This window comes from Streptomyces sp. Je 1-369, assembly GCF_026810505.1.
GTDB lineage: Bacteria > Actinomycetota > Actinomycetes > Streptomycetales > Streptomycetaceae > Streptomyces.
This window is the reverse complement of the sequence record NZ_CP101750.1, coordinates 7147060-7376921: the sequence shown is the minus strand read 5'-3', so window position 1 is coordinate 7376921 and position 229862 is coordinate 7147060. Positions and strand designations below refer to the sequence as shown.

Below are 229862 nucleotides of genomic sequence, written 5' to 3'. Positions count from 1 at the left end.
GCGCTCCCGCTCGGCGGCCAGAGCAGGCTGAGGGAGCCGACGACGGCGCCGCCCTCCCGCTCGACGATCAGCCGGTGGCCGTGCGCTCCGGGGTCCCGCGGCCCGTCGGCGATCTGCTCGGCGATGACGCTCGCGATGACGCGGTCCCCGTCGGCGGGGAAGTCCTCGGCCCAGTGGGCCGGACGCCGGCCCGCGAGGACGTCGGTGACCTCGTCGGCCGTCCAGGCCCGCAGGGTGAGGCGCTCGGTCGACAGGACGGCGGCGGTGGTGAGGGAAAGGGAAGAAGAAGACACGCGACTCTCCAGGTCGTTCTCGACGACCGGGTCGCTCAGGACGGCCTGTTCGTTCAGGCTCCCGCGACCCGGACAAGGGCATGCGGATGACGCGTACGGCGGGCCATATTCATCAACCTCCCTGGTCGCAGCGGCGTCGCGCGGGTCGCGCTTGACGGAACGCTATCAAACACGGGGTGCGGAGACGGGGGACACGGGACAGGGGTCGCACGATCAAGGGAACGTATGTTCTATTCTGTGGTCAGTGCTACCGAGGAGGCGTCATGCGCTGGGAGAACCTTTCCGACGGGCCGCGCCGTGGCACCGCGGATGCCGCGCTGTTCGGCGCGGACGCGGTGACGACGAGGGTGTTCGACACTCCAGAATTCAGGGGGATCACCTTCCACGAGATACGGGCGAGGTCGATCGTGAACCGCGTGCCGGGAGCGTCCCGCATGCCGTTCGAATGGACGGTCAACCCCTATCGGGGGTGCACGCACGCGTGCGTCTACTGTTTCGCGCGCAAGACGCACAGCTATCTGGACCTGGACACCGGCCTCGGCTTCGACAGCCAGATCGTCGTCAAGGTCAACGCCGCCGAACTGCTGCGGCGCCAGCTCGCCTCGCCGCGCTGGCACGGCGACCACATCGCCATGGGCACCAACGTGGACTGCTACCAGCGCGCGGAGGGCCGCTACCGGCTGATGCCGGGGATCATCGCGGCCCTGCGCGACCGCGGGAACCCGTTCTCCATCCTGACCAAGGGCACGCTGATCCTGCGCGACCTGGATCTGCTGCGGCAGGCCGCCGCGGTGACGGACGTCGGGATCTCCGTGTCCGTGGGCTTCACCGACGAGGAGCTGTGGCGCACGGTCGAGCCGGGCACCCCGGCGCCCGAGCGCCGCCTCGACGCCGTGCGCACCCTCACCGAACACGGCATCGGCTGCGGCGTCCTGATGGCGCCGGTCATCCCCTTCCTGGGCGACCATCCGGACCAGTTGCGCGCCACCGTGCGGGCCGTCGCCGCGTCGGGGGCGACGTCGGTGACGCCGCTGGTGCTGCATCTGCGGCCCGGGGCACGAGAGTGGTTCATGGAGTGGCTCGGCCGCCACCATCCGCACCTGGTGCGGCGGTACGAGCGGCTGTACGCGGAGGGTGCCTACGCCCCTAAGTGGTACCAGCGCCGCATCACCCGCCAAGTGCACGAACTGGCCGAGGAGTTCGGCATCGGTCCCACGCGCGCGGGCGCCGCCCGACGGATCCGGGTGCCCGAGGAGCCCGAGCCCGCCGCGGGACCCACTCAGCTCACCCTGCTCTGACCCGGCTTGCCCCGTTCGGGTTGTTCCCGGCCGGGACGGGCGCTGTTCAGGAGGGCGGTCCGGCAAGATGCGCCGGAGATCGCGGCCCCCGGGGCCCGAACCCGCCACTCTGGGAGGCCGGATGAAGAAGCGTGCCGTCGTACTCTGCTCGGTCGTCGCCGTCACGGCGACGCTGGCCACGGCGGTGCCGCCCGCCTCGGGAACCCCGGCGGAGCGCGGCCCGCTCGCCTGGAAGAAGTGCGCCACCAAGGCGTATCCGACGCTCCAGTGCGCGTCCCTGAAGGTGCCCCTCGACCACCAGGAGCCGCACGGACGGCAGATCACCCTCGCCCTGACCCGCGTCCCGCACACCGCCAGGACCTCCCAAGGACCGCTTCTGGTGAACCCCGGCGGCCCCGGCGGCAGCGGCCTTTCGATGGCGGGGTTCGTCGCGAAGTCGCTGCCCGAGAAGGCGGCCGCGCAGTACGACATCGTCGGCTTCGACCCGCGCGGAGTCGGCAGGAGCAGGCCCGCGCTCAACTGCAGGCCGGGCCACTTCGACCCCGTGCGCCCCGCCGCCGTCCCGGCCACGGCCGCCCTGGAGCGCGAGAATCTCGACAGGGCGCGGGCGTTCGCGAAGGCGTGCGGCAAGAAGTACGGCGACGTCCTGCCCTTCATCGACTCGGTGAGCGTGGTCCAGGACATGGACGCCATCCGCGCGGCACTCGGCGCGGGGCGCGTCAACTTCTTCGGCTACTCCTACGGCACGTACCTGGGCGCCCTCTACGGAAAGCTCTATCCGCACCGGGTGCGGCGCATGGCGCTCGACTCCCTCGTCGACCCGACGGGCATCTGGTACGACGCCAATCTCCGTCAGGACCGGGCCTTCGACGAACGCCACAAGGCGTTCATGGCCTGGATCGCCCGCCACGACGCGAACTACGGGCTCGGCAGGAACGCCCGGGGCGTCGAGGCCAAGTGGTACGCGATGCACGAGGCGCTCGCCGAGAAGCCCGCGGGCAAGAAGGTGGGCGCCGCCGAACTGGAGGACACCTTCCTGCCCGGCGCCTACTACAACGGCTACTGGCCCCGACTGGCCGAGGCGTTCGCCGCGTACGTGAACGACGGGAACGGCGAACCGCTCGTCGCGGCGTACGACAGGTTCGGGGCGCTCGACGCCGCGGGCGAGAACGGCTACAGCGTCTACAGCGCCGTGCAGTGCAGGGACGTGCAGTGGCCGCGCGACTGGCGGACGTGGCGCGAGGACAACGACCGGATGCACGCGCGGGCCCCGTTCTCGACCTGGAACAACGCCTGGTACAACGCGCCGTGCGCGTTCTGGCCGACGCACCACCTGAGCCAGCCAGACGTCGCCAACTCCGAGCTGCCGCCCGTCCTGCTCTTCCAGGGCACGGACGACCCGGCCACCCCGTACGCCGGAGCCGTCAACCTCCACCGCAAGCTGCGGGGCTCCCGCCTGGTGATCGAACAGGGCGGCGGCAACCACGGCGTCACCCTGAGCGGCAACAAGTGTCTCGACCGGCACCTGGCGGTGTACCTGACGACCGGCAAGGTGCCGACCGGCGACGGCGAGACCGACGCGGTGTGCGAGGCCCTGCCGGACCCGGAGCCGCAGACCCCGCGGAAGGCCGAGCCGAGGGCACTGTCACACCCGTGGTCCACGATGGGTGCATGAGCCGACGGCGCAGGCCCGGCAGGTCTTCGGCCGTGCGGTCCGCCCGGGACGCCTTCCTCGATCCCGGGCGGCTCCCCGCGGCCTCGGCGGTGCAGGTGGTGTCGCTGGTCCGGCCCGAGTTCCTGATGGAGGTAGAGGCGTTCGCGGTCGTGCCCGCGCAACCGGTGCCCCGGAGCCGCCCTCAGCCGACCCGGCCGTCGTCCTGCGGAAGCCGGGCCAGTGCCGCCGATGCCGCCGCCGCGAGGCGGGGGTGGCCGCGGGCGGCCGTCAGGACCGGCCTCGCGCGGGCGTCGCCCAGCGCTCCGAGACCCTCCACGCAGGCCAGCGCGATCTTGCCGAAGGGGTCGTGGGGCGCCAGTCTGCGCTGGAGCGTGGTGATCAGCGCGGGCGCCGACTCGGGGGCGCGCAGCTCGGTGAGCAGGCGCACGGGGTACAGGGCGTAGGCGACGCGGAGCTCGTTCGTCGCCAGGGCGGCCGCCGCGCGTGCCGTGCGCGGGTCGCCGAGGCGGGCGAGCGCGTGGGCCGCGGCGGCGCAGCGTGGTGGGTCCCGGTGGTTCAGGAGGAGGACGAGAGACTCGAAGGCCCTGCGGTCCCCTGCGACGCCGAGTCTGACCGCGGCCAACTCCCGGGCCCACAGGGGCTGCCCGGGCGAGACGAGCACCTCGGCGAGCTCGTCGGGTTCCTCGGCGGCGATCAGCCTCTCGTACTCCTTCGATCCGCCCGCCTCCGCCCGTAAGCGTTCCGTCACCGTCCGCAACTCCTCATCCATGGTCGCGAGCCTAAGCCTTACCGGTGGTCGCGATGTAGATCACAGACACGGGAAACCTCGCGGGCTGGCGCGCTCGTTACTCGCCGGTTAGTCTCACGTGAGCGGGGCACACTCCCCGTAGCAGTTCTTTTCTCGCGGTGGCCTGGTGACGCAGCCGCCGTGAGTGTCTGGTCGGTTCGGTACTTCAGGTACCTCAGTACGACGTGGCTCCGGGACAGAGCCGGTCGACTCCCCCTCACCGGGCGTGCCCTGCGCGCCGCCCGGACACGACACGCACCTTTTCCCGCTCGCCGTGCGGCCGTTGCCGTACCCGTGCGCGCCCCTCAGTCGTCACTCTCTTCCTGGAGTCCACGCATGGACGCTCCCTTGAACACCGTCGCCGTCATCGGTCTGGGCACGATGGGCACCGGCATCACCGAGGTCCTGGCCCGGGCGGGCCGCGAGGTCATCGGCATCGACATCTGCCAGGCCGCGGCCACCCGCGCCGTCGAGTCCCTGGAGGCCTCGACCGCCCGCGCCGTGCGCCGAGAGCGCCTCACCGAGGAGGAGCGCCGCGGCGTCCTGACCCGCTTCCGCGCCTTCACCGACCTGCGTGCCGCGGCCGACGCCGACCTGGTCATCGAGGTCGTGCCGGAGTCGTACGAGATCAAGCAGCAGGTCATCCGCGAGCTCGACGCCGTCGTGCGCCCCGGGACGATCATCGCGACCGGCACCAACGCGCTGTCCGTGACGCGTCTCGCCGCCGAATCGGCGCGCCCGGAGCGGGTGTTGGGCCTGCACTTCTTCAACCCGGCGCCCGCGATGAAGCTGGTCGAGGTGGTCTCGTCCGTGCTGACCGCGCCCGCCGCCGTCGCCGCGATCACCGACCTGGCGTACGCGCTCGGCAAGGAGCCCGTCGCGGTCGGCGACCGGCCGGGCTTCGTCGCCGACGGGCTGCTCTTCGGCTACCTGAACCAGGCCGCCGCGATGTACGAGGCGAAGTACGCGTCGCGCGAGGACATCGACGCGGCGATGCGGCTCGGCTGCGGTCTGCCGATGGGGCCGCTCGCGCTGCTCGACATGATCGGCGTGGACACCGCCCGCACGGTCCTTGACGCCATGTACGCCGAGTCGCAGGACCGTCTGCACGCGCCCGCGCCGATCCTCAAGCAGCTCAGCGAGGCGGGCCTCACCGGGCGCAAGGCGGGCCGCGGTTTCTACACGTACGCGGAAGCGGGCAGCGCGGAGGTGGTGCGCGACGCGCTGACCCCCGTGGAGGACGAGGAGCGGGCGCCGGGGCGCACGGTCCGCTCGGTCGGTGTCGCGGGCTCCGGGACGATGGCGTCGGGCATCGCGGAGGTCTTCGCCAAGGCGGGCTTCCCCGTGGTGCTCGCCGCGCGGACCGAGGAGAAGGCGGAGACCGCCAAGTCCCGCATCGGCAAGTCCCTCTCGCGCTCGGTGGACAAGGGAAGGATGACGGCGGAGGCGGCGGCGCGGACGCTGGAGCGGATCACGCCCGCGGGGTCGTACGAGGCCTTCGCGGACGTCGATCTGGCCCTGGAGGCCGTCGCGGAGGACCTGGAGATCAAGCGGCAGCTCTTCGCGACGCTCGACAAGGTCTGCAAGCCGGGCGCGATCCTGGCGACCACGACGTCCTCGCTGCCGGTCGTCGCCTGCGCCCGCGCCACCTCGCGGCCGCGTGACGTGATCGGCATGCACTTCTTCAACCCGGCCCCGGCCATGAAGCTGGTCGAGGTGGTCCGCACGGTGGTGACCGCGGACGACGTGCGGGCCACGGTCCGCGAGATCTGCACGAAGATCCGCAAGCACCCGGTGGACTGCGGCGACCGCGCCGGCTTCATCGTGAACGCGCTGCTGTTCCCGTACCTCAACAACGCGATCAAGATGGTCGAGGAGCACTACGCGTCGCTGGACGACATCGACGCCGCGATGAAGCTCGGCGGCGGCTACCCGATGGGCCCCTTCGAGCTCCTGGACGTCGTCGGCCTGGACGTGTCGCTGGCCATCGAGAAGGTCCTGCACCGCGAGTTCCGCGACCCGGGCCTGGCCCCGGCGCCGCTGCTCGAACACCTGGTGGCCGCGGGCTGCCTCGGCCGCAAGACGGGCCGTGGCTTCCGCGAATATGCGCGGCGCTGAGCAGGCCGAGGAGCGACCGGGGGAACGGACGGACTGGGGCGGGCTGCTCGAACCCTCGGGCAGCCCCGTCCCTCAGGAGCACCGTGGCGCGCATATGCAGTACGTTCATGGCATGTCCAAGGCCGCCAAGTCCTCACGCAACGCAACCCCCGACGCTCCGGAGAGTGCCGCGGGCAGCCGCGCCGCCGCCCAACGGCTCAAGATGCGCAGGGAGCTGGCGGCCGCTGCCATGGAGCTCTTCGCGTCCAAGGGGTACGAGGCGACGACGGTCGACGAGATCGCCGCCGCCGCGGGTGTCGCCCGCCGGACCTTCTTCCGGCACTTCCGCTCCAAGGAAGAGGCGATCTTCCCCGACCACGACGACACCCTGATCCGCGCGGAGGCCGTCCTCAACGCGGCCCCGCCGCACGAGCACCCGCTGGACACGGTGTGCCGGGGCATCAAGGAAGTCATGAAGATGTACGCGGCGTCGCCCGCGGTCTCCGTGGAGCGCTACCGCCTCACCCGTGAGGTGCCCACGCTCCGTGAGCGCGAGATCGCCTCGGTGGCCCGCTACGAGCGGCTGTTCACGCGCTATCTGCTGGGCCACTTCGACGAGCAGGCGCACCACGACGGCAACGACGATCCGCTGCTCGCCGAGGTCGCCGCGTCCGCTGTCGTGACCGCCCACAACCACGTCCTGCGGCGGTGGCTGCGGGCGGGCGGCCAGGGCGACGTGGAGACCCAGCTGGACCACGCGTTCGCGATCGTGCGGCGCACCTTCGGCACGGGGATCGGCGCGGGCCGCGACACGCTGCCGGCCACCGCGCCCGCGACGGTGTCCGACCAGGGCGAGGTGCTGGTCGCCGTGGCGCGTACTGACGCTCCGCTGGACGAGGTCATGCGGACCATCGAGAAGGCGCTCAGGGAGCGTTCCTAGGAGACTCCAAGGGGGTCCCCGACGGGTTCGTTCGGGTGTTCCTAGGCAGGATTTGATCCGCCTTCATGCTTGGCTTAGAAGGGGGCGCTACCGTTCGGTAGCGCCCCCTTCGTCATGTCCGGCACCCCCTCTGACCTGCGGTGATCGATCATCGGTCAAAAATTAATGGCACCCAGTGTCTTGTCCGTTGGCACGCGGTGCCATACGTTGATGTTGTCCGGGCGGCCGGCGTGCAGAGATCTCGCGCACGTCGGCTGTCCCCTCAGGCCACGGCTTGCGCGCCCGGACGCCTGCGTCACAGGCACCTCCCGCGCCACACCAAGGCGCTGCCGAGCACCACCCTTCGCCGAACCGACGGCACACCCCTCCAGAGCATCGCAACAAACCCCGACGTATCCCCCTCGAAGAGCGCCCCCTCAGCGCTACCGCCGGAGGTAAACCGTGAAGGAAATCCTGGACGCGATTCAGGCACAGACCGCGACCGCGAGTGGCTCGGCCACGGTCACATCCGCAGATTTCGCCGCTCTCCCGCTGCCCGACTCGTACCGCGCGATCACCGTGCACAAGGACGACGCGGAGATGTTCGCGGGCCTCGAGACCCGCGACAAGGACCCCCGCAAGTCGCTCCACCTGGACGACGTGCCGATCCCCGAACTCGGCCCCGGAGAGGCCCTGGTGGCCGTCATGGCCTCCTCGGTCAACTACAACTCGGTGTGGACCTCGATCTTCGAGCCGCTGTCGACCTTCAGCTTCCTGGAGCGCTACGGCAGGCTCAGCGAGCTCACCAAGCGCCACGACCTGCCCTACCACGTCATCGGATCCGACCTCGCGGGCGTCGTCCTGCGCACCGGTCCCGGCGTGAACGCGTGGAACCCGGGCGACGAGGTCGTCGCGCACTGTCTGAGCGTCGAGCTGGAGTCGTCCGACGGCCACAACGACACGATGCTCGACCCCGAGCAGCGCATCTGGGGCTTCGAGACCAACTTCGGCGGCCTCGCCGAGATCGCGCTGGTCAAGTCCAACCAGCTGATGCCCAAGCCGGGCCACCTCAGCTGGGAGGAGGCCGCTTCCCCCGGCCTGGTGAACTCCACCGCGTACCGCCAGCTGGTCTCCGGCAACGGCGCGGGCATGAAGCAGGGCGACAACGTCCTGATCTGGGGCGCGAGCGGCGGACTCGGCAGCTACGCCACGCAGTTCGCGCTCGCCGGCGGCGCCAACCCCATCTGCGTGGTGAGCAGCCCGCAGAAGGCGGAGATCTGCCGCGCCATGGGCGCCGACGCGATCATCGACCGCAACGCCGAGGGCTACAAGTTCTGGAAGGACGAGCACACCCAGGACCCCAAGGAGTGGAAGCGCTTCGGCAAGCGCATCCGCGAGCTCACCGGCGGCGAGGACATCGACATCGTCTTCGAGCACCCCGGCCGCGAGACCTTCGGTGCGAGTGTCTACGTCACCCGCAAGGGCGGCACCATCACCACCTGCGCGTCGACCTCGGGCTACATGCACGAGTACGACAACCGCTACCTGTGGATGTCCCTCAAGCGCATCATCGGCTCGCACTTCGCGAACTACCGCGAGGCCTGGGAGGCCAACCGCCTGATCGCCAAGGGCAAGATCCACCCGACCCTCTCGAAGGTCTACTCCCTGGAGGAGACCGGCCAGGCCGCCTACGACGTCCACCGCAACCTCCACCAGGGCAAGGTCGGCGTCCTCGCCCTCGCGCCCGAGGAGGGCCTGGGAGTGCGTGACCCGGAGATGCGCGCCGAGCACATCGACGCGATCAACCGTTTCCGCAACGTCTGAACGCACTGAGGAGCAGCGCAAGATGACAGAGCGTCAGAAGGACCGGCCGTGGCTCATGCGGACGTACGCCGGTCACTCCACGGCGGAGGCGTCCAACGAGTTGTACCGGCGCAACCTCACCAAGGGGCAGACGGGCCTCTCGGTCGCGTTCGACCTGCCCACGCAGACCGGCTACGACCCCGACCACATCCTCGCCCGCGGCGAGGTCGGCCGGGTCGGTGTGCCCGTCTCGCACCTCGGCGACATGCGACGGCTGTTCCAGGACATCCCCCTGGAGCAGATGAACACCTCGATGACGATCAACGCCACCGCCATGTGGCTCCTGGCGCTCTACCAGGTGGTCGCGGAGGAGCAGGGTGCGGACATCACCAAGCTCCAGGGGACGACACAGAACGACATCGTCAAGGAGTACCTCTCGCGCGGGACACACGTCTTCCCGCCGGGTCCCTCCCTGCGCCTCACCACCGACATGATCACGTACACGGTGGCGCGGATCCCCAAGTGGAATCCGATCAACATCTGCAGCTACCACCTCCAGGAGGCGGGGGCCACACCGGTCCAGGAGATCGCGTACGCGATGTCCACCGCCATCGCGGTTCTCGATGCCGTACGCGACTCCGGGCAGGTCCCCGAGGAGAAGTTCGGGGACGTCGTGGCCCGCATCTCCTTCTTTGTGAACGCCGGAGTCCGGTTCATCGAGGAGATGTGCAAGATGCGGGCGTTCGGGCGGATCTGGGAACAGGTCACGCGCGAGCGATACGGCATCGAGAACCCGAAACAGCGCCGGTTCCGCTACGGCGTGCAGGTCAACTCCCTCGGTCTGACCGAGGCCCAGCCGGAGAACAACGTCCAGCGCATCGTCCTGGAGATGCTGGCCGTCACGCTCTCCAAGGACGCACGCGCGCGTGCCGTGCAGCTGCCCGCCTGGAACGAGGCGCTGGGGCTCCCCCGGCCCTGGGACCAGCAGTGGTCGCTGCGCATCCAGCAGGTCCTCGCGCACGAGAGCGACCTGCTCGAGTACGAGGACATCTTCGCGGGCTCGCACGTCGTCGAGGCCAAGGTGGCCTCGCTCGTCGAGGACTCCCTCGCCGAGATGGACCGCATCGAGAAGATGGGCGGCGCGATGGCCGCCGTCGAGTCCGGCTACCTCAAGTCGCAGCTCGTCTCCTCGCACGCGGAGCGCCGCGCCCGCATCGAGTCCGGCCAGGAGAAGATCGTCGGCGTGAACTCCTACGAGTCCACGGAGCCGAGCCCGCTCACCTCGGACCTGGACGCGGCGATCATGACGGTCGACCCGGCGGTCGAGTCCCGCGTGGTGGGCGCCCTCAAGCAGTGGCGCGACACCCGCTACCAGCCGCCGTTCAACCACCCCCGCCCCTGCAAGGCCCTGGAGCGGCTCAAGGAGGTGGCGGCCGGCACGGGCAACCTCATGGAGGCCACCCTGGAGTGCGCACGCGCCGGTGTGACGACCGGGGAGTGGGCCGGGGCCCTCCGGGAGGTCTTCGGGGAGTTCCGGGCTCCTACGGGCGTCTCCAGCGCCCCTGTGGCCGTCACGGCCGAAGAGGGCACGCCGCTCGCCCTCGTCCGCGAGAAGGTCGCGCGGACCGCCGAGGACCTCGGCGGCGGCCGCCTCCGCTTCCTGGTCGGCAAGCCGGGTCTCGACGGGCACTCCAACGGCGCCGAGCAGATCGCGGTGCGCGCGCGGGACGCCGGCTTCGAAGTGGTCTACCAGGGCATCCGCCTCACGCCCGAGCAGATCGTCGACGCGGCGCTCGCCGAGGACGTGCACGCGGTCGGCCTCTCGATCCTCTCCGGCTCGCACGCGGAGCTCGTCCCCGACGTGCTCGAGCGGCTCCGCAAGGCCGGCGCCAACGACATCCCCGTCATCGCCGGGGGCATCATCCCCAACAGCGACGCCGAGGACCTGAAGGCGGCGGGTGTGGCCGCCGTCTTCACCCCCAAGGACTTCGGCATCACCGAGATCATCGGCCGTATCGTCGACGAGATCCGGAAAGCGAACAACCTCGACCCCCTGGAGGTCCCCGCATGACTGCGCCCACCGCGCCCATCAACCGCCTGCGTCCGCGCCGCTCCTGTCTGGCGGTCCCGGGGTCGAACCCCCGCTTCCTGGAGAAGGCCCAGGGCCTCCCCGCCGACCAGGTCTTCCTCGACCTGGAGGACGCCTGCGCGCCGCTCGCCAAGCCCGAGGCGCGGCACACCATCGTCAAGTTCCTCAACGAGGGCGACTGGACGGGCAAGACGCGGGTGGTGCGCGTCAACGACTGGACGACCGAGTGGACGTACCGCGACGTCGTGACCGTCGTCGAGGGCGCGGGCCAGAACCTCGACTGCATCATGCTGCCGAAGGTGCAGACGGCCGAGCAGGTCGTCGCGCTCGACCTGCTCCTCACCCAGATCGAGAAGACGATGGGCTTCGAGGTCGGCAAGATCGGCATCGAGGCGCAGATCGAGAACGCGCAGGGCCTCAACAACGTCAACGCGATCGCCGAGGCCTCCCAGCGCGTCGAGACCATCATCTTCGGCCCGGCCGACTTCATGGCGTCCATCAACATGAAGTCCCTGGTCGTCGGCGAGCAGCCGCCCGGCTACCCGGCGGACGCCTACCACTTCATCCTGATGAAGATCCTGATGGCCGCCCGCGCCAACAACCTCCAGGCGATCGACGGCCCCTACCTGCAGATCAAGAACGTCGACGGCTACCGCGAGGTCGCGAACCGCGCCGCGGCGCTCGGCTTCGACGGCAAGTGGGTCCTGCACCCCGGCCAGGTGGACGCCGCCAACGAGGTCTTCTCGCCCTCGCAGGACGACTTCGACCACGCCGAGCTGATCCTGGACGCGTACGAGTACTACACGTCCGAGGCGGGCGGCAAGAAGGGCTCGGCGATGCTCGGCGACGAGATGATCGACGAGGCCAGCCGGAAGATGGCCCTTGTCATCTCCGGGAAGGGCCGTGCGGCCGGAATGACCCGCACGTCCAAGTTCGAGGCCCCGGAGGCGTAAGACACATGCAGTTCGGCCGCACCTACGAAGAGTTCGAAGTCGGCGCCGTGTACAAGCACTGGCCCGGGAAGACGGTCACCGAGTACGACGACCACCTCTTCTGCCTGCTCACCATGAACCACCACCCCCTCCACATGGACACGAACTATGCGGAGCGGACGACGGACTTCGGGAAGAACGTCGTCGTGGGCAACTACATCTACTCGCTGCTCCTCGGCATGTCCGTGCCCGACGTCTCCGGCAAGGCCATCGCCAACCTGGAGGTCGAGTCGCTCAAGCACGTGGCGCCGACCTTCCACGGCGACACGGTCTACGGCGAGACGACGGTCCTCGACAAGACGCCGTCGAGGTCCAAGAGCGACCGCGGGATCGTCTACGTGGAGACCAGGGGCTACAAGCAGGACGGCACGCTGGTCTGCGTGTTCCGCCGCAAGGTGATGGTGCCCACCGAGACGTACATCAAGGAGCGCGGCGGCGAGCAGCCCGGCCGCCCGGAGCTCAACGCCCCGTCGAAGAACGCGGAGAAGTGAACCCATGAGCCGACTCGCGCAGACCGCCGGTCTCACCGACATCCAGCAGGAGATCCTGGCCACCGTCAGGGACTTCGTCGACAAGGAGATCATCCCTGTCGCGACCGAACTCGAGCACCGTGACGAGTACCCGCAGCAGATCGTCGACGGCCTCAAGGAGTTGGGGCTCTTCGGGCTCATGATCCCGGAGGAGTACGGCGGTCTGGGCGAGTCGCTGCTCACGTACGCGCTGTGCGTCGAGGAGATCGCGCGTGGCTGGATGTCGGTCTCCGGCATCATCAACACCCACTTCATCGTTGCTTACATGCTCAAGCAGCACGGCACGCAGGAGCAGAAGGAGACCTTCCTGCCGCGCATGGCGGCCGGCGAGGTGCGGGGCGCGTTCTCGATGTCGGAGCCGGGGCTCGGCTCCGATGTGTCGGCGATCACGTCCAAGGGCGTGAAGGACGGCGACGAGTACGTTCTGAACGGCCAGAAGATGTGGCTCACGAACGGCGGAACGTCGACTCTGGTGGCCGTCCTGTGCCGGAGTGATGAAGGACACCCGGAGGGCACGGCGCCCCACAAGTCGATGACGACCTTCCTCGTGGAGAAGGAGCCCGGCTTCGGAGAGGTCCGGCCCGGCCTCACCATCCCCGGGAAGATCGACAAGATGGGCTACAAGGGCGTCGACACGACCGAACTCATCATGGACGGACTGCGAATTCCGGCCAATCGTGTGCTCGGCGGGGTCACCGGCCGAGGGTTTTACCAAATGATGGACGGCGTCGAGGTCGGACGCGTCAATGTCGCAGCTCGTGGCTGTGGAGTCGCTCAGCGTGCCTTCGAACTGGGTGTCTCTTATGCCCAGCAACGTCACACTTTCGGCAAGGCGATCGCCCAGCACCAGGCCATTCAGTTCAAGCTGGCCGAGATGGCTACCAAGGTCGAGGCCGCCCATGCGATGATGGTGAACGCAGCGCGCAAAAAGGACTCCGGGGAGCGAAACGACCTCGAAGCAGGGATGGCGAAGTACCTCGCCTCCGAGTACTGCAAGGAAGTCGTGGAGGACGCGTTCCGGATCCATGGTGGATACGGCTTCTCGAAGGAGTACGAGATCGAGCGCCTCTACAGGGAGGCACCCATGCTGCTGATCGGTGAAGGTACCGCCGAGATCCAGAAAATGATCATTGGCCGACGGCTACTCGAAGAGTATCGATTCCAGGGCTAGATGCCCGGTTTGGGCCATTTTCGCCGAGAAAAAGATCACACCCTGTCAACACTCTTCAGCCGCGGACTCGGCTTCCTGGCTTGCCCAGTTGTGGCTCGCAACCGATAACATCCGGAAAAGCCGCCGTCCCCCATTCCCTGCGCGGCCTCATCCGCTACGAAGGTCATCCATGCCCCACAGCCAAACCTCTGCACCACGCGACGGCATTCTCCAGGGACGCCTTGCCCGCGGAGCATCGCCGTGGCTTCTGCCCACCGTCGCCACTGCGGCACTCAGCCTCGCCCGCGCGCGCCGCTCCAAGAGCGCCGCGGCCGTAGCCGTCCCTGCCACCGCCCTCGCGGCCGGCATGCTGTGGTTCTTCCGCGACCCCGAGCGGGAGATCGCTCAGGGCCGCGTCATCTCTCCGGCCGACGGTGTGGTGCAGAGCATCATGCCGTGGAAGGACGGGCGCACCCGCGTCGCGATCTTCATGAGCCCGCTGAACGTCCACGTCAACCGCGCGCCCCTCGCGGGCACCGTGACGTCCGTGGAGCACATCCCCGGCGGGTTCGTCCCGGCGTTCAACAAGGAGAGCGAGAACAACGAGCGCGTTGTCTGGCACTTCGACACCGAGCTCGGTGACATCGAGATGATCCAGATCGCGGGCGCGGTCGCGCGGCGCATCGTGCCGTACGTGCCGCAGGGCACGAAGGTGGAGCAGGGCGAGCGGATCGGCCTGATCCGTTTCGGCTCGCGTGTCGACATCTACCTCCCCGAGGGTGTCGAGGTGGACGTCGAGGTCGGTCAGAAGACCGTGGCTGGGGTGACTCGCATTGACCGTGGTTGATCCGGAGACACAGGCGGGCTGGGTGCCCGAGGCGGTGGAGGACGAGGCCGATGAGGAGATGCCTCTCTCACTGCGCCTCTCGATAGCGGACACCCTCACGCTCGGCAACGCCACGTGCGGGTTCATGGCGGTGTACTTCACCACCACGGGCATCCTCATCCCGCACCTCCAGGGCAGCAACGAGAGCGGCATGGCGCGGCACTCAGCCGCGACCGCCGTGATTTTGATGCTCTGCGCGGCCGTCTTCGACCTCTTCGACGGTCTCGTGGCCCGCAAGCTGCGGTCCTCGCCGATGGGCGCCGAGCTGGACAACCTGTCGGACCTGATCAGCTTCGGTCTGGCCCCGGCGTACTTCGTCCTGGTCTACGGCATGGTCGCCGACGACGCTCACCAGCGGGTGGCGGCGGTCGGCGCGATCGTCGTGCTGTTGGCGGTGGTGCTGCGGCTTGCGCGGTTCTCGTGCGTGACCGTGAAGGACGGCACCTTCCAGGGCATGCCGTCGCCCTTCGGGGCGCTGACGGTCGTCTCGATCGTGCTCCTGGAGCTGCCCTTCGTGGCGACGCTCCTCGCGATCATCGGCACGGCCTGGCTCATGGTCAGCCGCGTCGAGTACCCGAAGCCGCGCGGTCCCCTCGCGGTGGCCATGCTCTCCTGGATCGTCGCGGCGATGGGGCTGCTCGCGGCGTGGGCGTTCGAGGCTCCCGGCGGCCAGCTGCTCCTGCAGACGGGTTGCGCGCTGCAGCTCGTCCTGGGCGCGGTGATTCCGCTCTTCGCCACGGCTCGGAGGGTGAACAACTTCCGCGGCAACCGGCGTGAGGCACGGGCGGCGCAATTGCCGTAGCGGCGCTTGAGCAGTGTGAAGGGGGGCCTGAACCGGAATGGTTCAGGCCCCCCTTCGCGTGCCGTATATCGCCCTTCGGGCTCGTCCTCAATCGCCGGACAGGCCGAGAATCAGCCCCCGGCTGTGTAGCCCGTTGCCGCCTCCGCCGCGCTCGGCTGTCTGACCACCTTCATGCCGCCCGTGGCCTTCTTGTCCGGCTGGAGGATGACGCTCTCCTTCGAAGAGGGTGCCTTCGGGTCGCTGAAGTTCTGGGTGACGCCGAAGCCCGCGTCGAAGTCGTCGAGGGTCAGGAGCGCCTTGCCGACGCCCTCGCGCGTGAGGTCCTTCTTGTCGCACGCCTCCTTCAGGGCCGCACCGAAGACGGACGCCGCCGTCCAGCCCGCCACGACGCCGTTGTCGAGGGAGTCCTTGGGGTGGGCCTTCCGGTAGTCGGCGACGAGCTTCTTCGCCTCTGCCGTGTCCGCACCGATGGGCAGCGTGGGCGAGGCCACGTAGTAGTTCTTCATCAGGGCCGGGCCCGACTGGGTGGCGAGGAGCTGCGGGGCGAACGCCGAGTTGTTGCCGATGACCGGGACGTCGAAGCGTCCCGCCGCCGCGACGCCGACGAGGGAGGCGGCCTGGCGGGGGCCCGCGCTGATGACGACGGCCTTGACGCCCGCTTTCTTCAGGGCGGAGACCTGCGCGGTCATGTCGTTGTCCGTCGGCTTGATCTTCTGCTCGACGACCGTGAGGCCCGCGTCGTCGGCCATGTGCTTCGAGCCCTTGAGGGCGTTCTCTCCGTAGTCGCCCTCGAAGTAGACGTGGCCCAGCTTGTCGCCCTTCTTGAGGCCCTTCTCCTTCATCAGGAAGTCGATCGCGTTGATCGTCTCCAGGTCGTACGTGGAACCGACCACGCGCACGTACGGGCTGCCCAGCAGGTTCGCCGACCAGGCCTGCGGCAGGACGAGGCCCTTGTTGGCGTCGACGCGCTGCTCGACGGCGGCGACGAACGGGGAGCCGATGAACTGGGCGAAGCCGAGGACCTTCGGCTCCAGCTCGGTGTAGGCGGCGACGGCCTTCTGCGGGTCGTAGCCGTGGTCCCGGACCGTGAGTTTCAGCTTGCGGCCGCAGATGCCGCCGTCCGCGTTGGTCTGGTCGACGTAGAGCTGCTGGGCCTGGGTGACGCTCTTGCCGAGGGTGGCGTAGACGCCGGTCATGTCGGTGAGGACGCCGAGGTCGATCGTCTGGCTCGTCACGCCGTCGCCGGTCTTCACCCCGCCCGCGCCCTTGTCGCCGTCGGCCCCGTCGTCCTTCGCCTTCGAGCTGCACGCCGTCAGCGCCAGCAGCGCGGCGAGCGCCGTCGTGGCCGCGGTGGCCCTGGTCAGTGCTTTCATGCTTCCTCCCCTGGAGTGCCTGGTCTTGTCCTGCCGCGCCGGGCGGCGATGCTCACGAGGCCGCCGGGCAGGAAGAGCACCACCGCCACGACGGCGGCGCCGTACAGATACCGGGACGCCTCGCCCGGTGAGATCCCGCCGGTGCCGGGCGCCGAGACCAGGGGCAGCGCGTCGCTGTACCGGGTGAGGAGCTGGGGCAGCAGGGAGACGAGGGCGGCGCCCGCGACGGCGCCCGCGACCGAGCCGAGGCCGCCGATCACGATCATGGCGAGGTATTCCAGGGAGAGCGTCATGCCGAAGTAGTCGGGGACGGTGCGCTGGAAGACCAGGGCGAGCAGCACCCCGGCGAGGCCCGCGTACATGGACGACAGGACGAAGACCCCGGCGCGGTAGCGGGCCACCGGGACGCCCATCACGCCCGCGGCGACGCGGTGGTCGCGGATCGCGTTCATGGCGCGCCCCGGGCGGCCGCGCAGCACGCCGCGGGCGAAGAGTCCACAGCCCACGAGCAGCACGAGTCCCGCGTACCAGAGCTTCTCGACGGAGCCGAACGGGACGGCCGCGACCACCACCTCGCTCTCGTCGAAGGCGATGCCGAAGACGTTCAGGGGCGGCACGTCGCGTCCGTTGGAGCCGCCGGTGAGGTCGTGGGCGTTGAAGAGCACGTGCTGCCCGATGAAGATCAGCGCGAGGGTCGCGATGCCGAGGTAGGCGCCGCTGAGGCGGCCCGCGATGGGGCTGAAGAGGCCGCCCGCGATCCCGGCGATCACCACGGCGAGCGTCGCGGCGATCCAGGTCGGCAGGCCGAGCCCGGTCAGGCCGTCTCCCCCGTCGCCCGCGAGGACGCAGTAGCCGTACGCCCCGATGGCGAGGAAGAACGCGTGCCCCATGGAGAGCTGGCCGGTGGCGCCGGTGAGGAGGTTGATGCCGATCGCGCCGATGGCGGCGGCCATCGCGAAGAGGCCCGCCTGGAGCCAGAAGCGGTCCAGGTAGAACGGCAGGGCGAGCAGGAGTGCCGCGCCGGCGGCCCACAGGTAGGTGCGGGGGCGTTTGAGCGGCGTACGACGGACGGGGCGGGCAGCGGGCGTGGCGACCGCCTCGACGGGATCGGAGACGGGGGCCTTGGAGACGGGGGCCTCAGACACGGGCGAGCTCCTTCGTGCCGAACAGCCCTGCGGGTCGGATCAGCAGGATGGCGGTCATGACGAGGTAGGGCGCGAGGTCGCCGAGCCCGCGGCCGAGGAAGCTGAGCTCGCTCTGGTAGCCGGTGGCGAGGGACTCCGTGACGCCCACCACGAGGCCGCCGACCAGCGCGCCCGTGGTGGAGTCGAGGCCGCCGAGGATCGCGGCGGGGAACGCCTTCAGAGCGGCGAGCGAGGTGGCGCGCTCCAGTCCTGGCGTCGGGAAGACGGTGAGGAACAGCGCGGCCACGGCCGCGAGCGCCCCCGCGACCGCCCATGCGCCGAGCGACACTCTTCCCAGCCGTACGCCCATCAGCGCTGCGGTCTGCGGGCTCTCCGCGGCGGCCCGCATCGCCACGCCCCACGAGGTGTAGCGGAAGGCGAGGAGGAAGACGGTGATGAGCAGGGCCGCGGCGACGAACGCGGCGATGCGGGTGTGCGCGAGAGAGATCGGCCCGATGGTCAGCACGTCGTCGCCCCACGGGTCGCCGAGCGGCAGGACGTCGGTGCCGAGGCGGCGGGTGAGCTCGGTGGTGAGCAGGATGTCGACGCCGATGGTGACGATGGCGAGCACGCTGTGGTCGGAGCCGCGGTAGCGGCGCATGACGAGGAACTCGACGGCCGCGCCGACCACCGCGGCGCCCGCGATGCCGACGAGCAGCGCGGGCCAGAAGCCGAGGTCGTCGTGGAGGGACGCGGTGATGTAGCCGCCCGCGAGGAGCAGTGAGGCGTGGGCGAAGTTGACCACCTCGGTGGCGCGGAAGATGACGACGAAGCCGAGGGCGATGAGGGCGTAGACCGACCCCATCGAGATGCCGTTGAGGAGAAGCTCGGTGAAGGTGGTCACGGTCGTCGTCCCTCTCCGTTCCCGGTCCGGTCGCCCTCGCCCAGGTAGGCGCGTACGACCGCCGGATCGTTCTGTACGTCGCCGGGGGCGCCGTCGGCGATCCGGCGCCCGAAGTCGAGTACGGTCACCGCGTCCGCGAGCCGCATCACCACCCCCATGTCGTGTTCCACCAGGACGATCGAGATGCCGAGGCTGTCGCGGACACCCGCGATGACGGCCGCGGTGCGGCGCCGTTCGTCGGCGGTCATGCCGGCGACGGGCTCGTCGAGGAGCAGCAGGCGCGGCTCCATGCAGAGGGCGCGGGCGAGCTCGGCGAGTTTCTGCTGGCCGTAGGGCAGGGCGCCCGCGGGCTGGTCGAGCTGGCGTTCCAGCCCGACGAAGGCGGCTATCTCGCGGACGCGTTCGCGGTGGCGGTGCTCCTCGCGGGCGGCCGAGGGGAGCCGGAGTCCCGCGGCCACGAAACCGGCGCGGGTCAGCCGGTGGCGGCCGAGGAGCAGGCTGTCGGCGACGGTGGCGCGGGGCGGCAGGGCGAGGTTCTGGAAGATCCGGGCGACGCCGAGCTCCGCGATGCGGTGCGGGCGCAGGCCGGTGAGTTCGTGTTCCCCGAAGCGGACGCTGCCGGAGGTGGCGCGGTAGACGCCGGACAGGACATTGAAGCAGGTGGACTTGCCCGCGCCGTTCGGTCCGATGACGGCGTGCACGGTGCCGGGGCGGACGGTGAAGCTGACGGCGTCGAGGGCGGTGAGCCCGGCGAAGCGGACGGTGAGGTCGCGGACGTCGAGGGGCGGTACGGATGTGTCGGTCACCGGTCGGCCTCCCAGCGTCGCAGCGTCGGCAGTGCGCCGATCCCCCGGGTCGCGTCGGCCGCCGCGTCCTCGTCGACCACGCCCAGGTAGCGGCGGCGCACCTCGTCGGAGGCGGCGAGCTCGTCGGCGGGCCCGGACAGGGCGACCTCGCCGACGTCGAGGACGTACGCGGTGGTGGCGAGCCGCAGCGCGAGGGCGGCGTTCTGCTCGACGAGGAGCACGGAGGTGCCCTGCGCGTTGATCTCCCGGATGGTGTCGGCGATGCGTGCGGCCATCAGCGGCGCGAGCCCCAGGGAGGGCTCGTCGAGGAGGAGCAGGCGCGGGGAGGCCATGAGCGCCCTGCCGACCGCGAGCATCTGCTGCTCGCCGCCGGAGAGCAGTCCGGCGCGCTGGGCGCCGCGTTCGGCGAGTACGGGGAAGAGGTCGTGGACGCGCCGCAGGGCGTCCGCCTTGGCGGCGCGCGACCCGGTGGCGCCGAGGGCGCCCGCCCGCAGGTTGTCGGTGACGGTCATCCGGGCGAACACCTGCCGCCCTTCGGGCACTTGGGAGATCCCGGCGGCGACGACCCGGTCCGCCGAGAGGCCGTCGATGCGACGCCCGCCGAAATGAACGGACCCCGAGGTGAGCGCGCCGCCCTGGAACGAGAGCGTGCGCGAGACGGCCCGCAGCAGCGTCGACTTGCCCGCGCCGTTGCCGCCGAGCACGGCGACGACGGTGCCGTCCGGCAGATCGAGCGAGACCCGCCGCAGGGCCCGCACGGGCCCGTACCCGACGGATACGTCCCGCACGACGAGCCCCGCGCCGCGTCCTGGGTGCCCCCCACCTCTGTCCTCCGCGTCCGAGCCGCCCACGTACCGTCCCCCCTCGTCCCGTACGGCACGTCCGCCGTCGTGTGGCGCTCACCCCAGCACCGCGGGGGCCGCCCGTCCACGGACTGCGGGGGAAACGCTGCGGGAGACCACCGGGGGTGCCCCGCCGTTGTGCATGGGCACAACACCGCGTGTCAGGGGCCTGCCGGAGGGGGCGGAGGAATGGCATCCTCCCCAGCAGCGCCGTGCCGACGGCGCCCTGGCGCGCGGCGACGGGGGGAACGATGAGCGGGCTCGCGAACGGACGCAGGCCTCGGACCGGACACGACTGGAGGCTCCTCAAGGAGGCGTGCACCGCACTCCTGCCGCGGCTGCCGGAGCTGGTCGACCAGCATCTGCGGCAGCTCGGCGAGCATTCGTCGGTGTACGGGAGCGTCCTGCCGTACGACGTGCAGTGGCGGGAGGCCGAGGAGGCCATGCGGATCGGCATCGAGGCGATCTCGGCGCCGCGGGCCTCGCCGCGCCGCGACCTGGAGTACGCGGAGGAGGCGGGCCGACGCCGTGCCCAACAGGGGCTGCCGCTCGACCTGTTGGTGCACTCGTACCGCAACGCGGGCTACCTCGTGTGGGACTCGCTCCTGGAGGGGACGGCCGGCAAGGACCCGGAGAAGCTCGCGGTCCTGATGCGCTCGGCGACGATGGTGTGGTCGGCGGTGGACGCGCAGGCGGCCGTGGCGTCGGACGCGTACCGTGCGACGGAGCTGGAGTTGCGGCGGCGCACGGACGAACAGCTGCAGGCGCTGCTCGACGCTCTCCTCGAAGGCCGGTCGGCGCCGGGCCTCGCCGCGCGGGCCGCCGCGGGGCTCGATCTGCCCGAGCACGGCCCGTACGCGGTGATCGTGCTCCGCGCGGAGCGGCGCGACGGGCGGGAGGCGTTCCACCGGCAGATCCAGCGGACGGGGTTCCGCTTCATCTGGCGGATGCGGACGGACTGCGAGGTCGGCGTGGTCGCGCTCGGCGCCGACGAAGGCCTCGACGGCCTGGCCCGGCTGCTCGACGGGCGGTGCCCGGGACCGGGCGGCATCAGCCCCGTCGTGGCCGGGCTCGCGGAGCTCGGCCACGCGCGACGGCTCGCGGAGCTCGCGCTGCGCACGTGTCCGCCGGACGCGACGGGCATCGTCCGCCTGGACCAGCGGATGCCGACGGCTCTGGTGGTGAGCCAGCCGGAGCTGGCGGGGCGGCTGGTGACGGAGGTGCTCGGCGAGGTCCTCGCGCTCGAACCGGCCGACCGGGCCGTGCTGTTGGAGACGCTGGACGCCTGGCTGGCCTGCGAGGGTTCGGCGGGGCGGGCGGCCGGGCGCCTCTACTGCCACCGCAACACCGTCTTCAACCGCCTGCGCCGCCTGGAGCAGCTGACCTCGCGCTCGCTGGCCCGCCCGCGGGACCTGGTGGAGGTGTCACTCGCGGTGGAGGCGCACCGGCTCGCGCAGCGGCAGGTCACGCACTGATCAGGTCACGCACTGATCAGGTCCTGGAACGCCGTCGTCGTCTCCGTCGCCGTCCTGCCGTACGGCGCGTCGAAGTTCCAGACCAGGAAGAGGAGGAAGGCGATCAGGGCGCTGAAGGTCCCGGCGAGCAGCAGTTCCCTCGATGAGCGTCTGATCTGCAGCGTGAAGATCAGTCCGACCGTGACGAACGCCCCGGCGACGAGGCCGAACCAGACCACGCCGGGCAGTGTCTCCTCCGCGTTGTCGGCGCGTGCCCTGCGCGCCTCGTCCGCGGCGGCCACCTGGTCGAGCAGCGGCTGGTAGGTCTGCGCCTCCAGCTCGCTGGCGGGCGGGCGCCGCGCGATGTCCCGGCGCAGGGTGTCGAGGAGTTCACCACCCTCGTCCGTGAGCTGGTGCTCCTCGATCATGCGCGGCCACTCGACGGTGGTGACGTGCTCGCTGTAGCGCCGTACGTCCTGCTCGATGCGTTCCCGCGCGTCCGCCGGATAGACCTGCACGCGCCTGCTGATCTCGTGCAGGGCCTGCGCCTCGTCGCGGGTGCCGTCCTGGGCGGCTCCGCGGGCCTCCCAGACACCGGCGATGGCGAGGCCGAGGACGATCGCGTACACGACGCCGACCATCATCACCATGTACTCCAGGACGTCCGGCGTCTCGCTGGTGTCGTCGTCCTCGGGGACGCGGCGGTGTCTGATCACGGTCACGGTCAGCACGATCGCGCAGGCGAGCACCATGGCCAGACCGAGTACGAACCATTCCGTCACGAGGGGCCTCCGGAGGGCGGGGTGGGGCGGGAGCGGGCGCCGGACGAGCCGGACGCGGCGGAGCGGGAGCGCGGACGCAGCAGTGCGGCGGCGAGGACAGCGGGGGTGGTGACGACCATCGTGGTGGTGACCATGGACCGCCCGCCCTCGCGCTCCGCCTCTTCGGCGGGGCGGTAGCCGGGCGCCGAGAGGGAGGGGCGGGGTGGTGGGGCGGGTGCGGGGCGCGCGGGGCGGGGGCGGGACTCCAGGCGTACGGGGACGTGGAGTTCCCGTACGCGGGGCGGGGCGGGGGGCGCGGCCGGGCGGGGGTCCGTTTTCGCGGCACGGGGCGCCGGGGCCGCCGGGCCGGGCTCGGCACGCCGCTCGGGCTCGACGTCGGTTGCGGCGTCGGTTGCGGCGTGACCGGAGCCGGTACCGGCGTCGGTTCCGGCGTCGGTTCCGGCGTCGTCGGGGGCACCCGGGCGGTCCTCGCGGCAGATGTCCAGCTGCTCGGAGAGGACCACGCCGAGCGCCCCCGCGTATGTGTCCACATACGCGCCGACCTGCGCGTCAACGGTCAGCCCCGGCACCGGGCACAGGCTCACGACGATGCCGAGGCCGCCGCCGAGCTGTGCCCACCCGGTCAAGATCGACTCCTTCTCACGTAGAGAAGAAACGATCACGTTCCCGGTACGACACGGGTGGGGCTTTCAGGGCCCGGGGGCCTCGGGAGCCTCAGGAGCCCTCAGGTGCCTCAGGCGAGGAAGTCGCGGGCGATGCCCTCCGCCACCGTCTCCAGGATCGGGCCCGCCTCGGCGATGCACCGCGCCACGTCCGGCTCGACGTCGGTCAGGGCGTACGCGCGGCGGATGCCCGCCTTGCCGAGCACCTCGGGGGCGAGGGCGAGCCGGCCGCAGACCGCGACGACCTCGACGCCCGCGGCGCGTGCGGCGGCGGCGACGCCCGCGGGCGCCTTGCCGTGCAGGGTCTGCTCGTCGAGCGAGCCCTCACCGGTGATGACGAGCGTCGCGCGCTCCAGGGCGGGCGCGAAGCCGAGCACGTCGAGCATGACCTCGATGCCGGGCCGGAAGCCCGCGCCGAGACCGACCAGCGCGCCGTACCCGATGCCGCCCGCGGCGCCCGCGCCCGGCGACTGCGCGTACTCCGCGGCCTTGGGGCCGATCGCCTGCTCCAGGACCGTGGCGTAGTGGGCGAGCGCGGCGTCCAGCGCGGCGACGTCCGCCGGGTCGGCGCCCTTCTGCGGCCCGTAGACCGCGGGGGCGCCCTTCGGGCCGGTCAGCGGGTTGTCGACATCGCTGGCGAGCACGGTCTCGACGTCCTTGAGACGCGGGTCGAGGCCCGAAAGGTCGGCCGTGGCCAGGTCCTTCAGCGGGCCGCCGCCGGGCGCGACGGGCTCGCCGTCCGCGTCCAGGAAGCGCGCGCCGAGCGCGGCCAGCATGCCGGCGCCGCCGTCGGTCGTGGCGCTGCCGCCGACGCCGAAGACGATGGTGCGGGCGCCCGCGTCGAGCGCCGCGCGGATCAGCTCTCCCGAGCCGTACGTCGTGGACGTGAGCGGCGCGAAGACGCCCTCGGGGAGCAGCTGGAGGCCCGAGGCCTCGGCCATCTCCACGACGGCGGTGCCGTCCTTCAGCGCGTACGCCGCCGTCACCTCGTTGCCGAGCGGTCCCGTGACGCGGACCTCGCGGCGCTCGAAGCCGCCCGCGACGGCCGCGGCGACCGTGCCGTCACCGCCGTCGGCGACCGGCAGCGCCTCGACCGTGACGCCGGGGGCGACGCGGTGGAGCCCGGCCGTCACCCGCTCCGCGACCTGCACGGCCGTGAGCGACCCCTTGAACTTGTCCGCGGCGATGAGCACGCGCTGCGCCTGCTGCTCGTGTCCCGCCGTGGTTGCAGCGTCCGCCACCTTGCATTCCCCTTGCTTTCCGGGCCTTGCTCGCGTCAAGGCAGTCGCGCCGCTGCGACCATAACCGCAGATGGGGGCCGCTGCCCATGGTCGCCGGGACGTGAGACGGCGTGGCCCGCCGGAAAATACCCCGATATCGCCCCATAGTGGTGCGCCATGAGTACGGAAATGATCGATCAGCCCCGTCCCGGTGACGGTCCGGCGGGCCCTCCCCCGGGCGGAGGGGGCTCCGCGGACGGATCACCCCCGGACGGCACCCCCGACTACCTGGTCGTCGGCGTAGGTGTCGCCGCGGTGCTGGGGGTGGTCGCCTGGGCCGCGTTCGGCAAACGGTCCTTCGACCGCGCTTCCGACAGCGCGCTCGGCTGGGTCCTAGACAACTTCGCCTGGCTCTTCGTCATCGCCGCGGACGTCTTCCTCGTCCTGTGCGTGGTCCTCGCGCTGAGCCGCTTCGGCAGGATCCGTCTGGGCACGGACGACGCGCGGCCCGAGTTCACGAACCTCGCGTGGATCGCGATGATGTTCAGCGCGGGCATGGGCATCGGCCTGATGTTCTACGGCGTCGGTGAGCCGCTGACCCACTACCTGGACCCCCCGCCGTCCTCGGCCGCCGCACCCCGCTCCGGCGGCGCGGCCCGTACCGCCCTGGAGTACTCCTTCTTCCACTGGACACTGACGCCCTGGGCGATCTACGGCATCGTGGGCCTCGCCCTCGCCTACGCGGGCTTCCGCAAGGGCCGCGGCAACCGGCTCAGCTCCGTCTTCGTACCGCTCATCGGGGCCCGGCGCGCGGCGGGCCTGCCCGGCAGGATCATCGACCTGCTCGCGGTCTTCGCCACCGTCTTCGGCACGGCCACCAGCCTCGGCGTCGGCGCACTCCAGGTCGCGACGGGGCTCAACCTCACGACGGGCGTGGAGAGTTCGACCACCCTTCAGCTCATCATCATCGTCTCGCTCGGCGCCGCCTTCGTGCTCTCGGCCTTCTCCGGGGTGCACAAGGGCGTCAAGTGGCTCAGCACCCTCAACATCGTGCTTGCCGCCTGCCTGATGCTGTTCGTCTTCGTCCTCGGGCCGACCGTCTACATCCTGGACGCGATCCCGGCGAGCGTCGGCGGCTACCTCCACCAGCTGCTCCCGATGGCCTCACGCACCGGCGCCTTCACCGACAGCGGCTGGCTGGGCTCCTGGACGATCTTCTACTGGGCGTGGTGGCTGTCCTGGGCCCCCTTCGTCGGCACGTTCATCGCCCGCATCTCGCACGGCCGGACGATCCGTGAGTTCCTGATCGGCGTGCTCCTCGTGCCGAGCGGCGCGACCGTCGTCTGGTTCTGCGTGATGGGCGGCACCGGCATCCGGCTCGACGCGACCGGCAAGGTCGACATGGCGGGGAAGGTCGAGGAGGGGGCGGAGTCGTCGCTCTTCGCGATGCTGGACGCGCTGCCGCTCGGCACGGTCACGTCGTGGGTCGCGATGCTCCTCGTGATGACGTACTTCGTCACGAGCGCCGACTCCGCGTCGCTGGTGATGGGTTCGCTCAGCAGCCGCGGCTCCCTGCACCCGCCGACCTGGCTGGTCGTCACCTGGGGTGTCCTCATGGCGGCGGTGGCCGCGGTGCTCCTGGTCGCGGGCGGTCTGGACTCGCTGCAGAGCGCGACGATCCTGGTGGCGCTGCCGTTCGTCGTGGTGATGCTGACGCTGTGCTGGGCGCTCCTGAAGGAGTTGCGCGGGGACCCGGGCGCGGGCCCGGCGCGCGGGCATGCGCTGCACGGGCTGCGGGACGCGGTGCGCACGATGGTCGGCGAGGCGATCACCGAGCAGGCACCGGACCGGCACCACCGGCTCCGCCGGATCGTCAGGTCCCGCAGCCAGGACGGCGACTGAAAGGTCGATGAGGGTGCGGGGTGTGTGAACTGGCGTCACCGGCGGCCGCGTTGGCCGCACAATGATCCCATGCCTGAGTACCTGGAACTCGACCTGGCCGGGGCCGCGCTGCGCGTCGAGCTCGCCGACGTGGGGCAGGCCCCCGAATCCGGCGACCTGCCGCCGGAGTTCGGCGTGCCGGGCGCCGTGTCCGCCGGCGGGCGGGTCACGGCCCTCGCCGCCGACGCGCTGCGCGCCACGCTGCGGCCGCTCGGCCCGCTCCTCGACGAGGTGCACGCCTCGGTGTCCCGCGCCGAGCACCCGCCCGCGGAGTTCACGGTCGACTTCGGCATCGAGGTGGGCAAGGACCTCAAGCTCGGCATCGCGGGGGTGAAGGGGGCGGCCACCATGACGGTATCGGCGACGTGGCGGCGTACGGAAGAGCCGGGCGCGGGAGCCGACGGGACGCCCGGCGGCGCCACCGGGTCGTAGCCGTGGGGTGGTTCAGGGGCACCCGGGTCCCGCAGGTCGTCGCGGTGCTCGGGCCGCACGGCGACACGGCCGTGGGCGCGGCCGCGCTCCTCTCCCCCGGGCGGGTGCTGACCTGTGCGCATGTGGTCAACGAGGCACTGGGGCGGCCTCCGTTGAGCGGAACGAGACCCGCGCAAGAGGTGCTCCAGGTCGGGTTCGCCCGGCGTACGGTACGGGTCAAGGCGCAGATAGAGGTGTGGGTGCCGCCCCGGCACTCCTCCGCGGCCTGGCAGGGAGACCTGTGCGTGCTGCTCCTCTCCGAGCCGGCGCCCGCGAGTGCCGCCCCCGTCGTCTGGACGGAGATGGCGGAAGGCCAGTCGCTGCGGGCCTGGCACGGCTGCGGGGACCCGATCACCTTCGCGGACACGTCCCTCAAACTGCTCGACGGCCACGTCGGCTATCTCGACGGGCCGCTGTCGGGTGCCGCGATCGGCCCCGGGTTCAGCGGCGGGCCGCTGTGGACCGATACGGGGAACAGCGCGTCCGGGATCGTCGTCGGACAGCTCGGGCAGCCGACCGCCCCCGCCCACCCCGGCCAGACCCTGCGGCGCACCTGGGCCCTGTCCTGGCAGGCGGTGCGGGAACAGCTGTACGCGGCCGGGGCGGAGGAGGTCGTGGCGGAGTGCAGCACCGTGCGGCCCGCGCCGCAGGACGATCCGGTGACCGCCGAACTGAGGGACCTGCTGCGGTCGTTGCTGCCCGAACCGACGGCGCGCGCCGAGCACGCACGGCGGCTCGCCGACGAGCTGGGCCTCGCCGCGCCGGGGGACGGCTCGGCGCCCACCGTCGAGGAGCTGACCGACGTCCTGCTGACCCGGCGCCGCGCCCTGCCCACGCTCAGTGAGTCCCTGCTGACCGCCGGGCCCTACGGCGCACGCCCCGAACGGCTCACCGCGCTCCTCGGCACCGGCCGGGCCGTCGACGCGGCGGGCCTGCTCTCCCGTGGCGAACACGCCTCGCTGGTACGCCAGCTGGAGCTCGTCGTCCTGGCCGACCCGACGCTGCCCGCCCGCGCCGCCCAGGAGGCGCTGCGCTACACCTCGCTCCCCGCGGCCCTGTGCACCGCACGGCTGCCGCCCGGGGCACTGGAGCAGGTCGTCGCGGACCTCGAGGAGTATCAGGACGGCGGCAGCGTGCCGGCGGGGACACCCCGTGTGCCCGCGCTCGTCCACCTGGTGGAGTTCATCGCCGCGGCCGCGGACGGCCCGCTCGGCGAAGGGCTCGGCCGCTGGAGCGAGCGGGTCTGCACCCGGCTCGGCGTGCACCCCGCGGCACGCGACCAGCGCAGGACGGACGCCGCGCACTGGGCGGGCGCGCGGAAGGCACCGGTCACCCGGCTGCTCGCCCGGCTCACCAGGAGCGAGCCGGAGGGTGAGGGCGCGGAGGCCACAGCGCGGTACCGGTGCAGGCTCTGGCAGCAGCACGCGGACGGCTCGGTGCGCCGTTTGGAGACCGCCGCGGGTGACGCGCCCCTGTCACCGGAGCAGATCGGCGCGCTGATCCGTGAGGGCGCCGAGCGGTCCGGCGACGGGCGGCCCGCCGTGGAGATCGAGGTCGACCGCGAAGGGCTCCAGCTGCCCGTCGACGAATGGGACGCGGGCAGATCGATCGAGTACGTGCCGAGCATCCCTCTCGGGGCCTCCTTCCAACTCACGTTGCGCTGCCCGGAGATGAGCCGCCGCGTACCCCGCCGGGAAGTGGAGCACCGTCGGCGGTGGGGCGACGGGCACGGCAGAGTGCTGGTCATCGACCCGAGCTGCGCGGACAGCCGGCAGGTCGCCGCACTGCTCAACTCCAGCCACCGGGACGTCAACCACGTCGTCCTGCACGGGCCGCCCGCGCTCCGCGCCCAGCTGCTCGACCTCTGCCTGGCCCTCGGCGTCCCCGTGGTGCTGTGGGACCGCGAGGCGGAGGACCACGACCACGCCCACCGCCTCGACCCCCTCGCTCCCACCGGACGGTTGCAGGAACTCCCCCACAGGCTCCTCATGTTCAGGGGTGCGTCGCTGCCGGACTCAGCGGCGCGCCCCTCCCTGGTATGGGAGGACCTGGCGTGGCAGGACCGCACGGGCGGGGACCACGAGCCGAGGCTGACGGACCCCGACGCCACGCGCCCGCTTTCCGACGAAGGAGCACGCAGTTCATGACGGCATCCCAGGCATTCCCCACGTCCGGGCAGGGCGACTGGCGGCTGTTCCGCGGCGACGGCGACGCCCGGCACGTCGACTTTCCCGAGCCCCCGCCGTGGCGCCGCTTCACCCCCGCGGACGGCGCGCCGCGGCCCCGCCCGTATCTCATCGGGCCCGACGAGTCGGAGGTGGTCAACGCCGCGCTGCTGCTGCGCCGCCCGCTCCTGGTCACCGGCCACCCGGGCACCGGCAAATCCTCCCTGGCCCACGCCGTGGCGCACGAACTGACGCTGGGGCGCGTGCTGACGTGGCCGGTCAACAGCCGCTCGACGCTGCGCGACGCCCTCTACGGCTACGACGCGATCGGCCGGCTGCGCGAGTCCAACCTGCGCCGCGAGACCGCAGTTGACGACGGTGCCGGTGAGGACCCCGACATCGGTTCGTACGTCCGTCTCGGACCGCTCGGCACCGCGCTCGTCCCGACCGGGCGGCCGCGCGTCCTCCTCGTCGACGAGCTCGACAAAGGGGACGTCGACCTGCCCAACGACCTCCTGACCGTCTTCGAGGAGGGCGAGTTCGAGATCCCGGAACTGGCCAGGCTGCCCGACGACCGGGCGCGGGTCGACGTCCTGACCGCGGACCCGCAGGTGCGGGCGCCGGTGACGCGCGGCAGGGTGCGCTGTTCCGAGTTCCCTGTGGTGGTCATCACCAGCAACGGAGAGCGCGAGTTCCCGCCCGCGTTCCTGCGCCGCTGTGTCCGCCTGGACCTGGCCGAGCCCGACGAGCAACGGCTGCGCGACATCGTCGCCGCCCACCTCGGCGACGCGGCCCTCGACGGCGTCGACGACCTCCTGCACGCCTTCCTGGGCCGCCGCGCGCCCGGCGAGCTGGCCACCGACCAGCTCCTGAACGCCGTGTTCCTGCGCAAGGGCGGCCTCGACCTGCCGCCGGGCGCCCTCCTCGACGCGGTGCTCCACCGGCTGGGCGGGGTGGTGTAGGCGTGCGGGGCGAGGACTCCGCCGAGCGGCTGCGCCGGGCGCTCGCGGTGTTCGCGGAAGGCGGCGTCGGCCTCGCTCAGGAGGAACTCCTCGACGCGCTGTGGCTGGCGGCACGGCTGCCCGAGGGAGCGTCGAGCGGTCTGGCACGGGCGGTGGGGGCGGCCGCGCCCGGCCTAGGGGGCGACGACGGTGCCGGGTGGCTGCCGCCCGCCGAGGAGCGGCCCGCGGAGCGGGAGGCCGACTGGGCGGATCCGCGTCCGCGCGACCCGATGGAGGATGCCCCCGCGGCGGACCACCCCGACACCGGCACACCGCTCACGGACCAGGACGAACGGACCGCACCCGACAGACCCGCCGGTGCGGTGGCCCGCCGCTCGTCGGCCTCGACCCGCTCCCCGCTGTTCGGCGGCGCGTCCCCCCGCCCGCGGCACGGCGCCGGCGCCCTCAACGGCATGCCCGTACGCGCACCCGGCACCCGCGCCACCGGCTCCCGGCAGCTGCAACTCGCGCGGGCGCTGCGCCCGTTGAAGCAGACCGTGGCCGACCACGGGCGGTGGGAACTCGACGAGACGGCCACCGCCGAATCGACGGCCCACACCGGTCTCACCGACGCCGTGCTGCGCCCCGCCCGGGCCCGCTGGCTGAATCTGACGCTGCTCGTCGACGACGGCGCCTCCATGCTCCTGTGGCAGCAACTCGCCCTGGAGACGCGGCTGCTCCTGGAGCGCAGCGGTGCCTTCCGTGACGTACGGGTGCACGGCCTGGACACCCGCGGCCCAGGCGCCCCACTGCTCGCCCGGCGCCCCTTCACACCCGGTACCGCCGTCCTGCCGCCCGCGACCGTGACCGATCCCGGCGGCAACACGCTGATCCTCGTGCTCAGCGACGGCATCGGCGCCGCCTGGCACGACGGACGCATGCGTGCGCTCCTCGACCAGTGGGGGCGGTGCGGCCCGACTGCGGTGCTGCACGCACTGCCCCCGCACCTCTGGGACGGCTCCGGCATCCGGGCCGAGCCCTGGCGGGTCACCAGCAGACGGCGCGGCGCCCCCAACCTCGCCTGGGACGTGTCGGATCCGGTGCTGCCGCCCGGGGTCGCCGCGTTCGACGACGTGGCGGTCCCCGTGCTCACGCCGGAGCCGGGAGCGGTCGGCACCTGGGCGGACCTCCTCGCGTCCCCCGGGACGAGCGCCGTGCTGCCGCTGCTGCGCCCGCCCTTCGCCGCGGCCCCGGAGCCGCCTCCCGGACCGGCCCCGCAGGGGCTGGTCCTGCGGTTCAGGGAGACGGCGTCCCCGGAGGCGTACCGCCTCGCCGCCCACCTCGCCGCCGTCGCGCCGGTGTCCGTACCGGTGATGCGCCTGGTGCGGGACGCACTCGGCCCGGACGTGACGACCGGTCACCTGGCCGAGGTCTTCCTGAGCGGTCTGCTGCGGCGCTGCGACGACGACACCGCGCTCGCGCCGCAGCACCGGAGCTACGACGTCACGACCGGCATCCGCGACATCCTCCTGGGCACCGCCCCGGTCCGCGAACTGCTGCGCACCAGCAGGGCGGTGACGGACCGTCTTGGTGAGCTGGCCGGACGGTCCGCCGACTTCCCCGCCTGGCTCGCCCACCCGAACGGGCCGGAACGGGCCGGTCACGAGGGACGGCCGTTCGGCTGGGTCGACACACGGCTGCTGCGGAGGCTGGGGGTCGGCACGACGGGGACGGGACCCGCGCCGGACGACGATCCCCGGCTTCCCGCGTACGTCGACGCGCCGGGCTCGCCGTGGCGGTCCCTGCTGCCGCGGAACCCCCGGCAGGCGGGTCCCTGGCGGCTGTTCGCCCGGCACGTCGACGCGCGGACGACCGACGGGATGTTCCTCGGGCGGCGCGGGGAGGGAGAGGTCGCCGCGCTCAGACTCATCCGGTCCGGTTCCACGCGCCGGGCCTCCCTGCCCCGGCAGGCCGAGGCGCTGCGCATGCTGCGTGGCGTACGGGCACCCCGGCTCATCGACGTCGACACGGGCCCGGACCCGTCCTGGATGGCGTGCGAACTCCAACTGACGGACGGACTGCCCACCCCTACCCTCACGAGCACCGGCCCGGACACCCGCTGGTTCACCGACCCCTTGGAGTTCGCGCTGCTCGGCCGTGGCGTCGCGACGGCGCTCGCGGACGCCCATGTACGGGGGTTCCTGCACGGCGACCTGACTCCGAACCGAGTGCTGCTCACCGGGGACGACGTGTGCGTGACCGGCTGGTGCGTGCAGGAGCACGCCGACGGCGTGGCGCACGACATCTCCAAGCTGGGCCTCACCCTGCTGAGCGCGGCCGGCGGCGCCGTCCCCGAACCCTTCGCCCCGCTGCTGCGGCGCTACTCCTCGCCCCTGCTCGACGAGCGGCCCACCGCGGACGAGGCGGCCGCCGTCTTCGACGCGTACATCGCCGCACACGCCCCGGACCCCGCGCCGCGCGGTCCGCACGACGAGGTGCCCCTCGCCGTGCCCATCGGCCTGGATCCCCACGGCGCGGAGGTCCTCCTGGACTTCCGTGCCATGGGCCCGCACGGCGTCGTCCAGGGCACGACCGCCGACCGTTCCACGCTCCTGGAGGCGATCGTCGGCGGGCTCGCCGCGCGGCACTCGCCGGCCGCGCTCCGCTTCCATCTGCTCGACTCGACCGACCGGTTCCTCCGCTCGGCGAGTACCGGCACGCTGCCGCACATCGTGACCGGCGCCGCCCCGTCGCCGACGTCCGTCCTCGACACCGAGCGCGCCCGTCGCCGCGAACTCATCGCCGCCGCGCGGCGGTCGGGAGCCCCGCGCCCGGTCCTGACCAGCCTGATCGTGGTCCTCGAAGCATCGAGCCTCGGCGGGGACATGGGCTGGCTCGAGGACCTGGACATCCACCTCCTGCTCGTCGAGGGGCCCGGGCGCGGGCCGGTCGAACTCGACTTCCGCGTCGACCTCGCCGCGGCCGACGGTCCGGCCCTCTTCCACTCGCGTGCGCCCCGGCACGGCGTCCCCTTCCGCCTGCCGCTCCCGCGCCGACTTCCCCACGAGGCCGGGTGCGCGGAGGAGTTCCGCCGGGTCATGGCCCTCGCGGGACCGGGGAACAAGAACAACACCCTCGACAACCTGAAACGGATCAGGGTCCGCGAGCTGGACCACCTCGGCCGGGAGCATCCGCAGGCGCTGGCGACCCGCTGCGAGATCGGCCGCGTCGAACTCGCCCTCGACCGTCTCGACGAGGCCCTTGAATCCTTCTCGGACTGCGCGACGGGCCGCGACACGGTACTCGGCAGGGGACACGCCGACACCCTGACCGCGCACCAGCTCCGTGCCTACGTGCTCCATCAACTGGGGCGCTACGAGGAGGCGTACACGATCTGCCGCACCGTGCTGCGCCTGTGGGTGAACCTACGGAACGAGCAGCACCCCGATGTCCTGCTGTGCCGGCACAACCTGGTCGTCGCGCTGGGCGCGCTGGGCCGGCACGAGGAAGCCGTGCCCGAGGCACGCGCCACGTACGAAGGGCGTCGGTCCGCTCTCGGCGACGACCACCCGGATACCCTCGCCAGCGGTCACGAGCTGGCGGTCGCGCTCGACGGCGCCCGGCGCCGGGACGAGGCTCACGAGGTCGCGTCGGCCGTTCACGAGGCGCGCGCACGGGTCCTGGGCCCCGAGGACCTCGCCACTCTCACCACGCTGCGCGTCGTGAGGGACTCCCGGCCCCCAGGGACCTGACCGCCGCCCCCGGCTACCCTTCCCCCGTGACCATCCAGGACTACACCACGTACATCGCGGGACTCCCCCGCGTCCTCGTCGGGGCCGCAGCGCTCTTCCGCGACGCCGAGGGCCGGGTCCTCCTCGTCGAGCCCAACTACCGCGAGGGGTGGGCGCTGCCGGGCGGGACCGTGGAGTCGGACGCGGGCGAGACGCCGCGGCAGGGGGCGCGCAGGGAGACCGTCGAGGAGATCGGGCTCGACGTCGAGCCCGGGCCGCTGCTCGCGGTGGACTGGGTGCCGCCGGACTCCCTGCGGCCACGCCCGCCGCTGGTGGCGTACCTGTACGACGGTGGGGTCCTCGGCGCCGACCAGCTGGCGTCGATCACGCTCCAGGAGGAGGAGCTCCTGTCGTGGCGGCTGGTGGCTCCGCGGGACCTCGCGGAGTATCTGCCGGGCGAGCTGGGGCGCCGGGTGTCGGCCGCGCTCGACGTACTGGCGCACGGCAACGGTCCCGCGGAGCTGGAGGACGGGCACCGGGTCGGCTGACTCAGAACAGCGCGTCCTCGGCGGCCCGGGCCGCCCCACCCTCGAAGGCCAGGAGCCGCTGCTTGCGGTCGAGCCCGCCGCCGTACCCGGTGAGACTGCCGTTGGCGCCGATGACGCGGTGGCAGGGCACGATGACGCCGATTGGGTTTTTGCCGTTGGCGAGGCCGACGGCGCGGGAGGCGTTCGGCTTGCCGAGGGCTTCGGCGAGTTCGCCGTACGTGCGGGTCTCACCGTAGGGGATGCGCCGGAGTTCCTCCCATACCGTGCGCTGGAACGGGGTGCCGTCGAGGCGCAACGGTACGTCGAACTCCGTCAGCTCCCCGGCGAAGTAGGCCTCCAGCTGCACGATCGCCGTGCCGAACGGTGCCGGGTCGCGGTCGCCGAAGGTCTCCTCGGGCGGTCGGTGCCGCTGCTCGGTCATGTAGAGACCGCTGAGGACGCCATCGGTGGCGACAAGGGTGAGGGGCCCGTAGGGGCTGTCGATGAGGGTGTGCAGGCGTTCCATGTGTACGTCCTTGGGCGAGGCGCGGGTGGCCGTCATGCGGGGATGACGTTGATGGGGTGGTCGTCGGTGGCCCACAGGTACTGGACCGCGTACGCCCGCCAGGGCCGCCAGGCCGCGGCGCGCGCGGTGAGCGCGGCGGGGGTGTGCGGCAGTCCCAACCCCTGTGCGGCACGCCGGATGCCGAGGTCGGAGGGGAGGAACGCGTCCGGGTCGCCGAGCGCGCGCATCGCGATGACGTCGACCGTCCAGGGGCCGAACCCGGGGAGCGCGGCGAGCCGGGCACGGGCCTCGTCCCAGTCGCTCTCCGGACCGAGGCGGAGGCTGCCGTCGGCGAGGTGCCGGACCAGCGTCGTGAGGGTGGCGCGGCGGCTGCGGGGCAGGGCGAGGGTCTCGGGGTCGAGCGCGGCGAGCTCGTCCGGGGTGGGGAAGAGGTGGGTGAGCCCGCCCTCGGGGTCCTCGACGGGCCGCCCGTGCGCGGTGACGAGGCGGGCGGCGTGGGTGCGGGCGGCGGCGGTGGAGACCTGCTGGCCGAGGACGGCCCGTACGGCGAATTCGGCCTCGTCGACGGTGCGTGGCACGCGTCGGCCCGGCGCCTTGTCGACGAGCGGCGCGAGGAGCGGATCGTCCCGCAACTGACCGTCGACGGCGGCCGGGTCGGCGTCCAGGTCGAGCATGCGGCGGCACCGGCTGCTCGCGATGGTGAGATCACGCAGGTCGGTGAGGGTGAGCCGGCAGGCGATGTGGTCGGGCTGCGGGGTGAGCGCGACGATGCCGTGCCCGTAGGGAAGGTCGAGCGTCCGCCGGTACGCCCCATCACGCCACTCCTCGACGCCGGGCACGGCGGTGGCGATGAGGTGCCCGAAGAGGTTGTCGGGGTTGAGCGGCGCACGAAACGGCAGCCGCAGGGTGAGGGCGCCGCCCGCGGCGACGCCGGTGCGTTTCGGCGCGCGGGCGCGGAGTTCGCCCGGGGGCAGGGCGAAGACCTCGCGGACTGTGTCGTTGAACGTGCGGATCGAGGCGAAGCCCGCGGCGAAGGCGAGGTCCGCCATGGGCAGCGTGGTCGTCTCGATGAGGAGGCGTGCGGTCTGGGCGCGCTGGGCCCGGGCGAGGGCGAGTGGGCCCGCGCCGAGTTCGGCGCGCAGGTGTCGTTCGACCTGCCGGGTGCTGTAGCCGAGGCGGGTCGCGAGGCCGGGGACGCCGTCGCGGTCGACGACGCCGTCACCGATCAGGCGCATCGCGCGGGCGACGAGGTCGGCCCGCTGGTTCCACTCGGGAGAGCCGGGGCTGCTGTCCGGCCGGCACCGCTTGCAGGCGCGGAAGCCCGCCTGCTGGCAGGCCGCGGCGCTCGGGTAGAACGTCATGTTCTCGGGCTTGGGCGGCACGACCGGGCAGCTGGGACGGCAGTAGATCCGCGTGGTCACGACGGCCGTGAAGAACCAGCCGTCGAAGCGGGCGTCCTTCGACTGAACGGCGCGTACACAGCGCTCTGTTTCGGTGTGCATGCCCCCAGCTTCGCGGATCCCGCCCCGCCACGGCTGGCGGAAATCCGACATCGACGTCGCCCTGCCAGGCGCGCTGAAGGCTCAACGGTCCACGGCTGCCGCGAACGCGTCGTACGCCTCCTGCCCGAACAGCACGAACCGCACCTCGTCGAAGCGCTCGGGGTCCGCCGCCTCCCGTACCGTCGCGACGGCGATGCGCGCCGCGTCCTCCAGGGGCCAGCGGTAGACGCCGGTGGAGATCGCGGGGAACGCCACCGTGCGCGCGCCGAGCTCGGCGGCGACCCGCAGCGCCTCGCGGTGGCAGGAGGCGAGGAGCTCGGAGCGGTCCTCCGCGGCGGACCAGACCGGGCCGACGGTGTGGATCACATGCCGCGCGTCGAGCCACCCCGCGGTGGTCGCGACGGCACGGCCGGTGGGCAGCCCCTTGCCGTAGTGGGAGGCGCGCAGGCGGCGGCAGTCGGCGAGGATGTCGGGCCCGCCGCGCCGGTGGATCGCGCCGTCGACCCCGCCGCCGCCGAGGAGCGAGGAGTTCGCGGCGTTGACGACGGCGTCGGCGTGCTGCGCGGTGATGTCGCCCTGGACCAGGGTGATCGGCACGGGTACGGGCACGGTCATGGGGTGCTCCTGAGTCTGCGCCACACGGCCTTCGCCGCGTTGTGTCCGGACATGCCGTGCACCCCGGGCCCGGGAGGCGTCGCGGACGAGCAGATGAAGACGGCGGGGTGCGGGGTGGCGTACGGAAACAGGGAGAGTTTGGGCCGCAGCATCAGCTGCAGTCCGCTCGCGGCGCCGCAGGCGATGTCACCGCCCACGTAGTTCGCGTTGTGCGCGGCGAGCTCGGGCGGGCCCGCCGTGGCACGGGCGAGGACGCGGTCGCGGAAGCCGGGGGCGAAGCGCTCCAGCTGCCGCTCGATCGCGTCGGTGAGGTCGCCCCGCCAGCCGTTGGGCACGTGCCCGTACGCCCAGAAGACGTGTTTGCCCGCCGGGGCGCGGGAGGGGTCGACGACGCTGGGCTGCACGGTGATCAGGAACGGCACGTCCGGCGCCCGTCCCTCGCGCGACGCGGCACGCAGCGCGGCGCCGATCTCCTTGCTGCTGGAGCCGACCTGCACCGTCCCCGCGCTCCGCGGCTCCTCGGCGGTCCAGGGGACGGGTCCGTCGAGCGCGTAGTCGATCTTGAAGGCGCTGGCGCCGTACCGGTACCCCTCGTACGCGCGGCCGAGTCCCGCGATCCTGGCGAGGGCGGTCGGCGAGGTGTCGAAGACGTAGGCACGCGCGGGCGGCAGGTCGTCGAGCCGCTTCACTTCGTAGTCCGTGTGGACGGAGCCGCCGAGGTCCTTCAGGTACGCGGCGAGTGCGTCGGAGATCGACTGCGAGCCGCCCCGGGCCAGGGGCCAGCCCCTGGCGTGCGCTGCCAGCGCGAAGACCATGCCGACGCCGCCCGTGACGATGCCGTCGAGCGGGGCGATGACGTGCGCGACGAGCCCCGCGAACAACGCGCGCGCCCGGTCGTCGCGGAAGCGCCGCATCAGCCACGTCGACGGCGGCAGCCCGGCGAGTCCGAAGCGGGCGAGGGTCACGGGGTCGCGCGGCAGCGAGCTCATCGGCAGCGACATGAAGTCCTGGAGGAGCGTGTCCCAGTGGGGCAGGAAGGGTTCGATCAGCCTTCGGTACGCCCCCGCGTCGCGTGGCCCGAAGGAGGCGGCGGTCTCGGCGACGGAGCGGGACAGGACGGCGGCGGTGCCGTCCGGGAAGGGGTGGGCCATGGGCAGCGGGGGCTGGAGCCACTCCAGTCCGTACCGGTCCAGGGGCATGCCGCGGAACGCCGGGGAGTTGATGCCCAGCGGATGGGCGGCGGAGCAGGGGTCGTGCCGGAATCCGGGGAGCGTCAGCTCCTGGGTGCGCGCCCCGCCCCCGACAGTGCCCTTGGCCTCGAAGACGGCCACGGAGAAACCTCGGCGGGCCAGCTCCACGGCTGCGGTCAGCCCGTTCGGTCCCGCCCCCACGACGACGGCGTCAAGCATCGACGGCACCCGGACTCCTTTGTCAGCCGACGGCCTCTGCCGCCCAGGATAGGACGGACCACCTGCGCCCTCCCTCGAGCCCCTCTCGGGCGCGGGCGAGCCGCTCTCGGGCGCGGGCCGCGAGGAGCCCGGCGATCGGGTGGCCTCAGACGCCGGCCGCGAGGAGCCCCGCGATCCGGCGGGCCGTGGCGGCGTCGCGGGCCGCGGTGAAGGGCAGCGCGTTGCCCCCGCCTATCCGGAACGGCTCCCCCGTGAGCGTCAGGTCGGCGCCTCCGGCCTCCGCCACGAGCAGCAGCCCCGCGGCGTGGTCCCAGGCGAGCTCCCACGAGAAGGCGATGGCGTCCAGCTCGCCCCGGGCGATGGCGAGGTACTCCAGGCCCGCGGATCCGCAGGGCCGCGGCCGCACGCCGTCGGTCACGAGACCCAGCAGGGCCTGCTTCTGTTCCTCCGTGGTGAAGTCCGGGTGCGAGGTCGCCACGTCCACGTCCGCGCCGGGTTCGGGCGCACCGGCCACCAGTCGCTCCCCGTTCAGCCACGCTCCTCGGCCGCGGACCGCGACGGCCATCTCGTCCAGCATCGGCGCGTACGTCCACGAGGCCTGGACCTCGCCGCGCACCGCGAGGGCGACCAGCATGCAGAACCCGGGGTTCCCGTTCACGAACTGCCGCGTTCCGTCCACGGGGTCGACGATCCAGACGGGCGCGTCTCCGTGTATCGCCTCGTACCTCGACGGGTCGGCGTGCACCGCTTCCTCGCCGACGACGACCGAGCCGGGGAGCAGGGCGGCCAGGTCGACGGTCAGCTGCTCCTCCGCGCGGCGGTCGGCGACGGTGACCATGTCGTGCGGGCCGCTCTTCTCCACGACGTCAGCCTCGGCGAGCTGCCGGAAGCGGGGGGTGACCTCCGCCGCGGCGGCCTTCCGGAGGGCTTCCTCCACGTCGCGTACACCGTGCGTCAAAAACTCTTCGATCATGTCTCCCATGAGAGCACGCTCCACTGACATCCCGTACGCCCGAGCCAAACGTAGGGTTAACTCCCGGGAAACCCCTGGGGTGCCGCTCTCAGAGTCACCCGACGAGCCACCCGACGAGCCGCTCTACAGGTAGCCGCCTCGGTCGACCCCTCACCGCCCCACCGCATACCCCTGCATCCCCCGCGCATTGGCCCCCGCCGAAAGCACCCCGCTCCCCGGCTCGCGCGCCACCGCGCACAACCGGCCTTCCGACCACGCGCCCCCGACCGTCACCACGTGCCCCCTCCGGCGCAGCTCCTCGACCACCTCAGGGGGCGTGCGGGACTCGACCGTGAGGCTGCCCGCCCGCATTTCACGGGGGTGGAAGGAGCCGGGGAACGCCTCCGTGTGCCAGTTGGGGGCGTCGATCGCGCCCTGGAGGTCGAGTCCGCCGCGTACCGCGTCCCGCATGACCACCCCCAGGAAGAAGTGGACCTGCCACTGGTCCTGCTGGTCTCCCCCGGGGGTGCCGAAGGCCAGCACGGGCACCCCGTCCTTGAGCGCCAGTGACGGGGACAGCGTCGTGCGCGGGCGCCTGCCGGGGGTGAGGGAGTTCGGGAGGCCCTCCTCCAGCCACGTCATCTGGAGCCGCGTGCCCAGCGGGAAGCCCAGTTCGGGCACGACGGGGTTGGACTGCAGCCAGCCGCCGCTGGGCGTGGCGGACAGCATGTTCCCCCAGCGGTCGACGATGTCGATGTGACAGGTGTCGCCGCGGGTTCCTCCGTCCCCGGCCACGGTCGGCTCCCCGGCCCCCGCCATCGCCGTACCGCCCCACGTATCCGCTCCCGGCGTGTCCCCCGCCGCCACGGCGAGCGCGTGCGCGGAGAGCCGCGGCGCACGCCCGCCGGGCGCTCCGGGCCGCAGGTCGCGCGAGGCCTTCTCCCCGACGAGCCGCCGCCGGTCCGCGTTGTACGCGCCGGACAGCAACTCACGCACGGCCACGCCGTCCGCCGCCGCGTCCCCGTACCAGGCCTCCCGGTCCGCCATGGCCAGCTTGCAGCCCTCGACCAGCAGATGGACGTACTCCGCGGAGCCGTACTCCGGAAGTTCCCCAACCAGCCCCGGCAGCAGCGCGAACTGCTGCAGGAACGCGGGACCCTGGCTCCACAGGCCCGCCTTGCACAGGGTCCAACCATCCCAGTCATACGTGGCGGGAGCCTCGTACGACGCCTCCCACCCGCGCAGATCCGCCGCGGCGAGAGTGCCCACGTGCCGCTCACCGCTCGTGTCCATGGTCGGACGCCCCGCCTGCCGCACGAGGGCCTCGGCGACGAACCCCTCACGCCACACGGCACGCGCGGCCTCGATCTCCGCCACGCGCGACGCGCCCCCGCCCTCACCGCCGTCCCCACAGGCCTCCGCTATCAGCCGCCGCCACGTCGCGGCGAGCGCGGGGTTCCGGAAGAGCTCCCCGGGCCGCGGCGGCCGACCGCCGGGAAGATACACCTCGGCCGACGTGGGCCACTCCCGCTCGAAGAGTTCCCGCACCGTCTCCACGGTCTCGCAGACCCGCTCCACGGGGGCGTGCCCGTCCTCCGCGTATCCGATGGCGTACTTCAGGACGTCCGCGAGGGACTTCGTCCCGTGGTCCCGCAGGAGCAGCATCCACGCGTCGAAGGCACCAGGCACCGCCGCGGCGAGCGGCCCGGTGCCGGGTACGAGGTCGAGGCCGAGCGAGCGGTAGTGCTCCACGGTCGCACCGGCGGGCGCGACGCCCTGCCCGCAGAGGACACGCACCTCTCCCCCGGCGGGCGCGAGGATGACCGGGACCTCACCGGCGGGCCCGTTCAGATGCGGCTCGACCACGTGCAGGACGAACCCGGCGGCGACGGCGGCATCGAACGCGTTGCCACCGTCCTCCAGGACGGCCATCGCGGACTGCGAGGCGAGCCAGTGAGTGGACGACACCATGCCGAAGGTGCCCTGGAGGGTCGGTCGGGTCGTGAACAAGGGCCTATCACCTCGCTGTTTGCAGGGATTGGCCCTGACCGCTGGCCGGGCCCGGCGGAGAATCCGAGGAGTTTACGCTGCCTCCGGCCGCAACAGGCATCGCCCCGTGGCTCTTCGTGCCGTTACGCGCCCACCAGACGCTCCGCCAATGCGCTGACTGCCAAGAGAAGATCCCGCGGATCCTGACCGAGGTCGAGAGCGTGCTGGTGCAAGGCGATTCCGGAGTGACGGACCACGTGGCCGGCATGCGGCGCATAGCCTTTTGCGTACACGAGGTGCCCTTCCTTCAGCCCCAAGGCGGTGCAGTACGCCAGCATCTGATAGAGGTCGGCATCGGGATAACCCTTCGGTTTGCCCGCCTTGTATTTCGCGTCGGCCACCGCCATGGGAGCGCCGGAATCTCCGTACCAGACGAGGTCCGGTCGCATCCGGATGGCGTCGTCTTCGTCCAGGTAGATGTTGTCGGCCTGCATGCTGGTGTATCCGCCATGGGCGGTCAGGGACTCGCGGAGCGCGACGCAGACGAAGTCCTCGAAGAGCTTGTTCATGTCGAAGAGGAAGCCGTTCATTCGCAGCCCGCCGGCTTGATGCTCGGCCGAAGCCCCGTCCAACACGATGCCTGCCAACCGCAGGGCGTTGTGGTAGCGGGCGTTGAGGCGATTCGGCCGCCACCCCGGCATCGCCTGCCCCCTCACCGGCGGAGTGACGTCGGCGAGCCGTGCCCGCTGGTGCATCAGGCGCAGGCGTACGGTTCGCGGCACGCCGGGCAGGCGCAGCAGTCGTTCGACCGCGGCCCTCAGGATGCGGTTCTCGGCGATGTCCGTGGTGAACTCGTCGTACGCGATCTCCGCCGGCAGCGGGGCGCCGTATCGCCGCCGGATCTGCTCGGCCTCGCGGATCCTGCCTCGTACAACGAACGCCGTGGCCTCGGTGGAGCGGTAACCCTGCAGAAGCCCCTGCCGTAGTGCCCGGTCTGTCTGCCGCTCGACCGCGTGGGCGAATGCCGGCAGCAGTCCGTCATGACCGGCGAGGTCAACTGTTCCGTCCCGCCAGCCGCGTGGGTCGAGGCTGTAGCCGAGGAGGAAGAACAGACGCCCGACGGACACCTTCGGCGTGATCCGCAGCCGCACGGTCCCGCCTCCCGGGACGTCGAGCGCCACGGCCCCGACCTTGCTCCCCGCACGCAGCCGCCACAGGCCCGGCTCGTACGGATCGGGAACGGCGTCCACGATCCTCGACGCGGCCAGGGCCCGCCCCGCCGCTCCCGGGAGAGACACGAGCTTCGCCGGGGCGTGTTCGACGAGGTGAACTTCAGTCACAGCGCGCCAGGGCCTCCGGCCTCATCCGCCACCGAGGCGCTTCGTGCGGCCACGGAGGCTCGAAGGGCCGCCAGCCCATAACGCTTCTCGGTGTTCACTCCTTCCCCGTAGTGGTGCTCTTCCAGCAAGGGCAGGATCTTCGTCCGCCAGGTGCGTTCCAGTCCGCCCTCGCGGTAGACACCGGGTTTCATCAGATAGGACGGCCCGACCTTGAAGTCGGGATCGTCGATACGGCCGTTGAGGGCGTCGAGCAGGTCGGCCGGCTCGGTGTCCTTTCCCTCGCTCTCCAGCCAGCGGCGCAGAAGTCCTTGTGTGGGCTCGGTTCTCGGGGAGAGCTCCACGAAGGCGAAACGACATCGCATCGCTGCGTCCACCAGCGCGATGGAGCGGTCGGCGGTGTTCATGGTGCCGATGACGAACAGGTTCCGGGGCAGCGCGAAGTCTTCGCCCGAGTAGGTGAGTCGGACCGACTTGTTGCGGTATTCCAGCAGAAAATACAACTCACCGAATACCTTGGCCAGGTTGGCGCGGTTGATCTCGTCGATGATGAGGAAGTGCGGGAGGTGCCGATTGCCCTCAAGACGGGCGAGGTCGGCCAGTTCACGCAGCGGACCCGGGGTCAGCCGGAAAGCGACCTCGCGGGTGTCCGGGTCTTCACGGGGCCGGAACCCTTCGAAGAAGTCCTCATAGGCGTAACTCGGGTGGAACTGTACCAACTTGACCTGCTCCGGGCCCCCGCCGAGGAACTCGGCGAGTTCCTGCGCGAGATAGGTCTTGCCGGTTCCGGGAGGTCCATAGAAGATCAGCTGCCGTTCGTCCCACAGCAGGTCCCGTATCTCGCCCAGCCACTCGAGTCTGTCGACGTTGAGCTTCTTGCGCAGTGCCTCGTCGGGCTGAGGGAAATCCAGTTCGCGGCGGGCGGCGATGGCCTGTTTGGCGACGCCGGAGGTGTCGGCGGACTCCGCGGCCGCCTTCTCCAGTTCGTCGTCCGAGACCCACAGTCCGTCGAGGATGCCCTTGATCGCCGTCAGATCCACCAGATCGTGTCCAGCGTTCAGCTTCTGCTGGAGTTCCTCGGGGAGTTTGTCGTAGGGGTAGCCCTCGCTCCATTCCACCGGGCGCCGCAGAACACTCCGCCCGTCCTCCGAAGTGGCCTGCTCGGCGTTCCCGGTGATCTCACCCACGTGCAGCTTGCCACCGGGGAACACGCAGACGGTGTCTCCGGGCCTCATCCGCGAGAGGAACGCGTGGAACTCGTCGACGAGCCGGTCCCTCTGACTGTAGGCGACCGCCGATTCGTAGTCCTCGTCCACGATGGCGCGCAGGTTCTCCTTGCTGATGCCCGGGGTCACGCCTGGCCTCAGCCGGTCCGCGGCGAGGGTCACACGGCCCGCGGTCAGCCACTCCTCATCGACCGGAGCGAGACCGGTGGCATCGGGGTCGCGGACCAGCCAGGCGCGGCTGGGCCCGGCCGACGCCTGTTCCAGGAAGTCGGCGAGCGGCCGACCGTCGGCCGTCTTCCACGCCAGCCAGCCGTTGGCACTGCGGCCGAGGAGGATCTCCGCCGCGGCGGACGGTGAATTGCACTCGACGTCACTGACCACCTCGAGCCGACCCGGCCAGGTCGTCGTCTCCTTGATGACGCCCTCTTCCCGCAGCTGCTCCCGCAGCCGGTGGGAGGACGGCATCCGCAGCGGGAAAGAAGGGACGACCTCGGGGCGAGCCGGTGAACCGGCCAGGACCACCATCTTCTGGCTGCCGTTGGTCCCCTTCTCGGTGAGGAGCCGCCCGCGTGCCGAAGGGCCGCCGTGCGGCAGACGCAGCAGGAACTCCGGGTACTCCTCGGTCATCCGTCTCCTCAGTGTGCGCATTTGGGAATTGGGGATCTTTCCGGACGGTGCGTGCCGGGTCACGCTCGTAGGGGTGTTTCCAGCCAGCCACCAAGGTCCCGATTGCCCTGTGAAGCGTGCTCCGTCCATGATCTGTTCCGGAAGAACGGTACGAGGGGGAACAGTGAGAAGCGGTACGGCGGCGGCAACGGAGAAGCCTCAGGCCGAGGCACTGCCCGCGGCGCTCGGCATGTCTGTCTCCGAGCTCATGCATGCGGTGGGGGGCTTCGACTGCGACCCGGCCGACATGGTCCGTGCTTCGGTACGGACGGCCGAACGTGCGTTCGCCGAGCTCGACGTGTGCGACGACGTGATCGACGAGGCCTCGGAGGCCGGCGGCACCATCGTCGACCGCCTGCGTGCACATCTCTCGGCCGAGTCCGCGGCGGACATCGCCGTCGAGTTGCGCGAGCTGGACACCGTTGCTGCCCGGGTGCGGAGCACTGATGAAACCCGTCGGCTGCTGAACCGCCTCCTCGGCAGGGAAGACCGGGGCGCGTCCGCGCCGGCCACAGTGGTCCGTCTCGCCCCTGGCGACCTCCCCGCGCTCCTGTCCGTCTACGCCGAGTCCGACGACTACTCCGATCTGCTCGCTGTGGCCGGACGGGGAGAACAGCTGCGGCCCCAACTGAAACGCGTACACGCGGACCGGCTCGTGCGCGTGGCCTCCCACCTGGTGGCCGTCGTGGAACGGGTCTCCGCGGTCGGCTTCGCGGACAAGCACCTCGCCGATGAGTCTCTTCGGGAGGCACGGCGTTCCTACGAACTGTGGCAGCGGTGCCTGGAAGAGCGTCGGCGAGACCTGAGCTGACCGGCGGGCCGACTTCCGCCGCCCCACCTGTCGTCCCATCACGCCGCGAAGAGCGACTCGATCCGGTTCGCCGCCGTGCGCAGGCCCGTCAGCCGTTCCACCCCCGGGCCGTACGTCCCCGCCCCCGGCGACCATCCGGGCCCCGCGACCAGTACGGCGGGGTGTGTGCGGGCGCCCCGCATGCCCCATTCCGCCTCCGTGATGAGGCGTACCAGTGCTCGGTCCGCGGTGTTGCGGGAGTGGGCCCAGAGGACCACCGCCGCGGGGCCGATGCGGCGGACCGCCTCGTACAGCGCCTCGGCGGGCAGCGCGGCGCCGAACATCCGGGTGGAGACGCGCCGTTCGCCGAGGACGGCGACGAGTGCCTCCAGCGGGAGGGTGTGCTGCTCCCCCGGTACGCACGTGAGCAGTACCGGGCCCGTGGGTGTCGGCGCCACCGGGGTGCCCTGTGCCGCGCCGGGGGCGCAGCGCAGGGCGGAGGAGACGTGCCAGGAGAGGAGGTGCTCGACCTCCACGTACCGCTCGCCGGACGACGCCCACTTGCGTCCGATCGCGTGCAGGGCCGGTGCCATGACCTCCTCCCACCCCGTGGTGTAGCCGTACTCCCCGACAGTGGTGGCCAGTTGGGTTTCGACGGCGGGTGCGTCGAGCCGCACCGCCGCTCGGGCGAGGCCTCGGCACTCCTGGCGGACGTTGCCCAGCGAGAGGGCGCCGGAGTCGCTGCCTCGCCGTGCGCGCGGAACCGTTGCCGCCACCTCCTGGAGCGCCGAACGCGCCGCCTCGGCGGGTGGTACGCCCAGCGCGGTCAGGCGGCACATCTCCTCCACGCGCCCCACGTCGGCGGGGCTCCAGCGGCGGTGGCGGCCCTGTTGGCGGTCGGCGGGGCCGATGCCGTAGCGCCGTTCCCAGGAGCGGAGCGTCGTCGGAGCGACGCCCAGTCTCCGGGCGACGGTTCCTGTGGTCAGCGCGGTACCCGGCGTCGGTGCAGCTGTCATCCCGCGACGATACGACGCACAATCGCTGCAAGTTGTCGCCTCTCACAGACTGTCACCAATCTGGGGTCAACTCCGGTCCCTGTACGAGGAGTACGTGCCATGGTGGCGGTTGACATCCCGAACCCCGATGACTCGCCGGTTCCCGTGAATCTGCTCGGCGACGATCAGCTCGCCGCGGCCTACCGCCGCTGGGGGCGGCTCGTCCACCAGCTCGCCAGACGCGGGCTGGGTGACGGTCCGGACGCGGAGGACGTGACGCAGCAGGTGTTCCTCGCCGCCTGGCGCGGTCGGCACGGGTACCGGCCGGGCGCGGGTGGCCTGGCCGGGTGGCTGGTCGGCATCACCCGGCACAAGGTCGCCGACGCCCTTGCCGCGAGGGCGCGACGTGCCGTGCTGGTGGCCGCCGTGGGTGCCCGGCAGGAGACGCCTCCCCTCGGCGGATCCGGCCCCGAGCAGGTGCTCGACCGGGTCCTCGTCCAGCGGGAGCTGGCGCTCCTGCCCTCACCTCAGCAGTTGGTGCTGCGACTGGCGTTCTACGGAGATCTGTCGCAGTCCCAGATCTCGGAGCGGACCGGTCTGCCGCTCGGCACGGTCAAGAGCCATACGCGGCGCGGGTTGCGGGCGCTGCGGGAGGGGCTGGCGTCGGCGGATCCGCCGGGAGCCGACGTCCCGGAGCAGGTCTGCGGAGAGCGCATCCGATCCGCGCGGTCGGCGTGAAGTACCGGGCATCCCCTCAACCTCTCGCCCCTTGGAGGAAGACGAATGGAAATCTCGGGTGCCCGCGTCCTCGTGGTCGGGGCCACCGGCGTACTGGGCGGTCTCATCGCGTGCGCACTGGCGGAGCGCGGCGCGCAGCCGGCGCTGGCGGGCCGCAACCCGGTGCGGCTTGCCGCTCTCGCACGCGATCTCGGGGGTCCGCCCGCCCGGTGCTTCGAGGCGTGCGACCTGGACCAGTGCTCCGCGCTCGGGCCGTGGGCGGAGCGCGCGCTTTCGGGCCTCGACGGGGTGCTCGTGACGGTCGGGGCGGCGGCCTTCGGTGCGGTGGAGGACGTGTCGAACGCGGTGGCGGGCCATCTCCTGACGGTCAACGCGCTCTGTCCCATGGCGGTGCTGCGGGGCGCGGCACCGGTCGTGGCGGACAAGGGGTTCCTGCTGGCGATGACGGGCGGGGTGCCCGAGCGTGCCCGTACGGACGCCACCGTCGACGTACCGGTCCCCGTGGAACACCCCGGCCCCCCGTACGCGCCCGCGCAGACCGATCACATCGCGGGCACCGCCGACTACACCGCGTCCAAGGAGGCGTTGAGCGGCTGGCTCGGCGTGCTCTCCGAGGAGCTCGCGCCGCGGTCCGTCTCGGTCCTCGACATCCGCTCGCCGCATCTGGACACCGGGTTCACCGAACGGCCCCTGGCCGGGCAGGCGCCCACCCTGCCGCCGGGGGCCGACGCGCTGAAGGCGGTGCATTTCTTGATGGACAGCATCGCCTCGGCGTGAGCCTCCGCCTGGCTTCGCGCCGGTTCAAGGGTCACTCGAGGCCGCGGGCCTGCTTGAACCGGGCGAGTCCGTCGGACAGTTCGACGATCGGCTCGGGGTAGTCGTACTCCGCCCGTGTCTCCTTCGCCAGCTTCCACGGTTCGTGGACCGCCGCGCCGCGCAAGTCGGCCAGTTCGGGCACCCAGCGGCGTACGTACGTGCCGTCGGGGTCGTAACGCTTCGCCTGCAGCACGGGGTTGAGCACCCGGTTGGGGCGGCTGTCCGTGCCGGTTCCGGCCGCCCACTGCCAGTTGAGCTGGTTGTTGGCGAGGTCGCCGTCGACGAGGAGCCGCTGGAAGTGGCGGGCGCCGACGCGCCAGTCGACGTACAGGGTCTTGGTGAGGAAGCTCGCGGTGAGGAGTCTGGCGCGGTTGTGCATCCAGCCCTCGTGCCGGAGCTGGCGCATGGCGGCGTCGACGACCGGGAAGCCCGTGGCGCCGTCCTGCCAGGCGCGGACGTCGGCGTCCGCCGCCTCGCCGGTGCGCCAGCGGTCGCCGCGCGTGCGGTAGTCGGCGGCGGCCGCGTGCGGCCGGGCGGCGAGCACCTGGTGGTGGAAGTCGCGCCAGCACAGCTGCCGGACGAAATCCTCGGCGCCGCGGGACGACGACCGCTTGCGGGCGCCGTGGACGAGTTCGGCGCTGGACAGCGTGCCGAAGTGCAGGTGCGGCGACAGCTTCGACGTGGCGTCGCCCGCCAGGTCGTCGTGGTTCTCGGTGTACTGGTCGATGCCGTTGCGCAGCCACGCCTTCCACAGGGCGCGCCCGGCGCTCTCGCCGCCTTCGGCGAGCCCCGGCGAGAGGCCGTCCATGCCCTCGCGGGTGGGGTACGGGTGGGAGCGGATGTAGTCCGGGACGTGCACGGTGCGCGGAGCGGCGAGCACGGCCCGTACGCCCTGCGCGGTCCAGCGGCGGAAGTACGGGGTGAAGACGGCGAAGTGGTCGGATCCTGCGGGGGTCACGGCGCCGGGGGCGAGGGCGGTGACCACGGCGTCGTGGACGTAGAGGCGGCGGCCGTCCCGTTCCAGCGCCTCGCGCAGCCGGTGTTCGCGGGCGTGCGCGTACCGGCTCACTCCGGCCGCCATGTGGACCTCGTCGGCGTCCGCGGCCTCGACGACCTGCCGCACCTGTCCGACGAGGTCCCCGGCGCGCACCACGAGCCGCCCCCCGCGGTCCCGCAGCTGCCGGTCGAGGTCGGCCAGGCAGTCGGCGAGGAACGCCTGCCGGTTCGGGCCCGCGTCGCTCACGTCGGCGATGGCCCGGTCACGGACGAAGAGCGGCACCACGGCGTCCGCTCCGGAGACGGCGGCGCGCAGCGGCGGATGGTCGTGCACCCGTAGGTCGGAGGTGAACAGGACGACCGAGATGTGCATGGCGCGGACTCCAGGGGGCGGGGCGGTGCTTCCCCTGTTCTTCGGACGGTCGGCGGCCGACGGATGCGCCGTACGGGGCACGGTCCCCCGCACGGAGCACACAAGGGGGACATTCCCTCTCTCGGCTAGCGTTGGGGGATGATTCGCGACATGACGAATGCGGCGGACGTGGCATGGAGGCAGCACGGTGCACGGTGAGTACAAGGTCCCCGGTGGCAAGCTCGTCGTCGTGGATCTGGACGTCGAGGGCGGCGAGCTGCGGAACACCCGCGTGGCCGGTGACTTCTTCCTGGAGCCCGACGAGGCGCTCGACGCGATCAACGGCGCGCTGAACGGCGCCCCCGCCGACACGGGCGCCCCGGGCCTTGCCGCCCGCATCGAGGCCGCGCTCCCCGAAGGCACCGTCATGTACGGCCTGACGTCGGACGGCATCGGCGTCGCCGTACGCCGTGCCCTCGCCCACGCGACGGACTGGACCGACTACGACTGGCAGCTGATCCACGAGGCTCCGCAGCCGCCCGCGCTGCACATGGCCCTCGACGAGGTGCTGACCCAGGAGGTCGCGGCGGGCCGCCGTCCGCCGACGCTGCGCGTGTGGGAGTGGGCGTCGCCGTCGGTGATCATCGGCAGTTTCCAGTCGCTCGCCAACGAGGTCGACGCGGAGGGCGCGGCCCGGCACGGCATCGACGTCGTACGCCGGATCTCTGGCGGCGGCGCGATGTTCGTGGAGCCGGGCAACACCATCACGTACTCGCTCTCCGTCCCCGACGCCCTCGTGCAGGGCCTCTCGTTCCAGGACAGTTACGCGTACCTGGACGACTGGGTGCTCGGCGCCCTCGCCGACATGGGCATCAAGGCGTGGTACCAGCCGCTCAACGACATCGCGACGGACGCGGGGAAGATCGCGGGCGCCGCGCAGAAGCGGACGGTGGCGCCGGGCGGCGGGCCGGGCGCGGTGCTGCACCACGTGACGATGTCGTACGACATCGACGCGGACAAGATGCTGGAGGTGCTGCGCATCGGCAAGGAGAAGCTCTCCGACAAGGGCACGCGGAGCGCCAAGAAGCGCGTCGACCCCTTGCGCCGTCAGACCGGGCTGCCCCGTGAGGCGGTCATCGAGCGCATGGTCGACTCGTTCCGCGGCCGGTACGGCCTCGCCGAGGGGAAGGTCACCGACGAGGAGATGGCGCGCGCCCGGGAGCTCGTGCGGACCAAGTTCACGACGGCGGAGTGGACGGCCCGCGTGCCCTGATGGTTCCAGGGCCCAGGTGGCTCAGGAGAACTCCGGGATCACCGAGGAGCCGTACGCGTCGATGACCTCCTCGCGTGCGTCGTGCATCGCGTACACCGCGAACTGGTCGACGCCCAACTCCCGTAGTTCACGCAGCCGTTCGAGGTGCGACTCGACGGGTCCGAGCAGACAGAACCGGTCGACGATCTCGTCGGGCACGAAGGCGGTGTCGGGGTTCCCGGTGCGGCCGTGGTGGCTGTAGTCGTACCCCTCGCGTGCCTTGATGTACGCCGTGAGGGCCTCGGGCACCATCGACGAGCGCTCGCCGTACTTGGCGACCAGGTCGGCGACGTGGTTGCCGACCATGCCGCCGAACCAGCGGCACTGTTCGCGGGCGTGCGCGAGGTCGTCGCCGACGTAGGCGGGCGCGGCCACGCAGATCTTGACGTCCGCGGGGTCGCGTCCCGCGTCGGCGGCCGCGTCCCGCACGGCTTTGATCATCCACTGCGTCAGGTACGGGTCGGCGAGTTGGAGGATGAAGCCGTCGGCCTTCTGCCCGGCGAGCGCGAGCGCCTTCGGGCCGTACGCCGCCATCCACACCGGCAGCCTGCCGTCCGTGACCCACGGCAGCCGCAGCGTCTGCCCGCCGATGTCCGCCTCGCGCCCCTCGGCGAGGTCACGGATGACGTCGATGGCCTCGCCGAGCCGCGCCAGGGTGTTGGGCCTGCGTCCCGCGACGCGCATCGCGGAGTCGCCGCGTCCGATGCCGCAGACGGTGCGGTTGCCGTACATGTCGTTGAGTGTCGCGAAGGTCGACGCGGTGACCTCCCAGGTCCGGGTGCCCGGGTTGGTGACCATGGGGCCGATGGTCAGCCGTGTGGTGTGTTCGAGGATGCGGCTGTAGATGACGAACGGCTCCTGCCACAGCACGGACGAGTCGAAGGTCCAGCCGTAGCGGAAGCCGTTGCGCTCCGCGCGCCGCATGAGGCCGACGACCTCGGAGGCGGGCGGGTCGGTCTGCAGTACGAGTCCAAAGTCCATGGCCATCGCTCCTCACTCCGCTCACGCGCCCTCGTCCGAGGAGGGACAATCCTGGACGGGTCACCGGGGCTTGGCAAGAGGGACTCGACGGGCACCCGGCTGTGGGTCAGGACCGGTCTCAGAGCGCCAGGGCGGCCAGGCCGTCCGTCGCGGAGTCCAGGTCCTCCGCGGTGGCGGGACGGATCCGGCCCCGGTCCAGGGTCACGATCTCGTCGGCTCCGGCGAGGCCCGCGCGCTCGTGCGTGACCAGGAGCGTGGTGCGGCCGCGGGTGGCGTCGAGGATGTCGGCGAGCACCTCGGACGCGGTGTCCGGGTCCAGGCCTTCGGTGGGTTCGTCGAGGACGAGGACGGGCGGGTCGGCGAGGAGCGCGCGGGCGAGCAGCAGGCGTCGGCGCTGGCCGCCCGAGACGGTGGCGCCGTCTCCGCCGAGCACGGTCTCCCAGCCCTCCGGGAGCGATTCGATCCAGTCCAGGATCCTCGCCCTGCGGGCCGCTTCGCGCAGTTCGGCGTCGGTGGCGCCGGGGGCCGCGAGGACGAGGTTGGCGCGGATCGTGGCGTGGAAGACGTGCGCGTCCTGCGTCATGCCGGTGATGGCGCGGCGGGCGTCGGCGCCCGTGCAGCCGCTGAGCTCGCGCCCGCCGACGCGGATGCTGCCCGCTTCGTACGGCACGAATCGCATGAGCGCCGCGATCAGGGTGGATTTACCGGACCCGCTGGCCCCGATGAGCACCACTCGACGGCCGGCCGGCAGCCGCAGGCTCGCGCCGTCCAGGGCCGGGGGGCTGTCCTGGACGTGGCGGACCCGCAGGTCGGTGATGGTCACGTCGAGTGGTGTGTCGGTGGGCAGCGGGTCCGGGGTCGGTGGGTCGGCGACGGGCGCCGGGGTGTCGAAGAGGTCGGCGAGGCGCTGCGCGGAGGCCCGGACCTCGACGAAGCGGCGGGCGGCGGCGGGCAGCGGCGCGAGCGCCTCGAAGGAGACGAGCGCGAGGACGGCGAGGACGGTGAGCTGCACGGCGGGCAGGTCGCCCGCCGCGTGGGCGCGCAGCGCGAGCCAGGTGACGCCGACCGTCGCCACGCCTTGCAGCACGAGCACCATGGCCTGGGCGAGCGACGTGGTCAGCGCCTTGTGGCGCTCGAGCGTGGCGATGCGTGCGGTGACGGCGCGGGCCTTGTCGTGGGTGCGGCCGCGGGCGCCGTACGCGGCGAGGTCGGCGGCGCCCTGGGTCAGGTCGACGGTGACGGCGGCGAGTTCGGCGCGCGCCGCCTTCTCGACGCGGCCCGCGCGGCGGGAGAGGACGAGCACCGCGGCGGGCACGAGGATGCCCGCCACGGCTAGCAGCAGACCGAGCAGCAGCCCGGCTCCCGGCAGCAGGACCGCGACCGTGCCGGTGGCGGCCGCGGCGACCACGAACGCCGCGGTGGCCGGGATCATGACACGCAGCAGCAGGTCCTGCGCGGCGTCGACGTCGTCGACGAGTCGGGTCAGGAGGTCGCCGCTGCGGAAGGCGGGGGTGCCTGCGGGTGCGAGCGGCACCAGTGCCGCGAACACCCGGGCGCGGAAGCCCGCGACGGCGCGCAGCACGCCGTCGTGGCCGAGGAGCCGGTCGATGTAGCGGAGCGCGCCGCGGCCGAGGGCAAGGGCCCGTACGGCGACGATCGCGACACTGACCGCGGCGAGGGGCGGCTGTTCGGCGGCGCGGGTGATGAGCCAGGCCGCAGTGGCCATCAGTGCGGCGGCGGCGAGTTCGCTGCCGGCCGCGGCGAGAGCGGCGGGCAACAGCCTGCGCCAGTACGGCAGGAGGTGGTGGAGGAGGCGGGCGGTGGGGCGTGTTCCCCGGGCGGGTCCGGGGGCGGCGGCCTTGACGTACGAGGTCATGAGACCACCAGCCTTTCCGGGGCGACGGGTACGAGGGAGGGGGTCGCTGCGTGTGCGCGGGACGGCGGGTTCGCTGTGACCGGTTCGGGCTGGGCGATCGTGCCCGCCCGTACCGTGATGATCCGGTCCGCGTGCGGCAGCAGGCTCGTGCGGTGGGCGACCACGATCGCCGTGCGGCCGCGCATGAGGGCGACCGTGGCGCGCGTGACGGCGGCCTCGCTCTCCGGGTCGAGGTGTGCCGTCGGTTCGTCGAGCAGTAGCACCGGCGCGTCCTTGAGGAACGCGCGGGCCAGTGCGATCCGCTGGCGCTGACCTGCGGAGAGCCCGGCGCCGTGCTCGCCGAGCACGGTGTCGTACGCGTGGGGCAGCTCCTCGACGAAGAGGTCGGCACAGGCGGCGCGGGCCGCTTCGCGCATCTCGGCGTCGGTCGCGTCGGGGCGGCCGAGGCGGATGTTCTCGGCGACGGTCCCCGCGATCAGGTGCGGTCGCTGCGGCACCCAGGCCACCTGGGCGCACCAGTCGTCGGGGTCGAGGCCGGCGAGGTCGGTGCCGCCGGCCTCGACCCGGCCCGACGCGGGGGTGACGAAGCCGAGGAGCAGCGAGAGCAGCGTGGACTTGCCCGCGCCGCTCGGGCCGACCAGGGCGACGTGCTCGCCGGGGCCGATGGTCAGGGAGACGTTGCGCAGGGCGGGTTCGGTGCGGCCCGGGTAGTGGACGGTGACGTCGTCGAGGGCGAGGGCCGCCGTGCGGGCGTCGGGCGCGGGGGCGCGGTCGGCGTCGGCCCGGGCCGTGTCCTCCTCGTCGAGGGCGGCGAAGACCCGTTCGGCCACCGAGATGCCTTCGGCGCTGTCGTGGAAGGCGGCGCCCATGGCGCGCAGCGGCAGGTACGCCTCGGGGGCGAGGAAGAGGACGACGAGGGCGGTGTGCAGGCCGACGTCGCCGTGCAGCAGGCGCAGTCCGACCGGGACGGCGACGAGGGCGACGGAGAGGGTGGCGACCGTCTCCAGGACGAGGGAGGAGAGGAACGCCACGCGCAGGGTCCGCATGGTGGCGCGCCGGTGGGCGTCCGCCATGTCGTGCACGACCTTGGTCTGGTGGTGTTCGCGGCCGAAGGCGCGGAGCGTCGGCAGTCCGGCCACCACGTCGAGGAAGTGGCCGCCGAGCCGGGAGAGCAACCGCCATTGGCGGGCGGTGCGTTGGGCGGTGTGCATGCCGACCAGTGCGCCGAAGACGGGGATGAGCGGCAGGGTGATGACGATGATGAGTGCCGAGGTCCAGTCGGTGAAGCCGACCCAGGCGACCACGGTGAGGGGTACGACGGCGACGGCCGCCTGGGTGGGCAGGTAGCCGACGACGTAGGGGTCGAGGGCGTCGAGGCCGCGGGTGAGCAGGGTGGCCGTCTCGCCGTGGCGGCGGTCGGCGAGTTGCAGGGGTCCCGTCCGCTGGAGCTGTCCGGTGATCCGGTCGCGCAGGGTGGCCTTGGCGGTGGCCGCGGCGCGCTGGGCGAGCGCGCCGCGGGCCCAGGTGAGCAGGGCGCGCAGGGCCATGACGGCGCCGAGGGCGGCCAGGGTGCCGGTGCGGATGCCGTGTCCGGCGAAGCCGTCGGCGAGGGCCGTCGCGAGCAGGACGGCCTGGGTGACGATGAGCCCGGCGCCCGCCAGGGCCAGTACCGAGGAGTACGTCATGTGGCGCCGCAGCACTGGGATGTCCCGCATCAGGCGGCGTTCGACGGGCTTCATCGTGGGGTACCTCTCGTCGCTTTCCGGGGGTCAGAAGTAGCTGGGGTGACGCTGTCCCGTCCGCCCCCGGAAGGCCCACCAGCTCCAGAACTGGTAGGCGAGGATCGTCGGGATCACCAGGACCCCGAAGCCGCTGAGGATCTTCAGCGTGGCGTCGTCCGTGATGGCGTGGTCGATGTCCAGTCCCGCGCCGGCCTCGGTGATCAGGAGGTACGGGTAGTGCCCTGCCCCGAGGAGCAGCACCGGGAGCGCGGTGGCGCAGCAGGTGGCGGCGAACGCGAGGACGTTGTGGCCGCGGCCGAGGTACCACCAGGCGGCGCCGAGTGCCGCGACGATCAGTGCGGCGATGATCCATGACGTCGTGCGGTTCGTCATGGAGGCGCCCGCGCCGAAGACCGTGAGGAGCAGCGCGAGGGCTCCGACGGCGGCTACGCCGACGAGCAGGCTGGACGCCGTCTTCCGCGCCCTGTCCGCGAGTTCGGGCCCGGAGCGCAGGGCGACGAAGGTCGCGCCGTGTGCCGCGAAGAGCAGCGTGGTGGTGACGCCGCAGGCCAGGACGAACGGTGAGAACACCTCGCCGAACCCGATGTGGAAGCTGCCGTCGGCGCGGCGGGGCACCCCGTGGAGCAGCAGCCCCACGACGAGTCCCCAGCACAGGGCGGGGACGGCGCCGCCGAACACGATCAGGGCGTCCCACGTCCGGCGGCCGCGGGCGCTGTGGGAGCGGCGGCGCAGCTGGACCGCGGCGTTGCCGAGGACCAGTCCGGCGAGGATCGCGACGATCAGGGGGTACATGCCCGACAGGAGGGTGCCTTCGAGGTGCGGGAAGGCGCCGAACAGCACGCCGGCGAAGGCGACCAGCCAGACCTCGTTGCCCAGGAAGAACGGCGCGATGGCGTCGAGGGCGGCGTTTCCGCTGGTGCGTTTCTCCTCCTGACCGTCGCGGCCGAGGAAGGGGTGCAGCATCTGTGCGCCGTAGTCGTAGCCGCCGAGTACAAAGTACCCGGCGAGTAGCAGGCCGAGGAGGGCCAGCCAGACGGTCTCCAGACTCATCTCGCTCAACTTTCCGTTACAGCAGGGGAGGTCTTCTGTGGGGGTGCCGGGTCGGTCCGGCTCAGAGTGCGGGCACCGGCTGCTTCTCGTCGGCGCTGCCTCCCGGCCCTTCGGGCACGTCGTCCGGGAGCGGCTCGCTGACGCCGAGCTGGGTGGCGTCGGGGCCGCGGAGGGCGAACTTGGTGATCAGCGTCCAGTTCGTCACCGCGAGGGCGACGAAGATGGCGATGAAGAGGATGCAGGACAACAGCAGTGACGTCTTCCCGACGTGGGAGAGCGCGTCCTCTACCGTCAACTCGCCGTACACGATCCACGGTTGGCGTCCGACCTCGCGGACGATCCAGCCGCCCACGGAGGCGATGAACGGGAAGGGGATGGTCGCGACGAGGATCCAGGAGGCCCAGCGCCAGCGCATCAGCCGGTCCTTCCAGAGAAGGATGAGGGCGATGAAGGTGATGGTGGACACGGTGTTGCCGATGAGCGTCATGACGTCCATCGAGATCCGCATGGTGTCCTGCCAGGGCACGTAGTTGCCCGGCCCGTGTTCCTTGACGAGCTGCGCCTGTAGTTCGGCGACGCCGCTGTTCTCCAGGACCGCGTCCTTCATGGGCTGCGTGCGCTCGATGATGGGGCGCTGCATCTCGCCGACGATGACGACGAAGAACGAGGCGACCGTCGAGATCCAGAGTCCGAGCTTCAGGGAGGGGCGGAAGAGCTCGGTCTCCTTGGTGCCGCGCAGGAAGTGGTACGCGCTGACGCCGGCGATGAAGACGCCGCCCGTCGTCAGGGCTCCCAGCGAGAGGTGGAAGAGGGCCATGAGGGCGCTGGAGTTGGTGAGCAGCGCCCCGAAGTCGGTCAGGTAGGCGGCGCCGTCGCGCACTTCGTAGCCGACGGGGTGCTGCATGAAGCCGTTGGCGATCAGGATCCAGTACCCGGAGGCGTACGCGGTCAGGGCGACCAGCCAGATGAGCGTGACGTGCACGCCCCTGCGCAGTCGGCCCCAGCCGAAGATCCACATGCCGAGGAAGGTGGACTCGGCGAAGAAGGCGATGAGGGTTTCGAGGGCCAGCGGGGCGCCGAAGACGTTGCCCGCGAACTTGCTGAGGCCGCTCCAGCTGAGCCCGAACTGGAACTCCATGACGAGGCCGGTGACGATGCCGACCGCGTAGTTGATGACGTAGAGCTGACCCCAGAAGCGGGTCATGCGCTCCCGGACTGCTCTTCTGGCGGGATCACGGGTGAACGCGGCCCGGGTGTGCATGATCGCGACGATGGGGACGAGCCCCATGGTGAGGATCACGAACAGCCAGTGGATGCCGGTCGTGGCCGCGAACTGGAGTCGGGCCAGATCCGCAGCGCTCATGATGCGACCTTCCTGGGGGGACGGTTGCCGGGGGGACGGCTGGGGGGGTTCGGTGTGCCGGTCGTGGCGGACGGTGGACGGTGGGGCCGCCGCTTCGCGTGTGCAGGTGCCGGGCCGCGTTGCCCGCCACCTGTGCGGTGACCTCGATAAGAACCGTAGAGAGAAATCCTTATGCAATCCAAGACCGGTTTTGCCATGTGATGATGTCCCGGAAGGCATAAGGGCATGTGTGAAGGTGGATCATGGATCTTCTGCAGTTGCGCTACTTCCAGGCAGTCGCCCGTTACGAGCACATCAGCCGTGCCGCGGAGGAGCTGCACGTCGCCCAGCCCTCCCTGAGCCGCACCATCGCGCGCCTGGAGTCCGAGCTCGGCACCCCCCTCTTCGACCGGCAGGGCCGCCGCATCCGGCTGAATCAGTACGGCGTGGTGTTCCTGCACCACGTGGACCGCGCCCTGAGCGAGCTCGACGACGCCCGCCGGGTCCTGAGCGACGCCCGCGACACGGCGTTCGGCCGGGTCGGCGTCGCCTCCGAGACCCTCCTGACGATCACGCACCTCCTCGGCAGCTTCCGGGCCGCCTACCCCCGCGCCGACGTACGCCTCTTCCAGTCCAACGCGGAGGAGATGGACCGCCAGCTGCGCGCCAGGGAGGTCGACTTCTGCGTGGCCTCGCAGCCGCTGACCGGCACGAACCTGGAGATGATCGAGCTGGCCCGCGAGGAGGTGCTGCTCGCCGTCCCGCGCGGGCACTGGCTCGACGGCCAGGAGAGTGTGACGATCCGTGAGATCGCCACCGAGCCGTTCGTGACGACCCGCATCGGCCAGTGGCAACGCACGCTCCTGGACCGCCTGTTCGCGTCCGAGGGCCTGACCCCGATGATCTCCTGCGAGGGCGACGAACCGGGCGCGAGCCAGGACATGATCAGCGCCGGGCTCGGCATCGGCCTCATCCCCGCCATCTCCCGCCAGGCCGGTACGGACTCCCAAGTCCCGGTCGCCTGGGTGCACTTGAACGCACCGGACTGCCATCGGGTGCTCACGCTGGTGTGGAGCCGCGACACGTACCTCTCCGACGCCGCGGTGAAATTCCGGGAGTTCACGACCAGCAGGCCCTTCATGACGCACCGCCTGCCCGACAAGCGCCGCGGCCGCGGACGTCAGCCTTGAGTCATCCCTGAGTCAAGACTGAGTCAACCCCCGGGCCGTCGGCGGGTCCTGGCTTGGCCTGAATCGGTTTGGTACTCTCCAACCGCTGCCACAGCCCTGGCCCAGGACGTCGCGTGTCCCGACGGCCAGCGAGTGATGGCGAGCCGACAGGGGTGTCCGCGTTCCCTCTCCGGCCGTCGGCGCGCCGTCTCCACCTTCCGTTTTCCACTTGCTGTTTTCCACTTGCCGTTTTCCGGTTGCCAGGCCATCCGCACCACGGTCCGCCCTCGCGCACGTCCGGATGCCATCAAGGAGTTCCCCATGCCCAAAATCACGTACGTCGCCGTCGACGGCAACCAGACCACGATCGACGTCCCGGCGGGCACGAGCGTCATGCGCGGCGCGGTCTTCAACGACATCGACGGCATCGTCGCCCAGTGCGGCGGCAACATGCAGTGCGCCACCTGCCACGTGTACGTCGACGAGACCACGCTGGACAAGCTGGAGCCGCCGAAGGAGCGCGAGGACGAGATGCTCGACTTCACGGCGTGCCCGCGCAAGCCGAACAGCCGGCTGAGCTGCCAGCTCAAGTCGAGCGACGCCCTCGACGGCCTGATCGTCCACACCCCGGAACGGCAGAACTGATGACGGACCGCACACAGCCCGACTCGGTCGTCGTGGTGGGGGCGGGTCAGGGCGGGTACCAGACCGCGGCGTCCCTGCGGGAGCACGGCTACCAGGGGCCCATCACGCTCATCAGCGCGGAGGACGCGCTCCCCTACGAGCGTCCGCCGCTGTCCAAGGCGTACCTCAAGGGCGAGGCGGACGAGGCCATGCTGTGGCTGCGACCCGCGACGTACTACGTGCGCCAGTCGATCGACCTGGTCTCCGGCACCGTCACGGACATCGACCCGGCCGCCCGCTCGGTGCGGCTGGCCGACGGTTCCGCTTACGACTACGGGCACCTCGTTCTCGCCACCGGCGCCACGCCTCGCACGCTCGACGTGCCGGGCAAGGAGCTGCGCGGCGTGCACACCCTGCGCACCGCGCAGGACGCCGTCGCCCTGCAGGCGTCGCTGGCCGGGGCGCGGCGCGCGGTGGTGGTGGGGGCCGGCTTCATCGGGCTCGAATTCGCCGCCGTGGCGCGGGAGGCGGGCGTCGAGGTGACGGTCGTCGAGGCGCTCGACCGCCCGCTCGCCCGGGTCGTGTCGGCGCCGACCGCGGAGCACTTCACGTGGCTGCACCGGAGCAACGGCACGGAGCTGCTGTTCGGTCGGGGCGTCAAGGCCCTGCACGGCGACGGCCGTTCGAACGTGACGGCCGTGGAGCTGGCCGACGGCAGCAGGCTCCCCGCCGACCTGGTCCTGATCGGCGTCGGCGTCACCCCGCGCACGGAACTCGCCGCGGCGGCCGGCCTGCCGGTGAACGGCGGCATCACCGTCGACGCGCAGCTGCGGACCGCCGATCCGCACATCTCGGCGATCGGCGACTGCGCGGCGTTCCCGCAGGTGCGCTCCGGAAACCGGCTGCGGCTCGAATCCGTGCAGAATGCCGTCGGACACGCGCAGGCGGTCGCCCGACGGCTCGCGGGGTCACCTCGCGCGTACGACGAACTGCCCTGGTTCTGGAGTGATCAATTCTCCACGACCGTGCAGATCGCGGGATTCAACGAGGGCCACGAGACCGAGGTGGTCCTCGGCACCGACCCGGACGCCTTCTCCGTGCTCCTTTTCCGCGGAGATGATCTGCAGGCGGTCGAGTCCGTCAACCGGCCTACCGATCACCTCGCGGCACGCCGCCTCCTGACGCAGGGCACGGATCTGACGCCCCAGCAGGCCACGGCGCCGGGATTCAGCCTCAGGGAGTACCTCCGAAGCCTCGCCGGGCGCGGGACGGAGGCGCCGGTGGCTCTGTGACGGCGCCGGACGCGCGCGACCGGAATTGCAACTTCCGAATTCCCGTCGCGCGCCGCTCCGGATTGAGTTGTCAGGTAATTGTTGCTGAATTGACCTGAGTCCTGACCTCGTAATTCTTGAATGAGCACCAAAGGCCGGTTCAGGCATGCCGAAGCACGGCCGAATTACGTCTTGCGTTCGGAAGTAAAACGTACAAAAGCTATTGCTTTGATTTGTTTAATCAGGCAGGATCGCCCCCAGGCCAACGGGGGCTCTCGATACATTCCGCCTGAGCGTCACTTCATCGCTGGATCGCTGAATCGCTGAATCTGCGAGCGCACCCCGCCGGGAGACCGTCGGAGCGCTGCGCCCAGAACGCACTCCGCGTCATTCCAGCGGGATTCAGTTCCGATCAAAGATCGATCGCGCATCGTAGGCATCGTTCCGCACCACACCCCATGAACCGCCGGGCCGGCGCCCTCCCCCGAGCGCCGGCCCGGCACCTCGACAGTGGAGAGCTGATGCACAACTACGTAGTGGTCGACGCGTTCGCCCGAGAGCCTCTCACCGGCAACCCGGTCGCGGTCTTCTTCGACGCCGACGACCTGAGCGCCGAGCAGATGCAGCGCATCGCCCGGGAGATGAACCTCTCGGAGACCACGTTCGTCCTCGGGCCCAAGCAGGGCGGGGACTTCCACGTGCGGATCTTCACACCCGTCAACGAACTGCCCTTCGCCGGACACCCGTTGCTCGGCACCGCCATCGCGCTGGGGCAGCGCACCGACGCGGAACAGCTGCGGATCGAGACCGCCATGGGCGAGATCCCCTTCGAGTTGCAGCGCGTCGGCGGGAAGGTCGTCTCCACGAGCATGCGCCAGCCGGTGCCCGTGTGGGAGCCGTTCGACCGCGCCGACGAGCTCCTCGACGCCCTCGGCATCCGCGAGTCGACGCTGCCGGTGGAGATCTACCGCAACGGCCCCCGGCACGTCCTGGTCGGCTTCGAGAGCTTCGAGGCCCTCTCCAAGGTCGACCCCGACCACCGCGCGCTCGCGAGCTTCCCCGACATGGCGACGAACTGCATCGCGGGCTCCGGGACCACCTGGCGCAACCGCATGTTCTCGCCCGCCTACGGAGTCGTGGAGGACGCCGCCACCGGCTCCGTCGCAGGCCCCATCGCCATTCACGCGGCCCGGCACGGCCTCGCCTCGTACGGGCAGCGCATCGAGATCACCCAGGGCATCGAGATCGGCCGCCCCTCCCCCATGAGCGCGCTGGTCCAGGGCGAGGGCGACCGCGTCGACTCCGTCGAGGTCTCGGGCCACGGCGTCGTCACCATAGAGGGAATGATCCATGTCTGATGTACGGCGTTCCGAGACGATGACGGGCTCGGTGGAGGTGGAGTTCGCCGAGTTCCGCACCCCGCCCGCGGAGCCGCTGGGATTGTTGTCGGCCTGGCTGAAGGCGGCCACCGAGCAGGGCGTGCGCGAGCCGCGCGCGCTGGCCCTGGCCACCGCCGATGCGCAGGGGCGCACCTCCTCGCGGATCCTGGCGGTCAATCAGGTCACCGACACCGGCATCGTGTTCATCACCCACACCGGCAGCCAGAAGGGCCGCGAGCTGAGCGCCAACCCCTGGGCCTCGGGGGTGCTGTACTGGCGCGAGACCAGCCAGCAGATCACCGTGGCCGGACCGGTGCGCCGGCTGCCGCGCGCCCAGGCGGAGGAACTGTGGGCGGCGCGCGCGGTGTTCACCCACGCCATGTCCACCGTCTCGCTGCAGAGCGAGCCGCTGCGCGACCTGGACCACCTGGAGGACATCCGCGCCCGCGCCCTGGAACTGGGCCAGCCGCCCCGGCCGCTGCCCTGCCCGAAGGCGTTCGCGGCCTACGTCCTGGAGCCGGCCGCGGTGGAGTTCTGGGCCAACGGCACCGACCGGCTGCACGAGCGGCTGCGCTACGACCGCACCGACAGCGGCTGGGACACCACCCGCCTGCAGCCCTGACCCCCACCTACCCGGAGATGTGATGACTGCCCCTGCCCCGGTGTTCACCGACCACCTCGAGCTGCGCGCCCGCAACCGGCGGGCCGTGGAGCAGTACATGGAGACCGGGCCCGAGGCCCGGCTGCGCCGCTACACCCTCTACACCCAGGACGGCACCGCGGCCCTGTTCAACACCGACATCGGCCGCCCCATCGTGGTGAAGGGCCGCGCCAAGCTGCAAAAACACGGCGAACTCTCCCTGCAGGTGCTGCCCGACTGGGAGTGGTCCGACGTGCGGATCTACGAGACCCAGGACCCGGCGGTCATCTGGGTGGAGTGCGACGGCGAGGGCACCATCCGCTTCCCCGGCTACCCCGAGGGCCACTACCGCAACCACTTCATCCACGGCTTCACCCTGGACGACGGACAGATCGCCGCCAGCCGCGAATACACCAACCCCATCGAGCACATGCGCGCCCTGAGCATCGACACCCCACACATCAAGCGCGACTGGATCCCCTCCTGAACCTGGGAACCCCGAACCCCCCATACCCGTTCGAAGGAAGACAGCTCATGAGCCCGGAGAGCACCCCCCGACCGGCGGCCCGCGCCACCATCGACCTCATCACCGCGGCCTGGCACACCCAGGCGGTCTACGCGGCGGCGAAGCTGGGTCTGCCCGACCTGATCGCGGCGGGGCACACCGGCCCGGCCGAGCTCGCCAAGGCCGCGGGAGCGGACGAGGACGCCGTCCGGCGACTGCTGCGCCTGCTGCTGCGTCTCGGCGTCGTGGACGGCGACGAGAACGACGGCTACCGCACCACCGAAATAGGTGACCTGCTGCGGGACAGGCCGGGCTCGCTGCGTGACGTCTCCCTGCTCTACGGCGAGGAGTTCTACCAGGCCTGGGGGAACTCGATCGAGACGTTCCGTACCGGCAGGACCGGCTTCGAGAAGGCGTACGGGCGCTCCCTCGTCGGCTATCTGGGCGAGGACCCCGATGCCGCCGAGCGCTTCCAGCGGGCCATGAAGGCCCAGGCGAAGAACTTCTCCTTCGACGCGGTCCCCCAGCACATCGACTTCACGGCCGACCGGCACATCGTCGACATCGGCGGCGGCAGCGGCCAGCTGCTCGCCACCGCCCTCGGCGCCGCACCGGAGGCCCGCGGGACCCTGATCGACCTCGAACACACCATGCCCATCGCCCACGCGCACCTGGAACAGACCGTGGGGGCCGACCGCGCCGAGCTCGTCGCCGGGGACATGTTCACCACCCCGGTCCCGCGCGAGGCCGACACCTATCTGCTGTCCCGGGTCCTCGGCGACTGGCAGGAGGAGGACTGCGTACGTCTCCTGCGTTCCGTACGCGAGGCCATGGCCCCGCACTCCCGCCTCCTGATCATCGAGATGGTCGTCCAGGACGGCAAGTCCGGCCTGCTGGCCCCGCTGTGGGACCTCCATCTGATGGTCGTCAACGGCGGTCATCAGCGTTCCATCGGCGAGTACCGCGATCTGGCGGACCGCACCGGTCTGTCCATCGAGCAGTGTGTCCAACTGCCCATGGAAACCTCCGCCTTGGTGCTCACTCCGGCAGGCTGAAGTTTCGGCGGGCCGAGTCTCGAGCGGGCTGCGTCTCCAGCGTGCCGGAGCTCCGGCACGCCGCAGCTCCGGACGGGCTCAAGTCCGGCCGCTCCGGTCCGCGCCACCCGGTCGTGGATCTCCCTCACGTCGTGACCGAGGAGTCTGCATGCCACAACAGCAGCCGAATCAACCGCGCACAGCAACCACCGCAGGACCCCTCGGCCCGGGTGTCCGGCTCCGCGAGGCGGACGTCGCACGGGGAGTGGGCCACGGCGCGCCCTTCATCCACGGCGTGCACGCCTCGGTGGCCGCCTTCATCGGGGACGCCCCCGGCCTGCCGGGCAAGCCCGCCTTCGTACGGCACCCGCTGGAGTTCATCGAGGCGTTCTCGTCGCGCAGGAACGAGGGGGAGGCGCCGTCCCACGTCCACGACGCCGTGCTCGGCCACTTCCGCAACGGCGGTGGCGGGGCGTGGGTCCTGGGAACGGGGGACGCCGCGCCGGACGACGGCGGGGAGCGGGACCGGATCGCGGCCTACCGGTCCGCTCTGGCCAGGCTGGAGCGGCTGCCGGAGATCAGCCTCGTGGTGGCTCCGGATCTGTGGCGGGTGGCGGAGGACGCGGACCGCGTCGCGCACGAGATCGCCGGGCACTGCAGCCGCGTGGGGCACCGGGTCGCCCTGCTGCACACCCGGCAGGGCCTAGACCCCGTCGACGTGCGCTACAGGCCGTTCGGGCTCGCGGAGCCGGACGCCCAGTACGTCGCCGTGCACTATCCGTGGATCACGGTGACCGAGGTCGGCGGGCGCGAACGCCTGGTGCCGCCCTCGGGCCATGTGTCGGGGATGTGCTGCCGCGCCGACACGGAGCAGGGCGTCCATACGACGCCGGTGGGCGCACTGGTGGGCGTGATCAAGCAGGAGCGTGAACTGACCGAGGTCGAACGGGAGTCGGTCACCGGACACGGGGTGAACTGCCTGCGGTACGTCCAGGGCCAGGGCGTCCGGGTGCTGAGCGCGCGGACACTGTCCACCGACGCCGACTGGGCGGACCTCGGCGTGCGCCGCCTGGTGAACTACACCCGCGCCTCTCTCGAACAGGGCACCCGATGGGCCGCGTTCGACGCCAACACGGCGCAACTGCGGTCTCTGATACGGCAGTCCACGGCAACGTTCCTGAAGGGGCTCTGGCGTCAGGGCGCGCTGCCCGGCGCGTCCCCGGCCGAAGCCTTCGAGGTCGTCTGCGACGACACCAACAACACCCCCGAGGACGTGGCGAGCGGCCGCGTGAACCTCGACGTCGGCCTCGCCGCCCTGCGGCCCGCCGAGTTCGTCACGTTCCGCGTCCAGCACGACACAGGCAACAGAATCACTTGACCGGGACGGCCCCGCGGGACTGTCCAGCCACAACAAGGAGACAAAACCTATGGAGATTCACTCATGCTCGGGACACCACAGAGCGGAGATACGTGACGTCAACGATTCGTCGCTCTGCGACGCCTGCGTCAAAAGGCTGGAGCGCGATCTGCGCGCACTCCCCGGCCTCCACCAGGAAGGTTTGCACCACGTCATGGCGACGTCCCGGCGGCGCAACCCGACCAAGGTGTCCGGAAGCCGCAAGCGGGACCATCTGAATGTCTCCGCGCTCGACGCCCGGAGCAATATCGTCGCCATTCTGGAATCGTGGGCGAGTTACGTGGCGGATGAACTCGGAGTAACGGTCCCGAGCCGTTCCGTACCGCACCTGACGGGATTTCTTCTGCACCATCTGGAGTGGCTCACGACCCAGCCGCCGGCCGAGGACTTCGCGTCCGAGATCCAGGGACTCAAGGCCGAACTGCTCCGCCTCATCGATCCCGATCGGGGCGACCGTACTCCGCTGACCCGGCAGTGCGTGGTGGACAGATGCCCGGGCACGATCGACGCGTCACCGCACAGTTCCGGTGCCGTGGCCGGGAACAGCAGCATCAGCTGCTCTTCGGGGCATTCCTGGGATGTACGGGAATGGCTCGTCCTGCGGCACCTCATGGACCGGCAGCGCAAGGAGGCCGCGTGATCGCCGTCCGGCGCGGGTACTGACGTAGGAACGGCTTCGTGGAACGCACGGCCTGCTCAGCGGGAGAGAGCAGGGTAGAGTGCGACGGAGCCTCTGATGGAGGCGGCCTCCAGTGGGGGTCGCCTCCATCTGCGCGCTCAGGGTCCCGGCTCAACTGGTTTTATGGCTAAGCCGGTTCAGCTGAACGACAGGTTGTCGAGGTAGGACTGCACGTTGCGGCGCGTCTCGGGAACGCTGTCGCCCCCGAACTTCTCCGCGACCGCGTCCGCAAGCACCAGCGCCACCATCGCCTCCGCGACGATGCCCGCCGCCGGAACAGCACACACGTCCGAACGCTGGTGATGCGCCTTGGCCGCCTCACCCGTCACCACATCGATCGTCGCCAACGCCCGCGGCACCGTCGCGATCGGCTTCATCGCCGCCCGCACCCGCAACAGCTCACCCGTGGTCAACCCACCCTCCGTACCACCGGAGCGGCCCGAAGTGCGACGGATACCATCCTCGGTGGTGACGATCTCATCGTGCGCCTTCGAACCCGGCACCCGCGCCAGATCAAAGCCGTCACCCACCTCGACACCCTTGATCGCCTGAATGCCCATGAGCGCGGCCGCCAGACGCGCGTCCAGACGCCGGTCCCAGTGCACATGCGAACCCAGCCCCACCGGCACCCCGTACGCAAGCACCTCGACGACACCACCCAGGGTGTCACCGTCCTTATGAGCCTGGTCGATCTCCGCGACCATCGCCTTCGACGCATCCGCGTCCAGACAGCGCACCGGGTCCGCGTCCAGCCTCTCCACATCCGCCGGAGTCGGGTACACCCCGTACGGCGCCTTGGCCGCCGCCAGCTCCGTCACATGCGAGACGATCTCGATCCCGGCCGTCTCCTTCAGGAACGACCGCGCCACCGCACCCAGCGCCACCCGCGCCGCGGTCTCCCGCGCCGACGCCCGCTCCAGGACCGGACGCGCCTCCTCGAAGCCGTACTTCTGCATCCCCGCCAGATCCGCGTGCCCCGGGCGCGGCCGCGTCAGCGGAGCATTACGGGCGAGATCGGCCAGTACCTCCGGATCCACCGGATCGGCCGACATCACCTGCTCCCACTTGGGCCACTCCGTATTGCCCACCATCACCGCGATCGGCGAGCCCATGCTCAGCCCGTGCCGGACCCCGCCCAGGAACGTGACCTCATCACGCTCGAACTTCATCCGCGCACCCCGGCCATAGCCGAGCCGTCGTCGCGCCAGATGATCCGCCACCATCTCCGTCGTCACCGGAACGCCGGCGGGAAGACCCTCCAACGTCGCGACAAGCGCGGGTCCGTGCGACTCCCCCGCGGTCAGCCAACGCAACCTGCTCAACGGTGCTCCTCTGTGGTGCGGTCGGTGCGTGGGGCGCTGTCGGTACTCAGACCCCGTCTTGGAACAGGCGGCGTATCTCGTCGTGGAATTCGGGGAACGTCTTGGCCACACAGTCCGGGTCGTCCAGCGAGATCGTGTCCGGTACGGCGAGGCCGAGGACCGAGAACGACATCGCGATCCGGTGGTCGCGGTGACAGGCGATGCGGGTGGGGCGCGGCACTCCGGGGTGGATGGTGAGCCGGTCCGGTCCTTCGGCGGTTTCGATGCCGCAGGCCCGGAGGTTCTCCGCCATGGCGGCGACGCGGTCGGACTCCTTGAGCCGGGCATGGGCGACGCCGGTGATGGTGATGGGCGCGTCGGCGAGCGGTGCGATGGCCGCGAGGGTCATGAAGGTGTCGGAGATCTCGCCCATGTCGACGGTGAAGCCGCCGCGCAGCGTGCCGTCGCCGGTCACGGTGGTGGCGGTCGGGCCGATGTGGACGTCGGCGCCGGTCCGCCGCAGGACGTCGACGAAGCGCAGGTCACCCTGGAGGCTTTCGGTGCCGAGGCCGGGCACGGTGACGGTGCGTCCGGTGACGGCCGCGGCGGCGAAGACGTACGACGCGGACGACGCGTCGGGTTCGACCACGATGTCGGTGGCGTCGTAGGGCCGCGGTGCGACATCGATGGTGCCGTCCGTGCTCTCGTCGACGTGGGCTCCGAAGCGTCGCATCAGGGCGAGGGTCATGTCGATGTAGGGGCGGCTGACGAGGCTGCCGGTGCGGATCCGCAGGCCGCGGCGCATCAGGGGGGCCGCCATGAGGAGACCGCTGAGGTACTGGCTGCTCAGGGAGGAGTCCACGGAGAGGTCGCCGCCCTCGATTCCCTGGGCGCGGATCAGCAGGGGAAGCCCGTTGCCGGGGCCCGGTTCGAGGTCGGCGCCCAGGGCGCGGAGCGCTTCGATGAGGGGGCGCTGCGGACGGGCGCGCAGTTGCGACGAGCCGTCGAAGAGGAAGCTGCCGTGTCCGGTGGCGGCGAAGGGGGGCAGGAAGCGGGCCGCGGTTCCCGCGTCGGCGCACCAGGGGCGGGCGGATCCTGTGGGGCCGCGTCCGGTGCCGGTGACCTTCCAGAGGGTGTCCCCCGGGCCTGTCTGTACGGGGATGCCGCACACGCCGAGTGCCTCGCGGAAGGCGACCGTGTCCTCGCTCACGAGCGGCGCGCGGACGGTGCTCGTGCCGTCGGCCGCGGCGGCAAGGAGCAGCAGGCGGTTGGTCAGACTCTTGGATCCCGGTATGCGGGCGGCCAGGCCGGTGCCGGGCTCCTTTTCCGTGATCACGCGGGTGCCTCCTGCGGCGCGGCGACGAAAAGTGTGGGGTGAAGAGTGCGGGGTGGAGTGTGGGGTGAAGTTCGGGGTGCTGCAAGGCCGGGGAGCTCGCTTGGGGGAAGTGGAGCTCCCCGGCCCGTTCGGGGGTGACCGTCGGTGGCGGCCGTCAGGTCCGGGGACCCTTCACCATTCGAGCAGCGCGAGCCCCGCGGCCATGCCGCCGCCGAAGCCGGCCATCAGGATCAGGTCGCCGGGGGCGAAGGCGCCCTCGCGGGCGGCCTTGTCCAGCGTGATCGGGATGGAGGCCGCGCCGGTGTTGCCGTAGTGCTCCAGCGTCAGGTGCGTGGTGGCACGGGACAGGGACAGGTCCTCGATCACCGTGTCGAGCATGACGCCGTTGGCCTGGTGCGGCACGAAGTGCGCGATGTCGTCGGGCACCACCCCCGCCTCGTGCAGGAACTGCTTGGTGAGTTGCGGCAGTTGTTCCAGCACGAAGCGGCGCACCTCGCGTCCGTCCATCGCGAAGTACTGGAGTCCCGCGTCGAGGACGGCCTGGTCGGGGGGTTGCCTGCTGCCGCCTGCGGGGACGCGGATCAGGTCCGCGAGCTCGCCGAAGGTGTGCAGCGCGACGTGCCGCACCCGCGCCCCGGTGCCGCCGGTGCCCGCGCCGAGGACCATCGCCCCCGCGCCGTCGCCGAACAGCACGACCGTCTTGCGGTCGGCGGGGTTCAGGATCCGCGAGTACACGTCGGCGCCGATCACCAGGGCGTGGCCGCCCCGCCGTGCCAGCATGCCCTCGACCACGGAGAGCGCGTACATGCTGCCCGAGCAGACCGCGTTGACGTCGAAGGAGGCCGCGCCGAGCGCGCCCAGCTTCTGCTGCACGTACACCGCGGTCGGCGGCTGGGGCCGGTCCGGGGTGGACGTGGCCACCACGATCACGGACAGCTGGGCCGCGGTGATGCCCGCCGACTCCAGGGCGGCCCGTGCGGCCTTGACCGCCAGGTCCGAGGTGGCCTCGTCCGGTGCGGCCCACCGCCGTTCCCGGATCGCGGTCTTGCGTACGATCCACTCGCCCTCGACCCCGGCCGGGGCCCCGACCTCGTCGTTGGAGACGATGCGGTCCGGCACGTAGTGGCCGGTGCCGAGAACGGCGATGTCGGTCGCCATGTCCGTCATGCGCCTACCGCCGTTCGTAGATGCGCTTGTGGCCGCGCAGGGCGGCGAGACGGAACTGCCCGCCGGTCTGCACCGGTGTGGGGTAGTCCCCGCCGTCGGTCGGGAAGGACCGCTCGTGCAGTTCCTTGTAGCCCGCGTAGTCGAGCTCCGTGCGGCGCGCGATGGCCTTCTGGTGCTCGGCGGTGCGCAGCCGGTCGCGATAGCCGGGGACGACCTGGCCCGCGAAGAACTCCGCGACGCTGCCCGAGCCGTAGCTGAGGAAGCCGATGGAGCGGCCGGTCAGGTCGTCGGCCTGGTCGAGCAGCGCGGCGAGGCCCAGGTACACGGACGCCGTGTAGCTGTTGCCGATGACCCGGTTGTACGCCGTGGTCCGGCCGAGCCCCTGCTCGATGACGTCCTTGTCGGTGTCGTACCCGCAGTAGTTGAGCAGGTGGCGGTGGGCCTTGTACGCCATCTTGGTGAAGGGCTGGTGGTAGCAGAACGCGGCGAACTCGTCGAGGGAGTGCCCGCCCTGCTCCGTGTAGTCCTTCCAGCAGCCTTCGACGGCCTGGAGGTAGGCGGAGATCGACTCCTGCCCGTCGACGAGCGCGGCGTCCCGGTAGTTGGGCCGCCAGAAGTCCATGACGTCCGCGGTGAACAGCCCGGAAGGGCCGTCGAACCTGATGAGCTGCGGGTCCGCGCCGACCAGCATGGCGACGGCGGCCGCGCCCTGCGTGGCCTCGCCGGGGCTGTCCAGTTCGTACTTGGACACGTCACTGGCGATCACGAGGACCTGCTGCGAGGGGTCCCTCGCCACCAGGCCCAGCGCGAACTGGAGCCCGGCGGTCGCCCCGTAACAGGCCTGCTTCAGCTCGACCACGCGCGCCGCCGAGGGCAGCCCGAGCAGCGAATGGACGTACACACCGCCGGACTTGGCCTGGTCGATGGACGACTCCGTGGCGAAGACGACCGTGCGGATGCGCTCGCTGCCGTGCCGCTCGACGATCGGGGCGGCCGCGGCGGCGGCCAGCGTGACGATGTCCTCGTCGGCCGCCGGCACGCTCATCGACTCCTGGCCGATGCCGATGTGGTACTTGCCGATCTCCGTGCCGTTGTACTCGGCGAGCGCCGTGTGCGGCAGCACGAACTCGGTCGTCGCGAACGACAGATCGTGGATTCCTATGCCTGAGTCACTGGCCATGCCCTACACACCGACCTTTTCCTGGTTGCCGCGCTCCAACTGGACATGTGCACGCATCAGTTCGCCGGGGTTCGTCTGCGCGGCGAGGAGCGAGAGCTCTCCGCACAGCACCGTCGCCGCCCCGATCACCGCGAGGCGGCGGGCGTTCTCGCCCGGCTCGCGGTCGGCCCGGCAGCCGAGCCGGGCGAGGTTCGTCTCCACGAACTCGAGGCCCTTGCCGTTGCCGACCGTGCCGACGATCAGGTTCGGCAGGGTGCAGGCGAAGTAGAGGTCGCCGTCGCGGTCCTCGGCCATGGTGACGCCCTGCGAGCCCTCGACGATGTTGGCCGCGTCCTGGCCGGTGGCGAGGTAGAAGCCGAGGAGCATGTTGGCGTAGTGGGCGTTCGCCGAGCGGATGCCGCCGGCGAGCAGGGTGCCGAGCATGTTCTTGCGGATGTTCAGCTGGACGACCTTCGCGGCCGTCGTGTGCAGCACATCGGTGACGATGTCACGCGGGATCAGGAGCTCCGTGACCACGTTCTTGCCGCGGCCGAGGATGCCGTTGATCGCGGTGGCCTTCTTGTCCGTGCAGTAGTTGCCGGAGATCGACCCGTAGGAGATGCCGGGGATGGTCTCGAGCAGGTGCTTCAGGAGCGCGTCGGACGCGAGCGTCGCCATGTTGTGGCCGGAGGCGTCGCCGGTGGTGAACTCGAAGCGGATGAAGAGCAGGTTGGCGTTGATCTCGTGCCGGATGTTGATGAGCTGGGCGTACCTGCTGCAGCCGCGCACCACTTCTCGCAGCTCGTCGATGCGCGCGTCGATGGCCCGCGCGGCGACGTAGGCGGTCTGCGCGTCCGTCGCCTCGACGAGCACCGAGCGGGTCATCCGCTCGTCGACGAGCGTGGCGACGATGCCTTCCTTGACGAGCCTGGACACCTTGGCGCCGCGGCCCACGGAGGGCCACAGCGGCGTCTCGTAGGTGGCGAGGGGGACCTGGGTCTCGGTGGTGGCGACGTTCCCGGAGATGCGCAGGGGGCCGACCCACCGCATCGGGACGCCGGCTATCGCATGGGTCTCGGTCATCGGGTGCTCCCCGTCAGCTGGTGGGCGGCCTCGACGGAACGGGAACGCTGCGCGAACTGTCCCGTGTCGATGCCTCGGTCGGCGCAGAAGTCACGGAGTTCACCGCGGATGAGCACGTCGCAGCGCGTCAGGTCGGCGGGGGTGCGCGCGCCGAGCATGGTCTGCAGGGCGGCGAGCTGGTCGAGCCACGTCGAGATCTGCGCGATCAGCGCGGAGACGCCCTCGTCCTTCAGGGTGCGCAGGAATCCGCCGGACGCGCCGACGCCGGACGCGCCGAGCGCCAGCGCGCGGGCGACGTCGAGCGCGTTGCGCACGCCGCCGGAGGCGAGGACGGGGATGCCGACGTCCTGCGTGTCCAGGAGGCAGGCCGCGGTGGACTGTCCCCAGCCGTGCATGAACGCGTACTCGCCGAGCTCGCGCCGGCCGTTCTCGATGCGGGCGAAGTCCGTGCCGCCGCGGCCGCCGAGGTCGGCGACCTGGACGCCGAGGCTCTCGATGAGCAGGACGGTCTCACGGCTGAGGCCGTTGCCGACCTCCTTGACGATGACGGGGACCTCGACGGCCGCCGCGATCTTCTCGATCTGCGGGACCCAGGAGGAGAACGACCGGTCGCCCTCGGGCATCGGTGTTTCCTGCGCGGTGTTGATGTGGATCTGCAGGGCGTTGGCCTGTACGAGGTCGATGGCGCGCTGCACCTTGTCGACCGAGGCCGTCGCGTTGACGTTGGCGAGGACGAACCCGTCGGGGTTCTCCTTGCGCAGCACGCTGAACGTGTCGGCGCACGACGGGTCCTTGAAGTACGCGCTCATGGACCCGGAGGCGACGGCGACGCCGGTCTCGCGGGCGGCGATGGCCAGGTCGCGGTTGATGATGCCGGTGCTGACGCTGCCGCCGGTCATCGCGTTGATGTAGAGGGGCACCGGCCAGGAGATGCCGGCGAAGGTCGTGGCCAGGGACACGTCGGGCCGGTCGATGCCGGCCAGGGCGTGGTGGACGAACGACACCTCGTCGAACTGGTTGTGTCCGCTGTGCTGACGCGCGTGCTCGACAGCGAGCCGGACGTGGTCGTCCTTGCGTTGAGAGATCATTCTGTGTTCCCTTCCATGGCGGGACGGATCGGCAAGGGCCGCACGCCCGCCGTGGTCCACCGTTTCCGTACGTGAGCGATGTCCTGTGCCGCTTCGGCGTTCAGCAGCGCGATGCCGCAGTCGCCGCCGCCCGCCCCGGAGGGCTTGGCGGCGCCGCCGACGGCTTCGGCGGCCTCGCACAGTGCGGTCAGCCGTGGCGTGTAGATTCCGAGCCCGACCTCGTCGTCGAGGCGGGCCAGCTCGTTCCGGGCGCGCCGGATCTGCCGCAGCAGGCCCTCGCGGTCGCCGCCCTCCAGTGCGTCGACCGAGGCCCGCACGAAGTCGTTGCTGGTCTCCACGAACTTCTGGTGCGATGCGCTGCCCCGCCACGTCCGCCGGTCGAGGCCGGAGACGAGGGACGGGGTGGAGGCCGGTGTCCCGGTCCAGCCGACTTCCAGTGCGAGGCCCGTGGGCCGCGGCAGTGCGCGTATTTCGTGGCCGGGCCAGGGCACGCGCAGGGCCTCCTCGATGCCCGCCCTGCCGGCCAGGTCGAGGACGGCGGCCCGGTCGGGCGCCCGGTAGGTGATCCAGCCGCCCCAGGTGCCCGCGGCCAGGTCGCCGCCGGAGGCCTTGGGCTCCAAGCCCGCCGTGGCGAGCATCGCGAGGCGGTAGCGGGCGTCGCGCGTCAGGTGGAGGCCGCAGTGGGCCGCCATGGCGGCGACGGTCGCCACGACGACCGCGCCGCTCGACCCGAATCCGAACTTGGTGCCGTTGTCGTGCAGTTCGCTGCTGACCGAGACGTCGAGCGCGGGTGCGGGCAGTCCTCGTTCGGCGAGCAGCCGGCCGACGGTCTCGATCGCCGCGGCCACGTGGGCGAAGCTGTCGTGGAGCAGCTGTTCGTCCCGCGGTCGCGTCCCGCCGAGCCTGCCGTCCCGCCAGCGGCAGTGCGCCGTGTGCGGGGTGAGGTCGGAGGAGAGGACAACGACCGGGTCACCAGGGTCGGACACGGTGACGGTGACGTACCGGTCGACGGCGATCAGGATCGCCGGGTTGCCGGGATCCACCACCGCGTACTCACCGGCGACGAACAGTTTGCCCGGCGCGCGCCGGACGACCGTCGGCCGTCCGGTCACCGTCCGTCCCCGCTGAGCAGCCGGGCGCCCGGGCCGGGGCGGGCGATGTGGATGGCGCCGCCTTGCGCCGCACCGCGCACGACACCGGCCACCCGGTCGGCGTCCGCGTTGCGGCAGAGCACCTTCACGTTGGGCCCGGCGTCCATGGTGGCGTAGGCGAGGACGCCGTCCTTCCTGAGCCGCAGCACGCTGTCGAGGACGGTGAGCGAGGCGGGCGACATGTAGCGCACGGCGGGACGGGCCGCCAGCATCGTGGCGTGCATGCCCAGTGCGTTGCGCTCCGCGATCTCGCCGACCTCTTCGAGGTCGCCGCGGCCGAGTGCCTTGCGCATGTCGGTCAGGTCGTCCTTGCTGGAGACGGCCCAGGGTTCGAAGAGCGGTGAGGTGTCGACGGTCCTGCGCATGGCCGCCCTGCTGGACACGTCCTTGGGTCCGGCGTTGACGACGGCGACGACGAGGGCGGGGTCGAGCGGCCCGGTGGGGACCGGCTCGGCGTACGAGCTGAGGTCCGCCTCCTCCTCGGTGGCGTCGTGGCGTCCGGCGTGCCAGACCACGAAGTCCCCGAAGAGGGAGCGGGACGCCGACCCGGATCCGCGCCGGGCCAGGCGGGACAGGGCGGTGGCGTCGAGGTCGAGGCCGTAGGCGGCGGCCGCGGCGACGGCGAGGGCGGCGAAGCCGCTGGCGGAGGAGGCGAGGCCCGCCCCGGTGGGGACGGTGTTCTCGGTGTCCACGACGGCGCGGTCGGCGATTCCGGCCCGCTCGCGGACCAGGTCGAGGAAGGTGACAATGCGCCGCTGGGCCTCACCCTGTGCGGGGGCGCCGCCGAGCGTCACTTCGTCGTGATCCGCTCCGGGGCTCCGTCGCACGCGGGTGGTGGTCGGGAAGATGTCCAGGGTCATCGAGAGGCTGTCGGTGCGCGGCAGGATGAGCCGCTCGTCGCGCTTGCCCCAGTATTTGATCAGTGCGATGTTCGGGTGCGCGACGGCGGTCGCGCTGCCCGTCGTGCCCGTCGGTGCGGTCCGCACCGCCGTGGCCTGTCGTTCAGCGACCATGGCCGGCAAACCCCCTCAACGGTACGACCCATGTCTGTTCGGCGCCTGCTTCGTGCAGCCGCCGGGTGACCGCGCTCGCCTGCTCGGACTGGGTCAGTGCGAGCACGCAGCCGCCCATGCCGCCGCCGGTGATCTTGGCGCCGAGGCTGCCCGCGGAGAGCGCCCCTTCGACCAGGGCGTCGATGCGGTCGGTGCTCAATCCGGAGGCGCGGAGCAGTTCGTGATACTCCGACATGCGGGTGCCGAGCTCCTCGGGCTTTCCGTCGGCGAGTGCGTGCCGGCCCTCTTCGGTGAGGTCCGTGGCACGGCGTACGAAGCTCTCCTGCGCACCCGCGTGGCGCTGGAAGCCTTCGCGGAGCATGCTGACCGCGTCCTTGGTCCTGCCCACCTCGCCACTGTCGGCGATGATGAACAACTCCTCGCATCCGATGGGCAGTTCCTCGGAACGGCCCTGCTGGAACAGCAGGGGCCCCGGTGCGCCCACGGCGGTGGCGTCGACGCCGCTCGCGCGGCCGTGCGCCACGTTCTCGGCGGTCTGCACGAGGTCGAACGCCGTCTGCGGCGTGACCTCGCGGTCGAAGAGGTCGGCGAGCGCGAAGACCACGGCGCGTGCGCAGGCCGCGCTGGAGCCGAGGCCGCGGCCCGGCGGGATCGCGCAGTCCAGGATCACGTCGAGGTGCACGTCGTCGGAGACGTTCATGGTCTTCCGGAACTCGGCACTGAGTCTCCGGAGCCAGTCGGAGGCCTGGGTGGCCACCGGCCGGGAGGCAGAACCGGTCATTGTCAGCGACACGTCGCCGGCGTCACCCGGTGACTGCGCGGACCAGCCGGCGCTCGCCGTGACCGCGAGCTGGGGCACCGGGAGCGCGAGGGCGGGAGCCCCGTAAACGACCGCGTGCTCCCCCAGCAAAATGGTCTTCGCGTGGGCGCGACCGATTCCGACGGAGCGAGCGCGACGGATTTCTGACACCCCTTCCGCTGAGCTCGGTGTCGTCAACGCACTCGGCTCCCTTTGTGTTTTCCGCATGGAGATCGCATCATCCAGATTTCTAGGAATGAATGAGCCGTTCCAGAGAAAAGGGCTTGCCGGGAGGGGTGGAACGCCCTCCCGGCAAGCCCTTGAACTTCGGACCCGACAGGCAACCCGTGGTCAGGAGTCGGAACGCAGCAGCTTCTCCACGCGCTTCTGCCACTGGTAGTACGAAGCGATCTTGTGGTACTCGCCCTTGGGCGTCGCCGCGATGCCGTAGATGTAGTTGCGGCCCGTGGTGTCGTACGGGGCATCCTTGATGAGGCGCTCGAAGGTCGCGGCGAACGAGATCGGGAGGCCGAGCGGCTCCGGCGTCATGACCGAGTACGTGAACCGGTTGATGGCCGGGGAGTCCCAGCTGAGGGTCACGTAGATGACGAACGAGCGCTCGCAGAACCGCAGGAGCTCCTCGCTCGGCTCGGAGAGGCCGAGCTCGCCGAGGATCGCCCTGACACCCTTCTCCTCGAAGACCTCGGCCGGCACGCGGTCGCCGACGCCGCCGCCGAAGTACAGGTTCATCGTGCGCTTCTGGTAGTCGATGCCGACGGTACTGACCATCTCGTCGAGACCCCACTTCTTGAAGAAGTCGAGGTTGGCGGCCACACCGGCCGGGATCGACGGGAGCGCGACGAGGTCGGAAACCTTGATGAGGTTCTCCGCGCTGGGGAAGGACCAGGTCTTCGTGAAGCCCCCCGCGACTCCGAAGTCGACGCCGCAGCTGGTGATGGGGGTGTTCGCGTGGACCTCCTTCAGGAGGCTGCCGACCGCGTGGTCCGTCTCTGGGATGAGGCCGTGTTCCAGGGCGCGGGCATATGGGTCGAAGCCCTTCGGCAGCATCGTGAATCGGGCGTCGAGGTCGTCCGCGCTACTGCCGGTCGAGGCGCGGAACGAGATGACGGACTGCCCGACGACGTCCTCGTAGGCGTTGAGGATGGGCCAGACCTTGTCACGCGAGGCGGTGACGTCCACCAGCTGAGCCGTCTTGTCGATGATCGAGTACAGCTCTTCCAGATTGGCGAACTCTGACATTTTTCCTCCACTGGGACCTTGGCGTCTGTTTCGAACAAGAGCGCATCAAACAGTTCGGCTTAAGATCGTCAATCAGGGCATGCGTGATGACCCGCGACAGGGCAGGCATGCATGGAATGCGAAGGGGTATCGGTACTGAACCGAGCAGAGACTCGGTCTCGCCTGTACCAACCGGCGGCCACGGCGCTCAACCCACGGCCTCGCGGCGGTTTTTGGGCAGAGTCGGCGTGCGGAAATAGTGACACGGGCGGCGCCTTCGAGCCAAGGGAACGCCGAAGTGACCCGGGTCACATCACGTGAAGTCGCGTCGACGCACGGGAAGTTGATAAAGGCGAGGACCGGTCACCCGGCCCCCGCCCCTGTATCCGCCCGCGAGCAGCGGCACTCACACGTACTGGCAGATCCCCCGCTCCAGGAACGACCCGTGCCCGGCACGCCCGGCGTACGTGCGGTTGTCGATCACCGGAACGCCCCGGGACAGCACCGTCTCCACGCGTCCCGTCACCTGCTTGCCCTCGTAGGCCGAATAGTCCACGTTCATGTGGTGGGTCCGCGCCGACATGATCTGTGCGGCGTGCGGGTCGTAGATGACGATGTCGGCGTCGGCGCCCGGCGCGATCGTGCCCTTCTTCGGGTAGAGGCCGAACATCCTGGCCGGTGTGGCGCACGCGACCTCGATCCAGCGACGACGGCTGATGTGCCCGTCGACGACGGCCTGGTGCAGCAGGTCCATGCGGTTCTCGACGCCCGGCATGCCGTTCGGGATCTTCGAGAAGTCCTCGCGGCCCATCTCCTTCTGCCCCTTGAAGCAGAAGGGGCAGTGGTCCGTGGAGACCACCTGGAGGTCGTTCGTGCGCAGCCCGCGCCACAGGACCGCCTGGTGCTCCTTGGGGCGCAGCGGGGTCGAGCAGACGTACTTCGCGCCCTCGAAGTCCGGCTCCGCGAGGTTGTCGGTGGACAGGAAGAGGTACTGCGGGCACGTCTCGCCGAAGACCGGCAGTCCGTCGTCGCGTGCCCGGGTCAGCTCGGCGACGGCCTCCCGCGCCGACACGTGCACCACGTACAGCGGGGCGCCCGCCACCTGGCTGAGCCGGATGACCCGGTGCGTCGCCTCGGCCTCCAGGAGCGCCTTGCGGACCTCTCCGTGGTAGCGCGGATCCCGTTCACCGCGTGCGAGGGCCTGCTCCACCAGGACGTCGATGGCGAGGCCGTTCTCCGCGTGCGCCATCACGAGGCCGCCGTTCGCGCCCGCGCGCTGCATCGCCCGGAGGATCTGGCCGTCGTCTGAGAAGAAGACGCCCGGGTAGGCGGTGAACAGCTTGAACGAGGTGACCCCGGAGGAGACGAGGGTGTCCATCTCCTTGAGCGAGGACTCGTTCACGTCGGACATGATCATGTGGAAGCCGTAGTCGACCGCGCACCGCCCGGCCGCCTTCTCGTGCCACGTGTCTAGGCCCTCCGCGAGCGTGCCGCCCTTGGGCTGGATCGCGAAGTCGATGATGGTCGTCGTGCCGCCCCAGGCGGCGGCGCGGGTGCCTGTCTCGAAGGTGTCGGCGGCGAGGGTGCCGCCGAACGGCATCTCCATGTGCGTGTGGGCGTCGACGCCGCCCGGGATGACGTACTTCCCGGACGCGTCGATCACGTGGTCGGCCGTCCAGCCGTGGCTGTCGCGGGTGGCGAGCGCGGCGACGCGGCCGTCCTCCACCAGGACGTCGACGGGCAGTTCGTCGGAGGCCGTGATGACCAGGCCGCCGGTGATCAGAGTGCGGGTACTCATGTGGTGCGCTCCCTTTCCTGCGGTCCTGTACGGCGACCGGGACGGCCGCACCGTACGTGAACTAGGCGCTGCGCAGGGCCTGTTCCAGGATCGACGCGCCCTCCTCCGCCTCCGCGACGGTCAGCGAGAGCGGCGGGGCCACGCGCAACACGCTGGTGTCGTGTCCGCCGCCCTTGCCGATGAGCAGTCCGCCCTCGCGGGCCGCTTCGAGCACGGCCGCGGCAGCCTGCGGGTTGGGCCGGCCGGTGTCGGGCTCGACCAGCTCGATGCCGATCATCAGGCCGCGCCCGCGCACCTCGCGCACGACGGGCAGCTGGGCGCAGATCGCGCGCAACCGCTCGATGAGGAGCCCGCCGACGCGCCGCGCGTTGCCCTGGAGGTCGTGCTCCAGGAGGTACGCGAGGTTGGCGAGGCCGGCCGCCATGGTGACCGGTGAACCGCCGAACGTCGAGATGGAGTTGGCGTCGAGGGAGTTCATGACGTCGGCGCGGGCCACGACGCCGCCGACCGACATGCCGTTGCCGATGCCCTTGGCGAAGGTGAGGATGTCCGGCGGCCCGTTCTCGGCGTGGGCCTGCCAGCCCCAGAAGTGGTCGCCCGTGCGGCCCCAGCCCGTCTGCACCTCGTCGGCGATCCACAGGATGCCGTGCTCGTCCAGGACCTCCTTGAACGCGGCGTAAAGGCCGTCGGGCGGCGAGGTGAAGCCGCCGACGCCCTGGACCGGCTCGGCGATGAGCGCGGCCACTCCCCCGCGGCCCTGCCCGAGCATGTCCCGCAGGTCGGCGACGCAGGCCGCGGTGAACTCGGCGTCGCTCAGTGCCGCGTACGGGCCGCGGCTGCGGACGCCCCCGTGGACGTACAGCGTCTGGAGCGGCGAGAGGCTGGTCGGCGACCACGACTGGTTGCCGGTGATGCCGACAGTGGTGAAGGAACGGCCGTGGTAGCTGTTGCGCATCGCCAGGATCTGGTTGGAGCGGCGGTGCGCGGTGGCGAGGAGCAGGGCCGCGTCGTTGGCCTCGGTGCCCGAGGTGGTGAAGAAGACGCGGGCGTCGGGGATGCCGGACAACGCCGCGACCCGCTCGGCGAGTTCGACCATCGGGCGGTTGAGGTAGAGCGTCGAGGAGTGGATGATCCGTCCGGCCTGTTCGCTCACCGCCTTGGTGACCTCGGGCAGGGCGTGGGCTGTCATGGTGGTGAGGATGCCGCCGAAGAAGTCGAGGTACTTCCTGCCGTCGGCGCCCCAGACGTGGCGTCCCTCGCCGTGGGTGAGCTCCATGGGCCGCTCGTAGTAGAGCGCGAGCCAGTCGGGCAGCACGGCCCGGTGGCGGTCGTACAGATCGGTCACGGCTGCACCAGCCCTTCGTAGGCGTCGGGACGGCGGTCGCGGTAGAACGCCCACTGCTGGCGTACTTCCTCGATGAGGCCGAAGTCGAGGTCCCTGACGACGAGTTCCTCGGATTTGTCGCTCGCGGGTTCGCCGACGAACTGGCCTCGTGGGTCGACGAAGTACGAGGTTCCGTAGAAGTCGTTGTCGCCGTACTCCTCCTGGCCGACGCGGTTGATCGCGGCGATGTAGTACTCGTTGGCGACGGCGGCCGCGGGCTGTTCGAGCTGCCAGAGGTGGGCGGAGAGGCCGCGGGAGGTGGCGGAGGGGTTGTAGACGAGCTGGGCGCCGTTCAGGCCCAACTGGCGCCACCCCTCGGGGAAGTGGCGGTCGTAGCAGATGTAGACGCCGACCTTGCCGACGGCGGTGTCGAAGACGGGCCAGCCGAGGTTCCCCGGCTTGAAGTAGTACTTCTCCCAGAACCCCTTGACCTGGGGGATGTGGTGCTTGCGGTACTTGCCCAGGTAGCTGCCGTCGGCGTCGATGACGGCGGCGGTGTTGAAGTAGAAGCCGGACTGCTCGACCTCGAAGACGGGGACGACGATGACCATGCCGGTCTCGCGCGCGAGTTCCTTCATGCGGGTGACGGTGGGGCCGTCGGGTACGGGCTCGGCCCAGCGGTAGTGCTCGGCCTCCTGGACCTGGCAGAAGTAGGGGGCGTTGAAGACCTCTTGGAAGCCGATCACCTTCGCGCCCTGCCGGGCCGCCTCGCGGGCGTGTTCCTCATGCTTCGCGATCATGGATTCGGTGTCGCCTGTCCAGGTCGCCTGGACCAGTGCGGCGCGTACGACGTTGACCATGAGCTGCTCCTTCGTATGCCCTTGAGAGGACGTCAGAGAGCCTCTACGCACGTAGACCTGCTGCGTGGATCAGGAAAACGTAAGCCTCCCCCGAGGGGCTGAGCAAGACCATCGCCGTCAACCGGTGGAGACGATCATGTTTCGCACCCGTGCGGGCGACAGCCGCTCCCGGCCGGGCCACGTACCGGACCCGGTCAGGCGCTGAATCCGGCCACGCGCAGGGCGTGCACCAGATCCCAGTGGTGCTCCTCGGAGACCCCCCGCGCCGTCTCCAGGAGCAGGGGTATGAGCCGGTGCGGGTTGGTGTGCGCGCAGCGGGCCACGTCCTCGGGGGTGCGGACGCGCAGGTAGGAGTCGAGGAGGGCGCGGGCCTCGCGCTCCCGGCCCGCGTCGAGCAGCGCGACGATCGACTCGGCGATCTCCGGCGCGGGGCGCGCGACGCCCTGCCGCAGCAGCTTCCTGCAGTCGTCGGCGCGGCCGGATCCCGCAAGCGCGTCCGCCAGGGCGACGAGCCGGTCCGGCGGCAGCGACGCGGCCTCCCACAGCAGCGTCGCCCAGTCGGCGGAGAGGCCCGCGCGGTGCAGTTCGACGGCGAACTCGGGCAGCCGGTCCGCGGGCCAGCCCGCGGCCTCCACGAGCACGCCGTGCGCCTCGCCGCTGCGGCCCTCGCCGCGCAGCTTGATGAGCTCTCGCACGGCGTCGGACACGGGCTCGGGACGGGACTCGGGCTCCGCTCTGTAAAGGGCCTCCGCTCCGTAAAGGGCCGCCGCGCCGTAAAGGGCCTCCGCGGCGGGCGCGGGGTCCTGGCGGGGTACGTGCGGTCCGTCGTCCGGGAACGAGCCGGGGAACGACTCCGGGTGCGGGTCCGGGCCCTCGGAGGGTGACACGGCCGGAAACACCCCGAACCCGTCGCTCGACGGCGCCGTGCCCAGGTCGACCCACGACGGGCGCTCCGCGTCGGCGAGGCGGTCCATCCGCTCCTGGATCTCGGCGCAGCGCGCCGTCGCGCGGTCGTGGTCGTCGCGCACCCAGGCGAGGTCCAGGTTGATGCGTTCGATGTCGTCGGGGTCGGCCGCCGCGCCCAGTTGCCGCGTCAGGTCCGCCTGCCGTTCCAGGGCGATCCGCTGCTCCGTGAGCATCATGTCGAGCCGGTCGCTGAGCAGCTCGCGGCCGCCGGGCCGGGCGTCGTACGCGGCGACGGATGCCCGGTGCAGCGCGCGTGCCGTGTCGGTCTCGCGCTCGGCCTCCGGGATGCCGCGGTCGGCCGCGAGGTCGTGGAGCAGCGCCTGCACCACGTCCCAGGGCGGCACCTCCGCGCCTTCCAGACAGGCCCGCATGCCGTCCGGGTCGCGCTGCCAGAACACGCCGCACCAGCCCGCCGACTGGTCGAGCCGTCCCAACAGCTCACTCAGGTATCTCGCGAACTCCCTGACCTGAACCGGGAGTTGTCCCACTGCCATCTGACCAGCACCGTCCCGTGAAGCCTGGAGTCTTCCGCCCGGAAGATAACACCAGACGTGTTACGGGACGACTACATGCAGTTTTGCACCGGCCTCACTCAGGCCACCACCAGCTCGCACCGGCGCACCAGCTCGTCAAGCGAGAGCCCCAGCGCGGATGCCAGTGCCGCCACGGTGAACAGCGCGGGCGTCGGCGCGCGCCCCGTCTCGATCTTCCGCAGCGTCTCCGCGGAGAGACCCGCCTCCGCGGCGACCGAGACCATGCTCCGCTCCGCGCGGGCCTCACGGAGAAGCATCCCGAGACGCTCGCCGCGCTCGCGCTCTTCCGGGGTCAAAGGAGTCCGAACCATGCCCCCACCCTACCCTGAACCCCATTTGTATACCGGCATTAAAATACCGGTAAAGTAATTGGCGTAAAAGAACTCGAGCGGCGCCGTCTCACTTCTCGGGCCGCACCACCATCGCCGAGCCGCCGCCCCGGCGGACCTTCTCCGCCGCCGCGAGCCACTTGCCGTCCGGCAGCCGCTGCACGCCCGTGGCCGCGCCGATCTCCGGGTTCTGCTTGAAGGAGTGCCCGAGCGCCTCCAGCGAGCCCCTCAACGGGCTGTTCCAGAGGCCCGGTTCGAGCTCGGTCTGCGCGGCGTTGCGCTGGCTCGCGCGCGGCGCGGCGATCGCGTCGACCAGCGGGAGGCCGCGGTCGACGAAGCCCGTCAGGGTCTGCAGGACGGTCGTGACGATGGTCGCGCCGCCGGGCGAGCCGAGGGCCACCACGGGCTTGCCGTGCTTCAGCACGATCGTCGGGGCGATCGAGGAGCGCGGCCGCTTGCCGGGGCCGGGCAGGTTCGGGTCGTGCACCGCGGGGTCGGCGGGCGCGAACGAGAAGTCGGTGAGTTCGTTGTTGAGCAGGAAGCCGCGGCCCGGGACGGTGATGCCGCTGCCGCCCGTCGACTCGATGGTGAGGGTGTACGCCACGACGTTGCCCCACTTGTCGGCGGCCGTGAGATGCGTGGTGTTCTCGCCCTCGTACGTCGTCGGGGCCGCCTCGTCTCCCTTCCCGCACGCCTCCGGGTGGCGCGGGTCGCCGGGCGCGAGCGGGCTCTTGAGTACGGCGTCGTCCTTGATCAGGCACTCCCGCGAGTCGGCGAACCGCTGCGAGAGGAGTTCCTTCGTCGGTACGTCCTCGAAGGCGGGGTCGCCCACCCAGCGCCCGCGGTCGGCGAACGCGATGCGGCTGGCCTCGATGTAACGGTGCAGGTACTCGGCCTTCGAGGCCTTGGACAGGTCGGTGCGCTCCAGGATGTTGAGCGCCTCGCCGACGGTCGTGCCGCCGGAGGAGGAGGGCGCCATGGAGTACACGTCGAGCCCGCGGTACGAGGTCTTCGTGGGCGCCTGGCGCTTGACCGCGTACGCCTTCATGTCCTTGAGGGAGAGGTCGCCGGGCCGCACCTCGCGGTCCGCCGACGGGTCGACCGGCGGCTTGTTCACCGTCCGTACGAAGTCCTTGGCGAGGTCGCCCCGGTACAGCGTCCCGACGCCCTTGCGGCCGAGCTCACGGTAGGTGCGCGCCAGGTCGGAGTTCTTGAACGTCGAGCCGACCACGGGCAGCTTGCCGCCGGGCAGGAAGAGCTTCGCCGTGTCGGGGAAGTCCCTGAACCGCTTCTCATTGGACTCGGTCTGCGAGCGGAAGGTCGGATCGACGGTGAACCCGTCGCGCGCGAGCCGTTCGGCGGGCTTCAGCAGGGTGCCGAGGCTTCTGCTGCCCCAGGCGTCGAGCGCCGACTGCCAGGTGGCGGGCGTGCCGGGGGTGCCGACGCCGAGGCCGCTGGTGACGGCCTGGTCGAAGGGGATCGGCTTGCCGTTCTCCAGGAAGAGGCCGGAGTCGGCGGTGCGCGGGGCGGTCTCGCGGCCGTCGATGGTGCTGACCTTGTGGGTCTTCGCGTCGTAGTGGACGAAGTATCCGCCGCCGCCGACGCCTGCCGAGTACGGCTCGGTGACGCCGAGCGCGGCGGCGGTGGCGACGGCCGCGTCCACGGCGTTGCCGCCCTTCCTGAGGGCCTCGATACCGGCCGCCGAGGCGTCGGGGTCGACGCTGGCGACGGCACCGCCGTGGCCGACGGCGACCGGCGCCTTCTCCGGTGCGGCCGGTTCCGCCGAGCGCGTGGGCGAAGCCGGTTCCGCCGAGCGCGTAGGCGAAGCCGGTTCCGCCGAGCGCGTAGGCGAAGGGGGCGCGGCCGCACCCACCGACACCAATACCCCTCCGACCGCCAATAGCGTCAGATTCCGTACGACAGCGCGACGCATTCGTACCTCCAGTCAACAAGCGTCTGCGCAGCGTAACTTCGCGGTGCCCGTCACGTCAGGACCTCCTCGAACACGGGTCCGGCGGCCCGCTAGCATGCGCCCCCATGACTGAAGACGTGCGCAACCTCGTCCTCGGCCTGATCGCGGTCGGCATCAGTGCCGTCCTTGGCTGGCTCGCCCGCGGCTACCTGTGGAAGCGCAGGCTCCGCCGCAAGCAGGCCTTCTTCGGGCTGCCCCACAACTCCGAGTCGCTGCTCGTGGTGAACCGTGACGCGGGCGGCCCCGAGCTGACCGTGGTGCGCCAGGACGTGTTCGCGCTCATCGAGCTGTCCGCCGTGATCAAGGAGTGCGGAGGGCACGCCCAGGTCGTCGCGCACGACGCGGCCCAGCAGGGCTTCGGCGAGCGCACCGAGTTCTGCGTGGGCAACCCGGTGGCGAACCGCCGGATGGCCGCGCACATGCACTCCCTGCTGCCCGGCGTCCGCGTGAACTCGGAACCGGATCCGGTGCCCGACCGCGGGGCCTTCCAGATCGGCAGTGAGCGCTACCGCCTGGAGGCCGGTCTCACCGAGTACGTGATCCTCGCCCGCCTCACCGCCGACCAGGGCCAGGAGGCGAGACCCGTCTTCCTCTTCTGCGGCCAGCGCGCGGTCACCAGCCAGGCGGCCACCCGCTATCTGGCCCGCCACCACGAGAAGCTCGCCCGCAAGCACGGCAACAACTCCTTCGTCCTGCTCCTGAAGGTCGTCAACTCACAGGCGTACGGTCCCGACGTCGTCGAGCTCGTCGCGGACGTGACACGCGCCGCCCAGACCCCGCTCCCCACGCCGTCGGCCCGTACCTCCCATCGCGCCAAGTGACTCCGCGCTCACCCTGCGCCGACACGTTCGGGGCTCTTCTGTGACCTAGCAGGCAATTTCCGCACATCGGGCAACCTGAAGGCACCTTCAGGACTCTCTCCGTGCAGTTCCACATTCGCACGGAGGTACGTTCCTTGACCCCCCAGAGCTCCACGAGCCGCCGACGCCCGCTTCGCACCCGCCACGCGGCAGCCGCGGGCCTTGCGGTGCTCACCGCCGCCCTGACCGCCTGCTCGGGCGGCGGCGACTCGTCCTCCGCCGAGGCCGCCGAGAAGCCGCAGATCAAGGTGAACCTCTCCGGCAAGCAGGCCGAGGCGGGCAAGCCCGTCAAGGTCAGCCTCGCCGACGGCAAGCTGAAGAAGGTCACGGTCGCCGACGACAAGGGCGCCGCGCTGCCCGGCGAGGTGTCGGCGAACGGCACCACCTGGACGTCGGAGCGCAAGGCGGCGCCCGGCACCACGTACGAGGTGGAGGCGACCACCGCCGAGGGCGGCAGCGCGAAGTCGTCCTTCAGGACGGCCGCGCCCGAGAAGGTCAACAAGGTGACCCTCGCCCCGGGCAAGAGCACCACGGTCGGCATCGCCCAGCCCCTGTCGATCACCTTCGACAACCCGGTGCGCAACAAGGCCGAGGTCGAGAAGCACCTGAAGGTGACGACCTCTGACGACACCGAGGGCTCCTGGGGCTGGATCAAGAACTACGACGGCAAGGACCGCGTCGACTGGCGGCCCAAGGAGTACTGGAAGTCCGGCACGAAGGTGAAGCTCGACGCCCAGCTCAACGGCATCGACTCGGGCGGCGACGACTGGTTCGTACGTGACTACGCGACGAACTTCACCATCGGCAGGAGCCAGGTCGTCAAGGTGAACCTGGACAGCAAGACGGCGTCGCTCACGCGCGACGGCAAGACCGTGAAGACGCTGCCGATGTCGGCCGGCACGCCCGGCGGCGACAAGGCGTCCTGGGGCGGCACCTCCGTCCTGATGTCGAAGGAGGGCACGATCAACATGCGCTCCGAGACGGTCGGCCTCGGCGACTCCTACGACAAGATGGTCGACTACTCGATGCGCCTGACCTGGTCGGGCATGTACGCGCACGCGGCCCCCTGGAACGCCTCGTACTTCGGCAACACCAACCACAGCTCGGGCTGTGTCGGCATGAGCGACGGCAACGCGGGCTGGCTCTACGGCCAGGCCCAGATAGGCGACCCCTTCGAGGTCACCGGCAGCGGCTCGAAGGGCAACCCGGACCCGGGCAACGGCTACGGCGAGTGGAACATCTCCTGGTCGGACTGGCAGGCGAAGAGCGCGCTGAAGTAACCGTGCACGCTTCAACGATCGTTACCGGGGCGTAACTTACCGACGGGTTACCCCCGGTAAAGGTTCGCGGTTACCGTCGGGTCACTTTGCACTTTCAACGAGTGAGGAAGTGATCCGTGAGAGCTCCGCACCCCCACCGCGCCCTGCGCACGACCACCGTCGGCGCCGTCTCCGCGACCCTCGTCGCCGGCGCCGCCCTCGGTCTCGCCCCCGCGGCGCAGGCGGCACCGGCCGCCGCGCCGCGAGCCGCGGGTTCCGCCGCCCCGTCCGACGCCGACGTCCGCTTCGTCGACATTCCCGGCGACGGCGGCACGGTCCTCAAGGCCAACGTCTTCACCCCCGAGGGCGCGAAGGCGGGCACGAAGTATCCGTCCATCGTGCTGCCCACCAGCTGGGCCATGCCCCAGATCGAGTACGTCGCCCAGGCCCAGAAGCTCGCGAACTCCGGCTACGTCGTGGTCAGTTACAACTCGCGCGGCTTCTGGCAGTCCGGCGGCGAGATCGAGACCGCGGGCCCCAAGGACATCGCGGACGCCTCCAAGGTCATCGACTGGACCCTGGCGAACACCCCCGCCGACCCGGAGAAGGTCGGCATGGCGGGCGTCTCCTACGGCGCGGGCATCAGCCTGCTCGCCGCCGGGCACGACAAGCGGGTCAAGGCCGTCGCCGCCATGAGCGGCTGGGCCGACCTCATCGACTCGATCTACAGCGGACGCACCCAGCACGCGCAGGCCGCCGCGCTGCTCGGCGGCGCGGGCGCGCTCACGGGCCGCCCGAGCGCGGAGCTCCAGCAGACCCTCAAGGACTTCCTCGGGTCCAACCTGGACAAGGAGGACGAGATGATCGCCTGGGGCGCGAAGCGCTCCCCCGTGACGCATCTCGACCGGATCAACAAGAACGGCGCGGCCATCATGCTCGGCAACGCCTGGGGCGACACGCTCTTCCCGCCCAACCAGTACGCGAAGTTCTACGAGCGCCTGACGGGCCCCAAGCGTCTGGAGTTCCGCCCCGGCGACCACGCGACGGCGGAGGCGACCGGCCTCCTCGGCCTGCCCAACGACACCTGGACCTCCACCCAGCGGTGGTTCGACCACTACCTCAAGGGCGCGGACAACGGCATCGACAAGGAGCAGCCGGTCCAGCTCAAGTCGCGGTCGACGGGCGGCTACGAGGGCTACCCGGACTGGAAGTCGGTCGGCCCCACCCGCAAGAAGATCGACATGGCGGGCTCCACCACCATCCGTACGAACGTCGACTCGGGCGCCAACGGCGGCATCGCCATCCTGTCCAACGCCCTCGACCAGTTCCTGAAGATCCCGCCGACGGCCTCGGTGCCGCTGCTCCCGCGCCGCTACACGGGCGTCTGGCAGTCGGAGAGGTACACGTCCGCCCAGCGGGTGCGCGGGACCGCGAAGCTGCACACGACGCTCTCCAGCACCAAGGAGAGCGGCACCCTCGTCGCGTACCTCTACGACGTGGGCCCGCTCGGCCTCGGCAAGCTGGTCAGCAACGCGCCGTACACCTTCCACGGCAAGACGCCCGGCAAGCCGTTCGGCGTGGACCTGGAGCTGTTCTCCACGGCCTACGACGTTCCGGCAGGGCACAGGCTCGCCCTGGTCGTCGACACGGTCGACCCGCTCTACATCGAGCACAACCCGTCCGGCGCGCAGCTGACCTTCTCCTCACCGGCGGCGGACCCGTCGTACGTGTCCGTTCCCCTGCGCGAGCAGTGATCCCCGGCTGCTGCCGGGTTGGGCGTTGGCCCTGTTGGCTACTGCGTACCTGGCAGCAGCGTCCCTGGTTCCGCCGGGGCCACGTCCGCGGCCTCGGTCTTGGGACTGCGCCGCTGCCGCTTCGACACCCACTGGGCGAACCACGACAGCAACATGCACATCCCGATGTAGATCGGTGAGATCACCATGACAACGGGGATGAAGGGCAAATCGTAGTCGAGGTTCGACGCGATGAGCTTCCCGGCATGGAGGAACTCCTCGTAGGTGATCAGATATCCGAGCGAGGTGTCCTTCAGGGCCACCACCAACTGGCTGATGATGGCGGGCAACATGGCCCGCACGGCCTGCGGTACGAGGACGTGTCCCATGACCTGTGTCTTGCGCATTCCGAGCGCGTAGGCCGCCTCCCGCTGCCCCCTCTCGACGGAGTTGACGCCGGATCGGAAGACCTCGGCGAGTACGGAGCCGTTGTAGAGCGTGAGTCCGGCGACCAGCGCGGGCAGTGGCTGGACCTTCAGCGCCACGAAGACGAAGAAGATCATCACGAGCACCGGCATGGCGCGGAAGAACTCCACGACGAGCGTGGCGAGCCAGCGAATGGGGCGGTGGTCGGAGAGCCGCCCCATCGCGAGCAGTCCGCCGAGCACGAGCGCGAGGACCGCGGAGATGGCGAAGGCCTTGAGCGTGTTGCCGAGGCCCCGCAGAAGCAGTTCCTGGATGCCCTTGTACTCGAAGGGCGTCCACTTCGTGGCCGTGAACTGGTCGGTGTCGAACAGCAGGTACAGGATCCACCCGATGAGCGCCAGCACGATCAAGGTGGAGATGACGCCGTACAGCTTGTGCCGGCGCACGGTCTTCGGGCCCGGGATGTCGTAGAGGGCGGTCGAATCGTGGGAGAGGGCTTTCATCGGGCGACTCCCCAGCGCTTTTCGAGGACATTGAAGATCGCGCTGATGGCGAGGGTGATGATGAGGTAGCCGACGGCGATCCAGACGAAGGTCCAGATGATGTTGTAGCCCAGCTCGCTGAGCGTCTTGTACGAGCCGAGCAGTTCGGTGACGCTGAACGCGCCCGCGATCGCCGAGTTCTTGGCGAGCGCGATGAGGTTGGAGCCGACCGGCGCGATGACGGACCGGAAGGCCTGCGGCAGCACGACCATCGACAGGGTCTGGCCGAAGCTCATGCCGAGGCTCCTGGCCGCCTCGCCCTGCCCCTTGGGCACGGTGTTGATCCCCGACCTGAGCGCCTCGCAGATGAAGGCGGAGGTGTAGCAGCCGAGGGCGAGCACGGCGAACACCTTGAAGGGCAGTACGAGGCCGAAGCGCGGCAGTCCGAGCAGCACCGCGAAGAAGAGCAGCGTGAGCGGGGTGTTGCGCAGGACCGTGACCCACGCCGTGCCGAACGCCCGGAAGGACCCGACGGGCGCCACGCGGAACGACGCCATGACGAAGCCGAGGACGAGGGCCAGGAGCGAGGCGTAGACGGTGAGTTCGACGGTGCCGAGGAAACCCTTGCCGAACGTGGAGAAGTTGTCTGTCAGTACGTCCACGACGCCTCCTCAGCTCGCCGGGTAGCGGTCGATGGCGGGCGGCTTCGGCGCCGGGACCCCGGAGAGGCCGAGGGTGGCGTCGTAGGCCTTCTTCCAGTCGCCGTCCTTCTCGCGGGCGGCGAGGGCGTCGTCGACGGCGAACCGGAGGGCGTTGTCGCCGCGGGGCACCCCGATGCCGTACGGCTCCTCGGAGAACGGCTTGCCGACCACCTTGAGCTCGTCGGGCACCTTGGCCGCGTAGCCGATCAGGATCGCGTCGTCGGTGGTGACGGCGTCCACCTGATAGGTCAGCAGGTTGTCGACACAGATCGAGTACGTGTCGTAGGCGACGAGGGTGGCCTTCGGATGGTCCGCCTGGATGCGCTGGTACGGGGTGGATCCGGCGGCGGAGCAGACGCGTTTGCCCGCCAGGTCCCGCGGGCCCCTGATGTCCTCCTCGTCGCTGCGCACCAACAGGCCCTGGCCCGCCATGTAGTAGGGGCCGCCGAACCCGACGAGCTTCTTGCGGTTGTCGTTGATGGTGTAGGTGCCGACGTAGAAATCGATCTGCCCGTTCTGCAGGGCGGTCTCGCGGTTGGCCGACGCGATGGTCTTGTACTCGATCCTCTTGGGGTCGAGGCCTAGCGAGGCCGAGACCATCTTGGCGATCTCGATGTCGAAGCCCGAGTAGGCGCCGCTCGCCGGGTCCTTCTCGCCGAGGTAGGGCTGGTCCTCCTTGGCGCCGACCACGAAGCGGCCGCGGCGCTTCGCCTGCTTCCAGGTCCCCGACTCGGGCAGTTGGAAGCCGGTCGCCACCCGGTACTTCGGCAGTTCCTCGGCCGCGGGGCCCTTGGTGGGCGGGCTGCCTTCCTTGCCGCACGCGGCGGCGGCGCAGGCGGCGAGCACGAGCGCCGCGAGCAGGCGTGTCGTCCGCATGGAGTGTCTCTTCACGTCCCCTCCCCCGTCAGTGCTTGAGGATCTTGGAGAGGAAGTCCTTGGCGCGCTCGCTCTCCGGGCGGGTGAAGAAGTCCTCGGGGGTCCGGTCCTCGACGATGCGGCCGTCGGCCATGAAGACGACGCGGTTGGCCGCGGAGCGGGCGAAACCCATCTCGTGGGTGACGACGACCATGGTCATGCCCTCCCGCGCGAGCTGCTGCATGACTTCGAGGACCTCGTTGATCATCTCGGGGTCGAGGGCCGAGGTCGGCTCGTCGAAGAGGAGCGCCTTGGGGTCCATGGCGAGCGCGCGGGCGATGGCCACGCGCTGCTGCTGGCCGCCGGAGAGCTGCGCCGGGTACTTCTCGGCGTGCGCGGAGAGGCCCACGCGCTCCAGGAGTTCGCGGGAACGCTTCTCCGCCTCGTCCTTCTTGCGGCCCCGCACCTTGATCTGTGCGAGGGAGACGTTCTGGAGAACGGTCTTGTGCGCGAAGAGGTTGAAGGACTGGAAGACCATGCCGACCTCGGCACGGAGGGTCGCGAGCGCCTTCCCCTCGTCGGGCAGCGGCCGCCCGTCGAGTCTGATCTCGCCCGACTGAATGGTCTCGAGCCGGTTGATCGTCCGGCACAGCGTCGATTTGCCCGACCCCGAAGGGCCGATGACCACGACCACCTCCCCCTTGCCGACGGTGAGGTTGATGTCCTGGAGGACATGCAGCTCTCCGTAGTACTTGTTCACATCACGCAGCTCGATCAAAGGATCGACGGCCATGGCAAGACCTGCCCACTCTCAGCTGTGTTCGTCCGCGCAAACTATCCACGTGGAAACGGGACTTAATGGACGACACGCACTTATGGGCATTAACCGTATTTGAGGCAATTCGGGTTACGAGAGTTACGCCTACGGGCGCCTACGAGGGTTACGTCTCCGACGCCTCGCCGTAGACCTGCGACAGCTCGGGCGCGCCGTGCACCGCCCAGTCGAGCCCCGCCTCGACCACCTGGATGTCCCGCCCGGTCTTCAGCCGTACGACGGGACTGCCGCCGGGCCACACGTGCCAGGTCGCGCCCGGCACCGTCCGCACCACCACGGTGCCCAGATAGAGACCCGCGTCGTTGCCGAGCCACGGCAGCAGCTCGGGGTCGTCGCGCCAGCGCGGCAGGAGCTGGTCGAGAGCGGCCAACGAAGCCGGGGAGTCATCGAGTTCGAGCCCCGCCCCACTGGCCTGGGAGCGCAGCAGCTCACACTCGGACAGCAGGGCGGCCACGCCGTCCGGGTCTTCCTCGAACACGGCCGCGAGCCCCTGGGCCGGGTCCGTCGCGGAGTGCCGCCTGCGCCACTTGTCGAGGAACGGGATGTTCATGGTCGACCTCTCCGTGTCCCTTGGCCAAGAAGTTTCCTGCATCAGTTGATCACGGAATCGGGCGTATCACCCTACTCGGGAAGTGCGCCGCACGGCGATCGCCAGGGTGTCGTCCTGGTGGAGAACCCCGCTGACCAGCTCCTCGGCCACCAGACCGGGGATGCGTTCGGTCGGCTCGACGCGGTGGCGGCACAGGGCGTCCTTGAGCCGGGCCTCGCCCTCGCACGGGTCCCTGCGGCTCTCGGTGAGGCCGTCCGTGTAGAGCAGCAGCACGTCGTCGGGCCCGAGGTGCGTGGTCAGGACGCGTTCGCTGCCGGGCAGGGGGAAGCCGACGCCGCGCCCGCGCACCTCCAGATAGGTCGCGGTGCCGTCGCCGTGGCACAGGAGGGCCGGCGGGTGGCTGCCGTTGGCCAGGTCGAGGCGGCCGTCGGCCGGGTTCAGGCGGGCCAGCTGGAGGGTCGCCATGACGCTCTGGTCGAAGGGCGCCAGGATGCTGTCGGTGCGGGCCACGATGCTCTCCAGCGGGTGGCCTTCGAGGGCGAGGGTGCGCACCGCGTGGGTGACGGTCAGGGCGGTGCGCGTACTGGCGATGCCGTGCCCGAGCGCGTCGACGACGGTGATGTGGACGGTGCCGTCCGGAAGGGTGAACCAGTCGTACAGGTCGCCGCCGGTCGGGGCGTCGTCGCTGGCGGGCGCGTAGTGCACCGCGAGTTCGAGGCCGGCGACGTGCAGGGGCCTGGGGCGCAGGGCGTCCTCCAGGGCGCGCAGGGTGCGTCCGTGCGCCGTGCGCAACTGCTCGTCGCGCTCTTCGAGCTGTACGTACAGGGCCAGGACCCCGCTGTTGGTCTCGGCCAGTTCGTCCTTGAGCCTTCGGTGCTCGTCGGCGAGGGCGTCGGCGCGGGCCAGCGCCGCGCGGAGCTCCTCCTCCAGGAGCGCGACGTCGGCGTCGTCGTGCCGCATCGCCGCCGCGCGCAGGGCCGCGGGACGGCTCGTGGACTGTCCCTCGGGCAGGGGGAGGTTCCACACGACCGTCCCGTCGGGGCGGGCCTGTGCGCCGTGCGGCAGCGGGTCCGTCGCGGGTTCCGTGCCGGTGGCCTGGCGGGGCAGGCGCAGGGCGAGGGTCAGCCGGCGTTCGCCGTCCTCGTCGGTGCCGCGTCCGCTGAGCAGGGTGACGGGGCGGCCGCCGCCGAGGACGGGGGCGGCGACTTCGCTGAGGGACTGGACCAGGCGGGCGCGCTCTTCGGCGGGCAGGCGGTGCCCGAGGGCGATGCTTCGTACGGTGTGCCGCAGCGCCGCGAGCGTACGGACGGTTTCGCGGGTCATCTCATTCCCAGGTGGGGGCCAAGAGCGAGGACGGTGGCATCGTCGCGGCGACGTCGGTGCGTGTGGGCCAGCGAGGCCGCGAGGAGTGCCGGGGGCAGGGTGAGGCGCGCGGCCGTGGGGGCGTACGCCCACCGGTGGTCGATGCCGTCGGTGTGCAGAACGACGCTGGTGTGTGGGGACAGGTCCACGAACCGGCTCCTCGGCGCGGGCAGGGTGTATCCGACGATGCCCGCCTGCCCGGTGAGCTGGTGGTTGACGCCTTCCGAGGTCAGCGTCACAGCGCGGACGTTGCCCACGCCACAGAATTCGGCGCGTCCGGGGGTGACGCGGAGGGCCGCGACGGCCGCGCCGCGGGTGTGTCGCAGCGCCTTGTGCAGCGCGGTGACGATCTCGGCCAGCGGGGCGTGGGGGTGGGCGAGGAAGGTGCGCTCGGCCCGCTGGGTCGCCGCCGCCGCCTCGGGTCCGTGGCCGAGGCCGTCGATGACCAGCGCGGTGCGTATGCCGTCCTGTTCGGCGACGGCGTATCCGTCGCCGCTGGCGTCCTCCCCGTCGGCGGGCAGGCACAGGGCCCCGGTGGCGGCCGCGGACCGTGCGGCGCCGGGCGGGGCGAGGCGGGCGTGGGCGAGGGTGCCGAGTTCCGCGGTGGAGCGGATGGCGAAGTCGGTGGCGATCCGGCGTGCGGCGCCGAGACCCGCGCCCATCGTCTTGGTGGTGCTGTACCCGTCCCTGAGGCTCAGTCCGATGTCGGGCATGCCGGGCCCGCTGTCGACGGCGACGACGTCCAGGCCGCCCACGAGGGGCGAGCGCTGGACGAACAGGGAACCGTTGCGCGCGTGCTTGATGATGTTGCTGGCCAGCTCGCTCGCCAGGACCGCCGCCTGGTCGGGCAGCGCACCCGGCATCCCGCAGGCGGCAGCGAGCGAGCGGGCCTGGTCGGCGGCGCTCTGCACGGCGCTCGGATGGTCTATGGCGATGTGCAGAGTGCGTACCGTCGAGCCGGTGTTCATCGTCGTTCGTTCCAGCGCAGGGCCGTGATGGTGGTGCCGAGGCCCGGCGACGAATCCACGTGGAACTCGTGCATGAGGCGACGGGCGCCGCCCAGGCCGTGCCCCAGGCCGGCACCAGTCGTGTACCCGTCGGTGAACGCCTGGTCGAGGTCGGCGATGCCAGGACCCTGGTCGCTCACCTCCAGCCGCAGCCCGCGCCGGTCGCCCTGTCCTACGGCCTCCAGGGACAGGGTGCCACCCCCGCCGTGCACGTAGGCGTTGCGGGCCAGTTCGCTGGCGGCGGTGACGATGCGCGTCTGGTCCACGAGTCCGAAGCCGGTCCGCTGCGTCGCGTCCCGCACCGCGTGCCGCACGGTGAGGAGGTCCTCCTCCGAGCGGATGGCGTGGACGGTACGGACATCGCTCTCCGGGGTGCTCCCGGAACGCTTGGGGGCGGACAGGGCGGTCGCCTTGTCGAGATCACCGTAGAGGGACAACGGGGGCCCCCTTTGGGGGTCGAGGAGCCGGTTGCCAGCCCAACGCGATCATGCCCTGCTCCGCGTTGAGGGTCGTCTCCACACCGGACAGCTCCAGGCCGAGTTCCACCAGGGTGATGGCGACGGCCGGCCGCATGCCGGCCACGATCACCCGGGCGCCGAGCAGCCGGGCCGTGGTGGTCAGTTCCATCAGCGTACGAGCCACGAACGAGTCGATGATCTCGAGCCGCGAGATGTCGATGAGGATCGCGCGCGCACGGTCGGCGACGATGCGCTCGGTCAGCTCCTCGGTGACGGCGATGGCCGCCTTGTCGTCGAGTTCGTTGAGGAGGCCGGTGACCAGCACATCGCCGAGGCGCAGGATCGGGACGCCGCTCAAAGCGCTCACCGCGCATCCGCGAGAGAGGCACGCTGCGTCGGCTGATCCGTGAGCAGCGGGATGGCGGCGGCCAGCGCGTCCGCCAGCGTCGAGCGCGTCAGGATGGCCGACAGGTCGATGCCGAGCTGCGCGATGATCTGGGCGATCGGCGGGCGAATGCCGCTGATCACGCAGTCGGCGCCCATCAGCCGCACGGCGTTGACCGTCTGCATCAGGTGATGCGCCACGGCGGTGTCCACGGTGGGCACACCGGTGATGTCGATGATCGCGACCTGCGCCTCGTCGCGCTCGATGGCCTCGAGCAGGTTCTCCATCACGACCTGCGTGCGGGTCGTGTCGAGCGTCCCGATCAGCGGTACGGCGAGCACGTGGTCCCACAGGCGCACCACGGGGGTGGACACTTCGAGGAGCTGGCGGCTCTGCCGCCGGATGATCTCCTCGCGGCCGTCCACGTAGATGTCGAAGGACATGGCGCCGGCGGTGTCGAGCAGGCGGTTGATGAAGAGCGCGGCGTGGTAGAGCGCGCTCACGTCCCGCGTCTCCTGCTGCACCGCCTCCAACAGCGCTTCCTTGAGCGCCAGTACGGCCTGCGAGGTCGCCGTGGGGGTGGCTCCGCCTCTGGCGCGGCGCAGCGACAGGTCGGTGACGCACTGGCGCAGGCCGGGGTGGGAGGCCACCACGTCCTGCGCGGGCAGGTCGGTCTCCAGGCCGGCGAGCAGCGCTTCGACCAAGGAATCGGCTTCTTCGTTCAGCTCCGCCTCGGTGATGCCGGTCTGCAGGACCGCCTGTTCCGACTGGAGCTCGACCCAACGGTCGGCCACCTTCTCCCCCTGCTCGCGCAGGGCGGCACTGACGCGCAACCGGGCTTCGGACTCACTGGAGTTCATTCCATCCACCTTAGCAATTGTTGTCGCACGGCAAATGTTAGCCGAGGTATGCGATCTTCGAAGGCGGAAGTCGGGTTCGTCACTGCCGGACCTACGCGAGTACCGGGGTGGGCCAGGAGTAAACTCACGTGATCGGGCGAACCGTTACGGCAGAGCTCCGCGCCCCGACCGCACCTCGCGTCAAGCGGACTCGGCAGTGCCCTCACGCGCGGGGGGCCGCCCGGGGACAGTGCCGTCCACCGCCCGCTGGAAGCCGCTCAGACCCCGCACCAACGCGGAGCGCTCCGCGGGCCGCATCGCCGAAATGGCGTCAAGCAACGCACTCTCCCGGCGGGCCCGCAGTTCGTTGAGGTAATTTTCTCCCCGGCTCGACAAGCGCAGTTCGAGCTCACGGCGACTGGCTGAACTGAGGGATCGCTCAATGAAGCCCAGGGCATGAAGGCGGTCACACATACGACTCACCGAGGACGGAGCCGACCCCAGACACTCACCGAGCGTCCGCAGGTTGATGCCCTGAGCGCCGTCCAGGACGTACAGCACACGCAGCTGTGACGACGAAACGGGTGCTGTCGGGGCGATGTCCCTGCCCCTGCTCCACAGCACCTCGAGCAGTTCGATGACTTCCCGGGCAGCATGCGTGGCCGCATCCTGCCCGCCCCTTACGGAAGTTTCCGAGTCCATGCCCTCAACTGTGACACTTCGCAATGGCCCTGTCAGTCGCTGAGGCATGGCGGAGACCCGGCCCCTTCCCGCACTCCCGACCCGAACCGGAACAGGTGGTACCCAACACGTGGACAGATTCATGGCTGTGGAGCGAGCCCTGCGCACCTCAGCACCGCACGCTCTTCTCGAAACAGTGCGGAACGCGCTCATCGGTCGCTACACAGCCTGCTCGGTCGACCTGCTCATGGCCGACTACGCGATGACCATACTCCAACCGGTCGACGCGCTGCCGCATACGGCGGCCCCCGTGGCGATCAACGGCAGCCCCGCGGGACGCGCCTTCGGCGCACAGGAGCCGCACGTCGAGACCGGCGCCCACGGCGACCCCGTCACCGTGCACCTCCCGGTGAGCGTGCGCGGCGACCGCACCGGCATCCTCAGCGTCCGCCTCCCCGCGGAGAACTGCGACGCCGCGACCGTGCGCGAGCTCGGCGACATCGCCGAGGTCCTCGGGCACGAGATCGTCGTGGCCGAACGGGACACCGACCTCTACCTCCAGGCGCGGCGCGCCGACCGCCTCACCCTCGCCGCCGAGATGCAGTGGGAGCTGCTGCCGGGCCGCTCCTGCTCCCGTCCCGAGTACGACATCGGCGCCCAGCTCGAACCCGCGTACGCGATCCACGGCGACAACTTCGACTGGTCGGCCTCCGCCGACCACCTCACCCTCACCGTCACCAACGGCATGGGCGAGGGCATCGAGGCGGCGCTCCTCACCAGCCTCGCCATCAACGCGCTGCGCAACGCCCGCCGGGCCGGACTGTCGCTGACCGACCAGGCCTGCCTGGCCGACCAGGCCGTCTACGGCCACTACCAGGGCGCCGTCCACCTCTCCATGCTGCTCCTGCGCTTCGACCTCGCCACGGGCGAGACGGAGATCATCGACGCGGGCTCCCCGCGGATGTGGCGCGTACGCGGCGGCAAGGCCGAGCCCATAGAGCTGGACGCGCAGCTGCCGCTCGGCATGTCCGAGGACACGCCCTACAGCGCGGAGCACTTCCGCGCCGAGCCCGGCGACCGGCTGCTGTTCGTCAGTGACGGGGTCTACGACGTGGCGTCCCCCACGGGTGAGCGCTACAGCGAACGCGCCCTCACCCGGGCGATGACCAGCACCCGCCTCCTGCCGCCCTCCCAGGTCCCGCGCGCGGTGCTGCACGAACTCTCCGGCCATCGCGGCCCCGGCACCGCCGACGACGACGCCATGATCCTCTGCCTGGACTGGCGGGGCCGCCCCTGAGGGGGGGGCGCGCCGCGCACATCGGCCGGAACGAAGGCGTTGAACACGCTGTTCCTCGGGCAGATGTTCTTTCCGGACGGGACGGCCGTCCCACGGGAGGAGGAGTCTCATGCGGACGCAGCGCGCACCGCTCACCCGACCGCCGGCAACGGCCACCTTCGACAAGAGACCCGAAGCGGTCGCCGACGCACGGGACCTCACCCGCGCCTTCGTCGCCGGGCTCTCCCCGGCGGTGGAGGACCGAACCGCGTCGAGCATCGAACTCGTCGTCTCCGAACTCGTCACCAACGTCGTACGGCATGCCCGCGGCACCCTGTGCTGCCTGCGCCTTCAGGCCCGCAAAGACGTCGTCACGATCGCCGTGTCCGACGCGGACCCACGGCCCCCGCAGGAGCGCACGCCCGACCTCATGGGCAACACGGGCGGGTTCGGCTGGCCGATGGTCCAGCGGCTGGCCCGGGTGGTGACCGTGACCCTGGACGCGTCCAGCAAGACGATACGGGCGGAACTGGCGCGGTAGCCCGGCGGGCAGCGGGTATCCGGTCCCCGTGGGTTCGGTCCCATGGGTTCGGTCCTGGTCGCTCCGGGAGGTGGACGATGGTGTGGTGGGTGTGGTTGATCGCCGTGGTCGTCGTGGTGGGTCTGCTGGGCGCCGCGGTGCTCGGCGTGCAGGCCCGGCGGCGCAGCGGCGGCGTGATCGTGGTGCGGCGCGGCCGACGGCCCGGACGGGGGCGGGTGCGGTGAATTCGTCCGTCCCCGCGGCGCTGATGTCGGCGGGCGACCTCACCAAGCGCCCGGTGGTCACCTTGGGCGGCGAGGCGGTCGCCCAGGTCAAGGATGTCGTGCTGGACGGCGCGGGCGGCCGGATCGCCGGGTTCACGCTGGCCGGGCGGGGGCTGCTGTCCGGCCCGCTGCGCAAGAGCCTGCCATGGGCGGCGGTGCACGCGCTGGGTCTGGACGCGGTGATGATCACCTCGGCGGAGGCCCTCGAGGACAAGTCGGCCGTCGCGTCCGGGGAGGAGGCGTCGGGCGGTCTGGTCCGCGGGGCGCGCGTGCTGACGGACCGGGGGGTGGAGGTGGGCACCGTCCTGGACGTGGTGGTCGAGGCGGGCCGCGAGGGCCGGGTGGTCGGCGTGGAGATGTCGTCCACGGAGGCGCTCGGCCGGCACGAGCGCACGGTGTTCCTGCCGCTCGGCGAGTGCCCCGCCATGACCGGCGACACGTTGCTGGTACCGGCGCAGGACACCGAGCACGCCGTCGAGGAACTCGGCGAACTGGCCACGGCGTTGTGGCGCAAGCGGCTCGCCGGCCCCGGCCGACAGGGCGCGACGGGTGAGGGGCGGACCTCGTGATGCTGCTCAGCCAGGCCGTGGGCCGCCCCGTCGTGAGCTCGTCGGACGCCGCGCAGGTGGGCACGGTGGGCGGTCTCGTCCTCGCCCCGGAGGAAGCTCTGATCACCGCGGTACGGCTGGACGGGGTCAAGGACGGCGGCGACGTCGTGGCCTGGGCGGACGTGCACGCGGTGGGGCCGGACGCGGTGGTCATAGGGGCGGCGTCGGCGGCCCGGTTCGCGTCCACGGACTCGTCGGGGAGCCAGGACCTGCTCGGCAAGCGGCTGCTGACGGAGCTGGGCGATGCCGCCGGAACCCTCACCGACGTCGCCTTCGACCCGGAGTCGGGCCGCATAGACACCCTCCACACCTCACGCGGCGAGCGCATACCCGGCCATCACCTGCTCGGCGTCGGCTCGTACGCCGTGGTGGTGCGCGTCTGACGGAGGTCCCACTGAATCTGTCGGAACGTCGGCACGACACCTGCCGGGGCGGCTGTCGACCGTGGTTGTACACCCGTGGACCGATTACCTGAGCGATCCCCCCTGGCTACGATCACCGCATGCCAGCCGCCCCGTCGTTCCCCCTGCTCAAGCATGCGCCGCCCGGCCTGTGGGTGGCCGTGTGCTGGTGCTCCGGCGTGGTGTTCGCCGCGCGTGCGGACTACGGCATCTCGTGGCTGCCGACGAGGGCGGTGCCGGGGCCGGGACCGTGGGAGTGGCTGCTGGTGGCCGTTGCCACCGGGACGGCGCTGTGGGCAGGACGGCTGCTGGGCCGATGCCCCTTGGTGTCCTTGGGGCTGCTGACCATCGCCTCGTACGCCGCGACGCATGCGATCGGCGAGACGACCATCGGATTCCTGCAGTACGCGGCGGTGGACATCGCGATGGGCTCCGTCGTGGCGACCGCGGCGCGCGGCACCCGCGTCGCCGCCGTCGTCCTGGCGCTCTGCGTCCAGCCGGTCCACGCGCTCCTCAGGCAGCTGCTCGGACTCCCCCTCCGCCTCCCCCACACGGTCACCTCCAGCTGGTCCGACTGGCAGATCGCCGTCCTGATGGCCGTCGTCGCCTGGCTGGTCGGCGACTCGGTGCGCCGGACCCGCGCCTACACGGAGCGGCTCGGCGCGCAGGCCGCCGCGCAGGCCGTCACCGCCGAACGCCTGCGCATCGCCAGGGAGATGCACGACACGGTGGCCCACAGCATCGGCATCATCGCGTTGCAGGCGGGCGCGGCGGCCCGGGTCGTCGAGACCCAGCCCGCCGGGGCGCGCGAGGCGATGACCGCGGTGGAGAAGGCGGGCAGGGAGACGCTGGCCGGGCTGCGGCGGATGGTCGTCGCGCTGCGCGAGAGCGAGACGGACGAGGACCGGGAGCGGGGCCCGGATCGGGAACCCGTGCCGCGCGGGCCCGCCGCAGGTCTCGCGGACGTCGACAGGATGGCCACGTCGACGACGGCCGCCGGGGTGCGCGTCGACGTGGTGTGGCGGGGCGAACGCCGACCGCTGCCCGCGGACATCGACCTGTCGGCGTTCCGCATCATCCAGGAGTCCGTCACCAATGTGGTGCGGCACGCGGGCACGGCGTCCTGCACGGTGTCCGTGGACTTCAGCGAGGAGGAGCTGACCATCGAGATCGAGGACGCGGGACGGGGTGGCGCCGGACCGGCCCACGGGTCGGCCCACGGCACCGGATACGGCCTGGTCGGCATGCGCGAACGGGTCGCCCTGCTGCACGGCGAGTTCAGCGCGGAACCGCGCCCCGGCGGCGGCTTCCTGGTCAGCGCCAGACTGCCCGTACCGGCCGCGGCGGGTGCCCGGTGACGATCCGCGTCCTGCTGGTCGACGACCAGCCCCTCGTCCGCACCGCCCTGAGCATGGTCATCACCGAGGCCCCGGACATCGAGGTCGCCGGTGAGGCGGCCACCGGCGACGAGGCGGTCCGGCTCTGCGCCGAACTGCGCCCGGACGTCGTGGTGATGGACATCCGGATGCCCGGGATGGACGGCATCGAGGCGACCCGCCGGATCACGTCGGGCACCACGCCCGCACACGTCGTCGTCCTGACCACGTTCGACGACGACGATTACGTGTACGGGGCGCTGCGCGCGGGCGCCGCCGGATTCCTCGTCAAGGACATGGCCCTGGACGACATCCTCGCGGCGGTGCGCACCGTCGCGACCGGCGACGGGCTGATCGCGCCGAGCGTGACGCGCCGCCTGATCAGGGAGTTCGCGGGGCGCCCCGAGACGGTGCCGCCGCGCGAGGTGTCGATCTCCGGCATCACGGACCGCGAGCGCGAGGTGCTCACCCTGGTGGGCCGCGGTCTCTCGAACACCGAGATAGCCGCGGAGCTCTGTCTGAGCGTCGCCACGGCGAAGACGTATCTGACCCGGCTGCTCGCGAAGCTCGACGCCAGGGACCGGGTGCAGCTGGTGATCATCGCGTACGAGAAGGGGCTGGTGTCGGCGACGTCCTGACGGAGTGTCGCCGCGGTTCGACGAGTTCCGCGGCCCGGTCCGGTGAGTTCGCGTCGTGTTCACGCGCCCCTCATTGACTCGCCCCCCGTGTCTCCTTAGCTTCATGGCGCAGCTGCCACCGCGGGAGGGGACTGTCGTGCGCCGACGTATCTGGGGAACGGCCGCCGTGCTCGCCCTGTTCACGGGCTTCGTGCCGGTGACTTCGGCGCAGGCCGCGGCACCGCACAGACCCGGGCCGCTCCCCCTGGAGCGGCTCTTCGACAACCGCGCGGTCAGCGACGACGCCCGGCCCGCCGCCGCGGACTTCGACGGCTCGGGCGGCTCCCTGTCCGCGCGGGACCTGACAGCCGCGGGCTGGACGCCCGGACGGACCCTCGGCGTCGAAGGAGCCCGGCTCACCTGGCCGCGGGCCGCACCGGGCACGCCGGACAACGTGCGCGCCGACGGCCAGTCGGTACGGGTCCACGGCCGCGGCGACGCCCTCGCCTTCCTGGTCGCAGGGACGGGCGGCGAGGCGAGCGGCACGGGAACCGTCCGCTACCGGGACGGTTCGCGCGGCACCTACCGGCTCACCGCCCCGGACTGGCGCTCGGGCCCGCTCGCCACGAAGTCCGTCGCCCTGCCGCACATCAACACGCCCGGCGGCCAACTCGCCGAGAAGGCGCGGCTGTACGTGGTGACGGTGCCGCTCGCCCGCGGGCGCGAGGTCGCCTCGGTGCACCTGCCGCGCGACCCGGGCGTCCCGGACCTGCATGTGTTCGCCCTGTCGGTGCGGGGCGGGGCGAAGGGCTGGACAGGCACCTGGTCGGCGTCGACCGCGGGCTACACGGCGCTCGGGCCCTGGGCCGACCGGACCGTGCGGCTCGTCGTCCACACGAGTACGGGCGGGCCGCGGGTGCGCATCCGGCTCGACAACACCTTCGCGGCGGCACCGGTGCGGATCGGCGGCGCCACGGTGGCGATGCAGGAGGCCGGAGCGGGGGCGCGGGGCGCGCCGCGGCCGCTGTCCTTCCGCGGTGCCCCGGGCACGGAGCTCCCGGCCGGCGCGCAGGCGTTCAGTGACCCTCTCGACTTCGACGTGCCGGCCGACGCGAACCTCCTGGTCAGCTTCCACCTGCCGGGACCCGTAGCAGCGGCGCCCGTGCACAGCCAGGCCATACAGCGCTCGTACCTCAGCGGCCCCGGCGACCACACGGCGGACGGCTCCCCGGCGGCGTACACCTCGACGATCACGTCCTGGCCGCTGCTCACCGGCGTCGACGTCGGCGGCGGGCCCGGCTCGGTCGTGCTGCTCGGCGACTCGATCACCGACGGCGTGAAGTCGACGCAGGACGCCAACCGGCGCTGGCCCAACGTCCTGGCGACGCGGCTCCTGAACCAGTCCGACGTACCGGCCTATGGCGTCCTCAACCAGGGCATCTCCGCGAACCGCGTGGTCGCCGACCGCTACCCCGGGGACGGCGTCTCCACGGACACGGGCGGTGTGAGCGCCCTGCACCGCCTGGACCGCGACGTCCTCGCTCAGACATCGGCGCGTACCGTCGTCGTCTTCGAGGGCATCAACGACGTGCGCTGGGGCGCCTCGGCGGACCAGGTGATCGCGGGGCTCCGGGAGGTCGCGGACCGCGCGCGGGCACGCGGGCTGCGGACCGTGGCGGCGACGATCGCGCCGTGCGAGGGCGAGTCCCTGTGCACGGCGGCCGCGAACCAGCAGCGGGAGGCCGTCAACGCCTACCTGCGGGGCGGTGCCGACTTCGACGCGGTGCTCGACTTCGACGCCGTGCTGCGGGACCCCGCGCACCCGGCGCGGATCCTCCCCGCCTACGACAGCGGGGACCATCTGCACCCGGGCGACACGGGGCTCGCGGCGCTCGCGGAGTCGGTGGACCTGCGCCTGCTCGTGCCGTGACCCGTACGCGGAAAGCTCACACGTCGAGGTCGACCACGACAGGCGCGTGGTCGGACGCGCCCTTGCCCTTGCGCTCCTCCCGGTCCACGTACGAGTCGGAGACGGCCTTCGCGAACGGCTCGTTCCCGTAGACGAGGTCGATGCGCATGCCCCTGTTCTTGGGGAAGCCGAGCTGGCGGTAGTCCCAGTACGTGAACGGGTGGGCGTACTTCAAGGGGCGGGGCATGACGTCGGTGAGGCCCGTCTCGCGCAGGGCCGCCAGGGCGGCACGCTCGGGCTCGGAGACGTGCGTGGCGCCGACGAAGAGCGCCGGGTCCCAGACGTCGTCGTCGGTCGGTGCCACGTTGAAGTCGCCGAGGACCGCGAAGGGGCGGGGGCCCGCCGCGTCCTCGGCGATCGCCGCCTTCAGGGCCTCGAACCACTGGAGCTTGTACGCGTAGTGGGCGTGGTCGACCTCGCGGCCGTTCGGCACGTACACCGACCAGAGGCGGACGGGGCCACAGGTCGCTGAGACCGCGCGGGGCTCCTCCGCGCCGTCGTACCCCGGCCCGCCCGGCAGGCCCTTGACCACGTCGTCGAGGCCGACCTTGGAGACCAGCGCGACGCCGTTCCACCGCCCCGTCGCGTTCACCGCCGACTCGTACCCCAGCTCGCGGAGCGCTTCGGCGGGGAACTGCTCGGCCGTCGTCTTGGTCTCCTGGATGCACAGCACGTCCGTGCCGGTGGCCTCCAGCCATGCCAGGAGCCTCGGCAGACGAGCGGTGATCGAGTTCACGTTCCAGGTCGCAATGCGCATGCCTCACAACCTACCGGGCGGCACTGACAGTCACAGATCCGCGGACTCCCCCGGCGTCAGCCGCACGTGCTCGGCCCCGCCGAGGGAGCCGATCTGGTTGTCGTAGATCGGCCGGGCGAGGTCGGTGAGGAGCGCGTCGTGGATGTCGTAGGCGCGCTGCGGCTTGACCTCCCGGACGTAGTCGATCACTTCGGAGATCTTGTTCCAGGGGGCCATGACGGGCAGCATCAGCGTCTCGACGGGCTGGTCGGGGACGGTCAGCGCGTCGCCGGGGTGGAACACGGAGCCGTCGACGAGGTAGCCGACATTGGTGATGCGCGGGATGTCCGGGTGGATGACCGCGTGCAGTTCGCCGTGGACCTGGACGTCGAACCCGGCGGCCGTGAACGTGTCGCCGTGCCCGACGGTGTGCACGCGTCCGGGGAAGGCCGCGGAGATCTGGTCCGCGACCGACTTCAGAGTCCAGATCTCGGCTCCTGGGCGGGCCTCCATGGCGGCCCGCAGCCGGTCCTCGTTGAAGTGGTCCGGGTGCTCGTGCGTGACGAGGATGGCGTCGGCGCCGAGAGCGGCGTCCTCCTCGCTGAAGCCGCCGGGGTCGACGACGAGCGTGCGCCCGTCCTTTTCGAGCCGCACGCACGCGTGGGACTTCTTCGTGAACGTCATGCGCGGCGTGCGCCCGGCCCTGCTGTCGGGAGATTCGGGAGATGTCGTCATGCCTCCCATCCTGCTACTCCTGCGGCGTGGTTTCCTCACGGATCACGGCCTGAGCGATCTTGAAGGCGGCGTTGGCCGCGGGAACGCCGCAGTACACGGCGGCCTGGAGCAGCACCTCCTTGATCTCGGCCGGAGTGAGACCATTCCTCAGCGCCGCCCTGATGTGGAACGCCAGCTCGTCCAGGTGGCCGCCCGCGACGAGCGCGGTGAGCGTGACACAGCTGCGGGAGCGGCGGTCCAGGCCGGGCCGGTTCCAGATCTCGCCCCACGCGTAGCGGGTGACGAGTTCCTGGAAGTCCCCCGAGAAGTCGTCGGCGGCGGCGAGCACGCGGTCGACATGCGCGTCGCCGAGGACCTCGCGGCGCACCTTCATCCCCGCGTCGTACAGGTCGGGTCCCGCGTTCCCCGGCACGGCCTCGGGCTGCTCCACGGGGCCGATCTCGGCGACGGGCGAGACGGGCGCGGGCGACGGGCCGAGGACGGGCTTCGGCGGCGCGGCTGCGAGCGCGGACTGGCCGCCCATGGTGGCGTCGGGGGCGGGCTGCCAGGCGGTGGAGAAGTGCCGTACGAGGAGGTCCGTGACGGCGGCGGGCTGCTCGACGGGGGCGAGGTGCGAGGCACCGGGTACGACGGCGAGCCGCGCATCCGGAATCCCGGCGACGAGCGTACGGGCCTCCCCCTGCCCGGTGACCTGGTCCTCGGACCCGACGAGCACGAGGGTGGGCACGCCTATCCGACCGAGCTCGGCGCGCACGTCGAAGGCGGCGAGTGCCTCGCAGGCGGCGATGTAGCAGCCGGGATCGGTGGTGCGCACCATCTGCACGGCCCAGTCGGTGATCGCGGGCTGCGCGGCGGCGAAACCGGGCGTGAACCAGCGGTCGGGGGCGGAGCGTGCGATGGGGTCGAGCCCGTTGCTGCGCACGATGACACCGCGCTGCCGGAACTCGTCGGCGGTGCCGAACCGCGGCGACGCGGCGATCAGCGCGAGCGAGGCGACGCGGTGCGGGTGCCGCAGCGCGAGCTCGGCCCCTATGGCACCGCCGAAGGCGCAGCCCGCGTACCCGAAGCGGTGCACGCCGAGCTCGTCGAGCGTGGCGAGCAGCCGGTCGGCGAGCTCCCCGACGGACCCGCACGGGTGCGCGGGCGCGCCGCCGTGCCCGGGCATGTCGAAGCGGAACACCCGCCACTGCCGGATCAGGTCGGGGATCTGGCGGTCCCACATGTGCCATGTGGTACCGAGTGAGGCACCCAAGATCAGGACTGGGGCGTCCTCCGGCCCGTCGAAGCGGTACTGCAGGGTGTTCTTCGGTGTCTCGCTCACCCGCCCGACCCTCTCATCAGTCACGACAGCCCCTATAACAGGGGGTCGGTAGAGACCGACTTGACCAGGTTGAAGACCTCTCGGGCGGGGGCGGAGGCGACGGTGGCGGGAGTGGGGACGGTGGTGCACGGGGTGAAGTCCTGAGTCGAGGTGGTACTAGGGTGCGCGCGGCAAGATCCGGGATCCGAGGGCGTGGCGGCGCGCAGCTCGAGGAGGTGGGGAGGCCCATCGCGGGGCCTCCCCACTCGTCATGCGAGTTGCGCGTCGTACCGCGGACGGCAGAGGCAGACCGCAGTCCGCGGGCGTCAGCCGAGGGCGGTCATCTTGTCCCAGCCGCCCGTGCCGATCGTGGCCGGAGCACCGAGGCCACCGGCCGTCAGGCGTGGGTAGAAGTGCAGCCCCCGGCTGGTGTCGTTCGTGGTGGCCCACAGGTCAGGGACGCCGTCGTTGTCGGCGTCCGTGGCCGAGGTGAGCAGGGGGCGGGCGGCGGGGGTGAAGCCGGTGGCCGTCAGCTTGCGTGCCCCGGAGCCGAGCCCTTCGCCGTCCGGGCCGGTGCCTTCGTAGGTGAACAGTTCGCCGGTGCTGCGCTTACGTGCGAGCAGGTCGACGTGGTTGTTCTTGGTGACGTCGCCGGGGGCGGCGAGGTCATATCCGGACCAGCCGCCGTCGCCGACGAGGACGGGTTCGGCGTATTCGTCGAGGTAGCCCGTGGCATGGCCGAAGTAGAGCCACAGGTGGTTGCCTTCCTTGACCAGCAGGTCGGGGAAGGAGGGCAGGTCCCATTCGTCGATCTTGCCGTTGCCGTCCAGGTCGGTGGGGCCGTCGACGTCGCCGATGGCCAGGATCTGGTCGGCGTTCTTGATGTGGTCGTTGGCCGGGTCGTACAGGCTCAGGTCCCGGCGTCCGTCGCCGCACGCGGAGCCGTTCGCCTCCTCGCCGTAACTGGTGCAGGCGTAGCCGAAGCCGTTGTTGGGGTGAACGTGCAGTTGTCGGCTGCCCTTGGCGCCAGTGGTGGTGACGAGGTCTTCGTAGCCGTCCTCGGTCCAGTCGCCGCGTCGGGTGATCAGGGAGCCGGTGAAGTTCTGGGTGCTGGCGTCGCTGGTGGTGCCGATGTGGCCATTGCCCTGTCCCGCGTACATGCGCAGCTGTCCGGTGTCGCGCAGGGCGAGCAGGTCGGGGTTGCCGTCGCCGTTGAGGTCGCCGGGCTCATCGGTCTTGCCGGTGGGGTTGGCGTAGAAGAGGTAGGTGCGGGTGTCGGACTTGTTGTTCGCCCTGTCCAGGGAGCGGGCGAAGATGCGCTGGGGGCCGGTCGAGGGCGGGGTGAGCTTGACCTTCGTACTGCCGCCTGCGGAAGGCGTGTTAACGGAGCGGACCTTGGGATCCCAGTCGGTCCAGTACTCGTACTTGACGACGTCCTTGATGCCTGCGGAAGACAGCGTGAAGGTGCCCTCGGTGCGGGCGGGGGAGGTGTTCCCGGGCCAGCCGTCCTGTCCGTCGGGGAACTGGGTGGAGGTGATACTGGGCGGGTTGCTGGGCCGGTTCGGGTCGAAGGCGAAGCGGCAGCCGGGCGCACCCTGGGTGGGGTTCCAGGCGGAGTTGGCCTTGCCGTCACGGGCCTGCACCTTCCACGAGTAGCTGCCTTTCGCAGCGCCGAGGTGCTGGGTGAGCAGGGCTTTGGAGACGGTAGTGCGGGCGACATTGCCGGAGGTGACCTTCACGTCGCGGTTGACGACGATGCCAGGGCTGGTGTCGTGCTTGCCGGTGGGCCACAGATGGAAGCGTGCGGTCACGCTGCCGCCGTCGGGGTCGGAGACCTTCGCGGTCAGCTGTACGTCGGTGTTGCCGACGGTGACATAGGTGCCCTTGTCACCGCAGGTGTTGTTGACTCGGATGCTGGGCACCGTGTCCAGGTTCGAGGGCTTGTTCGGCACCGAGTTGTACTCGGTGGACAGCACGGCGGTGGAGGCGTCGAACTTCTTCCACGCGTGCACGTCGCTCTCGCTGGCGCGCAGCCCGAAGGAGATCTTCTTCCACTTCTTGGCCGCGGCGTCCGCGGTGGCGCCCTTGACGTTGAACTCCAGGTTCCCGGCCGGGCACGAGGACGACCAGCCCTTGGCGTCGGTGACCGTGGCGTACTTCTTCCACCAACCGGGCTGCTTGTTCCACGTCGTGGCCGAGGAGATCTCCCCGGTCAGCCATGCCTCGACGGGCTTCTTGGTGCAGGACCAGGAGTGCGTGTTCTTGATGCGCAGGGTGGACTTGGTGATCTGCTTGCCGTGCAGCTTGCGCGGGTCGAACTGGACGAAGGAGCGCCAGGTGCCGCTGGTCTCCGACTCGTGGCCGACCCGGGCGACCTTGGAGGAGTGGTTCCAGTACGAGGTGCTGGGGTGCTTCTTGCTGACCGCGGTCCAGCCCAGGCGGGGGCTGGATACGGTCGGGTCGATGTAGACGGGGAAGACGGTGTCCGGGTCGGACAGCACCTTCTGATCCGGCGTCACGACCAGTTCATCGCTGCCCGCTTTGAGGGGCATACGGGTGGTGGTGGCGCCGTAGCGGGGCTCGAAGACGTCCTCGCTGCGCGTGGCGGGCTTGTCCGCCTGCTCGTTCAGCAGGGCGGCGACGTCCTTGGTCCTGGCGGCCTTGGTCTTGGCCGTGGACAGCTGTGTGTCGGGGACACCGGCCGAGTCCCACATCTCGGGCGCCGGGGCGGTGAACACCTCCTGCCCGGCGGGGTTGACCGCGGTGAGGTTGCCGGCCTGATCGGTGCTGACGCTCACCCCGTCGGCATCGAGACCGTAGCGGACCTGCTTGAGCAGGGGGTTGTCGGCGGCCTCGCGGGTCTTGACCACGAGCAGTTGCTGATAGCCGTCCACGCCCGCCTGCATGCGCAGGTCGATGCCCGGCGCCACCTCCGGGTAGACGGCGGTGTCACCCTCCAGGCGAGGGGTGGGCAGCCGGCCCGGCCAATCGACTGTCAGGGAACGATCGTTGCGGGTGATCGTCACCAACGGCGCGTCGCCGCCGGAGGAGAACTCCAGGCCGACGTCGACTGCCTTCGGACGGACCGCGCCGTCCCGCAGACGCAGGGTGGTGTCGACGTCGACCAGAGAGTTGTCCTGCTTCACGCGGACCGGCGCCGCCGCCGTCTCCTCCGTGAAGGTGCCATCGGGGTTGGCGTAGACCGTGTCGAACTGGGTGCGGTGGGCGAGCACTTCGACCCGTTCGCCTGTCTGTGCGGCCTTGCGCGATGCGGCCGTCTCCGGTTCCGCGCCGGTTGCCTGCCTCGCCTGCTCCTGGCTGGTTGGCCCGGGCTCCGCGGAAGCTTGCGACACGGCCAGAACCGGAATGGCGAGGGCCGTGGCCAGAGCGCAGGCCAACGATATACGAGGCAACGTACGCCGGGAGTTTCGGGGTTGACGGCCTGTTCTCAACAGGGGTCCCTTCACAGAAATTCGACCAGGGCGTGACGCCTGGGATCAGCACAGCGGAACGTACCCCACACCCGTACACCCGTCACATCCCATTCCCCGCATCGTGGTTCGGATGCTCAAAGTGTCTTTGGTCCTTAACTTTCAGGACTTTGGTAACTACCTGGCAGGCGAAAGTCCTCGCAGGTAAGAACTCTCTTAGAAACAGTCAAGCACCTAGGTAAAGCCTGTGTAATGTCGGCGCGGTTCATCTGATTACGCCTTGGGGAGAGGTCTGCGCCGTGTCACGTACTGCTGTCCGCGGGGAAGTCGACGAGCCACCAGGCGCGTTCTCGACAGTCAAGCCCTCAAGACGGGCATGGTGGCGTCGGGGCGCGGTACGAACGGTCACGTCGTTCACCGCAGCAACTCTCCTGGTGGGGACGGTTTCTGCCGAAGCGCTGGCCTTCTCTCCGCTGGCGCTGCCGGAACTGCAGAAGACTCCGCCGGTGCCGGTCACAAAGGTGGGCGACACAGCGAAGGCGGCGGCGCCAGGGGTCGCCAAGGATGAGACGGCGGGCAAGGAATGGAAGTCCATCCCTGACGCAGCCTGGCCCAGGCCTGGCAATGCCAAGGCAAACATGACTGACAAGCGTGAAGTCAGCCTGAAGGCCGGTGCGCTTCCGGTCCGCGTATCGAAGACCCCCACCCCACGCAGCGCCGAGAATGCGAATCCCGTGGCAGGCGAGGTCGGCGTCGAGGTCTTGGATCGAAATGCCGCCGAACGGGCCGGAATCGACGGACTGGTTATGGCCGTCGATTCCACAGGCGGCGACGCCCAATTGTCCATCGATTACAGCGAGTTCCGCAATGCCATGGGCGGAGATTGGGCCTCCCGCCTGACGCTCGTGGAGCTGCCCGAGTGCGCCCTGTCCAAGACCAGCAAAGAAAAGGACAAGGACGGGAGCAAGGGCAAGGGCAACGGTGACTGCACACCGACCCCGCTCAAGGCAGTCGACAACGACGGCGACAAGTCCCAGCTGACGGCCCGGGTAGCCCTTGAGGGCGACTCTGCCTCGGAGATGGACAAGGAGCCGGGCGAGGCAGAGCCGCCGCAGAAGCAGTCGGCGTCCGAACCGCCGACACCCGAACAGTCGGCGTCCGAACAGTCGGCGTCCGAACAGTCGGTGTCCAAGCCCCTCAAGGTCCGGTCCCTCTTCGCCGTGACCTCGAAGCCGGCGGGCTCCAGCGGCGACTATAAAGCGACCTCGCTGTCGCCCTCAGGCAACTGGCAGGCCGGCGACTCCTCGGGCGCCTTCACCTGGTCCTACGACCTCGAAACCCCCGACGCCGCAGGCGACTTGGGTCCAGAGCTGTCACTGGCCTACAACTCGTCCGCCGTGGATGGACGCACCGCGGCCACCAACAACCAGGCCAACAACGTCGGTGACGGCTTCACCCTGGAGCCCGGCTTCATCGAGCGCCGCTACAAGGCATGCAGCGCCGACATGGCGGGCGGCACGAACAAGGCCAAGAACGGCGACCTCTGCTGGGCCGGAGACAACGCCGTTCTCTCACTGGGCGGCTCCACCAACGAACTGGTGAAGGACGACAAGACCAGCGCCTGGAAGCTCAAGCAGGACGACGGCAGCAAGGTCGAACACCTCAAGGACGCCTCCCTCGGCAACGGCGACAATGACGGCGAGTACTGGAAGGTCACCGACACCGCCGGTGTGCAGTACTTCTTCGGCCGCCACAAGCTGCCCGGCCACGCCGACGGCAAGGAGACGACCGGTTCGACCTGGACGGTGCCGGTGTTCGGCAACCACTCCGGCGAGCCCTGCCACAAGGCCGACTTCGCCTCCGCGTGGTGCCAGCAGGCGTGGCGCTGGAATCTGGACTACGTGGTGAACCCGCACGGCGACGCCATGGCCTACTACTGGTCCAAGGAACAGAACCACTACGGCCGCAACGTCCAGCTCTCCACCGGCAAGTCGACGGCGACCCCGTACACGCGCGGCGGCTACCTCAAGCGCATCGAGTACGGGCTGCGCTCCAACAACCTCTACACCGGCACTCCTGCGGCGAAGGTCACCTTCAGGGCGGCGGAGCGGTGTGTGAAGTCCGGCTCGTTCGACTGCGCGGCCGACAAGTTCACCGCCGCCAACGCCAAGCACTGGCCGGACGTGCCGTTCGACCAGTACTGCGCGCCCGGTATCGAGTGCAAGAACCGCTACAGCCCTTCGTTCTGGTCGCGTAAGCGCATCGCGTCCATCACCAGTGAGGTCCGCGTCGGGAACACGTACCAGAAGGTCGACACCTGGGCCTTCGGCCACAGCTTCCCCTCCACCGGAGATGGCTCCTCCCCCGCCCTGTGGCTGAAGTCGATCAAACGAACCGGCTACACCGGTGGCACGGCCACAGCGCTGCCGCCGATCACGTTCATCGGCAAGCAGCTCGCCAACCGGGTGGATGCGACCGGCGACGGTATCCCTCCGCTGATCCGCTACCGGGTACAGGCGATCCACAACGAGATGGGCGGCACCATCGCCGCCACCTACAGCGACCCCGAGTGCACGCGCGGCAGCCTGCCGTCCGAGCAGGGCAACACCAAGCGCTGCTACCCGGTGTACTGGTCCTCGCCGGACTCCCCCGGCGCCGACTACAAGCCGGTCAAGGACTGGTTCCACACCTACGCCGTCACCCAGGTCCGCGAGGAGGACAAGGTCGGCGGTGCCATCGCGAAGCAGACCGACTACACCTACACCGGTGGCGTGGCCTGGGCCAAGAGCGACGACGCCTTCACCGAGGCCAAGTACCGCACCCATTCCGACTTCCGCGGCTACGCCCGCGTGAAGACCTCGGTCGGCGCTGGCACGGACGGAGCCAAGCAGGTCAGTGAGGCCCGCTTCTTCCGTGGCATCCCCGGCGCGAAGGTCGCCGACAGCGAGGGTAACGAGGTCGACGATCACCCCGCCTTCGCCGGGATGACCCGGGACGAGGCCACGCTCAACGACAGCAAGATCATCGAAGCGTCCGCCTCCACCCCGTGGAAGTCGGCCGCGACGGCCACCCACAAGCGCGGCGACGGCCTGCCGGACCTTGAGGCGTTCCACGTCCAGGAGGCCCGGATCGAGGCCGGGCGCACCCAGGTCGGCACGGACTGGCAGCGCACCAAGGTCGAGCGGGCCTTCGACTCCTACGGCATGCTCTCTCGCGAGTCCGACCTGGGCGACACCGCCAAGTCCGGTGACGAGACCTGCACGTTCACCAATTACGCCCGCAACACGGCCAAGAACATGCTGGAGTTCAGCTCCGCGGTCAAGACCGTGGCCAAGGTGTGCGGCACCGACCCCAAACTCCCCGACGACCTGATCTCCGACACGCGCACCTACTTCGACGACAAGACCCTGGGGGCCGCCCCGGACAAGGGCGACGTCACCCGGGTCGACGAACAGAACGCCGCCGGAACCGGATTCGTCACGGTGGAGCGGAACAAGGTAGACCAGCACGGTCGCGTCACCGAGACCCTCGACGCCGCCGATCAGAAGACCACCACCGCGTACACCCCCTCGACCCTGTACGCGGCGGCCAAGAAGGTGACCACCAACCCGCTCGGCCACACCGAGACCGCGGAGAACGACGCGGGCCGCGGTGCGCCGGTGGCGTCGGTCGACGCGAACGGCAAGCGCACCGAGGCCGTCCTGGACGGCCTCGGCCGCACCGTGAAGGTATGGGAGCCGGGCTGGCCCAAGAAGGACCACGCCGACGCCCCGAGCCGGCAGTTCGCCTACACAGTGACCAAGACCGGCCCGAACGTAACCGAGACCAAGACGCTGCAGCGCAACGGAAGTTACCGCGCCGACTACGCCTTCGCCGACGGTCTGGGCCGCGAACGTGAGGTTCAGACACCCGCTGCGACCGGCCAGGGCCGGATCATCGCCGAGAAGCTCTACGACTCCCGCGGCCTGGAGTGGAAGTCCTACGACGGCTACTACGCCAACGGGGACCCGTCCGGCGAACTGGTGACGGGCGACGACACCAAGACCCCGAAGGCGACCCGCACTACCTACGACGGCGCGGGACGGCCCACGGCGCAGATCAAGGAGAAGTACGGGGACGAGGTCTCGCGCACGACGACCCAGTACGGCGGCGACCGGGTGACGGTGATCCCGCCCAAGGGCGACACCGCCACCACCACCGTGACCGACGTACGCGACCAGACCACAGAGCTGATCCAGTACACGAACGCGGACCGCACCAAGTCCCAGTCGACGAAGTACACCTACACGCCGTCGGGCAAGCAGAAGACGGTCACCGACCCGACCGGCGCGAAGTGGACGTATCACTACGACCACCGCGACCGCGCGGTCAAGGTCGACGACCCGGACAAGGACACCTACACCACCGCCTACGACAGCCTCGACCGCCCCACGACCGTCACCGACGCCGCCGGCAAGGCCCTGACGACGGGCTACGACGCGCTGGGCCGCAAGACGACCCTCAAGCAAGGCAATACGACCCGGGCCACCTGGACCTACGACACCCTGGCGAAGGGCCAGTTGACGAAGTCGGTCCGCCACGAGGGCGGCCAGGACTACACCAACGAGATCACCGCACTCAACGACCGCTACCAGCCGACCGGCACCAAGGTCACCGTCCCCGCCCGCGAGGGCACTCTGGCCGGCACGTACGCCTTCACCTCCGGGTACAACGCGCAGACCGGCCTGCAGGACTGGATCCGCCAACCCGCCCTGCCCGGCCAGATATTCGAGAACCTCACCTACCGCTACGGCCCCCAGGACCAACTCGTCGGCGCAGGCACCACCGCCTCAGTCCTGATCAACAACAGGACATACAACCCGTACGGCCAGGTCCTGCGCACCGAGTACGGGCGCAAGGGCCAGAAGGTGTGGCAGACGAACGAGTACGACGAGCACACGGGCAACGTGGCTCGTACCACCACCGACCGCGAGACCGGGCCGTCGCGCGTCGACGACATCCACTACACCTTCGACCTGGCGGGCAACATCACCCGCCTCGACACGGCCATCGGCCAGGACGAGGCACGCTCCAAGGACACGCAGTGCTTCACCACCGACGCGCTGCGCCGCATCACCAACGCCTGGACCGCCACCGACAGTTGCAAGGCCAAGCCCGACGCTGACGGCGGCACCGGCGGCGAGAAGCCCAAGGTCGGCGGTCCCGACGCCTACTGGCACTCCTACACCTACGACGCCATCGGCAACCGCCAGACCGAGACCCAGCACAAGGTCGAAGGCAGCGTCCTGACGGCCAACGACATCACCCGCACCTACCACTACGGCCAGAACGGCGCGACCAAGCGCCAGCTCACCGGGGTGTCGACCGAGGAGGCAGGCAAGAAGACCACCGACACCTACGCGTACGACAAGACCGGCAACACCACCAAGCGCACCCTCGCGGGCACCACCCAGGACATGACCTGGGACGAGGAAGGCCACCTGGAAACGGCGACCAAGTCGGGCCAGAAGACGGAATACGTCTACGACGCCGACGGCAATCGTCTCATCGCGAAGACACCGGCACGCAACACGCTCTACCTGCCGGGCGGCAACGAACTGACCGCCGAAGCGAACGGCACGAAATCATCGACCCGCCACTACGCGGCGGGGGGTGACACGGTCGCGGTCAAGGCGAGCAACCAGACCAGCATCCTCCTCAACGACCACACCGGCACCGCCACCGCAGCCGTCCTCCTCGCCGCAGGCCAGGCGGTCACCCGCCGCAAGATGAACATCTTCGGCACACCGCGCGGCGAACAGAACGTCAACTGGCCCGGCACCCGAGGCTTCGTCGGTGGCACGATCGACAACACCGGACTCACCCACCTCGGAGCCCGCGAATACGACCCCACACTCGGCCGGTTCATCTCGGTCGACCCCGTCATCGACGCGGCCGATCCGCAGCAGATGCACGGCTACACGTACGGCAACAACAACCCGGTCATCCACGCCGATCCTGACGGCAAGTTTTTCTTCGGCCTGATGAAGATGGTTAAAGCCGTCAAGTACGTGGTGAAGACGGTGCGCCGGTACATCGCCTGGACCCGGACCCCCTTCGGACGGGCATACAGCAAGCAGTCACGTGCGGAACGCAGCCGCTCAAGCTTCTCCTACTCCGCCTATAACAAATCCAGCAGCCGAGCCTACGAAGCCCAGAAGGCCAGGGCACGCGCCGATGCCGCCGCACGTGCCGCCCAGAAGCGCGCGGACGAACAACGGCGCAAGGCGGACCAGGTCAAGAAGGCGTCCCAGCCCTTGTACAAGAAGGTGGGCGGATGGTTCGCGGACAAGGGCAAGAAGGTGTGGGAGGCGTACATGGGAGATACCAACGGAGTATGTCTCAGTGGCTCTATCGGTGTTGGATTTGGTGGAGCAGCGACCGGATGCTTCGTCAGAACCAAGCGACCCGACGGGAAGAGTGACTACGGATTCTCCTTTTCCAGGGGATCGGAGACGCCCTCAGTTGGAGGAAGCCTGACGGTGGGAATGATGGGCAGCAATGCGACGTCACTCAAACAACTTGAAGGAGATGGGTGGGGTGGAAGCATTGGTGGCGGTTGGGGGCCCGGCGCTTACCTCGCCCACGAGCGAGGAATCGGGACGACCAATGACTACGGAAGACCTGTAGGCTCGACATCCTTGAGCGTCGGCGCAGCAGCAGGTGCGGAAGCCGGTGTCACCACGAGTAAAACCAAAGCCTGGAAGTGGTTCACCTGGTGATGGTCCGGGCATGGTTGGCGCTGCACTCGTGGCGAAGTCTTACAGGTTAGGTGTGGTTAATGTTCTTCCTTTCGATCTTCGGAGTCATCGGCTTTATTTTGGCTGCGAATGTGAAGGGTGCTGCTGAATGGTTCTCGATATTCGTGGCGCAGACTCTATTCGGTCATGCTGACGGATCGAAGGCGGGAACTCTGCGGATCATCGGTGCAGGGATCGTGATGCTGTCTGTACTGGGGATCTCGCTGGAGCTTTTCGCGAGTTGAGCTTGAAGAGCTGTCAGCCTTTTATAATTAGCACCTCGCGGTGGGCCGCGCCGTACGCCCCGGACCGGCCCGGCCCGCCGCTCGGTCGGCCCGTACGTGTTGAGCACACGTAGTTCAGGAAGGGCACAAGAAGGCGGGCGGTTGGATCACGGACAAGCGTAAGAAGCTAGCCCAGAGCTTCAGCGGGGACACGACTGACATGTGCCTCAGCGGATCGGCTGGGCCGGACGGAAAGAGCGACTTCGGAGTCAGCCTCAGCAAAGGATCAGAGACACCATCTGTCGGCTTCAACGGCGGTATCTCCATCATGAGCAGCAATGGATCTTCTATGCGGCAATGATCGCTATCGGAATCCTTATCGCGCGCAACGTCGCAGATCTCGCCGACCGATTCTTCGCGTTCCTTTTGACCTCACTCCCTGGCCCTGGGGAGAGGTCTTCGCCACGCCAACTTCGGATTTTCGGATGGGTGATGGTGGGCCGTCTCGGTGGGGCGCAAGCGAATCTACCGAGCCAGCCCACCAGCGTGACCCCGTGCACGCAGAAGCCCCCGCCGGACTCGATCCGGCGGGGGCTTCTGTGAGTCACACCAGTCACAAATAAGTCACCAACCATGTAGATGCACCCGGACCACAAGGCCCTGACCTGCACTTACGCCCCTGACCTGGACTACCTAGACACCGCGAGACGCATTCGCCCACCTGTGCCATGTTGTCCCGAGGGAGGAACCCAAATTAAGGACTGGGGCGTCTTCCGGCCCGTCAAAGCGGTACTGCGTCCTTCTTCAGGTCCGACATGCCTGCCCGCCCCCGTTGGCCGAGATGGTTCTACGCGTGATGCGCCGACGCGTGCAGACCGGACCGGCCTGCAGTCTCGGTCAGCGGTTGATGGACTGGATCTCCTGGACGTTCATATCCTGGGTGGTCTCGAAGGTGCCATCCGGCAGATCGCCCTTTGCGCCGCCCGTGCCCTCCCAGGAGATCTCCCAGGTGATCGACGCCTTCAGCTCGTACGGCTCGCCGCTCGTGGCGCCGAGGTACTGAATCCCGCACGGCGGATCCTGCCCGGCATTGCCCTTCTTGTACGGGTCACCGATGGAGCCATCCTCATTGACCGGGCAGTCGCCGGAAGCGGGGAAGGTCTTCGCATCCTCGGTGCCCGGCTCCAGATGGAGGGCAACGGGCTTGGCCGTGGTCACCGCCCACAGGCCGGTGCCGGGCAGGTCCGCGCGGACTGTGACGTCCTTGAAGGTCGCCTTGTCCAGCCACGCCCAAGTGGGCAGCTTCACCGTCGACTTGCCCTCGGGCTTCAGCTCGACCTCGGTGTCGGGGACCTTGACCTTGTCGTACGCGAACGTGGCGAGAGTCTCAGGCGTGGGGGCGTTCTTGTCCTTGGGGATGGTGCCGGCGTCCTGCCAGAACATGATCCGGCCGCAGTCCCACGCCTTGGAGTCCTGGTGCTTCGGAGAGAAGACCGGCTCGTACCAGCAGGCTGGCGGCTCCCAGGTGGGGTCCACGGACTTCAGCTCGCCCACCGACGCCTTCGCCGTCTGGCCGCCGGGGTACGTGAGCTTGATCTTCGAGTTGGACACCGATGCCATCAGATCCTTGCCGGAGGCGTCGCCCTCCACGGAGTCATGTGTCCCTCCGCCTCATGGTGACTCCTTCCCTCCGTCGCCGATGGCCAGTGCTGGTGAGGGGAACCCGATAGCTGCGGCAGCGAGTAGCACCAAGGTTCCAGGGACGGAACGCCGGAGGGATGTCACCGGTCGCAACCTCCCTCGTCGGTCTCCACGGTCGAGGTCTGCCAAACACCCTGGGCGTTCCTGTCCAGTCGTGTTCGGTATTGGATCTTGGGGTTCTCGCCTTCCGGCGTACCTGAAACCTTGCCCGTCTTGAGATTCCGGGTGTAGCCCTTGGCCTCGTCCACGCAGTAGAAGAGGACGCCGAACCCTTCATTGCTCACATGCACTTGGGGGTGGAAGACGCGGACGCTTCCCTTGAGGGTGAGATTCTTGTACGTCTTTACCCACTCGGGTCCGGACTTGAGGGCTGTGCCCGTGTTGTAGAACTTCATCGCGCTGAACTGCGGATCGCCCGCCATAATGGCGGCATATCCGGCCCGCAGGCGGCCCTTCCCATCGTCCAGGATTGCTTGCAGCTTCGGATCACTGTTCGTCCAACCTTCGAAGTTCGCCTGGAACGTCTTGGGCAGCTTGATCTCCGGCCGATCGGCCCCATCTGTCGACGCGGACGGCGACGACGAAGCCGACTTCTCGCTGCCCGCGTCAGCGCCGGCGACCTTGTCGTTGTCCTTGCTGTCGTCCGATCCGCCGCAGGCGGTCAGCAAGAGGGCCGCGGATGCGGTGAGCGCGGCCGCGACGAGCCGGGGCGAGCGAGTCACTGTTGTCTCCGGTGAGATGAGGGTTAGCCCGAGCGAAGCAACGCTATCTGTGACCACCCGGTGACGATGAGAGCGGGTCGGGCTTCGGCTGAGACGTAGCCATGCCGAACCGCCGGGTCAAGTGGGGTCCGCGGCGATTTCACTACGCCTGTCCCTCCCTCAGATTCCCAAACACCTGTTCCTCGGCGGCCCGAAAGGCGAGCGGGTTGGGCCCGGGGACGAGGACGAACGAGGGCTCGGGCCTCGCCGCGGTGAGACATCCCTCTCGGCCCAGGCGCCGCCGTCCTGCGCTGGCGCTCGGCTTACTGGTTAGGACAGCAGGGGAAGAGGTGGCCTGTTCTTCGCGCGATTAACCAGGAGTATGCCCGGCCATGAACACGGCCCCGCCCAGAGCAATTCCTCCCAAGGCCCACACGGTGCACGAGATCCGTCTGTCCCTGGCCGCAAACCCCGCCCCTGGTCGGATGACCGCTCCCCATTACGGCTGCACGGAGGCACGTATGCCTGACAACTCCCAGCAGACAATCCCAGCCCTCCCGGCGGCCAGAGACGTAGCCCCTGAGCGCCACATGCACCTGCTCGGGCGGTACTACGCCTCCTTCGACGATCTGCTCAACTCGGAGGAAACCGCGCACATCGACCCGGACAGCCCGCCCGGCGAACTGCTCGCCAACCTCCGCAGCATCTATCCGCCGGCCAAAGAAGACATCGGCGTTCTTGCCCTCGCATTCGACCCCCGCCCTGCCCGGCCCGGCCAGCTCCGCTCGGTCTACGGCTCGAGACTCTGGCAGTTCCCCGGCGGCAATCCGGACGCACCCGGCGAAGACCCCCTGCAGACATCGACCCTCATCGCGCCCTGCCGGCCCTGCGCGACGGACTGCATCCCACACACAAACATAACCGTTAGGAAAAGCTAACCGTTAGTGTTACTTTCGGTGAAGAGGATGAGCTTTGCCGCGTCCGGCAGGCGAGCGCCTGGTTGCCCGTCCTCGCAGTCGTCGGCTGATCTCGCCACGGCAGTACTGGATGGCAAGGGGAGGAACGATGCGCACTGTGATCGTGGGAGCGGGCCTGGTCGGGCTCACCACCGCGGCTTCGCTGCAGCTGATCGGGCATGAGGTCATCGTGCTGGAGCACGCGACGCGGGTGCGGGCCGCCGGGGCCGGCATTGCCCTGTGGCCCAACGCGCTGCGGGAGTTGGACACCCTGGGCGTCGGTGACGACGTCCGGCGGATGGGTGAGACCGTTGAGGCCCGTTTCCTTGACGCCGCCGGACACCCGATGCGTGCGGCCGGTTACGATCCGGCCGCCCACCGGTTTCTCATGGTGCCGAGGCCGCACCTGAACAACCTCCTCGCCGACACCGTCGGCAGGGACCGGATCCGGCTGGGAACACACGTCACCGGCTTCACCGAGCACGACACACACGTGGAAGTGCACCTCGCCGACGGTGCGCCGCTGCGGGCGGATCTGCTGATCGGTGCGGACGGTGTGCACTCCGACGTGCGCACCGCTCTCGTGCCCGGCAGTGCGGCAGTCGCGCAGACCGGCAACTTCGCCTGGCGGGCAGTGCTGCCCTCCGGGGACGAGCGGACGGAGGGCACGTTTGTCACCATCGGGCACGCGCGGACCCGAGGCGGCTACACCCGGGTGGCGCCGGGCCAAACCATGTGGTGGGTGGGCCAGTTCAACGCTGGTCAACTGGTCGGCAACAAGAGGGACCGGGCACTTCTTCGGGCCCGCAACGTGGCCGAGTCCGGCTGGCACGACGAGCTCCTGGAGATGATCGCCGCGACGCCGGAGGAATCCATCCTGGAGAACCAGATCATGCTCGTCCCCGAGCTGCGACGCTGGACCACGGACCGGGTCGCCCTGATCGGGGACGCCGCACATGGCCTGTCCCCGCACATCGCGGCGGGCGGCACCCTGGGCATGGAGGACGCCGGAGTGCTGCGCGCCGAGTTGGTGAGGGGATCCGCCACGGCTACTGCCCTCGCCCGTTACGAGAGCGTACGCCGGTCCCGGTTCGAAGAGGTGCGTCAGCACTCCGCCGCGATCGAGCACGCCGACGGAGCCGCCGAGTCCGCCGAGCGCTACGCCGCCTTCACCCACTGGATGATCACCGCCTCGCCCACCGCCTGATCCCGACTCAAGACCTGGCGTCGGCATGAGTTTTCGGCTGGATAGGCTGTTTCGGCCCTGAACAGGTGCCGGTCCACGGGACTCGGAGCCGTATGTCCGCCCCCCATCCCGCCGTCGTCGCCCGTCTCACGAGCGCGACCGGCGACGACACCATCCACGTCACCTTGTCCCTCGGCGGCGACTCCCCCACCGGGCCGACCGCACCAGTCATCCCGCACGGGCCCCTCGCCGCACTGATGCAGGCCGAACTGTTGAAGCCGGGCACCGTCCTCACCTTTCATCAGCGCCAGGCAACCGGTCTACCGCAGGCTTCTGGCGGAGGATGTGCGGACGGCCGATGTGCGGGTGCGGCCCGAGACCTACCGGTGGCAGGCCGAGATCGAGGGCCATGCCCGTGGACACCGCTACCACGTGGTGGTTGAGGAGGCGCCGGCCGACCCGGCCGCTTTCAAAGCCGCGGCCCCCGCCTACCGCGAGACCGGGTACCGGATCGAGTTCGTGGCCCTGGCCGTGCCGGAGGCGGTCAGCCGGCTCGGGGTGCTGGACCGCTAGCTGCATCTGGCCGAAGAAGGCCGGGCCCGGTACGTGACCTGGAACAACCATGACGCCTGCGCCAGTGCCCTGACCGATGTCCTGGGGGACATCGAGGCCGGGCACCTGGCCGACCGGCGCGCCCACGCCCCGCTTCTTCCCCAGGACTGGGCCCCGGCGGTGCGGCGGAACGCGGAGCGCGCCGCCGCGCCGCCGCGCCGCCGCACCGCCGCACCGCCGCACCGCCGCACCGCCGCACCGCCGCACCGCCGCACCGGCTGAGCCTGTCCGGCGGATCGCCCAGCCCAGGAGTGAGGCGCCCGGCGTCGACTACCACCGGCTGACCGGAGAGGAACACCGGTGGATCTTCGACAACCTGATCCTGCCGGACCTCGCCGCGCGCACCAGCCCGCAGGAGAAGCCCTTCGTGGTCCACCTCCTGGGTCGGCCCGGGTCCGGCAGGACGACCATGCCGCGGATGATCCTGCGCTCCCTGCGCGGTAAGCCCACCTGCAGGAGGAGCCCGCACTCGAGATCGCCCCCTTGAGCGCGGCCGCGTTCGTCAATGCCGCGATGCTGTACCGGCAGTCGGGCTATCGGGGGGGAAGTGGTGGTGCTCGCCGTGCGGGTCGCCGACTCCCGCCAGGGCACCGCCGATCGCTGCGCGCGGTTGCCGCAGCTGGTGCGGCGGGCCGGTTCACCAGGTCCCGGCACACCCCGGCAACCCACGCCCATCTGCACGTGTTGGGGCTCTTTGAATTTCCTCACCCTTGCTCAGCGCGTTTCCCAGACCTGCCCGCTTTCACTTCCCACCCGTTGCATGCTCTTAGGTCATGGGTGTGCAAAGAGGGGTCGCATGGTTTTGGGTGCTCGTGTGCGCGGTTGCGCTGGGCGTGGTAGCGGTGTGGGGCTTGCCGGCAGCGAAACGGGGCGATGTAGATCCGGTGGGGGCATGCATCGGCTTGGCGGGGCTCATCGTCGCTGGCTGGTCGGGGTGGATGTCCTGGCGGGCGCTGCGCCACCAGGAGCGTGACGCGTCGGCGATGGCGGGCCTGCTGGCCCGAGCGGTGATCCAGGCCGAGAGCCGCGCACGCGCACAGCTGCTCGGCGAGGACACGACGACGATCGATGTGCGCTTCGTCTCCCGTCCCGCCACGACACGCAACGCCACAGGCGCTGCCACCGAGGGACGGCTGAGTGAGGTGGCGAGCTATTACCAGCGGCTACGTCCGGGACGCCTGGTGATCACCGGCGCGCCGGGAGCGGGTAAGACCGTCCTCGCCGTCGAGCTCATTCTTGCCCTGCTGGAGAACCGCAAGCCCGAGGACCCCGTTCCGGTACGGCTGCCACTGACCTCCTGGTCCACGCTGCCTGCCCCACCCGTCGGCGTCGGGCGCGTAGCCGCGAGCCGTGATACGGCCGCGGGAGCCCATGCCGTACGAGCGTGGATATGCCGGCACCTGGTCGATACCTACTCAGGGATCTCCTTCACGACCGCCGCCGCGTTGATGGATGCTGGGCTCATCCTTCCGGTACTCGACGGACTGGATGAGATGGCCGCCGAGGACACTCCCGGATACGGTTCCCCGGCCCGGCAGGCGCTGTCCATGCTCAACGCCTTCCAGCAAGGCCGATCGAAGGCACATATGGTGCTGACCTGCCGCAGTGAACAGTACGAAGCGCTGGAAGCCGTCCAGGTGTGGGCTCAGGACGCCGCCCGGATTGAGATCACCCAGGTCAGCCCTGCCCAGGTCCGTCAGTTCGTTCACGGACGTGTGGCCGACATGACGCGCTGGGAGTGCCTGTTGGACGCCCTCGACCGGGCGCCGTCCTCGACGCTGGTGCGGGCACTGTGCACTCCTTGGAGGCTGACCATAGCCGTGACCACCTACGAGCAGCGTGATGCAGTCACGGGTGACTACTTGCGGGAACCTCAGGACCTGCTCAGCCCCGCCTTAAGCACTGACCAAGCGGTCCGCGATCACCTGCTCGGGCTGTTCCTTCAGGACGCCACCACTCGGCATCTCGCTCCGCGGGGCAGAACCTACGCTCCTGGGCAAGTTCGGGCCTGGCTGGGTGTTCTGGCCACTTATCTCTGCAGCAACACTGTCACCGGCCGCACGGTGGCCGGCCGACCCCTCTCCGGCACTGACCTGGTACCGCACGAACTGTGGCCCCTGATAGGCACTCGCCGCCCTCGCATTGTCGAGGCTGCCCTCGTCGCCGTAACGCTCTTGGGAGTCTGTGCCCTGGGCATGTGGGTGTCCGACTGGGGATTCGCTTCCGCGCCCGTTTTCATCGCGCTCATCCTGCCCGTATTCATTGCGTTGTTGAGGGCCAACGGCCACGATTGGCTCCGGGCGTGGCCAGATCGTCCACAGATCGGCCCGAGGCAGCTACGTACTCCGCAGACTCAGCGCAGAACAGCCGTGCTGCTCACTTTTGCGCCTTTGGTGGGACTCGGCTACCTGCTCCTGGTGAAGGTCCAACCCGCGGTGATGGGGATCTCGTTCTGTCTGCTGTTCGGGCTCTTGCTGTGGCTGGTGGTCCGGCCCGGGAACAGCGTGGATGCGCTCGACATCATGGACTCGCCGCACACCGTCGTCCGTGCCGAACTCAGCGCCGCGCTCTTGTTCGGGCTCCCGATCGGCGTGCTGTACGGGGCCATGGTGCGGCCCGCATTCGGAGTCCTGGCCGGGGTCGCGATCGGGCTGCTGTGCGGGCTCGGTGGGACGGGGACACGCTATATCGCTCTTCTGGTGTGTACCCGCCGCGGCCGTCAGGCCCTGCCTTGGCGTCTACGTCGGTTTCTGCAGTGGGCGACCGAAGCCGGCCTGCTGCGAGTTGCCGGTACCGCCTACCAGTTCCGCCACCGGGAACTGCAGGACTGGCTCGCTGCCTTGCCAACCACCCCAGACGGCAACCTCACCCCGGCTTAAGCCCTTTCGGGTGCTCCCCGCGCTGTGTCGGTGTGCCTTTGCGGGAATCGCCTTCGCGACACCGGAGACAGCTGGCTGAATCGTGGCGATCGGACCCGTATCAGGAAGGCGCGGCTTGGGATAGAAAGTCGCTAAAGATATACGTCACCTGGTCCAAGAACTTGAATCCAGTTGACGTATATGTGTCAGCGTGTTCATTGGCGCAGCTCATCGCCACCCCAGTCGAAGGATTCGGAAGGTCGGTGGTGGAAACGTTCCATGCCACAACCCCGAATACTGCGCAGATCAATCCGACTCGACCCCAACGGGGGAGCTTGGGTCGCCTGACCGGTAGAACCATGATAAACGTCGTGGCAATCAGGAGAGTTCCTGACATCACCTTGCCACCGCCGAGCAGCATCACGCCGCACAAACCGGTGAAGGCAATTCCTGTCCACATCGCTATTTTCTTGAGGTTGTCCATCAGGGGTTTCTCCTTGTTTGCAATCAGGCCGTTCGGCGGTCGGCGAGCAGGTTGAAGAACTGGAAGATCATGCCGATGTGCCGGCGGCGGAACTTGGCGAGCCCGGTCTTTGAGAGCCCGCCGAGCCGGACCCCGGCCACCGTCACATCGCCCGAGGTCGGCCGGTCCGGGCCCGCGATCAGGTCGAGCAGCGTGGACTTGCCGCTGCCGGACGGACCCCTGACGGCCACCGCCTCGCGTTCCCCGACGGTCAGGCCCACTTGGTCGAGTGCGGTGGGGCCTGGCGCGTCGTACCGCTTGGTCACGGCTTCGAGCCGGATCACGTGTGTCATGGCCCGGGACGCTAGGTGGCGGCCCGGTGCCGGGGCGTCCGCACGGCGAGCCAACCTGGCGTCCCTCGTGCGAGGTACACCGTGGCGGGTAGCGCTTGCGAGGGACACCGGACGGTTCGCACGCATGATGTACGCGGCACGCCGATCCGGCGAGAATGCCCGGGTGACCGCCCCACCGCCCCCGACGCCCGCACGGAGTCCCGGACTGACGCCCTCTCAGGTATCCGGCCGGCTCGCGGCGTTCCTGCGCCGACCGGGTCCGCGCGGCGGCGACGGGCTGCTCTCGGCGGCGATGACGGCGGTCGGTCTCTACCTGCTCGCGTACGTCATCGACCCCGAGGACGGTCCGCAGCCGCCCCAGCGATTCGACGGCGTTTCGTACCTGGAGCCGGACACCGGGACCACGCCTGAGGTCTGGGCGGTCGTATCGCTCATCCTGATCACGGCGTCACTGACGTGGCGACGCACCCGCCCCATCGCGGTGTTCACCGCACAGGTTTGCATCATGCTGATCACCGACGGGAACGACGGCAACGTCGCCGGAATCATGGCGGTGGCCATCGGCGCGTATTCGGTCGCGGCTCACGTTCGGCGACTCCCGGTCGCGGCGGGGGTGTTCGGCGTGGCGACACTCGCGCTCGCGGCGAGGTTCCCCGGGGACGAAGAGGGCCCGCCCGGCCTGGTCCCGCTCGCGGTGATGGCGACGATGTGGGTCACCGGCCGCACGATCGGCACGTGGCGCACGCGCGCGGGTGCCTTCCACGGCCGCGCCCTGCGCGCGGAACGCGAGCGCGAAGTCGCGGTCGCCCTCGAACGTGCCCGTATCGCCCGCGAATTGCACGACGTCGTCAGCCACAATGTCAGCGTGATGGTGATCCAGTCCGGGGCGGCCCGCATGGTCCTGCGCTCGGATCCCGACGGCGCGACCGAGGCGCTGCGCGCGGTCGAGACCAGTGGACGGGAGACCATGGCGGAACTCCGGCACCTGCTCGGCGTCCTCAGCGCCCAGGAGGCGCCGCCGCACCCCGGCCGGTCGGTGGCGCCGGACGGCGACGCTCTCGGGCCGCCGCTCGCGCCGCAACCCGACCTGACCCGCCTGCCGGTACTGCTTGACCGCGTGCGGACGGCGGGCCTCGACGTGCACCTGCACACCCGCGGCGACGCGCGCCCGCTGCCGCCCGGCATCGAACTGACCGCGTACCGCGTCGTCCAGGAAGCACTCACCAACGCCCTGAAGTACGCCCCGGGCGCACACACCGAAGTCACGATGACCTATGCCCCCGACACCATACGCATCGAGGTCGCCGACGACGGGCCGGTCGACGGACGGCGCCCCGAACCCCTCGGCGCCGGGCGCGGGCTGCTCGGCCTGACCGAGCGCGTCACGCTGCACGGCGGCGGCCTGCGGGCCGGGCACCGGCCGGCCGGCGGCTACCGCGTCCAGGCGTCGATCCCGGTGCCGGCGCCGTGACCGGCACCCCGCTGCGCGTCGTCGTGGCCGACGACCAGGCGCTCGTACGCTCCGGGTTCCGCATGATCCTCGCCGCCGCCGACGGCGTCGACGTCGTCGCCGAAGCCGCGGACGGCGACGACGCATGTGCCGCCGTGCGCCGGACCCGGCCCGACGTGGTCCTGATGGACATCCGCATGCCCGGTCTCGACGGCCTCGCCGCCACCCGCCGCATCATGGCCGACCCCTCACCGGCCCTCGACGGACGCCCGTGCCGCGTCATCATCCTGACCACGTTCGACCTCGACCACTACGTCTACGAGGCACTCAACGCGGGCGCGAGCGGCTTCCTCCTCAAGGACGTCACCCCCGAGCAACTCGTCGCCGCCGTGCGCCTGATCTCCGCGGGCGACGCCCTCCTCGCCCCCACCATCACCCGCCGCCTCGTCGAACGCTTCGCCCGCCCGGCCGCCGGCAAACCGCCCCCCACCGGCGACCTGACCGCCCTCACCCCCCGCGAACTCGAAGTCCTACGCCTCCTCGCCCGCGGCCTCAGCAACGCCGAACTCGCCGCCGACCTCTCCCTCAGCATCGAAACCGTCAAGACGCACGTCACCCGGATCCTCACCAAACTCCACCTCCGCGACCGCGTCCAAGCAGTAGTCCTGGCCTACGAATCCGCCCTGATAACTCCGGGCGTCCACGACAGCCCGTGACCGACTCGGCCGACAGCGGCGACTCGCGGAGATGGCCGCTCAGTCAGCCCACGAACACGTGCAAGCGGCTTCGGACATCAGCGCAGCCGACTCCGGAAGCTGACACCGGCTTCCCGTCCGGCTCCGGACATGAGGCCCTCAACTCCGGCGATGCTGCGGTTCACCGGTGACCTCACCACATAGGACAACGTCCTAATATGTGGCCTGGAGGGCGTAGAGCCCTTTGTCGTCGCTCCCCACGTACACCAGACCATGCATAACGGTGGGTGACGACCGCACAGGGCCACCCGAGGAGAACCGCCACCGCTCAAGGCCGGTGGTGACGTCCACACCGTAGACAATGCCATCGTCACTACCAAAGTAGACAGTTGCGTCATCGACGGCGGGTGAGGTGCGGACAGGAGCGCCGGTCACGAACCGCCACTTGCGCTCGTAGGAGAAGTCCTCCAGTGCATATAGGTGGCCATCGTCGTTGCCGACATAGATTGTTCCGGGGCTTTCAGTCGATCCGGAAACGTACGTGGGAGCGGAGTAAATGGCCTTGCCGGTAACACCATGCTCGCCAAGTCTTTCCCCATCGGATGTGCCAACGCAACGCAATTCGCCCCGGCTATTGCCGACGTAGAGCAAACTCATGTCATCACTGAGAGCCGACGGGCCAGAGACGGACCTATGAGGAATTCGAGTGGCCCATGTCTTGCCTGAATCAGCCTGCGGCAGCCCATACACATGGCTGCCCGTATTTCCGACGATGACCAGTCTTTCAGTCAGCACCATCCATTGATAGCTCGTCATGCCCTGCCCGACGTTCCTCCATCGCTCTTGCCCGTCCTCAGCGTTGTACGCGTACACCCCGTTACTCGCTCCGACATACACCAGGCTGCCCACGATCCCAACGGTCAAGGTCGTCTGAGAGCCCAGGAGACGTTCCCAGCGCAACGCTCCGGTGCGGGCATCCACTGCGTACAGCGACCGGTCCGCCGTGGTGAACACGACGGCACCGTTGACGATCGGTGTCGACCGGACTACTCCCTCTGCGTTGAGCATGCGACGCCACCTCTCCTCCCCGGTGGTGGCATCGATCGCATACAGAGCACCGTCGTCACTACCGACGTACACGACTCCGTCTACGACAGCCGGCACGGAACGGACGCAGCCGCCGGTCCGGAAAACCCAGCGCATACGGCCGGCAACTAGGGGGACGGGAGTTGGCACAGAAAGAGGCGTGACCTGAAGTAAAGGCATCTGCTCTGGTGCGCTAGCCCGAGCAGTCGGCTCTTCGCCCAGATGGACCGGTGGGGCCCAGTTCACGTTCCGGGCGATCACGATTCGGCCCTCAACGTTGTCCTGCCTCTTGGGCCGTTGCTGCGGCATCTCATCAACGACCTTGTCGTGGACGTAGACGTACAGTTCGTCGAGCGTAATGTTGCCGTCGTCATCGAGGTCGGCAGTACCCTCGCGCAGCCCGTGCACCAGGTGCCTGGTGAAAACTGACCGCGCGGCGCTGCCACTGACATGGTCACCCTCAAACGAGTACTGAGTGGCGTCTGAAGCAGTCAGCACAGTACGGCCGCGCCCCTGAAACCGCTCCAAGGTGTGCACGTCGGCATCGCCCTTGGCAAGCCAGCCGGCTGGGAAAGCGCCGCTGTAGCAGCAGTCGAGGATCAGCACCTGCTGCCGCGACATACACCCGCTCATAGCCCGGTCGATCTGCTCGGCGGATAGCGAGGTGAACGCGAGGTTGGTGCGGCGAGTATCGGCCGTGGCCAGGTGGAGCCGGCCCTCATCGTCCTTTAGACCATGACCGGTGAAGTACAACAGGGTGAGGTCGTCGTGACGGCAGTCGTGGAAGAACTCGCCGAGGACTGCGCCAACTCTGTGAAGCGGCTCGTTAACAAGAATCGTCACCTCGAACCCAGCGATGTCCGGGTCGCGCAGCACCTCAGCCAGCGCCACCGCGTCATGACCAGGAGCGGTCAGTTGCCGCAGTCCCTCATCCTCGTACGCGTAGGTCGCAATCAGCAGGGCGAGCTTCCGTCCCACGGCTACTCACCTGACCGGTGACGGTGCACGAAGAGCTCAATAAGCTGCCGCCGTTCATCCGGGGTCGCGTGCTCCAACTCCACGGTGTCATCGTCGATCGTGATCGAGATGCGGTTGGCGGCTGACTGTCGGCTGAGCCAGTCCTGCAGCGTCCCAACGAGCGCAACGAGCGCTCCACCGGGAGCACTCAGCGCCAGCACAACGGCGCCTACAGTGACGGGATCGACCGCCTTGGCGCCTTCGGGCAGTGTGCTGTCGGGTCGCAGGTGCAGCGCGTCGATGTCGAGCCCGCGCAGCTCCGCACGAAGCCGGGTCAGCAGCCGCTCGACTTCTTCCGCCTCCGCGTCGCCGTCCGGCGTCAGTCCTAGCACTACGTCCATGCTGCTCGCCCTCCTGGCCATGGATCCTCATGCTTCAAGGCGTAGACATCAGTGTCGTGGGTGGAATTGCTCTCCGGAGACGGTTTCCGGGAAGTCGATCAGGAGAGCGGGAGCACGTTAGACCTGCCCGGCGGGCAGATCAGCCACGGTGGCGCCCGGCACCCAAGCACTGTCCAGGGCGGCAAGGCGCAGAGGTAGGGGTACGTTGCAGGCACGGCCGGCACTCGATCAGTGGCCACCCTGCAAGGCCCATTGAACGACCACAACGCTCTAATAGAGCGAGGTCATCCAATACTTCCTTTCTTCATGTCACCCAGCAAGTCTCCATCCGAGAAGCCGCTACGAGCGCATGGCCGGGAACGCCGAGGCCGAACAGGAACGCCTCGCCTCCAGCAAGGCCCTGACCGAGTGGGTGGCCTCCGCCATTGTCGGGGCCGGCGATGGCGGGCCGGCGATGGCGGCGACCTACGGGGGCCATGTGCTGGTCGATCCTGGCCGGGCACATGAGCCTCGCCGTCGCCGGGACCGCCGTCATCGCCGTGCGCACTGGCTCAGTCAGCCTGGGCGCACGGCGATGAACATCAACCAGCTGCACGAGGAGAGCTGCGGACACCACCTCCCTCCTCCACGCGTGTTGCTGCCGAACGTTTCGGGTCCTCGTGTTCGCGTCTGCAGCCGTCGAGGTGCGTCAGTGGCCGCGTTGCGTGAGCCGTGCCGTTGGTCGTGGGCCCGTTCGTGCGAAGGCCGGCCATGTGCGAGGCAGCCGGGGTGACAGGGTCGGAGACTGGGACGAGTCTGGGTGGATGGACGACAGCAGCGAGATGTGCCCGGGAGCCGACGGCGGGGCGGTCACGGTGGGGGTGGAGGAGGAGTACTTTCTCGTGCGTGCCGATACCCGCGCCGTGGTGCCGGTCGGACCGCGGGTGGCGGACCGGGCCGCCGGGGAACTGGGTGATCTGGTGGCCCGGGAGTTCACCGATCTTCAGGTCGAGGTGCGGACGCCACCGTGCGCGACGGTGGACGAGCTGCACGCCCAGTTGGTCCGGCTACGCCTGGCGCTGGCCGCGTCCGCAGTAGCGGAGGGTGTACGAGCATGCCCGTCCGGGACGCCGGTGGTCGGCAGTGGCACGGATGTGCCCGTAGGAGATCACGACCGCTATCGGGTAGGTGTGGAGCTGTTCCGGTCGATGATGGACGACTTCGCGGTGTGCGCACTGCACGTTCATGTGTTCCTGCCGGATCGGGAGGTGGCAGCCCTGACGGGCAACCACCTGCGTGTGTGGCTGCCGCTGCTGGTGGAGATGAGCGCGAATTCGCCCTTCCACGACGGACGGGACACCGGGTTCGCGAGCTGGCGGTCGGTGATGCGCCTGCGCTTTCCGAGCTTGGGGCCGCCCCCGTACGTCGAGTCCTTCGACGACTACCGCCGCACCGCCGTGGCCATGGCCGACGTGGGCGGGATGTCTTTTGCCGACCTGCCGTTCTGGGACATCCGTCCGCATCCGAGCCTGCCGACCCTGGAGGTGCGGTGCATGGACGTACCCGCGGATCCCGGCGACTCCGCGGCGATCGCCGCCATCGTGCGGGCGCTGGTGGTGACCTCCGCCCGTCTGGTGGAGCACGGTGATCCGGGCCCGCGGAGCAGCGGCGAACTGCTCCGTGCGGCCTACTGGTACGCGACACGTGACGGCTGGAGAGGACAGGGTGTGGATCCGCTGTCCGGGCTGACGCTGTCCGCGCCCGAGCGCGGACGGCGGCTCGTGGACCACATCGGTGCGGCCCTGGAGGAGCTGGGAGACCTCGAACGGGCTACCGCCTTCTTCGACCGGCTGGCCGCCCGGGGCACCGGCGCGGACCGTCAGCGCGCCGCCCACCGGGCGGGCGGCCTTCACGCGGTCGTGGACGACCTGGTCACCTGCACGACCGACCCCGGCTCTGCCCCCTCCCCCCGCACCACCGGCACCCGGCCGGGAACGAGCCGAGCACAAGCTCCTGTCTGAGCACGGACCCCGGCCGAAACCCTGCGCCTGGTGGGTGCGACAGAGCCATCCTGCAGCGAAGACGTCACCACCTGCTCGAAGCCGGCTTCGCCTGTCTGGCCGACTCCACCACGACGCCCCCCAATCGACCGTGCCACGCTGGGGAACGCAAAGACCGTCGTACGGCGGTTCAAAGAGACAGGCGAAAAGCCGGGGCCCAGGCCCCGGTGCCGACGGCCACTCGCAGGCGCTGGAAGGAAACCATGGACGACATCCGATCCGCGCAGAGCCCGGCAACCGCACCCGCGCCCACGGACTCCACGCCGACCCGGCCCGCCCGGACGGCGCAGGACACCCTGGGAGCGTCCCTCGGCGCTTCCGCCCCAGCATCCCCGGTCGGCAGCACCAGCGTGCGCCGCGACGGCTACGCCCGCCTGAGCGCCGCAGACCTAGGAGTGGACACCCAAGCACTGGCCGAAGACTTCGCCCAGCTCGCCAAGGGCTACGAGGACCTGCCCCCTGACCCCTACGCGCCGGACACCAACCGCTACCGCCGCTACTCCCACGCCGTCTACCTCCCCTGGAGCGGCGAGCTCTCGTTCGTCCCCGGTGCTCCGGACCCCGAGTTCGGCACCGTCACCAAGTACTGGCAGGACGAGCACAACCCCGAGTTCCCCCGCGTCCTTCGCAGGCTGCCCGACATCCCGCCGGCGCTTCAGGGCAACCGACTGCTGGACGCCCTCATCCACGCCGACCTCGACCAGGCGCTGTGGCTCCAGGACTTGCAGCACACGCCCGTCTACATCGGCGTCCACATGATCACGCTGGCCGTCCGGGGCCGGCAGCAGGTGGCGGTCTCCTCACCGAACTGCTTGCACCAGGACGGCGGCTCAGCCGCCACCTTCACCTTCGCCCACCTCATCGGCTGCCACAACATCAACGGCGGCGAGAACGCCATCGCCACCGCCGACAGCGCCGGCCAACGACCCGACACGCTGCCACCTCACGCCGTGCACGCCCGCTTCATGATGACCGAACCGCTGGACGGCTACGGCGTGCACGACCACCGCGTCAGCCACTACGTCGCCCCCGTCCACCTCGCCCATGGCAAGAACACCGGCCGACGCGACATCCTCATCATCGGCATCGCCCCCTACACCCCTGGGCTGTAACCCCGCTGACGGCGACACGCACCCAGCGCCCCGGCCGTACGGCCGCGTCTTGCGACCCTGCGATCAGCGGTTCGTCTCGCGCCCGTCGAGCCTCGGGAAAGTAGTGCGCCTGACCTCAGGAGACCAAGGCAAGCCGAGGGTGGCCAACCCTCCACCGCGCCGGGCGCGGAGGCAGATACCGACTCCAGCAGGAACGCGGCTGGCCTTGCGGGCCTCCGCTCGTGAGGCTCAGGGTAGGCCCGCCGACGAAGGCGCAGGCCGGGCTATCTGCTTCTCCGCGGTCCTGCGGCGATCGTGCCTGATACGGCCGGAGCACGAAGCCCGCGCGCCTGCGGGTCGGCGTCGAACCCACCGGGTCGGGAGCACGCCCCACCAGGAGCGACCGCGCGAGCGGTAGGACAGCAGCTCACCAGAGCAGCCGACATGCCCGTGCGGGGCGGTGGTTACGGGCGCAGCCCCTCTGAGCACGTTCATCCTCGCCGTGCCGCAGGCCAAGAAGAACTCCACCGCTCCCCACGCCCTGCCCCACCTCGTCCACCTCGCGGCCCGCGGTGACCGGGCCGTCTCCTTCGCCGCCGCCTTCGAACAGCCCGTCCAGGCCCCCCACGGCGGCAGCGCCACCCCCGCCCGCCAGGCAGAATCGCCCTCATGTCCCAGCGCGCCGAACACCTGCTCGCAGCCGTCGACCAGCTCTCCTACCCCCGCCGCATGCGTGAGCTGGCCTCCGCTGCCCGGCGCGCCGCGGCAGAGGGGGCGGTCGACGAGCTCCTGACCGGGCTCGCCGCCCACGGCGTCCACGGGCGGCGGCTCGCCGCCACCGTGGCGGACATGGCGCGTCACGACGCGTATCTGGAGGGCTGCCTCGCGGACCCCGACCGCCTCGTCCGCGCCCCCGCGATCAAGGCCCTGCGGCAGGGGCGGCTTACGGACGCCGCCGTGATCGGGGTCGTCGAGGACGCGCCTGCCGCCGTGCGGCAGCAACTCATGCACGCCATCGCCGTGGCGGGGCGTACGGGCCTCGCCGAGGCGCTGGTCGAGCCGACGTATCGGCGATGGGGCGCCGACGCCGCCGCGGAAGTGCTCGCCGCCTGCACGGCAAAGACCGTCGACCGGCTGCTGCCCCGCCTGTTCCGCGGACTGGACTCCTACCGGCTGCTCGCCGCCCGCCATCCCGCTCTGCTGCTCGCCGAGATGGAACGGCGGCTCGACACCCTCCCCGCCGTCGTACGGGAAGGCTGGCTGGCGTCCCACGCGGACGCGCTCGCGTTCCTCGCCGGACAGGATCCGCTCGGCGTACTGGCTGTGCTCGAGCGTTACGAGACGCTGCCGATGCCCGTGGTCCGCAAGCTGCACCTCCTCGTCGAGGCGGATCCCGGCCGCACGGTGCGGCTGCTGCTACGCCCGAAGCTGCGGTCCTGGCTGAACAGCGGCCGCCTCGAACCCGCCGTGCTGCGCCGCCTCGTCCGCCACGCCCCGGCGGAACTCACCGACCTCGCCTGCGCCTGGAACGACAACGCAGCCGCTGTCGCCCGGCTGTTGGCCTACCTGCCGCCCTCCCGCCGCAGCGCCCTGTTCGACGCGGCGATGGAGGGCAAGGACCTCGCCCACGCGGACCTCAGCCCCGCCCTGCTCGACGTACTGCCGTACGAGCGGCGCACTGCCGAGGCGCGGCGGATAGCGATGCTGGCCCGCGAGAGGGGCGCGCACTGGACGCAGATACTGACGGCAGCCGCCTACCTGCCGCCGGACGAGGTCCGTGACGACCTTCTCGGCGCCGTCCACCGCTCCGGCGCGGACGACCGCGCCACGGCGTACCCCCTGCTCGTCCGCAACGCGGCACGCTCCCGCGCCCCTCAGGAAGTGAGCCGGTTGCTGCGTGAGCTGCTGCGGCTGCGCAATGAACAGGACCCGGTTCGCAGCGCCGCCCTCTCCGCGCTGGCGGAAGTGCGCCCTTCGCTGTTCACGGAGGACGCCGCCGAGGACCTCGAACGAATCGCCGTCGACGCCGTCGAAGCCCGCGACTCCTCCTGGAGCACCCGTCACGCGCTCAGCAGGCTCGCCCTGTCCGTACTGCGCGAGCACGCCGGCAGGGGCGGCACGCGGCTCATCGGCTGGGCCCTCGACACCCTCATCCGGCTGTCCGGCCACACCGGCGGCGCGAACGTCGGCCGCCTCGACACCGTGCTGCGGCGCGGCCAGGAGTACGAGGTACTGGCGGCGCTACGGCCGCGGCTGGAGGCCGCCACCGACAAGGCCGACTACTCGCTCGTCTTCGCACTCGTACGAGCACTCGGGCGGCGCGCGTGGGGGATGACCGAACTTCAGGAGTACCTGTGGCAGGCCGTCCAGTTCGGAGACGACGCATCCGTCCGCACCGCAGTCAACCTCTGGCTGGAGCAGCCGAAGGGGCGCGACGAGCGGGTGGAGCGGATCGTGCGGCTGGAGCCGTCCGCCGCCGTCCTGCCGTCCGTTCTGAGCGTCCTGACGGGGCGACGTACGGACCTCCTCGACCCGGTGCTGGCGGACACCCCACCATACGGCCGCTTCCTGACCGCCCGCAGCCACTGGACGCCACCCACCTACCGGGCCCACCGCTGGGTGCCGCGCCAGCAGCGGGCGGCGGCGGAGCTGCTCGCGCGCACGGCGGGCGATGCGGGACAGCCGGTGCAGGTGCGCGTCCAGGCCCTCTCGGCGGCAGCAGTGATCCCGGAGGCGGGCCTGGAAGTCGTCCGCCGCTACACGGGATCGTCGAACGTCCCGCTGACGGAGGCGGCCCTCAGCGCACTGCCGTGGACCGACCGCCCCGACGAGGTGCTGCCGCAGCTGCTGGAGCACGCGGGCGGCGACCGCGCCCGGGTCGCGATCTACGCGGCGACGCGGGCCGCGCAGTACGTCGCCCCGTCGCGGCTCGCCACAGATCTCCGCAGGCTGCTCACGCCGCAGGATCCGCGGACGGTGAAGGTCACCAGCCGCAAGGAGGCGGTGCGCCTCGCGGCGACGATGCTGCCTCCGGCACAAGCGGCGCCGCCGCTGCGGGAGGCGTTCGAGCTGCCCGGGCAGCATCACGACGTGCGGTCGGTGTGCGTCGCGTTTGCCCAGGGGATGCTGGCGGAGCCGGCCAGCTGGCCCATGCTGGAGTCGGCCGCGCAGGGACGCACGGAGCTCCGCCGGACGCTGGCACGGGCGACCGTGGCCGAGGTGGACGAGGAGCATCGGGCCAGGTACGCAGGGCTGCTGCGTCGGGCCTGCGAGCCGCTCGAACCGGAAACGGCCGCGGCGCTGTTCCCGGCACTGGCGGAATGGGCGCCGTGCAGCCGGAGATCGCCGAGATGCTGGTGGCCGCCACCACGGACCTTGCCGATCGGGCGGTGTGGGCGATGGCCGGGCAGGAGCTGGTGGAGCTCTCGGCGGACGACGACGGCCCGTATCTTCGGGCCCTGCGGGCGATGCTGGAAGCCGCAGGAGATCCGGACCAGCCCGACGCCGAGCCCGAGCGCGACCAGCCGGCCCGGCAGCGGGCCGCGAGCCTGCTGCACCACCACCGCTACCGTGGCGGCGGCCGGCCGACGGCGGACGTGCTGCTGTCCGCCGCCGACACCGCTGCCGGGTACGAGGATTTCGCGCGCTCCGCCGCCGAACTCCGGCTGTACGCCCTCGAACTGAACAAGGACGCCACCGCGCTGTCGTCGGGCCTGCGCCGACTGGCTGCCGACTGCGAAGGACGTCCGCTGCTGGCCCGGGACGTCGCAGAAGGGATCAGCTCGCGGCTCAGTGCGATCAGCGGCCCCGCGCCCGACGCGTGGCTGGAGACCGCCCGCACGCTGGGTGCGGAACCGGGCCTGGCCCAGGGCCTGTTCGCCATCAGGCTCACCGTCTCCGGCGGCAGCCGCTCTCGGTGGACGGAGCCGTGGCGCGGCCAGCTCCGCACCCTGCGCCGGCACGCACACCCCGACGTCCGCGCGTCGGCACGCGAGACGGTCACGGCACGGGAGGCGCCGCCGTCGGTCCCAGGGACGATCCAGTGGTGACCGGGGCCCGCGCGGTGGCGCCGGCCGGTGGCCGCCAGGCCCTGATCGCCCTGCTGCAGGCGGTCGAGGCCCGTCAGCTCAGCCCTGCGTCCGCGAGTCGGCACTGTGACACCAAGACACCGGCCCGTGCCGTGGCGAGCGCTTCAGGAACTGGAAGATCCGCGGGTCGCTGCCTCATCCGTTCGGTCGCTGTCTGCTCGCAGAGTTCCCGGCCCCCGCATCAGATGGAACCACCGCGGTTCCCGGTGCGAAGCACCAGCCGGAGGGTGTCCGGAAGGCCGCAGGAAAGCGGGCCAGGTCAAGTAGGCCGAACCGTCTGGAAGGAGTACGTCATGCCGCAGGGGTCCAGCAACAAGCGTGAGCGCCAGTACGAGCACATCAAGGAAGGCGCGGAGAAACGAGGAACCTCCGAAGGCCGCGCGAAGGAGATCGCGGCACGCACCGTGAACAAGGAACGCGCCCGTTCCGGCGAATCGAAGACCGCGAGCAAGACCTCCACGCGCGACAAGAAGTCCGCCTCACAGCGCGGCGGCGAACGCTCCCACAGCGGCTCCCAGGGCCCGACGAAGGACCAGCTCTACGCGGAGGCCAAGAAGCACAACATCGACGGCCGCTCATCCATGAACAAACAGCAACTGGCCAAGGCCCTCGGCCGCTGACCAACGACGCCGGGAGTTGGCCGACGAACTCACCACGCAGCTGGTGCGGCATTCCGTGGCTGAAGAGCAGTGGCTGTATCCGGCGGTGCGCAAGTACCTCTTCCTTCTCTTGTCCGTGACCTGTACGAGCGAGGTCTTGGAGGAGCAGCGAGGTCATGTAGGAGCTGGGCAACAAGATCCGCATCGCGAAGAAGCCGGCACCCACGCGCCCCCACCCCTCAGCACCGCACACCCCGCCAGGCAAGAACTGGCTGACCCCACCACGCCCGACGCCTCCGGCTGGAGCAGGGCACGAAGGAGAGCTGCGATGACCACTGCACGAGAGATCATGACCGAGGGCGCCGAATGTATCGGCGCGGACGAAAACGTTCTGCTCGCTGCTCAGAAGATGACCGAACTGGGCGTCGGCGCGCTGCCGATCTGCGGCGCCGACGACAAGCTCAAGGGCGTCCTCACCGACCGCGACATCGTCATCAAGGTCCTGGGGGCCGGTAAGGACCCTGCCTCGACCACGGCAGGCGAGCTGGCACAGGGCGAGGCCGTCACGATCGGCGCCGACGACGAGGCCAGTGAAATCCTGCGCACGATGACGGCCCACAAGACCCGCCGCCTGCCCGTCATCGACGGCCACCGCCTGGTCGGCATGGTCTCCCAGGGCGATGTCGCCCGCGCCCTTCCCGACCCTCAGGTCGGAGACCTGCTGGAAGCACTCTCCAGCGACTGAACGGCACGCCCGACGTTGCAGCCATGTGCACCTGAAGGCGGAAGAAGGCATCTACCCGCGAGCGGCGCGCCGCTTTCCGGCTGGATGACTCTCATAGCTGTCGCGCCCTCGCGGGGCCCTGCTGGCCGACCCGTTGAGGAGCGCTCTTCTATGCTCACCGGCAGCATCTCCACCACGCCACACCCACCGCAGCACGCGCACACATGCCGTGTTGACGACGACTCCCCCGACACCACGGCGGCCTTTGCCCATCTGGCGAGCCTCGACGCAGGCCCCGAGCGGGATCCTGTCGGCATGTACCTCACTCAGGACAACGGCAAACGGTCCGTGCGCACCGCCCCCTGCGGCGACGGACGACGGCTGCTGCTCGTGACCGGTGAGGGCTTCACGCCGGGTGAGGGCGACCCGGCTGCTGGTTGTGGAGGTTCTAGCGGGAGTCGTTTCGCGGTGTGTTGGGGAGTCGCTATGGGCGTCTCTGCATGATCAATCGCGATGAGTTTTGATGTCACTCGCGGTCGATCACTGCGCATTAGGGGTACGGCCTCGGTACTGGTGTGATCGCCTAATCAACTGTCGCCAGTTCCCCGGGGAGTCCAGCCAGCTGGTGACTGACTGTGGTCGCCAGCGGCTTGTCGCGCCACCGGGTGATGGCCTTGTCCTGGTAGCCGAACGAGTCCGATACGACGGGGCGGGATTCGGCACGGGGCCGGAGAACAGTTGAGAATGGGGGGTGTTAACTTCCTTCCCGTGGCGAAGCACCAGGACGAGACCAGGGCGGCCTATGACGGGGTCGTCGAGTTATATGCGTCGATGTTCGCTAATCGACTGGAGACGCAGCCGTTCGCGCGGAACATGATCGGCACCTTCGCCGAGCTGGTGCGTGGAACGGGGAATTCGCGGGTGGCCGATGTCGGCTGCGGGCCCGGACATCTGACGGCCATGCTGCACGACCTGGGGCTCGATGCCTTCGGGCTCGACCTCTCCCCGGCCATGGTCGACCACGCCCGGCGGGCCCATCCGGCGCTGAAGTTCGATGAGGCCCGGATGGAGGCACTCCCAGTTGAGGACGGCGCGCTCGGTGGCGTGCTGGCCCACTACTCGATGATCCATACCCCTCCTGGGGAACTACCTGCGCTGCTCGCCGAGCAGGCGCGTGTCCTGGCGCCGGGGGGCCTTCTCCTGGTCTCGTTCTTCGGGACCGACGCGCCCGAGCCGGTCCGCTTCGACCACAAGGTGACACCCGCCTACAGCTGGTCGGCGGACCGCTTCGCCGAGTTGCTGGCCGGGGCCGGGTTCGTCACATTCGCGCGGCTGCTCCACGACCCGGCCTCCGAGCGGGGCTTCCTGGACGCCCACTTGCTGGCCCGTCTCCGCTAGAGCATGGCCTTCTGCTGTGGGCTCTCGTAGTCAACTGTCGCCGGCTTCCCGAGGAGGCCGGCTTGTCGGTGACCTTGTGTGATCGCCAGCGGCGTATCGGCTCCATGTCCCGCCGGTCTCTCTGATGAGGCGGCTGGTGGTCTTGTTGTGGTAGCCGAGAGCGTCGGCAACGACGGGAGCGGGCAGTTCGAGGAGCTGCTGGCGGATGGCGGCGCCACGTGCTGCGGCGGCCGGGATCCCGGCCTCGTTCAGGAGCGCGGACAGGTGGTCGGCGGGCTGGCTGTCCTGCCCGGCGGCCCGGGAAGAGCCATCGGGAGGCGGGGTTGGTGGCGGTGTTCATGTTGTCGCGGTTCGCTATGTGCTCCAGCAGCAGAGTGGCGACCGGTGCGGGAACGGGTGAGGCGGGTTCGCCGAGCCGTAGCAGCACGGTGTCGCCGTCGTGGATCACGTCTTCGACGCTGAGCCGGACGATGCGGCTCACGGGCTGCGCATAGAGCAGCACGATGACCCCCGCGACACGCAGACGTACCGGAATCTCCGTGTCGGTCAGCAGTCGGCCGAGGGCGTCGAGGCGTTCGTCTTCGCTCAGTGCGGCCCGCCGGGAGACCTTCATCGCGGGGATGGACAGGGAGCGTGGGCAGTTACGGGTCTGCATGGCCCAGCTGAGAAAAGCCCTCAGGCAGGTGCGGCCGTGTTCGCTGCTCTCGGCCCACCAGGCGTCGATGTCGATCTGGCCGCAGGACGCGAGGCTGTTGTTGCGTTGGCCGAGCCATTGCAGGAAGGCGGTCGCGTACTTGATCTGGTCGGCGGCGAACCTCCGGACGCTGGGTGTGATGTGGCTTCGTTCGGCGCGGGCCCGCAGCCACGGGAGGACGCGCCAGGTCGCGAAGAGCCTGATCGTTTTGACGTGTTCGGGGTGGCCAGCGTTGGAAGGAGCAGAGGTACTTGTCGACCGTAGGCAGGACTCCGCTGGTCATCAGGAGTTCTTCCAGGTGAGCGGCGGTTCGCCAGGGCTGGAGCTCGTGGAAGGCGTCGTGGGTCAGCGAGATCTGGCCGAGGCCGAGCTGTTGCAACAATCGGGAGGCGTTCGTCGGTTGGCTGCGGCGCATGGCCAGCCAGGCCAGTCCGCTGTTGGGCTTGTCCATCGCCACCAGCAGGTTGAACAGTGGGACCAGCGCGGGACGGATGCGACCGGTGCCGTCGTCCAGGAGCGCGGTGAGGCGGTCGCTGAGCGTGCAGCGCTCACACAGCCGTCCGCCCAGGAGCTTGCCCTCGAAGCCGCAGCGTGAGCAGTCGAAGGTTCGGGAGAAGCCGGCGCAGGTGGTGCAGATCGGGACTCCGTCACCGGGACGGAGCCCAGGCAGGGCCCGGTCCTGGCCGCATCCCCGGACAGGTGCCCCGCGTACGGACGGCGCGGTCCGAACAGGTGCGGCAGACGTATCCGTCCGGCCAGGTGCCGGCCTTGTGCCTGCGGCGGCCACATCGGCAGCACTCGGTCATGTACCAGCGTTCGTACTGCTCGTCGGTGGCGTAGGTGCGGGTCATGCGTCGGGCAGGATGCGGGCGGCGCGGGGCCGCAGCTTCGCGACGTTCGCGGGCGGTGCGGGCAGGTCGCCGGTGGCGGTCTTGCGGACGCCGGCGTTCTCGGCGGTGGTGTCCACCAGGTCGGCCGGAGTGCAGGACAGGATGTCGCAGAGTGCTGCCATGACCTGCAACGACAGGCGTTCCGGGGTGCCGGAGACCAGGCGGTGGACCTGGGAGGCGGACAGGTCGATGCCCCGTTCGCGCAGCAGCGGCACCAGTTCGGTGGCCGTGAAAATCTGGTGCTGGGCCATGACCTCACGCAGCCGCCACGTGTAGCCGACCTTGCGTTTCATGCCTGCCTCCCGGTCTGGGTCTCAAGGGCCGCGGCGATGGTGGCGTCCAGGTGCCGCCGCAGGGTGCGGGTGCGGAAGTCCGAGGAGACGCAGGTGTAGAGCGAGGTGGTGCTGGCGTGCTCGTGGCCGACTTGCTCCTGGACGAAGCGCGGGTCCCAGCCGTCCTCGATGAGGTGGGTGACGTAGGACCTGCGGAAGGAGTGGAAGTCCAGCCCCTCGTCGAGGCCCAGGGACTTGCGGTAGGCGATGAAGCGGGAGTTGAGCCGCTGGCAGCCGATCCGCAGGCCCCGTTCGGAAGGCCAGGCCGCCGGGTTGTCGTTGGTGCCGAACAGCGGGCGGACCTCGGTGAACCACTCGTCCAGGACGTCCGGAGTCCAGTCGAACACGGTCAGCACCCCGCGGCGCTTGGGCGGCGAGCCCTTCTTGGCCTTGCCGAACCGCACCTGGCACCGGCCGTACTCACCGAACTCGCCGCCGTGCGGGTTGCGGCCGAAGTCGGCGGCGTCCAGCATCCGCGTCTCGTTGCGCCGCAGTCCGAAGGCGTAGGCTGTCTTGAACAGGGTCGCGTCGCGAAAGGCGGGCAGCCAGCCCTTGCGGCCGAAGGCCCGGATGCGGGCGACCTCGTCGTCGCAGTGCGCGAAGAAGGCGTGCAGCTCGGCCTTGGTGAACGCGCGCTTCTTCGCGTCCGCCTCGTTGTCCTGGACGTGCACCGCGGTGTTCCACTCGTGCACGACCTGCACCGGGTGGGTGCCGAACCGCTCTTCGCAGGTCGCTGTCCACTCGTAGAGCGGATCGGTGGTGAAGTGGCAGAACGCCCGCACGGCCTCGGAGTACGAGCGGATCGTGGAGCGCTTCAGGTCCCGCAGCGAGCGCAGGTCACCGAGCCACTCGTCGACCATCGCCGGTATTCAGCGCCAGGGGTAGGTGTTCACGTAGGCCGCGAACGCCTTGACCGTGTTCTCCCGGCCCTTCACGGTCGTCCGGGCCAGATTCCGCGCGAGCTGCTGGTTGGCGAACCCCGTCAGCATCGCCGCGAAGACCTGTTCTTCCGGCCGCAGCAACGCGACCCCGTCGACCAGGTGCAGCCCTGCCGCCCCCGGTATCGACCCGTTGAACCCCACCGGTTCACCACCCTCCGCGACTCGCATCAGATGCGAGAAAACCGCATCCTATGCGAGTCGTCGGCGGAGTCCCAGGCCAGCCTGCACGGGTCGCAGCAAGGCCCTCGTGACCGGTATCGTCGCGGCCAGAAACCTGCTCAAGTACGCAGGTCCACAGTGTGATTGCTCCACTCTCGGGGAAGATTCTCCACCTGTCGCGAGTTCGCATCCGATGCAATTGGCGGCGCTTGGAACATCGGTACAGCGGCTGACACTGAGAATGATCATGGTCACGGCGTGAGCGTGCTGACGCGGTTCTTTCGTACCCGCAGCGGCCTTCACGCTGGGCCGCGGCATGAGGTCGTGCAAGCCGCGAAGGAGGTCGTACACCACGTGGACGAGGCCGCCAACGGGGCAACGGGATCCGGGACACTGACATGTAGAAGGGGCCGCACGCTCATGCCGCGCGGCCCCCTTTGCCGTCTCCACGCCCCTTGGCGGGCCCCTACGAGATCGGCATCGTGACCGTGAGGGTGACGGGGGACGGCAGCCTGCCCATCACCTTAAAACCGGTCGAGCCCTGTCCGACCGACCAGCCACCATGCGGATCCTCGACCGGGGGCTCCCCGCTGGAAAGCCCGGACAGTGTGATCTGAGGGGCAACCTCGCCATTGGTCATCTTGCAGACGACCGTTGCTGCTCTCGGGACCGTGACCGTGAACGGGACCGCGGTATTCAGGTCCCTCATCAGGTGGTCCGTGGAGATGAACTGCGAGATGACCCGCTCAGCACCGTCAGTGTCTCGCACACGCGAATCCTCGCTCCGGGACCAATGTTCGGTGGGAGCAACCGAGATCGCAGAGGCATCAGGGATCTCAGGAAAAGGAATCGTCATTCTTCCACCTCATCTACCCAAGGGGCCGCCGTCGGCCCGGTTACCCGATCCTCCCGCTGCCTTACGAGCAAATGATCAAGCATGCAGGCCGTTTCTCGCCAACGTTGGCGAGGTTGAGCGCTAGAGATCGTCGGGCGCTCAGGGTTTCAAGATCACCTCGTTGCCCCATTGGCGCGTATCTCGGTCACCCCCCAAAGGGGCGTAGGCGAAGGGAGCCCATAGTGGGCATCAAGTACCAGCTCCAGAACAAGGCCAACGAGCTCAAGGACCAGGCGCAGAAGGCGCGAGAAGGCGCTCAGGGTGAAGGGTCGGAGCGGCGCCAGCAGGGGCAGGAGCAGGAGCAGGAGCAGGATGCGGCCCAGGACACGCAGGATCGTTTTCAGTTTTGACCGGCAATCACTGCCGGCCCCGTCTCGCTGAGATGCGGGGCTTGGCCCTGCAGGCGGAGCATGCGGAAACCTGCGGGGCCTCTCTACGAACCAGCGGTAACGCGCTCGATCAAGATGTCCTCGGTCGGGACGTCTTGGTGATCGCCCTTGGTGCCTGTCTTGACCTGCTGGATCTTCGTGACGGTGTCGCTGCCTTCGATCACCTTGCCGAAGACGGTGTAGCCCCAGCCTTGGGGGGTCTTGCCCCGGTGGTCCAGCATGGGGTTGTCCGCGAGGTTGATGAAGAACTGGGCCTGGGCCGAATGCGGCTCCGATGTGCGGGCCATCGCTACGGTGAGGCGGTCGTTCTTCAGCCCGTTGTCCGCTTCGTTCTGGATGGGGGCACGGGTGGCCTTTTCCTTCATGCCGGGCTCGAACCCTCCGCCCTGGATCATGAAGCCCGTGATGACCCGGTGGAAGATCGTTCCGTTGTAGTGGCCATCCCTGGCGTACTGGAGGAAGTTCTCGACCGTCTTCGGGGCCTTCTCGCCATCGAGCAGCAGGACAATGTCGCCGAAATTGGTGTGCAACGTGGCCGTGGACATGCGCCCTCACTCTTGGTGAAAGATCAGTAACGCAATGATCATAGCTGCAGGGGCCATAAAGGGGTGGTGACAGTCACGCGACGTGTTGCACATGCTCTTGCCACAGTCGATGCGTCGAACGCTGCCTGACGGACCCATCGCCGACGCGGCCATCCGGCGGGCAGGACTGGCGGACCGGTTGCCACTGCATCCGGCCTGACCAGCTCAGCTGGCCTTGTTCTGCTCGCCCTGGGCCTTGATGTGGGCGAGGCGGTAGGAGTTGGTGCCGGTCTCGATGATGGCACCGTTGAAGGTGAGCCGATCCACGATGGCCGCGCAGAGCCGGGGGTCGGTGAAGGTTTTCGTCCACCCCGAGAACGACTCGTTCGAGGCGATCGCGACGCTGTTCTTCTCCTCGCGTTCGGTCAGCACCTGAAACAGCAACTCCGCTCCCCGACGGTCGAGTTCCATGTAGCCGAGTTCGTCGATGCATAAAAGATCGACGCGTCCGTAGCGAGCGATGGTCTTGGACAGCTGTTTCTCATCAGCGGCCTCGACCAGCTCGTTGACGAGTTTGGTGGCCAGCACGTAGCGGACCCGATAGCCGTGCAGTGCGGCCTCGGTGCCCAGCGCGATCAGCAGGTGGGATTTGCCGGTGCCGGAGTCTCCGATCAGGCAGAGGGGCTCGCTCTTCTTGACCCAGTCGCAGGTCGCGAGGGTGTTGACGGTGGCCGGGTCGACGTTCGGGTTGGCGTCGAAGTCGAAGGCCCGCAGGGACTTGTCCCGCGGGAATGCGGCCGCCTTGATGCGGCGCTCGGAGCGGCGCCGGGCCCGGTCGTCGCACTCGGTCATCAGCAGCTCGGCCAGGAAGGCCCGGTAGGACATCTGGTCGCGGGCCGCGGCATCGGCCAGGTCCCCGAACTGCTGGCGGATGGAGGGCAGCCGCAGCATCCGGCATGCCTGGTCGATCGAGGCGGCGGCGGCTTCTTCGGTCAGTCCGCGCTTGCGTGGGCTCATGATCCTTCTTTCTCGTTTCCGGTCCTGCGGCCGCGGCGGTTCAACAGCTGGTCGTAGTGGGCCACCGACGGCAGCGGCCGGTTGTCCGGCGGCAAGTGGGACAGCCGCCAGTCCGTCAAGGACGTCACCGTCGCAGCAGGGCCTTCCGCCTGGGCGGTGCCGGGAGCAGGGGTGGGCAGCTCGCCGGTGTCGCCCTCGGCGGCCTTGCGGGCCTCCAGGGCGACCGCGTCCGCGGTCAGCGCGCCTGCCCTGATCGCGGCGGCCAGCCCTGCGACGACGTGTTCGTGTTCCATGTGCCGGGCCAGGAGCAGGACCTCGATCAGGGCCCGGGTGCCGGCCGCGTCCCCGTGGGCCGCGCAGGCAGCTGCCCACCACCGGTCATGGACCGGAGTGAACCGGCCCGCGGAGCGGGCCTGTTCCAGCGGAGTCGAGCCCGGAAAGGCGCCGGGCTTGCGCAACAGCGCCTCCAGGTAGTGATCGAGCACGAGCCGGGAGCCGCCCCGGCCGCTGAGCCGCTCGTGGCGGGCGACCTCGGTGCGGCCGTCGTAGACCACCAGGTCATTGGCGTGCAGCAGGACCCGCAGCTGGCGGCCGATGAAGCGGACCGGCACCGAGTAGGTGTTGGAGCGCACGGTGATCTGGCCGAAGCGGTTGACGCGCGGGGTGAATCACCGTCCCGTCTCGAACACCTCTGTCGGCAGCGGTCTCAGCAGCGGCTGTTCGTGAGCGAAGGACTCGCCGATCGTGCGGGTCCGCGAGCGCAGCCGACGGCCCTCGTCCTGAAGGTCCCAGCGGTCGACCAGTTCGTTCAGCTCCGCCAGCGAAGCAACTTCGGGGACCGGGACGAAGTGGTTGCGGCGGAAGTAGCCGATCTGCCCCTCGACGCCGCCCTTCTCGTGGGCGCCCTCGATGCCGGGCCGGCAGTAGAACGCTTCAATGCCCCAGTGCGAACGGAAGGCCGTCCAGCGATCGGATTCCACCCGGGCCCGCCCCAGCCCCAGCACCCGCTCGACCGCGGCCCGCAGATTGTCGTAGCGGATCTTCCCGCGCGGAATACCGCCCAGCCGCCGAAAGGCGTGCTCGTGGCCTTCGAGGAAGGCTTCCTGCCCGCAGGAAGCGAACACCCGGTGCACCGCCTTGCCGGAGTAGGACAGCCGCAGTGAGAACAGGTAGACCCTGGTCGGCACTCCCGTCAGCACGACGTGCACGTCCCCGAAGTCGACTTCCGCCTCCACCCCGGGCAGATGCCGCTGCGGGATGAACATCGCCTCCGGACCCACCCCCGCCTTGCGGCGGATCTCCTTGCGCCGCTCTTTCACGTAGAGCCGGACCATGCAGTACGAGATGTCGCGGGCGTCGTGCCCTTCGATCAGCCGGTCGAAGATCCGCTGTGCGGTGTGCCGCTGCTTGGGCGGCGCATCCAGATCCGCTTTCAGCATCGAGTCGATCAGCGCCTTGTAGGGATCGAGCCGCGATTCCTTTTGCCGCGGCTTCTTCCGCGGCGCCGGCCACTTCCCGTCCAGGGCCCGCCTCACCGTCCGCCACGTGACGTTGTGGACCTGCTGCAATGACCGCATCGACATGCCCAGCAGATGATCCTTGCGGATGGCCGAGTACAGCTCGACCTTCGACTGCGAGTTACCCATCAGGCCTCCCAGCGGCAGCAGCACACCTCACAGTCCCACCGCAAGCCCCCGACTAACGTCAAAACAAACCGACATCGCAATGTCGGTCAGAACGCGACACCCGCACTCATCGCGAAACGACTCCCCAACTGATGTTCATAGCCACGGCTGCCGGTGTCGCGCGCCTGGACGCGTGGATGCACGCCCGTTTCCCCGTCGGTGACACCGCCTACCGCTGGGCGGCCCAGGACAATGACGTCAGCGACACCGTGCCGATGATCGGCCGCTACCACCCGGGCGCCCGGCACACCTACGTCGCCGCGGCTTCGGCGGGTGGGGCATGAGCGGCGGGGTGCTGGCCGGACAGCTCCTCACCCGGCTCATCCACGGGGACCGACAAAACCGAAGCCCGCATTGGGCCTGGGCCCCACCGACCCTTGTTCCTCGGGCGGCGTGACCAACGTCCCGAGTGAGCCCGTCGCGGCCCGGGGACTCTGCGGTGGATGAAGGCCGTCGGAGAGGAAAGGTGAGCACGGATGATTCGGGTGAAAGCAATGATCAAGCAGGTGGCGGGGCGCAAGAAGGAGATAGACGGCATCGTGCTGCGCAACGAAACCCTGCGCGCCGAAGGAAGGCGCGAGAAGCAACGTGGCCGCGAGGAACTCCGGGCCCTGCGCAGCACGGGCGACCAGCCGGTCTCCTGCGCAACAGGCCCGTACCTGCCGGAAAGGGCGCCCGAGTGAGCGAACCACCCCGGCACATCACACGGTTACTCCTCCCGTTGGGCCCGCTGGCGCTCGCCCCAGCTGCGGCGGTGCCGGTGAGCGGGCTGCGGACGCGTCAGCCGCAACGACCGTCCGAACTCCTGGCCGTGGCCTCCATCGCCATTTTCTCCGTCTACCTGCGCCAGCGCGGTTCCCCCGAATCCAAGCCCGTCGGAACTCCGCACACCTCACAGGAACCGAGCGACAAGCAGAGCCAACCAGGTCCGACGGCTGTGACGGTGGAAGGGTGTGATCGGTGTGGGGCAAGTGGACCGGATCGTTGAGCCTTGGGGCGGCCGGACTCCATATGGCTGCGGCGAGGAGTGGCCGGTGCGGGTGGACACCCATCTCGCCGAGGGCGTGGGGGCCGAGGATGTCGAGCGGTGGGTGTCGACGGCGTCGATCCTGCACTCCAACGGCGATGCCATGGACATCGCGGTGAAGGACGGCCGCATGGTCGGTGTCCGCGGCAGGGCCGGGGACCGGGTCAACCGCGGCAGGCGAGGCGTGACCGACCTGTTCGCGTGGCAGGCCAACTCCTCGCCCGACCGGCTGACCCAGCCCCTGATCCGCGTAGACAGGCGCCTGGTGAAATGCGACTGGGACACCGGACAATGCCCGCAGGATGCAGGGCGTGCCGCGAACGAACTCACCCTCGCAGACTGGGACCCCGCCTCCAAGCAACTCCTCTTCAAGACCGCAGCCGCCGCGCTTCGCCGCATCGAACCCGGCGCGGGGCCAGCGCCCGCTCCGACGACCGCCGCATCCGCGCCCGTCTCCGCAGACGTGCCCGTCTCCGCAGACGTGTCCGAAACTGTCGGCGGACCCACAGCGCTGGCCCACGAAAGCCTCAGCGCCATGGCGAACGGAGCCGCCCGGTGAAAATCAACCTGCTCCTGCACGCCATTCACCACGACGAGAACGACCTCGCCCATACGCTGCTTCACGTCGCGGAACGTCACAAGGCCGACCACGAGATCTACCATCTGGGCCGGGACCTGGCCCGCTGGTCTCAAGACCACGTCCGTACCCTGGCCACGCTCGGCGAGCGCTTCGGAGCCCACCTCGACCCCGAACCGGTGGGCAACCTCGAGATGGCAGCCCGCGCCCGACACACGACCGCCGGACTGACAGGCCGAAGGCCCGAGGCCGCGCTGTTGCTGCTGCACGACCTCCGGGAGATCTACACCAAAGCATCGGGTGCCTCGGTCGACTGGGAGCTCCTCGGCCAAGCTGTCCAGGGCCTGCGCGGCACCGGACTGCTGAACGCCGTGCAGCTCTGCCACCCCGACACGCGGCGGCAGCTGCACTGGGCGAACGGGAAACTCAAAGAGTCCGCCGCCCAGATCCTCGTCAGCTGATCCGAAGGTCCTACAGCAACCCCGACGCCTATTCGATCAGGGGCTTACGGGTGGCCCGGGCGTTCCTCGGGCGGGGTCCCGCCGCCGGGGCCGCCGCCCTTGCTGCCCTTGTCCGTTCCGTGGTCGTGAGCACCCGCTCGGCGGGACTTGCCGGGCTGTCGCGCCTTCAGTTCAGCGCTGTCCTGGGGGGTGGCCCCGCCCTTGTCGCTGCGCCGCTGTTCGGGCTGCTGCGGGTTCGACATTGCGATCGCTCCCATCACATGATTCGGGTCACCGATCGGGCGCCCGGCCCGGTGCGGACCAGACCCGGCCCCGCGTTCCATGCTCCCACGCGACCGTGCTCCAGTCCCTTCGAGCAGCGCGTAAGCGATCTCGGAGATGGCTTCGAGGACAGACATCATCCGAATCGTGAGGAACTTCCGACCAACCCGTTTCACCGGCGCCGGACCCGGTCACCCGAAGGGAGCATCCGCGAGCAGAGATGGGACGGAGATTCGCCATGGCCACCACGACGGCACGGGACATCATGACCGGCGGCGCGCAGTGCGTACAGGCGCACGAGAGCGCCCTCGACGCGGCGCGGAAGCTGACGGAATTGCAGGTGGGCGCCCTGCCCATCTGCGGCGAGAACAACCGGCTCGTCGGCGTCGTCACCGACCGGGACATCGTGGTGCGGGTCCTCGGTGCGGGGCTCGCTCCGGGGGAGGTCGAGACGGGCACCCTGGCACAGGGTGAGGCCATCACGATCGGCGCGGACGACGGCGTCGACGAGGTCTTCGCGACCATGACGCAGCACAAGGTCCGACGCCTGCCGGTGATCGACGGCACCGACCTCGTCGGCATGGTCGCGCTCGCGGACGCCGCCCGTGCTCTCGACGCCCCCGACGCGGGGCGCCTGGTCGCCGCGCTCTCCACCGACTGAGGCCCACGGACAGACAGGCACATCGTTCACAGGAGATGACCCGCATGACGGACCACACCAGTGGCGCTCCCAATGCCGCGTCCGCCTCGGCCCAGGTCTCGGCCGAACTCTTCCCGCCCTACCCGTTGCAGCGCCTGCGGCGGCCGGGGCTCGAGTCCGAGATGGAACTGGCCCCCCGTTACCAGGCCAAGAACTATCGGCCGGCGGACAAGCTCGCCGGGAAGGTCGCGCTGATCACCGGCGGGGACTCGGGCATCGGCCGTGCCGTGGCCCTGCTGTACGCCCGTGAGGGCGCCGACGTGGCGATCGTCTACCTGCCGGAGGAGGAGCCGGACGCCAAGGAGATCAAGGGCGAGATCGACGCTCTGGGACGCCGGGTCCTTCTCCTCCCCGGTGACCTGCGCGATCCCGATTTCTGCGCCGAAACGGTGCGCCGCACGGTCGAGGAGCTCGGCGGGCTGAACATCCTGGTGAGCAACGCCGCGTATCTCAACAGCCAGACGGAACTGGACCAGTTGACGTCGGAGGATTTCGACCGAGTCTTCAAGACGAATGTCTACGCGTACTTCCACCTGGTGATGGCAGCCGTCCCGCACATGAGCCAAGGTGACTCGATCATCGCGACGGCCTCGGAGGAAGCCCTCAAGGGAAGCGACCTGATGATGGACTACGCCGCGTCCAAGGCGGCCGTCGTGGTCTTCACCAAGTCCATCGCCCCGCACCTGGTGAAGAAGGGCATCCGGGCCAACGTCGTCGCTCCGGGCCCTACTTGGAGCGCGCTCAACCTGGCCGGACAGCGCTTCACCGACGACTACCTGACGAACCTGGGTGCCCAGACGCCCCTGGGGCGGGTGGCCCAGCCGGAGGAGATCGCGCCGGCCTACGTCTACCTCGCCAGCGACGCGGACTCCAGCTACACCATCGGCGAGACCATCGCGGCCACCGGCGGATACACGGACTCCCGCTGAGGACGGCGCAAGGCAACTCCCCTGCCCAGGCCCATGGCTTGAGCAGCGTCTTGATCACCCCGAAGCCCTGTGGCCAGCCCTCACGACTACCCTGGGCAGAGCATGGCCGCCGGGCCGGCGGGCATGCCCCTCGCGTACGGGTGCCACGGAAGCGGCCGGAGCGAGAGGAGTGGCGAAAGTGATCCGAAAGTTGCAGGCTGTCGCGCTGGACTGCGCCGATCCGGTACGGCTCGCACGGTTCTACGCGGAGCTGCTCGGCGGCCGGGTGGTCGCAGACCCGGAGGATGCTGACTGGATCGAGGTGCACGGGTTCGAGGGGACACCTCTGGCCTGCCAGCGGGTGGACAGCTACCGACCTCCGCAATGGCCCAGCCAGGAGCACCCGCAACAGCTCCACCTGGACTTCGACGTGGACGACCTCGAAGGGGAGGAGAAGCGGGCGCTCGCCCTCGGCGCGACCGTGCTGGAGCGGACAGACCAACTCCACCCGGGAGCCAATTGGCGGATCTACGCCGACCCGGCCGGCCATCCTTTCTGTCTCTGCCTCCACTGAGCCCATCGAACTCGTCGCGCGGCAAGTCGCGTCACGACCAGCGCGACCCGGGTTCTTCGGTGTCTCGCTCACCCTCCCATCCCTCTCATCTGACAGCCGCAGTCCTACCGTCAGGGCACCCGGGGTGCGGACACTCACGCGGTCAGTCCTATATTCATACAAACAATTCACGCGTGGCTCTGCCGCGCTGGACACGGGGTGGGACCGCAGTGATCGAACCTGACGGCACTGGACCCGCCCGGGCCGGGGCCCGTGCTGCCCGCAAGGCGCGTACGAAGGCGCGGCAACGCAAGCAGATGGCCGTGATCGCGGCTGTGATCGGGCTGGGCGGGGCGGCCACCACGGGGGTCGTCGCTCTGGGGGGCTCCTCCGGGGACGGGGACGGCTCCGGGCGCACCGCGTCCGCCCCTTCGGACAGTGCGGCGCAGAAGGCGCGTGCGGCCAAGCGGGCGAAGAAGGGGGAGGAGAAGTGGGACGGCAAGGTGCGGGTGCTGGGGGACGGCTCCACCTCGTACACCGGGCCGCAGTCCGGGCAGCTCAAGCCCAAGAAGCTGAAGCCCGGTGAGAAGCCGCCGCAGTTCGTGGTCTTCTCCTGGGACGGCGCGCTGGAGGGCGACGACCGCCGCTTCTCCCACTTCCGCCAAGTGGCGCGGGAGAGCAAGGCGCACATGACGTTCTTCCTCACCGGGATCTACCTCCTGCCGGAGAGCAAGAAGTCGCTCTACCGTCCGCCGCAGCACAACACGGGGGCGGCCGCCATCTCGTATCCGACCGTCCCGCACATCCGGACCACGCTGGAGCAGCTGCGCGGCGCCTGGAAGGACGGGCACGAGATCGGTTCGCACTTCAACGGGCACTTCTGCGGTGCCAAGGGCGGCGGCGACTGGAGTGCCGGGGAGTGGAAGAGCGAGATCGAGCAGACGTACTCGTTCATGAAGGAATGGAAGACCAACACCGGGTTCACCGAGGAGGGGCCCCTGCCCTTCGATCCGGACCGGGAAGTGGTCGGCGGCCGTGCGCCCTGTCTGGAGGGGCAGAAGAACCTCCTGGCCGCGGCCAAGCCGTTCGGCTGGCGCTACGACGCGAGCTCGTCGGGCGACTTCCAGATATGGCCGTCCAAGGCCGGGGGGCTGTGGAATTTCCCTCTGCAGCTCCTGCCCCTGGAGGGCAAAGAGGTGCAGGTCCTCTCCATGGACTTCAACTTCCTCTACCACCAGTCCGGTGACAGCACCCAGGGCGACCCGGCGAGGTTCCCGGCGTGGGAGGCGCAGGTTTCCACGTCGTACATGAACGGGTTCAACCGCGTCTACAACGGCAGCCGGGCTCCGATGTTCATCGGCAACCACTTCGAGGACTGGAACGGCGGCATCTACATGAACGCCGTCGAGGATGTGATGCGCAAGGTGTGCCCGCGCAAGGGGGTGCGCTGCGTGTCGTTCCGCGAGTTGGCCGACTGGCTCGATGTCCAGGACCCGAAGGTCCTGGACCGGCTGCGCCTGCTCGACCCGGCGCAGGCACCGAAGTGGAAGTCGCTCATCAGGTAGCGGGGCAGGCGGGACCTCCGGCCCAGACCCTAGGTGAGCGCCTCGATGTAGTGGGTCCACAGGTCCACCGCTCGTCGGCTGGCGGGTGTGGTGGGAGCGTCGCCGCCCAGCCCCTTGAGCGACAGGGGCACCAGGTCCTTGAGCGACATGCGGTAGACGACCACGGCCGTGGTCTCGTCGTGGGTGCCTCCCACGAACCAGCCCGCCGTGTTCGCGGCGGTCGTCCCGGTCTTGCCCACGGCGGCGGGGTGTGCCGCGCCCGCCGCCTCGGCCGACCCGTCGGTCATGGTGGCCCGCAGGGCGTCCGTGACCGCCTGGGCGGTCTTCTTCGACATCGCCCGGGCGGGTCGCGGTACGGCGAGCGGCACGGCGTCCCCGGCCCGGGTCACCGAGCGCACCGAGTAGGGGTCGGCGTGCATGCCCTGGGCGGCGAAGGTCTGGTAGGCGCCGGCCATCCGGATGGCGCTGGGCGTCGAGTTCTCCCCGAGTGCGAACACGGGGATGCGTTCTCCCAGGCTGGAGGGGAGCAGTCCCGCCCGCAGGGCGTATTTCTCCACCCGGTCCAGGCCGACGTCGAGGCCGAGTTGGAGCAGGGGTGTGTTCACCGAGTCGGCGACAGCCTGGCGCAAGGTCACCTCGCCCCAGTCGCGGCCGCCTTCGTTGCGGCCCTTGACCACCTTGCCGCTGCGGTCCCAGTAGGGCCCTTCCGGTGTCCGTACGGCGATCTTGTCGTCGCCGTCGTAGACGCTGGCCGGGGAGACGGGGGTGCGGCCCCCCTCCCGGGTACGCGCGACGCCGTCCTCGAGCGCGGCGGCGTAGACGAAGGGGGTGAACGCCGAACCGGCCGGAATGGTCGTCGCGTTGGACTGGTTGAAGCCCTGTTTCAGGAAGTCGCGGCCGCCGTAGACGGCGAGCAGCCTGCCGTCCGGGGCCACGCTCGCCGCGCCGATCCTGGCGTGCTGGTCTGTGTCGGGCCGCCGCTCGGCGTCGAAGTCCTTCTCGGCCCGGTGGACGGCGGCGGTCAGGGCCTTGGTGCGCTTGCGGTCGAAGGTCGTGCGGATCTGGTAGCCGCCCAGGTCGTAGTCGGCGGCGGTGATGTGCCCGGCTTTGACCGCTTGCCGCTTGGCCAGCTCCACCAGGTAGCCGGTCCGCGCGCCGGGGATGTCGCCCGAGCCGGACTTCGTGGGTTCGGGGAACTTCTTGTACGTGGCCCGCTCGGCCTGGGAGAGGTGGCCGGTTGTCACCATGCGGTCCAGGATCCAGTTCCAGCGTTCGACGGCCCGCTCGCGGTTCTCCTTGCCGAGTGCCGGGTCGTAGAGTCCGGCGCCTTTGAGGAGAGAGGCCAGGAAGGCGCCCTCGCTGGGGTTGAGGCGCGAGACGTCCTTGCCGTAGTAGGCGTGCGAGGCGCGCTGGATGCCGTAGGTGCCCCGCCCGAACCAGCTCGTGTTCAGGTAGGCCTGGAAGATCTCGTCCTTGCTCGTGTGGTTGTCCAGCTTCACGGCGAGCAGGGCTTCGGTGAACTTCCTGGACAGGGTGCGGTCCTGGCTCAGGTAGACGTTCTTCACGTACTGCTGGGTGATGGTCGACCCGCCCTGGGTCTCTCCGCCCGTGAGCGCGGCGGTCGCCGCGCGCAGAACACCGCTCGGTGAGACTCCGGCATCCGAGTAGAAGCTCGCGTTCTCGGCCGCGAGGACGGCGCCCCGGACCTTCGGCGGCACCTTCTTCAGCGGTATCTCCTGCCGGATGACCCAGCCGGTGCGGGCCATGACGCTGCCGTCGGCCCAGTAGTACACGTTGTCCTGTTGTGTGGCGAACGAGTTGAGGTCATCCGGTATGCCCGTGGTGGCGTACGCGATCGTGACGAAGCCGGTCAAGCCGAGCGCCAGGTAAAGGAAAGCGCCCAGCCACTGGCGCCACGAAGGCAGCCACCGGCGCCAGCCGCTGCGGCCCGGCCGGGGGTAGGCCGGTCGCAGCCGGCGCAGTTGTCCGCGCACCCCGGCGAGGGCGCCGGGTATGCCGCCCGTGGCCCGCTGCCTGGACTTCCTGCGCCGGCCGGTCGCCGTGCGGCGCTCCCCCGGTGCCGCCCGCCGTCTCCCGCCGCCTTGGCCTGCGGCCATCTTGCGCCCACCCACCCCGTGTGCCTCCTCTGTCGCGCTCTGGCGCTCACATTAGAGGCAGTTGGAGTCGTGCGTCGCGGCCCACGGGGCCCTGGTTGCCTGGTCCGGGCGCCTTCGGGTTCCGCAAAGGGGGGGCAACGGCTGGGTTGGGGCCCGCACTTGTGTCAAGATTCCGTGCCCCGGTCGGGGAGATCGAGTAACGGAAGAGGAAACGCAGTGACATCCATAGCGATACCCAAGAGATACAGACCCGCCGCCCTCGCCGGTGTGGCCGCGGCCGTGGCGTCCGGCTGCCTGGTCGCGCCCTCCGCGCACGCGGACGCCGGTGGTGTGCCCCGCAAGGCCGACCACCGGACACTCGCCACCTTCGCCCGCATCGCCGATGACGTCCTCTCCCGGCGCACCCAGGCCCTGGTGGAGGACCGCGCGGGGCGCGTCCCGGACGCCGACGCGGTGACGACGCGCATGTCCGGCCGGCTGCGGACGGATGAGGACGCCGCGCTGCGGTCGCTGCGTGCCCGCAAGTCGCGCCTCGCCCAGCTCGGCGAGGCCTACACGAAGGCGGACACCCGCGTCGTCGTGGACCGCGCCACGCTCACCGGCAGCACGGCGACCGTCCAGGTCACCGCGTCGTCGACGCTCACGTACAAGAAGGTGCGCGGGGACGAACCGCAGACCACCGTGTCCTCGACGCGGCAGGAGTTGAAGTTCGCCGGTACGAAGGACGGCGGCTGGCAGCTGACCAAGATCACCGCGCGCGACCAGGGCCCTGTCGCGGTCGACGAGCCCGCGGCGGCCCGGACGAACACCGTCGACGACGACGGCAACCAGTACCCGGACGGCACACCGGCCTCGACGAAGTACCCCACCACGCCGATGCCCTCGGGCAAGACGGCGGGCACCTACTCCTACTCCGCCATGGCGCAGTACGCGGAGAAGTACTGGCGCAGCTACAACCCGGCCTACCGCAAGTTCAACGGAGCCGGCGGCGACTGCACCAACTTCGTCAGCCAGGCGCTGAAGGCGGGCGGCTGGAAGCCCGTCCCCGGCTCCGCCTACGACTACCGGAACTGGTGGTACGAGAGCGCGGGCCAGAGCACCTCCTGGGTCGGGGTGAACGAATGGGCATGGTTCACGCTGTCCAACCGGCGGGCCCCGAACCTGGCGAGCGTCTACCAGATGGACGTCGGCGACGTCCTGCAGGTGGACTTCGACAAGGACGGGTCCAAGGACCACACCATGCTGGTGACGTACCGCAACAGGCAGGGCATGCCGTACCTGACCTACCACGACACCGACACCTACCGCAGGTCGCTCGCGAGCCTGCTCGCGTCCTACCCCGACGCGCGCTACTTCGCGTACCGCACCTGAGAAGAACCGGTGACCGCGCAGAACCGGTGACCGCGCAGAGCGGCGCGGGCGGCTTCGGGCCGCCCCGCCGCGGCGGGCAAGCGCGTCCGTACCGGTGAGATGACCGATGCGGTGTCAGAACCCGACCGCGTCGCGGATCAACGGGCACGTCATGCAGTGGCCGCCGCCGCGGCCCCGGCCCAGTTCGGCGCCGACGATGGTGATGACCTCGACGCCGGCTTCGCGCAGCAGCGCGTTGGTCTGGGTGTTGCGGTCGTACGTGAAGACCACGCCCGGTTCCAGGGCGACGGCGTTGTTGCCGCTGTCCCACTGCTGGCGTTCCGACGCGTAGACGTCGCCGCCTGTCTCGATCACCCGCATCGAGGAGAGCCCCAGTGCCCTGGTGACGACGTCGACGAACGTACGGGAGCCCTCGTCGGTGATCGAGACGCCGGCGGGGCCGTCGCCGGGGCGCAGGGTGAACGCGTGGACGTCGTCCATGATCTTCGGGTAGAGCGTGACGATGTCGCGGTCGGCGAAGGTGAAGACGGTGTCGAGGTGCATCGCGGAGCGCAGCTTCGGCATGCCGGCGACGATGACACGTTCGGCCGCGCCGTTGGCGAACAGGGCGGCGGCGACCTGGGTGATGGCCTGGCGGGACGTGCGTTCGCTCATGCCCATGAGGACGACTCCGTTGCCGACGGGCATGATGTCGCCCCCCCTCGAACGTGGCCTGACCCCAGTCGAGTTCGGGGTCGCCCCACCAGACGGTGGCGCCGGTGAAGTCGGGGTGGAACTCGTAGACCGCCTTCATCAGCAGCGTCTCATCGTGCCGGGCGGGCCAGTAGAGCGGGTTCAGGGTCACGCCGCCGTACAGCCAGCACGTGGTGTCGCGGGTGTAGAGGGTGTTCGGCAGCGGCGGCATCAGGTACTCGCCCACGCCGGTGGACTCGCGGACGAGCGAGACGTACGCGGAGCGGTACTCGTCCGGCAGGTCCGTCGTCGCGAGGCCGCCGATCAGGTACTCGGCCAGCCGTCGCGGCTGCAGCGTCTCCAGGTAGGCGCGAGTGTCGTCCATGAGGCCGATCCCGACCTGGTTCGCGGTGATCTTCCGCTCCAGGAGCCAGTCCCTCGCGCCAGGGACGCCCAGGGTCTGCGCCAGCAGATCGTGCAGCTCGACGACCTCGACCCCGCGCCGCCGGAGCTCGGCGACGAACTCGGCGTGGTCGCGCTGGGCGTTCTCCACCCACATCACGTCGTCGAAGAGCAGGTCGGCCGAGTTGGTCGGGGTCAGGCGGCGGTGGGCAAGGGCGGGCGCGCAGACCAGGACCTTGCGGAGCCTGCCGACCTCCGAGTGGACGCCGAATCCCGGACCGGTGGTGTGGGTGCTCGTCACGGAGTGCCTTTCCGGGGTCGCCCTGGGCATAGGAGCCAGGGAGCACTGCGGCCACTGCCAGTGCAATTTAACGCTTGTGTGGAAGGTTGTCCTGATATGCACATCGATGCCGGAGCCATTGAACGCCTCGTCCCCATGTCCGCCGCGATCGACGCGCTGGCGGCCGTCCTCGCCGCCGGGCTCGACCCGGAGGCGGAGCCGGACCGCGGGGTCGTGGACGTATCCGGCGGGCAGCTGCTCATGATGCCGTCGGCCACGGCATCGTACGCGGGCGTGAAGGTCGCCACGGTCACGCCCGGCAACGCGGACCGCGGTCTCCCCCGCATCCAGGGTTTGTACGTCCTTCTGGACGGCGAGACCCACACGCCGCTGGCCCTCCTGGACGGCATCGCGCTGACGTCGCTGCGTACCCCCGCCGTGTCCGGGGTGGCCGTCGGACGGCTCGCGGTGCCGGACGCCGGGCGACTCGTCGTCTTCGGGACCGGGCCGCAGGCGTGGGGGCACGTGGCGGCGGTGCGGGCGGTGCGTCCGGGGCTGCGCCACGTCGACGTGGTCGCGCGGAACGCCGGTCGCGTGGCCGACTTCGTCGCGCGCTGCCACGCCGTCGGCCTCTCGGCATCCGCGGCGACAGCGGACGTCGTGGCCCACGCCGACGTGGTCTGCTGCTGCACCACGGCACGCGAGCCCCTCTTCGACAGCGCCCTGCTGCCCGACCACGCCACGGTCGCCGCCGTCGGCTCGCACGAGCCGGACGCCCGCGAGGTCGACGCCGGTCTCGTGGGCCGGGCCACGGTGGTGGCGGAGTCCCGGGCGGTGGCGGCGCGGGAGTGCGGCGACCTGGTCCTCGCGACCGCCGACGGCGCCTTCGACATGGCGCGGCTGCACACCCTGGACGCCCTGGTCCGTGGCGAGGTGCGGGTCGCGGAGGGGCGGCCGCGGCTGTTCAAGTCGGCGGGGATGGCCTGGGAGGACCTGGCCGTGGCGGCCGCCGCGTACGAACGGTGGGCGGCCGCCGGGTGAGCACGTGCAGGTGTCTCAGCTGCTCACCGTCACCGCGTGCCGCACCACCGCGTCGAACAGGTACCCCTGGGCGTTGTGCACCGTCGTCTCCGGCTGGGTGCGGCCCGTGGAGTCGGTGGCGCGGGAGAGGAGCTCCGCCGGGCCGGTTCTGCCCGGCTGCCACGGGAACGACCAGCGGGTCCAGGAACCCTCCTGCCCACGGTCGTGCAGGCGGGCCGGGTGCCAGGAGGCGCCGCCGTCCGTGCTCACCTCGACCCGGGTGATCGCGCCGTCGGCCGACCAGGCGCGGCCCGTGAGGCGGTGGCGGGTGTGCGCGGGCAGGTCCGCGTTCCAGGGGAGCTCGAAGGCCGATTTGATGGTCTGGCGGGCGAGCGGGGCGCTGCCCTCGGGCGGGTAGGCGTCGCCGAAGAGACGGTAGAAGTCCGTGTTCCAGGGCGAGTACAGGGGCTTGGTGGAGACCTCGATGTCGCCCAGCCACTTGATCGAGGAAATGCCCACCCAGGAGGGGGCGAGGAGCCGCACCGGGAACCCGTGGTCGGGCGGCAGAGGGGCACCGTTCATCTCATACGCGAGGATGACGTCGTCCAGCGCCTTGGAGATCGGCATGGGACGGCGCACCCTGCCGTAGTTCGTACCGTTCGACGTGACGTACTCGTCGTCGAGGCCGCGCGGCATGATGTCCACCGCACGGCGGGAGAGACCGGCCTTCTGCAGGACGTCGGAGAGGCGTACGCCTCGCCAGTGGGCCACACCGATCGCGCCCGTCGTCCACGGAGTGCCCGAGCCCGCTCGGCCCTGCTGCGTCTTGAAGAAGTTCCTGGCGTTGCCCGCGCACTCGACGAACGCCGTGCGCGTCACCGGCTTGAGGCGCCGGAGGTCCGCGAGGGTGAATTCCCGCGCGCGGCCCGTCAGCCCGTCGCCCCAGATGTTCAGCTTCCAGGACGCCGCGTCGAGGCGCGGGGTCGTCGTGTGGTTGCGGACGAAGAAGCGGGAGACCGGGGTGGTGAAGCCGGTGTCGGCGAACGACTCGAAGCGGGCCTCCGCGTTCGTGCCGTGGACGATGAACCACTCCGGCGGCAGCGGCTTGACGATGCCCGGCCCCGCCGCCGTGGCGCGGGGCGCCGACAGGGCCACCGGGACCGTCGAGGCCAGGCCCGCGGCGGCGACCAGCCGCAGCATGTCGCGGCGCGCCACGCCTCCGGCGCGGGCCTCTCCGCCCAACCACTGGTGCAGTCGGCGCCGGTCGTACGACGTCTCCGACTCCGCTGCGTCTGTTGGCTCCGTGTGTCTGGTCATGGCCTCACGGTAGGAAAGACGGGTGGCGGCACACCGGAGATCGCCTTGATCTTCACAAAGCCGCAGTCTGGTTCAGGGCGTCGTCGTAGAGACCACGTACACCATCGGGTGCCGCGCGTTCGAGCGGTCCACGACGACGTCCAGGGTCGGCGCCGGGTCCTTCTGCGTGTGGGTGAGGCCGTACCAGGGGCCGGGGCCCGTGAACTCCCAGCCGACGACGTTCTGGTCGCGCTTGCTGATGGTGATGTCGTCGGCTTTGAAGGCGCTCTCTTTGCTGCCGATCTGCTGGAGGAACCTGGTGAGGCCCTCGTTGCTGGTGAGGAACTGGACGTAGAGACGGCTGGTGCGCCAGTTGTTCGTCTCGTAGTAGGCGACCTCTTCGGAGTACGGCTGCACCGGTACGTCGTACAGGCGTCGCTGCACCCGGGAGGGCCAGCCCGCGGTGAGGCCCGTCGCGGAGTACTTGTCCTCCTTGTCGCGACCGCTGTTGCGGCTCTGGTTCGCGGAGATCACCAGGTAGCCGGCGGGCACGCCGATGAGCAGCACGATGATGATCGCCGTCAGCCAGCGGCGGCGGATCATGTGGCTGCGGGCCTCGGTCTTGCGGGCCGGGCCCCCCTCCCCGTCCGGCGGCTCGGGGGCGCCGGGGTGGTCCGGGGACGAGGGCTGGCGTGGCACGGTCATCTACTGGGTTCCCTGGGATGTGCGGTCGTCGGTGCGGCGCGCCTCGGCGTAGCGCTCATAGCGTTCGTAGCGCTCCACGCGGCGCCGGTTGGCGCGGCGGAAGCGGCGGGCGACCAGGCGGGCCAGGTCGGCGGCGCCCACCATGCCGGCCTCGGGGCCGAGCTGGGCGCGGGCGATGCGGGCCTCGGGGCGGTAGCCGCGGCCGGTCAGGTGGCGACGGAACGCGTCGCGGGCCGGGCCGATCAGGAGGTCGTCGGCGGCGCTGACGCCGCCGCCGATCACGAAGCAGGAGGGGTCGAGGGCGGCGGCGAGGTTGGCGATGCCGACGCCGAGCCACTGGCCGATGTCCTGGAGCAGTTCGACGCACATCGCGTCGCCCTCGCGGGCCAGCTCGGTGATGAGGGGGCCCGTGATGTCGGGGACGTTGCCCTTCACACGCTCGATGATGCCGTACGCGACCGGGGAGTCCGCGGCGGCGAGCTCGCGGGCCTCCCTGACCAGGGCGTTGCCCGAGCTGTACTGCTCCCAGCAGCCGCGGTTGCCGCACGGGCAGCGGTGGCCGCCGGGGACGACCTGCATATGCCCGAACTCGCCCGCGACACCGAACTTGCCGCGCTTGACGGCGCCGTCCTCCAGGATCGCGCCGCCGATGCCGGTGCCGAGGGTGATCATGACCAGGTGGTCCTCGCCGCGGCCCGCGCCGAAGCGCCACTCCGCCCAGGCGGCGGTGTTCGCGTCGTTGTCGACCATGACGGGCACGGCGAGGCGGCCCGAGATCCGGTCCCGCAGGGGTTCGTTGCGCCAGGACAGGTGGGGGGCGAAGAGCACGCGGTTGCGGTCCGCGTCGACCCAGCCCGCGGCGCCGATGCCGACGGCGTGCACGTCGTGGCGGTCGGACAGGTCGAGGACCAGCTCGACGATGGTGTCCTCGACGACCCTGGGGCTCTTGGACTTGTCCGGGGTCTCCGTGCGGAGGGTCTCCAGGATGTTGCCGTCGGGGTCGACGACGCCCGCCATCACCTTGGTGCCGCCGATGTCGATGCCGACGGTGTTGACGCGGGGCGCCGTCAGATGTGATCGGCGTTCGCGGGTGCCCACGGTCCGCAGAACGGTGGCTCGTGCGGAGCCGCGGTGCGCGAGGTCGCGGTAGGTGCTCATTGCGGCGATTCTGCCTCACGCTCGCGGGGGCGCGCACAACGGGATCTCGCGGGGCGCGTGACGGGGTACGGGGATCGGCCTCCCCCGCGCCCCTGACACAGCACCCCCACCCGTCAGGCGGGCCCCCGGCCCTCCAGTTCGTGACGGAGGTCGTCGAGTTCGCTGCCGCCCGCCATCTGGCGGGTCAGTTCGTCGAGGGTGATCTCGTCGCGGGTGTAGCTGCCGGACATCGCACCGCGCTTGAGGAGGACGAAGCGGTCGCCGACCAGGTACGCGTGGTGGGGATTGTGCGTGATGAGGACCACGCCGAGGCCCGCGTCCCGCGCCGCGGCCACGTACTTGAGGACGACCCCGGACTGCTTCACGCCGAGCGCCGCCGTCGGCTCGTCCAGGACGAGGACCTTCGCGCCGAAGTAGACGGCGCGCGCGATGGCCACGCACTGCCGCTCGCCGCCGGAGAGCGTACCGATGGGCTGGTCGACGTCGCGCAGGTCGATGCCCATGCGGAGCAGCTCCGCGTGGGTCGTCGCCCGCATCAAGTCGACGTCCATGCGGCGGAAGGGGCCGGACCCCTTCGTCGGCTCGGAGCCGAGGAAGAAGTTCCGCCAGACCGGCATGAGGGGGACCACGGCCAGGTCCTGGTAGACCGTGGCGATGCCCCGGTCCAGCGCCTCGCGCGGCGTGGCGAACCGCGCCTCCTCGCCCTCGATCGTGAAGGAGCCGGAGTCGTTCCTGTGCAACCCGGCGATGATCTTGATGAGGGTCGACTTGCCCGCGCCGTTGTCGCCGAGCACGCACGAGATCTCCCCCGCGTGCACTTCGAGGGAGACGCCTTCGAGCGCGCGGATGTTGCCGTAGTACTTGCTGACGTCGTCGAGCTCGACGAGCGGCGTGCGCCCGCCCCCGTCCTCGGGGACCGCGTCGGTCTTCGTCATGTCCGTGGTCACTTCGTCGCCTCCGCGCGCTTGCGGACCCAGTGGTTGAGCAGGGTGGCGAGGAGCAGCATCACGCCGAGGAAGAACTTGAACCAGTCCGAGTTCCACTCGGCGTACACGATGCCCTTGCTGACCATGCCGAAGATCAGCGCACCGACGGCCGCACCGACCGCGGAGCCGTAGCCACCGGTGATGAGGCAGCCGCCGATGACGGCCGCGACGATGTAGATCAGTTCGTTGCCGACACCCTCGCCGGACTGCACGGTGTCGTACGAGAACAGCAGGTGCTGGCCGGAGATCCAGGCGCCGAACGCGACGCCCATGTAGAGGCCGATCTTCGTCTTGGCGACCGGGACGCCGACCGCGCGGGCCGCGTCCTCGCCGCCGCCCACCGCGAAGATCCAGTTGCCGACGCGGGTGCGCAGCAGGATCCATGTGGCGACCACGATCAGCGCGAGCCACCAGAGGATCGTGACCTTGAAGCCGACGCCGCCGATCGTGATCGTCTCGGCGAAGATCTTCTTGGCGGAGGTGAAGCCCTCCATGTCGGAGATCGACTTGGTGGAGACCGTGCCGCTGATCATCTTGGTGAAGCCGAGGTTCATGCCGGTCAGCATCAGGAACGTGCCGAGCGTGATGATGAAGCTCGGCGGGTCCGTGCGGGTCAGCATGACGCCGTTGAAGACGCCGATGGCGAGGGTGACGAGCAGCGAGACGCCGACGCCGACCCAGACGTTCGCCGTCATCTGGTAGCTGAACATCGACGAGACCAGGGCGGAGGTCGTCACGAGGACGCCCGCCGACAGGTCGAACTCGCCGCCGATCATCAGCAGCGCCACCGGCACCGCCATGATGCCGAGGGTCGAGGCGGCGTACAGGACCGTCGCGAGGCTGGAGGCCTGGAGGAAGCTGTCCGCGATGAACGAGAAGAAGATGAAGACGGCGATGGCACCGACGACCGAGCCGAGCTCGGGGCGGCCCATCAGTTTCTTCAGCGGCGAGGTCTTGACGAGCCGCTCGTCGGTCCTGTCGCCCGGGGCGGGTGCCGGTGCTGTCGCGGTCATCGGGTCCCTCGCTTCGCGTATTCCTCCAGCTCGGCGGCCTGGTCCTTGGTGATGATCTGCGGTCCTGTGAGGACGGGCCTGCCACCGCCGAGGACGTCGGCGTTGTACTTGTACAGCCAGAGCAGGTCGACGGCCTGGTAGCCCTGGAGGTAGGGCTGCTGGTCGACGGCGAAGCCGAGGTCGCCGGACTTCAGGCCGGCCGCGACCGTCTCGTTCAGGTCGAAGGTGTCGATCTCCGCCTTGCTGCCCGCGCTGTCCGCGGCCTTCACCGCGGTGTCCGCGAAGGGCGCGCCGAGCGTGACGACGGCGTCGATGGACTTGTCCGTCTGGAGCCGGGCCTCGACGGAGGACTGCACGTCGGGCATGTTGGTGCCGGTGACGTACAGGTTCTGCATCTTGCCGTCGAAGGTCTTCTTGGCCCCGTCGCAGCGCTGCTCGTGGCCGACGTTGCCCTGCTCGTGCAGGATGCAGAGCGCCTTCTTCTTGCCGCGCTTGTTGAGCTCCTCGCCGACGGCCTCGCCCGCGATCGTCTCGTCCTGCCCGATGTGGGTGAGCGCCCCGAACTTCTTGGACTCGGCCGAGCCGGAGTTCACGGTGATCACCGGAATACCGGCCTTCTTGGCGCGGGCCAGGGCGCCCTTCATCGCGTCCGGCTTGGCCAGCGTGACGATGATCCCGTCGACCTTCTTGTCGATGTAGGAGTCCACGAGCTGGGCCTGCTGCTGGGCCTCGTCGTCATGGGCGTAGAGGAAATTGATGTTGTCCTTGCGGGCGGCCTGCTCGGCACCGCTCTGGACGATGTCCCAGAAGGTGTCGCCGTCGCCCGAGTGGGTCACCATGCCGACGGTCCACCGCGGCGTGTTCACCGCCGCCTTGCCCTGGGCGGTCGCCGCCTTGCGGGCGTCCTCCGCGCGTTTGCCACCGGTGCTGCTGCATCCGGTGAGTCCCGCGGTGACCCCGAGCACCGCCACCAGCACGGCGCCCACCGTACGTACCCCTGTCTTCACCCTTGCCACGACGCCGTGCCCTTCTTGCTCTGCTGCTCTGTGCGGCCGGTCCGGATCCCCGGCCCCAGCCGCCCAAGTATCGACCACGCGGATCACGTGTGTGTCCATCGGGTGCCGCGAGTGTTCATCGCGTACCGCGTGCGGTGTACTTCTCCAGCTTCGGCACGTCCTTCCCGGTGACGACGGCGGGCCCGGTGAGGACGGGCTTGCCGCCTCCCAGGACGTTGGCGTTGGTCTTGTAGAGCCACAGCTCGTCCACGGAGAGGTAGCCCTGGAGGTAGGGCTGCTGGTCGACGGCGAATCCGACCTCCTTCGCCTTCATCCTCTTCACGACCTCGGCGTTCAGGTCGAACGTGTCGATCTCGGCCTTGCTGCCCGTATCCTCCTTGGCCTTCACCGAGTACGCGGCGATGGGCGCGCCGAGGGTGACGACCGCGTCGATGCCCTTGGTCGCCTGGAGCTTCGCGCTGATGGAGGACTGGGAGGCGGGCGCGTTGGTCCCCTCGACGTTCAGGTTCTCGACGGAGCCGCCGAAGCTTTTCTTCACTCCGGCGCAGCGCTGTTCGAGCGAGACGTTGCCCTGTTCGTGGATGACGCAGAGCGCCTTCTTCTTGCCGCGCTTGTCGAGCTCGTCGCCGACGGCCTCACCGGCCACGGACTCGTCCTGCCCGATGTGGCTGAGCGCGCCGAACTCCTCGGAGAACTCGCCGCCCGAGTTGATCGTGACGACGGGGATACCGGCGGCGTTCGCCTTGGCGAGGACGGACCGCATCGCCTCGGGCTTGGCCAGGGTCACGACGATCCCGTCGACCTTCTTGTCGACGAAGGACTGGACGAGCTCGGCCTGGCCCTTGGCCTCCTTGTCGTTGGCGTAGAGGAACTGGACGTTGTCCTTGCGGGCGGCCTGCTCGGCGCCGCTGCGGACGATGTCCCAGAAGGTGTCGCCCTCGCCCGAGTGCGTGACCATCGCGATCTTGAGCCGGGGCGTGTTCACGCCCGTGCCGCCCCCGCCCCCACTCCCGCCGTCCCCGGACTTGTCCTCGTCGTCCTTGCCGCCGGAGCCGCTGCAGCCTGCGGCGAGCGCGATCACCGCCAGACAGCTGACGACGCCCTTGGCCGTGCGGGATGTGCGCGTGGCTGTGCGGGATGTACGCATGATGGACCACCCCTCGTCTCCCGGCCGCCTCGGTGCGGCTGGAGGAGTTCTAGCGGGGGCGGCGCGGGACCGTCAATAAGTTTGTCAGAACATTCTGACGCCAGGGGTGCGCGTACGGCGGTCTCTACGGTCGTACGAGGAGCTGGAACTCGAAGGAGTACCGCGAGGCGCGGTAGACGTGCGAGCCGAACTCGACGGCGCGTCCCGTGTCGTCGAAGGTGGTGCGCCGCATGGTGAGCAGCGGGGCGCCCACCGGCTCGGCGAGCAGTTCCGCCTCGTCGGCGGTGGCGGCGCGGGCACCGACGGACTGGCGGGCGCTGTGCAGGGTGAGGCCCGCCGCGCGCATCAGGCGGTACAGCCCGGTGGCCTCCAGGCGCGCCGGGTCGAGGTCGAGGAGGCCGGTGGGGATGTGGTTGCGCAGGTGGGCCATGGGCTCGCCGTGCGCGAGCCGGAGCCGCTCGACGAGGTGTACGTCGTCGCCCTCGGCGACTCCGAGCGCCGACGCGACCTCGGCGGTGGCGGGCTCAAGGACTGCGCGCAGCACACGGGTCTCGGGGCGCTGCCCCGCGGCCTCCAGGTCGTCGTAGAGACTGCTGAGCTCGAGCGGTCGCTTGACCTGGCTGTGCACGACCTGGGTGCCGACGCCCCGCCGCCGCACGAGCAGCCCCTTGTCGACGAGGGACTGGATCGCCTGCCGCACCGTCGGCCGCGAGAGCCCCAGCCGCCCGGCGAGCTCGATCTCGTTGCCGAGAAGGCTGCCGGGCGTGAGGGCGCCGCGCTCGATCGCCGCTTCCAGCTGCTGGGCCAGCTGGAAGTAAAGCGGTACGGGACTGCTGCGGTCGACGCCGAGCCGGAGGTCCACGGTGGGGTCCTGGACCGGCTTGTCCTGAGCTGCTTTGGCGACTGGTTTGGACACGTGGCGAGCGTAGTCCCAGGAGATGATGACGGGTAGTTCTTAAGTTCTGTTGTCCGGACAAATTCCGGATCAGGCCTTGCGGGCCACCGCGCCGTACATCGCGATCGCACTGTCGTCGATGCCGTGCTGGTCGGGGCCCGGGCGCCACTTGTGGACCTGGGTGACACCCGGGTCGACCAGCTCCATGCCGTCGAAGAACGACGTGGCCGTGGGCAGGTCGCGCAGAGCCATCGGCATGCCCTGCGCGGCGTACTCCTCGGCCACCCGGCCCACCTCGCCGGGAGCGAAGTCCGCGGTGCCGATGGTCATGGCGAGGAAGCTGCCCGACGGGAGCGGCTCCAGGAGGCGCTGGACCAGGCGGCGGTCGTCCGGGGGCAGGATGAAGTGGAGGATGCCGATGACCATCAGGCCGACCGGTTCCTTCAGGTCGATCAGCTCGCGGAACTCCGCGCTGTCCAGGATGGCGTCCGGGTCGTGCATGTCCGCGTCGATGTACGCCGTCGCGCCCTCGGGGGTGCTCTGCAGGAGGGCGCGGGCGTGGGCCAGGACGATGGGGTCGTTGTCCACGTAGACCACGTGCGACTCCGGCGCCACCTGCTGCGCCACCTCGTGCAGGTTGGGCGCCGTGGGCAACCCCGTGCCTATGTCGAGGAATTGGCGGATGCCCTGCTCCTTGGCCAGGTAGTGCCCGGCGCGGTGCATGAAGCGGCGGTTCTCCAGCATGTGCACCGGCAGCGCCGGCCAGTGCTCGCACATCGTGTCGCCCGCCGCGGCATCCACGGGGTAGTGGTCCTTGCCGCCCAGGATGTAGTCGTACACCCGCGCCGAATGTGCCGTCGAGGTGTCGATCCGATCGCCCGCGCCGTGCATGGGCCGCTCCAATTCTCTGTGTACTCACCGGACTTCGGTGGCCGCGCCGAAGAACCTACGCCACCTCGTGATGGTGTCACGCCATCGCCCCGACTGGAGACGGCTCTACGGGACCGGGGGCCCGGCTTACGTACTGTTGTCAGGACAAAGCATTGACAGGACCGTCCGGCGTCGCGAGGGTGGGTGCATGCGCATCGGACTGATCGGAACGGGCCGCATCGGCTCCTTCCACGCGGCCGCCCTCAGCCACCACCCCGACGTGACGTCCCTGGTGATCGCCGACGCCGACGCCGCCCGGGCCACCGCCCTCGCCGCGCGGACCGGTGCGACGGCAGTGTCCTCGGCGGACGACGTCTTCGCCGCGGGGGTGGACGCCGTGGTGATCACGGCAGCGACCGCCGCGCACGCGGAGCTCATCGGCAGAGCGGCGCGTGCGGGCCTCCCCGTGTTCTGCGAGAAGCCCATCGCCCTCGACCTGCCGGGCACGCTCGCCGCCCTCGCCGAGGTCGAGGCCGCGGGGACCGTGCTGCAGCTCGGCTTCCAGCGGCGCTTCGACGCGGGGTACACGGCGGCACGCGAGGCGGTGCGCTCGGGCCGTCTCGGGCGGCTGCACACCGTGCGGGCGATCACTTCGGACCCCGCGCCGCCCCCGGCCGCGTACCTGCCGCTCTCCGGCGGCCTCTACCGCGACTGCCTCGTCCACGACTTCGACATCCTGCGGTGGGTGACGGGGCGCGAGGTCACGGTGGTCTACGCGACCGGGTCCGACGCGGGACCCGCGATGTTCCGCGACGCGGGCGACGTCGACACGGCGGCCGCGGTGCTGACCCTGGACGACGGCACGCTCGCCACGGCCACCGCGACGCGCTGCAACGGCGCGGGGTACGACGTCCGCATGGAACTGGCAGGTGACCGCGACCAGTTGGCGGTCGGCATGGACGAGCGCACGCCGCTCACCTCCGTGGAACCGGCGGGCCCGCCCGCTCCGGTCAAGCCGTGGCCCGGTTTCCTCGAGCGCTTCGCCCCCGCGTACGAGGCGGAGCTCGCCGCCTTCGTCGAGGTGGTCCGCGGCGCACGGGCGAACCCCTGCGACGGCCGCGAGGCGCTGCACGCGCTGCGGATCGCGGAGGCGTGCGAGCTGTCGCGGCGGGAGCGGCGGCCGGTGCGGATGGCGGAGATCTCCGTGGGGATCTCAGCTGACTGAGAGCCTGTGACAGCCAGCCCGCCGTGGAGAGCACTCAGGCCTCACGCCGTGGACAGCACCGTCCCCTGCGCGATCGCGCACAGCGTCTCCGTGCCCTCCTCGGCCACCGCGACCAGCTCGCAGCGCACCGTCGCCTGACGTCGGCCCGAGTGCACCACGACGGCGTGCGCGATGAGGGTCATGCCGGTCGCGGGGCGTACGTACTGGATGGAGAACCCGGACGTCAGGACGGCCGGGCCGAGCGTCGTGCCCGCGGCGAACGTGATGCTGTTGTCCGCCGCGTACGCCAGGACGCCGCCGTGCAGGAAGCCGTTCTGCTGCCGGAGCTCGTCGCGGACCCCGATCTCCAGCGTGGCCGCGCCCTCACCGAACCGCGTGATGCGGGCCCGCACGAGACGGCTGAACGGCTGGGCCTCCAGGACCTTCCGGGCCATGGCGAGGTCGAGGGGGTCGGGTACCGGCTGTGCGGGCAAGGGCTCGGTCATGACCGACTACTACCACCGGACGGGAAGCCGCCGCATCCCTCTGATCAGAGTCCCTGGCAGCCACTCCCCCGGCGGCCCGTCCGACGCGAGGCCGGGGCAGCGCTCCAGGAGGGAGCCGAGCGCGATCTTCGCCTCGACCCGGGCCAGCGGGGCGCCCAGGCAGTGGTGCAGGCCGTGCCCGAACGCCATGTGGCCCTGTGGGGCGCGGCGGATGTCGAAACGGTCGGGATCGGAGAAGCGCGCGGGGTCCCGGTCGGCCGCGGCGAGGGCGATCCGGACGACCGCGCCCGTCGGTATCACGATGCCGCCGAGCTCGGTGGGTTCGGTCGCGAAGCGGTACGTCGCGCACTCCACCGGCCCCTCATAGCGCAGGGCCTCCTCGATGGCGCCGTCCAGGAGGGACATGTCGGCGCGCAGCGCCGCGAGTTGGTCGGGGTGGGTGAAGAGGGCGTGGACGCCGTTGGCGATGAGGTTGACCGTCGTCTCGTGCCCGGCGATCAGCAGCAGGAAGGCCATGGCGCGCAGTTCGGAGGCGGAGAGGCGGTCGCCGCTCTCGTCGTCCGTGGTGCGGATCAGCGCGCTCAGCAGGTCTTCGCCCTGTCCCGAACGCCGTTTGTCCTCGACGAGATCGGTGAGGTACCCGGCCAGCTCCACGAAGGCCGCGCGCTCCTCCTCCTGGTTCGGTGACGCCACGACGCCGGTCGACATCCGGCGGAACGCCGCGCGGTCGATGTCCGGGACGCCGAGCAGCTCGCAGATCACGGTGATCGGCAGGTGGAAGGCGAGCGCTTCGAACAGGTCGGCCCGCCGGGTGGTGGCCGACTCGCCGTGGACGAGCATCTCGTCGAGGAGGTCGTCGGTGATCCGCTGGATGCGGGGGCGCAGGGCCTCGACCCGGCGCATGGTGAACTCCCGGGTGACGAGGGCGCGCAGCCGGGTGTGCTGCGGCGGGTCGGCTATCAGCAGATGCGTGCCGATCAGGTCTTCTTCGTGGAACGCGAAGTTCCCCGCGGCGGCGGACTTGGCGAAGCGGGGCTCGCGGAGCGCGGTCCTGCACTCCTCGTACCCCACCACCAGGTACGTGTCGTCCATGTCCTCCGGGGGTGGCAGGCGGACGCGGTGGACGGGTCCCAGAGAGCGAAGCTCCGCGTAGACGGAGTGCGGGTCCTCTCTGAATCTCGCGCCGTACGTATCCAGGTCGATGCTGTCCGCCATGTGGTCCCCTCCCAGGTGTTCATGTGGCCAACGTGCCGAACGCGGCGTTCTGTTCCCGCCCCACGCCAGGTTCAGCCGTCCTCGTCCAGCAGTCCCGCGTCGTGCGCCAACAGCGCGATCTGCACCCGGTTGTTGAGGTCCAGCTTCGTCAGGATCCGCGACACGTGCGCCTTGACCGTGGCGACGCTCAGGAACAGCTGAGCCGCGATGTCCGCGTTCGACCCGCCGCGCCCGACCGCGACGGCCACCTCGCGCTCCCGCTCCCCCAGCGTCGCGAGCCTGTCCAGCGCCCGGCGTCTGCGGTCGAGCTGCGGGTCGACGCCGGTGACCTGCGTGATCAGCTGCTGGGTCACCGTCGGCGAGAGCACGGGATCCCCCGCGGCGACCGCCCGTACCGCCGCGACGATCTCGGCCGGCGCCGTGTCCTTGAGGACGAACCCGGCCGCGCCCGCGCGCAGGGCGCGCAGTACCTGCTCGTCGGCGTGGAACGTGGTGAGGACGATGACCTCGGGGGCGCCGGGCCGCCTGCGCAGCGCCTCGGTGGCGGTGAGGCCGTCCATCGTGGGCATGCGGATGTCCATCAGGACGACGTCGGGCCTGAGTTCGCCGACCAGGGGGGCGACCTCGGTGCCGTCGGCCGCCTCGCCGACGATCTCGATGTCGGCCGCGCCGCCGAGCATGAAGGAGAGCCCGGCCCGCACGAGCGGATCGTCGTCGACGAGGAGCAGCTTGATCGGTTTCATGACGCCCACGGTAGCCAGGCCTCCAGGTGGAATCCGCCGTCGGTCCCGGCCTCGTGTCCGAGCCTGCCGCCCGCGAGCGTGGCCCGCTCGGCGAGCCCGATGAGACCCTGCCCCGAGCCGGGGACCGCGGGTACGGGGCCGGGCGGTGCGGGGTTGCGGACGGAGAGGGTCAGGCCCTCGCCGGGCGCGCCGGTGACAGTGACGGTCACCTCGGCGCCGGGGGCGTGTTTGCGGGCGTTGGTCAGGCCTTCCTGGGCGATGCGGTAGGCGGTGCGGCCGAGGGCCGTGGGTACGGAGCCGGGGTCGGCGACGCGGTTGTCGAGGACGACCTTCATGTCGGCGTCGCGGGACTCGGCGATCAGGGTGTCGAGGGCGGCGAGGGTGGGCTGCGGGCGGCCGGATGCGTCCGACTCGCTGCCGCGCAGGACGCCGATCACCTGGCGCAGGTCCTGCAACGCCTCGTGGGAGCTCTCCCGGATGACGCCCGCCGCCCTGGCGATCTCCTCGCGGGGTGCGTCCGGGCGGAACTCCAGGGCGCCCGCGTGGACGCTGAGCAGGGTGAGGCGGTGGGCGAGGACGTCGTGCATCTCGCGCGCGATGTCCTCGCGGGCGAGCCGCTGGGCCTGTTCGGCGCGGAGCGCGGCCTCGTTCTCCGCGCGGACGGCGCGGTCGCGCAGGCTGAGCAGGAGTTCGCGGCGGGAGCGCACGAACATGCCCCAGCCGATGACCGTGATGGTGAGCAGTACGCCGAAGGCGATGGCCAGGCCGTACGACATGGCGGCGTCCGGGCGCAGCCAGAAGGTGAGGGGGACCACGGCGATCGAGGCGCCGCCGATCCAGGCGACGTACCGGAACGGTCGGTGCACGGCGAGGGTGAAGAGGGCGACCGCCGCGGCGCCGCCCGCCGTGTCGGAGGCCACCGAGACCGGCACCAGGACGAGGGCGAGACCGACGGGCCACCGCCGCCGCAGCCAGACCGCGGCGCAGGCGACGGCTCCGAGCACCTGGTCGAACTCCGCCCAGCCCGGGGAGACGTGCGGGTTGTTGCCGACGGCGTCGGCGCCGACCATCCCGATGACGACGGCGGCGAAGAAGCAGGCGAAGTCCGCGATCCAGTCGCGGACGGTCCGCCGCGACTTGCGTCCTGCGCGGCTCGGGTCGAATTCGCGGGCGATGGCGGAGGGCAGCGTCCAGGGTCTCCTGGCCATGGGGCCGGGCAGGGGCCCCACCCCGGCGCCCGGCCCGGGTGTCCGCTCGCCCTCGGCGGGTCGCTTGGGATCAGTGCCGCTCATGGTCGACAAATCTACGCACCGCGGGCAGCCGTGCGGGGTCCTCTCGCGTGATCGTCTACCAAAGTCGCGCAGGTCCCCGACTTTCGGACCCGCTCAAGGGGAAGATCCTCGCCCCGCGGCGGATGTCCGCCGGGAAGGTGCGGGACGAGGATCCTGGCATGAAGCAGCTACTGGAGTTTCTCGGTGTGGCCCTGTTGTTCCAGGGCGCGGTCGGTCTGGCCCACAGCTTCACCGGCGCACTGCGCGGCTGGGGCCTGATCCAGCGCTTCGGCTTCCTCGACGGTTATGAGACGTACGCGAGCGTGGCCCTGATCGTGCTGGCCTGCGCACTGTTCGCCGCCCTGCGGAGCCTCGGCGCCGACTGAGGGCCCGCGGCCGGAACGCCGCTCAGCAGCCGTGGTCGACCAGGTCGAACGACGCGTAGTGGTCGGACGTGTAGTAGTCCTCCTGGTTCTTCTCACCGGTGACGATGCGGCGGGCACCGCGGTCGTCGGAGCCCGGCGTGACAACCGTGTACTCGTGGTAGTAGCCGGAGCTCTGCTTCGGCAGCTCACTCTCGCGGTTCTGGAAGACGGTGCCGTCCTGCGGGTACGGGTAGGGGCCGCCCGCCTCGATCAGGTCGAGGGTGTCGTGCGCCTGGGAGGGCAGCGCGGAGTAGCAGATGTCGCCGACCGCGGTGATGGAGTGCGAGGCGGTGATGGTGTGCGAGGCGGAGGTGACCGGTGCCGACGGCGCCGCGCTCGCCGCGACGGGGCCGCCGATGAGCAGTGCTGCGGCCAGGGCTGTGACGCTGACGATTCGTGGGGGGATTCGCATGGGTCCAGTGTGACGCGCGTAGAGGTTGTCGTGTCAACGACAAGTCACGGAAATTTTCCGGGAGTTAACCGACCGGCGCGGGCCGTCAAGCTACGTGTCCGATTGCCGCCAGCCGATGCCCGCCCGGACGCCTTTCATTGAACCCGCAAGCACTTGTACCGCAAGCACTTGATCTGCAAGCACTTGGCGATCGCGCTTCAAACGGAAGGCTCCGATATGTCTACTCTCACCGGCCGGACGGCCCTGGTCACCGGCGGCAGCCGCGGCATGGGCGCGGCTATCGCGCTGCGGCTCGCCCAGGAGGGCGCGGACGTGGCCCTCACCTACGTAGACAACGAGGCGGCCGCCGACGAGGTGGTCACGAAGATCCGGGCCATGGGGCAGCGCGGCTTCGCCATCCGGGCGGACGCGGCGGACGCCGGGGACGCGGCAGGCGCGGTCGACCGCGCGGCCGACGACCTGGGCGGCCTGGACATCCTGGTGAACAACGCGGGCATCGGCGTCCTCGGCCCCATCGGCGATCTGACGCTCGCCGACATCGACCGGGTCATGGCCGTGAACGTACGAGGTGTCTTCCTGGCCTCGCAGACGGCGGCCGCCCGACTCCGCGACGGCGGCCGGATCATCACCGTCGGCAGCTGCATGGCCCAGCGCGTCCCGGGCCCCGGCGGCACGCTGTACGCGACGAGCAAGGCCGCGCTGATCGGCCTCAACAAGGCGCTGGCAAGGGAGTTGGGCGGACGCAGGATCACGGCGAACCTCGTCCAGCCCGGTCCGATCGACACGGACATGAACCCGGCGGACGGCCCCTTCGCCGAGGGGCAGAGCGCCATGACCGCCCTCGGCCGCTTCGGCTCCGCCGACGAGGTGGCGTCCCTGGTCGGCTATCTCGCCGGGGACGACGCGGCGTACATCACCGGCACCGAGCTGTCGGTGGACGGCGGCCACGCGGCCTGAGACCCCCGCACCGGGAGGGCCGGGGCATGGGTGTGGGGCGCGCCGGGGCTGTCCACCCGGCGCGCCCCACGTTCAACGGGGGCGGATCAGCCGCCCAGCTCCTGGTGGCGGGCCGCCAGCCTGGCCGCGCCGTCCTCGGTCAGCGAACCGAACAGGCGCAGGCGGGAGATGCCGCCGTCCGGGAAGATGTCGATGCGGACGTGCGTACCGACGACCGGTGCGTCCAGTACGAAGCGGTGGTTGGTGTCGGGCTGCAGGCGGGTGCGGGGCAGCGCCTCGACCCATTCGCCCGACTCGCCGTCGCGCACCGAAAGGGCCGCCCAGCCCGCCGAGTTGCCCTTGAGGTAGGCGGTGTCGATCTCGACGACGCGGATCTCGGACTGCTGGACGAGCTGGTAGCGGATCCAGTCGTTGCCGGTGTCGCGGCGGCGGCGGGTCTCCCAGCCGTCGTCCATCTTGCGGGAGCGGCCAGGCTGGATGGTGTTGGTGGCCGGGGAGTAGAAGCGGTCGGACGCGTCCTCGACCTGGCCGCCGTTCTCCAGGGCGACGACGTCGAACGTGCCGAGCGCGGCGAGCCACTTGGGGTCGGCGACGACCTCTCCGTACACCCGCAGACGGGCGATGCCGCCGTCCGGGTGCTGGTTGACGCGCAGGTGCGTGAAGCGCTGCTCGACGTCGACGGCGAAGCCGTTGGCGGCGTGGCCGCCGACGGGCGTGCGCGGGACGAGGGTCGTCCACTTCACGTCGTCGGCGCAGAGCTCCTCGGGCGTCGGCGAACCGTCGACGCTGGTGCCCTCCACGGAGACGGCCTGCGGGTAGTTGCCGCGGAAGTGGGCGGTGTCGATGACGATGCCGCGGACGACGCCGGGCGCGCCGAGCCGCACGAGCGCCCAGTCGTGGTCGTCCTCGGTGGGCCACGGGTGCTCGCCCGAGACACCGCGGCGGCGGCGGGTCTCCCAGCCGTCCATGACCTTGCCCTTGTGGCCGAAGTGCTCGGGGTCGAACACGGCCGGGTGCGCCAGCAGCAGGTTCTCGCGCATCGCGAAGAACTCGTCGTTGGCGGCGATCACACCGGCACCGAGCTGCCGGTCGGCGAGGTTGGCGTACTGGGTGAAGGGGAAGTCGGCCGTGCGGTAGTCGGCGTAGGGCTCGCCGCCGCCGTAGGGGCTCGCGTCGCCGGTGAAGGTGGCCACGGGGGATATGTGCTGCGCCGTCACTGTTTCAGTTGTTCCTTTCCAGAAGCCGGCCTGCGGGTTCGCTGAACTCGCCGCCGTGCAGGATGCGTTCGCCGCGCAGCCAGGTGGACTTCACGACGCCGCTGAGGGTCTTGCCCGCGTACGCCGTGACCCGGTTCCGGTGCTGCAGCTCCGCGGGGTCCACGGTGAAGGTCTCGTCGGGCGCGAGGACCGCGAAGTCGGCGTCGCGGCCGGCCTCGATGGCGCCCTTCTGGTCGAGTCCGACCAGTTGTGCGGTGCGCGTGGACATCCAGCGCACCACGTCCTCGAGGGAGTGACCGCGCTTCCTGGCCTCGGTCCAGACGGCGGGCAGGCTCAGCTGGAGCCCGGAGATGCCGCCCCACGCGGTCGCGAAATCGTCGGTCTTGAGGTCTGCGGTGGAGGGTGAGTGGTCCGTGACGACGCAGTCGATGGTGCCGTCCGCGAGCGCCTCCCACAGCAGGTCCTGGTTGCCGGCCTCACGGATGGGCGGACAGCACTTGAACTCGCTGGCGCCGTCGGGGACTTCCTCGGCGGTCAGGGTGAGGTAGTGCGGGCAGGTCTCGACGGTCAGCTCGACGCCCTCGCGCTTGGCGGCGGCGACGAGCGGCAGTGCGTCGGATGAGGACAGGTGCAGGACGTGCACGCGGGCGCCGAGCCGCTTGGCGACGGCGATGAGCCCCTCGATCGCGGTGTCCTCGGAGATACGGGGCCGGGTCTGGAGGTAGTCCGCGTACTTGGGGCCGCTCTTGTGCGGGGCGGCGTCCAACTCGTGCGGGTCCTCCGCGTGCACGATCAGGAGCCCCCCGAACCCGGCGATCTCGGCCATGGAGGCGGTGAGCTGGTCCTGGTTCAGCTCGGGGAACTCGTCGACGCCCGAGGGCGACAGGAAGCACTTGAATCCGTAGACGCCGGCGTCGTGCAGCGGCTTGAGATCCTGGACGTTGTCGGGCAGGGCGCCGCCCCAGAAGCCGACGTCGATGTGCGCCTTGGTGCGGGCCACGTCCTGCTTGGTGCGCAGGTTGTCCACGGTCGTCGTCGGCGGCAGGGAGTTGAGGGGCATGTCGACGAGGGTGGTGATGCCGCCTGCGGCCGCGGCGCGGGTGGCGGTCCAGAAGCCCTCCCACTCCGTGCGGCCCGGGTCGTTCACGTGGACGTGCGTGTCGACGAGGCCGGGGAGCAGGGTGTCGTCGCCGAGGTCCTCCAGGCGTGCGCCGTCCGGTACTTCGGCGTCGTACGCGTCGACGGCGACGATCTTTCCGGCGGAGACGGCGACCGAGGCGGCCCGGGTGCCTTCCGGGGTGATGACGCGGGTCGAGCGGAGCACCAGTTCCACGGTCGCGCCCGCCGCATCCTTCGCGTCCGCTGCGTCCGTCGCACCCACCGCAGCCGCACCGGCCGTCGCGTCCACGTGTACGTCCTTTTCGGACACCCGCGTCCCCTTTCTTCTTTCTTCTGTTCCGCTACACAGACCTTTTGCTTCCGCTTAACGGAATTCAACGTTCTGTTGAAGGAGTTTTCACGCTTGCTCTCGCGACGTCAAGGGTGGGCTTGCCCACGACCTCCGGGACGCCCCCGGACTGGACGTTTCCACAACGTGGAATTAGAATTCCGCCTGCCAGAACGTAGCTACGCACAACGAGGGCGCCGGGGGATCGCGGGACAACCCCGCGAAGACACGGACAAACGCCCCCTGACCGGCGACGACGGCATGCCGAGCAAGAGCCCTCGTGAAGAACCGACCGGTAGGCTGCTTCCTTGCCCGCCAGCACCGAAAGGAACGCGCCGTGCCGACGTCAAGCGCCAGCGACGCCCCTGCGGAAATCGCCGCCTCCAAGACCCCTGCCGCGAGCGGTGGTGTCCAGTCCCTCGAGCGTGCCTTCGACCTCCTCGAGCGGATGGCGGACGCGGGGGGCGAGGTCGGCCTCAGCGAACTCTCCGCCAGCAGCGGCCTGCCGCTGCCCACGATCCACCGCCTCATGCGCACGCTGGTCGCCTGCGGGTACGTGCGTCAGCAGGCCAACCGCCGCTACTCGCTCGGCCCGCGCCTGATCCGCCTCGGCGAATCCGCGTCCCGGCTGCTCGGCACGTGGGCCCGTCCCTACCTCGCCCGGCTCGTCGAGGAGACCGGCGAGACGGCGAACATGGCGCTGCTCGACGGCGACGAGATCGTGTACGTCGCGCAGGTGCCGTCCAAGCACTCCATGCGGATGTTCACGGAGGTCGGCCGGCGGGTCCTGCCGCACTCCACGGGTGTCGGCAAGGCGCTCCTCGCGCACGCGTCGCCGGACGACGTACGGGCACTGCTCGCCCGCACGGGGATGCCGGCCGCCACGGAGAAGACGATCACCACGCCCGAGGGTTTCCTCGCCGCGCTCGACGACGTGCGTCGCACGGGGTACGCGGTGGACGACAACGAGCAGGAGATCGGCGTCCGGTGCCTGGCCGTGCCGGTGCCCGACTCCCCCACGGCCGCGGCGATCTCCATCTCCGGCCCCGCGGGCCGGGTGACGGAGGCGGCCACGGACAAGATCGTGCCGGTGCTGCAGCAGGTGGCGGTGGAACTTTCGGCGGCGCTGGCCAGTGCGACGCCTGGCTCCTGAGCCTTGGGCGGTTCTTTTCCCACCCACCCCCCACCCACCCACTCACCCGACTAACTACCTGCACGGTGAGTGCGGCAACGGCCCGTGGCAGGGCCACGGGGTGGGTTCAGTGGTTGGCCAGGGCGAAGTCTGCTGGGGTCATTCTTCGGAGGGTGCGGCGCATGCCCTTGGGGGGCGGGGGTGCCGGGGCCGTGAGGACCGCACACCGCGCGTGCGTGTGGACGTAGCGGTGGGTCCGGGGGATGTGGTGTTTGCGGGGGCGCGCACCGATGACCAGGAGCGCGTCGGGGTGCGTGGCCAGGTCGCAGAGGACTCGACCGGCGCGGCCACGGATCACGCGGCGCTCGGAGACGACGCCGGGCGGTGCGCCGCCGAAGACCTCGTCGAAGGCGCGGTCCAGGCGGGCCCGCGCCTCCGCGTACCAGTGACGCGCCCACGCCGCGTCGGGATGGCGCAGGTAGAGCCCCTCGCCCTCGGGCGGTTCCCAGGCCAGGACGGCCACCAGTACACGCCCCCCGCGCCGCGCCTGCTCCGCCCCCGCCCGCAGCGCCGCGAGGCTCGCGAGCGAACCGCTGACCCCGACCACCACCGCTTCCCGCCCTGCCATCGTCGTGCTCCTTCCCCAGGCCAAATGCCGACCGAAGTGCTGTGATCCGCAGTCTGTACGCTGATTGGCCTGGACAGCAGGTCCAATCGGCAGGAGTTGGCATGGCAGACGCACGTGTGGTCCACACCGTGGACAGAAGGCTCGGCAGCCGTCAGCTCGTCCAGCTCCTGACCGGCACCGTCGGCGTACGCCCCGGCTACCGCGCGCTGGCGGCCGGAGTGCGCACGCTGCTCCTCGACGGCCGCATCCCCCTGCACACCCGGCTCCCCGCCGAACGCGAGCTGGCGTCGGCGCTGGCCGTCAGCCGGGCCACGGTCACGGCGGCGTACGACGTGCTGCGCGAGGGCGGGTACGCCATGAGCCGGCGCGGCGCCGGTACCTGGACCGAGCTGCCGCAGGGACAGCGGCCGTCCAGCGTCGCCGCCTTCCCCGCGGGCGACGGCGTCCTGGACCTGGCCGTCGCCGCGCCGGGCGCCCCGGAGGCCGAGCTCGGGGCCGCCCTCGCCGCCGCGGGCACCATGCTGGCCGAGCACGCGCCGACACCGGGCTACCACCCGTATGGCATACCGGAGTTGAGGACCGCCGTCGCCGACCGTTTCACACGGCGCGGCCTGCCCACCCTCCCCGACCAGATCCTCATCACCACCGGCGCCCAGCACGCGCTGTCCCTGACCCTCGCCCTGCTCGGCAGGCCGGGCGACCGCGTCCTGGTCGAGAACCCCTCGTACCCGAACGCCCTGGACGCGATCCGCGGCGCGGGCCTGCGCGCCGTCCCCGTCCCCGTGTCGGAGGAGGGGTGGGACGCGGACCTCGTCGAGTCGTCGCTGCGGCAGGCGGCGCCGCGTCTCGCGTACCTCGTACCGGACTTCCAGAATCCGACGGGCGCCCTGATGCCGCGCGAGCAGCGCGTACGCATCCTGGAGACCGCCCGCGCCACCGGCACGTGGCTGCTGATCGACGAGACCATCGCGGACATCGCGCTGGACGTGCCGCCGCCCGCCCCCTTCGCCTCGCTGGCGCCGCACGGTGCGGGCGAACAGGTCGTCACCGTCGGGTCGTTGAGCAAGACGCACTGGGGCGGGCTGCGGATCGGGTGGGTGCGGGCCGGGTCCCGGCTGATCACCGAGCTGGCGACGAAGCGCGTGCCGAACGACATGTCGACACCGGTCATCGAGCAGCTCGTGGCGCTCCATCTGCTGCGCGGCATGGACGACGTACTGCGCGAGCGGCTGCCGCGGCTGCGGGCGCAGCGGGACGCGCTCGCCGCGTCACTGACCCGTCACGTGCCGGAGTGGCGCTGGCAGACGTCACCGGGCGGGCTCTCGCTCTGGGTGGATGTGGGCCGCCCGATCGCGTCCGCGCTGGCCCGCGCGGTGCTCGCGCAGGGCGTACGGATCGAGGGCGGTTCACGGTTCGGCGCGGATCCGGGGACGCACGAACACCGGCTCCGCATCCCGTACACGCTCCCCGCGGACCTCTCGGAGCTGGCGGTACGCCGACTGGTGACGGCGATGTCGGGCGACCTGCGCCCCGCGGCGGGCGACGAGGTGGGCCGCAGGCACTGGGTGGCTTGACCCCGAGGAGACCGCAACCGGGCCGAAGTGGCCGCAGAACCGATTCCCCACCCCTACCGCCCGCCCGGCTCCCCGAATATCTCCACGGCCGTCCGCACCGCCGCCAGGCCTGCCGCCAGTGCGCTGACCGAGCCGATCGCACCGGCCACGAGCAGGAGGGACCTGCGCATCCTGGGGATCTCGGGGGCGCCGCCGTACGCCATCTCCGCCAGCGCGGCCAGCTCGTCCTCGGCGATGCCCCGGTCGGTGAACTCGGCCGGGTGGGCGGCGAGCTCCCGGCGCAGCCGCGCCACGGCCGCGCACAGTTCCGCCACCCGCGGGTCTTCGTCGCTCCCTGCCACTTGCCCTGGCCCTTGTCTCTGCTCCACGCTCCGCACCACAATTCCTCGGTTCCCCGGTTGCTGGTCGGACACCAGGGGGCCGCGGGTCAGTAAACCGTTCCCGGGACGGGGTGCGCCACTTTCGCGTACGCGGGCGGCGGCGGGTGTCGCGGACATCTCGTGTATCCAGGAGTCATGACGACGGAACCGATGAACACGCAGGTTGACGGGGCGGGCGAGGTCGTCGGGCTGCTGCTCGCCGCGGGGGGCGGACGGCGCCTCGGGGGACGGCCCAAGGCGCTGCTCGAGCACGGGGGCCGGCCGCTCGTGGAGCACGCCGTGCGGGTGCTGCGCGAGGCGGGGTGCGCGCGGGTGCACGTGGTCCTCGGCGCGTCCGCCGACGCCGTGCGCGCGCGGGCCTCGCTGCCCGGCTGCGTACTGGTCGACAACCCGGAGTGGGAGGAGGGCATGGGCTCGTCACTGCGCGCCGGTCTCGCCTCGCTCGCGAGCACCGGCGCGGCCGCCGCGCTGGTCTCCCTGGTCGACCAGCCGGGGATCGGCGTCGCGGCGACGACGCGGGTACGGGCCGCGTACCGCTCACCGGCGACGCTGGCGGCGGCCGCGTACGACGGGGTGCGGGGCCATCCGGTCCTGTTCGGGAGCGGCCACTGGGCGGGGATCGGGGCGAGTGCGGTCGGCGACCGCGGGGCACGCGATTACTTGCGGGAGCACGTGGGCGAGATCACGCTCGTGGAGTGCGGGGATGTGGCGGAGGCGTACGACATCGACACGCCGCAGGATCTGATGCGCCTGAACCCGGGTACCGGCCTGCCGCCCGCCCCCGGAACCCCGGCCTCCGGCACCCCAGGAGGCCCGGCGCACGTGGAGTGACCGGCATGGCACTCAGCGACACGTTGTGTCGACGAGAAGAATCTCGACGTCAACAAACCATTGAACTTCCACCATAAGGAAACTAGTATCCACTGACCAGAAGGCCCGTTACCTCGGACGGGGCCCCAAAGCCGTACCTCGGCTCCTGTGGCACCCAGTGCCACCGTGTCTGCCCGGCGGCTCACCCGGCACCGTCCGTGCAGCTCTCTGAAGGAAGTGACAGGACATGTCCGCACTAGCGCCGTCGCCGCTGGCCATCGTCGACGCAGAGCCCCTGCCCCGGCAGGAAGAGGTGCTCACCGACGCGGCCCTCGCCTTTGTGGCCGAGCTGCACCGGCTGTTCACGCCCCGGCGTGACGAGCTCCTCGCCCGGCGTGCCGAGCGCCGTGCAGAGATCGCCCGCACCTCCACCCTGGACTTCCTCCCGGAGACCGCCGCGGTCCGCGAGGACGACTCCTGGAAAGTCGCGCCGGCCCCGGCCGCGCTGAACGACCGCCGCGTGGAGATCACGGGCCCCACCGACCGCAAGATGACCATCAACGCCCTCAACTCGGGCGCGAAGGTCTGGCTCGCCGACTTCGAGGACGCCTCCGCTCCCACCTGGGAGAACGTCATCCTCGGCCAGCTCAACCTCACGGACGCCTACGAGCGCCGCATCGACTTCACCGACGAGCGCACCGGCAAGTCGTACGCCCTCAAGGGCGCCGACGAGCTCGCGACGGTCGTCATGCGTCCGCGCGGCTGGCACCTGGACGAGCGTCACCTCCAGGTCGAGGGCAAGGCCGTTCCCGGCGCGCTGGTCGACTTCGGCCTGTACTTCTTCCACAACGCCAAGCGCCTCATCGAGCTCGGCAAGGGCCCGTACTTCTACCTCCCGAAGACGGAGTCGTACCTGGAGGCCCGCCTCTGGAACGACATCTTCGTCTTCGCGCAGGACTACGTCGGCATCCCGCAGGGCACGGTCCGCGCCACGGTCCTCATCGAGACGATCACGGCCGCGTACCAGATGGAGGAGATCCTCTACGAGCTGCGCGACCACGCTTCCGGGCTGAACGCGGGCCGCTGGGACTACCTCTTCTCCATCGTCAAGAACTTCCGTGACGGCGGCTCGAAGTTCGTCCTGCCGGACCGCAACCTGGTGACGATGACCGCGCCGTTCATGCGGGCGTACACCGAACTCCTCGTCCGCACCTGCCACAAGCGCGGCGCGCACGCGATCGGCGGCATGGCCGCGTTCATCCCGTCCCGCAAGGACGCGGAGGTCAACAAGGTCGCGTTCGAGAAGGTCGCGAACGACAAGGACCGTGAGGCCGGCGACGGCTTCGACGGCTCGTGGGTGGCCCACCCCGACCTGGTCCCGATCGCCATGAAGTCCTTCGACGCGGTGCTCGGCGACAAGCCGAACCAGAAGGACCGCCTGCGCGAGGACGTCTCGGTCGCGCCCGGCGACCTGATCGCCATCGACTCCCTCGACGCGAAGCCCACCTACGACGGCTTGGTCAACGCCGTCCAGGTCGGCATCCGCTACATCGAGGCGTGGCTGCGCGGCCTCGGCGCCGTCGCCATCTTCAACCTCATGGAGGACGCCGCCACCGCCGAGATCTCCCGCTCCCAGATCTGGCAGTGGATCAACGCGGGCGTCGTCTTCGAGACGGGCGAGACGGCCACGGCCGACCTGGCCCGCAAGGTCGCCGCCGACGAACTCGCCGCGATCCGCAAGGAGATCGGCGACGAGGCGTTCACCTCCGGCAAGTGGCAGCAGGCCCACGACCTCCTCCTCCAGGTCTCCCTGGACGCGGACTACGCGGACTTCCTGACCCTCCCGGCGTACGAGCAGCTCCGCTGACCGCACACCCCCGCACCGCACGACCGAGCCCCCGGCACCGCACAGCGCCGGGGGCTCGGTCGTGCGGTGGGCGGTCGTGACGTCACGGAGAGGTTCGCCGGGTTTCGGCGGGACGATTGACCAATCCGGGGCGCCGTCCGCTACGTATCAGAGGTGTACGTCGGTCTGCGCCCTGGAGGGTCTGCGCGTGAATGAAGTCGTCCGCATCGGGTCACGGTCGGCGGCCGGGCCCGATCTGCAGGAGTTGCTCGCCCGGGTCGCCCGCGGTGATCAGCAGGCGTTCACCGGTGTCTACGAGGCCGTGGCGGGCCCCGTCCTCGGGGTCGTGCGCGGAGTGCTGCGCGACCACGCCCAGTCCGAGGAGGTCACCCAGGACGTCCTGGTCGAGGTGTGGCGCACCGCGCCCCGGTACCGGCCCGATCGCGGTACCGCGATGACCTGGGTGCTCACGCTCGCGCACCGGCGCGCCGTGGACCGGGTCCGCTCCGCGGAGGCGGCCGCGGCCCGTGACCGCAAGGCCGCGCAGCTCGCCCGCACCCCCGCGTTCGACGAGGTCAGCGAGGAGGTCGAGGCGCATCTGGAGCGTGAACAGGTACGCCGGTGTCTGCGTGGCCTCACCGAGGTGCAGCGCCAGTCCGTGACCCTCGCCTACTACCGCGGCCTGACCTACCGCCAGGTCGCCGAGCTCCTCGCCCTCCCCTTGGGCACCGTCAAGACCCGCCTGCGCGACGGACTCATCCGGCTGCGCGACTGCCTGGGGGTGAGCGCGTGAACAGCGCGGCCGACCTGCACACCCTGACCGGCGCCTACGCCGCCGACGCCCTGGACGACGCCGAACGCGCCCAGTTCGAGGAGCACCTCGTACTCTGCCCGTCCTGCGACCAGGAGGTACGGGAGCTGACCGCGACCGTCGCACGCCTGGCCCTCGCCTCGGCCGTCGCGCCGCGTCCCGCCCTGAAGGACGAGGTGCTTCGGCGGATCGGCACCGTCCGCCAGGACGTTCCGGACGTCCCGCGTGAGATGGAGGCCGTCCCTGGCGGCCCTGCACCGCGCCGGACACACGGCGTGTACCGGTGGGCCCTCGCCGCCTGCGTCGCCGCCGCCGTCGGCCTCGGCGGCACCGCGGTCTGGCAGCACCAGCGCGCGGAGGACGCGCGCGACCAGGTGCGGCAGGCGCAGGAGCAGACCCGGGAACAGTCGCGGGAGCTCGCCGCCGTGCTCGCCGCCCCGGACGCCAGGACCCGAACCGGGGGGCTCGCGGACGGGGCACGGGGCACCGTCGTCGTGTCCAAGAGCCTCGACAGGGCCGTGTTCGTCGCCGACGGCATGGCACGGCCCCCCAAGGGCAAGGTCTACCAACTCTGGTTCGACGACGGCGGAGCCATGCGCTCGGCCGGTCTCATGGACCCCGACAGGTCCGCGGCGACGGTCCTCATGCGGGGCGGGATCGGGAAGGCGACCGGCATGGGCATCACGGTGGAACCGGCGGGCGGTTCGGACGAGCCGACCTCCTCCCCCGTGGCGTTGATGGAGTTGCCCGTCTGATCTCGTCCGCTCTTTGAAACGGACGGGGAAGCCACCAATCCGCGCGGCCGTCGGCCTCGGATACCCCGTGTGACGACAGAACGGAACCGCCGGAAACCGCGCATCGACCCGGGGCGTGCCGCGGGCGGTGCGCTGAGCGGGCTGCTGGCAGGGTTCGCCGCCCTCGCCACGGCCGAGCTGCTGTCCTCCGCCGTGCGTCCCGAGGCCGGACCGGTCGTCGCGGTCGGCGGCGCGGCGATCGACCGTACCCCCGCGTCCGTCAAGGACTGGGCGATCCGGGAGTTCGGCACCGACGACAAGCTCGTGCTGCAGTCCGGCATCGTCGCGGTGCTCGCGCTCCTGGCCGTCGCTCTGGGGCTCCTCGCCCTGCGCCACCGCAGGATCGGCGCCGCGGGCGTGCTGCTCTTCGGGGTGGTCGGCGCGCTGGCCGCCGTGTCCCGGCCGGATTCGTCCGGCCTCGTGGACGCGCTGCCCTCTCTGGTGGGTGCCGTGGCCGGTGCGGCGCTGCTGTACGCGCTCGCGGGCCGTCTCACCCCCGACTCCGACGGCGACACAGTGGATACGGGCGGCACCGGGTGGGACCGGCGCGGGTTCCTGATCGCCGCCACCGCGGCCGCCGCCGCGTCGGCGGGCGTCGGCGCGCTGGGCAGGTCGTTCAACGCCTCGCGCGGCAAGAACGCCATCGCCTCCCGCGAAGGCATCGTGCTGCCCGCCCCCGCCTCACCCGCCTCCGCCGTCCCCAAGGGCGCACGGCTGCGCGTGCCGGGCCTCAGCCCGTTCCTCACGCCCGCCGGGGACTTCTACCGGGTGGACACCGCGCTGCTCGTGCCCAAGGTGGACGCCGACACCTGGCGGCTGCGGATCCACGGCAAGGGTGTCGCGCGCGAGACGACCGTTTCCTTCCAGGACCTGCTGCGGCGCGAACTGATCGAGCGGGACATCACGTTGGCGTGCGTGTCCAACGAGGTCGGCGGTCCGTACGTGGGCAACGCCCGCTGGATCGGCGTGCGGCTCGCGGACGTGCTCGCCGAGTGCGGAGTCGTGCCTCCGGCCCGCGGCGGTCCGGCGGACCAGCTGGTCGCCCGGTCCGTGGACGGCATGACCATCGGTACGCCCGTGGACGACGTGATGGACGGCCGCGACGCGCTGCTCGCGCTCGGCATGAACGGCGAACCGCTGCCGTTCGAGCACGGGTTCCCCGTCCGCATGGTGGTGCCGGGGCTGTACGGATACGTCTCCGCCTGCAAGTGGATCGAGGACATCGAGCTCACGACGTTCGACGCGTACGACCCCTACTGGGTACGGCGCGCCTGGGCCGCCAAGGCCCCGATCAAGACCCAGTCCCGGATCGACACCCCCAAGCCGTTCGCCAGGCCGAAGGCGGGCACGGTGATGGTCGCCGGGGTGGCGTGGGCGCAGCACCGCGGCATCGACAAGGTCGAGGTGCGCGTCGACGACGGCCCGTGGCGGACGGCCGATCTGGCCGCCGAGGACACCCGGGACACCTGGCGTCAGTGGTCCTTTCGCTGGCAGGCCGCTCCGGGCAGTCACACCCTCACGGTGCGGGCGACCGACCGTACGGGCGCCGTCCAGACGGCGTCACGAACCCGCACGAGCCCCGACGGGGCGAGCGGCCGACATTCGGTGGTGGTCACCGTCACCTGACCCAGGACAGCGCAGCACGCTCCATGCACAGGTACGCCCACTCGTCTCTTGGGAGAAGTCATGAACACCACAGCCCCCCGTGTCCGCCGCGCCGCCATCGCCGTAGCCTCGGCCGCGATCCTCCCCCTCGCTCTGGCGGCCTGCTCGGACGGCAGCTCGGACAGCGCCGCTGACAGCCCCTCCAAGAGCGCGTCGGCCGAACCGTCCGAGGCGATGGGATCGATGACGGAGCCGTTCGGGCCCGCCTGTTCGTCCGTGCCCGAGGACGGCAAGGGCAGCTTCGCCGGCATGGCGAAGGACCCCGTGGCCACGGCCGCGTCGAACAACCCCGACCTGTCCACGCTGGTGACCGCGGTCAAGAAGGCCGGCCTGGTCGACACGTTGAACAACGCCAAGGACATCACCGTCTTCGCGCCGACGAACGACGCCTTCGCGAAGATCCCCAAGGCCGACCTGGACAAGGTCCTCAACGACAAGGCCCAGCTCACCAAGATCCTCACGTACCACGTGGTCGGCCAGCGGCTGGCGCCCGAGGACCTGAAGAGCGGCTCCTACGAGACGCTGGAGAAGTCGAAGCTCACGACGTCCGGTTCGGGGGAGTCGTACCAGGTGAACGACTCGGCGAACGTCGTCTGCGGCAACGTCCGGACGGCCAACGCCGACGTGCACATCATCGACACGGTCCTGATGCCGAAGGGCTGAGACCGGCTCCTGTCGGAGCTGTCATCATCCGAGATGGGTCGACCAGTCCTGCTGGGCCGCGGGCTTCCCGTGCAGATCGGGGACGCGCTTCAGCCAGGCGGGCCGGCCCTTCTCGGTGGCGGCGGCGCGCCGGGCGTCGGCGGCGGCCAGTTCGTCGCGGGAGGGGAAGCCCGTGGGCAGCCAGGCCGCCGATGCGCGGGCACGGGCCAGGAGGTGCCCCACGTACGCCTCGCGCACCGCGTCCGGCGAGTCGAAGCCCGGCTCGTCGGCGAGCCACGCGTCGGGGACGAGGGCGACGATCTCGCGGAGGACGTCCTCGGTGACGAGGGGCGCCAGTTGGGCGTCGGCGGCCGCCATGTCCGGGCCGTACGAACCGAGGGCGTGGTGCCGGAAGTCGTACTCCTTGTCGGGGGCGGAGGCGCCCCAGCGGTGGTGGAAGACGAGCGCGGCGCCGTGGTCGATGAGCCACAGCTTCGGCTCGTGCACGCCGAACGTGGGCCAGATCATCAGGTTCGAACTGTGCACCGTGCGGTCGACGTTGGCGGTGAGGGCGTCGAGCCAGACGACCTTGCCCGCCTCCAGCGGGTCGACGTCGATCGCCTCCGGTGTGAAGTCCGCGGCGCCCGGCAGCAGGTCCATGCCGAGGTTGAGGCCTGCGCTGGCTCGCAGCAGGTCCTGGACCTCCTGGTGCGGTTCGTCGGCGCCGACCGCCGGGTCGAAGTGGACCAGGACCAGCTCGGGGAAGCGCAGGCCGAGGCGGCGCGCGAGCTCGCCGACGATGATCTCGGCGACGAGCGCCTTGCGGCCCTGGGCGGATCCGGTGAACTTGACGACGTACGTACCGAGGTCGTCGGCCTCGACGACACCGGGCACGGACCCGCCGGTCCGCAGCGGGTTCACATACCGGACAGCAGTCACTTCACGCAGCACACCGGCCACTGTATGCCCGAGGCCGGTGCGGGCACGATCAGGTTTTCGCGTGCACGATCAGCGCGATCAGGTCGGGCCGAGGACGGCCCGCATCTCCTGCTCGATGATCTCCGTGAACGGGACGTCGTCGTAATTGCCGAGAATGACGCCGACCCACCCGCTGTCCGGGTAGATGTTCCAGCTGGCGAGGCTGCCGGGGTTGACGCCCGCGCGGCCGTTCAGCCACTGCCCGTCGATGAGGCTCACCGGCATCATGTACGTCGCGAACGCCGCGTCGGCCGGAGTGGACCGGTCGGCTCGCAGGCCGCCTCCCTGCGGGGCCAGGGGGATCTTCGGAGCGGTGAGGAGTTCGGCGTAGGGCCGGTCGAGTACCGTTCCGTCGCCCAGCGCCTGGGCGAAGCGGACCAGGTCCGGTGCCGTGGCGAAGCCGCCGTCCCCGGGGAAGTCGATGTAGCTGCGGGCCGGGTTCTTGCCCAGTTGGAACGGGTCCGGGCTGCCCTTGTCCAGGTTGCGGACGGCGTCCACGCGGCTGCCGTCGCCCTGGCGCATGTACGAGTGCGCGATGTGCGGGTCGGTGAGCCACTGCGGTCTGGTGAAGAACGCCGTGCCGGTCATGCCACACCGTTTGAAGACGTGCTCCTCCACGTAGTCCCAGTACGTCATGCCGGTCACCGCCTCCACGATCAGTGCCGGGATGGCGACCTCGGCACCGGCGTGGTCGGTGGGCGTACCGGGCGGGGCCACCGGTCTCGCCTGCCGGGCCCACTTCTCGTGGAACTCGCGCACCTCCTCCCGGCTCCGGAAGACGCGTTGCAGGTCCTCGTCCGGGGTGTTCAGCCCGGAGATGCCGGAGAGCAGATGGTGGATGGTCACCTTCTCGGCGATCTCCTCGGGGAAGCCCTTCAGGTGGGTGCCCACCGTGTCCGAGAGTCGCAGCCTGCCCCGCTGCGCCAGCTGCAGGACGGCCACCGCGCCGAACGGCTTGCCCGCCGACGACAGGTTGAACGCGACGCCCTCGTGGTTGCGGATCCCCTTCTCCTTGTCCGCCATTCCGTAGCTGCGCGACAACACCGTCCGGCCCCGGTGCGACAGCAGTACGACGCCGGAGAACTTGTCCTCGGCGGCCAGCTTCGCCACGTAGCGGTCGTAGGCTCCGCCCGGTCGCGCGTCCCGTGGGACGGCCCGGGAAGCCGTCGGGGCGGCACGCGCGGACCGGGCGCCCACCAGCTGCGCTCCTCCCGCCGCCACACCGGCGGCCGCCAGACCGCCCCACCCGCCCCATCCGAGCAACCGCCGCCGCCCCACACTCCGTACGGGTTCCGAGCCCATGCCACGCCCCCTCCTGATCGACGGACCGGCCGTCCGTCGGTACGCGGCGGTCCGTGGCTCCACTCAAGACGCGGGGCTGTTGCGGCGACGTATGCCTTTTTGGATATGTCCGCGATACATCGGCGTGGCGGCGTGGGGACGGACGTGCGTCAGGCGTTCAGCCGCTCCTCCAAGTGGACCGTCACGGTGTCCCCCTCCCCTTTGCCGATCGCCTTGCGCACCTCCGCCTTCACCGGCAGCTTGTGCGTGCCGTCTCCCAGCGCCATGAACGAACTGGCGAACGGATGGCCGTCGATCGTGCCGCGGACCTTCACCAGGCCGCGGGTGCCGAAGAACTCGGCCGATTCGGGCCATACGACGTAGGTCCAGCCGCCGACGGCCGGGCTCTTCCGCAGGGTCGCGGTGAACTGCTTGTCCATCACTGATACCGCCTGTCCATGAGGTACCCCTGTTCATGAGGTCTCGACGGAGGTATGACCGCGGCGGGCGCGGAAAATCACCGCTCCCTCGCTTCTACGCGTGCAGTGCCTCGCGGAGGCGTGCGCCGAACTCGGCCGGGTGGGTCGTCAGGCCGACGTGTCCGCCGGGAAAGTGCCGGAGTTCCTTGCCGAGCCGCTCGGCCAGGAACGCGGCAGGGCGGTAGGGGAGCTCGCCGCGCGAGTCCTGGCCGCAGGCGAGCACGAGCCGGTCCGAGACGGCGGCGAGCCGGGCGATGTCGGGTGCGTAGGACATGAAGCTCGGCACGATGCGGCCGACGAAGTACGGCAGGTCGCCCATGGTCTGCTCGGCCCGTGCCGCCGCCTGCGGCGCGAGTTCCGTCGGAGGTACGGGCCGGGCGGCGGCACCGTCCTCGCGCAGGCCCGCGGCGAACACGGCCATCGCCGGCATCAGCCCCTGGTCGCGGAACGTTTCCCCCACCCGCGCGAGCAGTGCGCGGTGCGTGGCCGCGTCCGGGAGGACTTCCACCACCGGCGGTTCGTGTACGACGACACGCTCCACGCGTTCCGGGTGGGTGAGGAGGAGGTGGAGGGCGGCGATCGCTCCCGAACTGGAGCCGAACACCCGGGCGGGCGCCTCGGGCGAGAGCAGGTCGAGGAGCCGCAGCGCGTCCTCGGCGTGCTCCTCCACCCGCTGCTCGGCCCCGGGGTCGTCCAGCTTGCTCCCGGCCATTCCCCGCGGGTCGTAGGTCGCCACCGTGTGGGTGTCGGCCAGGGCGGTGGCCACCGTGGTGAGGGAGGCGGCGCCGCCCGTGCCGCCCGGGATGAGGAGCAGGAGCGGGCCGTGGCCGCGTACTTCGTAGTGCAGGGTCGCGCCGTTCACGCGCAGGGTTCCGACGGTCGGCTCGGTCATGCTTCCTTTTCTCCCTCTTCTTCTCCCACTTCTTCTCCCTCTTCGCCCTCGGGCGCGGGCCAGTGCTCGAGCAGGGTGTGCAGGGCGTCGAGTGCGCGGCTCCAGGAGTCCTGCGCCGGGCGCCGGTGCGCGAAGCCGCCCGCCGCCTCCAGCGCGACGAACCCGTGGAACGTGCTGCGCAGCAAGCGGACCGCGTCGGTCAGGTCGGGTTCGGCCAGCCCGTAGGCGCGCAGCATGCCGTACGTCAGCTCGACCGCACGCCGCGGACCCGGCGCGTCCGCGGCCAGCGCGGGGTCGATGTCGATCGGGGTCTGCGTGGCCGTGTAGCGGCCGGGGTACCGGCGGGCGTAGTCGCGCCACGCGTCCGCGAACGCGACGAGCGCGTCCTTGCCCGACCGCCCCGCCGTCGCCTCCGCGATGCGGATCGTCTTCTCGTCCGCCGCCAGCAGCGCGATCCGGCCCCGCAGATCCTCCAGGCCACGGACGTGCGCGTAGAGACTCGCGTCCTTCACGCCCAGCCGCCGCGCCACCTGGGACATGGTCAGCCGGTCGAGTCCGACCTCGTCCGCCAGCTCGGCGCCTGCGAACGTCACCCGCTCCGCCGTCAGTCCGGCCCTCACCATGGATACCCCTTCCAGTTGTTCCTAGGGGTATTAGGTTAAACCTAATACCCCTAGGAACGTAACCGGTTATCCATGCGGTCAGGTCGCGCGCAGGGCCTTCGCCAGGACGCCCTCACCGATGAGCTCGATCCGGCCGTCCCGCACGCCCTCGCCGAGCGTGAGTTCACCCCGGACGACCGCCGCGCACGTCGCCGCGTCCAAGGCGATACGGGCGTCGGGCTCCCCGGGAGCCTCTCCCTCGCCGTACCCCTCCGCACCTCCGCCCGTCCACACGTGGAACACCCCCTCGTCGAGCCGCACCTCCAGCACCCCTTCCGCGTCCAGTGCCGCCAGGGACCGCAGCAGCGGCAGCGCGAACCAGTGCGCCCGTACCGCGTCCGTGGGCCCGCGTTCCGCCAGCGCGGGGGCGCCCCAGGCGGCGAGGGCCTGGAGGACCGGCAGCAACTCGCGCCCCCGGTCCGTGAGTTCGTAGACGTACGCCGCCGCGGGCGGGGGGAGCTTGCGGCGGGCGCTCAGGCCCAGTTGTTCCATGTCCTTCAGGCGCGACGCCAGAACGTCCGTGCTGACGCCGGGCAGGTCGGCGTGCAGGTCGGTGTAGCGGCGCGGGCCGGCGAGCAGTTCCCGGACGATCAGGAGGGTCCAGCGGTCGCCCACGGCGTCGAGGCCCCGGGCCGCGGCGCAGTACTGGTCGTAGCTTCGGCGGGGCCGGGCGGCGGCGGTCGGCCGGGGCGGCCGGGACGTCTGAGGTGGCTGGGGCGGCCGGGACGACTGAGGTGGCATGCGACATAGTCTATGCAAGTTGTTGGACTTTCCAAGCGGGGACTTGGTAAAACCAAGCAACACCAAGTGGCACACGTCAGTGGCACCGTCACGGGAGGCGCAACGCATGGAGTTCCGGCAGTCGAGCAAGCTCAGCGAGGTCTGTTACGAGATCCGGGGCCCCGTCATCGAGCACGCCAACGCACTGGAGGAGGCGGGCCACAGCGTCCTGCGCCTCAACACCGGCAACCCCGCGCTCTTCGGCTTCGAGGCGCCCGAGGAAATCGTCCAGGACATGATCCGGATGCTCCCCCAGGCGCACGGCTACACGGACTCGCGCGGTGTCCTCTCCGCCCGCCGCGCCGTGGCCCAGCGCTACCAGGCGCTCGGTCTGGACGACGTCTCCGTAGACGACGTTTTTCTCGGCAACGGCGTGTCCGAGCTGGTCACGATGGCAGTGCAGGCCCTACTGGAGGACGGCGACGAAGTCCTCATCCCGGCCCCCGACTTCCCCCTGTGGACCGCCGTGACGACCCTCTCCGGAGGCAAGGCCGTCCACTACGTATGTGACGAGTCCGCCGACTGGTACCCCGACCTCGACGACATGGCCTCGAAGATCACCGACCGCACCAAGGCCGTCGTGATCATCAACCCCAACAACCCCACGGGCGCGGTCTATCCGAAGGAGATCCTGGAGGGCATCCTCGACCTGGCCCGCCGCCACGGCCTGATGGTCTTCGCCGACGAGATCTACGACCAGATCCTGTACGACGACGCCGTGCACCACAGCGTCGCCGCCCTCGCCCCCGACCTCGTCGTCCTCACCTTCTGCGGTCTTTCGAAGACGTACAGGGTGGCCGGTTTCCGGTCCGGGTGGATGGTCGTCACCGGGCCGCAGCAGCACGCCAAGAGCTACCTGGAGGGGCTGACGATGCTCGCCTCCATGCGACTGTGCCCGAATGCCCCCGCCCAGTACGCCATCCAGGCCGCGCTCGGCGGCCGCCAGTCCATCCGTGAACTCACCGCGCCGGGCGGCCGCCTGCACGAGCAGCGCGACAAGGCCTGGGAGAAGCTGAACGAGATCCCCGGCGTCTCGTGCGTGAAGCCGAAGGGCGCCCTGTACGCTTTCCCGCGTCTGGACCCGAAGGTCCACCCGATCCACGACGACGAGAAGTTCGTGCTCGACCTCCTCCTCCAGGAGAAGATCCAGGTCGTCCAGGGAACGGGCTTCAACTGGGCCCGCCCCGACCACTTCCGCATCCTCACGCTTCCGTACGCCGACGACCTGGACGCGGCGATCAGCCGCATCGGCCGCTTCCTGAGCGGCTACCGTCAGTGACACCAGTGACGCCGGTGACGGCGCCGACCGCCGGGAGCACCGTGCCGCCCTGTACCGACTGCGGACGCCCCGTCCTCACGCAGTTCGCCTCGCCCGACCTCGTCGCGCCCATCGTGTACGAGGGCTTCGACCGCGCCGCCGACCCGGCCTGGCGCACCTCGGGCGCCGCCACCCTCGACGACTACGCGCGCTGGTGCGGCCACCTGTGCGGCCTGACGTGCTTCCGGATGGCCCTCGGCCCGTCCGCGCCGCCCCTGTTCGAACTGCGGGACGGCGCGCTCAAGTACGGCGCCTACACGGAGGTGGACGGGGTGATCAAGGGCATGATCTACGCCCCGTTCGCCGAGTACGCGCGCGACGCGTTCGGCGTCGAAGCCGAAGTCCACCGGCACCTCTCCGTCGCCGAGATCGGCGCGCTCCTCGATGAGGGACGGCAGGTCATCGCCTCGGTGCACTTCGAGATCCGCCGCCCGCACCTCCCCTCGCCGGGCAGGGGCGGCCACCTCGTCCTGCTCACCGGACGCACGGCCGACGGACGCCTGCACTTCCACAATCCCTCCGGCATCGACGCGGCGACCCGCACGGTGGCGCTCTCCGCCGACGAGTTCGAGCCGTTCTTCGCCGGACGCGGGGTGTCACTGCGCTGACAGGCGGTCACCGCGGCTGCCAGGATGGCGCCATGATGCGTGGAGGCAAGGTCGCCGTCGTGGGCGGCAGCATCGCCGGATGCGCCGCGGCCCTGGCCGCGCACCGCGGCGGCGCGGACGAGATCACCGTGTACGAGCGGGCCGCCGGGGACCTCGCGGACCGCGGCGTGGGACTCGCGGTGCACGACGCGCGCTACGCCGAGCTGGAGTCGGCCGGGTACCTGGACGCGGGCATGCCGTGGGTGCAGCTCGTGCGGCGGCGCTGGTACGTGCGGGACGACGCGGCCGGTACCCCGGTGGGCCGGGAGATCGCGGTGCTGCCGTTCCCCTTCCGCACGTACAACTGGGGCCCTCTGTGGCGGGAGTTGCGCGGCCGCCTTCCGGGGGACGTGGAGTTCCGTGCCGGGTCCCCGGTGCGGCAGGTGCGTCCCGGTCCCGACGGCGTCGAGGTGACCACCGACGCGGACAGCGTCCGCCACGACCTCGTGATCGGCGCCGACGGCTACCGCTCCGCCGTCCGCGCCGCCCGCTTCGGAGACGTACGCCCCGCCTACGCGGGCTATCTCGCCTGGCGCGGCGCCTTCCCCGAGGCACGGCTGCGCGACCCGGAGCTGTGGGCCGAGGACGACTGCGTGTACGCCGTCTTCCCGGGCGGTCACGTGATCATCTACCGCATCCCCGACGGCACGGGCGGCCACCGCGTCAACTGGGTCCTGTACACCGCCCCGCCCCCCGGCCTCGACCTCGGGCTCGGCCTCGACCTGCGGCTCACCGGCCCCACGAGCCTGCCGCCCGGCGGCCTCACCGACGCACTCGCCGCCCACCTCGGCTTCATGGCCGACGAACTCCTGCCGCCCTACTGGGGCGCCCTGCTGCGCGAGACGGCGCCCGACGAGCTCTTCCTCCAGCCCATGTACGACTTCACCGCGCCGCGCTGCACGGCGGACCGCGTCCTGCTCGTCGGCGACGCGGCCGCGGTGGCCCGGCCGCACACCGGCGCGGGCGCGGTCAAGGCGCTGCAGGACGCCACGGTCCTGGAGTCCGCCCTCGCCACGGCGGACACCTGGGCGGACGCCCTGGACACATACGACACCGACCGCACGGTCTCCGGGCACGCGATGGTGGACCTGGGGCGGCGGCTCGGCGGGGCGCTCGTCCAGGCGACGCCGGACTGGCGGGCGATGGACCAGGCGGCGATGGAGACGTGGTGGAAGCAGGCCGACGGGTCGGGGGCTTTCGGAGGGCGTGTGCTCAAGCGCTGACGCGATGCTGCGCGGACCGTACGTAACGCGTGGTCAGACCGTCGCTCCACGTGCCGTTCTGACGCCGTTTTGGGGATGCACACCCTTGATCAATAGTATCCGGCGATGATCACAAGACAACGGCCGGCGGCCTGGGCCATCGCCCTGCTCGCCGCCCTGACCGCCGGGCTCGTCACGGCAGGCCCCGCCGCCGCCGATGACGACGACGAACCGGCACGGCCCAACCCCAAGGTCGAGCTCGTCCTCGACGTCAGCGGCTCCATGCGCGCCCGCGACATCGACGGCAAGTCCCGCATGGCCGCCGCGAAGCAGGCCTTCAACGAGGTCCTGGACGCGACCCCGGACGAGGTCGCGCTCGGCATCCGCACTCTGGGCGCCAACTACCACGGCGACGACCGCAAGACGGGCTGCAAGGACACCGAGCTGCTCTATCCCGTGGAGCAGCTCGACAAGGCGGGCCGCACCGACGCGAAGACCGCCGTGGCGACGCTCGCCCCGACCGGCTGGACCCCGATCGGCCCGACGCTCCTCAAGGCCGCCGACGACCTGACGAAGGGCGACGACGCCGAGCGCAGCCGCCGCATCGTGCTGATCTCCGACGGCGAGGACACCTGCCAGCCGCTGGACCCGTGCGTGGTCGCCCGCGACATCTCCGCCAAGGGCATCCACCTCACCATCGACACGCTCGGCCTCGTCCCCGACGCCAAGACCCGTGACCAGCTGAGCTGCATCGCGGAGGCCACCGGCGGAACGTACACGTCGGTCCGGCACACCGATGAACTCGCGGGACGCGTCAAGCAGTTGGTGGACCGCGCGGCCGACCCGGTCGTCACCCCCGTGGAGGCGAAGGGTGCCGCGCAGTGCACCGAAGCGCCCGAGCTGAAGTCCGGTCTCTACACCGACCGCGAGGAGTTCGGCGAGCACCGCTGGTACCGCGTGGACGTCCCCGCGGGCAAGGAGCTGCGCGCCTCCGTGAGCGTCGCCGCGGACCGGGCCGTCAACAAGGACTACGGCGTGCTGCTGCGCGCCGAGACGCAGGGCGGCCGTGAGATCGTGCGCGGCCAGGAGTCCGGCGACGGACGTACCGACGTCATCTCGACGGGCCTGCGGTACCCGACGCCCGAGGCGGACGACGAGGAGGAGGAAGACACCGCTGAGACCGTGTGCCTGCGTGTCAGCAACTCCTTCTCCGCGCCCGCTTCCGTCAAGACGTCCCCCGGTCTCCCCGTCGAGCTCGCCGTGGACCTGGTGGACTCCTCCGACGACGCGTCGGACGTCGCCTCCTTCGGGCTCGGCCACGGCTGGTGGCTGCTCGGCGTGCTCGTCCTGGTCGGCTTCCTCGCCGGTCTGGTCTGGGGCTGGATCTCCCGCTGGCGCTTCGCGGTCTGGAGGACCAACTGATGCGTACGACACGTGTGGTGCGGCGCTTCGCCGTACTGACCGGCTCTGCCCTGCTGGCCCTGACCGGGGCGGCCGGTACGGCCGCCGCCGACGACGACACGTCCGAGAAGGTGACGGAGGCGGGCACGTCCTTCCGTACCGCCACCGCGCTCCGCGTCGACCAGGAGGCGACGGCGGAGGCGTCCACGGGTGACTACCTGTACTGGGCGTTCCCGGTGGACGCCGGACAGCGCGCCACCGTGCACGCGACGGTGAAGCTGCCCGACGCCGCGGCCCGGCACGCCGCGTCCACCTGGCGGGTCGATGTGTACGACGGGCTGCGGCGCCGTCAGGCCTGCCGTCTCGGCACGCCCACGAAGACGGCGGCCCAGGATGCCGCGTCGGTGTCGCTCTCCTGCTCACTGCGGACCGTCAGGTCCTGGTCGGAGCAGTGGGCGAACGACCCGCTGCCCGGCACGTACTACCTGCGGCTCACGGTCACCGACCTCAAGGCGGACGACCTGGGACTGCCGGTACGGGCCGAGGCGAAGGTCACCGCGACCGACGCGGGCGGCGCACAGGCCGTCGACGGGTCGCTCGCTGAGCCGTTGGTGCCGGGCGCGAGCTCGGACGAGCAGCAGACCGCGGCCGCCGTCGAGCCGGAGGACGGCTGGTCGGGCGGCTGGTGGTCCTCGCGCTGGCTCTGGACGGCGGCGGGCGGTGTCCTGGCCGCGCTCGCGGGCGTCGGCGGCTACGCGCTGACGCGCGGGTCGGGGCGGCCCGCACGGGTGCCGCAGGGGATGTAGCGCCGGGAGAACCGGGGGGTGACGCCCCGCTTGCCGGGTCCCGCCGGGCGCGGGGCCCGGGGGGCGTGGCAGGCTCGGTGGTGGCGGTGCCGGACGGCCCGCCACCACCGGGAGAACAGGAACGGCGCGATCATGGGTGATCTGCTCCTCGTCCGGCACGGCGAGACGGAGTGGTCCCTGTCGGGGCAGCACACCAGCTGGACGGACATCCCCCTCACCGACAACGGCAGGGAGCAGGCCCGCTCGCTGGCCCCCCTCATCAGCAGGTTCCGGATCGGGGCGGCGTTCACGAGCCCGCGCCAGCGCTCGCGGGAGACCGCGGAGCTCGCCGGGTTCGGGGACGCGCGGGTGGACCCTGACCTGCGCGAGTGGGAGTACGGGGCGTACGAGGGCGTCACGACCGTCGAGATCCACCGCACCCGGCCGGACTGGTACCTCTTCACGGACGGCGTGGCGCTCGGCCCGCCGGAGCACCCCGGGGAGAGCCCGGAGCAGGTGGGCGACCGCGCCGACCGCATGCTGGCGAAGGTGGACGCGGCACTCGCCGACAACGAGGGCAGCGTCGTCCTCTTCGCCCACAGCCACTTCCTGCGCGTCCTGGCCGCGCGCCGCCTCGGTCTGCCCGCGTCGGGCGGCTCGATGTTCCTGCTGGCCACCGGCACGGTGAGCCGACTGAGCACGGAGCACCGGAGGCACGTGGTGGCGAGCTGGAACCTGCGCCCGCAACTGGTCAAGTGACGTCTCGCACTGCTGCGGTGAGGTCATGCACTCCGACCACATAGCGGTGACGCCCGACGTCCACGAGGTCTACCCGGCGCCGTTCTACGACCAGTTCGTGCTCGCCGCGTACCTCGCGGGCCGGGTGCCGGGGCTGCGGCTCGGGACGACCATCACCGTCATCCCCTACCGGCACCCCCTGGAGACGGCCCGCATGGCCGCCAACATCGACCAGCTCAACGACGCCGGGTTCATCCTGGGCGCCGGGGTGGGCTGGTCGGCCGCCGAGTACGAGGTGCTCGGCGTCCCCTTCCGCGAGCGCGGCGCGATGACCGATGAGTACCTGACGGCGATCCGCGCCGCTTGGCGCGAGGACCCGACGTCGTTCCACGGAAAGTACGTCTCGTACGACGGAGTCCGCACCGCACCGGCCCCCGCGAGCAGGCCGCTGCCGGTCTGGGTCGGCGGCAACTCCCCCGCCGCGCAGCGCCGCGCGGCCCGCCTGGGCGAGGCCTGGCACCCGTTCATGCCGAGCCGGGCTCTGCTGGACGAGGCGCTCCCCCGCATCGCCGCGGCGGCCGAGGCCGCGGGCCGTCCCGCACCGGGCCTGGCGCCGCGTCTGCAGATCCGCGTCGGCGAGCGGCAGGACACGCCGGAGCGTCCGCTCGGCCACGGCAGCGTCGACCTGATCCGCGCCGATCTGGAGACGCTGGCGGGTCTCGGCGCGACGGATGTCCTCCTGGACACGTACCCCGGCACCCCCGGGGAGCGGGCGGAGGCCGACGAGGACCGACGGGTCCTCGAACTCCTGATGTCAGCGGCCTCCTGATGTCAGCGGCTGCCTGATGTCAGTGGCGCAGGGCACCATCGGTACCGGTTGACGTCACGCGTCGACCGAACCGGCCCGGGGAAGGGGTGTGTGCGGTGAAGCCTCCGACAGCCGCTCAGCGACGGATCATCGAGGCCGCGGACCCGCAGACGGGCCGCCTTTCCGGCACCGAGGCCCAGCTGCGGGCCCTGGTGCGGGCGCGCCTCGCCTTCCGCCATCCGCGGCCGCCGCACGCGTGCTTCCTGACGCCGGCGGGCCATCGTGTACGGGACGAGGGCGTCGCCCCGGCGCCGCCCTCACCAGAGCCACCACCCCCGGCCCCCACCCCCGCCTCCTCCGGTGTCTTCGCCGCGCGCACCGGCACGGAGACGGAGGCGCAGCGAACCGGCTCCGAGGGCCCCGCCCGCGCGCGTGAGGTCCGCAGCGCCTGGGAGGGCCTGGTCGAACTGCGGCGCATGACGAACCCGGACGGCGCACGGGACCGCCCCTGCGCGTGGGAGCGCACGCACCTGGTGCAGGCCGCGGCCCTGGCCCTGGAGGCGGCGGGCTGCCGCCCCGCGAGCCCCGACCGGCCGGGGTACCGGGTCTCCCCCACCCCGCAGCCGGAGGCGGTCGCCGTCCGCGAACCGACACCGGAGGGCATACGGGCGTGCGCGGCCGCCCTGGAACGGTCCGGCTGGCAGGCCGGTGAACACGCGGAGCCGCGCGGGGGCGGCCGCTATGTGCTGGCCTCGCCGCGGAGGGTGTGAGCGGCGTACGTGAGTGGCGCGTGTGAGCGGCGAGTGCCGCTCCGAAAATCACTTGCGGCTCCTACTTAGAGTGCGGACATGCCAATTTCGCTGCGCCTGCAAGAGATCACTCCTGACAACTTCGAGAGCGCCATCGACCTGAGAGTCCGCCCCGACCAGGAACATCTGGTCGCACCCGTGGTGAAGTCACTCGCCGAGGCGTACGTCCACCCCGGCATCGCCTGGCCCCGGCTCATCTGCGACGACGACGAAGCCGTCGGGTTCCTCATGGCCTTCTTCGACATCGACTGGACAGGCAACGGCACCGACTTCCGCTCCGGACTCTGGCGTCTCAACATCGCTGAGGGAAAGCAGGGCCGAGGCTGCGGACGCTTCGCAGTGCAGTCCGTCGCCAACGAGATCCGGCGCCGAGGAGGCACGCGGCTGACGACCACCTGGCATCCCGGATCGGACGGCCCAGCAGGTTTCTATGCGGCACTGGGCTTCCGCCCAACCGGAGAGACCAGCGGAGACCAAACGGTGGGCGTGCTCGAACTGGGCTGAACCCGCGCTTCTCCGGAATGCCGTACACCACACCCGAGTTGAGACAAGTCGCACGCATCGAGCGCGACCGAAGAGCACTCCACCGAAGGGAACACCGTGACCGAGCCCTACTCCGTGAGCGTCGGCGTCCGTGGATACGAGACGGACACTCAGGGCCACCTCAACCAGGCCGTGTACCTCCAGTACGCCGAGCACGCCCGGTGGTCGTTGCTGCGCGCGGCCGGTATCGCGCAGACCGACCTCCTGGACAAGGGCGTCGGCCCGGTGGTCCTGGAGACCACCGTCCGCTACCGGAGTGAACTCCTCGCGGGTGACGAGGCGTCGGTGAGCTGTGCGTTCGTGTGGGGCGAGCGCAAGACGTTCGGTGTCGAGCAGACGATCACCAAGGCGGACGGGACGGTCGCCGCGACGATCTCCTCCGTCGGAGGGCTGCTCGACCTCAAGGAGCGGCGGCTCGTGGCGGATCCGCGTGAATACTTCAGGGCGCTGGCGACGGACGCGACGGCGATGGGGCTGTAGCGCCGCACCGGTCGCCCCACCCCCTCCGTGTACATGACATCGTCACCCAACCACCTCGATACGTTCACACAGTCGTACGCACATCCGTGCCACTCTCCCGATGGTTGAGTAGTCAACTCGCGTAGACCGCACGCCCGTCGGGTTCGGGCGGGTGGCGCGCGAGGCCCACGGGAAAGGACACACCCCCACATGCCCGTCCCGCGCGTACGCCGCTGGAAACCCCTGGCCCTGACCGCCGCCGCGGTACTCGCCGGCATCACCGTGCCGGCCACCGCCACGGCCACCCCCTCCCCCGCCCCGGCCCCCGCGGCCGTCGGCGCCTACGACGACACGTACTACAAGGACGCGCTCGGCAAGACAGGCCCCGAGCTGAAGTCCGCGCTGCACACGATCATCAGCGAACAGACCAAGCTCTCGTACGGCCAGGTCTGGGACGCACTCAAGGCCACGGACGAGGACCCGGCCAACAGCTCGAACGTGATCCTGCTCTACTCCGGCACCTCGCGGAGCAAGAGCAGCAGCGGCGGCGACCAGGGCGACTGGAACCGTGAGCACGTCTGGGCGAAGTCCCACGGCGACTTCGGCACGGCGACCGGTCCCGGCACAGACGTCCACCACCTGCGCCCCGAGGACGTCACGGTCAACAGCATCCGTGGCAACAAGGACTTCGACAACGGCGGCAGCGCGGTCGAGGGAGCCCCCGGCAACCTCACCGACGGCGACTCCTTCGAGCCCCGCGACGCGGTCAAGGGCGACGTGGCCCGCATGATTCTCTACATGGCGGTCCGCTACGACGGCGAGAGCGGCTTCCCCGACCTGGAGCCCAACGACAAGGTGGACAACGGCAGCGCGCCCGCCATAGGACGCCTCTCCGTCCTGAAGAAGTGGAGCGACGACGACCCGCCGGACGCGTTCGAGAAGAACCGCAACCAGGTCATCTTCGACAAGTTCCAGCACAACAGGAACCCGTTCATCGACCACCCGGAGTGGGTGGAAGAGGTCTGGTGACCCCTCGCCCCGACGGCCCAGCGTCCTGACGGCCCGGCGTCCTGACGGCTCAGCCGTTGCCTCCGTTGCCGCCGCCTCCCCCGGCACCGCCGCCGCCCTCGAACTCCTTGGGCGGCGGCCCCCCACCGGTGTCGGAGAAGAACTGCCAGAGCGTGACCATGGCCACGGCCTGCGCGACCAGGTAGGCGAGCTGCAGCGAGAGGTACCGCATCTGGTAGACCGACAGGAGCAGCCCGAACCGGCTCTGCCAGAACCGGCGTTCGCCCCGGAAGATGTCGAGGTCCAGGGCGATGCCGGTGAGGGTGAGGACGAAGAGCATGGTCAGCACGTCCAGGCCGGTGTCCCCGTACCCCTGGTCCATGAGGAAGTTTCCCAGCGCGTCGATCCCGGCGGGCAGGGCGAAGGCCACGGCCACCGCCAGCGCCTTCACGGGCCCGCGCCGCCCCGGCAGCCTGCGCCAGAGCGCGCCCAGCACGAAGCCCGCGCCGACCCAGCACGCCTGCCAGCTCACCAGGCCGGTCACCAGGTCGGGCAGCCCCAGGCCGTAGTGGATGTTGGCGCGCCAGTTGTCACCGCGGATCCACCCGGACCAGACCACGACCGCGGTCGCCGGGAGGCCGAAGAGGCAGGCGATGAGGGCGGCCCGGCAGCCGTTGCCCCACCATGTGTCGCGCGGTCCCATCGCGAGTGCCACGTCGACGACCGAGACCTGCGAGGGCAGCCGGTCCGGGGTGCCCGTCCCGCTGGTCCAGGTGTGGAGACCGCGTACCTCTCGCTCCAGCAGCCGACGTTGGAGTATGTCGTCGTCCGACTGGCCGGACTCCAGGCGGCGCATCATCGCGTGGATCTCGCGGTAGCGGCGGGCGCGGCCGAGGATGTCGCGGCGCCGGGCGGCGGTGACGGTATCGCCGAGCCGCTCGCGGGTGACTTCCAGGGTGTGGTCGAGGACGGTCCGGCTCCTGGCCATGACCGTGACCATGTGCAGCGTCGCCATGTTCAGGACGAGCCAGAGGGATTCGAGGAGTGCGTTGTTGCCGAAGGCGCCGAGGGCCAGGCCGACCATGACGGGGAAGAACAGCAGGAAGAGCCACCGGTCCTCCGGTTCCGCGACCGGCGACTCGGTGGCCCGCGCGGCGGCGGCCCGCAGCGCGGCCAGGATGACGAGGCCCGTGATCACCCAGTGGTACCAGAACCACCAGTTCTGGAAGTTCACGCTGAACCAGGTGAGGTCCTCCCGGAGTTTCTCCAGGTGCTGCTCGCCGTATACGGCCTGCCCCCGGTCGCTGAGCCAGGAGATGCGCTGCCAGTCCCGTTCGACCGCCATGGCGTAGCAGGCGCCGATGGCGCCGGTGCTGAGGACGACCGCGGTTCCGGCGTACCGGAGTTGGAGCTCGCGCGGGCCGTGCGGGGCCTTCCGGCGCGGGCGGACGAGACCGCAGTCGCGGGCCACGCGCCAGACCGCGGCGGTGAAACCGAGGAGGCTCAGGGCGGTGAGGCAGCCCTGGGCGGTGAACAGCGCGTACACGGCTCTGTCGGGCGCGTCGGAAGGCAGTTCCAGCGACGTGGGCAGGCCGAACGGGTGCGGTACGCCGGACACGGCGAGCACGGGTACGGCAAGGGCGGCGCCCGCCCAGAGGATGGGGCGCCGCGGCCGCCCGAAGGCGAGCAGGAGCACGGCGGCGCCGAGGGTGGAAGGCAGGCCGAGGCGCTGCTCGCGGTCGTACCACTCCTCGTCGTTCGCCACGGCGTGCGCCAGGCGGTAGAGCACGTCGTCGCCGTTGACGGCGATGACGAGCCCGGCCGAGAGCCAGGCCCAGTCGCTCACCGTCCGCGCGGCCTGCGTCTCCGTCCCGGTGACGCCGGGGCGGCGGCGCACCTTCCCGGCCGCGTACAGGAGGATCCCGCACGCCACGAACGTCCACGTCACGCCACCCGCGGTGCTCACGTTGACGTACAGCAGCCGGTCGTCCTGCGCCGCGAAGGACCGCGGCCACCGCGGTGCGACCCGTACCGCGACGGGCGGCGGGGCCTTCTCGCCCTTGGGCCGCCACACCAGCCCGGTGGCGCCCTCGCGCGTGGTCGGCGCCGGTTCGGCGGACACGGCTCCCGGAGCGCCGGGGTCCACGAGGATCTTCGTCCAGTCGACGCGGTCCAGACCGGGGGCCGGTTCGAAGAGCAGCCCCCAGCGCGATACGCCCCGTTCCACCTTCCAGGGGCCGAGGGCGAACCACTCGGTGGCCTCGTCGATCCAGGAGAACGTGTCGAAGGTGACTTCGAAGCCGCCCTTCTCCGGCTTCACCCAGGGGCTCCCGTCTGGCCGCCACTCGCCCCACCAGCGGTGCTGGGACTCGTAGGGGCGGGTCAGGCAGCCCATGGCCGTGCGGTATGCGTCGGTGTCCTCGCTCATGAGGAGCGACTTCGCACGCTTCCAGGACGACGGCACGTGGACCGTGAGCCGGGCGTTCACCTTGGTGTGGATGCGTCCGCCGTGCGAGAGCCGTACGGAGGCGCTCGCCTTCGCCCTGTCGAGCCCCGCGGTGTCGCACGCCGCGTCCACCGGGTTCCCCGCGGCGCCGACGGCTCCCGCAGCTCCCGTAGCCGGCGCCCGTGCGGGCCACACCAGCGCGCACAGCACCAGCGCGAGTGTCAGCAGCGCCACGCGTCCCCTCAACTACCGCCCACCGCCCCCGTATTGCCCTACTCGCCAGTGTCCCGGAGCCCGTCCAGTTCCGCGAGGTCTTCGGCACCGAGCCGGAGCGCGGCCGCCGCCACGTTCTCCTCCAGGTGGTCCGGCGACGACGTCCCGGGGATCGCGAGCATCGTCGGGGAGACGGCGAGCAGCCACGCCAGGGTGACCTGCGCGGGCGTGGCGCCGTGCCGGTCGGCGACGCGTTCGAGCACCGCGAGGTCGGGGGCCCCGGCGCCGCCGAAGGGGAAGTACGGGACATATGCGATGTTCCGCGCGGCACACAGTTCGACCAGTTCCCCGTGGTCGCGCGTCAGCGGGCTGAACCTGTTCTGCACGGCGACGACGGGCGCGATCTCCTGGGCCTCGGCGAACTGTCCGGGCGTCGCGTTGCTGACGCCGAGGTGGCGGATGAGTCCTTCGTCGCGCAGGGCCGCGAGCGTGGCGAAGCGGTCCCCGCCGGGGCCGTCGGTCCGCAGGAAGCGCAGGTAGACCAGGTCGAGGTGGTCCCGGCCCAGCTCGCGGAGGTTGCGGTGGACGGCCGCGCGCAGCTCCGCGGGGTCGGCGGGGTCCAGCCAGCTGCCGTCGGGGAGGCGACCCGGGCCGACCTTGGTGGCGATGACCAGGTCGTCGGGGTACGGGTGAAGGGCCCTGCGGATGAGGTCGTTGGCCGCGATGTCCTCGTAGAAGTAGAAGGCGGCCGTGTCGATGTGGTTCACGCCGAGCTCGACGGCGCGCCGCAGCACGGCGATGCCGCGGTCGGGGTCGTGCGGGGGGCCGTCCCAGCCCGCGGCGGGCAGCCGCATGGCGCCGAAGCCCATGCGGTGGACGGGGCGGTCGCCGCCGAGGAGGTGGGGGCCGGCCGCGGCGGCGGGGGCGGTGCCCGAACTCCGGGGGGCGCTCGTGTTCTCCGTGGTTGCCATGCGCAGATCCTGCGGTGTACGTCCGGTGAGCGCGATCACGTGGCCACTTGCTGCCAGACTGTCGCCACCATGCCGAGTACATCCAGCACATCCAGCACAGATCAGATCGTGTCGCTGCGGGGCGAGCGGGAACTGGTGCGCCATGCCGGTGAGCTCTTCACCGGGGCCCGCGAGGAGTTCCTGTGCGCGGCCGCGGACCTCGTGACCTTCTCGCCCGGCGTGAACGCCGCGTTCGCCGGGGGCAGACGCCCGCCGCTCGTTCCTGGCGGCCTGGCCATGCGCAAGCTGTACACGCCGCGCGCGCTCGCGGACGACCGGTCGGAGGCGCGGCTCGTCCGGATCGCAGCCTCCGGAGCGCAGGTACGCATTTCGGCGGCGCCGCTCGCCCACGAGGCGATCGTCATCGACCGGCGCGTGGCGATCCTGGCCGGGGCGCCGGTGCAGGGGGTGCGTACGTTCACGGTGATCCGTACGCCGATCGCGGTCGAGGGCGTCAGGGCGCTGGTGTACGCGGCCTGGGAGACGGCCGTCGACCTCGACGAGTTCCGCAGGACGCGGCCGCCCGCGCTGAGCGAGGAGGCGCGCCGGATCCTGCGGGCGCTGAGCGCCGGGCACACGGACGAAGTGACGGCGCGCGAGCTGGGCATGTCACTGCGTACGTATCGCAGGCGCGTGGCGGAGCTCATGACGACGCTGGGCGCGACGTCCCGTTTCCAGGCGGGGCTGCGCGCCCGGGAGCTGTACTAGACGGTCCGACGCGGTCCGGATCCGGCCGTCGCAGGGGCTTCTGCGGCCTTGCGAACATCACATGTCGACGAGGGGGCGCATGCCTGTGACCGAAGACCGATCCGTACTGGAGAACGTCGGACCTCGGCTGCGCGGCTTCCGCCAGGCGCTCGGCCTCACCCTCGCCACGCTCGCGGAGCGCACCGGACTCACGCCGAGCACCATCTCCCGGCTCGAACGCGGGCACATCCGCCCCACCCTGGAACAGCTCCTCCCGCTGGCCCGCGCCTACGCCGTGCCGCTCGACGAACTCGTCGCCGCGCCGACCACCGGCGACCCGCGGGTCCACCTGCGCCCCTTCCGCAAGGACGGGCTGACGTTCGTGCCGCTGGGCGTGAAGACGGGCGGCATGCGGGCGTACAAGGTGATCTACCCGCCGGTGTCGCAGCTCCCGCCGCCACGCTTCCACGTGCACCCCGGCCGTGAGTGGTTCTACGTACTCCACGGGACGGTCCAACTCGTCCTGACCGACACCCGGACGGAACTGACGGCGGGTGAGGCGGCGGAGTTCGACACGGCCACCCCGCACTGGATCGGCAACGCGCGGGACGACATCCCGGCGGAGACCATCGCCATCTACGGGCAGCAGGGCGAGCGGGTGCACGTCGCGGACGTCTGACGACCAGCCGTCCCGGCCACGCCGAACGTCCGGGTCCCACATTCCAGCCCCTCGTTCCAGCCCCTCGTTCCAGGGCGAGGGCGTTTGCGCCGGTCAGAGGCCGTTTCCGCGTTCCGGCGTCCCGTATCGGCGGTGTGGGCTGGCGGCCGGGACGGATCGCGGCCCAGGCTGTGGATCGTCCGAGCGGCTCGCCGGACGAACCACTACGCACGAGCCACCACTCACCGCACCCATGGAGTTCCCGATGCGTTCGCGTCTCGCCGCCCGTTCCACCCGACTGGTCCTGACCGCCGTGGCCGCCGCGGCCCTCGCCACCACCGCCGCGGGCACCGCACTCGCCGTCGGCGGCCAGGCGAAGGCCCCCGTCGAGCAGCTCTGCGGGACCAACGACCTGACCTTCAAGGTCACCGAGAAGACGCAGGCGGGCGGCTACCTCCTGGTGACCGCCAAGGCCCGTCCCGGCATCACCTGCTACCTGGAGGGCACGTTCCCCTCGGCCGGCTTCGGCTCCCACCCCGACCGGCAGGTCACCCCCGTCGAGCAGGCCCTCACCGACAGCGTCAAGCTCTCGGGCTCCACCGCCGCGTACGCCGGCATCAACCCGAAGTCGACCAACGGCAACTTCGGCGCGGAGTTCGACTGGATGGCCATCGCCGTCGCCGGTGACGAGGCGGGCGCGACCGACGTCCGTCTGCCCAGCACGACGCTGATCGACAAGCCGAAGAGCACGAACTGGCACGCCGACGCGGCGGATGCCGTCCCGTTCGACTGACCCCCGCCGCCGTGCGGCCGCTCCGCCCCCTTGGCTGATGGCGGAGCGGCCCGTACGGCGTCCGAGCAGCCGTACTCAGGACGGCAGTTCAGTCAGGAGGTCGACGCGAAGCCGAGTGCGCAGCCGTAGCTGAACTCGGTCTCCAGGAGGTCGTTGAAGATGCCGATCGGGTCCTCCCAGTGGCCCGTCGCCCAGTCGGCGTTGATGTTCACGGCGAGCATGTGCGTGCCGTCGCGCGTCCCGTAGACGTACGACCACGAGCCGAAGAGCGCGCCGCCCATCCCCCAGACCGCCGTGCCGGAGGGCAGGAGCAGGCGGGAGATCCCGACGCCGTACGTGGTGCGGGGGAGCCAGTCGTTGGTCGGCACCATCGTCAGCAACTCCCGTTGCTGCTCCGGTCGCAGGAGGCGTCCTCCGAGGAGTGCCGAGAAGAACCGGGTCAGGTCGTCGACGGTGGAGATCATGCCGCCCGCCGCCCAGTACGGGCTCGCCTCCAGTTCCGTGACGTCGTGGACCGGGGCGTCCGGGTCGGGTGAGAACAGCTTGGTGTAGTGGCGTGCGTGCGGCACGGGGAGGGACGGGTCGCCGGTCGGCGGTATGGACGTCCCGGTCAGGCCCAGCGTGCGGACGACGCGGTGGGCGATCTCGTCCGCGAGCGTACGGCCGGTGACCCGCTCGATGATCATGCCGACGACGATGTAGTTGGTGTTGGAGTACGCCCATCCCGTCCCCGCCGGGAAGTCCGCGGGGTGCGACAGGGCGATGCCGACGAGTTCCGCGGGTGTGTAGGTCTCCTGCGTCTTCAGCGCCGCCTGGTCGTGCGTGTAGCTGAAGATTCCGCTGGTGTGGTCGAGGAGTTGCCGGACGGTGGTCGTGGTGCCGTCGTGCCCGTTCCCCCGGAGCACGCCTGGCAGCCACTGGTCCACCGTGTCCCGTAACGACAGCCTGCGCTCGCCCACGAGTTGCAGGAGCACCGTCGCGACGAACGTCTTCGTGATGCTGCCGATCCGGAACCGGTCCTCGTGCCCCCGCGGCCGCCGCGTCCGCGTGTCGGCGACCCCTGCCGTGCCGTACCAGTTCCCGCCCCGGTCACGGACCTGGGCGACGATGCCCGGCACTCCCCCTTCCCGCACGGCCCGGTCGAGGACGCGCTGGGCGGCTTCGTGGCCGCCTCGGGTGGGCGCCACGGGAGTGGCGTCATCCATCTGAACCCCCTGGTTCCTTTTGCTTTCTTTCGCGACCACTGAAAGCTACGTTGCACATGCGTGCGTCTGAAGCGAGACGCGGCGTGCAACTACAGGAAAACAGTGGGTTTTTGAGGCCGCGTAGCGTTGGCGATGAGGGCTAACGCAACGCGAGGGGGGCGGACATGGGCGGCGGAAGACTGAGCGCGGAGGACCGGAGAGCCATCGAGGCGGGGCTGTCCGAGGAGTTGTCGTACGCCGCCATCGCCCGGCGACTCGGGCGGGCGACGTCGTCCGTCAGCAGGGAAGTCGCCCGCAACGGCGGCCCGGACGCCTACCGCGCCGAGCACGCCGACCGCGCCGACGCATGGCGGCGACGCAACCGGCTGCCGCCGCCCCGCCGCCCAACGGGAACCCCGCCCGCGGACGCTCGCACGACGGCAGCGGCGGCAGCGGGGAAAGCAACGCACGGGCCCGACCCGGCGGCCGTCGACGCGTACGTGGACAAGTTCGCCGCGCTGCTGATCGCCGTCGGACTGCCCCGCACGGCCGCGAGGGTGCTCGCGTGTCTGGTGACCGCTCCCACCGGCGCCGAGACCTCCGCGGAGCTCACGCGAAGGCTGAAGGTGAGCCCGGCCTCGGTGTCCAAGGCGGTCGGGTATCTGGAGGGGCTCGACGTCCTCAGCCGCGAGCAGGAGCCCGGCAGGCGCCGCGACCGTTACGTCATCGACGAGGAGGTGTGGCTGCGCGCCTGGCTGACCAGCGCGCACAAGAACGCGGCGTGCGCCGCGACCGCCCTTGAGGGTGCGGACCTGTTCGGGCCCGACACCCCCACGGGCGCGCGGCTCGGGGCGATGCACGCGTTCTTCGCCGGGATCCACCGGAGCATGACGGGGCCGCCGGCCCGCGCGGCCGTCGAGGATGCCCTGACGGTACTGACCGCGCTCTTCCACGCGGCCCGCCCCCTCACCACGAGTGAGCTCGCCACCGCCCTCGGCTGGCCGACGTCACGCGTCATCACGGCCGTGCAGGCGGCCGGGCATGATCATGGAGTCAGGCTCTCGCCCGAGCAGCGGGCAAGGCTCACCGGGCCGCCACGGCCCCCCGCGGCGGACCCGCCGTCGCCGTCCGTCGCCGCCGGTCGTCCGTTCAGTCGTCCAGCGTCTTCATGACCTTGCCGAGGTCGACGAACTTGAAGTTCGTGGCCGGGCGGTCCCCGTCGCCGGGCGCGTCGTGGCCGTCCTGGACGACGAGGAGGCCGTGCGGGTACTTCGGCCCGAGCGGCTCGTTCAGCGCGGCCGCGCCGTCGCACTCCTCGGAGCCGTCGAGCGTGCCGCCCGCGGGGGTGACCCTGAAACCACCCTCGTACTCGTTGTGGTCGCTCAGTTCGCGGTCGTACGCGGCGAAGGTGTCGTCGCCCTGGCTGGAGGCGAGGAGATACCCGTCCCCGTCGTCCTCATTGACCAGGGTCAGACCTTCGACATCGGCGGTGGTCCGCTTGCCGCCGTATCCCGGGTCGGCCCCGGCCTCGCACTCCTCGGTCTCCTCGTCATAGACACCGGGAACGCCGTACTCACGTACCTTGTCGACGAGTTCGGGCTTGCCGGTCAGGTCGGCGCGCATGCGCCAGATACCGACGTCCTCCTGCCCCGCGTACAGCGTGCCGTTGGCCGGGTCGACGACCATGCCCTCGACCTGCGGGAGCTCGCCCGGCTCCGCGCACGGGCTCCACGAGGTGCCGTTCGGCAGCCGGAACGAGGACGGCAGGTCCAGCGTGCGGACCTTGCGGTACGTGACCTTGCCGCCCGCGGCCGGGAGCAGTTCGAGGAGCGCGACGCGGGTGCGCTCGCGCTGGCTGACCAGGGCGTACGAGCGGCCGCTCGCCTTGTCCTGCCAGGTCGCGAGCCCGTACGCGGTGCGCTGCTCGTTGATCTCGCCCTGGTCGGCGGAGAAGACGGGCGGCGCGTCGGGGACGGTGATGTCGGTCAGTGGTCCGCCGGGCCGGTCGCGGTCGATCCGATAGAAGCGCAGCCGGTCGTGGCCGCGGTCGCTGGTGACGGCGAGGTCGGCGGTCCCGGAGGACAGCTTCAGGCCGCGCACGAGGTCGACGTTGTTGAAACGGCCCGGCGCGTCGTCGGGCCCTTCGGCGGGCGGGGCGGCGACGGACTGGACGGGCCGGGCGTCCAGGTCGTAAGCCCTCAGCCCGCCCTCCTTGGCGGTGGCGATCACCAGGCTGCGTGCCGGGTCGGCGGTGTTGCGCCAGATCGCCGGGTCGTCGGCGTCGGCGTTGCCGCCCGCGTCGTCGTCGTGCAGGACGGGGGTCTCGGCCCGGGGGGTTATGCCGGGCAGCGGCTCGGCGGCCGTCGTGGAGGCGGAGGCGGTGGTGGTGGCCGCCACGAAGGCGGTGGTCATGGCGAGCACGACCGAACCGATCGTTCGACGGGTCGGACAGTGTCTGGTCACGCGATGTCTCCTCGTTCCGGGAACGGATGGATCTTGCGTGAGACTGGGGCCTGACGGTGTCCGCGTGGCGTACGCGGCGCGTCGGGTAACACCCCGCTCGAATGTACGCGGGGTTAACACCGGTCGTGGCCCTGCGTGTTGGGGGCGGCGATCACCGCTGCACGGGAAGCTCCGCCCACACCGTCTTGCCGACCTTGCGTCCGGCCACGCCCCACTCGGTGGCGAGCGCGGCGACGATGACGAGCCCCCGACCCGACTCCCCTTCGAGGCCCGCGGACTTGCGTGCGACGTGCGAGACGACGTCCGCGCGCGCGTCGGCGACCTCGATACGCAGCGTGTCGGTACGCAGCGTCAGGCCGAGCTCGAAGTCACGGCCCGGTACGCGCCCGTGGGTCACGGCGTTCGCCGCGAGCTCGGCGACGATCGCCTCGGCGGCCTCGGAGAGTTCGGTGTCGTACGCGATGCCCCAGCCGTCCAGGTGATACCTGGTCAGCCTCCTCGCGAGGCGGGCACCCCGGGGCGTGGCACTGAAGCGTTGCGCGAAGGTGTGGGGTGCGGCGGCGGGGCGCGCTTGGGTCGACATGGCGGCAACGGTGGCCGTACGCGGCCGGGGGCACCAGGCACGAAACTCGTACGCTGCGTAATTGTACGAGTGCGAAGGGTGGACAGTACGGGTAACGGAACGTGAGCATGGGCGCGTTGGCGCAGACCGATAGCCGAGCGTCAGGGGATACCCGTGATGTCGTCAAGTACGACGAGCAGTAATGAGCCCGAGCCGACCGATGGGCTCAAGGCCTTCGGTGCGGTCCTGAAGAGCTTCCGCAAGCGCGCCGGGTACACGCAGGAGTCCCTGGCCCCCGAAATCGGCTACTCGGCCCATTTCATCGCCTCCGTCGAACAGGGCCGCCGCTTTCCGCCGCCACGGTTCGTCGACCAGTGCGAGGTGGCGCTGGACGCGTTCGGGACGCTGCGGCTGGCGGCGAACCAGCTGTCGCGGCAGCGGGGGTTGGCTTCCTGGTTCCGCCAGTGGGCGCAGCTGGAACAGGAGGCGGTGGCGCTGTCGACGTATGAGTGCCGGTTGATTCCTGGTCTGTTGCAGACGGAGGCGTATGCGCGGACGTTGTTCGTGAACCGGCTCCCTCCACTCGGCGACGAAGAGATCGAGGCGCGGCTGGATGCACGAGCCAGGCGCCAACTACTGCTCACGGAAAGGCCCAACACGGCCTACAGCTTCATTCTTGAGGAACATTTGTTCCTACGCGGCATGGGCGGGCATGAAGTCACCATGGAACTCATCGACCGGGTTCTCGGGCTCGCGAAGCGCCGGAACATCGAACTTCAGATCATGCCGGTGGTGCGCAAGAGTCACGCAGGACTGGATGGCCCCATGCATCTACTGGAGACACCGGAGAACAGGTGGCTCGCTTACGCCGAGGGGCAAGAGAGCGGCCAACTCATCTCCGAGTCGAAAGTGGTCAGCATGCTTCAGATGAGGTATGCCAGGATGCGCGCACAGGCTCTCTCATTCGAGGACTCGGTGAGCCTGCTGGAGCGGATGCGAGGAGCATGATGAGCAGCCCCAACCTGGTCTGGTTCAAGAGCAGCTACAGCAGTGGCAGCTCCGGCGACTGCCTCGAAGTCGCCCTCGCCTGGCGCAAGTCCAGCTACAGCAGCAGCGGCGACGGAGACTGCGTAGAGATCGCCCCCTGCCCCACTACCCTCCACGTACGCGACTCCAAGAACCCCGACGGCCCCCAACTCGCCCTGGCCCCCCGCGCCTGGGCGGAGTTCGTCGCGTACGCCGCCCACCCCTGACGCGCGTCAGTGCCCCGCACTGCAAACCCGCCGCGCACGCCATCGCCACGCAAATGCCGGGGAGCCCGTACCCCAACAGTGCGTACGCAAGGGACAGTTGCACCACCACACCACCCGTCGTGATGCGGGCCAGCGACGGGCTGTCGCCGCTGCCCTCGTAGACCCCGGCCACACCGATGAAACACGCGAGCAGCACCAAGTACGGGCCGAGGCACCGCAGGTACAACGCCCCCGCGTCCGCCACCGCGCCCTCCGCCCCGAACCCCCGCATGACCCAGGGCGCGGCCAAGAGCAGCACCACCGCAGCCACCGAACCCGAAACACGCAACGCCTCACGAGCGACACCTGCCTCAGGACACCCGCTGCGCCTCCACCAGCTCCCGCGCCTCCTCGTCCGTCGCCACCGAAGGCGGTGAGCCCTCCAGCGGCTTGCGGGCCGTCTCCTTCATCGCGGCTACCGCGATGATGCCGACGAGTCCGGCGAGCATCGTGTAGAACGCGGGCATCAGATCGTTGCCGGTCGCGCCGATCAGTGCGGCGACCACCAGCGGGGTCGTGCCGCCGAAGAGCGAGACGGAGATGTTGAAGCCGATGGAGAGCGACCCGTAGCGGACGTCCGTCGGGAAGAGGGCGGGCAGGGACGAGGACATGACGCCCAGGTAGCAGACCAGGGCCAGGCCGAGGATCAGCAGGCCCGCGAAGACCGCGAGCGTTCCGCCCTGCTTGATGAGGAGGAACGCGGGGAGGGCGAGGACGAAGAAGCCCACCGAGCCCGCCATCAGGACCGGCTTGCGGCCGATGCGGTCGGAGAGGCGGCCGACGGAGTTGATCAGCGCCATCAGGATCAGCATGACGATGACGATCGACATCAGGCCGCCGGTCTCACCGAAGCCGAGCTGCGTGAGGTACGTCGGCATGTAGGAGAGGAGCATGTAGTCGGTGACGTTGAACGCCGCGACCAGCGCGATGCACAGCAGCATCGCGCGCCACTGGCCGAAGAAGGAGTCCTTGAAGGACTTCTTGTCGCGTTCGGCGGCCGGTCCGCTCTCCGCCTCCGCCATCTTCTGGAAGGCGGGCGACTCGTCGAGCTTCAGCCGCAGGTAGAGGCCGATGAGGCCGAGCGGCGCCGCCACCAGGAACGGGATGCGCCAGCCCCAGGACTGCATCGCGTCGTCACTGAGCCCCACGGTGAGGGAGGTGACGAGGACCGCCGCGACCGTGTAGCCGATCAGCGTGCCGAACTCCAGGAACGAGCCCCAGAAACCGCGGCGCTTGTCGGGCGCGTACTCCGCGATGAACGTCGCGGCACCCCCGTACTCCCCGCCCGTCGAGAACCCCTGCACCATGCGGCAGAGGACCAGGAGGATCGGCGCCCAGACGCCGATCGACGCGTAGCTCGGGATCAGACCGATCGCCAGCGTCGCCGTCGACATCATGATCATGGTGAGCGCGAGGATCTTCTTGCGGCCCACGCGGTCGCCGAGCGGGCCGAAGAACATGCCACCGATGGGGCGCACCAGGAAGGCCGCGGCGAAGGTCGCCAGGGAGGAGAGGGTCTGCGCGGTGTCGTTCCCGGACGGGAAGAACTCCTTGCCGATGATGACGGCGAGGTACGCGTAGACACCGAAGTCGTACCACTCCATCGCGTTGCCCAGCGCGGTCGCCTTCACCGCGCGCTTGACCTGGGCCTCCTCGGTGACGGTGATGTCCGTCTGGCGCAGGCGCGGGTTCTTGCGGCGGTGGATCGCCCGGAAGAGCGCCCGGTGCCGTGCCACGGCTTCGGGAGCCGGCGCTGCCGGTGTTTCAGGGGCTTCGGGCGCGCTCACTGGTCAGTCACTCTCTCTGTCGGCACGTGGGTCCGTCGGGTCGGACGTCGATCGTCAACCGTCGATCAACATTGCCAACCCAGGTCAGGGAAAGTGCCCGCTGATGGTCCTCACGAACATGGCCCCAAGTCCCTGATCCCAGGGACCTGAGGCCCGTTTCACCGCAAACTCACCGGGCAGACGTCATCGGGCGTACAACTGCGACCGGGGGATGACCTGCTGTTCCTGGCCCGGGCTCGACCACAGCAGCTTCAGGTGCGCCTCGCCCGTCCGCTCCGCGTACTCGACCTTGATCGAGTGCCGCTTCCCGGCGGTCAGCCGCACCTCCGCCTTGTCGAGCTTCGGCTCGTGCGGCGTCCACGAGTCGATGACCAGCTTGCCGTCGATCCGGACGCGGGCCATGTCGTCGGAGACGGTCGTGAGCGTGTACGTCTCCGAGCGGCGCGGCTCGACCGATCCCGTCCAGCGGACACTGAACCGGTCCGCGGGGATCGACGCGGCCGGGGAGCCGGTGTACTTCCAGGCGTGATTGAGGGTGGCGTCGGTGCGGGTGATCCTCGGGGGGCCTTCGAGGTTCTCGTTGTCGAAGATCTCCTGCTTGAGGCCCTTGCCGCGGCCGTGGCGTGCCGTCGGACCGGGGTCGACCCGCAGTTCGACGACCGTCGCAGTGTCGTTCGTGGCGGCGCCCGACGGGGCGATGTCGTAGCCGTCGCCCGACCGGGTGACCGTCACCTTCTGGTCGCTGCCGAGGACCCGCGCCGACTTCACTTGGAGGTTCGCCGTGCGTGCCTTGAGGTGCAGGGAACCGCCCGCCGCGGGCCACCGCGTGACCGCCGCGTACAGCTTGTCGCCCTTGCGGCTCACGTGGCCCCAGGCCGGTTCCTCGACCAGGCCGCCGTAGCGTGCGCCGTGGACCGCTTCACCCTGGCCCGCCGTGCGCAGCCAGTCGCCCATCTGCCGGAGGCGGTCGACGGACGGTTGCGGGACGCGGCCCCGGGCATCCGGGCCGACGTTGAGGAGGTAGTTGCCGCTGCGGGACGTCGTGGCGAGGAGGTTGCGGGTCAGGGTCTGTGCCGACTTCCAGTTCTCGTCGTGACGCGCGTACCCCCAGTGGTCGTTGAGGGTCATGCACGACTCCCACAGCTGGCCGTCGACGGGTGCGCCGGGGATCTCCTGCTCGGGGGTTCCGTAGTCGCCGTCGACGACGCGGCGCTTTCCGACGCGGTTGTTGATGACGAGGTCGGGGTCGAGCCCGCGGAGGTAGGACTCCAGTTTCTCGCCGTCCCTCGCCGTCCAGGGGTTGTGCGGCTTGTCGGTGTCCCACTCGCCGTCGAACCAGAGCAGCGCCGGGTCGTACGTGTCGACGAGCTCCTTGAGCTGCGCGTACATGCGCTTCTCGTACTTCGGGAACGTCGCCGGATCCGGGAAGTCCTTGTCGTGCCAGTCCCAGATCGAGTAGTAGAAGCCGAGCTTGATGCCCGCGTCGTCGGACGCCGTCTTCAGCTCGGCGAGGATGTCGCGGTTCTTGTCGAAGGAGGAGTGGTCGCGCAGGTTCCAGTCGTTGACCTTCGTCGGCCACATCGCGTAGCCCTCGTGGTGCTTGGACGTGATGACGATGTAGCGCATCCCGGCGTCCTTGGCCGCCTTGACGACCGCCTTCGCGTCGAAGTCCGCCGGGTTGAAGTTCTGCGCCTGCTGCTCGTACTCCTCCATCGGGATGTCACACTCCCGCTTGATCCACTCCGCGTTGCGGCAGGTGCTGCCGTCGGGGCGCCTGTACTCGCCCTCCAGGTTCGAGTACGCGCCGAAGTGGATGAACATGCCGAAGCGGTCCTGACGGAACCAGTTCGTGCGGTCGGCGGTGAAGGGGTCGTCGGCGGCGTGGTCGGTGCCGGGGCCCGCGATCTTCGAAGGCTTCGGGGCGGCGTCGGTCACGGCCGTCGCGGCCGGGACGGCCGTGCCCGCGAGGGCGGCGGCGAGGAACAGGGCGAGACCAGTGGCTCTGCGGCGCATGGGGCGGCTCCCGGTGTTGTTCCGGTTGTTCCGGTTGTTCCGGTTGTTCCGGTTGTTCCGGTTCCCTGGGTTGGGGGTCGCACGGGAACGTAGGGACGAATACATCCGATGTCAATGGTTCCAACTGGCTGCGGGCGACGCTCATTTGGCGGCATGCTGACACATCGATCCGATGAATGTCTGTTCTTCATCCTGGCGACGGTTAGAAGCGGGGTGCCTACGGGGGAAGAGACCTCCGGTACGCCTCCCCAGCCGACCGACGGAGCCCGCATGCCCCTCCCCCGCCGCACCTTCCTCACCGGCCTCGCCGGGACCGCCGGTGTCGCCGCCGCTGCCTGTTCCGGCGCGTCAGCCGACGGCGTCACCACCCACACCGCCGCGTCCGGCGCAGCCGCCGAGGCCGCCCGGCGCCTGCTCCCCCGCCACCGGGACCAGATCGAGTTCAGAACCACACCGAGGAAGGACGACGGAGAGGACTCCTTCCGCGTCACCGGACGCCCCGGCCGCATCACCGTCACCGGCACCACCCCCGCCACCCAACTCACGGGCCTGCGCCGCTACTTGAAACACGTCACGCACGCGAACATCACCTGGGCGGGCAGCCGCACCGACCACCTCCCGACCCGGCTCCCAGCACCCACCGCACCCCTCACCGGAACGGCCAACACCCCGCACCGCTTCGTCCTCAACGACACCAACGACGGGTACACCGGGGCGTATTACGACTGGAGTTACTGGGAGCACGAGATCGACGTGCTCGCCCTCCACGGCTACAACGAAGTCCTCGTGTACGCGGGCGCGGACGCCGTCCACCACCGCGCCTTCCAGGAGTTCGGGTACACGGACGCCGAACTGCGGGCCTGGATACCCGGCCCCGCCCACCAGCCCTGGTGGCTCCTGCAGAACATGTCGTCGTTCCCGCACCCGGTCTCCCGGCAGCTGCTCGACGCCCGCGCCCGCCTGGGCCGACGCATCTGCGACCGGCTGCGCGACCTCGGCATGACGCCGGTCCTGCCGGGCTGGTTCGGGACCGTGCCGCCCGGCTTCGAGAAGAAGAACCCGGGCGCGAGGACCGTTCCGCAGGGCGACTGGGTCGGCTTCGCGCGGCCGGACTGGCTGGATCCGCGCACCGGCCATTTCGCGCGCGTAGCCGCCGCGTTCTACCGCGCGCAGGACGAGCTGTACGGCCCGACCACGATGTACAAGATGGACCTCCTCCACGAGGGCGGCAAACCCGGCGACGTCCCCGTCGGCGACGCGGCGAAGGGCGTCGAGAAGGCGTTGCGAGCCGCCCACCCGGACGCCACCTGGGTGATCCTCGGCTGGCAGCACAATCCGCCGAAGGCGATCACCGACGCCGTCGACAAGGAGCGGATGCTCGTCGTCGACGGCCTCTCCGACCGCTTCCCGCACATCACCGACCGCGAGTCCGACTGGGGCTCGACGCCCTACACCTTCGGCTCCATCTGGAACTTCGGCGGCCACACGACGCTCGGCGCCAACACCCCCGACTGGGCGGCCCTGTACGACAAGTGGCGCACGAAGAAGGGCAGCACGCTCGCCGGGATCTCCCTCATGCCGGAGGCGGCCGACAACAACCCGGCCGCCTTCGAGCTCTTCTCGGAACTGGCTTGGCGGACCGGCGATCTGGACCTCGAGGCCTGGTTCCGGGAGTGGTCGACGTCCCGCTACGGCGCCGCCGACCCGCACGCCGAAGCCGCCTGGGACACCCTGCGCCGCACGGCCTACGGAACGACCCGCGCCGACGAGTGGGCCGAGGGCGCGGACGGCCTGTTCGGGGCCCGGCCCGACCTCGCCGCGAAGTCGGCGGCGGCCTGGTCACCGAAGAAGCTGCGGTACGACGCGGCGGACTTCGAGCCCGCGCTCGGCGAACTCCTTTCGGTGCGAGCCGGGTTGCGGAACTCGTCCGCGTACCGTCGCGACCTGCTCGACATCGCCCGGCAGGCCCTCTCCAACCGCAGCCGCGTCCTGCTGCCGCGCATCAAGGAGGCGTACGGCGCCGGGGACGCCGCCCGCTTCGACCGCCTCACCCGCGAGTGGCTCACCTTGATGGACCTGCTCGAACGGCTGGTCTCCACCGACTCCCGTCACCTGCTGGGGCGTTGGGTCGCGGACGCCCGCGCGTGGGGCGCCGATGCGGAGGAACGGGACCGGCTCGCCTACGACCAGCTCTCCCTGCTCACGGTCTGGGGCACGCGCTCCGGCGCCGACGCCGGCCTGCGCGACTACGCGAACCGCGAGTGGGCGGGCCTGGTGGGCGGCCTGTACCGCCTGCGATGGGAGCGCTACTTCAAGGAGCTCAGGTCGGCCCTGACGGAGAGCCGCGCCCCCGAGAAGATCGACTGGTTCGCGATGGAAGAGGCCTGGATCAAGGCCCCGGGCAAGCTGGCGACCCGCCCGAAGGGCACCACCTACGACGTGGCGAAACGGGTCCAGGCCCACCTGAGCGCCCCTTGAGGGGCGCGGGGAACCGCGCGATCAGCCACGGAACACCCGCAGCCCGCACCCCGCCGCCCGCCGCCCGCCGCCCGCAAGAAACAGCGGCGCCCCCCGGACCAACCCGGAACGGGGGGCGCCACCAGACTCACGCGCGGGGGCACTCCTTCCACGCGACGTGATAGATCGTGCTGATGTCGCCATCCGTCGAGTCCATCGTCATGAAGCTCGACTTCGCGGGATCGGACGTCCCCAGGTCGACCCGCAGCTCCGTGTTGATGTTGAAGTTCCGCTTCACGCCGCACGGTGCCCACACGAGCTGGGCCCAGTCCGTCGTGTCGGTGGCCTGCCAGTTGTCGTTGTACGCGCCCTTGAACTCATGGCTGATCGAGGCCGTCTGGGGCGAGCCCTGGAAGTAGTACGACGCCTTCTCCGTGCCCTTGGCACCGGCCTGGAGCGCCGCGTAGCCGCGGTAGTCCGCGCTGGCGATCGCATACGTGAAGCCCGAGGGAACGTGCACGATCAGGCTGAGCTGGCAGTTGCGACGGAACGCGGTGGGGTCCGCGCCGCCGCCCGCCTTGGCGAGGTAGTCGCTGTAGGTCACGGTGAAGGCCGTGTTGTCCTGGGAGACGGCGACGGCCGCGGTGCCCAGGGGGCAGCCGGACCCGTTCACCGTGGCGACCTCGATCACGATCTTGTCGGGGGGCGGGTCGAGGATCGTCGTCGGGTCGTGCGCGGGGAGCGTCGAGCCGAACAGCGCCGCGACGGCGCCGCTCAGCAGCAGTGCACCGGCCATGGTTCTCCGTTCCATTGCTGAGGAGGGGGGTTGGAGAAGTGCCTGTGTGCCTGGAACGTGGTGCGGGTGCCTGGAGCGGATTGCGTGAGCGAGGGGATCGTATGGACCAATGAGCCCGGCGCACAGAGCGATGTCCGGCCATTCGGAATCCCCGACTCAACGTGTCTTGACGGGTATACGTCACTCCAGATCTCTGGTAGGAAACCTTCCTAACAGTACGCGGCATGTGAACTCCCCCATCTGGAGGCCCTCGTGGAAACCCCCCACATAGACCCGCGCACCACCCGCACCACCGACGCCGCTCCCGCCACCGCCCCCTCTCGTCGCACCCTGCTCGCCGTCATCGGCGCGGCGGCCGTGGCGGGTCCGCTCCTCGCCACGCAGTCGGCGAGCGCGGCGACCCCGTTCTCCTCCTTCATCACGGCCGGCGGGCTCGACGACCCGGCGAAGAAGGAGATCGCGATGCAGATCGTCTGCAGCGCGGAGAACTCGTCGCTCGAATGGAAGAAGCAGTACCGGTACTGCGAGGACATCGACGACGGCCGCGGCTACACCGCGGGCATCATCGGCTTCTGCTCGGGCACCGGCGACATGCTCGACCTCGTCGAGCTCTACACGCGGCGCAAGCCGGGCAACGTCCTCGCCAAGTACCTGCCCGCGCTGCGCAGGGTCGACGGCACCGACTCGCACGAAGGGCTCGACCCGACGTTCGTGCGCGACTGGGAGCGGGCCGCCGACACGGACGCGGAGTTCCGCAAGGCGCAGAACGACGAGCGCGACCGGGTCTACTTCAACCCCTCCGTCAAGCAGGGCAAGGCGGACGGCGTCGGCACGCTCGGCCAGTTCTGTTACTACGACGCCATCGTCATGCACGGTGACGGCGGCGACTCCACCAGCTTCCGCAACATCCGCAAGCGCGCGCTGCGCTCCGCCAAGCCCCCGACCCAGGGCGGTGACGAGGTGACGTACCTGAACGCCTTCCTCGACGCGCGCGTCTGGGCGATGAAGCAGGAGGCGGCCCACGAGGACACCAGCCGGGTGGACACGGCACAGCGCGTCTTCCTGAAGAAGCGGAACCTCAACCTGGACCCGCCGCTGGACTGGAAGGTCTACGGCGATCCGTACCACATCGGATAGGCCGGACGCGCGGGACGCCCACGGCGTCCCGCGCGACTGCGCTCCCTCTTGCCTCTCAGCGGTTGAACTGGGTACGGTCCCGGCCAACTCCCCGTCTACGCGCGTCAACACGGCCGTCCCCGCACTTGATCTGCGTTCAACCTGCACCGAGGTGAGAGATCCCCATGTTCCTCCGTACGACCACGACCGTGCTGACCGCGACAGCCGCCCTCCTGTCCGCGGGCGGCCTCACGGCGTCCGCCGCGCACACCCCGAACGGCGGCTGGCAGAGGATCGGCGACGACATCACGTCCGGCATCAGCGGGCTCGCCGTCACCGGTGAGGCCCAGCGGCACGGAGGGACGGACGCCGTCGTCGTACGCGACAACAAGAAGCCCGGCGAGAACCGCGTCGCGCGACTGACGTACCGCCCCGGCGCCGACCGCTCCACGGTGACCCGCACCGAAGCACTCACCTGGGCGGGCACCCCGGAGCCCATCGACCTGGAGGCGATCGAGGCGGTACCCGGCCTCCGCGGCGAATACGTGGCCCTGGCCAGCCGCGGCCTCGTCTACCACGTGAAGGTCACCGGCCACGAGATCCAGGTCCTGGACACCTCACCGCTCCCCGCGATCGCCGACGGCGACGACTACGAGAGCTTCGCGCTGACCTCACGGCACGGAAAGATGGCGGCGGTCTGGGCGGACCGGGGCGCGGGCAAGAAGCGTCCGGCGACGCTGCGCGCCGCGCCGTTCTCCTTCAACAAGTACGGCGAGGCCGACTTCGGCCCGGTCACCACGGCCCGCCTCCGCGCGCCCTACCCGGTCGGCGACGTCCGGCACGCCTCGGACATCTCCGTCACACCGTCGGGCCGCCTCGTGATCAGCTCGGCGTCCGACGCGGGCGACGACGGCCCCTTCGACTCCGCGGTCCTGAACGCGGGCAACCTCTCCGTGAGCCGCACCGGAAAGGTGCGGCTGTCCGTCGCCAAGTCTCCCGACGTGGTGCGCAAGTTCGAGGGCGTCAAGATCGAGGCGGTCGAGTGCGTGCCGGACTCCGGCGGGAAGGCCCTGCTCGGCACGGACGACGAGAACGCGGGCGGCTCGGTCAACTCCGCGACGGTGTGCGGGAAGTAGGGGTGTTACGGTCCCGGCATGTCCGAGATCGAGATACCCGCGGCCGAGCACCCCAAGGCTGAAATCGACGCACTGACCGCCGAATTCTTCGGAGCCTTCGACAACCGTGGCGGGAAGGCCGCGGACGTCGCCAGGATCCGTCGGCTCATGCTGCCCGGCGGCGTGATCGTCGTGACAGGACCGCAGTACGCGGCCTACACCGTGGAGGAGTTCATCGAGCCCCGCGAACGCCTGCTCGCCGACGGCCGCCTGGTCGAGTTCGCCGAATGGGAGATCTCGGAACGCACCGACATCGTCGGCGACATCGCGTGCCGGTTCGGCGAGTACGCCAAGGCGGGCGTCATGGACGGCGAACCGTTCAAGGGCGGCGGCACGAAGACGATGCAGTTCGTCCGCACGCCGGAGGGCTGGCGGATCGCCGCGTTCTCCTGGTACGACCACCCCTGACGGCGGCGGCTCAGCCCTTCCCTGCTCCCCATCGCTGTCCGTCAGGTCACGCCGTCCCGGGGTCCGGCGCGCGGGAGTAGCCGGTAGCGGAAGGCCACCCGGACAGCGAAGACTGCACGTAAGACTGCCCTTCGGTTCCTGGACCGGAGGGCGGGCAGGCGGGAAGAGTGGGTGGCTCTGTACCTGGAGGAGCCCCGTTGCGCGACCACGACCACGCCGGAAAGCACGACGCCGCGAAAGCGCGGACCACGGCCCGCAGACCCGCGGCCCCGGCCGACGCCCCGCTCAACGGGCTGCTCGCCCTCCAGGGCGCGGCGGGCAACGCCGCCGTCGTCCAGATGCTCCGCCGGGCCGGGCAGCCCGCCGGGCAGGAGCAGCACCAGCACGGTGCGGGCTGCGGCCATCAGCGGGCCGAGGAGGCCGTGGTGCAGCGCGCGGGCGGTCAGGACGCGACGGCCATGGACGTCGACCGGCTGGACTTCTCCGACGCGGAGGAGCTGTCGGACGGGGGCACGGACTCGGAGGCGGGTGAGTACGACTACCCGTCGTTCATGGCCGAGCGCGGCAAGCACCCCCGATCCACCACGCCGACTCCGCAGGCCGCGGCGGGGTTCGGTGACAGCACCTACGGCATCGACCCCGGCAAGGTGAAGTCGATGCGCGAGGACAGGAAGCAGGGGCGCGACGTGCCGCCGCTGCGGTATCGCAAGGACAACGAACCCCTGTACCGCTGGGACGGCAGGACGCCCGACCAGATCCTCGGCAAGGGCTTCAAGCCCTGGAACGAGAAGCTGCCCGCGAGCCTGCGGCACTACCAGAAGCTCCTGCAGCGGACGGGGTTCGTCAGCACGACCCGTTCGCCGGGCGGGTACGTGCCCGACTGGGCGCGGCAGCCCGACGGCAGCGGCTGGCGGTACGTGATCCACGCGCCCGGCGGGATCGACCTGGTGGACACGTTGGGGACCACGTCCTTCGCCCAGCAACAGGAAGTCATCTTCTGGAAGGGCATCCAGGCGGGTTACGTCGTCCGCGCGGAGCTGTGCGACGCGGGCGGCAACGTCATCAAGGTCGTCAAGAGCGGCGGCGACGACGCGATGGACATCGACGGCTGAGCAACGTGCAGGAATGAGCGTTCCCTCGCGCGGGACCTGACCGCGCGAGGGAACTGCGTAGGTGTGCCGTGAGCTGTACCCGGGGGATGAGACCGGGGGCTGTGAGCGGGTGTTGCGACCGGGGGGCTGTAACCGGGGGCTCAGTGCGCTACCGCCTCGCTTCGTCCCTTGCCCTGGCCCGGCACGCGCGTCTCCGCGATCTCGCCGCCCGGCTCCATCGGTGCCGTCACGTCGTCCTCCTCGCGGCCCTTGCCGATGTGGTTGAAGACCAGGTTGAGGAGCACGGCGGCCACACAGCCCGTCGAGATGCCCGAGTCGAGGATGATCTTCGCGGTCTCCGGGAACGCGTGGTAGAACTCCGGCGCCGCGATCGGGATGAGGCCGACGGCGAGCGAGACGGCGACGATCAGGACGTTGTTGTCCTTCTCCAGGTTCGCCTTGACCAGTGTCTGGATGCCGCTCGCCGCGACCGAGCCGAACAGGACGACGCCCGCGCCGCCGAGCACGGGGCGCGGCACGACCGCGATGAGCGAGGCCGCCATCGGACAGAGGCCCATGAGGACGAGGAAGCCGCCGCCGACGGCGACCACGTACCGGCTGCGGATCTTCGTCATCGCGACCAGGCCGATGTTCTGCGCGAAGGCGCTGCACATGAAGCCGTTGAAGAGCGGGCTGACCGCGGAGCCGAGGGTGTCGGCGCGCAGCCCGGCGGCGATGGTCTTCTCGTCGGCGGGACGGTCCACGATCTCACCGAGGGCGAGCATGTCGGCCGTCGACTCGGTCATCGAGACGACCATGACGACGCAGAGCGAGACGATCGCGGCGGCCGCGAACTGCGGGGCGCCGAAGTGGAACGGCGTCGGGAAGCCCACGACGTCCGCGTCGCCGACCGGGCCGAAGTCCGTGACGCCGAACGGGATGGCGATGAGCGTGCCGATGACGAGGCCCAGCAGGACCGCGATCTGCTTGACGAAGCCGGTGGTGAAGCGGCGCAGCAGCAGGACGACGACGAGGGTGAGACCGGCGAGGCCCAGGTTCTTCATCGAGCCGTAGTCGTCGGCGCCGGGGACGGGCCCCTGCGCCCAGCCGAAGGCGACCGGCATCAGCGAGATGCCGATGAGGGTGATGACCGTGCCGGTGACGACCGGCGGGAAGAAGCGGATCATCTTCGAGAAGAACGGGGCGGCGATGAAGCCGAGAACGCCCGCCACGATCACCGCGCCGAAGATGATGGGCAGCGCGTCGTCCTTGTTGTCGGTCGATTCGACGACCGCGATCATCGGGGCGACACCGGCGAACGTGACGCCGTTGACGAAGGGAAGCCGGGCGCCGATCTTCCAGAAGCCGAGGGTCTGGAGGAACGTGGCGAGGCCCGCGGTGAAGAGGCAGGCGCCGGTGAGGAAGGTGAGGTCCTTGGGCGAAAGTCCGATGGCGGCGCCGACGATGAGCGGCGGCGCGACGACTCCGGCGTACATGGCGGCCACGTGCTGGAGGCCGGTGGTCGCCATCTTCAGGGCGGGGAGCTTCTCGTCGACGGGGTGTGTCGCCCCGTCGGTGCGTATGGACCCGTCGTCGGTACGTATGGACCCGTCGTCGGTCTCTGGGTCCGGGGTGTTGCCTTGCTTGGTGAACCTGGGCTGAGTGGCCACTGTGGCTCCTCCGGTTGTTTTCCGGTCCCGGCGGGGCCGCCGGCACTTTTCGCTTCTGGGAGGTGGTGCGTGGTGCAAGGACTTGCTCGGTATGCAGTTGTGGAAATGCGCCCAGGTAGTGCTGACCGCCCCGGGAACGCGAAGCTTTGGGCCGCGTTCCGGGGCGGCACTTGAGCAGCCCGCTCGGCTGCTCAAGTCCGGTCAAGGGCCGTCCCCCCTGACCGGAGTTCTCGGGTTCAGCTCTCGGCGGCGATCCGCGCGAGACGCTGGGCCTGCTCGCGGGTGGAGCGGGCGATGGCGTCCTCGTCGGCGTGCAGCAGGGTGCCGTTCTCGACGACCGGCTTGCCGTTGACGAGGGAGAGGGTGACGGGGGCCGCCGCGCCGAAGACGATGGCGGTCACCGGGTCGGCGATCGAGGCGTGCCCGATGCCGTCGATCTTCCAGAGCACCAGGTCGGCGAGTTTGCCGGCTTCCAGGGAGCCGATCTGCGTGGCGCGGCCGAGGACCTGCGCGCCGCCGTACGTGCCGAGGCGCAGGGCCTGACGGGCGTTGAGGGCGGCTTCCCTGTGGGCGCCGAGGCGGTTGATCAGCAGGGCGTTGCGCAGCTCGGTGTGGAGTTCGCCGGACTCGTTGGACGCGGTGCCGTCGACGCCGAGGCCGACGGGGACGCCCGCCTTGAGCATGTCGGGGACGCGGGCGATGCCGGCGGCGAGGCGGGCGTTGGAGGACGGACAGTGGGCGACACCCGTCTTCGTACGGGCGAACGCCTCGATGTCGGAGTCGTTCATGTGGACGCAGTGCGCCATCCACACGTCCTCACCGAGCCAGCCGGTGGACTCGAAGTAGTCGGTCGGGCCCATGCCGAACAGCTCGTGGCAGAACTTCTCCTCCTCGACCGTCTCGCTGCCGTGGGTGTGCAGACGCACACCCAGGCGTCGGGCCAACTCGGCGCCCTGCTTGAGGAGTTCGGTGGAGACCGAGAACGGCGAGCACGGCGCGACGGCGACCTGCGTCATCGCGTCGAAGGACGCGTCGTGGTGCTTCTTGACGGTCTCCTCGGTGGCGGCGAGCGCGCCCTCCAGGGTCTCGACGGCGAAGTCCGGCGGCAGGCCGCCGTCCTTCTCGCTGCGGTCCATGGAGCCGCGGGCCAGGGTGAAGCGGACGCCCATCTCGGAGGCGGCACGGATGATCGACCCGGAGAGGTCGCCGGAGCCCTGCGGGAACACGTAGTGGTGGTCCATGGCCGTGGTGACACCGCCGCGGGCCATCATGCCGAGGGAGCCCTGCGCGGCCGCGTACGTCATCTGCTCGTCGATGCGCGCCCACGTCGGGTACAGCGCCACCAGCCAGTTGAACAAATTGTGGTCCGTGGCCAGGCCCCGGGTGATCCACTGGTAGAAGTGGTGGTGCGTGTTGACCAGGCCGGGGGTGACGAGGTGGCCGGTGGCGTCGACACGGCGTACGACGTTCGCGAGGCCCTCGGGGGCCTTGCCGGCGCCGATCGACTCGATCCTGTTCCCGGCGACGACCACGTATCCCGAGGCGTACTCGGTGTCGTTGGCGTCGACCGTCGCGATCGCGGCGTTCTCGATGACGATGCGCTCTACGGCGCCTTCCTGGGTTGCCGGTGCAGCCATGGTGCTTCCTTCTCTACTGGTGGCGTTGCGATGTGGGCACGGCATGACCC

General features: G+C 70.5%; 208 protein-coding genes and 6 pseudogenes (2 of these 214 only partly in view). 105 read left to right on the top strand and 109 right to left on the bottom strand.

The window, feature by feature from the left end; all coding sequences use genetic code 11:
- A protein-coding gene (locus NOO62_RS33020) for a GNAT family N-acetyltransferase (protein ID WP_268774457.1) crosses the window boundary here: on the bottom strand, positions 1-293 show its 5' portion. The gene continues 247 nt to the left of window position 1, outside the view; only the first 293 of its 540 coding nucleotides appear in the window; it begins with the start codon at positions 291-293; its stop codon lies beyond the left edge, outside the window.
- Between the two features lie 263 nt (positions 294-556).
- On the opposite strand from NOO62_RS33020, the gene NOO62_RS33015 reads away from it, so the two are divergent.
- Positions 557-1591: an Rv2578c family radical SAM protein gene (locus NOO62_RS33015; RefSeq protein WP_268774456.1), complete on the top strand. Its 1035-nt coding sequence runs from the start codon at positions 557-559 to the stop codon at positions 1589-1591.
- Positions 1592-1712: 121 nt separating this feature from the next.
- Positions 1713-3266 carry an alpha/beta hydrolase gene (locus tag NOO62_RS33010; RefSeq protein WP_268774455.1) on the top strand — a complete coding sequence of 518 codons (1554 nt, stop codon included), beginning with the start codon at positions 1713-1715 and terminating at the stop codon, positions 3264-3266.
- A 181-nt stretch (positions 3267-3447) separates the two neighbouring features.
- Here the strand turns inward: NOO62_RS33010 and NOO62_RS33000 are convergent, their stop codons facing one another.
- Entirely contained in the window at positions 3448-4035 is a 588-nt protein-coding gene (locus NOO62_RS33000) for an adenylosuccinate lyase (RefSeq protein ID WP_268774454.1), read from the bottom strand.
- Positions 4036-4389: 354 nt separating this feature from the next.
- Here NOO62_RS33000 and NOO62_RS32995 point away from each other — a divergent pair, with 354 nt between their 5' ends.
- The 9 genes from NOO62_RS32995 (at position 4390) to pssA (ending at position 15321) form a co-directional block, all read left to right on the top strand.
- Complete coding sequence (locus tag NOO62_RS32995; RefSeq protein ID WP_268774453.1) at positions 4390-6171, top strand: 3-hydroxyacyl-CoA dehydrogenase family protein; 1782 nt, start codon at positions 4390-4392, stop codon at positions 6169-6171.
- 112 nt (positions 6172-6283) lie between these two features.
- Positions 6284-7090, top strand: coding sequence for a TetR family transcriptional regulator (locus NOO62_RS32990; RefSeq protein ID WP_268774452.1), 807 nt, complete (start codon positions 6284-6286; stop codon positions 7088-7090).
- A 441-nt stretch (positions 7091-7531) separates the two neighbouring features.
- Complete coding sequence (ccrA, locus tag NOO62_RS32985; RefSeq protein WP_414930926.1) at positions 7532-8893, top strand: crotonyl-CoA carboxylase/reductase; 1362 nt, start codon at positions 7532-7534, stop codon at positions 8891-8893.
- A 22-nt stretch (positions 8894-8915) separates the two neighbouring features.
- Positions 8916-10943 (top strand): protein meaA, encoded by a 2028-nt coding sequence (locus NOO62_RS32980; protein WP_268774451.1) that lies wholly within the window; start codon positions 8916-8918, stop codon positions 10941-10943.
- Positions 10940-11914 (top strand): HpcH/HpaI aldolase/citrate lyase family protein, encoded by a 975-nt coding sequence (locus NOO62_RS32975; RefSeq protein ID WP_268774450.1) that lies wholly within the window; start codon positions 10940-10942, stop codon positions 11912-11914. Before NOO62_RS32980 ends, NOO62_RS32975 begins: the two co-directional genes overlap by 4 nt.
- Positions 11915-11919: 5 nt before the next feature.
- The gene (locus NOO62_RS32970) at positions 11920-12444 is read left to right on the top strand and encodes a MaoC family dehydratase (RefSeq protein ID WP_268774449.1); all 525 of its coding nucleotides are present in this window, start codon (positions 11920-11922) and stop codon (positions 12442-12444) included.
- A gap of 4 nt (positions 12445-12448) precedes the next feature.
- Positions 12449-13654, top strand: coding sequence for an acyl-CoA dehydrogenase family protein (locus NOO62_RS32965; protein WP_268774448.1), 1206 nt, complete (start codon positions 12449-12451; stop codon positions 13652-13654).
- Between the two features lie 169 nt (positions 13655-13823).
- A complete protein-coding gene (locus tag NOO62_RS32960) occupies positions 13824-14480 on the top strand; it encodes a phosphatidylserine decarboxylase (RefSeq protein WP_268774447.1) in 657 nt (218 codons plus the stop codon).
- Entirely contained in the window at positions 14467-15321 is an 855-nt protein-coding gene (gene pssA, locus NOO62_RS32955; protein WP_150174018.1) for a CDP-diacylglycerol--serine O-phosphatidyltransferase, read from the top strand. Before NOO62_RS32960 ends, pssA begins: the two co-directional genes overlap by 14 nt.
- A gap of 110 nt (positions 15322-15431) precedes the next feature.
- Here pssA and NOO62_RS32950 read toward each other — a convergent pair whose 3' ends face one another.
- From NOO62_RS32950 to NOO62_RS32930, 5 genes are read right to left on the bottom strand one after another with little or no spacing between them, the layout of a single operon-like run.
- On the bottom strand, positions 15432-16694 hold the full coding sequence (locus tag NOO62_RS32950; protein ID WP_268774446.1) for an ABC transporter substrate-binding protein: 1263 nt from the start codon (positions 16692-16694) through the stop codon (positions 15432-15434).
- Positions 16691-17839 carry a branched-chain amino acid ABC transporter permease gene (locus NOO62_RS32945; RefSeq protein WP_414930924.1) on the bottom strand — a complete coding sequence of 383 codons (1149 nt, stop codon included), beginning with the start codon at positions 17837-17839 and terminating at the stop codon, positions 16691-16693. The genes NOO62_RS32950 and NOO62_RS32945 overlap by 4 nt, the downstream gene beginning before the upstream one ends.
- On the bottom strand, positions 17832-18722 hold the full coding sequence (locus NOO62_RS32940) for a branched-chain amino acid ABC transporter permease (RefSeq protein ID WP_268774445.1): 891 nt from the start codon (positions 18720-18722) through the stop codon (positions 17832-17834). Before NOO62_RS32940 ends, NOO62_RS32945 begins: the two co-directional genes overlap by 8 nt.
- Complete coding sequence (locus NOO62_RS32935) at positions 18719-19528, bottom strand: ABC transporter ATP-binding protein (protein WP_268774444.1); 810 nt, start codon at positions 19526-19528, stop codon at positions 18719-18721. Before NOO62_RS32935 ends, NOO62_RS32940 begins: the two co-directional genes overlap by 4 nt.
- Positions 19525-20316 carry an ABC transporter ATP-binding protein gene (locus NOO62_RS32930; RefSeq protein ID WP_268774443.1) on the bottom strand — a complete coding sequence of 264 codons (792 nt, stop codon included), beginning with the start codon at positions 20314-20316 and terminating at the stop codon, positions 19525-19527. The genes NOO62_RS32935 and NOO62_RS32930 overlap by 4 nt, the downstream gene beginning before the upstream one ends.
- Positions 20317-20621: 305 nt before the next feature.
- Between NOO62_RS32930 and NOO62_RS32925 the strand changes: the two genes are divergently transcribed.
- Positions 20622-21845, top strand: coding sequence for a PucR family transcriptional regulator (locus NOO62_RS32925; protein WP_268774442.1), 1224 nt, complete (start codon positions 20622-20624; stop codon positions 21843-21845).
- Between the two features lie 5 nt (positions 21846-21850).
- Here NOO62_RS32925 and NOO62_RS32920 read toward each other — a convergent pair whose 3' ends face one another.
- From NOO62_RS32920 to NOO62_RS32910, 3 genes are all read right to left on the bottom strand, one after another.
- Positions 21851-22606 (bottom strand): DUF4239 domain-containing protein, encoded by a 756-nt coding sequence (locus NOO62_RS32920; RefSeq protein WP_268774441.1) that lies wholly within the window; start codon positions 22604-22606, stop codon positions 21851-21853.
- Positions 22603-23232 carry a hypothetical protein gene (locus tag NOO62_RS32915; protein ID WP_268774440.1) on the bottom strand — a complete coding sequence of 210 codons (630 nt, stop codon included), beginning with the start codon at positions 23230-23232 and terminating at the stop codon, positions 22603-22605. The genes NOO62_RS32920 and NOO62_RS32915 overlap by 4 nt, the downstream gene beginning before the upstream one ends.
- Positions 23233-23339: 107 nt before the next feature.
- Positions 23340-24509, bottom strand: coding sequence for a glycerate kinase (locus tag NOO62_RS32910; protein ID WP_268774439.1), 1170 nt, complete (start codon positions 24507-24509; stop codon positions 23340-23342).
- Between the two features lie 156 nt (positions 24510-24665).
- On the opposite strand from NOO62_RS32910, the gene NOO62_RS32905 reads away from it, so the two are divergent.
- From NOO62_RS32905 to NOO62_RS32880, 6 genes are all read left to right on the top strand, one after another.
- Positions 24666-26390 (top strand): BCCT family transporter, encoded by a 1725-nt coding sequence (locus NOO62_RS32905; protein WP_268774438.1) that lies wholly within the window; start codon positions 24666-24668, stop codon positions 26388-26390.
- 69 nt (positions 26391-26459) lie between these two features.
- Entirely contained in the window at positions 26460-26861 is a 402-nt protein-coding gene (locus tag NOO62_RS32900) for a CU044_2847 family protein (RefSeq protein ID WP_268774437.1), read from the top strand.
- A gap of 2 nt (positions 26862-26863) precedes the next feature.
- Positions 26864-29047, top strand: a complete 2184-nt coding sequence (locus NOO62_RS32895; RefSeq protein WP_268774436.1) for a trypsin-like peptidase domain-containing protein — start codon at positions 26864-26866, stop codon at positions 29045-29047.
- Positions 29044-30027, top strand: a complete 984-nt coding sequence (locus NOO62_RS32890; protein WP_268774435.1) for an AAA family ATPase — start codon at positions 29044-29046, stop codon at positions 30025-30027. The genes NOO62_RS32895 and NOO62_RS32890 overlap by 4 nt, the downstream gene beginning before the upstream one ends.
- A 2-nt stretch (positions 30028-30029) precedes the next feature.
- Positions 30030-33758: an SAV_2336 N-terminal domain-related protein gene (locus NOO62_RS32885; RefSeq protein WP_268774434.1), complete on the top strand. Its 3729-nt coding sequence runs from the start codon at positions 30030-30032 to the stop codon at positions 33756-33758.
- A gap of 26 nt (positions 33759-33784) precedes the next feature.
- The gene (locus tag NOO62_RS32880; RefSeq protein WP_268774433.1) at positions 33785-34285 is read left to right on the top strand and encodes an NUDIX domain-containing protein; all 501 of its coding nucleotides are present in this window, start codon (positions 33785-33787) and stop codon (positions 34283-34285) included.
- Position 34286: 1 nt separating this feature from the next.
- Here the strand turns inward: NOO62_RS32880 and NOO62_RS32875 are convergent, their stop codons facing one another.
- The 8 genes from NOO62_RS32875 to NOO62_RS32840 all read right to left on the bottom strand — a co-directional run bounded on the left by NOO62_RS32875 (position 34287) and on the right by NOO62_RS32840 (position 44447).
- A complete protein-coding gene (locus NOO62_RS32875) occupies positions 34287-34790 on the bottom strand; it encodes a methylated-DNA--[protein]-cysteine S-methyltransferase (protein ID WP_268775891.1) in 504 nt (167 codons plus the stop codon).
- Between the two features lie 32 nt (positions 34791-34822).
- Positions 34823-36292, bottom strand: a complete 1470-nt coding sequence (locus NOO62_RS32870) for an AlkA N-terminal domain-containing protein (protein WP_268774432.1) — start codon at positions 36290-36292, stop codon at positions 34823-34825.
- 81 nt (positions 36293-36373) lie between these two features.
- Entirely contained in the window at positions 36374-36907 is a 534-nt protein-coding gene (locus NOO62_RS32865) for an O-acetyl-ADP-ribose deacetylase (protein WP_268774431.1), read from the bottom strand.
- Positions 36904-38316: a phytoene desaturase family protein gene (locus NOO62_RS32860; RefSeq protein ID WP_268775890.1), complete on the bottom strand. Its 1413-nt coding sequence runs from the start codon at positions 38314-38316 to the stop codon at positions 36904-36906. Before NOO62_RS32860 ends, NOO62_RS32865 begins: the two co-directional genes overlap by 4 nt.
- Positions 38317-38461: 145 nt before the next feature.
- Complete coding sequence (locus tag NOO62_RS32855) at positions 38462-39289, bottom strand: inositol monophosphatase family protein (RefSeq protein ID WP_268774430.1); 828 nt, start codon at positions 39287-39289, stop codon at positions 38462-38464.
- Positions 39290-39439: 150 nt separating this feature from the next.
- Positions 39440-41278, bottom strand: a complete 1839-nt coding sequence (locus tag NOO62_RS32850) for a gamma-glutamyltransferase family protein (protein ID WP_268774429.1) — start codon at positions 41276-41278, stop codon at positions 39440-39442.
- A gap of 122 nt (positions 41279-41400) precedes the next feature.
- Positions 41401-42597 carry an McrC family protein gene (locus NOO62_RS32845; protein ID WP_268774428.1) on the bottom strand — a complete coding sequence of 399 codons (1197 nt, stop codon included), beginning with the start codon at positions 42595-42597 and terminating at the stop codon, positions 41401-41403.
- Entirely contained in the window at positions 42594-44447 is a 1854-nt protein-coding gene (locus NOO62_RS32840) for a DUF4357 domain-containing protein (RefSeq protein WP_268774427.1), read from the bottom strand. Before NOO62_RS32840 ends, NOO62_RS32845 begins: the two co-directional genes overlap by 4 nt.
- Before the next feature lie 163 nt (positions 44448-44610).
- Here NOO62_RS32840 and NOO62_RS32835 point away from each other — a divergent pair, with 163 nt between their 5' ends.
- Positions 44611-45297: a hypothetical protein gene (locus NOO62_RS32835; RefSeq protein ID WP_268774426.1), complete on the top strand. Its 687-nt coding sequence runs from the start codon at positions 44611-44613 to the stop codon at positions 45295-45297.
- A 38-nt stretch (positions 45298-45335) separates the two neighbouring features.
- On the opposite strand, the gene NOO62_RS32830 is transcribed toward NOO62_RS32835, so the two are convergent.
- On the bottom strand, positions 45336-46292 hold the full coding sequence (locus tag NOO62_RS32830) for a MerR family transcriptional regulator (protein WP_268774425.1): 957 nt from the start codon (positions 46290-46292) through the stop codon (positions 45336-45338).
- A 99-nt stretch (positions 46293-46391) separates the two neighbouring features.
- Between NOO62_RS32830 and NOO62_RS32825 the strand changes: the two genes are divergently transcribed.
- Together NOO62_RS32825 and NOO62_RS32820 are read left to right on the top strand one after the other, a co-directional pair.
- Positions 46392-47009, top strand: a complete 618-nt coding sequence (locus NOO62_RS32825) for an RNA polymerase sigma factor (RefSeq protein WP_268774424.1) — start codon at positions 46392-46394, stop codon at positions 47007-47009.
- A 45-nt stretch (positions 47010-47054) separates the two neighbouring features.
- Positions 47055-47786: an SDR family NAD(P)-dependent oxidoreductase gene (locus NOO62_RS32820; protein WP_268774423.1), complete on the top strand. Its 732-nt coding sequence runs from the start codon at positions 47055-47057 to the stop codon at positions 47784-47786.
- 31 nt (positions 47787-47817) lie between these two features.
- Here the strand turns inward: NOO62_RS32820 and NOO62_RS32815 are convergent, their stop codons facing one another.
- Positions 47818-49194, bottom strand: coding sequence for a cryptochrome/photolyase family protein (locus tag NOO62_RS32815; protein WP_268774422.1), 1377 nt, complete (start codon positions 49192-49194; stop codon positions 47818-47820).
- Between the two features lie 187 nt (positions 49195-49381).
- Here NOO62_RS32815 and NOO62_RS32810 point away from each other — a divergent pair, with 187 nt between their 5' ends.
- Positions 49382-50446: a biotin/lipoate A/B protein ligase family protein gene (locus NOO62_RS32810; RefSeq protein ID WP_268774421.1), complete on the top strand. Its 1065-nt coding sequence runs from the start codon at positions 49382-49384 to the stop codon at positions 50444-50446.
- Between the two features lie 21 nt (positions 50447-50467).
- On the opposite strand, the gene NOO62_RS32805 is transcribed toward NOO62_RS32810, so the two are convergent.
- The 5 genes from NOO62_RS32805 to NOO62_RS32785 form a co-directional block, all read right to left on the bottom strand.
- The gene (locus tag NOO62_RS32805; protein ID WP_268774420.1) at positions 50468-51466 is read right to left on the bottom strand and encodes a TIGR03842 family LLM class F420-dependent oxidoreductase; all 999 of its coding nucleotides are present in this window, start codon (positions 51464-51466) and stop codon (positions 50468-50470) included.
- Between the two features lie 118 nt (positions 51467-51584).
- On the bottom strand, positions 51585-53342 hold the full coding sequence (gene cydC, locus NOO62_RS32800; protein WP_268774419.1) for a thiol reductant ABC exporter subunit CydC: 1758 nt from the start codon (positions 53340-53342) through the stop codon (positions 51585-51587).
- Positions 53339-55081 carry a thiol reductant ABC exporter subunit CydD gene (gene cydD / locus NOO62_RS32795; protein WP_268774418.1) on the bottom strand — a complete coding sequence of 581 codons (1743 nt, stop codon included), beginning with the start codon at positions 55079-55081 and terminating at the stop codon, positions 53339-53341. Before cydD ends, cydC begins: the two co-directional genes overlap by 4 nt.
- 30 nt (positions 55082-55111) lie before the next feature.
- Positions 55112-56134, bottom strand: a complete 1023-nt coding sequence (gene cydB, locus NOO62_RS32790) for a cytochrome d ubiquinol oxidase subunit II (RefSeq protein WP_268774417.1) — start codon at positions 56132-56134, stop codon at positions 55112-55114.
- A gap of 61 nt (positions 56135-56195) precedes the next feature.
- Entirely contained in the window at positions 56196-57497 is a 1302-nt protein-coding gene (locus NOO62_RS32785) for a cytochrome ubiquinol oxidase subunit I (RefSeq protein WP_268774416.1), read from the bottom strand.
- 242 nt (positions 57498-57739) lie between these two features.
- Here NOO62_RS32785 and NOO62_RS32780 point away from each other — a divergent pair, with 242 nt between their 5' ends.
- From NOO62_RS32780 to NOO62_RS32740, 9 genes are all read left to right on the top strand, one after another.
- Positions 57740-58666: a LysR family transcriptional regulator gene (locus NOO62_RS32780; protein WP_268774415.1), complete on the top strand. Its 927-nt coding sequence runs from the start codon at positions 57740-57742 to the stop codon at positions 58664-58666.
- 300 nt (positions 58667-58966) lie between these two features.
- Complete coding sequence (locus NOO62_RS32775; protein WP_268774414.1) at positions 58967-59290, top strand: 2Fe-2S iron-sulfur cluster-binding protein; 324 nt, start codon at positions 58967-58969, stop codon at positions 59288-59290.
- Positions 59290-60561: an NAD(P)/FAD-dependent oxidoreductase gene (locus tag NOO62_RS32770; protein ID WP_268774413.1), complete on the top strand. Its 1272-nt coding sequence runs from the start codon at positions 59290-59292 to the stop codon at positions 60559-60561. The genes NOO62_RS32775 and NOO62_RS32770 overlap by 1 nt, the downstream gene beginning before the upstream one ends.
- A gap of 500 nt (positions 60562-61061) precedes the next feature.
- Positions 61062-61898: a PhzF family phenazine biosynthesis isomerase gene (locus NOO62_RS32765; protein ID WP_268774412.1), complete on the top strand. Its 837-nt coding sequence runs from the start codon at positions 61062-61064 to the stop codon at positions 61896-61898.
- Positions 61891-62541 (top strand): phenazine biosynthesis FMN-dependent oxidase PhzG, encoded by a 651-nt coding sequence (gene phzG, locus NOO62_RS32760; RefSeq protein ID WP_268774411.1) that lies wholly within the window; start codon positions 61891-61893, stop codon positions 62539-62541. The genes NOO62_RS32765 and phzG overlap by 8 nt, the downstream gene beginning before the upstream one ends.
- 22 nt (positions 62542-62563) lie before the next feature.
- Positions 62564-63046, top strand: coding sequence for a PhzA/PhzB family protein (locus tag NOO62_RS32755; protein ID WP_268774410.1), 483 nt, complete (start codon positions 62564-62566; stop codon positions 63044-63046).
- A gap of 47 nt (positions 63047-63093) precedes the next feature.
- Positions 63094-64119, top strand: a complete 1026-nt coding sequence (locus NOO62_RS32750) for a methyltransferase (protein WP_268774409.1) — start codon at positions 63094-63096, stop codon at positions 64117-64119.
- 148 nt (positions 64120-64267) lie between these two features.
- Entirely contained in the window at positions 64268-65476 is a 1209-nt protein-coding gene (locus NOO62_RS32745; protein ID WP_268774408.1) for a phage tail sheath family protein, read from the top strand.
- A 49-nt stretch (positions 65477-65525) separates the two neighbouring features.
- Positions 65526-66155: a hypothetical protein gene (locus NOO62_RS32740; RefSeq protein ID WP_268774407.1), complete on the top strand. Its 630-nt coding sequence runs from the start codon at positions 65526-65528 to the stop codon at positions 66153-66155.
- A gap of 176 nt (positions 66156-66331) precedes the next feature.
- Here NOO62_RS32740 and aroC read toward each other — a convergent pair whose 3' ends face one another.
- The 16 genes from aroC to ggt all read right to left on the bottom strand — a co-directional run bounded on the left by aroC (position 66332) and on the right by ggt (position 85273).
- The gene (gene aroC / locus NOO62_RS32735) at positions 66332-67516 is read right to left on the bottom strand and encodes a chorismate synthase (protein ID WP_268774406.1); all 1185 of its coding nucleotides are present in this window, start codon (positions 67514-67516) and stop codon (positions 66332-66334) included.
- Positions 67517-67562: 46 nt separating this feature from the next.
- Positions 67563-68831, bottom strand: coding sequence for a 3-phosphoshikimate 1-carboxyvinyltransferase (gene aroA, locus NOO62_RS32730; RefSeq protein ID WP_268774405.1), 1269 nt, complete (start codon positions 68829-68831; stop codon positions 67563-67565).
- A gap of 171 nt (positions 68832-69002) precedes the next feature.
- Positions 69003-69998, bottom strand: coding sequence for a 3-oxoacyl-ACP synthase III family protein (locus tag NOO62_RS32725; protein WP_268774404.1), 996 nt, complete (start codon positions 69996-69998; stop codon positions 69003-69005).
- A gap of 4 nt (positions 69999-70002) precedes the next feature.
- Positions 70003-71178, bottom strand: a complete 1176-nt coding sequence (locus NOO62_RS32720) for a hydroxymethylglutaryl-CoA synthase (RefSeq protein WP_268774403.1) — start codon at positions 71176-71178, stop codon at positions 70003-70005.
- Positions 71179-71181: 3 nt separating this feature from the next.
- The gene (locus NOO62_RS32715; RefSeq protein ID WP_268774402.1) at positions 71182-72240 is read right to left on the bottom strand and encodes a hydroxymethylglutaryl-CoA reductase; all 1059 of its coding nucleotides are present in this window, start codon (positions 72238-72240) and stop codon (positions 71182-71184) included.
- Positions 72237-73328 (bottom strand): type 2 isopentenyl-diphosphate Delta-isomerase, encoded by a 1092-nt coding sequence (fni, locus tag NOO62_RS32710; protein WP_268774401.1) that lies wholly within the window; start codon positions 73326-73328, stop codon positions 72237-72239. Before fni ends, NOO62_RS32715 begins: the two co-directional genes overlap by 4 nt.
- Positions 73325-74440, bottom strand: a complete 1116-nt coding sequence (locus NOO62_RS32705; protein ID WP_268774400.1) for a phosphomevalonate kinase — start codon at positions 74438-74440, stop codon at positions 73325-73327. Before NOO62_RS32705 ends, fni begins: the two co-directional genes overlap by 4 nt.
- A complete protein-coding gene (gene mvaD / locus NOO62_RS32700) occupies positions 74437-75492 on the bottom strand; it encodes a diphosphomevalonate decarboxylase (RefSeq protein ID WP_268774398.1) in 1056 nt (351 codons plus the stop codon). Before mvaD ends, NOO62_RS32705 begins: the two co-directional genes overlap by 4 nt.
- On the bottom strand, positions 75482-76519 hold the full coding sequence (mvk, locus tag NOO62_RS32695; RefSeq protein ID WP_268774397.1) for a mevalonate kinase: 1038 nt from the start codon (positions 76517-76519) through the stop codon (positions 75482-75484). The genes mvaD and mvk overlap by 11 nt, the downstream gene beginning before the upstream one ends.
- A 123-nt stretch (positions 76520-76642) precedes the next feature.
- Complete coding sequence (locus tag NOO62_RS32690; RefSeq protein ID WP_268774396.1) at positions 76643-77551, bottom strand: aromatic prenyltransferase; 909 nt, start codon at positions 77549-77551, stop codon at positions 76643-76645.
- A gap of 385 nt (positions 77552-77936) precedes the next feature.
- The gene (gene hydA, locus NOO62_RS32685; RefSeq protein ID WP_268774395.1) at positions 77937-79328 is read right to left on the bottom strand and encodes a dihydropyrimidinase; all 1392 of its coding nucleotides are present in this window, start codon (positions 79326-79328) and stop codon (positions 77937-77939) included.
- 61 nt (positions 79329-79389) lie between these two features.
- Positions 79390-80673 carry an aspartate aminotransferase family protein gene (locus NOO62_RS32680; RefSeq protein WP_268774394.1) on the bottom strand — a complete coding sequence of 428 codons (1284 nt, stop codon included), beginning with the start codon at positions 80671-80673 and terminating at the stop codon, positions 79390-79392.
- The gene (locus NOO62_RS32675; RefSeq protein WP_268774393.1) at positions 80670-81512 is read right to left on the bottom strand and encodes a nitrilase-related carbon-nitrogen hydrolase; all 843 of its coding nucleotides are present in this window, start codon (positions 81510-81512) and stop codon (positions 80670-80672) included. The genes NOO62_RS32680 and NOO62_RS32675 overlap by 4 nt, the downstream gene beginning before the upstream one ends.
- A gap of 194 nt (positions 81513-81706) precedes the next feature.
- The gene (locus NOO62_RS32670) at positions 81707-82972 is read right to left on the bottom strand and encodes a hypothetical protein (protein ID WP_268774392.1); all 1266 of its coding nucleotides are present in this window, start codon (positions 82970-82972) and stop codon (positions 81707-81709) included.
- Between the two features lie 98 nt (positions 82973-83070).
- The gene (locus NOO62_RS32665) at positions 83071-83322 is read right to left on the bottom strand and encodes a helix-turn-helix domain-containing protein (protein WP_268774391.1); all 252 of its coding nucleotides are present in this window, start codon (positions 83320-83322) and stop codon (positions 83071-83073) included.
- A gap of 88 nt (positions 83323-83410) precedes the next feature.
- A complete protein-coding gene (gene ggt / locus NOO62_RS32660) occupies positions 83411-85273 on the bottom strand; it encodes a gamma-glutamyltransferase (RefSeq protein ID WP_268774390.1) in 1863 nt (620 codons plus the stop codon).
- A 104-nt stretch (positions 85274-85377) separates the two neighbouring features.
- On the opposite strand from ggt, the gene NOO62_RS32655 reads away from it, so the two are divergent.
- The 3 genes from NOO62_RS32655 (at position 85378) to NOO62_RS32645 (ending at position 89185) form a co-directional block, all read left to right on the top strand.
- Positions 85378-86133: a hypothetical protein gene (locus NOO62_RS32655; RefSeq protein ID WP_268774389.1), complete on the top strand. Its 756-nt coding sequence runs from the start codon at positions 85378-85380 to the stop codon at positions 86131-86133.
- Between the two features lie 134 nt (positions 86134-86267).
- The gene (locus tag NOO62_RS32650; protein ID WP_268774388.1) at positions 86268-87452 is read left to right on the top strand and encodes a L,D-transpeptidase; all 1185 of its coding nucleotides are present in this window, start codon (positions 86268-86270) and stop codon (positions 87450-87452) included.
- A 116-nt stretch (positions 87453-87568) separates the two neighbouring features.
- Complete coding sequence (locus NOO62_RS32645) at positions 87569-89185, top strand: CocE/NonD family hydrolase (protein ID WP_268774387.1); 1617 nt, start codon at positions 87569-87571, stop codon at positions 89183-89185.
- Between the two features lie 38 nt (positions 89186-89223).
- Here NOO62_RS32645 and NOO62_RS32640 read toward each other — a convergent pair whose 3' ends face one another.
- From NOO62_RS32640 to NOO62_RS32590, 11 genes are all read right to left on the bottom strand, one after another.
- Positions 89224-90093 (bottom strand): amino acid ABC transporter permease, encoded by an 870-nt coding sequence (locus NOO62_RS32640; RefSeq protein ID WP_268774386.1) that lies wholly within the window; start codon positions 90091-90093, stop codon positions 89224-89226.
- Complete coding sequence (locus NOO62_RS32635; RefSeq protein ID WP_268774385.1) at positions 90090-90734, bottom strand: amino acid ABC transporter permease; 645 nt, start codon at positions 90732-90734, stop codon at positions 90090-90092. The genes NOO62_RS32640 and NOO62_RS32635 overlap by 4 nt, the downstream gene beginning before the upstream one ends.
- A gap of 9 nt (positions 90735-90743) precedes the next feature.
- The gene (locus tag NOO62_RS32630) at positions 90744-91649 is read right to left on the bottom strand and encodes a glutamate ABC transporter substrate-binding protein (RefSeq protein ID WP_268774384.1); all 906 of its coding nucleotides are present in this window, start codon (positions 91647-91649) and stop codon (positions 90744-90746) included.
- A gap of 28 nt (positions 91650-91677) precedes the next feature.
- Positions 91678-92421: an amino acid ABC transporter ATP-binding protein gene (locus NOO62_RS32625; RefSeq protein ID WP_268774383.1), complete on the bottom strand. Its 744-nt coding sequence runs from the start codon at positions 92419-92421 to the stop codon at positions 91678-91680.
- 148 nt (positions 92422-92569) lie between these two features.
- Complete coding sequence (locus tag NOO62_RS32620) at positions 92570-93013, bottom strand: DUF6278 family protein (RefSeq protein ID WP_268774382.1); 444 nt, start codon at positions 93011-93013, stop codon at positions 92570-92572.
- Between the two features lie 66 nt (positions 93014-93079).
- Positions 93080-94336 carry a PP2C family protein-serine/threonine phosphatase gene (locus tag NOO62_RS32615; RefSeq protein WP_268774381.1) on the bottom strand — a complete coding sequence of 419 codons (1257 nt, stop codon included), beginning with the start codon at positions 94334-94336 and terminating at the stop codon, positions 93080-93082.
- Positions 94333-95343 carry a SpoIIE family protein phosphatase gene (locus NOO62_RS32610; RefSeq protein WP_268774379.1) on the bottom strand — a complete coding sequence of 337 codons (1011 nt, stop codon included), beginning with the start codon at positions 95341-95343 and terminating at the stop codon, positions 94333-94335. The genes NOO62_RS32615 and NOO62_RS32610 overlap by 4 nt, the downstream gene beginning before the upstream one ends.
- Positions 95340-95819 (bottom strand): anti-sigma regulatory factor, encoded by a 480-nt coding sequence (locus NOO62_RS32605; protein WP_398971750.1) that lies wholly within the window; start codon positions 95817-95819, stop codon positions 95340-95342. The genes NOO62_RS32610 and NOO62_RS32605 overlap by 4 nt, the downstream gene beginning before the upstream one ends.
- On the bottom strand, positions 95803-96207 hold the full coding sequence (locus NOO62_RS32600) for an STAS domain-containing protein (RefSeq protein ID WP_268774378.1): 405 nt from the start codon (positions 96205-96207) through the stop codon (positions 95803-95805). The genes NOO62_RS32605 and NOO62_RS32600 overlap by 17 nt, the downstream gene beginning before the upstream one ends.
- A complete protein-coding gene (locus tag NOO62_RS32595; RefSeq protein WP_268774377.1) occupies positions 96204-97085 on the bottom strand; it encodes an STAS domain-containing protein in 882 nt (293 codons plus the stop codon). The genes NOO62_RS32600 and NOO62_RS32595 overlap by 4 nt, the downstream gene beginning before the upstream one ends.
- A gap of 180 nt (positions 97086-97265) precedes the next feature.
- Positions 97266-97766 (bottom strand): MarR family winged helix-turn-helix transcriptional regulator, encoded by a 501-nt coding sequence (locus NOO62_RS32590; protein ID WP_268774376.1) that lies wholly within the window; start codon positions 97764-97766, stop codon positions 97266-97268.
- 121 nt (positions 97767-97887) lie between these two features.
- On the opposite strand from NOO62_RS32590, the gene NOO62_RS32585 reads away from it, so the two are divergent.
- From NOO62_RS32585 to NOO62_RS32550, 8 genes are all read left to right on the top strand, one after another.
- The gene (locus NOO62_RS32585; RefSeq protein WP_268774375.1) at positions 97888-99042 is read left to right on the top strand and encodes a PP2C family protein-serine/threonine phosphatase; all 1155 of its coding nucleotides are present in this window, start codon (positions 97888-97890) and stop codon (positions 99040-99042) included.
- A gap of 109 nt (positions 99043-99151) precedes the next feature.
- Complete coding sequence (locus tag NOO62_RS32580; RefSeq protein ID WP_268774374.1) at positions 99152-99562, top strand: ATP-binding protein; 411 nt, start codon at positions 99152-99154, stop codon at positions 99560-99562.
- A 77-nt stretch (positions 99563-99639) separates the two neighbouring features.
- A complete protein-coding gene (locus NOO62_RS32575) occupies positions 99640-99786 on the top strand; it encodes a hypothetical protein (RefSeq protein WP_268774373.1) in 147 nt (48 codons plus the stop codon).
- Complete coding sequence (locus tag NOO62_RS32570; protein WP_268774372.1) at positions 99783-100394, top strand: PRC-barrel domain-containing protein; 612 nt, start codon at positions 99783-99785, stop codon at positions 100392-100394. The genes NOO62_RS32575 and NOO62_RS32570 overlap by 4 nt, the downstream gene beginning before the upstream one ends.
- Positions 100394-100816, top strand: coding sequence for a hypothetical protein (locus NOO62_RS32565; protein ID WP_268774371.1), 423 nt, complete (start codon positions 100394-100396; stop codon positions 100814-100816). The genes NOO62_RS32570 and NOO62_RS32565 overlap by 1 nt, the downstream gene beginning before the upstream one ends.
- Positions 100817-100935: 119 nt before the next feature.
- Positions 100936-102192, top strand: a complete 1257-nt coding sequence (locus NOO62_RS32560; RefSeq protein WP_268774370.1) for a sensor histidine kinase — start codon at positions 100936-100938, stop codon at positions 102190-102192.
- Positions 102189-102848, top strand: coding sequence for a response regulator (locus NOO62_RS32555; RefSeq protein WP_268774369.1), 660 nt, complete (start codon positions 102189-102191; stop codon positions 102846-102848). Before NOO62_RS32560 ends, NOO62_RS32555 begins: the two co-directional genes overlap by 4 nt.
- A 103-nt stretch (positions 102849-102951) precedes the next feature.
- A complete protein-coding gene (locus NOO62_RS32550; RefSeq protein ID WP_268774368.1) occupies positions 102952-104757 on the top strand; it encodes an SGNH/GDSL hydrolase family protein in 1806 nt (601 codons plus the stop codon).
- A gap of 16 nt (positions 104758-104773) precedes the next feature.
- Here the strand turns inward: NOO62_RS32550 and NOO62_RS32545 are convergent, their stop codons facing one another.
- From NOO62_RS32545 to NOO62_RS32530, 4 genes are all read right to left on the bottom strand, one after another.
- The gene (locus tag NOO62_RS32545) at positions 104774-105553 is read right to left on the bottom strand and encodes an exodeoxyribonuclease III (RefSeq protein WP_268774367.1); all 780 of its coding nucleotides are present in this window, start codon (positions 105551-105553) and stop codon (positions 104774-104776) included.
- Positions 105554-105583: 30 nt separating this feature from the next.
- The gene (locus tag NOO62_RS32540; protein ID WP_268775887.1) at positions 105584-106216 is read right to left on the bottom strand and encodes an MBL fold metallo-hydrolase; all 633 of its coding nucleotides are present in this window, start codon (positions 106214-106216) and stop codon (positions 105584-105586) included.
- A gap of 64 nt (positions 106217-106280) precedes the next feature.
- Positions 106281-107588: a 4-carboxymuconolactone decarboxylase gene (pcaC, locus tag NOO62_RS32535; protein ID WP_268774366.1), complete on the bottom strand. Its 1308-nt coding sequence runs from the start codon at positions 107586-107588 to the stop codon at positions 106281-106283.
- Positions 107589-107893: 305 nt separating this feature from the next.
- Entirely contained in the window at positions 107894-110920 is a 3027-nt protein-coding gene (locus NOO62_RS32530; protein ID WP_268774365.1) for an FG-GAP-like repeat-containing protein, read from the bottom strand.
- Between the two features lie 884 nt (positions 110921-111804).
- On the opposite strand from NOO62_RS32530, the gene NOO62_RS32525 reads away from it, so the two are divergent.
- Positions 111805-117759, top strand: a complete 5955-nt coding sequence (locus tag NOO62_RS32525) for an RHS repeat domain-containing protein (protein ID WP_268774364.1) — start codon at positions 111805-111807, stop codon at positions 117757-117759.
- Positions 117760-117818: 59 nt separating this feature from the next.
- Positions 117819-118022 carry a hypothetical protein gene (locus tag NOO62_RS32520; RefSeq protein ID WP_268774363.1) on the top strand — a complete coding sequence of 68 codons (204 nt, stop codon included), beginning with the start codon at positions 117819-117821 and terminating at the stop codon, positions 118020-118022.
- 876 nt (positions 118023-118898) lie between these two features.
- On the opposite strand, the gene NOO62_RS32515 is transcribed toward NOO62_RS32520, so the two are convergent.
- Together NOO62_RS32515 and NOO62_RS32510 are read right to left on the bottom strand one after the other, a co-directional pair.
- Positions 118899-119621, bottom strand: a complete 723-nt coding sequence (locus NOO62_RS32515) for a hypothetical protein (RefSeq protein WP_268775886.1) — start codon at positions 119619-119621, stop codon at positions 118899-118901.
- Between the two features lie 161 nt (positions 119622-119782).
- Positions 119783-120424 carry a hypothetical protein gene (locus NOO62_RS32510; RefSeq protein ID WP_268774362.1) on the bottom strand — a complete coding sequence of 214 codons (642 nt, stop codon included), beginning with the start codon at positions 120422-120424 and terminating at the stop codon, positions 119783-119785.
- Between the two features lie 500 nt (positions 120425-120924).
- On the opposite strand from NOO62_RS32510, the gene NOO62_RS32505 reads away from it, so the two are divergent.
- The 5 genes from NOO62_RS32505 (at position 120925) to NOO62_RS32485 (ending at position 126036) form a co-directional block, all read left to right on the top strand.
- Positions 120925-121341, top strand: coding sequence for a hypothetical protein (locus tag NOO62_RS32505; RefSeq protein WP_268774361.1), 417 nt, complete (start codon positions 120925-120927; stop codon positions 121339-121341).
- A gap of 127 nt (positions 121342-121468) precedes the next feature.
- Positions 121469-122566, top strand: a complete 1098-nt coding sequence (locus NOO62_RS32500; RefSeq protein ID WP_268774360.1) for an FAD-dependent monooxygenase — start codon at positions 121469-121471, stop codon at positions 122564-122566.
- A 324-nt stretch (positions 122567-122890) separates the two neighbouring features.
- On the top strand, positions 122891-123118 hold the full coding sequence (locus NOO62_RS32495) for a zeta toxin family protein (protein ID WP_268774359.1): 228 nt from the start codon (positions 122891-122893) through the stop codon (positions 123116-123118).
- Between the two features lie 33 nt (positions 123119-123151).
- The gene (locus tag NOO62_RS32490) at positions 123152-123379 is read left to right on the top strand and encodes a hypothetical protein (protein WP_268774358.1); all 228 of its coding nucleotides are present in this window, start codon (positions 123152-123154) and stop codon (positions 123377-123379) included.
- A gap of 551 nt (positions 123380-123930) precedes the next feature.
- The gene (locus NOO62_RS32485; RefSeq protein WP_268774357.1) at positions 123931-126036 is read left to right on the top strand and encodes an NACHT domain-containing protein; all 2106 of its coding nucleotides are present in this window, start codon (positions 123931-123933) and stop codon (positions 126034-126036) included.
- Positions 126037-126136: 100 nt separating this feature from the next.
- Here NOO62_RS32485 and NOO62_RS32480 read toward each other — a convergent pair whose 3' ends face one another.
- Positions 126137-126499, bottom strand: a complete 363-nt coding sequence (locus NOO62_RS32480) for a hypothetical protein (protein WP_268774356.1) — start codon at positions 126497-126499, stop codon at positions 126137-126139.
- A gap of 23 nt (positions 126500-126522) precedes the next feature.
- Entirely contained in the window at positions 126523-126831 is a 309-nt protein-coding gene (locus NOO62_RS32475; RefSeq protein WP_321170631.1) for an ATP-binding cassette domain-containing protein, read from the bottom strand.
- A gap of 163 nt (positions 126832-126994) precedes the next feature.
- Between NOO62_RS32475 and NOO62_RS32470 the strand changes: the two genes are divergently transcribed.
- Together NOO62_RS32470 and NOO62_RS32465 are read left to right on the top strand one after the other, a co-directional pair.
- Complete coding sequence (locus NOO62_RS32470) at positions 126995-128302, top strand: sensor histidine kinase (protein WP_268774355.1); 1308 nt, start codon at positions 126995-126997, stop codon at positions 128300-128302.
- On the top strand, positions 128299-128997 hold the full coding sequence (locus NOO62_RS32465) for a response regulator (protein WP_268774354.1): 699 nt from the start codon (positions 128299-128301) through the stop codon (positions 128995-128997). The genes NOO62_RS32470 and NOO62_RS32465 overlap by 4 nt, the downstream gene beginning before the upstream one ends.
- A 192-nt stretch (positions 128998-129189) precedes the next feature.
- On the opposite strand, the gene NOO62_RS32460 is transcribed toward NOO62_RS32465, so the two are convergent.
- Both NOO62_RS32460 and NOO62_RS32455 read right to left on the bottom strand, forming a co-directional pair.
- On the bottom strand, positions 129190-131040 hold the full coding sequence (locus NOO62_RS32460) for a caspase, EACC1-associated type (protein ID WP_268774353.1): 1851 nt from the start codon (positions 131038-131040) through the stop codon (positions 129190-129192).
- Between the two features lie 2 nt (positions 131041-131042).
- The gene (locus NOO62_RS32455) at positions 131043-131420 is read right to left on the bottom strand and encodes an effector-associated constant component EACC1 (protein WP_268774352.1); all 378 of its coding nucleotides are present in this window, start codon (positions 131418-131420) and stop codon (positions 131043-131045) included.
- Between the two features lie 803 nt (positions 131421-132223).
- Between NOO62_RS32455 and NOO62_RS32450 the strand changes: the two genes are divergently transcribed.
- The 9 genes and pseudogenes from NOO62_RS32450 to NOO62_RS32410 all read left to right on the top strand — a co-directional run bounded on the left by NOO62_RS32450 (position 132224) and on the right by NOO62_RS32410 (position 142648).
- Entirely contained in the window at positions 132224-133420 is a 1197-nt protein-coding gene (locus NOO62_RS32450; protein WP_268774351.1) for a YbdK family carboxylate-amine ligase, read from the top strand.
- A 242-nt stretch (positions 133421-133662) separates the two neighbouring features.
- Complete coding sequence (locus NOO62_RS32445; RefSeq protein WP_268774350.1) at positions 133663-134571, top strand: 2OG-Fe dioxygenase family protein; 909 nt, start codon at positions 133663-133665, stop codon at positions 134569-134571.
- 439 nt (positions 134572-135010) lie between these two features.
- Positions 135011-135190, top strand: a pseudogene (locus NOO62_RS32440) (type I-E CRISPR-associated protein Cas7/Cse4/CasC); the annotation flags it as partial.
- 29 nt (positions 135191-135219) lie between these two features.
- Positions 135220-138234, top strand: a complete 3015-nt coding sequence (locus tag NOO62_RS32435; protein WP_268774349.1) for a hypothetical protein — start codon at positions 135220-135222, stop codon at positions 138232-138234.
- On the top strand, positions 138147-138599 hold the full coding sequence (locus NOO62_RS32430) for a hypothetical protein (protein WP_268774348.1): 453 nt from the start codon (positions 138147-138149) through the stop codon (positions 138597-138599). The genes NOO62_RS32435 and NOO62_RS32430 overlap by 88 nt, the downstream gene beginning before the upstream one ends.
- A 332-nt stretch (positions 138600-138931) precedes the next feature.
- Positions 138932-139258 carry a plasmid stabilization protein gene (locus tag NOO62_RS32425; RefSeq protein ID WP_268774347.1) on the top strand — a complete coding sequence of 109 codons (327 nt, stop codon included), beginning with the start codon at positions 138932-138934 and terminating at the stop codon, positions 139256-139258.
- Positions 139259-139565: 307 nt separating this feature from the next.
- Positions 139566-139982, top strand: coding sequence for a CBS domain-containing protein (locus NOO62_RS32420; protein ID WP_268774346.1), 417 nt, complete (start codon positions 139566-139568; stop codon positions 139980-139982).
- 747 nt (positions 139983-140729) lie between these two features.
- On the top strand, positions 140730-141359 hold the full coding sequence (locus NOO62_RS32415; RefSeq protein WP_176161692.1) for a class I SAM-dependent methyltransferase: 630 nt from the start codon (positions 140730-140732) through the stop codon (positions 141357-141359).
- A gap of 653 nt (positions 141360-142012) precedes the next feature.
- Positions 142013-142648, top strand: a complete 636-nt coding sequence (locus NOO62_RS32410) for a hypothetical protein (RefSeq protein ID WP_268774345.1) — start codon at positions 142013-142015, stop codon at positions 142646-142648.
- Between the two features lie 52 nt (positions 142649-142700).
- Here NOO62_RS32410 and NOO62_RS32405 read toward each other — a convergent pair whose 3' ends face one another.
- The 5 genes from NOO62_RS32405 to NOO62_RS32385 all read right to left on the bottom strand — a co-directional run bounded on the left by NOO62_RS32405 (position 142701) and on the right by NOO62_RS32385 (position 145144).
- Entirely contained in the window at positions 142701-142904 is a 204-nt protein-coding gene (locus NOO62_RS32405) for a hypothetical protein (protein WP_268774344.1), read from the bottom strand.
- Positions 142901-143236: a helix-turn-helix domain-containing protein gene (locus NOO62_RS32400; RefSeq protein WP_268774343.1), complete on the bottom strand. Its 336-nt coding sequence runs from the start codon at positions 143234-143236 to the stop codon at positions 142901-142903. Before NOO62_RS32400 ends, NOO62_RS32405 begins: the two co-directional genes overlap by 4 nt.
- Entirely contained in the window at positions 143233-144135 is a 903-nt protein-coding gene (locus NOO62_RS32395) for a tyrosine-type recombinase/integrase (protein ID WP_268774342.1), read from the bottom strand. The genes NOO62_RS32400 and NOO62_RS32395 overlap by 4 nt, the downstream gene beginning before the upstream one ends.
- A 9-nt stretch (positions 144136-144144) precedes the next feature.
- Positions 144145-144384 carry a hypothetical protein gene (locus NOO62_RS32390; RefSeq protein ID WP_268774341.1) on the bottom strand — a complete coding sequence of 80 codons (240 nt, stop codon included), beginning with the start codon at positions 144382-144384 and terminating at the stop codon, positions 144145-144147.
- Positions 144385-144841: 457 nt separating this feature from the next.
- The gene (locus NOO62_RS32385; RefSeq protein ID WP_268774340.1) at positions 144842-145144 is read right to left on the bottom strand and encodes a hypothetical protein; all 303 of its coding nucleotides are present in this window, start codon (positions 145142-145144) and stop codon (positions 144842-144844) included.
- 308 nt (positions 145145-145452) lie between these two features.
- Between NOO62_RS32385 and NOO62_RS32380 the strand changes: the two genes are divergently transcribed.
- Positions 145453-145620, top strand: coding sequence for a hypothetical protein (locus NOO62_RS32380; RefSeq protein WP_268774339.1), 168 nt, complete (start codon positions 145453-145455; stop codon positions 145618-145620).
- Between the two features lie 83 nt (positions 145621-145703).
- Here NOO62_RS32380 and NOO62_RS32375 read toward each other — a convergent pair whose 3' ends face one another.
- From NOO62_RS32375 to istA, 3 genes and pseudogenes are all read right to left on the bottom strand, one after another.
- A complete protein-coding gene (locus NOO62_RS32375) occupies positions 145704-146204 on the bottom strand; it encodes a peptidylprolyl isomerase (protein ID WP_268774338.1) in 501 nt (166 codons plus the stop codon).
- A gap of 204 nt (positions 146205-146408) precedes the next feature.
- Positions 146409-147203, bottom strand: a complete 795-nt coding sequence (gene istB / locus NOO62_RS32370) for an IS21-like element helper ATPase IstB (protein ID WP_321170660.1) — start codon at positions 147201-147203, stop codon at positions 146409-146411.
- Positions 147197-148846, bottom strand: a pseudogene (istA, locus tag NOO62_RS32365) (IS21 family transposase). The gene istB and the pseudogene istA overlap by 7 nt, the downstream one beginning before the upstream one ends.
- Positions 148847-149007: 161 nt before the next feature.
- On the opposite strand from istA, the pseudogene NOO62_RS32360 reads away from it, so the two are divergent.
- From NOO62_RS32360 to NOO62_RS32345, 5 genes and pseudogenes are all read left to right on the top strand, one after another.
- A pseudogene (locus NOO62_RS32360) lies at positions 149008-149219 on the top strand (FAD-dependent oxidoreductase); the annotation flags it as partial.
- A gap of 160 nt (positions 149220-149379) precedes the next feature.
- Complete coding sequence (locus NOO62_RS32355) at positions 149380-149568, top strand: hypothetical protein (protein WP_268774336.1); 189 nt, start codon at positions 149380-149382, stop codon at positions 149566-149568.
- A gap of 113 nt (positions 149569-149681) precedes the next feature.
- Positions 149682-149774, top strand: a pseudogene (locus NOO62_RS39155) (DUF6766 family protein); the annotation flags it as partial.
- A 73-nt stretch (positions 149775-149847) separates the two neighbouring features.
- A pseudogene (locus NOO62_RS32350) lies at positions 149848-150198 on the top strand (nitrate reductase); the annotation flags it as partial.
- A gap of 269 nt (positions 150199-150467) precedes the next feature.
- A complete protein-coding gene (locus NOO62_RS32345) occupies positions 150468-150950 on the top strand; it encodes a hypothetical protein (protein ID WP_268774335.1) in 483 nt (160 codons plus the stop codon).
- Positions 150951-150994: 44 nt separating this feature from the next.
- Here NOO62_RS32345 and NOO62_RS32340 read toward each other — a convergent pair whose 3' ends face one another.
- Positions 150995-151207 carry a hypothetical protein gene (locus NOO62_RS32340; protein ID WP_268774334.1) on the bottom strand — a complete coding sequence of 71 codons (213 nt, stop codon included), beginning with the start codon at positions 151205-151207 and terminating at the stop codon, positions 150995-150997.
- 242 nt (positions 151208-151449) lie between these two features.
- On the opposite strand from NOO62_RS32340, the gene NOO62_RS32335 reads away from it, so the two are divergent.
- The 4 genes from NOO62_RS32335 to NOO62_RS32320 all read left to right on the top strand — a co-directional run bounded on the left by NOO62_RS32335 (position 151450) and on the right by NOO62_RS32320 (position 154937).
- On the top strand, positions 151450-151872 hold the full coding sequence (locus NOO62_RS32335) for a CBS domain-containing protein (RefSeq protein ID WP_268774333.1): 423 nt from the start codon (positions 151450-151452) through the stop codon (positions 151870-151872).
- 44 nt (positions 151873-151916) lie between these two features.
- Positions 151917-152840 (top strand): SDR family oxidoreductase, encoded by a 924-nt coding sequence (locus NOO62_RS32330; protein WP_268774332.1) that lies wholly within the window; start codon positions 151917-151919, stop codon positions 152838-152840.
- A 178-nt stretch (positions 152841-153018) separates the two neighbouring features.
- The gene (locus NOO62_RS32325; RefSeq protein ID WP_268774331.1) at positions 153019-153393 is read left to right on the top strand and encodes a VOC family protein; all 375 of its coding nucleotides are present in this window, start codon (positions 153019-153021) and stop codon (positions 153391-153393) included.
- 296 nt (positions 153394-153689) lie between these two features.
- Positions 153690-154937, top strand: a complete 1248-nt coding sequence (locus NOO62_RS32320; protein WP_268775885.1) for a hypothetical protein — start codon at positions 153690-153692, stop codon at positions 154935-154937.
- A 29-nt stretch (positions 154938-154966) separates the two neighbouring features.
- Here NOO62_RS32320 and NOO62_RS32315 read toward each other — a convergent pair whose 3' ends face one another.
- Complete coding sequence (locus NOO62_RS32315; protein ID WP_268774330.1) at positions 154967-157054, bottom strand: transglycosylase domain-containing protein; 2088 nt, start codon at positions 157052-157054, stop codon at positions 154967-154969.
- A 216-nt stretch (positions 157055-157270) separates the two neighbouring features.
- On the opposite strand from NOO62_RS32315, the gene NOO62_RS32310 reads away from it, so the two are divergent.
- The gene (locus NOO62_RS32310) at positions 157271-158425 is read left to right on the top strand and encodes an amidase domain-containing protein (protein ID WP_268774329.1); all 1155 of its coding nucleotides are present in this window, start codon (positions 157271-157273) and stop codon (positions 158423-158425) included.
- A gap of 114 nt (positions 158426-158539) precedes the next feature.
- Here NOO62_RS32310 and NOO62_RS32305 read toward each other — a convergent pair.
- Positions 158540-159830 (bottom strand): annotated as a pseudogene (locus tag NOO62_RS32305) (arginine deiminase).
- 66 nt (positions 159831-159896) lie between these two features.
- Here NOO62_RS32305 and NOO62_RS32300 point away from each other — a divergent pair.
- On the top strand, positions 159897-160820 hold the full coding sequence (locus NOO62_RS32300; RefSeq protein ID WP_268774328.1) for an ornithine cyclodeaminase family protein: 924 nt from the start codon (positions 159897-159899) through the stop codon (positions 160818-160820).
- A 15-nt stretch (positions 160821-160835) separates the two neighbouring features.
- Here NOO62_RS32300 and NOO62_RS32295 read toward each other — a convergent pair whose 3' ends face one another.
- The 9 genes from NOO62_RS32295 to NOO62_RS32255 all read right to left on the bottom strand — a co-directional run bounded on the left by NOO62_RS32295 (position 160836) and on the right by NOO62_RS32255 (position 169906).
- Positions 160836-162116, bottom strand: coding sequence for a sulfite oxidase (locus NOO62_RS32295; protein WP_268774327.1), 1281 nt, complete (start codon positions 162114-162116; stop codon positions 160836-160838).
- A 72-nt stretch (positions 162117-162188) separates the two neighbouring features.
- A complete protein-coding gene (locus tag NOO62_RS32290) occupies positions 162189-162800 on the bottom strand; it encodes a sugar kinase (protein WP_268774325.1) in 612 nt (203 codons plus the stop codon).
- Positions 162801-163958, bottom strand: coding sequence for an ROK family glucokinase (locus NOO62_RS32285; protein ID WP_268774324.1), 1158 nt, complete (start codon positions 163956-163958; stop codon positions 162801-162803).
- A 113-nt stretch (positions 163959-164071) separates the two neighbouring features.
- Positions 164072-164893: an ATP-binding cassette domain-containing protein gene (locus NOO62_RS32280; RefSeq protein ID WP_268774323.1), complete on the bottom strand. Its 822-nt coding sequence runs from the start codon at positions 164891-164893 to the stop codon at positions 164072-164074.
- Positions 164894-164901: 8 nt separating this feature from the next.
- Positions 164902-165957: an ABC transporter permease gene (locus NOO62_RS32275; protein ID WP_268774322.1), complete on the bottom strand. Its 1056-nt coding sequence runs from the start codon at positions 165955-165957 to the stop codon at positions 164902-164904.
- The gene (locus tag NOO62_RS32270; RefSeq protein ID WP_414930922.1) at positions 165954-166973 is read right to left on the bottom strand and encodes a sugar ABC transporter substrate-binding protein; all 1020 of its coding nucleotides are present in this window, start codon (positions 166971-166973) and stop codon (positions 165954-165956) included. Before NOO62_RS32270 ends, NOO62_RS32275 begins: the two co-directional genes overlap by 4 nt.
- A 115-nt stretch (positions 166974-167088) precedes the next feature.
- On the bottom strand, positions 167089-168120 hold the full coding sequence (locus NOO62_RS32265) for a sugar ABC transporter substrate-binding protein (RefSeq protein ID WP_268774321.1): 1032 nt from the start codon (positions 168118-168120) through the stop codon (positions 167089-167091).
- A gap of 124 nt (positions 168121-168244) precedes the next feature.
- On the bottom strand, positions 168245-168982 hold the full coding sequence (locus NOO62_RS32260) for a GntR family transcriptional regulator (RefSeq protein ID WP_268775883.1): 738 nt from the start codon (positions 168980-168982) through the stop codon (positions 168245-168247).
- Between the two features lie 123 nt (positions 168983-169105).
- A complete protein-coding gene (locus NOO62_RS32255; protein ID WP_268774320.1) occupies positions 169106-169906 on the bottom strand; it encodes an SAM-dependent methyltransferase in 801 nt (266 codons plus the stop codon).
- A gap of 187 nt (positions 169907-170093) precedes the next feature.
- Between NOO62_RS32255 and NOO62_RS32250 the strand changes: the two genes are divergently transcribed.
- Entirely contained in the window at positions 170094-171110 is a 1017-nt protein-coding gene (locus tag NOO62_RS32250; protein ID WP_268774319.1) for a Gfo/Idh/MocA family oxidoreductase, read from the top strand.
- A 41-nt stretch (positions 171111-171151) separates the two neighbouring features.
- Here NOO62_RS32250 and NOO62_RS32245 read toward each other — a convergent pair whose 3' ends face one another.
- From NOO62_RS32245 to NOO62_RS32230, 4 genes are all read right to left on the bottom strand, one after another.
- Positions 171152-171595 (bottom strand): PaaI family thioesterase, encoded by a 444-nt coding sequence (locus NOO62_RS32245; protein ID WP_268774318.1) that lies wholly within the window; start codon positions 171593-171595, stop codon positions 171152-171154.
- A gap of 9 nt (positions 171596-171604) precedes the next feature.
- Positions 171605-172810 (bottom strand): cytochrome P450 family protein, encoded by a 1206-nt coding sequence (locus tag NOO62_RS32240; protein WP_268774317.1) that lies wholly within the window; start codon positions 172808-172810, stop codon positions 171605-171607.
- A gap of 71 nt (positions 172811-172881) precedes the next feature.
- On the bottom strand, positions 172882-173553 hold the full coding sequence (locus NOO62_RS32235; protein WP_268774316.1) for a response regulator transcription factor: 672 nt from the start codon (positions 173551-173553) through the stop codon (positions 172882-172884).
- On the bottom strand, positions 173550-174761 hold the full coding sequence (locus NOO62_RS32230; RefSeq protein ID WP_268775882.1) for a sensor histidine kinase: 1212 nt from the start codon (positions 174759-174761) through the stop codon (positions 173550-173552). The genes NOO62_RS32235 and NOO62_RS32230 overlap by 4 nt, the downstream gene beginning before the upstream one ends.
- Positions 174762-175003: 242 nt before the next feature.
- On the opposite strand from NOO62_RS32230, the gene NOO62_RS32225 reads away from it, so the two are divergent.
- Complete coding sequence (locus NOO62_RS32225) at positions 175004-175210, top strand: hypothetical protein (protein WP_268774315.1); 207 nt, start codon at positions 175004-175006, stop codon at positions 175208-175210.
- 22 nt (positions 175211-175232) lie between these two features.
- Here the strand turns inward: NOO62_RS32225 and NOO62_RS32220 are convergent, their stop codons facing one another.
- Positions 175233-175661, bottom strand: coding sequence for a ribonuclease (locus NOO62_RS32220; protein ID WP_268774314.1), 429 nt, complete (start codon positions 175659-175661; stop codon positions 175233-175235).
- Positions 175662-175877: 216 nt separating this feature from the next.
- On the opposite strand from NOO62_RS32220, the gene NOO62_RS32215 reads away from it, so the two are divergent.
- A complete protein-coding gene (locus NOO62_RS32215) occupies positions 175878-176618 on the top strand; it encodes an SDR family oxidoreductase (protein ID WP_268774313.1) in 741 nt (246 codons plus the stop codon).
- Between the two features lie 86 nt (positions 176619-176704).
- Here the strand turns inward: NOO62_RS32215 and alc are convergent, their stop codons facing one another.
- Both alc and allB read right to left on the bottom strand, forming a co-directional pair.
- Positions 176705-177835, bottom strand: a complete 1131-nt coding sequence (alc, locus tag NOO62_RS32210) for an allantoicase (protein WP_268774312.1) — start codon at positions 177833-177835, stop codon at positions 176705-176707.
- Between the two features lie 4 nt (positions 177836-177839).
- Positions 177840-179168 (bottom strand): allantoinase AllB, encoded by a 1329-nt coding sequence (allB, locus tag NOO62_RS32205; RefSeq protein ID WP_268775881.1) that lies wholly within the window; start codon positions 179166-179168, stop codon positions 177840-177842.
- A gap of 451 nt (positions 179169-179619) precedes the next feature.
- Here allB and NOO62_RS32200 point away from each other — a divergent pair, with 451 nt between their 5' ends.
- The gene (locus tag NOO62_RS32200; RefSeq protein ID WP_268774311.1) at positions 179620-180435 is read left to right on the top strand and encodes an IclR family transcriptional regulator; all 816 of its coding nucleotides are present in this window, start codon (positions 179620-179622) and stop codon (positions 180433-180435) included.
- A gap of 106 nt (positions 180436-180541) precedes the next feature.
- On the opposite strand, the gene NOO62_RS32195 is transcribed toward NOO62_RS32200, so the two are convergent.
- A complete protein-coding gene (locus tag NOO62_RS32195) occupies positions 180542-181042 on the bottom strand; it encodes a universal stress protein (RefSeq protein WP_268774310.1) in 501 nt (166 codons plus the stop codon).
- Positions 181043-181143: 101 nt separating this feature from the next.
- Between NOO62_RS32195 and NOO62_RS32190 the strand changes: the two genes are divergently transcribed.
- Positions 181144-182616 carry a PLP-dependent aminotransferase family protein gene (locus NOO62_RS32190; RefSeq protein WP_268774309.1) on the top strand — a complete coding sequence of 491 codons (1473 nt, stop codon included), beginning with the start codon at positions 181144-181146 and terminating at the stop codon, positions 182614-182616.
- A gap of 53 nt (positions 182617-182669) precedes the next feature.
- Here NOO62_RS32190 and NOO62_RS32185 read toward each other — a convergent pair whose 3' ends face one another.
- The gene (locus tag NOO62_RS32185; protein ID WP_268774308.1) at positions 182670-182957 is read right to left on the bottom strand and encodes a DUF5955 family protein; all 288 of its coding nucleotides are present in this window, start codon (positions 182955-182957) and stop codon (positions 182670-182672) included.
- A 174-nt stretch (positions 182958-183131) separates the two neighbouring features.
- On the opposite strand from NOO62_RS32185, the gene NOO62_RS32180 reads away from it, so the two are divergent.
- The 6 genes from NOO62_RS32180 to NOO62_RS32155 all read left to right on the top strand — a co-directional run bounded on the left by NOO62_RS32180 (position 183132) and on the right by NOO62_RS32155 (position 189585).
- Positions 183132-183827, top strand: a complete 696-nt coding sequence (locus NOO62_RS32180) for an NTP transferase domain-containing protein (RefSeq protein ID WP_268774307.1) — start codon at positions 183132-183134, stop codon at positions 183825-183827.
- Positions 183828-184053: 226 nt separating this feature from the next.
- Entirely contained in the window at positions 184054-185673 is a 1620-nt protein-coding gene (gene aceB, locus NOO62_RS32175; protein WP_268774306.1) for a malate synthase A, read from the top strand.
- A gap of 187 nt (positions 185674-185860) precedes the next feature.
- A complete protein-coding gene (sigK, locus tag NOO62_RS32170) occupies positions 185861-186445 on the top strand; it encodes an ECF RNA polymerase sigma factor SigK (RefSeq protein ID WP_268774305.1) in 585 nt (194 codons plus the stop codon).
- Complete coding sequence (locus NOO62_RS32165; RefSeq protein WP_268774304.1) at positions 186442-187218, top strand: anti-sigma factor; 777 nt, start codon at positions 186442-186444, stop codon at positions 187216-187218. Before sigK ends, NOO62_RS32165 begins: the two co-directional genes overlap by 4 nt.
- 69 nt (positions 187219-187287) lie before the next feature.
- Entirely contained in the window at positions 187288-188883 is a 1596-nt protein-coding gene (locus tag NOO62_RS32160; RefSeq protein ID WP_268774303.1) for a sulfite oxidase, read from the top strand.
- Positions 188884-188943: 60 nt separating this feature from the next.
- A complete protein-coding gene (locus NOO62_RS32155; protein ID WP_268774302.1) occupies positions 188944-189585 on the top strand; it encodes a fasciclin domain-containing protein in 642 nt (213 codons plus the stop codon).
- 24 nt (positions 189586-189609) lie between these two features.
- Here NOO62_RS32155 and NOO62_RS32150 read toward each other — a convergent pair whose 3' ends face one another.
- The 6 genes from NOO62_RS32150 to NOO62_RS32125 form a co-directional block, all read right to left on the bottom strand.
- The gene (locus NOO62_RS32150) at positions 189610-190515 is read right to left on the bottom strand and encodes a HipA family kinase (RefSeq protein ID WP_268774301.1); all 906 of its coding nucleotides are present in this window, start codon (positions 190513-190515) and stop codon (positions 189610-189612) included.
- Positions 190516-190581: 66 nt separating this feature from the next.
- Positions 190582-191844: a serine hydrolase domain-containing protein gene (locus tag NOO62_RS32145; protein WP_268774300.1), complete on the bottom strand. Its 1263-nt coding sequence runs from the start codon at positions 191842-191844 to the stop codon at positions 190582-190584.
- A 149-nt stretch (positions 191845-191993) separates the two neighbouring features.
- A complete protein-coding gene (locus NOO62_RS32140) occupies positions 191994-192263 on the bottom strand; it encodes a DUF1905 domain-containing protein (RefSeq protein WP_268774299.1) in 270 nt (89 codons plus the stop codon).
- 94 nt (positions 192264-192357) lie between these two features.
- Positions 192358-193194 carry an alpha/beta fold hydrolase gene (locus NOO62_RS32135; protein ID WP_268774298.1) on the bottom strand — a complete coding sequence of 279 codons (837 nt, stop codon included), beginning with the start codon at positions 193192-193194 and terminating at the stop codon, positions 192358-192360.
- Entirely contained in the window at positions 193191-193817 is a 627-nt protein-coding gene (locus NOO62_RS32130) for a TetR/AcrR family transcriptional regulator (protein ID WP_268774297.1), read from the bottom strand. The genes NOO62_RS32135 and NOO62_RS32130 overlap by 4 nt, the downstream gene beginning before the upstream one ends.
- Positions 193818-193895: 78 nt before the next feature.
- Positions 193896-194597 carry a winged helix-turn-helix transcriptional regulator gene (locus tag NOO62_RS32125; protein WP_268774296.1) on the bottom strand — a complete coding sequence of 234 codons (702 nt, stop codon included), beginning with the start codon at positions 194595-194597 and terminating at the stop codon, positions 193896-193898.
- A 106-nt stretch (positions 194598-194703) separates the two neighbouring features.
- Between NOO62_RS32125 and NOO62_RS32120 the strand changes: the two genes are divergently transcribed.
- The 11 genes from NOO62_RS32120 to NOO62_RS32070 all read left to right on the top strand — a co-directional run bounded on the left by NOO62_RS32120 (position 194704) and on the right by NOO62_RS32070 (position 204375).
- Positions 194704-195915 carry a pyridoxal phosphate-dependent aminotransferase gene (locus NOO62_RS32120; RefSeq protein ID WP_268774295.1) on the top strand — a complete coding sequence of 404 codons (1212 nt, stop codon included), beginning with the start codon at positions 194704-194706 and terminating at the stop codon, positions 195913-195915.
- A gap of 14 nt (positions 195916-195929) precedes the next feature.
- Positions 195930-196562, top strand: a complete 633-nt coding sequence (locus NOO62_RS32115; RefSeq protein WP_268774294.1) for a peptidase — start codon at positions 195930-195932, stop codon at positions 196560-196562.
- Positions 196563-196597: 35 nt separating this feature from the next.
- The gene (locus NOO62_RS32110) at positions 196598-197824 is read left to right on the top strand and encodes an FAD-dependent monooxygenase (protein ID WP_268775880.1); all 1227 of its coding nucleotides are present in this window, start codon (positions 196598-196600) and stop codon (positions 197822-197824) included.
- A 105-nt stretch (positions 197825-197929) separates the two neighbouring features.
- Entirely contained in the window at positions 197930-199225 is a 1296-nt protein-coding gene (locus NOO62_RS32105) for a VWA domain-containing protein (protein WP_268774293.1), read from the top strand.
- Positions 199225-200010 carry a hypothetical protein gene (locus NOO62_RS32100; RefSeq protein WP_268774292.1) on the top strand — a complete coding sequence of 262 codons (786 nt, stop codon included), beginning with the start codon at positions 199225-199227 and terminating at the stop codon, positions 200008-200010. Before NOO62_RS32105 ends, NOO62_RS32100 begins: the two co-directional genes overlap by 1 nt.
- A 132-nt stretch (positions 200011-200142) precedes the next feature.
- Entirely contained in the window at positions 200143-200748 is a 606-nt protein-coding gene (locus tag NOO62_RS32095; RefSeq protein WP_268774291.1) for a histidine phosphatase family protein, read from the top strand.
- Positions 200749-200773: 25 nt separating this feature from the next.
- The gene (locus NOO62_RS32090; protein WP_268774290.1) at positions 200774-201556 is read left to right on the top strand and encodes a TIGR03619 family F420-dependent LLM class oxidoreductase; all 783 of its coding nucleotides are present in this window, start codon (positions 200774-200776) and stop codon (positions 201554-201556) included.
- 95 nt (positions 201557-201651) lie between these two features.
- Positions 201652-202305 (top strand): hypothetical protein, encoded by a 654-nt coding sequence (locus NOO62_RS32085; RefSeq protein ID WP_268774289.1) that lies wholly within the window; start codon positions 201652-201654, stop codon positions 202303-202305.
- 78 nt (positions 202306-202383) lie between these two features.
- Positions 202384-202848: a GNAT family N-acetyltransferase gene (locus NOO62_RS32080; RefSeq protein WP_268774288.1), complete on the top strand. Its 465-nt coding sequence runs from the start codon at positions 202384-202386 to the stop codon at positions 202846-202848.
- 96 nt (positions 202849-202944) lie between these two features.
- Positions 202945-203367, top strand: a complete 423-nt coding sequence (locus NOO62_RS32075) for an acyl-CoA thioesterase (RefSeq protein ID WP_268774287.1) — start codon at positions 202945-202947, stop codon at positions 203365-203367.
- Between the two features lie 189 nt (positions 203368-203556).
- Entirely contained in the window at positions 203557-204375 is an 819-nt protein-coding gene (locus tag NOO62_RS32070; RefSeq protein WP_268774286.1) for an endonuclease I family protein, read from the top strand.
- Positions 204376-204424: 49 nt separating this feature from the next.
- Here the strand turns inward: NOO62_RS32070 and NOO62_RS32065 are convergent, their stop codons facing one another.
- Positions 204425-207034, bottom strand: a complete 2610-nt coding sequence (locus NOO62_RS32065) for a DUF6185 family protein (protein WP_268774284.1) — start codon at positions 207032-207034, stop codon at positions 204425-204427.
- 38 nt (positions 207035-207072) lie between these two features.
- The gene (locus tag NOO62_RS32060; RefSeq protein ID WP_268774283.1) at positions 207073-207984 is read right to left on the bottom strand and encodes an aldo/keto reductase; all 912 of its coding nucleotides are present in this window, start codon (positions 207982-207984) and stop codon (positions 207073-207075) included.
- Between the two features lie 69 nt (positions 207985-208053).
- Here NOO62_RS32060 and NOO62_RS32055 point away from each other — a divergent pair, with 69 nt between their 5' ends.
- From NOO62_RS32055 to NOO62_RS32045, 3 genes are all read left to right on the top strand, one after another.
- Positions 208054-208731, top strand: coding sequence for a helix-turn-helix transcriptional regulator (locus NOO62_RS32055; protein WP_268774282.1), 678 nt, complete (start codon positions 208054-208056; stop codon positions 208729-208731).
- Between the two features lie 79 nt (positions 208732-208810).
- Entirely contained in the window at positions 208811-209389 is a 579-nt protein-coding gene (locus NOO62_RS32050; RefSeq protein ID WP_268774281.1) for a helix-turn-helix domain-containing protein, read from the top strand.
- Positions 209390-209633: 244 nt separating this feature from the next.
- Positions 209634-210161: a DUF4232 domain-containing protein gene (locus tag NOO62_RS32045; RefSeq protein WP_268774280.1), complete on the top strand. Its 528-nt coding sequence runs from the start codon at positions 209634-209636 to the stop codon at positions 210159-210161.
- A 92-nt stretch (positions 210162-210253) separates the two neighbouring features.
- Here the strand turns inward: NOO62_RS32045 and NOO62_RS32040 are convergent, their stop codons facing one another.
- Positions 210254-211366: a serine hydrolase domain-containing protein gene (locus NOO62_RS32040; RefSeq protein WP_268774279.1), complete on the bottom strand. Its 1113-nt coding sequence runs from the start codon at positions 211364-211366 to the stop codon at positions 210254-210256.
- A 164-nt stretch (positions 211367-211530) separates the two neighbouring features.
- Here NOO62_RS32040 and NOO62_RS32035 point away from each other — a divergent pair, with 164 nt between their 5' ends.
- Positions 211531-212517 (top strand): GbsR/MarR family transcriptional regulator, encoded by a 987-nt coding sequence (locus NOO62_RS32035; RefSeq protein WP_268774278.1) that lies wholly within the window; start codon positions 211531-211533, stop codon positions 212515-212517.
- Here NOO62_RS32035 and NOO62_RS32030 read toward each other — a convergent pair.
- Together NOO62_RS32030 and NOO62_RS32025 are read right to left on the bottom strand one after the other, a co-directional pair.
- On the bottom strand, positions 212495-213757 hold the full coding sequence (locus NOO62_RS32030; protein ID WP_414931028.1) for a phytase: 1263 nt from the start codon (positions 213755-213757) through the stop codon (positions 212495-212497). The genes NOO62_RS32035 and NOO62_RS32030 overlap by 23 nt on opposite strands.
- Before the next feature lie 202 nt (positions 213758-213959).
- Complete coding sequence (locus NOO62_RS32025) at positions 213960-214391, bottom strand: ATP-binding protein (RefSeq protein ID WP_268774276.1); 432 nt, start codon at positions 214389-214391, stop codon at positions 213960-213962.
- A 156-nt stretch (positions 214392-214547) separates the two neighbouring features.
- On the opposite strand from NOO62_RS32025, the gene NOO62_RS32020 reads away from it, so the two are divergent.
- Complete coding sequence (locus NOO62_RS32020; RefSeq protein ID WP_268774275.1) at positions 214548-215378, top strand: helix-turn-helix domain-containing protein; 831 nt, start codon at positions 214548-214550, stop codon at positions 215376-215378.
- On the top strand, positions 215378-215623 hold the full coding sequence (locus NOO62_RS32015) for a DUF397 domain-containing protein (protein WP_268774274.1): 246 nt from the start codon (positions 215378-215380) through the stop codon (positions 215621-215623). Before NOO62_RS32020 ends, NOO62_RS32015 begins: the two co-directional genes overlap by 1 nt.
- On the opposite strand, the gene NOO62_RS32010 is transcribed toward NOO62_RS32015, so the two are convergent.
- From NOO62_RS32010 to NOO62_RS32000, 3 genes are all read right to left on the bottom strand, one after another.
- On the bottom strand, positions 215523-215933 hold the full coding sequence (locus tag NOO62_RS32010) for an MATE family efflux transporter (protein ID WP_414930921.1): 411 nt from the start codon (positions 215931-215933) through the stop codon (positions 215523-215525). The genes NOO62_RS32015 and NOO62_RS32010 overlap by 101 nt on opposite strands.
- A 40-nt stretch (positions 215934-215973) precedes the next feature.
- Positions 215974-217449 carry a glycine betaine/L-proline transporter ProP gene (gene proP / locus NOO62_RS32005; protein ID WP_414930920.1) on the bottom strand — a complete coding sequence of 492 codons (1476 nt, stop codon included), beginning with the start codon at positions 217447-217449 and terminating at the stop codon, positions 215974-215976.
- 183 nt (positions 217450-217632) lie between these two features.
- A complete protein-coding gene (locus tag NOO62_RS32000) occupies positions 217633-219462 on the bottom strand; it encodes an alpha-L-fucosidase (RefSeq protein WP_268774272.1) in 1830 nt (609 codons plus the stop codon).
- 270 nt (positions 219463-219732) lie between these two features.
- Here NOO62_RS32000 and NOO62_RS31995 point away from each other — a divergent pair, with 270 nt between their 5' ends.
- Positions 219733-221940 (top strand): alpha-N-acetylglucosaminidase, encoded by a 2208-nt coding sequence (locus NOO62_RS31995; RefSeq protein ID WP_268774271.1) that lies wholly within the window; start codon positions 219733-219735, stop codon positions 221938-221940.
- 127 nt (positions 221941-222067) lie between these two features.
- Here NOO62_RS31995 and NOO62_RS31990 read toward each other — a convergent pair whose 3' ends face one another.
- Positions 222068-222715: a DUF4360 domain-containing protein gene (locus NOO62_RS31990; protein ID WP_268774270.1), complete on the bottom strand. Its 648-nt coding sequence runs from the start codon at positions 222713-222715 to the stop codon at positions 222068-222070.
- Positions 222716-222967: 252 nt separating this feature from the next.
- On the opposite strand from NOO62_RS31990, the gene NOO62_RS31985 reads away from it, so the two are divergent.
- The 4 genes from NOO62_RS31985 (at position 222968) to NOO62_RS31970 (ending at position 226526) form a co-directional block, all read left to right on the top strand.
- Complete coding sequence (locus NOO62_RS31985; RefSeq protein WP_414930919.1) at positions 222968-223852, top strand: chitosanase; 885 nt, start codon at positions 222968-222970, stop codon at positions 223850-223852.
- Positions 223853-224016: 164 nt separating this feature from the next.
- The gene (locus NOO62_RS31980; protein ID WP_268774269.1) at positions 224017-224967 is read left to right on the top strand and encodes a hypothetical protein; all 951 of its coding nucleotides are present in this window, start codon (positions 224017-224019) and stop codon (positions 224965-224967) included.
- A gap of 18 nt (positions 224968-224985) precedes the next feature.
- Positions 224986-225414, top strand: coding sequence for a nuclear transport factor 2 family protein (locus tag NOO62_RS31975; protein ID WP_268774268.1), 429 nt, complete (start codon positions 224986-224988; stop codon positions 225412-225414).
- Between the two features lie 197 nt (positions 225415-225611).
- Entirely contained in the window at positions 225612-226526 is a 915-nt protein-coding gene (locus NOO62_RS31970; RefSeq protein WP_268774267.1) for a hypothetical protein, read from the top strand.
- Positions 226527-226666: 140 nt separating this feature from the next.
- Here the strand turns inward: NOO62_RS31970 and NOO62_RS31965 are convergent, their stop codons facing one another.
- The 3 genes from NOO62_RS31965 to NOO62_RS31955 form a co-directional block, all read right to left on the bottom strand.
- Positions 226667-228034: a nucleobase:cation symporter-2 family protein gene (locus tag NOO62_RS31965; protein WP_268775878.1), complete on the bottom strand. Its 1368-nt coding sequence runs from the start codon at positions 228032-228034 to the stop codon at positions 226667-226669.
- A 377-nt stretch (positions 228035-228411) separates the two neighbouring features.
- Complete coding sequence (locus NOO62_RS31960) at positions 228412-229812, bottom strand: 8-oxoguanine deaminase (protein WP_268774266.1); 1401 nt, start codon at positions 229810-229812, stop codon at positions 228412-228414.
- 49 nt (positions 229813-229861) lie between these two features.
- A protein-coding gene (locus NOO62_RS31955; protein WP_268774265.1) for a nucleobase:cation symporter-2 family protein crosses the window boundary here: on the bottom strand, position 229862 shows a 1-nt sliver of it. The gene runs 1427 nt beyond the window's last position; a 1-nt sliver of its 1428-nt coding sequence is all that appears in the window; its start codon lies off the right edge, out of view — the gene reads right to left on this strand; only part of the stop codon is in view: it crosses the right edge, with 1 base visible at position 229862.

Coding starts and splice junctions, on each gene's coding strand:
- NOO62_RS32505 (WP_268774361.1), top strand. CDS start 120,925: ATGCCTGACAACTCCCAGCAGACAATCCCAGCCCTCCCGGCGGCCAGA.
- NOO62_RS31980 (WP_268774269.1), top strand. CDS start 224,017: ATGTTCCTCCGTACGACCACGACCGTGCTGACCGCGACAGCCGCCCTC.
- ggt (WP_268774390.1), bottom strand. CDS start 85,273: ATGCGTCGCGCTGTCGTACGGAATCTGACGCTATTGGCGGTCGGAGGG.
- NOO62_RS32225 (WP_268774315.1), top strand. CDS start 175,004: ATGAAGCAGCTACTGGAGTTTCTCGGTGTGGCCCTGTTGTTCCAGGGC.
- NOO62_RS32455 (WP_268774352.1), bottom strand. CDS start 131,420: ATGGACGTAGTGCTAGGACTGACGCCGGACGGCGACGCGGAGGCGGAA.
- NOO62_RS32255 (WP_268774320.1), bottom strand. CDS start 169,906: ATGCACGGCGCGGGCGATCGGATCGACACCTCGACGGCACATTCGGCG.
- phzG (WP_268774411.1), top strand. CDS start 61,891: ATGTCTGATGTACGGCGTTCCGAGACGATGACGGGCTCGGTGGAGGTG.
- NOO62_RS32195 (WP_268774310.1), bottom strand. CDS start 181,042: ATGGCAGGGCGGGAAGCGGTGGTGGTCGGGGTCAGCGGTTCGCTCGCG.
- NOO62_RS32330 (WP_268774332.1), top strand. CDS start 151,917: ATGACGGACCACACCAGTGGCGCTCCCAATGCCGCGTCCGCCTCGGCC.
- NOO62_RS32060 (WP_268774283.1), bottom strand. CDS start 207,984: ATGGCAACCACGGAGAACACGAGCGCCCCCCGGAGTTCGGGCACCGCC.
- NOO62_RS32820 (WP_268774423.1), top strand. CDS start 47,055: ATGGAAATCTCGGGTGCCCGCGTCCTCGTGGTCGGGGCCACCGGCGTA.
- NOO62_RS33000 (WP_268774454.1), bottom strand. CDS start 4,035: ATGGATGAGGAGTTGCGGACGGTGACGGAACGCTTACGGGCGGAGGCG.
- NOO62_RS32015 (WP_268774274.1), top strand. CDS start 215,378: ATGAGCAGCCCCAACCTGGTCTGGTTCAAGAGCAGCTACAGCAGTGGC.
- NOO62_RS32890 (WP_268774435.1), top strand. CDS start 29,044: ATGACGGCATCCCAGGCATTCCCCACGTCCGGGCAGGGCGACTGGCGG.
- NOO62_RS32900 (WP_268774437.1), top strand. CDS start 26,460: ATGCCTGAGTACCTGGAACTCGACCTGGCCGGGGCCGCGCTGCGCGTC.
- NOO62_RS32990 (WP_268774452.1), top strand. CDS start 6,284: ATGTCCAAGGCCGCCAAGTCCTCACGCAACGCAACCCCCGACGCTCCG.
- NOO62_RS32905 (WP_268774438.1), top strand. CDS start 24,666: ATGAGTACGGAAATGATCGATCAGCCCCGTCCCGGTGACGGTCCGGCG.
- NOO62_RS32130 (WP_268774297.1), bottom strand. CDS start 193,817: ATGGTGAGGGCCGGACTGACGGCGGAGCGGGTGACGTTCGCAGGCGCC.
- NOO62_RS32285 (WP_268774324.1), bottom strand. CDS start 163,958: ATGAGCACCTACCGCGACCTCGCGCACCGCGGCTCCGCACGAGCCACC.
- NOO62_RS31965 (WP_268775878.1), bottom strand. CDS start 228,034: ATGGCGACCACCGGCCTCCAGCACGTGGCCGCCATGTACGCCGGAGTC.
- NOO62_RS32220 (WP_268774314.1), bottom strand. CDS start 175,661: ATGCGAATCCCCCCACGAATCGTCAGCGTCACAGCCCTGGCCGCAGCA.
- NOO62_RS32925 (WP_268774442.1), top strand. CDS start 20,622: ATGAGCGGGCTCGCGAACGGACGCAGGCCTCGGACCGGACACGACTGG.
- NOO62_RS32840 (WP_268774427.1), bottom strand. CDS start 44,447: ATGACCGAGGAGTACCCGGAGTTCCTGCTGCGTCTGCCGCACGGCGGC.
- NOO62_RS32090 (WP_268774290.1), top strand. CDS start 200,774: ATGCACTCCGACCACATAGCGGTGACGCCCGACGTCCACGAGGTCTAC.
- NOO62_RS32050 (WP_268774281.1), top strand. CDS start 208,811: ATGCCTGTGACCGAAGACCGATCCGTACTGGAGAACGTCGGACCTCGG.
- NOO62_RS32825 (WP_268774424.1), top strand. CDS start 46,392: ATGGTGGCGGTTGACATCCCGAACCCCGATGACTCGCCGGTTCCCGTG.
- NOO62_RS32665 (WP_268774391.1), bottom strand. CDS start 83,322: ATGGTTCGGACTCCTTTGACCCCGGAAGAGCGCGAGCGCGGCGAGCGT.
- NOO62_RS32315 (WP_268774330.1), bottom strand. CDS start 157,054: ATGGCCGCAGGCCAAGGCGGCGGGAGACGGCGGGCGGCACCGGGGGAG.
- NOO62_RS32040 (WP_268774279.1), bottom strand. CDS start 211,366: ATGGATGACGCCACTCCCGTGGCGCCCACCCGAGGCGGCCACGAAGCC.
- NOO62_RS32765 (WP_268774412.1), top strand. CDS start 61,062: ATGCACAACTACGTAGTGGTCGACGCGTTCGCCCGAGAGCCTCTCACC.
- NOO62_RS32640 (WP_268774386.1), bottom strand. CDS start 90,093: ATGAAAGCCCTCTCCCACGATTCGACCGCCCTCTACGACATCCCGGGC.
- NOO62_RS32725 (WP_268774404.1), bottom strand. CDS start 69,998: ATGACGGACATGGCGACCGACATCGCCGTTCTCGGCACCGGCCACTAC.
- mvk (WP_268774397.1), bottom strand. CDS start 76,519: ATGCGGAAAACACAAAGGGAGCCGAGTGCGTTGACGACACCGAGCTCA.
- cydB (WP_268774417.1), bottom strand. CDS start 56,134: ATGAGTCTGGAGACCGTCTGGCTGGCCCTCCTCGGCCTGCTACTCGCC.
- NOO62_RS32620 (WP_268774382.1), bottom strand. CDS start 93,013: ATGAACATCCCGTTCCTCGACAAGTGGCGCAGGCGGCACTCCGCGACG.
- NOO62_RS32055 (WP_268774282.1), top strand. CDS start 208,054: ATGCCGAGTACATCCAGCACATCCAGCACAGATCAGATCGTGTCGCTG.
- NOO62_RS32025 (WP_268774276.1), bottom strand. CDS start 214,391: ATGTCGACCCAAGCGCGCCCCGCCGCCGCACCCCACACCTTCGCGCAA.
- NOO62_RS32590 (WP_268774376.1), bottom strand. CDS start 97,766: ATGGACTCGGAAACTTCCGTAAGGGGCGGGCAGGATGCGGCCACGCAT.
- NOO62_RS32335 (WP_268774333.1), top strand. CDS start 151,450: ATGGCCACCACGACGGCACGGGACATCATGACCGGCGGCGCGCAGTGC.
- NOO62_RS32480 (WP_268774356.1), bottom strand. CDS start 126,499: ATGGACAACCTCAAGAAAATAGCGATGTGGACAGGAATTGCCTTCACC.
- NOO62_RS32250 (WP_268774319.1), top strand. CDS start 170,094: ATGCGCATCGGACTGATCGGAACGGGCCGCATCGGCTCCTTCCACGCG.
- NOO62_RS32655 (WP_268774389.1), top strand. CDS start 85,378: ATGACTGAAGACGTGCGCAACCTCGTCCTCGGCCTGATCGCGGTCGGC.
- NOO62_RS32420 (WP_268774346.1), top strand. CDS start 139,566: ATGACCACTGCACGAGAGATCATGACCGAGGGCGCCGAATGTATCGGC.
- NOO62_RS32770 (WP_268774413.1), top strand. CDS start 59,290: ATGACGGACCGCACACAGCCCGACTCGGTCGTCGTGGTGGGGGCGGGT.
- NOO62_RS31960 (WP_268774266.1), bottom strand. CDS start 229,812: ATGGCTGCACCGGCAACCCAGGAAGGCGCCGTAGAGCGCATCGTCATC.
- aceB (WP_268774306.1), top strand. CDS start 184,054: ATGTCCGCACTAGCGCCGTCGCCGCTGGCCATCGTCGACGCAGAGCCC.
- NOO62_RS32550 (WP_268774368.1), top strand. CDS start 102,952: ATGGCGCAGCTGCCACCGCGGGAGGGGACTGTCGTGCGCCGACGTATC.
- NOO62_RS32950 (WP_268774446.1), bottom strand. CDS start 16,694: ATGAAAGCACTGACCAGGGCCACCGCGGCCACGACGGCGCTCGCCGCG.
- NOO62_RS32320 (WP_268775885.1), top strand. CDS start 153,690: ATGGCCGTGATCGCGGCTGTGATCGGGCTGGGCGGGGCGGCCACCACG.
- NOO62_RS32045 (WP_268774280.1), top strand. CDS start 209,634: ATGCGTTCGCGTCTCGCCGCCCGTTCCACCCGACTGGTCCTGACCGCC.
- NOO62_RS32780 (WP_268774415.1), top strand. CDS start 57,740: ATGGATCTTCTGCAGTTGCGCTACTTCCAGGCAGTCGCCCGTTACGAG.
- NOO62_RS32190 (WP_268774309.1), top strand. CDS start 181,144: ATGGCAGACGCACGTGTGGTCCACACCGTGGACAGAAGGCTCGGCAGC.
- NOO62_RS32860 (WP_268775890.1), bottom strand. CDS start 38,316: ATGCTTGACGCCGTCGTCGTGGGGGCGGGACCGAACGGGCTGACCGCA.
- NOO62_RS32565 (WP_268774371.1), top strand. CDS start 100,394: ATGCTGCTCAGCCAGGCCGTGGGCCGCCCCGTCGTGAGCTCGTCGGAC.
- NOO62_RS32280 (WP_268774323.1), bottom strand. CDS start 164,893: ATGACGAAGACCGACGCGGTCCCCGAGGACGGGGGCGGGCGCACGCCG.
- NOO62_RS32425 (WP_268774347.1), top strand. CDS start 138,932: ATGCCGCAGGGGTCCAGCAACAAGCGTGAGCGCCAGTACGAGCACATC.
- NOO62_RS32515 (WP_268775886.1), bottom strand. CDS start 119,621: ATGGCATCGGTGTCCAACTCGAAGATCAAGCTCACGTACCCCGGCGGC.
- NOO62_RS32035 (WP_268774278.1), top strand. CDS start 211,531: ATGGGCGGCGGAAGACTGAGCGCGGAGGACCGGAGAGCCATCGAGGCG.
- NOO62_RS31990 (WP_268774270.1), bottom strand. CDS start 222,715: ATGGCCGGTGCACTGCTGCTGAGCGGCGCCGTCGCGGCGCTGTTCGGC.
- NOO62_RS32095 (WP_268774291.1), top strand. CDS start 200,143: ATGGGTGATCTGCTCCTCGTCCGGCACGGCGAGACGGAGTGGTCCCTG.
- NOO62_RS32080 (WP_268774288.1), top strand. CDS start 202,384: ATGCCAATTTCGCTGCGCCTGCAAGAGATCACTCCTGACAACTTCGAG.
- NOO62_RS32145 (WP_268774300.1), bottom strand. CDS start 191,844: ATGGGCTCGGAACCCGTACGGAGTGTGGGGCGGCGGCGGTTGCTCGGA.
- NOO62_RS32020 (WP_268774275.1), top strand. CDS start 214,548: ATGTCGTCAAGTACGACGAGCAGTAATGAGCCCGAGCCGACCGATGGG.
- NOO62_RS32500 (WP_268774360.1), top strand. CDS start 121,469: ATGCGCACTGTGATCGTGGGAGCGGGCCTGGTCGGGCTCACCACCGCG.
- NOO62_RS32030 (WP_414931028.1), bottom strand. CDS start 213,757: ATGACCACCGCCTTCGTGGCGGCCACCACCACCGCCTCCGCCTCCACG.
- NOO62_RS32265 (WP_268774321.1), bottom strand. CDS start 168,120: ATGCGTACATCCCGCACAGCCACGCGCACATCCCGCACGGCCAAGGGC.
- NOO62_RS32155 (WP_268774302.1), top strand. CDS start 188,944: ATGAACACCACAGCCCCCCGTGTCCGCCGCGCCGCCATCGCCGTAGCC.
- NOO62_RS32690 (WP_268774396.1), bottom strand. CDS start 77,551: ATGTCAGAGTTCGCCAATCTGGAAGAGCTGTACTCGATCATCGACAAG.
- NOO62_RS32125 (WP_268774296.1), bottom strand. CDS start 194,597: ATGCCACCTCAGTCGTCCCGGCCGCCCCAGCCACCTCAGACGTCCCGG.
- NOO62_RS32740 (WP_268774407.1), top strand. CDS start 65,526: ATGGAGATTCACTCATGCTCGGGACACCACAGAGCGGAGATACGTGAC.
- NOO62_RS32525 (WP_268774364.1), top strand. CDS start 111,805: ATGGCCGTCGATTCCACAGGCGGCGACGCCCAATTGTCCATCGATTAC.
- NOO62_RS32970 (WP_268774449.1), top strand. CDS start 11,920: ATGCAGTTCGGCCGCACCTACGAAGAGTTCGAAGTCGGCGCCGTGTAC.
- NOO62_RS32960 (WP_268774447.1), top strand. CDS start 13,824: ATGCCCCACAGCCAAACCTCTGCACCACGCGACGGCATTCTCCAGGGA.
- cydD (WP_268774418.1), bottom strand. CDS start 55,081: ATGAAGCCCGTCGAACGCCGCCTGATGCGGGACATCCCAGTGCTGCGG.
- NOO62_RS32720 (WP_268774403.1), bottom strand. CDS start 71,178: ATGGCCAGTGACTCAGGCATAGGAATCCACGATCTGTCGTTCGCGACG.
- NOO62_RS32000 (WP_268774272.1), bottom strand. CDS start 219,462: ATGCGCCGCAGAGCCACTGGTCTCGCCCTGTTCCTCGCCGCCGCCCTC.
- NOO62_RS33015 (WP_268774456.1), top strand. CDS start 557: ATGCGCTGGGAGAACCTTTCCGACGGGCCGCGCCGTGGCACCGCGGAT.
- NOO62_RS31995 (WP_268774271.1), top strand. CDS start 219,733: ATGCCCCTCCCCCGCCGCACCTTCCTCACCGGCCTCGCCGGGACCGCC.
- NOO62_RS32375 (WP_268774338.1), bottom strand. CDS start 146,204: ATGTCCACGGCCACGTTGCACACCAATTTCGGCGACATTGTCCTGCTG.
- NOO62_RS32520 (WP_268774363.1), top strand. CDS start 117,819: ATGTTCTTCCTTTCGATCTTCGGAGTCATCGGCTTTATTTTGGCTGCG.
- NOO62_RS32110 (WP_268775880.1), top strand. CDS start 196,598: ATGCGTGGAGGCAAGGTCGCCGTCGTGGGCGGCAGCATCGCCGGATGC.
- NOO62_RS32120 (WP_268774295.1), top strand. CDS start 194,704: ATGGAGTTCCGGCAGTCGAGCAAGCTCAGCGAGGTCTGTTACGAGATC.
- NOO62_RS32485 (WP_268774357.1), top strand. CDS start 123,931: ATGGGTGTGCAAAGAGGGGTCGCATGGTTTTGGGTGCTCGTGTGCGCG.
- mvaD (WP_268774398.1), bottom strand. CDS start 75,492: ATGGTCGCTGAACGACAGGCCACGGCGGTGCGGACCGCACCGACGGGC.
- NOO62_RS32355 (WP_268774336.1), top strand. CDS start 149,380: ATGATCAAGCAGGTGGCGGGGCGCAAGAAGGAGATAGACGGCATCGTG.
- hydA (WP_268774395.1), bottom strand. CDS start 79,328: ATGAGTACCCGCACTCTGATCACCGGCGGCCTGGTCATCACGGCCTCC.
- NOO62_RS32750 (WP_268774409.1), top strand. CDS start 63,094: ATGAGCCCGGAGAGCACCCCCCGACCGGCGGCCCGCGCCACCATCGAC.
- NOO62_RS32545 (WP_268774367.1), bottom strand. CDS start 105,553: ATGCGCATTGCGACCTGGAACGTGAACTCGATCACCGCTCGTCTGCCG.
- NOO62_RS32445 (WP_268774350.1), top strand. CDS start 133,663: ATGGACGACATCCGATCCGCGCAGAGCCCGGCAACCGCACCCGCGCCC.
- NOO62_RS32625 (WP_268774383.1), bottom strand. CDS start 92,421: ATGGCCGTCGATCCTTTGATCGAGCTGCGTGATGTGAACAAGTACTAC.
- NOO62_RS32585 (WP_268774375.1), top strand. CDS start 97,888: ATGGCTGTGGAGCGAGCCCTGCGCACCTCAGCACCGCACGCTCTTCTC.
- NOO62_RS32435 (WP_268774349.1), top strand. CDS start 135,220: ATGTCCCAGCGCGCCGAACACCTGCTCGCAGCCGTCGACCAGCTCTCC.
- NOO62_RS32215 (WP_268774313.1), top strand. CDS start 175,878: ATGTCTACTCTCACCGGCCGGACGGCCCTGGTCACCGGCGGCAGCCGC.
- NOO62_RS32755 (WP_268774410.1), top strand. CDS start 62,564: ATGACTGCCCCTGCCCCGGTGTTCACCGACCACCTCGAGCTGCGCGCC.
- NOO62_RS32865 (WP_268774431.1), bottom strand. CDS start 36,907: ATGACCGTGCCCGTACCCGTGCCGATCACCCTGGTCCAGGGCGACATC.
- NOO62_RS32830 (WP_268774425.1), bottom strand. CDS start 46,292: ATGACAGCTGCACCGACGCCGGGTACCGCGCTGACCACAGGAACCGTC.
- NOO62_RS32340 (WP_268774334.1), bottom strand. CDS start 151,207: ATGGGAGCGATCGCAATGTCGAACCCGCAGCAGCCCGAACAGCGGCGC.
- NOO62_RS31975 (WP_268774268.1), top strand. CDS start 224,986: ATGTCCGAGATCGAGATACCCGCGGCCGAGCACCCCAAGGCTGAAATC.
- NOO62_RS32595 (WP_268774377.1), bottom strand. CDS start 97,085: ATGAACTCCAGTGAGTCCGAAGCCCGGTTGCGCGTCAGTGCCGCCCTG.
- NOO62_RS32965 (WP_268774448.1), top strand. CDS start 12,449: ATGAGCCGACTCGCGCAGACCGCCGGTCTCACCGACATCCAGCAGGAG.
- NOO62_RS32670 (WP_268774392.1), bottom strand. CDS start 82,972: ATGGCAGTGGGACAACTCCCGGTTCAGGTCAGGGAGTTCGCGAGATAC.
- NOO62_RS32180 (WP_268774307.1), top strand. CDS start 183,132: ATGACGACGGAACCGATGAACACGCAGGTTGACGGGGCGGGCGAGGTC.
- NOO62_RS33010 (WP_268774455.1), top strand. CDS start 1,713: ATGAAGAAGCGTGCCGTCGTACTCTGCTCGGTCGTCGCCGTCACGGCG.
- NOO62_RS32405 (WP_268774344.1), bottom strand. CDS start 142,904: ATGACCCGCACCTACGCCACCGACGAGCAGTACGAACGCTGGTACATG.
- NOO62_RS32675 (WP_268774393.1), bottom strand. CDS start 81,512: ATGGTCAACGTCGTACGCGCCGCACTGGTCCAGGCGACCTGGACAGGC.
- NOO62_RS32240 (WP_268774317.1), bottom strand. CDS start 172,810: ATGGCGGACAGCATCGACCTGGATACGTACGGCGCGAGATTCAGAGAG.
- NOO62_RS32390 (WP_268774341.1), bottom strand. CDS start 144,384: ATGCGAGTCGCGGAGGGTGGTGAACCGGTGGGGTTCAACGGGTCGATA.
- NOO62_RS32230 (WP_268775882.1), bottom strand. CDS start 174,761: ATGGCCAGGAGACCCTGGACGCTGCCCTCCGCCATCGCCCGCGAATTC.
- NOO62_RS32775 (WP_268774414.1), top strand. CDS start 58,967: ATGCCCAAAATCACGTACGTCGCCGTCGACGGCAACCAGACCACGATC.
- NOO62_RS32295 (WP_268774327.1), bottom strand. CDS start 162,116: ATGACCAGACACACGGAGCCAACAGACGCAGCGGAGTCGGAGACGTCG.
- NOO62_RS32995 (WP_268774453.1), top strand. CDS start 4,390: ATGGACGCTCCCTTGAACACCGTCGCCGTCATCGGTCTGGGCACGATG.
- NOO62_RS32870 (WP_268774432.1), bottom strand. CDS start 36,292: ATGCACACCGAAACAGAGCGCTGTGTACGCGCCGTTCAGTCGAAGGAC.
- NOO62_RS32560 (WP_268774370.1), top strand. CDS start 100,936: ATGCCAGCCGCCCCGTCGTTCCCCCTGCTCAAGCATGCGCCGCCCGGC.
- NOO62_RS32630 (WP_268774384.1), bottom strand. CDS start 91,649: ATGCGGACGACACGCCTGCTCGCGGCGCTCGTGCTCGCCGCCTGCGCC.
- NOO62_RS32410 (WP_268774345.1), top strand. CDS start 142,013: ATGGCCCAGCTGAGAAAAGCCCTCAGGCAGGTGCGGCCGTGTTCGCTG.
- NOO62_RS32275 (WP_268774322.1), bottom strand. CDS start 165,957: ATGACCGCGACAGCACCGGCACCCGCCCCGGGCGACAGGACCGACGAG.
- NOO62_RS32395 (WP_268774342.1), bottom strand. CDS start 144,135: ATGGTCGACGAGTGGCTCGGTGACCTGCGCTCGCTGCGGGACCTGAAG.
- NOO62_RS32235 (WP_268774316.1), bottom strand. CDS start 173,553: ATGAAACCGATCAAGCTGCTCCTCGTCGACGACGATCCGCTCGTGCGG.
- NOO62_RS32715 (WP_268774402.1), bottom strand. CDS start 72,240: ATGACCGAGACCCATGCGATAGCCGGCGTCCCGATGCGGTGGGTCGGC.
- NOO62_RS32745 (WP_268774408.1), top strand. CDS start 64,268: ATGCCACAACAGCAGCCGAATCAACCGCGCACAGCAACCACCGCAGGA.
- NOO62_RS32980 (WP_268774451.1), top strand. CDS start 8,916: ATGACAGAGCGTCAGAAGGACCGGCCGTGGCTCATGCGGACGTACGCC.
- cydC (WP_268774419.1), bottom strand. CDS start 53,342: ATGACCTCGTACGTCAAGGCCGCCGCCCCCGGACCCGCCCGGGGAACA.
- NOO62_RS32475 (WP_321170631.1), bottom strand. CDS start 126,831: ATGACACACGTGATCCGGCTCGAAGCCGTGACCAAGCGGTACGACGCG.
- NOO62_RS32245 (WP_268774318.1), bottom strand. CDS start 171,595: ATGACCGAGCCCTTGCCCGCACAGCCGGTACCCGACCCCCTCGACCTC.
- NOO62_RS32855 (WP_268774430.1), bottom strand. CDS start 39,289: ATGATCGAAGAGTTTTTGACGCACGGTGTACGCGACGTGGAGGAAGCC.
- NOO62_RS32785 (WP_268774416.1), bottom strand. CDS start 57,497: ATGAGCGCTGCGGATCTGGCCCGACTCCAGTTCGCGGCCACGACCGGC.
- NOO62_RS32580 (WP_268774374.1), top strand. CDS start 99,152: ATGCGGACGCAGCGCGCACCGCTCACCCGACCGCCGGCAACGGCCACC.
- NOO62_RS32450 (WP_268774351.1), top strand. CDS start 132,224: ATGGACGACAGCAGCGAGATGTGCCCGGGAGCCGACGGCGGGGCGGTC.
- fni (WP_268774401.1), bottom strand. CDS start 73,328: ATGATCTCTCAACGCAAGGACGACCACGTCCGGCTCGCTGTCGAGCAC.
- NOO62_RS32140 (WP_268774299.1), bottom strand. CDS start 192,263: ATGGACAAGCAGTTCACCGCGACCCTGCGGAAGAGCCCGGCCGTCGGC.
- NOO62_RS32975 (WP_268774450.1), top strand. CDS start 10,940: ATGACTGCGCCCACCGCGCCCATCAACCGCCTGCGTCCGCGCCGCTCC.
- NOO62_RS32805 (WP_268774420.1), bottom strand. CDS start 51,466: ATGGACTTTGGACTCGTACTGCAGACCGACCCGCCCGCCTCCGAGGTC.
- NOO62_RS32135 (WP_268774298.1), bottom strand. CDS start 193,194: ATGACCGAGCCGACCGTCGGAACCCTGCGCGTGAACGGCGCGACCCTG.
- NOO62_RS32540 (WP_268775887.1), bottom strand. CDS start 106,216: ATGACGTTCACGAAGAAGTCCCACGCGTGCGTGCGGCTCGAAAAGGAC.
- NOO62_RS32575 (WP_268774373.1), top strand. CDS start 99,640: ATGGTGTGGTGGGTGTGGTTGATCGCCGTGGTCGTCGTGGTGGGTCTG.
- NOO62_RS32615 (WP_268774381.1), bottom strand. CDS start 94,336: ATGACCCGCGAAACCGTCCGTACGCTCGCGGCGCTGCGGCACACCGTA.
- NOO62_RS32070 (WP_268774286.1), top strand. CDS start 203,557: ATGCCCGTCCCGCGCGTACGCCGCTGGAAACCCCTGGCCCTGACCGCC.
- NOO62_RS32400 (WP_268774343.1), bottom strand. CDS start 143,236: ATGAAACGCAAGGTCGGCTACACGTGGCGGCTGCGTGAGGTCATGGCC.
- NOO62_RS32875 (WP_268775891.1), bottom strand. CDS start 34,790: ATGGAACGCCTGCACACCCTCATCGACAGCCCCTACGGGCCCCTCACC.
- NOO62_RS32290 (WP_268774325.1), bottom strand. CDS start 162,800: ATGACCGTGCCACGCCAGCCCTCGTCCCCGGACCACCCCGGCGCCCCC.
- NOO62_RS32610 (WP_268774379.1), bottom strand. CDS start 95,343: ATGAACACCGGCTCGACGGTACGCACTCTGCACATCGCCATAGACCAT.
- NOO62_RS32300 (WP_268774328.1), top strand. CDS start 159,897: ATGCACATCGATGCCGGAGCCATTGAACGCCTCGTCCCCATGTCCGCC.
- NOO62_RS32100 (WP_268774292.1), top strand. CDS start 199,225: ATGCGTACGACACGTGTGGTGCGGCGCTTCGCCGTACTGACCGGCTCT.
- NOO62_RS32815 (WP_268774422.1), bottom strand. CDS start 49,194: ATGCACATCTCGGTCGTCCTGTTCACCTCCGACCTACGGGTGCACGAC.
- NOO62_RS32105 (WP_268774293.1), top strand. CDS start 197,930: ATGATCACAAGACAACGGCCGGCGGCCTGGGCCATCGCCCTGCTCGCC.